General features: G+C 43.4%; 238 protein-coding genes and 2 pseudogenes (2 of these 240 only partly in view). 36 read left to right on the top strand and 204 right to left on the bottom strand.

Annotation, left to right across the window (positions count from 1 at the left end; genetic code table 11):
* A protein-coding gene (pepF, locus tag NSQ26_RS04905) for an oligoendopeptidase F (RefSeq protein WP_499719456.1) crosses the window boundary here: on the top strand, positions 1-1,370 show its 3' portion. Its footprint begins 430 nt before the window's first position; 1,370 of the gene's 1,800 nt are visible here — the last part of the coding sequence; its start codon lies off the left edge, out of view; the stop codon is at positions 1,368-1,370.
* Positions 1,371-1,388: 18 nt separating this feature from the next.
* On the opposite strand, the gene NSQ26_RS04900 is transcribed toward pepF, so the two are convergent.
* The 8 genes from NSQ26_RS04900 to NSQ26_RS04865 form a co-directional block, all read right to left on the bottom strand.
* A complete protein-coding gene (locus NSQ26_RS04900; RefSeq protein ID WP_090775075.1) occupies positions 1,389-2,084 on the bottom strand; it encodes a hypothetical protein in 696 nt (231 codons plus the stop codon).
* Between the two features lie 326 nt (positions 2,085-2,410).
* Positions 2,411-3,232, bottom strand: a complete 822-nt coding sequence (locus NSQ26_RS04895; RefSeq protein WP_499719455.1) for a sugar phosphate isomerase/epimerase family protein — start codon at positions 3,230-3,232, stop codon at positions 2,411-2,413.
* On the bottom strand, positions 3,201-4,202 hold the full coding sequence (locus NSQ26_RS04890; protein ID WP_499719453.1) for a DUF6005 family protein: 1,002 nt from the start codon (positions 4,200-4,202) through the stop codon (positions 3,201-3,203). Before NSQ26_RS04890 ends, NSQ26_RS04895 begins: the two co-directional genes overlap by 32 nt.
* Positions 4,195-4,467 carry a phosphopantetheine-binding protein gene (locus tag NSQ26_RS04885; protein WP_499719452.1) on the bottom strand — a complete coding sequence of 91 codons (273 nt, stop codon included), beginning with the start codon at positions 4,465-4,467 and terminating at the stop codon, positions 4,195-4,197. The genes NSQ26_RS04890 and NSQ26_RS04885 overlap by 8 nt, the downstream gene beginning before the upstream one ends.
* Positions 4,464-5,699 (bottom strand): AMP-binding protein, encoded by a 1,236-nt coding sequence (locus tag NSQ26_RS04880; protein ID WP_499719450.1) that lies wholly within the window; start codon positions 5,697-5,699, stop codon positions 4,464-4,466. Before NSQ26_RS04880 ends, NSQ26_RS04885 begins: the two co-directional genes overlap by 4 nt.
* On the bottom strand, positions 5,686-7,431 hold the full coding sequence (locus NSQ26_RS04875) for an IucA/IucC family protein (protein WP_499719449.1): 1,746 nt from the start codon (positions 7,429-7,431) through the stop codon (positions 5,686-5,688). The genes NSQ26_RS04880 and NSQ26_RS04875 overlap by 14 nt, the downstream gene beginning before the upstream one ends.
* Positions 7,403-9,229, bottom strand: coding sequence for an IucA/IucC family protein (locus NSQ26_RS04870; RefSeq protein ID WP_499719447.1), 1,827 nt, complete (start codon positions 9,227-9,229; stop codon positions 7,403-7,405). The genes NSQ26_RS04875 and NSQ26_RS04870 overlap by 29 nt, the downstream gene beginning before the upstream one ends.
* Before the next feature lie 103 nt (positions 9,230-9,332).
* Positions 9,333-9,668, bottom strand: coding sequence for an antibiotic biosynthesis monooxygenase family protein (locus NSQ26_RS04865; RefSeq protein ID WP_090775082.1), 336 nt, complete (start codon positions 9,666-9,668; stop codon positions 9,333-9,335).
* 220 nt (positions 9,669-9,888) lie between these two features.
* Between NSQ26_RS04865 and NSQ26_RS04860 the strand changes: the two genes are divergently transcribed.
* A complete protein-coding gene (locus tag NSQ26_RS04860) occupies positions 9,889-10,071 on the top strand; it encodes an aspartyl-phosphate phosphatase Spo0E family protein (protein WP_141769843.1) in 183 nt (60 codons plus the stop codon).
* A gap of 28 nt (positions 10,072-10,099) precedes the next feature.
* On the opposite strand, the gene kapB is transcribed toward NSQ26_RS04860, so the two are convergent.
* From kapB to NSQ26_RS04845, 3 genes are read right to left on the bottom strand one after another with little or no spacing between them, the layout of a single operon-like run.
* Positions 10,100-10,498: a kinase-associated lipoprotein KapB gene (kapB, locus tag NSQ26_RS04855; protein WP_090775083.1), complete on the bottom strand. Its 399-nt coding sequence runs from the start codon at positions 10,496-10,498 to the stop codon at positions 10,100-10,102.
* Positions 10,499-10,508: 10 nt separating this feature from the next.
* A complete protein-coding gene (locus NSQ26_RS04850; protein ID WP_090775084.1) occupies positions 10,509-10,697 on the bottom strand; it encodes a hypothetical protein in 189 nt (62 codons plus the stop codon).
* Positions 10,698-10,705: 8 nt separating this feature from the next.
* Positions 10,706-10,963, bottom strand: a complete 258-nt coding sequence (locus tag NSQ26_RS04845) for a hypothetical protein (protein ID WP_090775085.1) — start codon at positions 10,961-10,963, stop codon at positions 10,706-10,708.
* Between the two features lie 228 nt (positions 10,964-11,191).
* Here NSQ26_RS04845 and NSQ26_RS04840 point away from each other — a divergent pair, with 228 nt between their 5' ends.
* Positions 11,192-11,644, top strand: a complete 453-nt coding sequence (locus tag NSQ26_RS04840; protein WP_090775086.1) for a DUF2621 domain-containing protein — start codon at positions 11,192-11,194, stop codon at positions 11,642-11,644.
* Positions 11,645-11,664: 20 nt separating this feature from the next.
* Here the strand turns inward: NSQ26_RS04840 and NSQ26_RS04835 are convergent, their stop codons facing one another.
* From NSQ26_RS04835 to NSQ26_RS04820, 4 genes are all read right to left on the bottom strand, one after another.
* Positions 11,665-11,880 carry a YneF family protein gene (locus NSQ26_RS04835; protein WP_090775087.1) on the bottom strand — a complete coding sequence of 72 codons (216 nt, stop codon included), beginning with the start codon at positions 11,878-11,880 and terminating at the stop codon, positions 11,665-11,667.
* Positions 11,881-11,982: 102 nt separating this feature from the next.
* Positions 11,983-12,411, bottom strand: coding sequence for a sporulation inhibitor of replication protein SirA (gene sirA / locus NSQ26_RS04830; RefSeq protein WP_090775088.1), 429 nt, complete (start codon positions 12,409-12,411; stop codon positions 11,983-11,985).
* A gap of 231 nt (positions 12,412-12,642) precedes the next feature.
* A complete protein-coding gene (gene sph / locus NSQ26_RS04825) occupies positions 12,643-13,629 on the bottom strand; it encodes a sphingomyelin phosphodiesterase (protein WP_499719445.1) in 987 nt (328 codons plus the stop codon).
* Between the two features lie 146 nt (positions 13,630-13,775).
* On the bottom strand, positions 13,776-14,978 hold the full coding sequence (locus NSQ26_RS04820; RefSeq protein ID WP_499719444.1) for a C1 family peptidase: 1,203 nt from the start codon (positions 14,976-14,978) through the stop codon (positions 13,776-13,778).
* Between the two features lie 315 nt (positions 14,979-15,293).
* Between NSQ26_RS04820 and NSQ26_RS04815 the strand changes: the two genes are divergently transcribed.
* Complete coding sequence (locus NSQ26_RS04815; protein ID WP_499719443.1) at positions 15,294-15,971, top strand: AP2/ERF family transcription factor; 678 nt, start codon at positions 15,294-15,296, stop codon at positions 15,969-15,971.
* Between the two features lie 169 nt (positions 15,972-16,140).
* On the opposite strand, the gene NSQ26_RS04810 is transcribed toward NSQ26_RS04815, so the two are convergent.
* The 8 genes from NSQ26_RS04810 to NSQ26_RS04775 form a co-directional block, all read right to left on the bottom strand.
* The gene (locus NSQ26_RS04810; protein WP_499719441.1) at positions 16,141-16,773 is read right to left on the bottom strand and encodes a hypothetical protein; all 633 of its coding nucleotides are present in this window, start codon (positions 16,771-16,773) and stop codon (positions 16,141-16,143) included.
* A complete protein-coding gene (locus NSQ26_RS04805; protein WP_499719439.1) occupies positions 16,754-17,116 on the bottom strand; it encodes a TNT domain-containing protein in 363 nt (120 codons plus the stop codon). The genes NSQ26_RS04810 and NSQ26_RS04805 overlap by 20 nt, the downstream gene beginning before the upstream one ends.
* A gap of 152 nt (positions 17,117-17,268) precedes the next feature.
* A complete protein-coding gene (locus tag NSQ26_RS04800; protein ID WP_499719437.1) occupies positions 17,269-18,066 on the bottom strand; it encodes a hypothetical protein in 798 nt (265 codons plus the stop codon).
* A gap of 672 nt (positions 18,067-18,738) precedes the next feature.
* The gene (locus NSQ26_RS04795; protein ID WP_499719436.1) at positions 18,739-19,383 is read right to left on the bottom strand and encodes a hypothetical protein; all 645 of its coding nucleotides are present in this window, start codon (positions 19,381-19,383) and stop codon (positions 18,739-18,741) included.
* 14 nt (positions 19,384-19,397) lie between these two features.
* The gene (locus NSQ26_RS04790) at positions 19,398-19,715 is read right to left on the bottom strand and encodes a TNT domain-containing protein (RefSeq protein ID WP_499719434.1); all 318 of its coding nucleotides are present in this window, start codon (positions 19,713-19,715) and stop codon (positions 19,398-19,400) included.
* 138 nt (positions 19,716-19,853) lie between these two features.
* On the bottom strand, positions 19,854-21,362 hold the full coding sequence (locus NSQ26_RS04785) for a T7SS effector LXG polymorphic toxin (protein ID WP_499719433.1): 1,509 nt from the start codon (positions 21,360-21,362) through the stop codon (positions 19,854-19,856).
* A gap of 113 nt (positions 21,363-21,475) precedes the next feature.
* Positions 21,476-21,649 (bottom strand): T7SS effector LXG polymorphic toxin, encoded by a 174-nt coding sequence (locus tag NSQ26_RS04780; RefSeq protein ID WP_499719387.1) that lies wholly within the window; start codon positions 21,647-21,649, stop codon positions 21,476-21,478.
* A gap of 69 nt (positions 21,650-21,718) precedes the next feature.
* A complete protein-coding gene (locus NSQ26_RS04775; protein WP_499719432.1) occupies positions 21,719-22,177 on the bottom strand; it encodes a hypothetical protein in 459 nt (152 codons plus the stop codon).
* A 35-nt stretch (positions 22,178-22,212) separates the two neighbouring features.
* On the opposite strand from NSQ26_RS04775, the gene NSQ26_RS04770 reads away from it, so the two are divergent.
* Positions 22,213-23,393, top strand: a protein-coding gene (locus NSQ26_RS04770; RefSeq protein WP_499718308.1) for an IS3 family transposase whose coding sequence is annotated in 2 segments (ribosomal slippage) — positions 22,213-22,516 and positions 22,516-23,393 — 1,182 coding nt in all. Because the reading frame shifts where the segments join, the coding sequence is not laid out codon by codon here.
* 302 nt (positions 23,394-23,695) lie between these two features.
* Here the strand turns inward: NSQ26_RS04770 and NSQ26_RS04765 are convergent.
* From NSQ26_RS04765 to NSQ26_RS04650, 24 genes are all read right to left on the bottom strand, one after another.
* Complete coding sequence (locus tag NSQ26_RS04765; protein ID WP_499719431.1) at positions 23,696-23,878, bottom strand: hypothetical protein; 183 nt, start codon at positions 23,876-23,878, stop codon at positions 23,696-23,698.
* A complete protein-coding gene (locus NSQ26_RS04760; protein WP_499719384.1) occupies positions 23,859-24,221 on the bottom strand; it encodes a TNT domain-containing protein in 363 nt (120 codons plus the stop codon). The genes NSQ26_RS04765 and NSQ26_RS04760 overlap by 20 nt, the downstream gene beginning before the upstream one ends.
* A 117-nt stretch (positions 24,222-24,338) precedes the next feature.
* The gene (locus NSQ26_RS04755; protein ID WP_499719430.1) at positions 24,339-25,034 is read right to left on the bottom strand and encodes a hypothetical protein; all 696 of its coding nucleotides are present in this window, start codon (positions 25,032-25,034) and stop codon (positions 24,339-24,341) included.
* A 95-nt stretch (positions 25,035-25,129) separates the two neighbouring features.
* Positions 25,130-25,483, bottom strand: a complete 354-nt coding sequence (locus NSQ26_RS04750; RefSeq protein ID WP_499719428.1) for a hypothetical protein — start codon at positions 25,481-25,483, stop codon at positions 25,130-25,132.
* Positions 25,484-25,622: 139 nt separating this feature from the next.
* Positions 25,623-25,769 carry a hypothetical protein gene (locus NSQ26_RS04745; protein WP_499719426.1) on the bottom strand — a complete coding sequence of 49 codons (147 nt, stop codon included), beginning with the start codon at positions 25,767-25,769 and terminating at the stop codon, positions 25,623-25,625.
* Between the two features lie 370 nt (positions 25,770-26,139).
* Positions 26,140-27,245 (bottom strand): IS3 family transposase gene (locus NSQ26_RS04740; protein ID WP_499718015.1). Its coding sequence is split into 2 segments (ribosomal slippage): positions 26,140-26,996 and positions 26,996-27,245, totalling 1,107 coding nucleotides; the frame shifts between segments, so codons are not numbered across the junction.
* A gap of 232 nt (positions 27,246-27,477) precedes the next feature.
* Positions 27,478-27,885: a hypothetical protein gene (locus NSQ26_RS04735; RefSeq protein ID WP_499719425.1), complete on the bottom strand. Its 408-nt coding sequence runs from the start codon at positions 27,883-27,885 to the stop codon at positions 27,478-27,480.
* A 15-nt stretch (positions 27,886-27,900) separates the two neighbouring features.
* The gene (locus tag NSQ26_RS04730) at positions 27,901-28,677 is read right to left on the bottom strand and encodes a TNT domain-containing protein (protein WP_499719423.1); all 777 of its coding nucleotides are present in this window, start codon (positions 28,675-28,677) and stop codon (positions 27,901-27,903) included.
* Between the two features lie 384 nt (positions 28,678-29,061).
* Positions 29,062-29,379, bottom strand: coding sequence for a hypothetical protein (locus tag NSQ26_RS04725; RefSeq protein ID WP_499719421.1), 318 nt, complete (start codon positions 29,377-29,379; stop codon positions 29,062-29,064).
* Between the two features lie 13 nt (positions 29,380-29,392).
* Positions 29,393-30,733 (bottom strand): T7SS effector LXG polymorphic toxin, encoded by a 1,341-nt coding sequence (locus tag NSQ26_RS04720; protein ID WP_499719420.1) that lies wholly within the window; start codon positions 30,731-30,733, stop codon positions 29,393-29,395.
* A 113-nt stretch (positions 30,734-30,846) separates the two neighbouring features.
* Positions 30,847-31,020 carry a T7SS effector LXG polymorphic toxin gene (locus NSQ26_RS04715; RefSeq protein ID WP_499719387.1) on the bottom strand — a complete coding sequence of 58 codons (174 nt, stop codon included), beginning with the start codon at positions 31,018-31,020 and terminating at the stop codon, positions 30,847-30,849.
* A gap of 69 nt (positions 31,021-31,089) precedes the next feature.
* The gene (locus NSQ26_RS04710) at positions 31,090-31,722 is read right to left on the bottom strand and encodes a hypothetical protein (protein ID WP_499719418.1); all 633 of its coding nucleotides are present in this window, start codon (positions 31,720-31,722) and stop codon (positions 31,090-31,092) included.
* Entirely contained in the window at positions 31,703-32,065 is a 363-nt protein-coding gene (locus NSQ26_RS04705; protein WP_499719417.1) for a TNT domain-containing protein, read from the bottom strand. Before NSQ26_RS04705 ends, NSQ26_RS04710 begins: the two co-directional genes overlap by 20 nt.
* Positions 32,066-32,169: 104 nt before the next feature.
* Positions 32,170-32,790 carry a hypothetical protein gene (locus NSQ26_RS04700; protein ID WP_499719415.1) on the bottom strand — a complete coding sequence of 207 codons (621 nt, stop codon included), beginning with the start codon at positions 32,788-32,790 and terminating at the stop codon, positions 32,170-32,172.
* A 95-nt stretch (positions 32,791-32,885) separates the two neighbouring features.
* Positions 32,886-33,524, bottom strand: coding sequence for a hypothetical protein (locus tag NSQ26_RS04695; protein ID WP_499719414.1), 639 nt, complete (start codon positions 33,522-33,524; stop codon positions 32,886-32,888).
* Positions 33,525-33,545: 21 nt separating this feature from the next.
* The gene (locus NSQ26_RS04690; RefSeq protein WP_499719413.1) at positions 33,546-34,367 is read right to left on the bottom strand and encodes a TNT domain-containing protein; all 822 of its coding nucleotides are present in this window, start codon (positions 34,365-34,367) and stop codon (positions 33,546-33,548) included.
* Between the two features lie 57 nt (positions 34,368-34,424).
* Entirely contained in the window at positions 34,425-35,063 is a 639-nt protein-coding gene (locus NSQ26_RS04685) for a hypothetical protein (protein ID WP_499719412.1), read from the bottom strand.
* 126 nt (positions 35,064-35,189) lie between these two features.
* Complete coding sequence (locus NSQ26_RS04680) at positions 35,190-35,816, bottom strand: hypothetical protein (protein WP_499719410.1); 627 nt, start codon at positions 35,814-35,816, stop codon at positions 35,190-35,192.
* Positions 35,817-35,828: 12 nt separating this feature from the next.
* Complete coding sequence (locus NSQ26_RS04675; RefSeq protein ID WP_499719409.1) at positions 35,829-37,919, bottom strand: T7SS effector LXG polymorphic toxin; 2,091 nt, start codon at positions 37,917-37,919, stop codon at positions 35,829-35,831.
* 25 nt (positions 37,920-37,944) lie between these two features.
* Positions 37,945-38,409 (bottom strand): DUF4064 domain-containing protein, encoded by a 465-nt coding sequence (locus NSQ26_RS04670; protein WP_499719407.1) that lies wholly within the window; start codon positions 38,407-38,409, stop codon positions 37,945-37,947.
* Between the two features lie 42 nt (positions 38,410-38,451).
* Positions 38,452-39,252, bottom strand: coding sequence for a YfjC family protein (locus NSQ26_RS04665; RefSeq protein WP_499719405.1), 801 nt, complete (start codon positions 39,250-39,252; stop codon positions 38,452-38,454).
* A gap of 20 nt (positions 39,253-39,272) precedes the next feature.
* Complete coding sequence (locus NSQ26_RS04660; RefSeq protein WP_499719404.1) at positions 39,273-39,560, bottom strand: hypothetical protein; 288 nt, start codon at positions 39,558-39,560, stop codon at positions 39,273-39,275.
* Between the two features lie 160 nt (positions 39,561-39,720).
* Positions 39,721-39,936 carry a T7SS effector LXG polymorphic toxin gene (locus NSQ26_RS04655; RefSeq protein ID WP_499719402.1) on the bottom strand — a complete coding sequence of 72 codons (216 nt, stop codon included), beginning with the start codon at positions 39,934-39,936 and terminating at the stop codon, positions 39,721-39,723.
* A gap of 61 nt (positions 39,937-39,997) precedes the next feature.
* Positions 39,998-40,429 carry a hypothetical protein gene (locus NSQ26_RS04650; protein WP_499719400.1) on the bottom strand — a complete coding sequence of 144 codons (432 nt, stop codon included), beginning with the start codon at positions 40,427-40,429 and terminating at the stop codon, positions 39,998-40,000.
* A 323-nt stretch (positions 40,430-40,752) separates the two neighbouring features.
* On the opposite strand from NSQ26_RS04650, the gene NSQ26_RS04645 reads away from it, so the two are divergent.
* The gene (locus NSQ26_RS04645; protein WP_499719398.1) at positions 40,753-41,922 is read left to right on the top strand and encodes an IS701 family transposase; all 1,170 of its coding nucleotides are present in this window, start codon (positions 40,753-40,755) and stop codon (positions 41,920-41,922) included.
* Here NSQ26_RS04645 and NSQ26_RS04640 read toward each other — a convergent pair.
* The 15 genes from NSQ26_RS04640 to NSQ26_RS04570 form a co-directional block, all read right to left on the bottom strand.
* Positions 41,919-43,625 (bottom strand): T7SS effector LXG polymorphic toxin, encoded by a 1,707-nt coding sequence (locus NSQ26_RS04640; RefSeq protein ID WP_499719397.1) that lies wholly within the window; start codon positions 43,623-43,625, stop codon positions 41,919-41,921. The genes NSQ26_RS04645 and NSQ26_RS04640 overlap by 4 nt on opposite strands.
* A 436-nt stretch (positions 43,626-44,061) precedes the next feature.
* The gene (locus tag NSQ26_RS04635; protein ID WP_499719371.1) at positions 44,062-44,859 is read right to left on the bottom strand and encodes a hypothetical protein; all 798 of its coding nucleotides are present in this window, start codon (positions 44,857-44,859) and stop codon (positions 44,062-44,064) included.
* An 85-nt stretch (positions 44,860-44,944) separates the two neighbouring features.
* The gene (locus NSQ26_RS04630) at positions 44,945-45,241 is read right to left on the bottom strand and encodes a hypothetical protein (RefSeq protein ID WP_499719396.1); all 297 of its coding nucleotides are present in this window, start codon (positions 45,239-45,241) and stop codon (positions 44,945-44,947) included.
* 123 nt (positions 45,242-45,364) lie between these two features.
* A complete protein-coding gene (locus NSQ26_RS04625; RefSeq protein ID WP_499719395.1) occupies positions 45,365-46,390 on the bottom strand; it encodes a hypothetical protein in 1,026 nt (341 codons plus the stop codon).
* Between the two features lie 101 nt (positions 46,391-46,491).
* On the bottom strand, positions 46,492-48,102 hold the full coding sequence (locus tag NSQ26_RS04620) for a hypothetical protein (protein WP_499719394.1): 1,611 nt from the start codon (positions 48,100-48,102) through the stop codon (positions 46,492-46,494).
* On the bottom strand, positions 48,099-48,224 hold the full coding sequence (locus NSQ26_RS04615) for a hypothetical protein (RefSeq protein WP_499719393.1): 126 nt from the start codon (positions 48,222-48,224) through the stop codon (positions 48,099-48,101). The genes NSQ26_RS04620 and NSQ26_RS04615 overlap by 4 nt, the downstream gene beginning before the upstream one ends.
* A complete protein-coding gene (locus NSQ26_RS04610) occupies positions 48,202-48,522 on the bottom strand; it encodes a T7SS effector LXG polymorphic toxin (RefSeq protein WP_499719392.1) in 321 nt (106 codons plus the stop codon). Before NSQ26_RS04610 ends, NSQ26_RS04615 begins: the two co-directional genes overlap by 23 nt.
* 69 nt (positions 48,523-48,591) lie before the next feature.
* On the bottom strand, positions 48,592-49,224 hold the full coding sequence (locus NSQ26_RS04605) for a hypothetical protein (protein ID WP_499719391.1): 633 nt from the start codon (positions 49,222-49,224) through the stop codon (positions 48,592-48,594).
* A 15-nt stretch (positions 49,225-49,239) separates the two neighbouring features.
* A complete protein-coding gene (locus NSQ26_RS04600; protein WP_499719390.1) occupies positions 49,240-49,572 on the bottom strand; it encodes a TNT domain-containing protein in 333 nt (110 codons plus the stop codon).
* Between the two features lie 104 nt (positions 49,573-49,676).
* Positions 49,677-50,318, bottom strand: a complete 642-nt coding sequence (locus tag NSQ26_RS04595; RefSeq protein WP_499719389.1) for a hypothetical protein — start codon at positions 50,316-50,318, stop codon at positions 49,677-49,679.
* Between the two features lie 5 nt (positions 50,319-50,323).
* Positions 50,324-52,195 (bottom strand): glycohydrolase toxin TNT-related protein, encoded by a 1,872-nt coding sequence (locus NSQ26_RS04590; RefSeq protein WP_499719388.1) that lies wholly within the window; start codon positions 52,193-52,195, stop codon positions 50,324-50,326.
* A gap of 113 nt (positions 52,196-52,308) precedes the next feature.
* Complete coding sequence (locus tag NSQ26_RS04585) at positions 52,309-52,482, bottom strand: T7SS effector LXG polymorphic toxin (RefSeq protein ID WP_499719387.1); 174 nt, start codon at positions 52,480-52,482, stop codon at positions 52,309-52,311.
* Between the two features lie 69 nt (positions 52,483-52,551).
* Positions 52,552-53,184, bottom strand: a complete 633-nt coding sequence (locus NSQ26_RS04580) for a hypothetical protein (RefSeq protein WP_499719386.1) — start codon at positions 53,182-53,184, stop codon at positions 52,552-52,554.
* A complete protein-coding gene (locus NSQ26_RS04575; protein WP_499719384.1) occupies positions 53,165-53,527 on the bottom strand; it encodes a TNT domain-containing protein in 363 nt (120 codons plus the stop codon). The genes NSQ26_RS04580 and NSQ26_RS04575 overlap by 20 nt, the downstream gene beginning before the upstream one ends.
* A gap of 104 nt (positions 53,528-53,631) precedes the next feature.
* Positions 53,632-53,817, bottom strand: coding sequence for a hypothetical protein (locus tag NSQ26_RS04570; protein WP_499719383.1), 186 nt, complete (start codon positions 53,815-53,817; stop codon positions 53,632-53,634).
* 300 nt (positions 53,818-54,117) lie between these two features.
* Between NSQ26_RS04570 and NSQ26_RS04565 the strand changes: the two genes are divergently transcribed.
* Positions 54,118-55,298 (top strand): IS3 family transposase gene (locus NSQ26_RS04565; RefSeq protein WP_499718308.1). Its coding sequence is split into 2 segments (ribosomal slippage): positions 54,118-54,421 and positions 54,421-55,298, totalling 1,182 coding nucleotides; the frame shifts between segments, so codons are not numbered across the junction.
* 271 nt (positions 55,299-55,569) lie between these two features.
* Here NSQ26_RS04565 and NSQ26_RS04560 read toward each other — a convergent pair.
* The 19 genes from NSQ26_RS04560 to NSQ26_RS04470 form a co-directional block, all read right to left on the bottom strand.
* A complete protein-coding gene (locus tag NSQ26_RS04560; RefSeq protein ID WP_499719381.1) occupies positions 55,570-55,782 on the bottom strand; it encodes a hypothetical protein in 213 nt (70 codons plus the stop codon).
* A 257-nt stretch (positions 55,783-56,039) separates the two neighbouring features.
* Positions 56,040-56,519 (bottom strand): hypothetical protein, encoded by a 480-nt coding sequence (locus tag NSQ26_RS04555; protein ID WP_499719379.1) that lies wholly within the window; start codon positions 56,517-56,519, stop codon positions 56,040-56,042.
* An 82-nt stretch (positions 56,520-56,601) separates the two neighbouring features.
* On the bottom strand, positions 56,602-57,234 hold the full coding sequence (locus NSQ26_RS04550) for a hypothetical protein (protein ID WP_499719377.1): 633 nt from the start codon (positions 57,232-57,234) through the stop codon (positions 56,602-56,604).
* A gap of 15 nt (positions 57,235-57,249) precedes the next feature.
* Positions 57,250-58,494: a TNT domain-containing protein gene (locus NSQ26_RS04545; protein WP_499719376.1), complete on the bottom strand. Its 1,245-nt coding sequence runs from the start codon at positions 58,492-58,494 to the stop codon at positions 57,250-57,252.
* Positions 58,495-58,710: 216 nt separating this feature from the next.
* A complete protein-coding gene (locus tag NSQ26_RS04540; RefSeq protein WP_499719374.1) occupies positions 58,711-59,031 on the bottom strand; it encodes a hypothetical protein in 321 nt (106 codons plus the stop codon).
* Positions 59,032-59,043: 12 nt separating this feature from the next.
* Positions 59,044-60,669: an LXG domain-containing protein gene (locus tag NSQ26_RS04535; protein WP_499719373.1), complete on the bottom strand. Its 1,626-nt coding sequence runs from the start codon at positions 60,667-60,669 to the stop codon at positions 59,044-59,046.
* A 25-nt stretch (positions 60,670-60,694) separates the two neighbouring features.
* Positions 60,695-61,159, bottom strand: coding sequence for a DUF4064 domain-containing protein (locus NSQ26_RS04530; protein WP_499719372.1), 465 nt, complete (start codon positions 61,157-61,159; stop codon positions 60,695-60,697).
* A gap of 42 nt (positions 61,160-61,201) precedes the next feature.
* On the bottom strand, positions 61,202-61,999 hold the full coding sequence (locus NSQ26_RS04525) for a hypothetical protein (protein ID WP_499719371.1): 798 nt from the start codon (positions 61,997-61,999) through the stop codon (positions 61,202-61,204).
* Positions 62,000-62,144: 145 nt separating this feature from the next.
* Complete coding sequence (locus NSQ26_RS04520; RefSeq protein ID WP_499719370.1) at positions 62,145-62,927, bottom strand: hypothetical protein; 783 nt, start codon at positions 62,925-62,927, stop codon at positions 62,145-62,147.
* Between the two features lie 489 nt (positions 62,928-63,416).
* Positions 63,417-65,546 (bottom strand): LXG domain-containing protein, encoded by a 2,130-nt coding sequence (locus NSQ26_RS04515; protein ID WP_499719369.1) that lies wholly within the window; start codon positions 65,544-65,546, stop codon positions 63,417-63,419.
* Between the two features lie 12 nt (positions 65,547-65,558).
* The gene (locus NSQ26_RS04510; RefSeq protein ID WP_499719367.1) at positions 65,559-65,822 is read right to left on the bottom strand and encodes a DUF5344 family protein; all 264 of its coding nucleotides are present in this window, start codon (positions 65,820-65,822) and stop codon (positions 65,559-65,561) included.
* Positions 65,823-65,830: 8 nt separating this feature from the next.
* Entirely contained in the window at positions 65,831-66,235 is a 405-nt protein-coding gene (locus tag NSQ26_RS04505; RefSeq protein WP_499719366.1) for a YwqH-like family protein, read from the bottom strand.
* 118 nt (positions 66,236-66,353) lie between these two features.
* A complete protein-coding gene (essC, locus tag NSQ26_RS04500) occupies positions 66,354-70,832 on the bottom strand; it encodes a type VII secretion protein EssC (RefSeq protein ID WP_499719365.1) in 4,479 nt (1,492 codons plus the stop codon).
* Positions 70,832-72,142, bottom strand: a complete 1,311-nt coding sequence (gene essB, locus NSQ26_RS04495) for a type VII secretion protein EssB (RefSeq protein WP_499719363.1) — start codon at positions 72,140-72,142, stop codon at positions 70,832-70,834. Before essB ends, essC begins: the two co-directional genes overlap by 1 nt.
* Before the next feature lie 26 nt (positions 72,143-72,168).
* Positions 72,169-72,417, bottom strand: coding sequence for an ESX secretion system protein YukD (gene yukD / locus NSQ26_RS04490; RefSeq protein ID WP_499719362.1), 249 nt, complete (start codon positions 72,415-72,417; stop codon positions 72,169-72,171).
* A gap of 64 nt (positions 72,418-72,481) precedes the next feature.
* On the bottom strand, positions 72,482-72,772 hold the full coding sequence (locus NSQ26_RS04485; RefSeq protein ID WP_499719361.1) for a WXG100 family type VII secretion target: 291 nt from the start codon (positions 72,770-72,772) through the stop codon (positions 72,482-72,484).
* 435 nt (positions 72,773-73,207) lie between these two features.
* On the bottom strand, positions 73,208-75,202 hold the full coding sequence (tkt, locus tag NSQ26_RS04480) for a transketolase (protein ID WP_499719360.1): 1,995 nt from the start codon (positions 75,200-75,202) through the stop codon (positions 73,208-73,210).
* 93 nt (positions 75,203-75,295) lie between these two features.
* Positions 75,296-75,535 carry a DUF896 domain-containing protein gene (locus tag NSQ26_RS04475; RefSeq protein WP_499719358.1) on the bottom strand — a complete coding sequence of 80 codons (240 nt, stop codon included), beginning with the start codon at positions 75,533-75,535 and terminating at the stop codon, positions 75,296-75,298.
* A gap of 12 nt (positions 75,536-75,547) precedes the next feature.
* On the bottom strand, positions 75,548-76,210 hold the full coding sequence (locus tag NSQ26_RS04470; RefSeq protein WP_090775097.1) for a YneB family resolvase-like protein: 663 nt from the start codon (positions 76,208-76,210) through the stop codon (positions 75,548-75,550).
* Positions 76,211-76,386: 176 nt separating this feature from the next.
* Here NSQ26_RS04470 and lexA point away from each other — a divergent pair, with 176 nt between their 5' ends.
* Positions 76,387-77,019, top strand: a complete 633-nt coding sequence (gene lexA, locus NSQ26_RS04465; RefSeq protein ID WP_499719356.1) for a transcriptional repressor LexA — start codon at positions 76,387-76,389, stop codon at positions 77,017-77,019.
* A gap of 311 nt (positions 77,020-77,330) precedes the next feature.
* Here the strand turns inward: lexA and NSQ26_RS04460 are convergent, their stop codons facing one another.
* The 10 genes from NSQ26_RS04460 to NSQ26_RS04415 form a co-directional block, all read right to left on the bottom strand.
* Complete coding sequence (locus tag NSQ26_RS04460) at positions 77,331-78,575, bottom strand: MFS transporter (RefSeq protein ID WP_245701065.1); 1,245 nt, start codon at positions 78,573-78,575, stop codon at positions 77,331-77,333.
* Positions 78,576-78,674: 99 nt separating this feature from the next.
* Positions 78,675-79,811, bottom strand: coding sequence for a DNA polymerase IV (dinB, locus tag NSQ26_RS04455; RefSeq protein ID WP_499719354.1), 1,137 nt, complete (start codon positions 79,809-79,811; stop codon positions 78,675-78,677).
* Between the two features lie 110 nt (positions 79,812-79,921).
* The gene (gene ytvI / locus NSQ26_RS04450) at positions 79,922-80,977 is read right to left on the bottom strand and encodes a sporulation integral membrane protein YtvI (protein WP_499719352.1); all 1,056 of its coding nucleotides are present in this window, start codon (positions 80,975-80,977) and stop codon (positions 79,922-79,924) included.
* A 226-nt stretch (positions 80,978-81,203) separates the two neighbouring features.
* Positions 81,204-82,553, bottom strand: a complete 1,350-nt coding sequence (gene glnA, locus NSQ26_RS04445) for a type I glutamate--ammonia ligase (RefSeq protein ID WP_499719350.1) — start codon at positions 82,551-82,553, stop codon at positions 81,204-81,206.
* A gap of 165 nt (positions 82,554-82,718) precedes the next feature.
* Positions 82,719-83,978, bottom strand: coding sequence for a methionine gamma-lyase family protein (locus tag NSQ26_RS04440; RefSeq protein WP_499719349.1), 1,260 nt, complete (start codon positions 83,976-83,978; stop codon positions 82,719-82,721).
* A gap of 105 nt (positions 83,979-84,083) precedes the next feature.
* Entirely contained in the window at positions 84,084-85,016 is a 933-nt protein-coding gene (locus tag NSQ26_RS04435) for an AAA family ATPase (RefSeq protein WP_090775103.1), read from the bottom strand.
* 124 nt (positions 85,017-85,140) lie between these two features.
* A complete protein-coding gene (locus NSQ26_RS04430; protein ID WP_090775105.1) occupies positions 85,141-85,656 on the bottom strand; it encodes a GrpB family protein in 516 nt (171 codons plus the stop codon).
* 151 nt (positions 85,657-85,807) lie between these two features.
* On the bottom strand, positions 85,808-86,236 hold the full coding sequence (fosB, locus tag NSQ26_RS04425) for a metallothiol transferase FosB (RefSeq protein ID WP_090775106.1): 429 nt from the start codon (positions 86,234-86,236) through the stop codon (positions 85,808-85,810).
* A 26-nt stretch (positions 86,237-86,262) separates the two neighbouring features.
* The gene (locus NSQ26_RS04420; RefSeq protein WP_437182621.1) at positions 86,263-87,054 is read right to left on the bottom strand and encodes a DUF817 domain-containing protein; all 792 of its coding nucleotides are present in this window, start codon (positions 87,052-87,054) and stop codon (positions 86,263-86,265) included.
* Entirely contained in the window at positions 87,051-87,656 is a 606-nt protein-coding gene (locus tag NSQ26_RS04415; protein WP_499719346.1) for a TetR/AcrR family transcriptional regulator, read from the bottom strand. The genes NSQ26_RS04420 and NSQ26_RS04415 overlap by 4 nt, the downstream gene beginning before the upstream one ends.
* Positions 87,657-87,802: 146 nt before the next feature.
* Here NSQ26_RS04415 and NSQ26_RS04410 point away from each other — a divergent pair, with 146 nt between their 5' ends.
* Positions 87,803-88,693, top strand: coding sequence for an ABC transporter ATP-binding protein (locus NSQ26_RS04410; RefSeq protein WP_499719345.1), 891 nt, complete (start codon positions 87,803-87,805; stop codon positions 88,691-88,693).
* 5 nt (positions 88,694-88,698) lie between these two features.
* The gene (locus tag NSQ26_RS04405) at positions 88,699-90,303 is read left to right on the top strand and encodes an ABC transporter permease (RefSeq protein WP_499719343.1); all 1,605 of its coding nucleotides are present in this window, start codon (positions 88,699-88,701) and stop codon (positions 90,301-90,303) included.
* Positions 90,304-90,348: 45 nt separating this feature from the next.
* Here NSQ26_RS04405 and hfq read toward each other — a convergent pair whose 3' ends face one another.
* Genes hfq through mutS form a run of 5 tightly spaced genes read right to left on the bottom strand, consistent with a single transcriptional unit; the run spans position 90,349 to position 96,853 of the window.
* Positions 90,349-90,582: an RNA chaperone Hfq gene (hfq, locus tag NSQ26_RS04400; RefSeq protein WP_499719341.1), complete on the bottom strand. Its 234-nt coding sequence runs from the start codon at positions 90,580-90,582 to the stop codon at positions 90,349-90,351.
* A gap of 43 nt (positions 90,583-90,625) precedes the next feature.
* Complete coding sequence (miaA, locus tag NSQ26_RS04395) at positions 90,626-91,555, bottom strand: tRNA (adenosine(37)-N6)-dimethylallyltransferase MiaA (protein ID WP_499719340.1); 930 nt, start codon at positions 91,553-91,555, stop codon at positions 90,626-90,628.
* Between the two features lie 15 nt (positions 91,556-91,570).
* Positions 91,571-92,347, bottom strand: coding sequence for a class I SAM-dependent methyltransferase (locus NSQ26_RS04390; protein ID WP_499719338.1), 777 nt, complete (start codon positions 92,345-92,347; stop codon positions 91,571-91,573).
* Between the two features lie 13 nt (positions 92,348-92,360).
* Positions 92,361-94,223 (bottom strand): DNA mismatch repair endonuclease MutL, encoded by a 1,863-nt coding sequence (mutL, locus tag NSQ26_RS04385; RefSeq protein WP_499719336.1) that lies wholly within the window; start codon positions 94,221-94,223, stop codon positions 92,361-92,363.
* A gap of 11 nt (positions 94,224-94,234) precedes the next feature.
* The gene (gene mutS, locus NSQ26_RS04380) at positions 94,235-96,853 is read right to left on the bottom strand and encodes a DNA mismatch repair protein MutS (RefSeq protein ID WP_499719335.1); all 2,619 of its coding nucleotides are present in this window, start codon (positions 96,851-96,853) and stop codon (positions 94,235-94,237) included.
* Between the two features lie 69 nt (positions 96,854-96,922).
* Between mutS and NSQ26_RS04375 the strand changes: the two genes are divergently transcribed.
* On the top strand, positions 96,923-97,489 hold the full coding sequence (locus tag NSQ26_RS04375) for a hypothetical protein (RefSeq protein ID WP_499719333.1): 567 nt from the start codon (positions 96,923-96,925) through the stop codon (positions 97,487-97,489).
* Between the two features lie 94 nt (positions 97,490-97,583).
* On the opposite strand, the gene NSQ26_RS04370 is transcribed toward NSQ26_RS04375, so the two are convergent.
* The 3 genes from NSQ26_RS04370 to miaB all read right to left on the bottom strand — a co-directional run bounded on the left by NSQ26_RS04370 (position 97,584) and on the right by miaB (position 100,462).
* Positions 97,584-98,141: an outer spore coat protein CotE gene (locus NSQ26_RS04370; protein ID WP_499719332.1), complete on the bottom strand. Its 558-nt coding sequence runs from the start codon at positions 98,139-98,141 to the stop codon at positions 97,584-97,586.
* 351 nt (positions 98,142-98,492) lie between these two features.
* The gene (locus NSQ26_RS04365; protein ID WP_090776171.1) at positions 98,493-98,912 is read right to left on the bottom strand and encodes a YlbF/YmcA family competence regulator; all 420 of its coding nucleotides are present in this window, start codon (positions 98,910-98,912) and stop codon (positions 98,493-98,495) included.
* Positions 98,909-100,462: a tRNA (N6-isopentenyl adenosine(37)-C2)-methylthiotransferase MiaB gene (gene miaB, locus NSQ26_RS04360; protein ID WP_499719330.1), complete on the bottom strand. Its 1,554-nt coding sequence runs from the start codon at positions 100,460-100,462 to the stop codon at positions 98,909-98,911. The genes NSQ26_RS04365 and miaB overlap by 4 nt, the downstream gene beginning before the upstream one ends.
* 252 nt (positions 100,463-100,714) lie before the next feature.
* On the opposite strand from miaB, the gene NSQ26_RS04355 reads away from it, so the two are divergent.
* Positions 100,715-101,524 (top strand): protein-glutamine gamma-glutamyltransferase, encoded by an 810-nt coding sequence (locus tag NSQ26_RS04355; protein WP_090776169.1) that lies wholly within the window; start codon positions 100,715-100,717, stop codon positions 101,522-101,524.
* Between the two features lie 46 nt (positions 101,525-101,570).
* Here the strand turns inward: NSQ26_RS04355 and NSQ26_RS04350 are convergent, their stop codons facing one another.
* From NSQ26_RS04350 to NSQ26_RS04260, 19 genes are all read right to left on the bottom strand, one after another.
* Complete coding sequence (locus tag NSQ26_RS04350) at positions 101,571-101,831, bottom strand: stage V sporulation protein S (RefSeq protein ID WP_090776168.1); 261 nt, start codon at positions 101,829-101,831, stop codon at positions 101,571-101,573.
* Positions 101,832-101,969: 138 nt separating this feature from the next.
* Positions 101,970-102,761 (bottom strand): TIGR00282 family metallophosphoesterase, encoded by a 792-nt coding sequence (locus NSQ26_RS04345; RefSeq protein ID WP_090776167.1) that lies wholly within the window; start codon positions 102,759-102,761, stop codon positions 101,970-101,972.
* Between the two features lie 45 nt (positions 102,762-102,806).
* Entirely contained in the window at positions 102,807-104,369 is a 1,563-nt protein-coding gene (gene rny / locus NSQ26_RS04340; protein WP_499719983.1) for a ribonuclease Y, read from the bottom strand.
* A 339-nt stretch (positions 104,370-104,708) separates the two neighbouring features.
* The gene (locus NSQ26_RS04335) at positions 104,709-105,374 is read right to left on the bottom strand and encodes an ATPase (protein ID WP_090776166.1); all 666 of its coding nucleotides are present in this window, start codon (positions 105,372-105,374) and stop codon (positions 104,709-104,711) included.
* Positions 105,364-105,615, bottom strand: a complete 252-nt coding sequence (locus NSQ26_RS04330; protein WP_090776165.1) for a hypothetical protein — start codon at positions 105,613-105,615, stop codon at positions 105,364-105,366. Before NSQ26_RS04330 ends, NSQ26_RS04335 begins: the two co-directional genes overlap by 11 nt.
* A gap of 14 nt (positions 105,616-105,629) precedes the next feature.
* On the bottom strand, positions 105,630-107,045 hold the full coding sequence (locus tag NSQ26_RS04325; protein WP_499719328.1) for an AAA family ATPase: 1,416 nt from the start codon (positions 107,043-107,045) through the stop codon (positions 105,630-105,632).
* Positions 107,038-108,030 (bottom strand): metallophosphoesterase, encoded by a 993-nt coding sequence (locus NSQ26_RS04320; RefSeq protein ID WP_090776163.1) that lies wholly within the window; start codon positions 108,028-108,030, stop codon positions 107,038-107,040. The genes NSQ26_RS04325 and NSQ26_RS04320 overlap by 8 nt, the downstream gene beginning before the upstream one ends.
* Positions 108,031-108,108: 78 nt before the next feature.
* Positions 108,109-109,155, bottom strand: coding sequence for a recombinase RecA (gene recA, locus NSQ26_RS04315; protein ID WP_090776185.1), 1,047 nt, complete (start codon positions 109,153-109,155; stop codon positions 108,109-108,111).
* A 223-nt stretch (positions 109,156-109,378) separates the two neighbouring features.
* Complete coding sequence (locus NSQ26_RS04310) at positions 109,379-110,995, bottom strand: DEAD/DEAH box helicase (RefSeq protein ID WP_090776162.1); 1,617 nt, start codon at positions 110,993-110,995, stop codon at positions 109,379-109,381.
* Entirely contained in the window at positions 110,992-112,245 is a 1,254-nt protein-coding gene (locus NSQ26_RS04305; protein WP_499719325.1) for a competence/damage-inducible protein A, read from the bottom strand. The genes NSQ26_RS04310 and NSQ26_RS04305 overlap by 4 nt, the downstream gene beginning before the upstream one ends.
* A 48-nt stretch (positions 112,246-112,293) precedes the next feature.
* Positions 112,294-112,872, bottom strand: coding sequence for a CDP-diacylglycerol--glycerol-3-phosphate 3-phosphatidyltransferase (gene pgsA / locus NSQ26_RS04300; protein ID WP_090776160.1), 579 nt, complete (start codon positions 112,870-112,872; stop codon positions 112,294-112,296).
* 110 nt (positions 112,873-112,982) lie between these two features.
* On the bottom strand, positions 112,983-113,831 hold the full coding sequence (locus NSQ26_RS04295; RefSeq protein WP_499719323.1) for a helix-turn-helix domain-containing protein: 849 nt from the start codon (positions 113,829-113,831) through the stop codon (positions 112,983-112,985).
* 136 nt (positions 113,832-113,967) lie between these two features.
* A complete protein-coding gene (locus NSQ26_RS04290) occupies positions 113,968-114,735 on the bottom strand; it encodes a DUF3388 domain-containing protein (RefSeq protein ID WP_090776158.1) in 768 nt (255 codons plus the stop codon).
* A gap of 175 nt (positions 114,736-114,910) precedes the next feature.
* A complete protein-coding gene (locus tag NSQ26_RS04285; protein ID WP_499719321.1) occupies positions 114,911-115,156 on the bottom strand; it encodes a DUF3243 domain-containing protein in 246 nt (81 codons plus the stop codon).
* A gap of 68 nt (positions 115,157-115,224) precedes the next feature.
* On the bottom strand, positions 115,225-115,932 hold the full coding sequence (gene ymfI, locus NSQ26_RS04280) for an elongation factor P 5-aminopentanone reductase (RefSeq protein ID WP_499719319.1): 708 nt from the start codon (positions 115,930-115,932) through the stop codon (positions 115,225-115,227).
* 1 nt (position 115,933) lies between these two features.
* On the bottom strand, positions 115,934-117,223 hold the full coding sequence (gene yfmH / locus NSQ26_RS04275; RefSeq protein WP_499719317.1) for an EF-P 5-aminopentanol modification-associated protein YfmH: 1,290 nt from the start codon (positions 117,221-117,223) through the stop codon (positions 115,934-115,936).
* A complete protein-coding gene (gene yfmF / locus NSQ26_RS04270; protein WP_090776154.1) occupies positions 117,220-118,503 on the bottom strand; it encodes an EF-P 5-aminopentanol modification-associated protein YfmF in 1,284 nt (427 codons plus the stop codon). Before yfmF ends, yfmH begins: the two co-directional genes overlap by 4 nt.
* A gap of 118 nt (positions 118,504-118,621) precedes the next feature.
* Positions 118,622-119,335: a GntR family transcriptional regulator gene (locus NSQ26_RS04265; RefSeq protein ID WP_176763884.1), complete on the bottom strand. Its 714-nt coding sequence runs from the start codon at positions 119,333-119,335 to the stop codon at positions 118,622-118,624.
* Between the two features lie 63 nt (positions 119,336-119,398).
* On the bottom strand, positions 119,399-121,732 hold the full coding sequence (locus NSQ26_RS04260) for an FtsK/SpoIIIE family DNA translocase (protein WP_499719316.1): 2,334 nt from the start codon (positions 121,730-121,732) through the stop codon (positions 119,399-119,401).
* A gap of 241 nt (positions 121,733-121,973) precedes the next feature.
* Between NSQ26_RS04260 and NSQ26_RS04255 the strand changes: the two genes are divergently transcribed.
* Positions 121,974-122,276 carry an alpha-helical endospore appendage domain-containing protein gene (locus NSQ26_RS04255; protein WP_090776151.1) on the top strand — a complete coding sequence of 101 codons (303 nt, stop codon included), beginning with the start codon at positions 121,974-121,976 and terminating at the stop codon, positions 122,274-122,276.
* Positions 122,277-122,369: 93 nt separating this feature from the next.
* Here NSQ26_RS04255 and NSQ26_RS04250 read toward each other — a convergent pair whose 3' ends face one another.
* Genes NSQ26_RS04250 through mmgD form a run of 5 tightly spaced genes read right to left on the bottom strand, consistent with a single transcriptional unit; the run spans position 122,370 to position 128,296 of the window.
* Positions 122,370-123,833 carry a CoA-acylating methylmalonate-semialdehyde dehydrogenase gene (locus NSQ26_RS04250; RefSeq protein ID WP_499719314.1) on the bottom strand — a complete coding sequence of 488 codons (1,464 nt, stop codon included), beginning with the start codon at positions 123,831-123,833 and terminating at the stop codon, positions 122,370-122,372.
* Positions 123,830-124,735, bottom strand: coding sequence for an NAD(P)-dependent oxidoreductase (locus NSQ26_RS04245; RefSeq protein ID WP_499719313.1), 906 nt, complete (start codon positions 124,733-124,735; stop codon positions 123,830-123,832). Before NSQ26_RS04245 ends, NSQ26_RS04250 begins: the two co-directional genes overlap by 4 nt.
* 55 nt (positions 124,736-124,790) lie before the next feature.
* Entirely contained in the window at positions 124,791-125,699 is a 909-nt protein-coding gene (gene prpB, locus NSQ26_RS04240; RefSeq protein ID WP_499719311.1) for a methylisocitrate lyase, read from the bottom strand.
* Between the two features lie 12 nt (positions 125,700-125,711).
* Positions 125,712-127,148 carry a bifunctional 2-methylcitrate dehydratase/aconitate hydratase gene (locus tag NSQ26_RS04235; protein ID WP_499719309.1) on the bottom strand — a complete coding sequence of 479 codons (1,437 nt, stop codon included), beginning with the start codon at positions 127,146-127,148 and terminating at the stop codon, positions 125,712-125,714.
* A 29-nt stretch (positions 127,149-127,177) separates the two neighbouring features.
* Positions 127,178-128,296: a citrate synthase gene (gene mmgD, locus NSQ26_RS04230; protein ID WP_090776146.1), complete on the bottom strand. Its 1,119-nt coding sequence runs from the start codon at positions 128,294-128,296 to the stop codon at positions 127,178-127,180.
* A 315-nt stretch (positions 128,297-128,611) separates the two neighbouring features.
* Here mmgD and NSQ26_RS04225 point away from each other — a divergent pair, with 315 nt between their 5' ends.
* Positions 128,612-129,928: a YheC/YheD family endospore coat-associated protein gene (locus NSQ26_RS04225; protein WP_499719307.1), complete on the top strand. Its 1,317-nt coding sequence runs from the start codon at positions 128,612-128,614 to the stop codon at positions 129,926-129,928.
* 135 nt (positions 129,929-130,063) lie between these two features.
* The gene (locus NSQ26_RS04220; RefSeq protein WP_499719306.1) at positions 130,064-130,564 is read left to right on the top strand and encodes a hypothetical protein; all 501 of its coding nucleotides are present in this window, start codon (positions 130,064-130,066) and stop codon (positions 130,562-130,564) included.
* A 176-nt stretch (positions 130,565-130,740) separates the two neighbouring features.
* Here the strand turns inward: NSQ26_RS04220 and NSQ26_RS04215 are convergent, their stop codons facing one another.
* The 17 genes from NSQ26_RS04215 to NSQ26_RS04135 all read right to left on the bottom strand — a co-directional run bounded on the left by NSQ26_RS04215 (position 130,741) and on the right by NSQ26_RS04135 (position 144,431).
* Entirely contained in the window at positions 130,741-131,175 is a 435-nt protein-coding gene (locus NSQ26_RS04215) for a peptidylprolyl isomerase (protein ID WP_499719305.1), read from the bottom strand.
* 102 nt (positions 131,176-131,277) lie between these two features.
* Positions 131,278-132,741 (bottom strand): spore germination protein, encoded by a 1,464-nt coding sequence (locus NSQ26_RS04210; protein WP_499719303.1) that lies wholly within the window; start codon positions 132,739-132,741, stop codon positions 131,278-131,280.
* The gene (gene spoVAEA, locus NSQ26_RS04205; protein ID WP_499719302.1) at positions 132,713-133,318 is read right to left on the bottom strand and encodes a stage V sporulation protein SpoVABEA; all 606 of its coding nucleotides are present in this window, start codon (positions 133,316-133,318) and stop codon (positions 132,713-132,715) included. Before spoVAEA ends, NSQ26_RS04210 begins: the two co-directional genes overlap by 29 nt.
* The gene (gene spoVAE, locus NSQ26_RS04200; RefSeq protein ID WP_090776184.1) at positions 133,319-133,672 is read right to left on the bottom strand and encodes a stage V sporulation protein AE; all 354 of its coding nucleotides are present in this window, start codon (positions 133,670-133,672) and stop codon (positions 133,319-133,321) included. It lies immediately after the preceding gene.
* Between the two features lie 2 nt (positions 133,673-133,674).
* Positions 133,675-134,682, bottom strand: coding sequence for a stage V sporulation protein AD (gene spoVAD, locus NSQ26_RS04195; RefSeq protein ID WP_499719300.1), 1,008 nt, complete (start codon positions 134,680-134,682; stop codon positions 133,675-133,677).
* A gap of 38 nt (positions 134,683-134,720) precedes the next feature.
* A complete protein-coding gene (locus tag NSQ26_RS04190; protein WP_499719299.1) occupies positions 134,721-135,179 on the bottom strand; it encodes a SpoVA/SpoVAEb family sporulation membrane protein in 459 nt (152 codons plus the stop codon).
* 431 nt (positions 135,180-135,610) lie between these two features.
* The gene (gene sigF / locus NSQ26_RS04185; RefSeq protein WP_090776138.1) at positions 135,611-136,372 is read right to left on the bottom strand and encodes an RNA polymerase sporulation sigma factor SigF; all 762 of its coding nucleotides are present in this window, start codon (positions 136,370-136,372) and stop codon (positions 135,611-135,613) included.
* 11 nt (positions 136,373-136,383) lie between these two features.
* On the bottom strand, positions 136,384-136,824 hold the full coding sequence (gene spoIIAB / locus NSQ26_RS04180) for an anti-sigma F factor (RefSeq protein WP_090776137.1): 441 nt from the start codon (positions 136,822-136,824) through the stop codon (positions 136,384-136,386).
* Complete coding sequence (gene spoIIAA / locus NSQ26_RS04175) at positions 136,825-137,169, bottom strand: anti-sigma F factor antagonist (RefSeq protein WP_090776136.1); 345 nt, start codon at positions 137,167-137,169, stop codon at positions 136,825-136,827.
* 109 nt (positions 137,170-137,278) lie between these two features.
* Positions 137,279-138,451, bottom strand: a complete 1,173-nt coding sequence (locus NSQ26_RS04170; RefSeq protein ID WP_499719297.1) for a D-alanyl-D-alanine carboxypeptidase family protein — start codon at positions 138,449-138,451, stop codon at positions 137,279-137,281.
* Positions 138,452-138,639: 188 nt separating this feature from the next.
* Positions 138,640-139,008 (bottom strand): Na+/H+ antiporter subunit G, encoded by a 369-nt coding sequence (locus NSQ26_RS04165; protein WP_499719296.1) that lies wholly within the window; start codon positions 139,006-139,008, stop codon positions 138,640-138,642.
* Complete coding sequence (locus NSQ26_RS04160) at positions 138,986-139,270, bottom strand: Na(+)/H(+) antiporter subunit F1 (protein WP_499719295.1); 285 nt, start codon at positions 139,268-139,270, stop codon at positions 138,986-138,988. The genes NSQ26_RS04165 and NSQ26_RS04160 overlap by 23 nt, the downstream gene beginning before the upstream one ends.
* Complete coding sequence (locus tag NSQ26_RS04155; RefSeq protein WP_499719294.1) at positions 139,270-139,752, bottom strand: Na+/H+ antiporter subunit E; 483 nt, start codon at positions 139,750-139,752, stop codon at positions 139,270-139,272. The genes NSQ26_RS04160 and NSQ26_RS04155 overlap by 1 nt, the downstream gene beginning before the upstream one ends.
* Before the next feature lie 34 nt (positions 139,753-139,786).
* Complete coding sequence (locus NSQ26_RS04150) at positions 139,787-141,277, bottom strand: Na+/H+ antiporter subunit D (RefSeq protein WP_499719292.1); 1,491 nt, start codon at positions 141,275-141,277, stop codon at positions 139,787-139,789.
* A complete protein-coding gene (locus NSQ26_RS04145; protein WP_499719291.1) occupies positions 141,270-141,608 on the bottom strand; it encodes a Na(+)/H(+) antiporter subunit C in 339 nt (112 codons plus the stop codon). Before NSQ26_RS04145 ends, NSQ26_RS04150 begins: the two co-directional genes overlap by 8 nt.
* Before the next feature lie 2 nt (positions 141,609-141,610).
* Positions 141,611-142,033: a Na(+)/H(+) antiporter subunit B gene (locus tag NSQ26_RS04140; protein WP_499719290.1), complete on the bottom strand. Its 423-nt coding sequence runs from the start codon at positions 142,031-142,033 to the stop codon at positions 141,611-141,613.
* Entirely contained in the window at positions 142,020-144,431 is a 2,412-nt protein-coding gene (locus NSQ26_RS04135) for a Na+/H+ antiporter subunit A (protein ID WP_499719289.1), read from the bottom strand. Before NSQ26_RS04135 ends, NSQ26_RS04140 begins: the two co-directional genes overlap by 14 nt.
* Positions 144,432-145,048: 617 nt before the next feature.
* Between NSQ26_RS04135 and NSQ26_RS04130 the strand changes: the two genes are divergently transcribed.
* Together NSQ26_RS04130 and NSQ26_RS04125 are read left to right on the top strand one after the other, a co-directional pair.
* Entirely contained in the window at positions 145,049-145,735 is a 687-nt protein-coding gene (locus NSQ26_RS04130) for a universal stress protein (protein WP_499719287.1), read from the top strand.
* A gap of 181 nt (positions 145,736-145,916) precedes the next feature.
* Positions 145,917-146,510 carry a YqaA family protein gene (locus NSQ26_RS04125; protein WP_499719285.1) on the top strand — a complete coding sequence of 198 codons (594 nt, stop codon included), beginning with the start codon at positions 145,917-145,919 and terminating at the stop codon, positions 146,508-146,510.
* Positions 146,511-146,634: 124 nt separating this feature from the next.
* Here NSQ26_RS04125 and NSQ26_RS04120 read toward each other — a convergent pair whose 3' ends face one another.
* The 8 genes from NSQ26_RS04120 to NSQ26_RS04085 all read right to left on the bottom strand — a co-directional run bounded on the left by NSQ26_RS04120 (position 146,635) and on the right by NSQ26_RS04085 (position 153,244).
* A complete protein-coding gene (locus NSQ26_RS04120) occupies positions 146,635-147,942 on the bottom strand; it encodes a pyrimidine-nucleoside phosphorylase (RefSeq protein WP_499719283.1) in 1,308 nt (435 codons plus the stop codon).
* 74 nt (positions 147,943-148,016) lie between these two features.
* Positions 148,017-148,832, bottom strand: coding sequence for a purine-nucleoside phosphorylase (locus tag NSQ26_RS04115; RefSeq protein WP_499719981.1), 816 nt, complete (start codon positions 148,830-148,832; stop codon positions 148,017-148,019).
* Between the two features lie 34 nt (positions 148,833-148,866).
* Positions 148,867-150,045 (bottom strand): phosphopentomutase, encoded by a 1,179-nt coding sequence (gene deoB, locus NSQ26_RS04110; RefSeq protein WP_499719281.1) that lies wholly within the window; start codon positions 150,043-150,045, stop codon positions 148,867-148,869.
* A 95-nt stretch (positions 150,046-150,140) separates the two neighbouring features.
* Positions 150,141-151,031 carry a site-specific tyrosine recombinase XerD gene (gene xerD / locus NSQ26_RS04105; protein ID WP_499719980.1) on the bottom strand — a complete coding sequence of 297 codons (891 nt, stop codon included), beginning with the start codon at positions 151,029-151,031 and terminating at the stop codon, positions 150,141-150,143.
* Positions 151,032-151,084: 53 nt separating this feature from the next.
* Entirely contained in the window at positions 151,085-151,300 is a 216-nt protein-coding gene (locus NSQ26_RS04100) for a DUF4227 family protein (RefSeq protein WP_499719280.1), read from the bottom strand.
* A 93-nt stretch (positions 151,301-151,393) separates the two neighbouring features.
* A complete protein-coding gene (fur, locus tag NSQ26_RS04095; protein WP_090776130.1) occupies positions 151,394-151,879 on the bottom strand; it encodes a ferric iron uptake transcriptional regulator in 486 nt (161 codons plus the stop codon).
* Between the two features lie 100 nt (positions 151,880-151,979).
* The gene (gene spoIIM / locus NSQ26_RS04090; protein ID WP_090776129.1) at positions 151,980-152,621 is read right to left on the bottom strand and encodes a stage II sporulation protein M; all 642 of its coding nucleotides are present in this window, start codon (positions 152,619-152,621) and stop codon (positions 151,980-151,982) included.
* 71 nt (positions 152,622-152,692) lie between these two features.
* Positions 152,693-153,244 (bottom strand): NUDIX hydrolase, encoded by a 552-nt coding sequence (locus tag NSQ26_RS04085; protein WP_499719279.1) that lies wholly within the window; start codon positions 153,242-153,244, stop codon positions 152,693-152,695.
* Positions 153,245-153,332: 88 nt separating this feature from the next.
* Between NSQ26_RS04085 and mciZ the strand changes: the two genes are divergently transcribed.
* Complete coding sequence (mciZ, locus tag NSQ26_RS04080) at positions 153,333-153,521, top strand: Z-ring formation inhibitor MciZ (protein WP_499719277.1); 189 nt, start codon at positions 153,333-153,335, stop codon at positions 153,519-153,521.
* An 8-nt stretch (positions 153,522-153,529) separates the two neighbouring features.
* Here mciZ and NSQ26_RS04075 read toward each other — a convergent pair whose 3' ends face one another.
* The gene (locus NSQ26_RS04075; RefSeq protein WP_499719275.1) at positions 153,530-154,045 is read right to left on the bottom strand and encodes a TlpA family protein disulfide reductase; all 516 of its coding nucleotides are present in this window, start codon (positions 154,043-154,045) and stop codon (positions 153,530-153,532) included.
* 94 nt (positions 154,046-154,139) lie between these two features.
* On the opposite strand from NSQ26_RS04075, the gene uppP reads away from it, so the two are divergent.
* On the top strand, positions 154,140-154,964 hold the full coding sequence (gene uppP, locus NSQ26_RS04070; protein WP_499719273.1) for an undecaprenyl-diphosphatase UppP: 825 nt from the start codon (positions 154,140-154,142) through the stop codon (positions 154,962-154,964).
* Positions 154,965-155,020: 56 nt separating this feature from the next.
* On the opposite strand, the gene NSQ26_RS04065 is transcribed toward uppP, so the two are convergent.
* A complete protein-coding gene (locus NSQ26_RS04065) occupies positions 155,021-155,500 on the bottom strand; it encodes a PTS sugar transporter subunit IIA (RefSeq protein WP_499719271.1) in 480 nt (159 codons plus the stop codon).
* A gap of 452 nt (positions 155,501-155,952) precedes the next feature.
* Between NSQ26_RS04065 and NSQ26_RS04060 the strand changes: the two genes are divergently transcribed.
* The 3 genes from NSQ26_RS04060 to NSQ26_RS04050 are packed head-to-tail and all read left to right on the top strand — an operon-like array spanning position 155,953 to position 161,664.
* Positions 155,953-157,809: an alpha-helical endospore appendage domain-containing protein gene (locus tag NSQ26_RS04060; RefSeq protein WP_499719270.1), complete on the top strand. Its 1,857-nt coding sequence runs from the start codon at positions 155,953-155,955 to the stop codon at positions 157,807-157,809.
* A gap of 50 nt (positions 157,810-157,859) precedes the next feature.
* The gene (locus NSQ26_RS04055) at positions 157,860-159,734 is read left to right on the top strand and encodes a pyocin knob domain-containing protein (protein ID WP_499719268.1); all 1,875 of its coding nucleotides are present in this window, start codon (positions 157,860-157,862) and stop codon (positions 159,732-159,734) included.
* Between the two features lie 37 nt (positions 159,735-159,771).
* Positions 159,772-161,664, top strand: a complete 1,893-nt coding sequence (locus NSQ26_RS04050) for a pyocin knob domain-containing protein (RefSeq protein ID WP_499719266.1) — start codon at positions 159,772-159,774, stop codon at positions 161,662-161,664.
* A 306-nt stretch (positions 161,665-161,970) separates the two neighbouring features.
* Here the strand turns inward: NSQ26_RS04050 and NSQ26_RS04045 are convergent, their stop codons facing one another.
* Complete coding sequence (locus NSQ26_RS04045) at positions 161,971-163,170, bottom strand: AimR family lysis-lysogeny pheromone receptor (RefSeq protein WP_499719264.1); 1,200 nt, start codon at positions 163,168-163,170, stop codon at positions 161,971-161,973.
* A 333-nt stretch (positions 163,171-163,503) separates the two neighbouring features.
* Entirely contained in the window at positions 163,504-164,931 is a 1,428-nt protein-coding gene (locus NSQ26_RS04040) for an AimR family lysis-lysogeny pheromone receptor (protein WP_499719262.1), read from the bottom strand.
* A 309-nt stretch (positions 164,932-165,240) separates the two neighbouring features.
* Between NSQ26_RS04040 and NSQ26_RS04035 the strand changes: the two genes are divergently transcribed.
* A complete protein-coding gene (locus tag NSQ26_RS04035) occupies positions 165,241-165,324 on the top strand; it encodes a YjcZ family sporulation protein (RefSeq protein ID WP_090776121.1) in 84 nt (27 codons plus the stop codon).
* 213 nt (positions 165,325-165,537) lie between these two features.
* On the opposite strand, the gene NSQ26_RS04030 is transcribed toward NSQ26_RS04035, so the two are convergent.
* From NSQ26_RS04030 to NSQ26_RS04000, 7 genes are all read right to left on the bottom strand, one after another.
* A complete protein-coding gene (locus tag NSQ26_RS04030; protein ID WP_499719261.1) occupies positions 165,538-167,052 on the bottom strand; it encodes a pyocin knob domain-containing protein in 1,515 nt (504 codons plus the stop codon).
* Positions 167,053-167,285: 233 nt separating this feature from the next.
* Positions 167,286-171,581, bottom strand: a complete 4,296-nt coding sequence (locus NSQ26_RS04025) for a S8 family serine peptidase (RefSeq protein ID WP_499719978.1) — start codon at positions 171,579-171,581, stop codon at positions 167,286-167,288.
* Between the two features lie 539 nt (positions 171,582-172,120).
* Entirely contained in the window at positions 172,121-173,302 is a 1,182-nt protein-coding gene (locus NSQ26_RS04020) for an amidohydrolase (protein WP_499719259.1), read from the bottom strand.
* A gap of 370 nt (positions 173,303-173,672) precedes the next feature.
* Positions 173,673-174,719, bottom strand: coding sequence for a lysylphosphatidylglycerol synthase transmembrane domain-containing protein (locus NSQ26_RS04015; protein ID WP_499719258.1), 1,047 nt, complete (start codon positions 174,717-174,719; stop codon positions 173,673-173,675).
* Positions 174,709-175,752: a glycosyltransferase family 4 protein gene (locus tag NSQ26_RS04010; protein ID WP_499719257.1), complete on the bottom strand. Its 1,044-nt coding sequence runs from the start codon at positions 175,750-175,752 to the stop codon at positions 174,709-174,711. The genes NSQ26_RS04015 and NSQ26_RS04010 overlap by 11 nt, the downstream gene beginning before the upstream one ends.
* Positions 175,749-176,972: a glycosyltransferase family 4 protein gene (locus NSQ26_RS04005; protein WP_499719255.1), complete on the bottom strand. Its 1,224-nt coding sequence runs from the start codon at positions 176,970-176,972 to the stop codon at positions 175,749-175,751. Before NSQ26_RS04005 ends, NSQ26_RS04010 begins: the two co-directional genes overlap by 4 nt.
* Before the next feature lie 314 nt (positions 176,973-177,286).
* A complete protein-coding gene (locus NSQ26_RS04000; RefSeq protein WP_090776115.1) occupies positions 177,287-177,505 on the bottom strand; it encodes a helix-turn-helix transcriptional regulator in 219 nt (72 codons plus the stop codon).
* 211 nt (positions 177,506-177,716) lie between these two features.
* Here NSQ26_RS04000 and NSQ26_RS03995 point away from each other — a divergent pair, with 211 nt between their 5' ends.
* Entirely contained in the window at positions 177,717-178,046 is a 330-nt protein-coding gene (locus tag NSQ26_RS03995; RefSeq protein ID WP_090776114.1) for a helix-turn-helix domain-containing protein, read from the top strand.
* A 46-nt stretch (positions 178,047-178,092) separates the two neighbouring features.
* Here NSQ26_RS03995 and NSQ26_RS03990 read toward each other — a convergent pair whose 3' ends face one another.
* The 4 genes from NSQ26_RS03990 to NSQ26_RS03975 form a co-directional block, all read right to left on the bottom strand.
* The gene (locus tag NSQ26_RS03990) at positions 178,093-178,509 is read right to left on the bottom strand and encodes a DUF2663 family protein (RefSeq protein WP_499719253.1); all 417 of its coding nucleotides are present in this window, start codon (positions 178,507-178,509) and stop codon (positions 178,093-178,095) included.
* Positions 178,510-178,614: 105 nt separating this feature from the next.
* Positions 178,615-179,205: a CPBP family intramembrane glutamic endopeptidase gene (locus NSQ26_RS03985; RefSeq protein ID WP_090776112.1), complete on the bottom strand. Its 591-nt coding sequence runs from the start codon at positions 179,203-179,205 to the stop codon at positions 178,615-178,617.
* Complete coding sequence (locus NSQ26_RS03980) at positions 179,196-180,722, bottom strand: RecQ family ATP-dependent DNA helicase (protein ID WP_499719252.1); 1,527 nt, start codon at positions 180,720-180,722, stop codon at positions 179,196-179,198. Before NSQ26_RS03980 ends, NSQ26_RS03985 begins: the two co-directional genes overlap by 10 nt.
* Positions 180,704-181,762 carry a YpbB family protein gene (locus tag NSQ26_RS03975; protein ID WP_499719250.1) on the bottom strand — a complete coding sequence of 353 codons (1,059 nt, stop codon included), beginning with the start codon at positions 181,760-181,762 and terminating at the stop codon, positions 180,704-180,706. The genes NSQ26_RS03980 and NSQ26_RS03975 overlap by 19 nt, the downstream gene beginning before the upstream one ends.
* 147 nt (positions 181,763-181,909) lie before the next feature.
* Here NSQ26_RS03975 and NSQ26_RS03970 point away from each other — a divergent pair, with 147 nt between their 5' ends.
* The gene (locus NSQ26_RS03970; RefSeq protein WP_499719248.1) at positions 181,910-182,167 is read left to right on the top strand and encodes a ferredoxin; all 258 of its coding nucleotides are present in this window, start codon (positions 181,910-181,912) and stop codon (positions 182,165-182,167) included.
* 9 nt (positions 182,168-182,176) lie between these two features.
* Here the strand turns inward: NSQ26_RS03970 and NSQ26_RS03965 are convergent, their stop codons facing one another.
* The 11 genes from NSQ26_RS03965 to NSQ26_RS03915 form a co-directional block, all read right to left on the bottom strand.
* Positions 182,177-182,944 (bottom strand): TerC family protein, encoded by a 768-nt coding sequence (locus NSQ26_RS03965; protein ID WP_499719246.1) that lies wholly within the window; start codon positions 182,942-182,944, stop codon positions 182,177-182,179.
* Positions 182,945-183,059: 115 nt separating this feature from the next.
* A complete protein-coding gene (locus tag NSQ26_RS03960; protein WP_281241412.1) occupies positions 183,060-183,191 on the bottom strand; it encodes a hypothetical protein in 132 nt (43 codons plus the stop codon).
* 106 nt (positions 183,192-183,297) lie between these two features.
* Complete coding sequence (locus NSQ26_RS03955; protein WP_499719244.1) at positions 183,298-184,068, bottom strand: ABC transporter ATP-binding protein; 771 nt, start codon at positions 184,066-184,068, stop codon at positions 183,298-183,300.
* Positions 184,062-185,060 carry a FecCD family ABC transporter permease gene (locus NSQ26_RS03950; RefSeq protein ID WP_499719242.1) on the bottom strand — a complete coding sequence of 333 codons (999 nt, stop codon included), beginning with the start codon at positions 185,058-185,060 and terminating at the stop codon, positions 184,062-184,064. Before NSQ26_RS03950 ends, NSQ26_RS03955 begins: the two co-directional genes overlap by 7 nt.
* A gap of 34 nt (positions 185,061-185,094) precedes the next feature.
* Positions 185,095-186,057, bottom strand: coding sequence for an ABC transporter substrate-binding protein (locus NSQ26_RS03945; RefSeq protein WP_499719241.1), 963 nt, complete (start codon positions 186,055-186,057; stop codon positions 185,095-185,097).
* On the bottom strand, positions 186,050-187,834 hold the full coding sequence (locus tag NSQ26_RS03940; RefSeq protein WP_499719239.1) for an ATP-binding protein: 1,785 nt from the start codon (positions 187,832-187,834) through the stop codon (positions 186,050-186,052). The genes NSQ26_RS03945 and NSQ26_RS03940 overlap by 8 nt, the downstream gene beginning before the upstream one ends.
* Entirely contained in the window at positions 187,834-188,550 is a 717-nt protein-coding gene (locus tag NSQ26_RS03935; RefSeq protein WP_090776104.1) for a response regulator transcription factor, read from the bottom strand. Before NSQ26_RS03935 ends, NSQ26_RS03940 begins: the two co-directional genes overlap by 1 nt.
* A 60-nt stretch (positions 188,551-188,610) precedes the next feature.
* Positions 188,611-189,813, bottom strand: a complete 1,203-nt coding sequence (ccsB, locus tag NSQ26_RS03930) for a c-type cytochrome biogenesis protein CcsB (protein WP_499719237.1) — start codon at positions 189,811-189,813, stop codon at positions 188,611-188,613.
* 58 nt (positions 189,814-189,871) lie between these two features.
* A complete protein-coding gene (resB, locus tag NSQ26_RS03925; RefSeq protein ID WP_499719235.1) occupies positions 189,872-191,506 on the bottom strand; it encodes a cytochrome c biogenesis protein ResB in 1,635 nt (544 codons plus the stop codon).
* Positions 191,507-191,528: 22 nt separating this feature from the next.
* Positions 191,529-192,059 (bottom strand): thiol-disulfide oxidoreductase ResA, encoded by a 531-nt coding sequence (resA, locus tag NSQ26_RS03920; protein ID WP_090776101.1) that lies wholly within the window; start codon positions 192,057-192,059, stop codon positions 191,529-191,531.
* A gap of 97 nt (positions 192,060-192,156) precedes the next feature.
* Complete coding sequence (locus NSQ26_RS03915) at positions 192,157-192,891, bottom strand: pseudouridine synthase (RefSeq protein ID WP_499719232.1); 735 nt, start codon at positions 192,889-192,891, stop codon at positions 192,157-192,159.
* Positions 192,892-193,179: 288 nt separating this feature from the next.
* Between NSQ26_RS03915 and NSQ26_RS03910 the strand changes: the two genes are divergently transcribed.
* Positions 193,180-194,601 carry an ISLre2 family transposase gene (locus tag NSQ26_RS03910; RefSeq protein ID WP_499717674.1) on the top strand — a complete coding sequence of 474 codons (1,422 nt, stop codon included), beginning with the start codon at positions 193,180-193,182 and terminating at the stop codon, positions 194,599-194,601.
* A gap of 583 nt (positions 194,602-195,184) precedes the next feature.
* Here NSQ26_RS03910 and NSQ26_RS03905 read toward each other — a convergent pair.
* The 4 genes from NSQ26_RS03905 to NSQ26_RS03890 all read right to left on the bottom strand — a co-directional run bounded on the left by NSQ26_RS03905 (position 195,185) and on the right by NSQ26_RS03890 (position 197,801).
* On the bottom strand, positions 195,185-195,271 hold the full coding sequence (locus tag NSQ26_RS03905; protein WP_367576294.1) for a putative holin-like toxin: 87 nt from the start codon (positions 195,269-195,271) through the stop codon (positions 195,185-195,187).
* Positions 195,272-195,524: 253 nt separating this feature from the next.
* Positions 195,525-196,067: a spore maturation protein gene (locus tag NSQ26_RS03900; protein WP_090776099.1), complete on the bottom strand. Its 543-nt coding sequence runs from the start codon at positions 196,065-196,067 to the stop codon at positions 195,525-195,527.
* Positions 196,064-196,660: a nucleoside recognition domain-containing protein gene (locus tag NSQ26_RS03895; protein ID WP_090776098.1), complete on the bottom strand. Its 597-nt coding sequence runs from the start codon at positions 196,658-196,660 to the stop codon at positions 196,064-196,066. Before NSQ26_RS03895 ends, NSQ26_RS03900 begins: the two co-directional genes overlap by 4 nt.
* Positions 196,653-197,801 carry a D-alanyl-D-alanine carboxypeptidase family protein gene (locus NSQ26_RS03890; RefSeq protein ID WP_499719976.1) on the bottom strand — a complete coding sequence of 383 codons (1,149 nt, stop codon included), beginning with the start codon at positions 197,799-197,801 and terminating at the stop codon, positions 196,653-196,655. The genes NSQ26_RS03895 and NSQ26_RS03890 overlap by 8 nt, the downstream gene beginning before the upstream one ends.
* A gap of 164 nt (positions 197,802-197,965) precedes the next feature.
* Between NSQ26_RS03890 and NSQ26_RS03885 the strand changes: the two genes are divergently transcribed.
* Both NSQ26_RS03885 and NSQ26_RS03880 read left to right on the top strand, forming a co-directional pair.
* Positions 197,966-198,682 carry a DUF421 domain-containing protein gene (locus tag NSQ26_RS03885; RefSeq protein WP_245701209.1) on the top strand — a complete coding sequence of 239 codons (717 nt, stop codon included), beginning with the start codon at positions 197,966-197,968 and terminating at the stop codon, positions 198,680-198,682.
* A 153-nt stretch (positions 198,683-198,835) separates the two neighbouring features.
* Complete coding sequence (locus NSQ26_RS03880; protein WP_499719230.1) at positions 198,836-199,744, top strand: Rpn family recombination-promoting nuclease/putative transposase; 909 nt, start codon at positions 198,836-198,838, stop codon at positions 199,742-199,744.
* Positions 199,745-199,819: 75 nt separating this feature from the next.
* On the opposite strand, the gene spoVAE (NSQ26_RS03875) is transcribed toward NSQ26_RS03880, so the two are convergent.
* The 4 genes from spoVAE (NSQ26_RS03875) to NSQ26_RS03860 are packed head-to-tail and all read right to left on the bottom strand — an operon-like array spanning position 199,820 to position 202,119.
* Entirely contained in the window at positions 199,820-200,170 is a 351-nt protein-coding gene (gene spoVAE, locus NSQ26_RS03875) for a stage V sporulation protein AE (RefSeq protein ID WP_499719228.1), read from the bottom strand.
* The gene (gene spoVAD, locus NSQ26_RS03870; protein ID WP_499719226.1) at positions 200,167-201,189 is read right to left on the bottom strand and encodes a stage V sporulation protein AD; all 1,023 of its coding nucleotides are present in this window, start codon (positions 201,187-201,189) and stop codon (positions 200,167-200,169) included. Before spoVAD (NSQ26_RS03870) ends, spoVAE (NSQ26_RS03875) begins: the two co-directional genes overlap by 4 nt.
* Positions 201,189-201,659: a stage V sporulation protein AC gene (spoVAC, locus tag NSQ26_RS03865; RefSeq protein ID WP_090776092.1), complete on the bottom strand. Its 471-nt coding sequence runs from the start codon at positions 201,657-201,659 to the stop codon at positions 201,189-201,191. Before spoVAC ends, spoVAD (NSQ26_RS03870) begins: the two co-directional genes overlap by 1 nt.
* Positions 201,660-201,681: 22 nt before the next feature.
* Complete coding sequence (locus NSQ26_RS03860; RefSeq protein WP_499719224.1) at positions 201,682-202,119, bottom strand: YhcN/YlaJ family sporulation lipoprotein; 438 nt, start codon at positions 202,117-202,119, stop codon at positions 201,682-201,684.
* Between the two features lie 197 nt (positions 202,120-202,316).
* On the opposite strand from NSQ26_RS03860, the gene NSQ26_RS03855 reads away from it, so the two are divergent.
* The 4 genes from NSQ26_RS03855 to cls all read left to right on the top strand — a co-directional run bounded on the left by NSQ26_RS03855 (position 202,317) and on the right by cls (position 206,558).
* A complete protein-coding gene (locus NSQ26_RS03855) occupies positions 202,317-203,009 on the top strand; it encodes a DUF421 domain-containing protein (RefSeq protein ID WP_499719223.1) in 693 nt (230 codons plus the stop codon).
* Positions 203,010-203,093: 84 nt separating this feature from the next.
* Positions 203,094-203,414 (top strand): phasin family protein, encoded by a 321-nt coding sequence (locus NSQ26_RS03850; protein WP_499719222.1) that lies wholly within the window; start codon positions 203,094-203,096, stop codon positions 203,412-203,414.
* Positions 203,414-205,066 (top strand): ABC1 kinase family protein, encoded by a 1,653-nt coding sequence (locus NSQ26_RS03845; RefSeq protein WP_499719220.1) that lies wholly within the window; start codon positions 203,414-203,416, stop codon positions 205,064-205,066. Before NSQ26_RS03850 ends, NSQ26_RS03845 begins: the two co-directional genes overlap by 1 nt.
* Positions 205,067-205,097: 31 nt before the next feature.
* Positions 205,098-206,558, top strand: a complete 1,461-nt coding sequence (gene cls / locus NSQ26_RS03840; protein WP_499719218.1) for a cardiolipin synthase — start codon at positions 205,098-205,100, stop codon at positions 206,556-206,558.
* A 110-nt stretch (positions 206,559-206,668) separates the two neighbouring features.
* On the opposite strand, the pseudogene NSQ26_RS03835 reads toward cls, so the two are convergent.
* A pseudogene (locus tag NSQ26_RS03835) lies at positions 206,669-207,292 on the bottom strand (superoxide dismutase); the annotation flags it as partial.
* A 438-nt stretch (positions 207,293-207,730) separates the two neighbouring features.
* On the opposite strand from NSQ26_RS03835, the gene adh reads away from it, so the two are divergent.
* From adh to NSQ26_RS03820, 3 genes are read left to right on the top strand one after another with little or no spacing between them, the layout of a single operon-like run.
* Positions 207,731-209,269 (top strand): aldehyde dehydrogenase, encoded by a 1,539-nt coding sequence (gene adh, locus NSQ26_RS03830; RefSeq protein WP_499719216.1) that lies wholly within the window; start codon positions 207,731-207,733, stop codon positions 209,267-209,269.
* 10 nt (positions 209,270-209,279) lie between these two features.
* On the top strand, positions 209,280-209,642 hold the full coding sequence (locus NSQ26_RS03825) for a DUF779 domain-containing protein (protein WP_499719975.1): 363 nt from the start codon (positions 209,280-209,282) through the stop codon (positions 209,640-209,642).
* Complete coding sequence (locus NSQ26_RS03820) at positions 209,639-210,163, top strand: gamma carbonic anhydrase family protein (RefSeq protein WP_499719215.1); 525 nt, start codon at positions 209,639-209,641, stop codon at positions 210,161-210,163. Before NSQ26_RS03825 ends, NSQ26_RS03820 begins: the two co-directional genes overlap by 4 nt.
* A gap of 46 nt (positions 210,164-210,209) precedes the next feature.
* Here NSQ26_RS03820 and NSQ26_RS03815 read toward each other — a convergent pair whose 3' ends face one another.
* From NSQ26_RS03815 to smc, 11 genes are all read right to left on the bottom strand, one after another.
* Entirely contained in the window at positions 210,210-210,860 is a 651-nt protein-coding gene (locus NSQ26_RS03815; protein WP_499719213.1) for a YIP1 family protein, read from the bottom strand.
* A gap of 83 nt (positions 210,861-210,943) precedes the next feature.
* Positions 210,944-212,779 carry an arginine--tRNA ligase gene (locus NSQ26_RS03810; RefSeq protein WP_499719212.1) on the bottom strand — a complete coding sequence of 612 codons (1,836 nt, stop codon included), beginning with the start codon at positions 212,777-212,779 and terminating at the stop codon, positions 210,944-210,946.
* A 22-nt stretch (positions 212,780-212,801) separates the two neighbouring features.
* The gene (gene trmD / locus NSQ26_RS03805) at positions 212,802-213,536 is read right to left on the bottom strand and encodes a tRNA (guanosine(37)-N1)-methyltransferase TrmD (RefSeq protein WP_499719211.1); all 735 of its coding nucleotides are present in this window, start codon (positions 213,534-213,536) and stop codon (positions 212,802-212,804) included.
* Positions 213,533-214,063 (bottom strand): ribosome maturation factor RimM, encoded by a 531-nt coding sequence (rimM, locus tag NSQ26_RS03800; RefSeq protein ID WP_499719210.1) that lies wholly within the window; start codon positions 214,061-214,063, stop codon positions 213,533-213,535. Before rimM ends, trmD begins: the two co-directional genes overlap by 4 nt.
* Positions 214,038-214,475, bottom strand: coding sequence for a YlqD family protein (locus NSQ26_RS03795; RefSeq protein WP_499719209.1), 438 nt, complete (start codon positions 214,473-214,475; stop codon positions 214,038-214,040). The genes rimM and NSQ26_RS03795 overlap by 26 nt, the downstream gene beginning before the upstream one ends.
* 61 nt (positions 214,476-214,536) lie before the next feature.
* Positions 214,537-214,770: a KH domain-containing protein gene (locus tag NSQ26_RS03790; protein WP_090776077.1), complete on the bottom strand. Its 234-nt coding sequence runs from the start codon at positions 214,768-214,770 to the stop codon at positions 214,537-214,539.
* 24 nt (positions 214,771-214,794) lie between these two features.
* Complete coding sequence (gene rpsP, locus NSQ26_RS03785) at positions 214,795-215,067, bottom strand: 30S ribosomal protein S16 (protein ID WP_090776076.1); 273 nt, start codon at positions 215,065-215,067, stop codon at positions 214,795-214,797.
* A gap of 78 nt (positions 215,068-215,145) precedes the next feature.
* Complete coding sequence (ffh, locus tag NSQ26_RS03780) at positions 215,146-216,501, bottom strand: signal recognition particle protein (RefSeq protein ID WP_499719208.1); 1,356 nt, start codon at positions 216,499-216,501, stop codon at positions 215,146-215,148.
* A gap of 50 nt (positions 216,502-216,551) precedes the next feature.
* The gene (locus tag NSQ26_RS03775) at positions 216,552-216,908 is read right to left on the bottom strand and encodes a putative DNA-binding protein (RefSeq protein ID WP_499719973.1); all 357 of its coding nucleotides are present in this window, start codon (positions 216,906-216,908) and stop codon (positions 216,552-216,554) included.
* Between the two features lie 125 nt (positions 216,909-217,033).
* Positions 217,034-218,020, bottom strand: a complete 987-nt coding sequence (gene ftsY / locus NSQ26_RS03770) for a signal recognition particle-docking protein FtsY (protein WP_499719207.1) — start codon at positions 218,018-218,020, stop codon at positions 217,034-217,036.
* A gap of 12 nt (positions 218,021-218,032) precedes the next feature.
* Positions 218,033-221,599 (bottom strand): chromosome segregation protein SMC, encoded by a 3,567-nt coding sequence (gene smc / locus NSQ26_RS03765; RefSeq protein WP_499719206.1) that lies wholly within the window; start codon positions 221,597-221,599, stop codon positions 218,033-218,035.
* Positions 221,600-221,709: 110 nt separating this feature from the next.
* Here smc and NSQ26_RS03760 point away from each other — a divergent pair, with 110 nt between their 5' ends.
* Positions 221,710-221,937 carry a DUF1128 domain-containing protein gene (locus NSQ26_RS03760; RefSeq protein ID WP_499719205.1) on the top strand — a complete coding sequence of 76 codons (228 nt, stop codon included), beginning with the start codon at positions 221,710-221,712 and terminating at the stop codon, positions 221,935-221,937.
* 82 nt (positions 221,938-222,019) lie between these two features.
* Here NSQ26_RS03760 and rnc read toward each other — a convergent pair whose 3' ends face one another.
* From rnc to NSQ26_RS03710, 10 genes and pseudogenes are all read right to left on the bottom strand, one after another.
* Positions 222,020-222,787: a ribonuclease III gene (rnc, locus tag NSQ26_RS03755; protein ID WP_499719204.1), complete on the bottom strand. Its 768-nt coding sequence runs from the start codon at positions 222,785-222,787 to the stop codon at positions 222,020-222,022.
* 213 nt (positions 222,788-223,000) lie between these two features.
* Positions 223,001-223,234, bottom strand: a complete 234-nt coding sequence (acpP, locus tag NSQ26_RS03750) for an acyl carrier protein (RefSeq protein ID WP_499719203.1) — start codon at positions 223,232-223,234, stop codon at positions 223,001-223,003.
* A gap of 111 nt (positions 223,235-223,345) precedes the next feature.
* On the bottom strand, positions 223,346-224,089 hold the full coding sequence (fabG, locus tag NSQ26_RS03745; RefSeq protein WP_499719201.1) for a 3-oxoacyl-[acyl-carrier-protein] reductase: 744 nt from the start codon (positions 224,087-224,089) through the stop codon (positions 223,346-223,348).
* Between the two features lie 14 nt (positions 224,090-224,103).
* Complete coding sequence (fabD, locus tag NSQ26_RS03740) at positions 224,104-225,042, bottom strand: ACP S-malonyltransferase (RefSeq protein WP_499719199.1); 939 nt, start codon at positions 225,040-225,042, stop codon at positions 224,104-224,106.
* Between the two features lie 9 nt (positions 225,043-225,051).
* Entirely contained in the window at positions 225,052-226,032 is a 981-nt protein-coding gene (gene plsX, locus NSQ26_RS03735; RefSeq protein ID WP_499719197.1) for a phosphate acyltransferase PlsX, read from the bottom strand.
* A pseudogene (gene fapR, locus NSQ26_RS03730) lies at positions 226,016-226,614 on the bottom strand (transcription factor FapR). Before fapR ends, plsX begins: the two are co-directional and overlap by 17 nt.
* 99 nt (positions 226,615-226,713) lie before the next feature.
* On the bottom strand, positions 226,714-228,759 hold the full coding sequence (recG, locus tag NSQ26_RS03725) for an ATP-dependent DNA helicase RecG (RefSeq protein ID WP_499719196.1): 2,046 nt from the start codon (positions 228,757-228,759) through the stop codon (positions 226,714-226,716).
* Complete coding sequence (gene sdaAA / locus NSQ26_RS03720; RefSeq protein WP_090776177.1) at positions 228,756-229,646, bottom strand: L-serine ammonia-lyase, iron-sulfur-dependent, subunit alpha; 891 nt, start codon at positions 229,644-229,646, stop codon at positions 228,756-228,758. Before sdaAA ends, recG begins: the two co-directional genes overlap by 4 nt.
* Positions 229,647-229,664: 18 nt before the next feature.
* Positions 229,665-230,327: an L-serine ammonia-lyase, iron-sulfur-dependent subunit beta gene (sdaAB, locus tag NSQ26_RS03715; protein ID WP_499719194.1), complete on the bottom strand. Its 663-nt coding sequence runs from the start codon at positions 230,325-230,327 to the stop codon at positions 229,665-229,667.
* A gap of 78 nt (positions 230,328-230,405) precedes the next feature.
* A protein-coding gene (locus tag NSQ26_RS03710; RefSeq protein WP_499719193.1) for a DegV family protein crosses the window boundary here: on the bottom strand, positions 230,406-230,686 show its end. Its footprint extends 577 nt past the window's final position; the window shows 281 of its 858 coding nt (coding positions 578-858); its start codon lies beyond the right edge, outside the window — the gene reads right to left on this strand; its stop codon occupies positions 230,406-230,408.

Genomic DNA, 230,686 nt, shown 5'->3' with positions numbered 1-230,686 from the left:
GTGATAAACCGTATGTTTTATCTTCAGAAACAGAGGAAATACTCGCAGCGCTCTCTCCAGTTTTATCTGCCCCGTACAGCACATATTCTGTGAGCAAAGCGGCTGATATGGCATTCCCTACTTTTACTGGCGCAGATGGCTTAGAAAAACCGCTCTCATTTGCTCGGTTTGAAGACCATTATGAAGAATCAAGCAATACAGGTGAACGTCGACGCGCTTATGATGCATTCGACCAAACGCTCCAACAGTATGAGCATACGTATGCGCAACTTTATGCCACAGAAGTACAAAAACAAGTCGTTTTGGCGCGATCACGTGGCTATGAATCTGCCACGGCGATGCTATTGCATGAACAAGACGTTACGATGGCAATGTACACCAATCAGCTTGATATCATTTATCATGAGCTTGCCCCAATTATGCAACGCTTCGCACGACTAAAAAAAGAAGTCCTCAACTTAGACGAACTTTATTTTTGTGATTTAAAAGCGCCACTTGACCCTGAATTCCAACCAGAAACAACTTACGAGGAAGCTTTTGATGCTGTCATGAAAGCACTTACGCCGCTTGGAACAGCGTATCAAGAAATGCTTGTGACCGCACGGGATGAGCGTTGGGTCGATCGCGCTGATAATATCGGAAAGAGTACAGGCGCATTTTGTGCCAGTCCTTATGGTTCGCATCCATACATCTTGCTCACGTGGACAAACAGCATGCGTGGTGCGTTTACATTGGCACACGAGCTTGGGCATGCTGGTCATTTCCACCTAGCCAATCAGCACCAGCCACTTAACGCAACGGAGTGTTCAATGTATGTTGTTGAAGCACCATCCACAATGAACGAACTATTTTTGGGGAACTATTTACTGAAACAAAGTGACGATTCTAGGATGAAACGTTGGGTCATTTTAGAGTTTCTTGGCACTTATTACCATAACTTTGTCACCCACCTTCTTGAGGGTGCATTCCAGCGTCGCATATATGCGCATGCCGAAGCAGGAACCCCACTTACTGCAGCGCTCCTTCGTCAAGAAAAGCAAGCTGTATTACAGGGGTTCTGGGGGGATACTGTCACCGTTGACGAGCGTGCTGGTCGCACATGGATGAGGCAGCCCCATTATTATATGGGCTTGTACCCATACACGTATTCTGCTGGTTTAACCGCCGCAACAAAAGCTTACAAGCTGTATGAAGAACAAGGTCAACCTATCATGGATGCATGGCTCTCACTTTTAAAAACAGGCGGCAAAAAAAGCCCGCTTGACTTGTTGAATATCGTTGGGATAAATATGGAAGACCCACAAACCATTCGCGATGCAATCTCGTATGTGGATACCCTTGTTACTGAGCTAGAAGCAAGCTACGCCTAAACCCTAAAGCCAAGCTCACTATTTATGAGCTTGGCTTTTCTTGTCTTGTTTTAATGCTTTATAACCAGCGCGTGTAAGTTGGTACATCTCGTCAACATAACCAGCGCTTTTCATCCCGTGAATGGTCTCTTTTGAAAGACTTGGAACAACCCGCCCAATTTCACGGTTTAACTCAGCAATCGTGCCTTCTCGAAGCACGACAGGGTCAATTGATGATGCCACTTCAGACATCACCCCGTCACGTGAAAGCCAACGTTTTGTTCCGTGGACAAGTGAGGAGAAACGCTCTGACGTCTTTAACCATTCCGTTCGAATACGCGAAGTCTCTTCATCAGCACGAACCATCTTCTCGCGCAATCTTATTTTCTCCCTTTCTTCAATTTTTGTTTTGCTCAATAACTCCTCAAATATTTGCGTTTTCTCCGAGTCAAGTGCCTTTAACTTCCGCTCTTTCTCCTCAATTTTCTCGAAGTCAATGGCTTCAGCAGGTAAAGTCTTGTCGACAGAAAGACGTTGCGGCGCGTCTTTAATATATGCATCGAACTTCCTCATTTTCACTAACAACAGCATGACAATGACCCCAACAAAAACAAGGGCACCAAGTACAGCTAGTCGATACCATGTTTCTTGCCATATCGCCAGAAATGTCACAAGCGCTACGGCTAAAATGGCTACAGTATATACCAAAAAGCGTTGTTGTCGTTTTTTCTTCATAAAAGATATCCCCCACTTTTTAAGACTTATGTTGTAAATTTTATCCGCTCCCAACGAGTTTGTCCATTTTTAAGACAAAGAAAAAAGACGGTAAAAACCGCCTTCACGCATGGTATGCATTGATCATCTGTAAAATCGTTTGTTCTTCCTGTTTTGGTTGTTCCCTCTTTTTTTCTACTTTTTCCACCGCGCACACACCCTCTCAGAGAATATCTTCTCGTATAATAAAAGTATATGCAGGTGTATTATAACAGTCAACCCTTTTTTGCATGATTGGTCAAAAACCTATTATATCTAAGTGAAGTCAATCACCAAATGATGTAAAACTACGTGTGATATAAGCAACGAGCCAAGTCATTTTTATCCTGTTGTAATACAGAGAAGGGTGCTTCACCAAACCACTCCAAAGCCATAGGTAACTCCTTGTTTATTGGTGCAATTTCCTTAAAAAAACGCTCATAATTGATGCAGCCACCGAAAAGCGACGTCATTCCCTCCCTTACACCACTTGCTGAAAAAACCTGCGCTGGTGCAAAGACAGCTAGGTCTGCACGAGCGCGTACATTTTTTAAATGCATATAAACAATGTACGATTGGAGGCTTTTATACACTGTGGCTGGATCAGCACCACTTTCCCAAATGTGTAACACGTCGAAGTTTACCTTTAAATTAGGGTAGTCTACTTCCTGAATTAACCGCAACAATGACGCTGGTGTGTCTGCCAATGTGTGAGGGTGGGTTTCAATAACAAGCATCTGTCCATGTGCTTGTAATTGTTCACATGCCAAGCGCAATGTGTTTACTACTTGTTCGTACGTTGATGACGTCGCAGCTTGACTCGCGACGTCACCTGCAAATACACGAATTTTATCTGTTTGCCAACGTTTGGCTAAATCCGACAACTCGGCAACATGATCACACACTGCTTCTGTTGAGACATGAAAGGAGAGATAGTCACTAATCATGCTCACTGATAAACCGTACGACTGTATCCATAACGCATCATACTTTTCATGGCACGCCAAATTGCGCGCGTGCGCACCCCATAATTCAATTCCCTCAAAATCATTTTTAGCAGCCCATGCAGCAATATTTTCGATCGATTGGAGATGATGTCTAAACGTGATCGTGCAAAGTGATATGCTCATTGCTTTTCTCCTCTCGCTCACCATCAGCTTCCGTCCAACGCAAAAAACACTCATACAATGCTTTTTTTATGTTTGTTTCACATTCAAATTGCTGTATTAATTGTTCCGACAATGCGTGACGATGGTCCGCTGTATCCCTTTTTGCCACTTTAAGGGAACGGTATTGTACGGTTGTAAATCCTTTTACAAGACGTTCAATCTCATCACACCAATATGCAAACAATTGCTCGGACAAACAACCCGCTTCTAAAAAGAAAGCAAATGCATGCTCGTAGGCATATTTACGTATCGCCAAAATAGGTAGTTGTCTCAACGCCTCTTGTAGTTGTCCCATTGTTTCTTTTCGCGCCCCATTCGTATACACTTCGACAATGTCCGCCACCGCCTCCGTCAGAGGTTGGGATTGTGCTTTGAAGCATGTACGGAAATATGCATCAACCACTTCTCTGGTCGGCGCGTATATGTGGGACGCGTCAAAATAATACCCACCAGAGACAGACGGCGCAGCCACAGCTGCTAAAATTCGCTGCTTATTTAAACGTCCCTCAAAGCGAAAATCAGGATCAAACATCATCCACATATCGGGGTCTTCCGTTCTCTCAAGCATCACGTAATGCGGAAATGATTTTTGCCAAAACTTGTTTTCTCGCTCAGGCAACAGCGATAAATCAAGCATCACCATGACATGTCGGTGCGAAGGTTTTTCCATCACGAGCTTTTCCAAAACAACGATGTTCTCTTCCTTCGTTTTAGACTCACTGTACCATTTATGCAGTTCAATCCCGTATAAACGCTCATACCAGTCACAAAAAAATTGGTGATTAATTTGCTTAGAGTGATAACGCAGCACGTCATTTGCATCAACAGTAAAATCAGCATCCCAAACACCAAAGTAATATGGACGGTGGTCAATGCCTGCTTTTTTAATCACTTCACATACACAACTCACAAAACAATGGACTTTAATCATCTTTGTTGTCCACTTCCCGCTCACACGAACATAAGAAATGCGTGAGTGTGCCAATTGTACGAAAATCTTCTGGTGTCATCATATCATCCGGAATGACAAACGCATGCGTCATCTCTAGATGAAGCAACAACTCTAGTACAAGCACAGAGTCTATGCCTAAATCCTCATCCAAGCGCGTATCCTCCGTAAGCAATCCGTTGATTTGTATGCCCATCTCTTCTTTCACAACTTTGTTTAAAAGATTGATCACTTCTGTTTGTTTCATTGATACACCTCTGCCCATTGTTTACGATTGACTTTTCCGTTCTGTCCTCGTTCTATGCGTGGTACTTGAATAAATGTACTTGGCACTTGATAAGATGTTAAATGCCGCTGACAAAAAGACACAAGGGTGTCTTTTTGTACCTGTTTCTTTGCTGTGAAACACGCACATACCCGTTCACCCGCATGCGGATCTTGTTTCTTAAATACAATGACATCATCAACATCTGGATGGGTCCGTAAGACATTCTCTACCTCCCCAGGGTAAACGAGCAGTCCAGCCACATTAATGACATCATCTTTGCGCTCACAAAAACAAATCTCTCCTTTATGATTTATATAACCAATGTCACTTGTATGCACCATATGCTCATTGATACGGACAACAATTTCTTCTGGTTGCGCAACCGTGCCGCTCGTTACATGCACATGCGATAGCGGTCGTCCGACGACTTCGGCTGTCTCCACATGTGCGTGTAAACTAATACAGCCTACTTCCGAACAACCATATTGTTGCAACACCCGGGTCGCCCGCGCCTGTAAAAGTTGAAGCCAAGATGGGGGTAGAGAAGCGCCCGAGGTCATTACTGCCTCAAGCTGTTCATGATTTTGTTGAAATCGCGCCAGCGTATATAACAACGTTGGCCCTGCATATAACAAATATGATGACAACGACCGCAGCTTTTTCAACAAATATTTCGGATTCGTGTTCACGATGATGACGAGCATTGATGCGCTTTTTAATGCCGCCAGCACCCCACTAATTAAGCCATAGGAATGTGTTGTTGGACATGCAACCACCGTCACATCCCATGGTTCACCAGCAAGGCGGTTTGTATAATGAAGCAATTCTTCCTCAATGGATGCCCAAGAACGTTCAATCATTTTTGGTGCACCTGTTGTCCCAGAGCTAAACTGGATGAGTGTGCCAACTTGTCCATATTGATTCCCGGCGCAGGAAGTCGCCTCATGAAATGTTTGATAAAACAAATAGTCGCATCCCGCTTGCTCCGCCATGTTCACCGCTTGTGACTGGGGCATATGTGCATGAAGCGGCAACACCGAGCCGCCCTTTCGTTTCACATACAATACAAACGCAATCCACATACCAGTATGATCGGGACAAACTGCGATACGAAGCTGTTCACATCGTTTTAAAATTGGGTGTGCAGAAAACTGATTTTCGTAAGCTTCGATCATTTCTTGTGAGTAATATTCATCATTAACATAAAACATCTTTTCCCAACTCCTCACAAAGCGTATTACAAACAAGATGATGGCACTCTTTTTCCAGTAATTTGTTCTTTAATAACGACTCTGCCCCAATCAACGCAGCATCAGCACCAAGCTGATTCAGACGGCTTTCTTTCACAAATGGCTCGCGCGCATAGTCCGCCAATATCGTGCGTACTTGTTTCCAAAATGATGACTCATTTAAATAATGATGCGCCGCAAGCGCATGAGAGAGTTCTGTCAAATGAAAAACAAACAATGTATCCATCACAAGCATACGCAACGCTTCTACAGAAGACATCCAGTAAAAGTGGTCGACAATGCCATTAGCAAATACCTCATGTATCGTGGAAAAATCAGGCACAAGCGTCGGATCAGCAACATACTCATGGTGATATTCAAGGCTCTCATGAAAATCTCGGAGCAACAAACGAACTGGCCAACCATCTTTAACAATTAAAATCATGTTTTGCGCATGTGCTTCCACAGCAATGCCGTGATTAACAAGCAAATGCCACACAGGTAGCACTGCCACTTCCAAAAATTGTTTTACCCATTCATTTACGCCATACTTGACTAGCCATGGTGCAATAAATAGATCGCCATCTCCTTCTGTGAGCGCGAGCGCCGTAAATGGAATTGCATTTTCGCCTGCCTTTACGTGCGTGCTTACACTTTCTCGCCAAATACAAGCAAGTTGCCCAGCGATCTCTTCTTGCCAAGGAGCATTCTGTGGTGCGTAACACACGCTCGCATACTCTGTTAAAATAGCCAATCGATTGCCCGTTCGCAAAAAAGGATCTCCCTGTATCACTTCTTGAAGCCATGCCGAAATAGGCGGTGCTGCACAAACTGTATGCGCAGGTAACGTCCGTACCGAAGATGTTTGTCTCATTTGCAGCGCTAGTTTTACATGTGCTTTCTTACTATTTGTCGCATTCATTAATGTTCTAACCGATTGTGTTGCTTGGTACGTATCCCCGAGGCAACCGAGGTCAATCACATCTTTCGCTAAAAGCGCCTCCCCCAATTGCGTACATTTGAGTTTTTTCCACTGCCATGGATGAACAGGTAAAAATGTATATTCATCCAATTGTCCACCTTGTCGACATAAGGAAAGCACAAGGCTGCGCCACACCTCTCGCCCCATTTCTTCCTGCCAAAAACTTTGTTCTTCCTTTGGCAACACAAGGCGCATATCTTTTTTACGAATCGCTACCCAATGGAGAGGAAAGCTTTTCTGAAACTCAGGACCATAGGATACATGATCTTCAATTGTAAAACCAACGCGTGCTTTATAAGAAGGATGATATAAATGCCCTTCCTCAAGTGCCAACTCTAGTGCTTCGTAGGATAAATCGCGGCGCGACATTTGTTTTGGTAAATGTGCTTCATTATAGTCTGCTAACAAACGGGTACGCGTTAATTCTTCTGACAGCTGGGCAATATTCCCCGCTTTTGCCAGTGATGATAGCAACGCTTCTATTGTAACTTCTGCTTCCAAATGGCCATCACTGATCATCGTCATCAGTTTTTCCGCTAAACGAATCCGCCCAAACGCCGTGCGCTTCCCAATGCAATGATACTCTTCTTCTGTTGCATGAATGATGAATAACGTTCGTCCATCAGGAAGCAACTTTTCTGTACAAGGAAATATCCCTTCAAACAACATTGCCTCGACGAGTTGACGGCGAATGCGTAACGCATTATGCGTCTCTTGTTGCTGTCGCCCCAACTTGGATGCCCCCTCTCCATTCAGCTACATTTTTTTCTTTCCATGGATTCGGTGTCGTTGTATAAACTGCCTGTTCAAGCGGCGTCGTTAACTCGTCTATATCATGAAAGCACGTGAGTAAATTCGCTTTGAATGCAAGATTGTCTTTCTCAAACAAATGGGTGAGGAAACGTTTTCCTGCCCCAGACAGCGTTCGTTGTAATTGTTGCAACTGACATTTGAGTTCACCTAATAGAAAGGGCTCGTCCGCAAATCCATCCGTTGCCAGTCGTTGAATGATCGAGAATGCTTGATTTTGGAATAAATAGTAGCCAAAACGATCGGCAATTAACGACTCCTCAAAAAACAACTCCGGTAAATCTGCTAGTGACGGTTCTTTTTGTAACAATTCCCCCCGATAAGACGATGCCAAATAATACCCTTGGTTATCACGGTAATAACTCGCATTCGGATAACCCGTCCGTATATCAAGTAAACTATTTTGCTGGTGCGCCTCAAGTGCCAATCCAAGTTCATCATATAATTGGATGAGCGGGAATATCGCTTGTTTAATATATAAGCGATACCAGTCAAGAGCAACCTCTTCTGTGCTTCGTCCTTCTTTTTGAGCCAACGCCTTGATCAAGGATGCAAGTTTAGAATGATACGGCGGCAACGGCTCTTGGACAAGGGTCGCAACGAGAGAGATCCCTTTGTCGTGCGGTGGTGAAAATACATTTTTACGTAAAATCACTTCAAATCCACTTTCACGCATACCTGGCCAAGCGAGTGTCATGTAGGCAGGATCATGGATGATATGAAAAGACGTACGTTGGTTGAACGACCCTGTTTTTTGCAGCAAACGTGCCACCGCGACACCCGCCCGCAGTTCATTCATGCGACTAACACGAACAGAATTCGTCACTTTCACTGGAATAGAAAATTTGAACATCCACGCACTGCGCCGACTGTAAACCGTTCGAATAGATGAAGTCGCTGTAAATGGTTTGCCCAGAGGACCCATATATGTGAGCATCCCTTTATGTATCGCTTCTTGTACGTAGGATTGCTGTAATAACCATTGCGCTTGCAGTGGGTGCATCGGAACGACTGGACGTTGCGGGTCATAGGTCATATTAGGAACAAAGTCCGCCAGTTCCTGCCAAACAAGTGTTGTTGCTGGCACGTCTAGTGCCGTGTCTTGCCGAATCATACAAGCATCCACTTGAAAATAATGCAACTGAAACGCTCCCTTGAGCTCAGGGGCATAATATGTTTGTTGCCACATCGCCATTCCTTGCCTGCTTTTAGGTGTCGGATGCAACCAGTGACCAAATAATAACGCTTGTTCCGATTCGATAAATGATTGCTGCCAATCGTATAAACCTTCTCCTTCCCCACTTCTTTGCAACACGTAGTAAGCAATTGCCTGGTAACTTTCCATCAGACGCGTTAAGCATTCATCAAAGCAAGGAGCTTGTCCAAGTGTTAACGGACGATGTTGCATTTCCTGCAATAATAAAATGACAGCTGCTAACTTTTCTACGAGAATCCAAGCTCCTTCCGACGCCTCACGTAACACTTGTCCAAAAGAATGCCTACCTACAAGCGAATAGTGACACACGTCAATGACAAGTCGAGTAGACATCGATCGCAATGACAGTACAAGCACATGAGCACCTTTCATATACTTGTCATATGGGCATATTTCTCGCCATTGTGATAGGGTATACAGTTCTCCTGCATACACTTCACGTGAATAGCTATTTAAGAAAGCTTGAAACGTAGCATTTTCGGCAACTTGTTTCTCATTTGACATGGCTTTTCACAATCCCTTTCTGAAGCGAATGAATATGATAATCATTATCAATGGATCGGTATAAAAAAACGGGCACTCCCCCGTTTTTTATACCGATATATGTTTATGAATGGTCAGGCTTTCGATAAGATTTATACCCAATTTGGTGATACACGTATTGTGTTCCATCTAAAATATATGAAGGTTTTGGCTTCCCTCGATTGGCACGATGTCCCGCCAAGTGCACGTCACACGTCTCCCACGCTTGCCAATCGGCTTCTGATTCCCAGCGAATCAACACGAGCAATTCTTCGTTTCCTTGTTTTTTCTTCCGCTTCTTCACAACCGATAAATCAATAAATCCTGGTTGTTCTTCGATGATGCCCTCTGCTGCAAATTTTTCAACCATCGCTTCACTATAACCTTCTTCAACAACCAACGTCTTCATTTGTAAAAACAATATGATCTCCCCCTATTTAAATGTACTTTTCTATCATAACGATAATGAGAATCATTTTCAACAGTTTTTTTTAGCAAATCTAGAAATACACGACAAAGAAGCTGTCGAACAGTCGCTAATACTTATTTTGTTTGACTTCTTTTGTTGAATAGGTTGGCTTCTCGGGAAAATACGCTATAATACAGAGTGGATTGAAAAATGCACAGATGGAGTGGACAAGATGATTGATATGGACATGAATATCGAAGTGAAACGACAAGAAATGATGATGCTTGCTGAAAAGCACGGCTTAAATGCTTCACAAACCGTTAAATGCTCCCAAGAATTAGACAGTTTACTAAACCATCTGCAAGAATATCGTGCATCATGTAATGAAAACACAAGGGAACTTTTATGCAGCTAGACATACAATAAATCAAAAAAGGGCGTCTCTAGTCAAGACGTCCTTCATTATGAGGAAATTTATACTCTTTCCGTAGTAATACAAGCGCAGCGATGCTTTGTTTGCACCATGCGTTATCCTCATCCTTCTTCAAATCATCCATTTGCTTGCACCAAGCGGTTTGCAACGACGCAGCGTAGTCTGGCACCTCTTCTGTATAAGGCTTTACAGTCGAGTCAGGCACCCATGTCTTTTCTAAATATGCCAGTGCTTTCCGTTGGTGAAACAGCGGGACATCTATTTGCTTAGGATGATGCAAGTCACCTTGGTTTGGATGCCTCAGCACTGCGAGCACTTGAATGAGTGCACGCGCATTCTCTTCTTCAATCGTAAGGAGCTTACCAATATAACGACCTGTTTTATATTTTGCTTGCACAAGTTTCTCCATAAGTCACCTCTCATTGAAATAGCACAACAAACATTAGAATGATAAACAATATTGCACACAACAACGCAAGCGGAATGCTCCATTTTAACAGATGTTTATTTCCGCGCATGAAAGCCGTTAACGTGATTCCGCCAAATACGCCAGCTAATAAAAACAGTAAAAAAAGAGCACTCATCCAGACAACGTCTACAACAGCCATCCAATCACCTATGACAACCCTGGCACAAGCCAAATAAAGAGATGCCATAAAAATTCAGACGTGGGAATAAAAAAACGCTCAGAAAATTCCCTTAGTCCTGCATTCCCTGTAAATCCTTCTAACACAATGAGCGTAAAAGTGCCTGTTACTGTAATAATTGTGATAGATAATATGAGCGCCAATAACGCAATATAAGCCAATACGATTCGAATGAACCATTTAAGCCACGCAGGCTTTGCTCGGCTTTGGGGCTTCTCTGCTTCCATAAATACCAGTCTCCTTTGAGCTTTTTTCTCTATAATGATACTGTATCAAACAAACAGCCGATGCGGAAAGGAAAAATCCGAAAAAACAGCAACATTTTCAGTTTCCTAGCGTCAGTAGCCTTCCCAACCGTTTTATGGTAAAGTGAAAAAAGGCAGCTTTTTCTTCGTACGCCTCTGAACATCCTACATAATCTAAGCAAAATTTTATCCTAAGGGGGGGAGAACATCATGCCTGGCTCATGGTTTATGCGATTTATTATTTTATGGGCATTCATCTTACTCGGACTCATGTTAATCGGTGGTTTCTTTATGTTCCGCAAGTTTTTAAAACGCCTCCCTAAAGCAGACGGAAAATCAACGTTAGACTGGCAAGAATATTATATTCAACAAGCATTACCTCTGTGGCAAGATGAACAGCGCACCCTTTTAAATGAGCTTGTAGAACCTGTCCCACAGCTCTTCCGTGATGTCGCGAAAGAAAAAATTGCCGGGAAGATTAGTGAGCTCGCTTTAAAAGAAAAAGCCACGACCCTCACTTTGGACACAATCATTCGTGGTTACATTATCGCAACCCCCAAGCGTGATCACAAATTTCTCATCAAAAAATTAAATGAGAAAAACATTGATCTAACGCCTTACGAACATTTGCTCGACCGCACACAAAACAATCCCTCGCCTTAATGGTCAGACGAGGGATTGTTTTATTTCGACTGTTGCTTTTGCATGGCCTTCATCATCTGATTGATTTTCTTTTGCGACGGGTTTTGCCCCATTTGCATCATCATTACGCGTAACATTTGTTCATTAATCGGTGGATTCTTTTTCAAATAAGACATCATTGTCTTCCGTGCTACAAAGAAACCGATTGCGACCCCCGCAATTACCGCAAGCGTATAACCAATAATATGGATCCACATCTTTCTTGCCTCCTTCAACCATTGTTCCTATGTACATAATAGAATCTCATCTATTATACCTTAAAATGGCATGTTTTAAAAGGCACAAAAAGAAAAACGCGCCTAATACACGCGTTCTTTCGCAAGTGGTTGCAACCAACCAAATCTTCCTTCCCTCACATTCACAGCAAAGAACAAACCATCCACACTCTTTAATAAGTCAAACATAACCGTCTCTGTGTATGTATCTCCCTCAGCAGAGACGAATACGACCCTCTCTTTTATTTTCAGTTGGCAACGATGTGCACGCCCTCTCTGTACGTACGTCGTATATACCCCTTCATCAATCTCATAACAATATCGACTGATCGTTTCATCCAATGCCAACTTCGGGATAGGTCTTGTAATATAATGGATCTGTTTTTCTAATTGCACCCGCTCATTCGCTGACGCATGAGAAAACTCCTCAAAAAGTTGAAACAATGTTGCTTCTTGCCCTAAATATGATGCAGCAACTGCTTGATCGAGTAAATAGAGTTCATAATGCCTCATCTACACATCCCTCCATCGCCCATCGGACTTTTCTTCCTATCCTAGAATGGAATGAGGTCACCCTCACTCATCTATTCTAAGACAACAAGCTTTTCTATCTATCATACCGATGTTGAAAGAAAGATGCTGTCTCTTTGTGAAAAAATATCACACTATTCACGTCGAAAAAGATATTTTTTCCAAGATCTGTACGCAAGACGTTGTCATCCCACACTATGACACTTACACAAGTCAAAATTCCTTAGAAAAACCGGCGACTGGATAATGGTCAGAGTAGTCGTTATACGTGTATTTCTTAAACCAAGACGTGACAGTCCACCAAGGTGATTTTACGTACAAGGATTGATTTTGCCAGTTTCGTGGCTGTGCATGGTCCTTTTCCACTAAAATATAATCTAAATGCTCGGATTCACCACCTGGATAATTGTACTGTGCAATCCCATTTGTCGCTGGATCCCACGTAGAAGAAAAACCTGTGTATTCACGTGGCGCAGTCACATTAAGTTGAGAGAGCATCTCCGTATATTCAGAAGATGACTTGACCACATTTAAATCGCCACCAATCCACAGTGCCTCTTCTATAGGGATGTCTTTTTCCGCGATAAAATCGCTTATTTCTTGCATTTGAGAACGTCGCACGGACCGCGCCTCGCCAGTGGCGCATCCCTCATCTTCAGATTGCATGTGCGTGCCAATGACATGATACATTTGCCCTTGCTTTTCAATCTTTACGTAAACAAACCCCTTATTTGCGTACCAATCCGACCCACAAGCTTCCTTATAAACGTACTGGATCTTTTCCAAAATGGGCCACTTACTCACAATCGATACACCGCCATCTTCTGGCGTAAGCGATGAATAGCTACCGCGGGTATCATCCCAACCTGATCGACCGCGTCCTAACACTGGTGTTTGGTCTGAATATTGATTTGAGATGTTGTTGAGCAATCGGTTAGAAGCGCCATTGTCAAACAGCTCACTAAAAATAATCACGTCATGACCGTCCATGTAGTGTGCGTCCGCGATCAAATCTGCCCGCTCTAGCTGCCCCCAGTTAGGAAATAAGCTACGCGGAAGAAAATACACGTTATGGGTCAGTATTTTGAAATCCTCTGGGTAAATACGTTCCTGAGCAGCAGAGACAGACGAAAAAACCGACAATATGAACACACAAACAAGTAGCTTGATGACTCTTCTCACACAATCGCCCCCTTTCATCCATTGTGCACCTACATGTGTTAATTTTCAGTTAAATTAAAGTGAAGTCTACTAAAAGATTTGTAAATATTTTTTTTAAATAGCGATCCCAAATCAAATAAAAAGCGCCCATCTCCTTAGAGATAGACGCTCACTGTGACCCAGTTTTAGCTTGCTTCTTCGAGTACAGGGGTTTCTTCTACTACAATTGTGCGAATCGGAATGTTCATGCTTCTCGTCTTCCCATAACCATTTTTGGCAACAACATGATAAGTGTACTCTTTGTCCGGTTCAAGACCTGTGTTGATCACCGTTCTATTCCGGAATGTGCCCACGAGCTCGCCATCACGGTATAATTCAAACTGATCCACATTCATAGCCGATACCGAAAGCATCGCGTAATCAGAATCAACGTGATACGTAGACACATTTACTCCTTGTGGTGGATAATGACGCGTACGCACATCAGCCACATAAGAATAGCCGCTGCTTAAGTCTCTTAAAATATCATATTTAATGTACGCATAGCCGCCATCACCAAAACCTGTTCCCCAACTATTACGGACAATAAACCACTCGTTCTCCTCATCATAACCTGTGACCACAACTGCATGTCCACCACGAGATTTTCTTTCTTCGACTGGCGGTGTAATGCCAGACTTCGGTGTAGCGTCAAAGTTTGGATAAACATTAATTGCTGCCATAACAGGATTGCCATTTGCAACCGCTTGTTTAATCTGATCTACCATCGTACGACCAGAGATATACCGGAAGCCATTGATTCTGTATGGCAATGCATTTTCCCGTTGTACTGGCGTATGTGGCTGCTGGAACTGGTCTGTGTTGTCACGATTCAAATCAAACGGACGCTCACTTTCTGGCGGCACACCGTACGTTCTCAAAATGTCAAATGCCGTGTAGAAGTGCATCCCGTCGTCTGGACCACTTGGATAGTAAATGAAACCTGGCGACAAATGCGTAATATCGCTCCCTCTTGCCTCTGTCGCTCTTCCAATATAGTACTCTCGTAAGCCCGTCGTCGCAAACGCAACACAAGTACCAAACGGACCTTGGCTACGCACCGGCGCAAAATAAGGACGAAGGTCTACTTCTGAAGGCAACACCTGGATGCCATTTCCGTCTTGAGAAAAGGCACGCTTCTTTAATTCCTCTTCCGTTACAAATGCTTGTTCTGGAACATAAGGTTCCATGTCTTTCGTCGGAGGCGAATCTTTTAAACCGGTTCCATAAGTAGAGAAATCATTTGGATCAAATGGCTTCTCTTGCTCTGCCCGCGCCTGTCCTCCCTCGAACAGTACGCCGCTGAGCGCAAATAACATTACAATAAGCGCAACAAAGAAACGTTTCATCTTGATTCTCCTCTCCATTCTTTACAAAGACTGACACAGCCTATGTATTTTTTAGCGAAATGATACGATATTTCCTACTTCATTATACGTTTTATACTATGTAGTTTCAATAGTTTTTTGATAAACTTATTGGTATTTAATATTAAAATATTAAGATGATTTAGGGGTGTTGTTTTTTGGGGTTTCAAAAACATGATTGCGCTCCATCACACTGTACGTTAAAATATTTTTAGTGGAAAAACTTGTGATTCCTCACTCCACGTGCGCGGTACCAATACTAACCTACCGACTAACGTGAAAAGGAGAACGATTATTATGGATTTGATAGGCAAAAAGTTTGGCCGGCTAACTGTGATCAAAAAAGCACCTGATCGCCCTAACAAGCGCCGCCACTATTGGACATGTCATTGTGAATGCGGTGGAAAAAGAACAACAGATACACAATCCTTGAAAAGTGGTAAAACACGGTCATGCGGCTGTTTATTAAAAGATGCAGGAGAGAGACGAGTACATGACTTAACAGGCATGCAATTTGGTCGTCTGACTGCTATAAAACGATCCGAAAGAAGAAACAAACAAGGCAGACGTAGGCATTGGGAATGTCAATGCGAATGCAAAAACATTGTTGAAATCGAACGAACAGCATTAATCTTGGGAGCAACAAGATCGTGTGGCTGTTTACCAAAAGATCTGTATCAAGAACATGGGAAAAGACTTGTCGAAACAAACAAGAAACATGAAAAAGAAGTCGGGGCACGCATTTGTACTTTGACAACTAAAACCAGAACGGATAACAGATCGGGTGTAAAAGGTGTTTCAATTAAACAGTACAAGAAATCCACAAAATATATTGCCCGAATCACTATCAAAGGAAAAACAATCCCTTTAGGCACTTTTGATACTCTTGAAGAAGCTGCAACAGCAAGAAAACAAGCGGAAGAGAAGTATCACCAACCATTTTTAAACACCTACAAAGAATTAAAAGACAAATAACCCCTTAACCTCTCAAAAGGAGATGTGCAATATTGTGGATGCACAGCGACAGGATCATATAATCCCTGCCGCTTTTTGGCATTCCTTCTAAATTCAAATGAACTTGTGCTTTCGAGACACTCTACTTCATCTTTACCTAAATACGTCATGAACCACAATGGCTCACTTATTAACTAATAAAATGCTTCACATCTTCATCAGTAAAAGTCACATTGATATTCTCTCGCGCCAATAAATCGGGTACTGCCTTCTCAAACAAATAAAGCAAGCACGTTTGTTGGAAAGCAAAAAAGCAAGCTAAGTCTAATGTGACTGGCAAGGTCGAATGTACCTTTTGTCCATCTCTTCCATAAAAAGATACAACATAGTCGCCCTCACTCTTTTCAAGCACAATTCCGCGTCCGTTTGGCTTCTCATCATCATAAAATATACCTGCAGGCATGCCTAGTGTCGAGAAAGCTTGTTCTAATTGCTTTTTGTTAAATGTTTGAGTGCCAATGTTTAAATCTTTATTTTCAAGGCTGAACGCCACAACCATTTGCTCGAAAGACTGCTCTGCAAGTTGTTTCAGAAAGAAGAACCTGCTTCCCTCTTCTACAGTTGAGAAAACTTCTACATTTTCCATGTACGGTTGGTTGGTTCGGTCCTGTACAGCGAGGCAGTAAACCCACTCGCCCCCATCGCCCTCCAACAACAAATAATAATTTTCATAATGTAAAGGAAAGGTCATGAGCCGACCATCTCTGCACTCTGTATGCTTCCCGGTCGCATTCAATAATTGTTCAACTTCTTGCATTTTCACTGTGGGCGCCCTCCTTAAATTCGACCAGTCGTAAGTACCCTAGACGCACTAAATGTCTCACTGTCGGTGTGATTGTTTTTCCTGTCTTAGGATCAACCATTTTCATATCCATCATAACATGTTGCGTCCCGCCACCTGGTTGACCGAACCACGGTTCAATTGTACCGCTCACCACTTCAAATGGACGAAGGACTTCATAACAAAAATACGGCGCCTCTAAACTATGCGGCGGCAATGACCGCTGTTCAATCGCTATATCCTCCGGGTACAAAAACATGCCCTCTGGACTGCCGTACCTGTCTACCAGCGTACCTGGCTTTAATATCGTTTTTTCAGCATCCATCTACGTTCATCTCCTTTTGCTATATATACGAGAGGTTACGGGGGAAGGTTTCTTTTTTTAGGGAACTGTTGATTCAATGACAACAGAGTTTTTCAAAAAGTACGTGGCTTGTTCGGGGCATTCTCACAATAATTCATTCAAACCTCAACAGATTATCCTAAAATGGTAAGAAAACAATCTAAGTCCTCATCAGTAAACGTTACAACTACATTCTCTTTCCCACGAAAAAAACACATCAACGCTTTCCACGACCTAAAAATCATCCTTCCTGCTTTTGTGTCGTAATTTATCCAGGATGGACATAAATTTTTCTCTAGTAAAGCTGATACTCTTGTCTCAAACAAGTGTAACTTTACTACTTTCTGAAATACAAAGAAAAGCGCTTCACGCAATTCCAACGGGGGAGCAGCGGCAATTTTTTCCTTTACTTCATCAGGAGTAGCGTCAGAATGTACCATGATATAACGAGGGACGTATGAGGAGATTTTCTCTCCTTTCTCCCCATAGAAAGCAATAGAATAGTCCTCTCCTTTTGTTTCCAGCACAATCGCTCGATGATCAGGCTCTTCATCTACATAAAAAAGATCGTCAGACACACCAGCAACTGACAGCGCATGCTTCAACTTTGGTATGTCAAATGTGTCGTCATAAATCTGTAACTCTTTCCTTGACAGCAAAGGTTGGATAATAATAGTAAAATAATGGCTTTCAAGGCGTTTTAAGAAGAAATGTCTACTTCCTTCTTCTTTTGTATCAAAGATTTTCACATTTGATAAATAAGGATTATTCGTGCGCTCCTGTATGAACAATCCATACGCCCACTTATTACCATCTTTCTTCAACAAATAATAATTTTCATAAGGAAAAGGCACTTGCTCTAACCGATCAGTCGTATATGCTGTTTTGGTTCCCGCGAAATTCAGCAAATCGGCAACTAATTTAAATTCCAAGATGATCAGACTCCTCGATTCGAATACTTTCTTCGGTAATGCACCCTGTCATTGAAAATAGTCATTCAATGACAGGGAGAAATATACTCAGCCTTACCCAAATATAAAAATACTCATCTCTTCATCTGTAAGCTGTTCTGTGATACCCTCGCTTTGAAGGAGTTTAGGCACCTCTGTTAGGAATAAATGCAACAAAAACGTATCAATAAATACTGCAAATACACCCCATGCAAAATCATCAAACGGCATCAGACTTATCACAACTCTCCCGTCAGAAACCAGAGATTTCTTCCATTCACTGTCATTTATCTGACTCAAATGCATGCAGGTACCAACGGGAGATTGATTAAAATAAAATCTATTCTTAGGAACACCTGCTTCTTGTAAAGATTTGCATAACAAGGTTACATCAGATATATCTTGGTGAAAATCGATTTTATGCTTCAATTTGAAAGGAGTGACAATTGTATGATTGTAATGAGAAGATAAGCTCCTTAAAAAGTAATAAGTCGCAGCTTCCTCCGTTACGAGAGGTTACGAGGGAAGGTTTCTTTTAAAGGAAGAACTGTTACTGCTTGATTCAGCGGCAGCCCCTTATCCGCATAACGACAACAAGAGTTCGTTTATTGTTATACACTGATCAACATATAGTAACGGCAGGGAACAACTGATTTACTTTACTCCAAAAGAAAATATCGCCATTTCCTTATCTGTAAACGTTTCAGTGATTCCCTCACTTTGAAGTAGCTTTGGCACTTCTGTCTGAAATAAATGCAACAGAAATGTCCGAAGAAACGCCAAAGAGAGCGCCCACTCTAAATCAAGTGGGATTGTAGAGTAAACCTCTTTCCCGTTAGATAGTATCGCCAAAACATATTCAGCATCATTTACTTTCTTTAAATGGATGCACGTATGCTTAGGGAAGCCATCAACACAAAATGTATCTTTTGGAATACCAGCAAGCTGTAAAGCTTTATACAGTTCCTGTACGGTAAATGAGCTTGTACCACGTTCAAACTCTGGATGTTGTTTCTCAAAAGAAGTAATTTTTTTGTTAACATAATGATAAGAAAGCATGTCGAGCAAGAAATAAGTGGTAGCCTCATTTTCACTTACAAATTCTTTCTCGACGTCCAGGTAGGGGGAATTAGTCCGTTCTGCATAGACTAACCCATACAACCACTTCCCATTTTCTTTTCGTAATTCATGGTAGTTTTCATACGGCATTTCTTCTACCTTGATAGAGTTTGCTGAAACAATCGTTTTGCATCCAACCTTATCCAGAAGCATAGACACTTGGTTACGTGTAATATTCATTTAAATCTTCCTCTCTAATCGATTTTTACAATATAACCCTCTCTCAGCAAATTCTTTACAGATGGCTTCAAAAGCTCCCCTGTATTCGGGTCAGTCAATTTAAAGTCCTTACTAAGGTTTGCAGTATTAAATTGCGTTCCACCACCTGGACGTCCAAACCATGGTGCAATTTCGCTTTGTTCAACAGGTAAAGGTTTCACAACTTTATATTTGTGATAAGGCGCCCCATCACTATGCAAAGCTAGTGAACGTTGCTCATACGGCGTTCCCTCAGGAGAGAAAAAGGTTCCGTCTGTACTCCCGTAGCGGTCAATCACCGTTCCTGGCGGCAATTCTGCTTTAGTAATAGGCCCTTTCGCACCATCCTTTGGAGGCCATTCAATAGCTCCATTTTTTTGATTGTAGTATTTTGGATCATCAAAAACGCTCTTATTCGTTAAGTAATGATCGTCACTTAGAGGCTTAAAATCTCACGAATCAAGCTTGGTCTGATCTGCCGCACTAATTTCATTGACAGCTTTATCAGCCGATTTCCCAGTTTCCTTCACATCATTTACTGTCCTAGAGCTAGAGCTTCCTGAACCCGACTTTACGTCTTTCACTGCCCCAGAACTTTGAGATCCTGATTTCGCGCTATTCACTGATCCCGAGCTTTTCGTTCCTGTTACATTATTCGCTGTCCCAGCGCTTTTCGAGCCTGATTTCACGCTGTTCACTGATCCCGAGCTTTTCGTTCCTGTTACATTATTCGCTGTCCCAGCGCTTTTCGAGCCTGATTTCGCGCTATTCACTGATCCCGAGCTTTTCGTTCCTGACACATTATTCGCTGTCCCAGCGCTTTTCGAGCCTGATTTCACGCTGTTCACTGAACTATTGCTTCCAGCGCCTGACTTCACATCTTTTACTGCGCCGCCCGATCTTCTCGATCCTGACATCGCACTTCTTGTCACCGCTGCGGCGCCACCTGTTGTAAACCCAGCTAGCTGCAAACCGTTTAACCAGTTATCAGCGGCGTTTCGAATTGATCTAAATGCATTTGATGCTGCGCCAGAAATGACCGCACCTGCCGACGCACCCTTTGCTGGTCTGGGGCTTCTCGAACCTGACTTCACACTGTTCACTGATCCAGAATTTCGCGCCCCCTGTTTCAAGGCACTCACTGCACCGCGTGTAGCTAATCCAGCACCACCTGCCAAAGATCCGGCTAACCCTGCACTACTTAGCCAGTGATCAGTTGAATAGGGATCATCTGGATTCACAGTACCAACGAACATATCATAGGTGCCTATTGAGGCATAATTAACGAAAGTGAACACGTTCGGATCGTCTATAAATTCATTATAACGCATCTGCGCCCCATCCCACATGCTAACACCTGCATCAAATAGACCAAATGTGACATGGTTTCCATAGTCATAAAACGAATCAAATGCTTTTTCTGATCTGTCTTCCACGCCATCCCAAATTGAATTACCTATTTCTACGAAGCTGTCCATTGACTTACTAAAGCCATATTTCACGTGATCCCACCATGACATATCTTCTATGCTGTCTAATTCTTCTTTTGTACAACTCTCACCTTCCTCAACCTCCACGGCAGACTTCGGTGCGAGTTCATGAAGAGTATGCTCTTCAAAATGGGCTTGTGCTTGTCTCACGTAAATAGGTGGCATGACGGGACCAGCGCTTGACCATCTCTCTGCTTTCTTAACAGTGCTTCCGAGCGAGTTCAAGTGTGCTTCTACCGCTTTCATGATTGCTGTGTTTGTTTTGTCAAGGCTGCTTAATTTCTGGTGCACTTGTTGGGCATGTCGTTTTGCTTCTTTAATATCCATTGTCATCGCTGTTCCGTTCAAACTTCCAATGTTAATGATGTCTTGGATTGATGCGGCAATTTTATTGACATTAGAAATCGACTGGTTTGTCGATAACATCAGACGATCGAGTCCCTTTGGCACTTGTATCACCAAAAATCTCACCGGACGAGTGCGTCCGAGGACTCAAAGCTCAAGATGTTCTTTTTCATTTGTTTCACGGCTTTTGTGAATACGTTGAAAAAGCCTCGGAATGAACGTATCGTTGGTAGTTGCACTTATTTAAAATGGTTTCGAATTGCTTCTGGACCATCACCGCTAAATGTGCCAACCATGATCACACGCCGCACTTGCGTTTCCATCGTTTGGAATGTCTTGTCTGCGTCTTCTCTTCTTTTGATGACTTCATCTAAAATGCTGATTGCTTCTTTTGCATCAAGTATTTTTGTCATGGCGCTCCTGCATGATCTTGCATATGTATAAACCCTTGATGTCGTTGTCAATGGCACCAAGGGTTCGTCTTAAAAAATAAAATGCTTCACATCTTCATCCGTAAAAGTCACATCTATATTCTCTCGCTTCAATAAATCGGGCACTGCCTTCTCAAACAAATAAAGCAAGCACGTTTGTTGGAAAGCAAAAAAGCAAGCTAAGTCTAATGTGACTGGCAAGGTCGAATGCACCTTTTGTCCATCTCTTCCATAAAAAGATACAACATAGTCGCCCTCACTCTTTTCAAGCACAATTCCGCGTCCGTTTGGCTTCTCATCATCATAAAATATACCTGCAGGCATTCCTAGTGTCGAGAATGCTTGTTCTAATTGCTGTTTATTAAACGTTTGAGCTCCAATGTTTAAATCTTTATTTTCAAGGCTGAACGCCTCAACCATTTGCTCGAAAGACTGCTCTGCGAGTTGTTTCAGAAAGAAGAACCTGCTTCCCTCTTCTACAGTTGAGAAAACTTCTATGTTCTCTGACATGATATAGTGAAGTTGTAACACCACATGAGGAAAAGATGTATAATCAAACCAACAGAAAGTGGTGTTACAAAATGAGTAAAAAACATTATGACGCAATCTTCAAGGAAAAACTCGTCCGGATGCACCTTGAAGAGGGACGAAGCATGGGAAGTTTAGCAAAAGAATATGGTTTGGGGCATGGGACCCTCAATCATTGGGTGAAGCAATACCGCAAAGAATGCAATGAATCCAATCAAATTGATGAAGAACGTGCAAAAAGCGTATATGACCGACTAGCACAATTAGAAAAACAAAATGAGGAACTAGAAAAGGAAAACCTCTTCTTAAAAAAGGCGGCAGCATTCTTTGCGAAGGAAAGCGAGAACTAATTTATCAATTCATCGACGAAAATGCCAAGGAATTTGGTGTGCGATGGCTACTACGACGTTTCCGACTATCACCCAATGCCTACTACAATCACAGAAAGAAACGACGAGCAAAACAACAAGAAAGAAAAGCGGCGATCAGTGCGTGTATTAAAGACATTTTCCACCGTTATGGCGGGAAAATGGGCTACCGTATGATCCATAAAAGGCTGGCTCATGAGGGATACACATGTAGCCTACTTACTGTGCACAAGTACATGAAAGAACTAGGGCTGCGTTCTATTGCATATAAGCGAAAGCCGCCTTATGTGAAAGGGAAGAAGCACAGCGTCTTTCCGAACCTTTTAAACAGAAATTTTGTCGTTGCTCATACGGATCAACGGTGGTGCACTGACTTTACGTACCTTCATTTAGCGAACGGACAAGTCCGTTATAACTGTTCCATTTTGGATTTGAGCAATCGTAGCATTGTCGCCACAAAGACGGATTCACATATCACCGCTGACCTTGCAATTGAAACGTTACAAGAAGCACTGCAGAAACATGCGCCTAAAAAAGGATTGATCTTACACAGTGATCAAGGAGTCCAGTTCACCTCTAAAGCTTTCACTGAGTTTTGTAAGCAAAACGGTGTCATACAAAGCATGAGTCGCGCCGGATGCCCTTATGACAACGCACCGATGGAATCTTTTTTCGGCAAAATGAAAAATGAACACCTAAATCATTTTGTGATTAGAAACACACGTCATTTAAAATGGCTCATCGAGGACTATATTTTCCGATATTATCATCATATCCGTCCTCACAGTTCGCTTGGAGGTAAAACGCCTATGGAAGTTCAGGCTTGTTAACTAACTTGAGGAATGACTGCACGTCCCTCGAAGGGGGTGTGAGCAGTTGCATCGCGCTTTGACATGGAGCCTCTACGGGCATGTGTTCCCCGCCAAGATCCAAGCTAAAATAAGGCTTGGCTACACCGCACCAGGCTAACACGCCCGCCTCTCCATGTAAAATCGCTCGGGTTGAACTTCGAATGATTTACTGGAATTTTTACATGGAAATCTGCCCGTTTCATTTCCGAATGATGGCAGGCGCTCTTCCAATGAGGACAACTTATTTTTTCTAGGCGGTGTTACAATTTTGCTTGACCGGGTCACTCTATGTACGGTTGGTTGGTTCGATCTTGTACAGCAAGCCCATACACCCACTTACCGTCGTTTTCTAGTAATATATAATGATTTTCATATGGTAACGGAACGGTCATCAGCCGACCGTCTCTGCATTCTGTATGCTTCCCGGTCGCATTCAATAATTGTTCAACTTCTTGCATTTTCACTGTGAGCGCCCTCCTTAAATTCGACCAGTCGTAGGTAACCTAGACGTACTAAATCTCTAGCTGTGGGAGTGATACTTTTACCCGTTCTAGGATCAACGATTTTCGTATATTTGGTCATATGCTGCGTTCCTCCACCCGGTTGATCGAACCACGGTGCAATTTCAGCACTAACCACTTCAAATGGACGAAGGACTTCATAACAATAATAAGGGAACACCAAAACATGCGGCGGGAGTGACCGCTGTTCAATCGGTGTGTCTTGTGGATACAAAAACATTCCCTCTGGACCACCAAGTCTATCTACAAATGTTCCTGGTTTTAATGTGGCTTCTTTAGGCTCCATCTATGTTCATCTCCTTTTACTATATATATACGAGAGGTTACGGGGGAAGGTTTCTTTTTTTAGGGAAGTGCTGTCACTGGATAAGTCGATATCCCAATGACAACAAGCATATGTTTATCAACTAATGAAACGTTCAACGTCTTTATCGGTAAATGTCACGTTCACATTTCCTCCTTTAAGCAAAGCTAACACTTCTGTTTCAAACAAATGTAGCTTTACTACTTTCTGAAACACAAAGAAAAGGGCTTCACGCAACTCCAGTGGAGGAGCCTCAGCAAATTTCTTCTCTATTTCTTCGGCAGTAGCATCAGCATGTACTATAATAGAGCCCGGAATATGTGAAAAAATTTTCTCTCCTCTCTCCCCATAAAAAGCAATAGAGTAGTCTTCTTCTTTTGTTTCCAGCACAATCGCCCGATGGTCTGGTTCCTCGTCTACATAAAAAAGATCTTGAGAAGCTCCAGCTACTGATAGCGCATGTCTCAACTTTGGTATGTCAAATGTGGCGTCATAAATCTGTAACTCTTGACGCGCAAGTAAAGGGTGCACTACTGTCAACGAATAGTGGCTAGAAAGTCTTTCTAAGAAAAAGAATTGACTCCCTTCTTCCTTCGTATCAAAGATCTTCTTCTTTTCCAAGTATGGTTGATTCTTCATATATTGCCTAAATACACCATAAGCCCATTTTCCATCTTCCTCTTTTAGTAGATCATAGTCATCATAAGGAAAAGGCACTTCCTCTAACCGATCAATTGTATATGATGTTTTTGCGCCTGCTATATTCAGTAAATCCGCAACTAGTTTAAATTCCAAGATGATCAGACTCCTCAATTAAAATACTTTGCTTTAGGGATGTTTCCTGTCATTGAATGACTTGTCAATGACAGGGTGAAATATACTCTACAGCCTCATCCAAATATAAAGATACTCATCTCTTCATCTGTAAGCTGTTCTGTGATGCCTTCACTTTGAAGAAGTTTGGGAACTTCTGTTAGAAATAAATGCAACGAAAAAGTTCTGTCAAACGTCACCGATAGGCTCCACGGAAAGTTGTCGATCGGAACAGAGCTTTTCACTATCTTTCCTTTGGATACCAAAGATAAGATCCATTCGCTATCATTTACTTGACTTAGATGCATACAAGTACCACGAGGGGGTTGATTAAAATACAGTGTGCTCTTAGGAATACCTGCCGTTTGTAAAGACTGATATAGCATATCCACATCAGCAACATTTGGATCAAAATCAATGTTATGATTCAACTCGAAAGGCCTAATGACCGTATTACGATAGTGCGAAGATAACTTCCTTAACAAGTAATAAGTCGCTGCGTCTTCCTCCGTTACAAATTCTTGCATTGTCTGTGTGTAAGGGGTATTTGTCCGTTCTACAAATACCCTCCTATATACCCATTTCTCTCCGTCTTTTTTTTACTTCCTCGTAATTTTCATAAGGGCCAACTTCCTGTTTCAAATGTTTATTGAAAACCGTCACACGATAGCCCGCTCGATTCAAAAGTACCCCTGCCTGCTCGATTGTAATCTTCATTTATTTTGCCTCCGAAGCAGTGTTCTAGTATATCTCACTCTCCCAGCAAGTCACTTATCCAATATATAACATCCAGATCCTCCTACAATATAGAAAGAAAACAATTTACATCTTCATCAGAAAACATTACATTGATATTTTCTTTTTTTAGTAAAGCTAATACTTCTGTTTCAAACAAATACAACTTCACTACTTTCTGAAATACAAAGAAAAGAGCCTCACGCAACTCCAACGGAAGAGAAGAAGAAACTTTCTTCCCGTTTTGTCCATAAAAAGAAATGATATAGTGGTTTCCATTTGTCTCTAACACAATCGCACAGTGGCTTGGTTTCCGATCTACTGGAATGGCAACACTAAATTGGACAAATTTTTAGAGGGCTATCTTGTACTCAATCGGACTGTTATATCCAAGTGTACTGTGTAAACGTTTTGTGTTAAACCAATGGACATAATCTCGCTGCTCTCTATCGAGGTCACCCAGCGTCTCAAACACATATTGCCTGACAAATTCGGTCTTAATCGTCTTGAATGTCGCTTCTGCAACGGCATTATCATATGGACATCCTTTCATGCTCAAAGAGCGCTCGATGCCGAACGTATGAAGCGTTTGATCGATTAGTTTGTTCTTAAACTCTGATCCCCGATCTGTATGAAATAATCGTAGTTTGCGTAAGTCACCTGAAATAGATGCAAATGCTTTTGCCACAAGTGCTGCGTCTTTCTTGCGTCCACAACTTGACCCAATGATTTCACGATTGAATAGATCGACTAACACGCACATGTAATGAAACTGATTCCCGACACGTACATAGGTTAAATCGCTGACAATGACTTTCTTTTCTTCTTGTTGATCAAACTCACGATTCAACTCATTTGCCACGTTATCTTCATTACAAGGAGTACGCTGTGGCTTGTAGTTGGTGATTGTGTAAATGGAAACCAACCCCTGTTCACGCATCATTCGTGCGATGCGACGGCGTGAGACTCGAATGCCTTCTTTTTGTAAGGCGGCCTTCATCCTTCTTGTACCATAAGTACGACGATTATCGTGAAAAATATCGACGACACGAGCGGTGATTGGGTCTTCAGCTGGTCGTTCTTTTGACACATAGTAGTATGTGCTTCTTGGGAGTTGTAGGACGCGACACATTGCTGAAACTGAATATTTGTGACAATTTTGCTTGATCACATCTACTTGCGTCCTAGTATCAGCGCGGCTTGCTTTAAAATGTCATTCTCCATCTCAAGATACTTATTTCTCTTACGTAACTCAATCAGCTCGACTTCTTCAGGGCTGCGATTATCCTTTTCTTTGAAGGAACCTGATGTCTTGCTTTGTTTAATCCATTTATCTAGGGAAGATGGTGTGAGTTCATAGTCTCGAACAATTTCTGCTCGTGGTTTCCCATTGTGATATAGCTGGACCATTTGTGCCTTAAATTCAGCAGTAAACTGTCTTCTTGGACGTTTTTCCATCCATGATCATCTCCTTAACTGGTAGGGTTTGAGAAAGTGCGAGACCGGCGCAACTTGACATTGAGCCTCCACGGGCATGTTTTTCTCGCCAAGTGCCAAGCTATGGTGAAGCATTGGCTACACCACTAGCCTAACATGCCCGAACTCAATGTAAAGTCGCTTCGTTTGAAGTTTCCTAGTTTTTTGGATGATATCCCCTAAAACTGGATTCCTATCTCGCTACCCCTCATCATTATTGTCCAGTTAAGTGTAACCCATCCACTACATAAAAAAGATCTTTAGGAACACCAGCAACTGATAGTGCATACCTCAACCGCGGAATGTCAAACGTGTCATCATAGATGTATAAATCTTTACGAGAAAGAAAAGTCTTAATCACAGTATCAAAATAATGACGGGAAAGTTGTTTCAACAAAAAGAATTTGCTTCCCTCTTCTTCAGTTGCCAAAGTTTCTATGTCTGTTAAATACGGTTTATTCGTCTTCTCTTGAATAAACAAGCCATAAATCCACTTTCCCTCTTCCTCTTTTAATAAGTAATAACTCTCATAGGGTTCTACTACTTGCTCTAATTTCCTTCCATGGCATACCGTTTTTCGGCCTACTGCATTCAATAATTGTGCTGCCTCTATCAATTTCACTACAAACACACCCCTCTATTTAATTTCCTCAATATAACCGAGAAGCTCTAGATTTTTCACTGTAGGCTCATAAAGCTTCCCTGTATCTGGATGAGGTACCTTCGGGCTATTCCCAGTATAATATTGGGTCCCTCCACCGGGCCGATCAAACCAAGGTGCAATCTCTCCACTTTCTACTTGAAACGGTCTTTTAACTCTATATTGGCGATATGAGGCACTATCACTATGCAATGCTAAAGCTCTTTGTTCATACGGTGTGCCTGCTGGAGATAAATATCGTCCTGTTTCCGGCTCCCCATACCTATCAATCACCGCTCCTGGCTCCATAGTTGTCTTCACACGCTTCCCTTTAAATCCATCATTCGGCGGCCACTGTATATCGCCAGTTTTTTGATCATAGTACTTCGGATTATCAAACGTTTTCTTGTACTTTAAGTACATCTCGTCGCTTGGACGGTATGCCCATCCGTCAAGTTTGGCCCGATCTGCTGCACTAATCCCATTGACGACCTTATCAGTCGGTTTCCCTGTTCCCTTCACATCATTTACTGTCCCGGAGCTAGCGCTTCCTGAACCCGACTTTACGTCTTTCACTGCCCCAGAACTTTGAGATCCTGATTTCGCGCTATTCACTGATCCCGAGCTTTTCGTTCCTGACACATTATTCGTTGTCCCTGAACTTTTCGAGACTGATTTCACGCTGTTCACTGAACCGTTGCTTCCAGCGCCTGACTTCACATCTTTTACTGCGCCGCCCGATCTTCTCGATCCTGACATCGCACTTCTTGTCACCGCTCCGGCGCCACCTGTTGTAAATCCGGCTAGCTGTAAGCCATTTAACCAGCTATCAGCGGCGTTTCGGATTGATGTTGGCTTGTGTAGTTACTCCGAATCCACCTGAAAAAGAAAACAGCCCCTATACCCATCAAAACATAATGACACCAGGGGCGAGTGCTTATTTCGATTCCAATTCATTGTATTCTTGATATAGAAGTAACGATTTGCACAGATACTCATTATAATCCCAAGAGTCAACGGTCACCCGTGGGAAAGAAGGCTGAAAGTTTGCTGGACTTTTCATCGCTTTACTTCGCCCTTAATCTTTTCTACCTGTCTCAGTTCATAGAACTTCTTCAAAACGTCTTGATTTTTTACAATACCTTATCTATCAGTTTTTCAACCCAGTTTTTCTTTGTACTCATGGGATACCTTCAATAGCTTCTCGCCCAATCGAGGAAACATACCCCACGAGTCTCTAATGATGTAATTGTACGTAGGCAAGTACTTCCCAGGAGACATTGCAGCTTTCATTTGATTTAACTCTCCTAGAATTTCTGATAGCACAGGAATAGAAGCGTCCGTTCCTGTCCCTTTTTTGTGCAACTCAATCTCTTGTTCTAAATCACTGACAACATCATCTATTAGCATCTTCACTGCCGTTTTTCTATTATCCATTGCTTGTGAGGAAACGTTCTTACTGTTATTTTTACTCATAATGTATCACACCTTATCTCTTAATTTCTTTTAAGTTTTCCCAAGGATTAGGAACCCAGATTTGCTTGGCTCCACCTACATATTGGAAGCCGAAATTCTTTTGACCCGCCGCGTTTCCTTTAAGGATTGTGGTACCTGGTTGTATCTGCCATTGTTGTATCCCTGTCATACTATTCCAATTAGGAGGCAAAGCCAAATTTGCACGGTTAATATCAGGACCAAACGTTTCAAACAGATATGGTCCATTTGGTTTTGCAGGACCTCCATAAAACCTGAGACCGTAGGAGTTATCGCTAGCAACATCCATTCGTATCGTTCTAACATCAAATGACTCCATTATATCTTTTCTTAGTTGCCTTGGAAGACCTAGGTCTTTTAAAAATTGAGATCCTTGTTTAGCTCCCGCATACGGAGAACCGTGAGGATGATTGGAAAATCTTATATCATCAACACCCCTATTATCAGCTGACTTTCCAGCGCCCTTCACACTGTTCACTGATCCAGAATTTCGCGCCCCCGGTTTCAAGGCACTCACTGCACCGCGTGTAGCTAATCCAGCACCACCTGCCAAAGATCCGGCTAACCCTGCACTACTTAGCCAGTGATCAGTTGAATAGGGATCATCTGGATTCACAGTACCAACGAACATATCATAGGTGCCTATTGAGGCATAATTAACGAAAGTGAACACGTTCGGATCGTCTATAAATTCATTATAACGCATCTGCGCCCCATCCCACATGCTAACACCTGCATCAAATAGACCAAATGTGACATGGTTTCCATAGTCATAAAACGAATCAAATGCTTTTTCTGATCTGTCTTCCACGCCATCCCAAATTGAATTACCTATTTCTACGAAGCTGTCCATTGACTTACTAAAGCCATATTTCACGTGATCCCACCATGACATATCTTCTATGCTGTCTAATTCTTCTTTTGTACAACTCTCACCTTCCTCAACCTCCACGGCAGACTTCGGTGCGAGTTCATGAAGCGTATTCTCTTCAAAGTGGGCTTGTGCTTGTCTCACGTAAATAGGTGGCATGACGGGGCCAGCGCTTGCCCATCTCTCTGCTTTCTTGACAGTGCTTCCGAGCGAGTTCAGGTGTGCTTCTACTGCTTTCATGATTGCTGTGTTTGTTTTGTCAAGGCTGCTTAATTTTTGATGCACTTGTTGGGCATGTCGTTTTGCTTCTTTAATATCTATTGTCATCGCTGTTCCGTTCAAACTTCCAATGTTAATGATGTCTTGGATTGATGCGGCGATTTTATTGACATTAGAAATCGACTGGTTTGTCGATAACATCAGACGATCGAGTCCCTTTGGCACTTGTATCACCAAAAATCTCACCGGACGAGTGCGTCCGAGGACTCAAAGCTCAAGATGTTCTTTTTCATTTGTTTCACGGCTTTTGTGAATACGTTGAAAAAGCCTCGGAATGAACGTATCGTTGGTAGTTGCACTTATTTAAAATGGTTTCGAATTGCTTCTGGACCATCACCGCTAAATGTGCCAACCATGATCACACGCCGCACTTGCGTTTCCATCGTTTGGAATGTCTTGTCTGCGTCTTCTCTTCTTTTGATGACTTCATCTAAAATGCTGATTGCTTCTTTTGCATCAAGTATTTTTGTCATGGCGCTCCTGCATGATCTTGCATATGTATAAACCCTTGATGTCGTTGTCAATGGCACCAAGGGTTCGTCTTAAAAAATAAAATGCTTCACATCTTCATCCGTAAAAGTCACATCTATATTCTCTCGCTTCAATAAATCGGGCACTGCCTTCTCAAACAAATAAAGCAAGCACGTTTGTTGGAAAGCAAAAAAGCAAGCTAAGTCTAATGTGACTGGCAAGGTCGAATGCACCTTTTGTCCATCTCTTCCATAAAAAGATACAACATAGTCGCCCTCACTCTTTTCAAGCACAATTCCGCGTCCGTTTGGCTTCTCATCATCATAAAATATACCTGCAGGCATTCCTAGTGTCGAGAATGCTTGTTCTAATTGCTGTTTATTAAACGTTTGAGCTCCAATGTTTAAATCTTTATTTTCAAGACTGAACGCCACAACCATTTGTTCGAAAGACTGCTCTGCGAGTTGCTTTAGAAAGAAGAACCTGCTTCCCTCTTCTACAGTTGAGAAAACTTCTACATTTTCCATGTATGGTTGATTGGTTCGATCTTGTACAGCGAGGCAGTAAACCCACTCGCCGCCGTCACCCTCCAACAACAAATAATAATTTTCTTGCTGTAGAGGAACGGTCATCAGCCGACCATCTCTGCACTCTGTATGCTTTCCAGTCGCATTCAATAATTGTTCAACTTCTTGCATTTTCACTATGAGCGCCCTCCTTAAATTCGACCAGTCGTAGGTACCCTAGACGCACTAAATCTCTAGCTGTGGGAGTAATACTTTTACCCGTTCTAGGATCAACCATTTTTGTATATTTGGTCATATGCTGCGTTCCTCCACCCGGTTGATCGAACCACGGTGCAGTTTCACCACTAACCACTTCAAATGGACGAAGGACTTCATAACAATAATAAGGGAACACCAAAACATGCGGCGGTAGTGACCGCTGTTCAATCGGTGTGTCGCGTGGGTACAAAAACATCCCCTCTGGACCACCAAGTCTATCTACAAATGTTCCTGGTTTTAATGTGGCTTCTTTAGGCTCCATCTATGTTCATCTCCTTTTACTATATATACGAGAGGTTACGGGGGAAGGTTTCTTTTTAGGGAACTGCTGTCACTGGATAATCCAGTGACAGCAGAAAATGCCGATCACCACACAAACGTTGCCATTTCCTCATCTGTGAACGTTTCAATAAACCCTTCACTTTGAAGTAATTTCGGTACTTCTGTTTGGAACAAATGCAACAAAAATGTAGAACGAAACGCGAGCCGTACCGCCCATGGATAATCGTCTAGCGGGATAGAAGACTTGATTGTTTTCCCTTGCGACACCAAAGATAAAATGCTTTCGTTGGAATTTACCTTCTTTAAATGCACACATGTATGATAAGGCGTATCGTCTACACAAAATGTTCTATGCGAAATATCCGCCATTTGTAGAGATTTATACAAGTCTTCCACGGTTTCTGGCGTTGAACCGATGTGTTTGAGCCTGAATGTAGTGATAACACTATTAAAGAAGTGAGTCGAAAGTTGTTTTAAGAAGAAATATCTACTTCCTTCTTCTTTTGTATCAAAAGTTTCTCTTACTGACATATAAGGATTATTCGTTCTCTCTTGTACAAAAAATCCATACACCCACTTATCGCCGTCTTTCTTTAGCAAAGCATAATTCTCATAAGGAAAAGGTACTTGCTCTAACCGATCAATCGTATATGATGTTTTTGCGCCTGCTAAATTCAGTAAATCCGCAACTAGTTTAAATTCCAAGATGATCAGACTCCTCAATTAAAATACTTTGCTTTAGGGATGTTTCCTGTCATTGAATGACTTGTCAATGACAGGAAGCAATATACCTTACTGCCTCATCCAAATATAAAGATACTCATCTCTTCATCTGTAAGCTGTTCTGTGATACCCTCGCTTTGAAGAAGTTTGGGCACTTCTGTTAGGAATAAATGCAACAAAAAAGTTCTATTAAATGTTGAAAATAGCCCCCATGGAAGATCATCGATCGGAACAGAGCTTTTCACTATCTTTCCTTTGGATACCAAAGATAAGATCCATTCGCTATCATTTACTTGACTTAGATGCATACAAGTACCACGAGGGGGTTGATTAAAATACAGTGTGCTCTTAGGAATACCTGCTGTTTGTAAAGATTGATATAGCATATCCACATCAGCAACATCTGGATCGAAATCAATGTTATGATTCAACTTTAAAGGCGTAATGACCGTATTACGGTAGTGCGAAGATAAACTCTTTAACAAGTAATAAGTCGCAGCTTCCTCCTCTGTTACAAATTCTTTCATTGTCTGTGTGTAAGGGGTATTTGTCCGTTCTACAAATACCCTCCTATATACCCATTTCTCTCCGTCTTTTTTTACTTCCTCATAACCTTCATAAGGAGGAACAACCTGCTTTAAATGTTTGTTTACGACTGTTACACGATAACCTGCTTGATTTAAGAGTGATCCAGCTTGTTCGATTGTGATTTTCATTGTAAGGACACCTCTGTAATATTAATCAATAACTTCAATATATTTCTCTCTAATCAAGTCTTCGACAGTAGGATTAGTAATGATTCTTCCATTTTCACCCTTTATCGTCACATTCTGTGTATAATACTGGGTTCCACCACCAGGCCTATCAAACCATGGTGCAATCTCCCCACTCTCCACTTCAAATGGTTTTTTGACCCTATACTGATAATAATTTGCACTATCACTATGCAATGCGAGTGCCCGTTGTTCATATGGCGTCCCAGCTGGAGATAAATATTTTCCTGTTCCTGGCTCTCCATATCTATCAATCACCGCTCCTGGCTCCATAATCATTTCCACACGCTTCCCTTTAAATCCATCATTCGGCGGCCACTGTATATCACCCGTTTTTTGATCATAGTACTTCGGATTATCAAACGTTTTCTTGTACTTTAAGTACATCTCGTCGCTTGGACGGTATGCCCATCCGTCAAGTTTGGCCCGATCTGCTGCACTGATTCCATTGACGACCTTATCAGTCGGTTTCCCTGTTCCCTTTACATCATTTACTGTCCCGGAGCTAGCGCTTCCTGAACCCGACTTTACGTCTTTCACTGCCCCAGAACTTTGAGATCCTGATTTCACGCTATTCACTGATCCCGAGCTTTTCGTTCCTGTTACATTATTCGCTGTCCCAGCGCTTTTCGAGCCTGCTTTCACGCTGTTCACTGAACCGTTGCTTCCGGAACCTGACTTCACATCTTTTACTGCGCCGCCCGACCTTCTCGAACCTGACATTGCACTTCTTGTCACCGCTCCGGCGCCACAAGATGCCTTATTCGGGGGAATATTTCCTGCCATTGAAGATATTAGCTACTTAACGGCAGGAAATACTTGTGGAAATTACACCTTACAGCCTCATCCAAACATAAAAATACTCATCTCTTCATCTGTAAGCTGTTCTGTGATACCCTCGCTTTGAAGGAGCTTTGGCACTTCTGTTAGAAATAAATGCAACAAAAACGTATCAATAAATACTGCAAATACACCCCATGCAAAATCATCAAACGGCATCAAACTTATCACAACTCTCCCGTCAGAAACCAGAGATTTCTTCCATTCACTGTCATTTATCTGACTCAAATGCATGCAGGTACCAACGGGAGATTTATTAAAGTAAAATCTATTCTTAGGAACACCTGCTGCTTGTAAAGATTTGCATAACAAGGTTACATCAGATATATCTTGGTGAAAATCAATTTTATGCTTCAATTTGAAAGGAGTGACAATGGTATGATTGTAATGAGAAGATAAGCTCCTTAAAAAGTAATAAGTCGCAGCCTCCTCCTCTGTTACAAACTCTTTCATTGTCTGTGTGTAAGGGGTATTTGTCCGTTCCACAAACACCCTCCTATACACCCACTTCTCGCCGTCTTTTTTTACTTCCTCATAACCTTCATAAGGAGGAACAACCTGCTTTAAATGTTTGTTTACGACTGTTACGCGATAACCAGCTTGATTTAAGAGTGATCCAGCTTGCTCGATTGTGACTTCCATTGTAAGGCCACCTCTACTACTTATGACTTCAAGCTATGTTCTCTTTTTACTATACATATAAGAGAGGTTACGAGGAAAAAGATTGGCAGCAAAAATTGTAGCTCGCCCATAAAAGATGATATGAAATCAACTAATAAAGAAATCAATCTCCTCATCTGTAAATGTCACAGCCACATTCTCTTGTTTAAGAAACATTGATACTTCTGTTTCAAACAAATGTAGCTTCACTACACTCTGAAATGTGAAGAAAAGAGCGCGATGTAACTCCAAAGGGAGAGAAGAAGAAACCTTATTCCCACTGGTACCAAAAAAAGAAATAATACAATCCGTTCCTTTCGATTCTAATACAACTGCACGATGACTTGGTTTTTGATCTACATAAAAAAGGTCTTTAGAAACACCAGCAACCGATAGTGCATACCTCAACTTTGAAACATCAAACGTGTCATCATAGATGTGTAAATCTTTACGTGCAAGCAAAGGATGTACTACTGTTAAAGAATAATAACTGGAGAGTCGATCTAAAAAAAAGAAACGACTGCCTTCTTCTCTTGTATCAAATGTTTTTTCTTTTTGAAAGTAAGGGGTGTTCTTCATGTAACGCTTGAACACACCATACTCCCACTTCCCCTTCTCCTCTTTTAATAAATAATAGTCTTCATAGGGAGAAGGGACTTGCTCTAAACGACCATCTACATACACTGTTTTTTCTCCGATAGCATTTAATACTTTTCCTACATCTCTTATGTCCAACGTACATCCCCCCTAATTGATCTTTTTAATATAGCCCAGATCTAATAAATTTTTCACAGTAGGATCATAAAGTTTTCCTGTCTTCGGATGAGGCACTTGGGGCATATTACCAGTATAATACTGCGTTCCCCCACCAGGACGATCAAACCAAGGCGCAATTTTTCCACTTTCTACTTGAAAAGGTATTTCAACCCTATACTGATGATAAGGCGCATTATCGCTGTGTAACGCTAACGCCCGTTGTTCATACGGTGTTCCTACTGGAGATAAATAGCTCCCACCTGGGTCCCCGTATCTATCTAGCACCGCTCCTGGCTCCATAGTTGTCTTCACACGCGCCCCTTTAAATCCATCATTCGGCGGCCACTGTATATCGCCTGTTTTCTGATCATAGTACTTCGGATTGTCAAACGTTTTCTTGTACTTTAAGTACATCTCGTCGCTTGGACGGTATGCCCATCCGTCAAGCTTTGCTCGATCTGCCGCACTAATTCCATTAACAACCTTATCAGTCGGTTTCCCTGTTCCCTTCACATCAGTTACTGTCCCAGAGCTAGAGCTTCCTGAACCCGACTTCACATCTTTCACTGCCCCAGAGCCTTTTGAGCCTGATTTCACATCACTCACTGATCCCGAGCTTTTCGTTCCTGTTACATTATTCGCTGTCCCAGCGCTTTTCGAGCCTGCTTTCACGCTGTTCACTGAACCGTTGCTTCCGGAACCTGACTTCACATCTTTTACTGCGCCGCCCGACCTTCTCGAACCTGACATTGCACTTCTTGTCACCGCTGCGGCGCCACCTGTTGTAAACCCAGCTAGCTGCAAACCGTTTAACCAGTTATCAGCGGCGTTTCGAATTGATCTAAATGCATTTGATGCTGCGCCAGAAATGACCGCACCTGCCGACGCACCCTTTGCTGGTCTGGGGCTTCTCGAACCTGACTTCACACTGTTCACTGATCCAGAATTTCGCGCCCCCTGTTTCAAGGCACTCACTGCACCGCGTGTAGCTAATCCAGCACCACCTGCCAAAGATCCGGCTAACCCTGCACTACTTAGCCAGTGATCAGTTGAATAGGGATCATCTGGATTCACAGTACCAACGAACATATCATAGGTGCCTATTGAGGCATAATTAACGAAAGTGAACACGTTCGGATCGTCTATAAATTCATTATAACGCATCTGCGCCCCATCCCACATGCTAACACCTGCATCAAATAGACCAAATGTGACATGGTTTCCATAGTCATAAAACGAATCAAATGCTTTTTCTGATCTGTCTTCCACGCCATCCCAAATTGAATTACCTATTTCTACAAAGCTGTCCATTGACTTACTAAAGCCATATTTCACGTGATCCCACCATGACATATCTTCTATGCTGTCTAATTCTTCTTTTGTACAACTCTCACCTTCCTCAACCTCCACGGTAGGCTTCGGTGCCCATTCATGAAGCTTGTTCTCTTTAAAATGCACTTGTGCTTGTGTGACATGGATAGGCGACATCACAGGACCCGCGCTTGACCATCTCTCTGCTTTCTTAACAGTGTTTCCGAGCGAGTTCAGGTGCGCTTCTACCGCTTTCATGATTGCCGTGTTTGTTTTGTCAAGACTGCTTAATTTCTGATTCACTTGTTGGGCATGTCGTTGTGCTTCTTTAATATCCATTGTCATCGCTGTTCCGTTCAAACTTCCAATGTTAATGATGTCTTGGATTGATGCGGCTACTTTATTGACATTGGAAATCGACTGGTCCGTTGACATCTGTAACCGATGTAACCCCTTTGGCACTTGTATCAACCAAAAATCTCGCCGGACGAGTGCGTCCGAAGACTCAAAGCTCAAGATGTTCTTTTTCATTTGTTTGACTGCTTTTGTGTACACATTGAAAAAACCTCGGAACGAACGTATCGTTGGTAGTTGAACGTATTTAAAATGGTTTCGAATTGCTTCTGGACCATCACCGCTAAATGTGCCGACCATGATCACACGCCGTACTTGCGTTTCCATCGTTTGAAATGTCTTGTCTGCGTCTTCTCTTCTTTTTATGACTTCATCTAAAATGCTAATGGCTTCTTTTGCATCAAGTATTTTTGTCATGGCGCACCTCCTTTTACCTTAGCATCTACATCATGACTTGATTACGCTCCTTACCACACGACGAACAAAACTTGCCGACATTCGTAATAGGTGACCCGCAATGTACACAAAAGTGTGATCCTCCCTGAACATCAGCCCCTCTCTCCGCTCGCATAAGCACCATGATACCAGCAATAATATAAAGAACTGCAGGAGCCAATGGGATTAAAAAAATTAGATAGGCGTTTGTCATCACAATGTACACAATCACACTACTTATAAAAATTGCTCCTGCAGTTTTAGGCAATTTCCGTATCACCACCACTGCAAATACTCCGGATATAGCCGCAATAAAAGCCCCGATCATTACCCAAAAATAATCATTAGATGAAAATATATGTGCATTTTCCTCTTCCATCAAGATTAAATGAAGCATCCATGCAGCTAGTCCTCCCACAAAATATAAAGAAACTCCTATAATCCCTAGCACTTTTTCTACCGTTCGATTCATTTACTAGTCCCCTCCAACAAGCATTTTTACCTCGGTTCCCCCTTACCTAAACCAATCATTCAGCCCGTCAATAATCATGCCCAGATATTCTCGTTTTTCTACTGGGTACGCATACACTTCTTGTTTCTCTTCAATATCGTGATAATGGATATGCCAAACGAATTCTTCCGATTCTAAGAGGAACTGCATCTCAAGTAATTCACTTTCATTTTTCACAGCATAATCGGTCTGTAAAAATGAAATATTATCAAACACCAATTTGTTTGCACGATAGTCCTTTAAGAACTGCAAAATCGGACCAGCATATACCTCTTTCTCAATCAGTTCATCCAACTGTTCTGCGGTGATCTCGTGCAGCATTTCAAAGAAGTCTACTTCCATCGTAAATCCTTCTGACTCTCCCATATTTACTTCTTCTACTTCATAAAAAGTATGTAACGCTTCTGTTCGTTCGTCCACATCATGAACCAGTTCAAACGAGTGATCTGCCCCTTTACATGTTTGAACAAACGCGTTGTCCCCTTCTACATGGTGAAGCATCAACACCGTGCTTCCTCGCACACACCGTAAACGCTTGCTTGCTCTCATGAGTGTGTGAATAAAGCTCTCAAATTCTTTAATGAGGTTAGACTCTCGTTCACTGTCCCAATAGCCACGGTGCTTGAGCAGTGTTTCCGTGTGTTCTGCAAATCGAACTCGTTCTTCTTCGCTTGAAATTCTTTTACTTGCGTTTAAAATTTCTGCCGCTACTTCTCCGTATCCACATAACAAAAATGCCGTCGTAATTTCGTCTGTCGATAGTGTGAACGCTGTTTTTGCTTGTTCCATCTCTAATTCTGCCATCTTTAGTCACTCCTAGTTTTCTATTTCCCCAAATTCATACGGGCGCCAATCTCGTCCGCAAAACGTGAACCTAGGTCCATCACACCTCTTCTAACCGTATCAACATTTACGATCATAGACGCCGTCTCGACGAAATTCATCACGTGATCCCACATCGACGGCTCTTTTGTGCTTTCTACTTCCTCTCTCGTACAGCTTTCACCCTCCACGGCAGGCTTCGGTACTAGTTCATGAAGCGTGTGCTTTTCAAAGTGGGCTTGTGCTTGTTTTACATAAATAGGTGGTATGACGGGGCCAGCCTTGACCATCTCTCTGCTTTCTTAACAGTGTTTCCGAGCGAGTTCAGGTGCGCTTCTACAGCTTTCATAATTGCTGTGTTTGTTTTGTCAAGACTATTTAGCTTCTGATGCTTCTGATGCACTTGTTGAGCGTAAAATGGACCCCTTTGTCAAGACACGATTTTTGAATTCATAAGGTTGTCTCATTCAGGAAGTGGAGGCACCACTGAACGGGAATCGCAAGTGCATCTGGAGATTCAAAGCTCAAGATGTTCTTTTTCATTTGTTTGACTGCTTTTGTGTACACATTGAAAAAACCTCGGAACGAACTTATTGTTGGTAGTTGCACGTATTTAAAATGGTTTCGAATGGCTTCTGGACCGTCGCCGCTAAACGTACCGACCATGATCACACGCCGTAAGAAACAGCACCATTAAAATAAAATGGTGCTTTCATTCCTATGATAGTTACCAATTACCCTTATCAAAACCCTCATCATCCAGCTCTTTGACATATACTGAAATCCATGAAACCGTATGTTCTACAGGATCTGTCTCAATAAATATCCCCTTTGGACTACAATACACTTCTTCAAAATCGTCATACTCAAAGCTCGGCTCTATCTTTAACACCTCTTCAATATGCATGCCGATATGGATCTTGTCAAACAATTTACCGTTATAACCTTTCAAAGCTGTAATTTTAAAGAGCTTACCATTCATTAAGTTAAACCACAAATCCATTGAACCTTCCAGTTCGTATTTTATTAAAAATTTTCCTAAGTATACATCTGACTCGCCTAACTCATCAATTGTATCAAAGAATTCACTGATGTGGCTGTATAGCTTTATTCCCCCCATGCCTTTCCACGGAACAATAGGTGCATTTAAATCTGTCAATTTATTCCCCTCCTGCGAAAATAATTGTTGCTTTTTCTGACCCATCAGTTAAGTACTTATTCGGGCTTCCATCAACAACCTTAATAATACCTTGGTCACTCGTGCTTATTTTAACATATGGATTATTCCCGTGCCTTCCTCCACCTGGTGATACTTGAACTTGAGTAATGTTCTTTCCGTCTCCATGATTATTAATTTTCTTAAAATGAGCAAATCTCCTTCAATAAAATTCCAATTTGCTACAAAATAAAAGACAGAACGACTCCGATGGTTTAAAATGAAAGCACCACACCGTCACCAAACCAAAGGAGCGTATCTGTCTGATGACTAGCTTATCACATCATGAAGCAATCGACAAAGGATTCAAAGAATGGAATTTACCTTTTTATTTTTCGAAACCAGTCGTCACACACCTCAAACACATGCTTGATGGGATGTTTACCAAAGGATTTGCTGGCAAATTGACGGATATACACACACTGAGTCACCATTCTAAACATCGGACAACACTCGGACATTTCCTAGCAAACGGTGCATGGAACGAGTCCTATCTTCTTCGGCTTTCTCAACAATATGTGCGCCAAATGATTGATTTAAGCAGACCTGTGTTCTTCCTGTTAGATGATACGATCTCTAAAAAGACCAAGCCTTCGTCACAGGCGAAGTCTCCGGTGGAATCATGTGGTTTTCATTTCTCACATACTGAAGGGAAGCCTGTTTGGGGACACCAAATTGTCCAAATGATAGTGAAATCAGGGGATCAGGCCTATCCGTATGAACATCAGCTGTATGAAAAGGATCAGACTGAAAGCAAAATTGCTTTGTCTTTAAACATGATCGATCGGCTTCCTGCTAGGAGTCAGCCTTCGTATTTGCTTTGTGATAGTTGGTATACATCCCATTCCATCGTTGAATCATCCTTATCTAAGGGCATTCATTTGATCGGTGCTTTGAAAACAAACCGCATTATTTATCCGCAGGGAATTCGCACCCAAGCAAAAGACTTCGCTTCTCATATTCAAAAAGAAGATACCGATGTTGTGACCATCGGTCAAGAATCGTACCGTGTTTATCGGTATGAAGGGGCTTTAAATGACATCCCATACGGCGTCGTCTTATTGAGTTGGAAAGTAGCAGACCCTATGGATTCAGCTCACATGCGCTGTTTTCTGAGTACTGATACAGAATTGTCTACTGCACAAATCCTGCAGTACTACGGAGAACGCTGGAGCATCGAGACATACTTCAAACAAATCAAAGGAACAATGGGCTTTAACAAATACCAAATCAGAAAGAAGCGCGCCATTGAGCGCTTTTGGATCATCGTTCAGTTTGCGTACCTTTTTGTCATGCGGTTTGGAAAAGATCATTTCAATGGCGCAGTTCTTGCTTTCCGAAAGCAAAAAGTGCATAGTGTTATTGATTTTGTTTATCATCAAACAGCCGCAGGCGCTCCTTTAGAGCAAATTAAAAAAGAGTTACATGTTGCTTAGGGAAGCTGTTTTTGCTTCTCGACTGGAAATTTATTACTGGGGTTTTGCTCATTTAAAGTAATTTTAATAACTTTTGCGCCTGAATTCGATCTTGTAGAGTCTCTAATTGTGACATCATATCCATTATTTCTTAACATCTGAGCTATCTCATCTGTTGATTTACCCTTGAATACATTGGGATTGGACTTTATTGTATCAACAGTTACTCTACCTTGCGAAGAGAAAACATTGCTTGCCTTCGAACCACTCTTCGCCGCTCTAACCCCTCTAGAACCCCATTTAACGAGAGGACCACCTCCAGTCCCTGCTAATGCTAATGCGCGTTCCCCCAATTCTAGCTTACGTCCTGTAATTGGATCTACACCAGTGATTGCTTCGTACCCAGATTTAAAATTACTCAAAACAGGGAGAGAATCAATGACCATGGAAGTATCCTCTGATGACCATTCAACACCACTCTTAGGTAGTGGCTTGCCCCAATCGTCCGAAAAATATTTCGTTCTCGTTTTCCCCTCTGCCTGGGCAACAATGTGGGCTGCTTCATATGAGGAAGACGCCTTACTTACATCTACCGGGCGACTTGCTTTTACGTCTGATACAGAACCTCTAAATAACCTTAGAACAGAACTAATTGCTGTGATCGCGGTTCCTGATGTTTGAGAAGCAACCCCTGTAAACATGTTCACAATCGAACCAACAAAATCATTTGCCGCATTCCTCACTCTATCTGTTTGCGCGCGGGCTTGATAATTTTTTGCCATACGCTTCAGCGTCTCTCGTACCGCTGGCGAGAGGTTGGACGCGTCCGTTTTTACAATAAATTTATTTGCTTGTTTATCGTACATTAGTCTAGAAGCCAACATCATACTGACAGTGCCTGTTGTCATTGTCGCATTTAGGCGGTCATTCATCCCGTTGAATCCTTTTAATGAATCGGCAGCATTGCTTACCATGAAAAATAAGTTCGCCACTTGATCTAATAGAGAGTTACCTCGATTTTTCTCCCTTTTTCCACGTGCGCCGTCTGTACTTCCTGGCTTCGGTGCGAGTTCATGAAGCGTATGCTCTTCAAAGTGGGCTTGTGCTTGTCTCACGTAAATAGGCGACATCACAGGACCCGCGCTTGACCATCTCTCTGCTTTCTTAACAGTGTTTCCGAGCGAGTTCAGGTGCGCTTCTACCGCTTTCATGATTGCCGTGTTTGTTTTGTCAAGACTGCTTAATTTCTGATTCACTTGTTGGGCATGTCGTTGTGCTTCTTTAATATCCATTGTCATCGCTGTTCCGTTCAAACTTCCAATGTTAATGATGTCTTGGATTGATGCGGCTACTTTATTGACATTGGAAATCGACTGGTCCGTTGACATCTGTAACCGATGTAACCCCTTTGGCACTTGTATCAACCAAAAATCTCGCCGGACGAGTGCGTCCGAGGACTCAAAGCTCAAGATGTTCTTTTTCATTTGTTTGACTGCTTTTGTGTACACATTGAAAAAACCTCGGAACGAACGGATTGTTGGTAGTTGCACGTATTTAAAATGGTTTCGAATGGCTTCTGGACCGTCGCCGCTAAACGTACCGACCATGATCACACGCCGTACTTGCGTTTCCAACGTTTGAAATGTCTGGTCTGCGTCTTCTCTTCTTTTGATGACTTCATCTAAAATGCCGATCGCTTCTTTTGCATCGAGTATTTTTGTCATTCCGCTCCTCCTTTTACTTGATTCGATTTGCGATTAGGCAGTAATTCAACCATGCTCTGTACCACAACAAGAACACCTATTGCGCTCCTGGCTCTTACTCCTCTTATTCTCTTTGTTCACAATCAATAGGATCCCAGTAAGCAAATATAGCACTATAGGAACGGTCCCCGCTATAACAAATACAGCCCAATTGGTTGAAAACAGGCTATATGGTACTGTACCAGTCAAAAAAATAGCCGCTGACACCCTTGGGTATTTATTTAAAATCACCACTGCGAACAACCCTGCCACTGTAGATATTCCTGAGCCAATAATAGCCCTATAATAATAATCTGTACCGTCTGCAATATAAACTAAGAAAATTAACATCGTTCCTACTCCAAAAGAAAACACCCCTACAGTTCCCAACACAAACTCTACTATTCGTTATTCCCCCCTACCTAAACCAGTCATTCAGCCCGTCAATGATCATGCCCAGATACTCTCGTTTCTCCACTGGGTACATATACACTTCTTTTTTCGCTTCAATATCGTGATAATGGATATGCCAAACGAAGTCTTCCGATTCTAAGAGGAACTGCATCTCAAGTAACTCACTTTCGTTTTTCACAGCATAATCGGTCTGTAAAAATGAGATATTATCAAACACCAATTTGTTTGCACGATAGTCCTTTAAAAACTGCAAAATCGAACCAGCATATGCTTCTTTCTCGATCAGTTCATCCAATTGTTCTGCGGTGATCTCATGCAACATTTCAAAGAAGTCTACTTCCATCGTAAACCCTTCCAACGCCTGTGTGTCCACCTCTTCTACTTCATAAAAATCATGAAGGAATGTGGTGCGCTGTTCTACATCATCCACCAACTCAAACGAGTGATCTGCCCCTTTACATGTTTGAACAATCGCGTTATCTCCTTCTACATGGTGAAGCATCAACACCGTATTTCCTCGCACACACCGTAAACGCTTGCTTGCTCTCATGAGTGTGTGAATAAAGCTCTCAAATTCTTTAATGAGGTTAGATTCTCGTTCACTGTCCCAATAGCCACGGTGCTTGAGCAGTGTCTCCGTGTGTTCTGCAAACCGGACACGCTCTTCCTCGCTTGAGATTCTTTTACTTGCGTTTAAAATTTCTGCCGCTACTTCCCCATATCCACATAACAAAAATGCCGTTGTCATCTCGTCTGTTGATAGTGTGAAGGCTGTTGCTTGTTCCATCTCTAATTCTGCCATTTTTAGTCACTCCTAGTTTTATTTTCAATTACTTCTTCAATTTCAAATGGGCGCCAATTCCCCTTTTTCTCTTGATACAAGGCTATTACTTTTTCCGACTTTTTGTCGCTGCCCACCACTTCACATAAGAAAAACCCCTCCTTAACACTGTTTGACCAATAAATTGCCAGAAATCGCTCCTGTACACAAAGTAAATATTAGCAATACTGAACCCGTAAATAAACATTCCTGCTGTAAGTAATTGAATACACGATAGTAGTCTTACGTCTAATCTGCCTAGATCAACTTTAAATAGCATCCTGAAAAGAACCTTACATACGATCTTCACTATAATTGGTTTTCCTTTCAGGACCTCGTCTATATCAATTTCATACTTGCTCATGTCAATAACCACTCATGTAAAAACATAATCAAGTACATGTAGCTCACTTAGCGGCGTCTTCAGCGATTTCCCCAAATTCATACGGGCGCCACTTGCCTTTTTTCCTCCAACGGAAGTTTCTTTTCATTTGACATTATTACCTTCCTCTTTAACCTCTTCAATTTCATCAAATTCAAATGGACGCCATTGACCCGGCTTCTCTTCGTACAATGCCATTACGTGACGAGGCTCTTTGTCACTTCCTTTAACTTCGCAGGAGTAGATTCCTTCCCCCATTCCTTCTTCTTTTAAAAAAATGAGTTCCTCTGTCGAACCACGGAAGAAAGATCTCTTAAAGAAATATTTCTCTCCCTCTTGTTTAAAAAAAGACATCTGATCAGGAACATGATTATTTCTTGCTGAACTATATGTGAAAACTCCTTGCATACCTCTTACCTTATACTTAAGAGGGGAAAATATTACATAGTCAGCCCCAAAAGAATCGTTGCCAACAAAGCTCATTTTTTTAGCCATATTAATTACTGCCCAAATAAAACTCCCAACAAACACTGCTAAGACAAAAGCACTAGGCACGAGAACCGTTATCGCATCAGCTACCTCTAAACCGTACTTTTTCTCATACCATCTTACGTGATCTGGACCATTCCACCGCCAAAGATAATCGCCATTACGAATCGCAGGCCACACAACATAAGAAAAAGATAGACACATAGTTAACATATACAATCCCAATATTTTCTTCAACACAGATAAAGAAGACTTATTTTTAATTAAGATTGCAATAAAAAAGCCTATCTGAATCGTCAACAACGCAATATAAATCCATTTCAATAAAATAGCTCCATCAATAAGTTGTATGAAAAAAAGCGCTGCTGTAATAACAGTCCATATACATGCTAAGCCTAATATAGCTAAGCTAAAAATTTTCTTATTAAAAAATCGGTAAGTAACATGAACAACTATCATCCCCAGAACAAAATATCCTGCTAGCAATATTTGTCCTACCAGACGAAAAACGTCATTCCTGTACAAAAAATAAATGTTACCGATGCTAAACAAATAAACAAAGATACCACCAAAAAGAAAGAGCACATAGCCTACTATCCTCATATCCATACGTTCAAGGTCATATTTCTTCACTTTATTCATCGCTTTCTCTCCCTCTACCAACATTCCCCTTTAATACCTCTGCTCATTCCTACTCTATTACTACACTAAAATCAAGGGGGAAAGACCCCCTTAAGATCGAGTCAATGTTGGTAAGACCTCGACTTCCTGAGCTCTTCAAGCTCACTACGTGTCGTTGGTAATGGCTGGTTGATCGAGTCCAAAACATTTCTTCCTGATTTAACAATTTTCGGCATCCAGTGCTCCCCAAAGTCTCTTCCTGCTTGAGTACCAAAACCCTCTGAGGAAAGATTAAATAGTGCTAGTGCAGGAGACCCAAATCCATAACCCAGTGCACCTCCTGCCAAAAAGCCAACACCAGCTCCTGGAAGGACACCCAGAGGGCCTGCAGCAAAAAATCCTCCTGCACCGCCAATGAGAGCACCAGTAACTCCGCCAGCTACCGCACCGATAACAGGTCCGCTCATATCCGCCGCGAAACCAAATAAAGCGCGACCTGCTTTTTCTACAAATGTCTTATCCTTGTTTTCCGATCTCACAAACTCAAGAGAGTTGTCTAAGATGACTACACCGGTGCCGATATAAGGAACTTTTTTCCCGTATTTCATTACAGAATCCCAAGGAATATTTTTTACACCTTTACCCACACCTTGAAGGGTTGTGGTAACACCTCTTACAACCTTATTATCCATCGTGGCCTTTCCTAACGCTGCTGTTGCCATTGCTGCTGTTGCCTTCAATTCTGTTATCTTCCTGCCACCCAATTGACTTGCTTTAGCAATGTTTGTCACTGCTGTTGCTGCTGTCTTTGTGGCCAGTCCTTTTACGAAATTTGTGGCAGAAAAGGCTTTAACACCGTTCACAATGCTTCCTGTTGTCCTTGCAATCTCCCGCCCAACTGGAGTATTCGCAAAAGCTGTGCCCAGTTTTGTTACAGTGTCTCTAGCACCTACTGCTGTGCTAATAATGCCTTTACCAATATCACTTTCCGCAAAAGACTTACCAAGTCTTGTAACGCCATCGCTAACAGTCGCCTTTATGCCAGACCATGTTCCTTGAAACGAGTCACCTATCTTTGAAAGAGCTGTCATCCCTTTAGACGGTAGTCCTTTTAGTGCACTTACTGTGTCTCCTGCAAATGACATTGCTCCTCTTGTGACAGGATGTGTGCTCACATACATACCGAAACCATTCACCGCACGACCCATTTCTTTATTCAATGCTCTGCCCGCATACCGCAAACCAGAGGTAAGCGTCGTAAACCTCTTCACTTGTTCGTCAAAAAACATCTGAGATTCCATCATCACTCTCACGGTTGTTCCTGTTATTTCTTTACCAAAGCGGTCGCCTATCTCCTTTGCTCCACCCACGACAGTCACAACGTTCGTCACCGTCGATGCCATTGAGAAGAAATCTCCCACCTGATCCCACAAGGACGGCTCTTTCGTACTCTCTACCTCTTCTCTCGTACAGCTTTCACCCTCCACGGTAATCTTCGGCGCGAATTCATGGAGCGTATTCTCTTCAAAGTGGGCTTTTGCTTCTGTCACGTAGTTCCTCGGCATCACAGGTCCAGCATTCGACCATCTCTCTGCTTTCTTGACGGTGTTTCCGAGCGAGTTCAGATGTGCTTCTACCGCTTTCATGATTGCCGTATTCGTTTTATCAAGACTCTTTAACTTCTGGTGCACTTGTAAGGCGTCCCTTTTTGCTTGATTAATATCCATTGTCATTGGGCGCCGCTTAATTTTCCGATGTTCACAATATCTTGAATCGATGCCGCTATCTTATTGACATTGGCAATCCCCTCATCGGTTGACACCTGTAAACGCTCAAGTCCTTTTGGCATGTCCATAAACCAAAAGTCTTGCCGGACGAGTGTCCGCAGATTCAAAGCTTAAGATGTTCTTTTTCATTTGTTTAACGGCTTTTGTGAACACGTTGAAAAAACCTCGGAACGTACGTATCGTTGGTAGTTGCACATATTTAAAATGGTTTCGAATTGCTTTTGGACCACCGCCGCTGAACGTGCCGACCATGATCACACGCTGCACTTGCGTTTCCATCGTTTGAAATGTCTTGTCTGCGTCTTCTCTTCTTTTGATGACTTCATCTAAAATGCCGATTGCTTCTTTTACATCGAGTACTTTCACGGTGCACCTGCCTGGTCTTACGCATACATAAACCCATGATGACGTTGTCAATGGCATCATGGGTTTGTATCAAAAAATAAAATGCTTCACATCTTCATCTGTGAAAGTCACATTGATATTCTCTCGCTTCAATAAATCAGGCACTGCCTTCTCAAACAAATAAAGCAAGCACGTTTGTTGGAAAGCAAAAAAGCAAGCTAAGTCTAATGTGACTGGCAAGGTCGAATGCACCTTTTGTCCATCTCTTCCATAAAAAGATACAACATAGTCGCCCTCACTCTTTTCAAGCACAATTCCGCGTCCGTTTGGCTTCTCATCATCATAAAATATACCTGCAGGCATTCCTAGTGTCGAGAATGCTTGTTCTAATTGCTGTTTATTAAACGTTTGAGCTCCAATGTTTAAATCTTTATTTTCAAGACTGAACGCCACAACCATTTGTTCGAAAGACTGCTCTGCGAGTTGCTTTAGAAAGAAGAACCTGCTTCCCTCTTCTACAGTTGAGAAAACTTCTACATTTTCCATGTATGGTTGATTGGTTCGATCTTGTACAGCGAGGCAGTAAACCCACTCGCCGCCGTCACCCTCCAACAACAAATAATAATTTTCTTGCTGTAGAGGAACGGTCATCAGCCGACCATCTCTGCACTCTGTATGCTTTCCAGTCGCATTCAATAATTGTTCCACTTCTTGCATTTTCAATGAGATCACGCTCCTTTACTTGACTTCAACTTGTCGTAAATATCCCAAACGTACTAAATGCCTCACTGTCGGTGTGATCGTTTTTCCTGTCTTAGGATCAACCATTTTCATATCCATCATGACATGTTGCGTCCCGCCACCTGGTTGATCAAACCACGGTTCAATTGTCCCACTTACCACTTCAAATGGACGAAGGACTTCATAACAAAAATATGGTGCCTCTAAACTATGCGGTGGCAATGACCGCTGTTCAATCGGTGTATCCTGCGGGTACAAAAACATGCCCTCTGGACTGCCGTACCTGTCTACCAGCGTACCTGGCTTTAATATCGTTTTTTCAGCATCCATCTACGTTCATCTCCTTTTATTATATATACGAGAGTTTACGGGGGAGGGTTTCTTTTTCTGGAACAGCTTTCACAATGATTTGCCTACACTATGAGCTGAACACACTACCCAAGAATAAAATTCTTCACATCCTCATCTGTGAATCTAACATCAACATTTTCTTTTTGAAGTAACGCTTCTACTTCTGTTTCAAACAAGTGTAATAAGAATACTTCACTGAATGAGAAAAAAAGTGCTTCATCAAGTTCTAACGGAAAATCAGGGTGAGAAAACGTAGCATGCACTTTTTTACCATTCATTCCATAAAAGGCAATAGCATAGTCATTCCCTTTTGTTTCTAGTACAATTGCACGATGGTTAGGTTTTTGGTCTACATAAAACAGCTTTTTAGGGATACCTGCAATATTTAATGCTCGATATAACTTTTCCACTGTTCGTTTTCCGAATTCCATCTCTTTATGAGCACGTTTAAATGGCTCAATCACTTTAAAAAAATAGTAATTCGAAAGTCGCTTTAAGAAAAAAAAGCGACTCCCTTCTTTCTTCGTCTCAAAAGTTTCTTTTACTGATAGATACGGTTTATTTTGTCGTTCCTGTATAAATAGTCCGTACGCCCATTTCTCACCTTCTCTCTGTAACAAATAATAATTCTCGTAAGGAGAACGAACTTCTTCTAAACGATCAGGTGTGTAAGTTGTTTTTACACCTACTGCATTCAGCAAATCTGCAGTTTCTTTAAATTCCATAATGATCACGGTCCTTTAATTTTGTCTAGATATTCCAACCGTACCAAGTCCTCTACAGAAGGCGTAATATATCCCCCTGCCCTCTTATCATAAACCTTTATACTCGTCAAATATTGCGTTCCACCGCCAGGCCTATCAAACCATGGCGCAATCTCCCCACTCTCCACCGGAAGTGGTTTCTTTACCCTGTATTGGTAATAAGGCGCACTATCACTATGTAATGCCAACGCCCGCATTTCATATGGTGTTCCTGCTGGAGACAAGAAACTTCCACCTGGATCACCATACCTATCAATTACCATTCCTGGCTCTAGCATTGTTTCCACACGTTTCCCTTTAAATCCATCATTCGGCGGCCATTGTATATCGCCCGTCTTTTGATCATAATACTTCGGATTATCAAACGTCTCTTTGTACTTTAAGTACATTTCATCGCTCGGACGGTATGCCCATCCGTCAAGCTTTGCTCGATCTGCCGCACTGATTCCATTGACGACCTTATCAGTCGGTTTCCCTGTTCCCTTCACATCATTTACTGTCCCGGAGCTCGCAGAACCTGACTTCACATCTTTCACTGTCCCAGAGCCTTTTGAGCCTGATTTCGCGCTATTCACTGATCCCGAGCTTTTCGTTCCTGACACATTATTCGCTGTCCCTGAACTTTGAGATCCTGATTTCGCGCTATTCACTGATCCCGAGCTTTTCGTTCCTGACACATTATTCGCTGTCCCAGCGCTTTTCGAGCCTGATTTCACGCTGTTCACTGAACTATTGCTTCCAGCGCCTGACTTCACATCTTTTACTGCGCCGCCCGATCTTCTCGATCCTGACATCGCACTTCTTGTCACCGCTCCGGCGCCACCTGTTGTAAACCCGGCTAGCTGCAAACCATTTAACCAGCTATCAGCAGCGTTTCGAATTGATCTAAATGCATTTGATGCTGCGCCAGAAATGACCGCACCTGCCGACGCACCCTTTGCTGGTCTGGGGCTTCTCGAACCTGACTTCACACTGTTCACTGATCCAGAATTTCGCGCCCCCTGTTTCAAGGCACTCACTGCACCGCGTGTAGCTAATCCAGCACCACCTGCCAAAGATCCGGCTAACCCTGCACTACTTAGCCAGTGATCAGTTGAATAGGGATCATCTGGATTCACAGTACCAACGAACATATCATAGGTGCCTATTGAGGCATAATTAACGAAAGTGAACACGTTCGGATCGTCTATAAATTCATTATAACGCATCTGCGCCCCATCCCACATGCTAACACCTGCATCAAATAGACCAAATGTGACATGGTTTCCATAGTCATAAAACGAATCAAATGCTTTTTCTGATCTGTCTTCCACGCCATCCCAAATTGAATTACCTATTTCTACAAAGCTGTCCATTGACTTACTAAAGCCATATTTCACGTGATCCCACCATGACATATCTTCTATGCTGTCTAATTCTTCTTTTGTACAACTCTCACCTTCCTCAACCTCCACGGCAGACTTCGGTGCGAATTCATGGAGCGTATTCTCTTCAAAGTGGGCTTGTGCTTGTCTCACGTAAATAGGTGGCATGACAGGACCAGCGCTTGACCATCTCTCTGCTTTCTTGACAGTGCTTCCGAGCGAGTTCAGGTGCGCTTCTACTGCTTTCATGAGTGCCGTGTTTGTTTTGTCAAGGCTGCTTAATTTCTGGTGCACTTGTTGGGCATGTCGTGTTGCTTCTTTAATATCCATTGTCATCGCTGTTCCGTTCAAACTTCCAATGTTAATGATGTCTTGGATTGATGCGGCAATTTTATTGACATTAGAAATCGACTGGTTTGTCGATAACATCAGACGATCGAGTCCCTTTGGCACTTGTATCACCAAAAATCTCACCGGACGAGTGCGTCCGAGGACTCAAAGCTCAAGATGTTCTTTTTCATTTGTTTCACGGCTTTTGTGAATACGTTGAAAAAGCCTCGGAATGAACGTATCGTTGGTAGTTGCACTTATTTAAAATGGTTTCGAATTGCTTCTGGACCATCACCGCTAAATGTGCCAACCATGATCACACGCCGCACTTGCGTTTCCATCGTTTGGAATGTCTTGTCTGCGTCTTCTCTTCTTTTGATGACTTCATCTAAAATGCTGATTGCTTCTTTTGCATCAAGTATTTTTGTCATGGCGCTCCTGCATGATCTTGCATATGTATAAACCCTTGATGTCGTTGTCAATGGCACCAAGGGTTCGTCTTAAAAAATAAAATGCTTCACATCTTCATCCGTAAAAGTCACATCTATATTCTCTCGCTTCAATAAATCGGGCACTGCCTTCTCAAACAAATAAAGCAAGCACGTTTGTTGGAAAGCAAAAAAGCAAGCTAAGTCTAATGTGACTGGCAAGGTCGAATGCACCTTTTGTCCATCTTTTCCATAAAAAGATACAACATAGTCGCCCTCATTCTTTTCAAGCACAATCCCACGTCCGCTTGGCTTCTCATCATCATAAAATATACCTGCAGGCATGCCTAGTGTCGAGAAGGCCTGTTCTAATTGCTGTTTATTAAACGTTTGAGAGCCAATGTTTAAATCTTTATTTTCAAGACTGAACGCCACAACCATTTGCTCGAAAGACTGCTCTGCGAGTTGTTTGAGAAAGAAGAATCTGCTTCCCTCTTCTACAGTTGAGAAAACTTCTACATTTTCCATGTACGGTTGGTTGGTTCGGTCCTGTACAGCAAGGCAGTAAACCCACTCGCCCCCATCGCCCTCCAACAACAAATAATAATTTTCATGCTGTAAAGGAACGGTCATGAGCCGACCATCTCTGCACTCTGTATGCTTCCCGGTCGCATTCAATAATTGTTCAACTTCTTGCATTTTCACTGTGGGCGCCCTCCTTAAATTCGACCAGTCGTAGGTAACCTAGACGTACTAAATCTCTAGCTGTGGGAGTGATACTTTTACCTGTTCTAGGATCAACGATTTTCGTATATTTGGTCATATGCTGCGTTCCTCCACCCGGTTGATCGAACCACGGTGCAATTTCAGCACTAACCACTTCAAATGGACGAAGGACTTCATAACAATAATAAGGGAACACCAAAACATGCGGCGGGAGTGACCGCTGTTCAATCGGTGTGTCTTGTGGATACAAAAACATTCCCTCTGGACCACCAAGTCTATCTACAAATGTTCCTGGTTTTAATGTGGCTTCTTTAGGCTCCATCTATTTTCATCTCCTTTTATTATATATACGAGAAGTTACGGGGGAAGGTTTCTTTTAAAGGAAGAGCTGTTACTGCTTGATTCAGTGACAGCAGAAAATGCCGATCACCACACAAACGTTGCCATTTCCCCATCTGTGAACGTTTCAATAAACCCTTCACTTTGAAGTAATTTCGGTACTTCTTTTTGGAACAAATGCAACAAAAATGTAGAACGAAACGCGAGCCGTACCGCCCATGGATAATCGTCTAGCGGAATAGAAGACTTGATTGTTTTCCCTTGCGACACCAAAGATAAAATGCTTTCGTTGGAATTTACCTTCTTTAAATGCACACATGTATGATAAGGCGTATCGTCTACACAAAATGTTCTATGCGAAATATCCGCCATTTGTAGAGATTTATACAAGTCTTCCACGGTTTCTGGCGTTGAACCGATGTGTTTGAGCCTGAATGTAGTGATAACACTATTAAAGAAGTGAGTCGAAAGTTGTTTTAAGAAGAAATATCTACTTCCTTCTTCTTTTGTATCGAAAGTTTCACTTACTGACTGACATGATATAGTGAAGTTGTAACACCACATGAGGAAAAGATGTATAATCAAACCAACAGAAAGTGGTGTTACAAAATGAGTAAAAAACATTATGACGCAATCTTCAAGGAAAAACTCGTCCGGATGCACCTTGAAGAGGGACGAAGCATGGGAAGTTTAGCAAAAGAATATGGTTTGGGGCATGGGACCCTCAATCATTGGGTGAAGCAATACCGCAAAGAATGCAATGAATCCAATCAAATTGATGAAGAACGTGCAAAAAGCGTATATGACCGACTAGCACAATTAGAAAAACAAAATGAGGAACTAGAAAAGGAAAACCTCTTCTTAAAAAAGGCGGCAGCATTCTTTGCGAAGGAAAGCGAGAACTAATTTATCAATTCATCGACGAAAATGCCAAGGAATTTGGTGTGCGATGGCTACTACGACGTTTCCGACTATCACCCAATGCCTACTACAATCACAGAAAGAAACGACGAGCAAAACAACAAGAAAGAAAAGCGGCGATCAGTGCGTGTATTAAAGACATTTTCCACCGTTATGGCGGGAAAATGGGCTACCGTATGATCCATAAAAGGCTGGCTCATGAGGGATACACATGTAGCCTACTTACTGTGCACAAGTACATGAAAGAACTAGGGCTGCGTTCTATTGCATATAAGCGAAAGCCGCCTTATGTGAAAGGGAAGAAGCACAGCGTCTTTCCGAACCTTTTAAACAGAAATTTTGTCGTTGCTCATACGGATCAACGGTGGTGCACTGACTTTACGTACCTTCATTTAGCGAACGGACAAGTCCGTTATAACTGTTCCATTTTGGATTTGAGCAATCGTAGCATTGTCGCCACAAAGACGGATTCACATATCACCGCTGACCTTGCAATTGAAACGTTACAAGAAGCACTGCAGAAACATGCGCCTAAAAAAGGATTGATCTTACACAGTGATCAAGGAGTCCAGTTCACCTCTAAAGCTTTCACTGAGTTTTGTAAGCAAAACGGTGTCATACAAAGCATGAGTCGCGCCGGATGCCCTTATGACAACGCACCGATGGAATCTTTTTTCGGCAAAATGAAAAATGAACACCTAAATCATTTTGTGATTAGAAACACACGTCATTTAAAATGGCTCATCGAGGACTATATTTTCCGATATTATCATCATATCCGTCCTCACAGTTCGCTTGGAGGTAAAACGCCTATGGAAGTTCAGGCTTGTTAACTAACTTGAGGAATGACTGCACGTCCCTCGAAGGGGGTGTGAGCAGTTGCATCGCGCTTTGACATGGAGCCTCTACGGGCATGTGTTCCCCGCCAAGATCCAAGCTAAAATAAGGCTTGGCTACACCGCACCAGGCTAACACGCCCGCCTCTCCATGTAAAATCGCTCGGGTTGAACTTCGAATGATTTACTGGAATTTTTACATGGAAATCTGCCCGTTTCATTTCCGAATGATGGCAGGCGCTCTTCCAATGAGGACAACTTATTTTTTCTAGGCGGTGTTACAATTTTGCTTGACCGGGTCAGACATATAAGGATTATTCGTTCGCTCTTGTACAAAAAATCCATACACCCACTTATCGCCGTCTTTCTTTAGCAAAACATAATTCTCATAAGGAAAAGGCACTTCCTCTAACCGATCAATCGTATATGATGTTTTTACGCCTGCTGAATTCAGTAAATCCGCAACTAGTTTAAATTCCAAGATGATCAGACTCCTCAACTCGAATACTTTCTTCGGTAATGCATCCTGTCATTGAAAATAGTCATTCAATAACAGAGAAATATACTCAGCCTCATCCAAATATAAAAATACTCATCTCTTCATCTGTAAGCTGTTCTGTGATACCCTCGCTTTGAAGAAGTTTAGGTACCTCTGTTAGGAATAAATGCAACAAAAAGTTCTATTAAATGTTGAAAATAGCCCCCATGGAAAATCATCAATCAGAACAGAGCTTTTCACTACCCTTTCTTTAGACACCAAAGATAAGATAAGATCCATTCGCTATCATTTACTTGACTCAGATGCATACAAGTACCACCACGAGGGGATTGATTAAAATACAGTGTGCTCTTAGGAATACCTGCTGTTTGTAAAGATTGATATAGCATATCCACATCAGCAACATCTGGATCGAAATCAATGTTATGATTCAACTTTAAAGGCGTAATGACCGTATTGCGGTAGTGCGAAGATAAACTCTCTAACAAGTAATAAGTCGCAGCTTCCTCCTCTGTTACAAATTCTTTCATTGTCTGTGTGTAAGGGGTATTTGTCCGTTCTACAAATACCCTCCTATATACCCATTTCTCTCCGTCTTTTTTTACTTCCTCGTAATTTTCATAAGGGCCAACTTCCTGTTTCAAATGTTTATTGAAAACCGTCACACGATAGCCCGCTCGATTCAAAAGTACCCCTGCCTGCTCGATTGTAATCTTCATTTATTTTGCCTCCGAAGCAGTGTTCTAGTATATCTCACTCTCCCAGCAAGTCACTTATCCAATATATAACATCCAGATCCTCCTACAATATAGAAAGAAAACAATTTACATCTTCATCAGAAAACATTACATTGATATTTTCTTTTTTTAGTAAAGCTAATACTTCTGTTTCAAACAAATACAACTTCACTACTTTCTGAAATACAAAGAAAAGAGCCTCACGCAACTCCAACGGAAGAGAAGAAGAAACTTTCTTCCCGTTTTGTCCATAAAAAGAAATGATATAGTGGTTTCCATTTGTCTCTAACACAATCGCACAGTGGCTTGGTTTCCGATCTACATAAAAAAGATCTTTAGGAACACCAGCAACTGATAGTGCATACCTCAACCGCGGAATGTCAAACGTGTCATCATAGATGTATAAATCTTTACGAGAAAGAAAAGTCTTAATCACAGTATCAAAATAATGACGGGAAAGTTGTTTCAACAAAAAGAATTTGCTTCCCTCTTCTTCAGTTGCCAAAGTTTCTATGTCTGTTAAATACGGTTTATTCGTCTTCTCTTGAATAAACAAGCCATAAATCCACTTTCCCTCTTCCTCTTTTAATAAGTAATAACTCTCATAGGGTTCTACTACTTGCTCTAATTTCCTTCCATGGCATACCGTTTTTCGGCCTACTGCATTCAATAATTGTGCTGCCTCTATCAATTTCACTACAAACACACCCCTCTATTTAATTTCCTCAATATAACCGAGAAGCTCTAGATTTTTCACTGTAGGCTCATAAAGCTTCCCTGTATCTGGATGAGGTACCTTCGGGCTATTCCCAGTATAATATTGGGTCCCTCCACCGGGCCGATCAAACCAAGGTGCAATCTCTCCACTTTCTACTTGAAACGGTCTTTTAACTCTATATTGGCGATATGAGGCACTATCACTATGCAATGCTAAAGCTCTTTGTTCATACGGTGTGCCTGCTGGAGATAAATATCGTCCTGTTTCCGGCTCCCCATACCTATCAATCACCGCTCCTGGCTCTATAGTCGTTTTCACACGTTCTCCTTTGAAACCATCATTCGGCGGCCATTGGATATCGCCTGTTTTCTGATCATAGTACTTCGGATTATCAAATGTTTTCTTGTACTTTAAGTACATTTCGTCGCTTGGACGGTATGCCCATCCGTCAAGTTTGGCCCGATCTGCCGCACTAATTCCATTGACGACCTTATCAGTCGGTTTCCCTGTTCCCTTTACATCATTTACTGTCCCGGAGCTCGCAGAACCTGACTTCACATCTTTCACTGTCCCAGAGCCTTTTGAGCCTGATTTCGCGCTATTCACTGATCCCGAGCTTTTCGTTCCTGACACATTATTCGCTGTCCCTGAACTTTGAGATCCTGATTTCGCGCTATTCACTGATCCCGAGTTTTTCGTTCCTGACACATTATTCGCTGTTCCAGCGCTTTTCGAGCCTGATTTCACGCTGTTCACTGAACCGTTGCTTCCCGCGCCCGACTTCACATCTTTTACTGCGCCGCCCGATCTTCTCGATCCTGACATCGCACTTCTTGTCACCGCTGCGGCGCCACCTGTTGTAAACCCAGCTAGCTGCAAACCGTTTAACCAGTTATCAGCGGCGTTTCGAATTGATCTAAATGCATTTGATGCTGCGCCAGAAATGACCGCACCTGCCGACGCACCCTTTGCTGGTCTGGGGCTTCTCGAACCTGACTTCACACTGTTCACTGATCCCGTGTTTCTCATCCCTGGACGCACACTATTTTTTGCACTTCGTGTAACTGCTCCAGCACCACCTGCCACAAATCCAGCGAGTCCTAAACTACTTAGCCAATGATCCGCTGAGAATGGATCATCTGGGTTCACAGCTCCTTCAGCTACCTCATACATACCTGCTGTAGCGTAGTTAAGGACCGAGGTGAGACTTGGGTCCTCTACAAATTCAATATAACGCATCTGCGCCATCCCACAGTCCAACGCCAACGTCAAGTGCACAGATTGTTAGATAGTTCCCGAAATCGGATGACTTCTATTTGAAGTCCATAAATTGTATATGTATAAACCCATGACAACAAGAGCTCCTCTATTGTTATATGTCGGTCATTATAAGTCTAGTTTTCTCATTTGAGAACCCCTGCTGCTAATTTAAAATAACAGCAGGAGACAGGCGATCTAGTTTCCAGATTGAGTCATGCTCGCATAATGATTTCTTAACATTGACTCCAATTTGTCTAACTCAACAATTATAGGCTCATCATCTCTTTTCACTAGACCACTATCATAATACGCGCGAATAGCTCCATCAATCGGGCTCAAATTCATCGGGTTTTGGCTAATGGTAGGCTTCACATTCTCATCTAATTCTTTATACGCTTTTTTGAGCTTTTTCAGCAGGGTGTCTAGAAATGAATCACCCGTCTCATGTTTTTTTCGTAAAGTCAAGCGAATAACTTCCTGAATTTGTTTTTTTAACTCATCAATTGTGTGTGTCATCATATCCTTCTCCTATCTAGATGGTATTGACCGGATCTCTTTTATCCACTCTTTTGGGAAATCTCTAGGCAGTACGATTTGATCACCGTCACCATGAAAAACAGTCCCTACCCTATTATACTGTTTTTCGGCTCTCCCAATGTTCATTCTCGTTCCTTTAGGAACTACGATCACCGATTCGTAAGTTCTGGAATTTTTCCATTCGGGCTTGAGAGCTAAGTCCATTTTAGTCTGAATTCGGTTACCTGCTGGGGTCGTTGTCGTAAATGATCCATGAGCACGAGCTTTTCCTCCAAAAGCTCTATAGAGCGTTATATCTTCTGTTGCAACAACGGTTCTATACTGCCCATGTTTAAACGTCGAACTCATATTAAGATTCAAATGCTCCGTTTCTACCTGACGAACCTTGTGATCTATCTTCGTTGAGTGATCTGCTCTGATAGCAACCTCCCTTGCATCCGCCGCTTTCTCACTCCCCTTCACGCTATTCACATTCCCAGCACTTCTCGGCCCTGGCTTTATGCTATTTGTCGCACCGCGTGTAACTACGCCTGCACCACCTGCCACAAATCCAGCTAGCGCAAAACTATTTAACCAGTGATCTGCCGAAAATGGATCCTCTGGATTTACAGCTCCTTCCACCGTCTCATACATACCTGCTGAAGCGTAGTTGAGGCCTGAGACGAGACTTGGATCGTCTATAAATTCATTATAACGCATCTGCGCCCCATCCCACATGCTAACACCTACATCATATAGACCAAATGTGACATAGTTTCCATAGTCATAGAACGAGTCAAATGCTTTTTCCGATCTTCCTTCGGCGCCATCCCACATTAAAGTGCCTATTTCTATGAAGCTGTCAATCGACTTCTCAAAAGCATTTTTATGTGCAGGATTTTTTACCATCTCCACACCTTCCGCATCTTGAAGCGTATCCTCCTTGGTACATGCTTCAAGGTCTGCGTCTAGTTTCGGTGCCCATTCATGAAGCTTATTCTCTTTAAAATGCACTTGTGCTTGTCTGACATGGATAGGTGACATCACAGGACCAGCGCTTGACCATCTCTCTGCTTTCTTGACAGTGCTTCCGAGCGAGTTCAGGTGTGCTTCTACTGCTTTCATGATTGCTGTGTTTGTTTTGTCAAGGCTGCTTAATTTTTGATGCACTTGTTGGGCATGTCGTTTTGCTTCTTTAATATCCATTGTCATCGCTGTTCCGTTCAAACTTCCAATGTTAATGATGTCTTGGATTGATGCGGCGATTTTATTGACATTAGAAATCGATTGGTTTGTCGATAACATCAGACGATCGAGTCCCTTTGGCACTTGCATCAACCAAAAATCTCGCCGGACGAGTGCGTCCGAGGACTCAAAGCTCAAGATGTTCTTTTTCATTTGTTTGACTGCTTTTGTGTACACATTGAAAAAACCTCGGAACGAACGTATCGTTGGTAGTTGAACGTATTTAAAATGGTTTCGAATGGCTTCTGGACCATCACCGCTAAATGTGCCGACCATGATCACACGCCGCACTTGCGTTTCCATCGTTTGGAATGTTTTGTCTGCGTCTTCTCTTCTTTTTATGACTTCATCTAAAATGCTGATTGCTTCTTTTGCATCAAGTATTTTTGTCATGGCGCACCTCCTTTTACCTTAGCATCTACATCATGACTTGATTACGCTCCTTACCACACGACGAACAAAACTTGCCGACATTCGTAATAGGTGACCCGCAATGTACACAAAAGTGTGATCCTCCCTGAACATCAGCCCCTCTCTCCGCTCGCATAAGCACCATGATACCAGCAATAATATAAAGAACTGCAGGAGCCAATGGGATTAAAAAAATTAGATAGGCGTTTGTCATCACAATGTACACAATCACACTACTTATAAAAATTGCTCCTGCAGTTTTAGGCAATTTCCGTATCACCACCACTGCAAATACTCCGGATATAGACGCAATAAAAGCCCCGATCATTACCCAAAAATAATCATTAGATGAAAATATATGTGCATTTTCCTCTTCCATCAAGATTAAATGAAGCATCCATGCAGCTAGTCCTCCCACAAAATATAAAGAAACTCCTATAATCCCTAGCACTTTTTCTACCGTTCGATTCATTTACTAGTCCCCTCCAACAAGCATTTTTACCTCGGTTCCCCCTTACCTAAACCAGTCATTCAGCCCGTCAATGATCATGCCCAGATACTCTCGTTTCTCCACAGGGTACATATACACTTCTTTTTTCGCTTCAATATCGTGATAATGGATATGCCAAACGAAGTCTTCCGATTCTAAGAGGAACTGCATCTCAAGTAACTCACTTTCGTTTTTCACAGCATAATCGGTCTGTAAAAATGAGATATTATCAAACACCAATTTGTTTGCACGATAGTCCTTTAAAAACTGCAAAATCGAACCAGCATATGCTTCTTTCTCGATCAGTTCATCCAATTGTTCTGCGGTGATCTCATGCAACATTTCAAAGAAGTCTACTTCCATCGTAAACCCTTCCAACGCCTGTGTGTCCACCTCTTCTACTTCATAAAAATCATGAAGGAATGTGGTGCGCTGTTCTACATCATCCACCAACTCAAACGAGTGATCTGCCCCTTTACATGTTTGAACAATCGCGTTATCTCCTTCTACATGGTGAAGCATCAACACCGTATTTCCTCGCACACACCGTAAACGCTTGCTTGCTCTCATGAGTGTGTGAATAAAGCTCTCAAATTCTTTAATGAGGTTAGATTCTCGTTCACTGTCCCAATAGCCACGGTGCTTGAGCAGTGTCTCCGTGTGTTCTGCAAACCGGACACGCTCTTCCTCGCTTGAGATTCTTTTACTTGCGTTTAAAATTTCTGCCGCTACTTCCCCATATCCACATAACAAAAATGCCGTTGTCATCTCGTCTGTTGATAGTGTGAAGGCTGTTGCTTGTTCCATCTCTAATTCTGCCATCTGTATAAACCCCTTTATCCCTAAATTATATAAATATATTGATGATACAGCCGAGCTTTCACGCTATCATCTCTTACCAAACTGCTTCATACTTGACTGGACCTTGTACTCCTTACAATAGTCGCTACAAGAAACTTCATCACTATCACTCTGCTTCAACCGGCTTTAGCTCTTCTATCTCCTCTAGTTCAAATAGACGCCATTGACCTGGCTTCTCTTCATATAATGCCATTACCTGGTAATCACCTTGATCACTCCCCACAACTTTACAAGCATAAACTCCTTCGTCCATCCCTTCTTCTTTTGAAATAACCAGTTCTTCTTTCGGACCACGGAAACAACCCCTTTTGAAATGGTAATCCCCTTGTTCTTGACGAATAAAAGCCATATCATCCCCGAGGTCTTTACTTCCTTTAAGCGAATATACAAACCTTCCTGGAAATCCCTTTAAAGGGCTAGGACAAAATAACACATATGCAACTACAGAGTTAACTCTCTCATCGAATTTGTTAAATCGGAATTTCGTAAACAGCTTAATGAAACCAGACATCGCAATACCAATAATGATTTGCAATAAAAAAATCATAACAGAAGCAGCTCCAAGTGCATTGGCCACTTCAGCGTCATATTTTTTTTCGTAATACCTGACGTGGTCTGGTCCGCTCCAGCGACCATCTCCATTTAATAGTGCGGGAATCCACATGTATGCTGTCAACAACACCATCAAAAAAATGTAGAACTTCAACCATCTCTTCAACACAATCGGTGAAGCATTCCTTTTCATCGTCACTAATATCAAAAAAGAGAGCTGTACTACTACTACACTGACATATATAATTTGTATGACAGGATACCGACTGGATGTGTGTAGCGCAAATAACGAAGCAAAAGCGACTCCCCATAAAATAGTCAATCCAATCATTGACACCGTCCAAACCTTCCTGTTAAAGAAATGAAAAGACACGTGAATTACTATTATCCCGATCACAAAATAACTGATCAATAGCCAATGAAAAATCATCCTCACATGATCACTATTATAATGCACGCTACCATTGGTATAATGTGAACCTAACATGCCGAAAAAGAAATTGAAAACAAAATACAACAAATAGAAAAATACTCCCATAGCGCATAGGAAAATATAACCCCTTATTCTCGTTTCCACTAGAACACGACTACTTTTTTTATCCAACTCCACCAGCTTATCAAACATTTAATCTCCCACCTCACTATGCTTGTGTTACAACAAACATATAATTCCTATACAGATTTTCGGGCGTAATGATAAACATTTTTCAACTTCTCCAACCAATTACTTATTTCCCCCTACTGCTCTTACTGGACAAAAAACAAACGATACTCAAATACCTACCTTAAATAAAGAGGAGATGAGGGAGAACCTCATCTCCCTCTATCAACGACTCAATAACCAACGGAACCTATCCAGCGGATTCATCGGCACATGCGGCACAGGGTTCACTTGATTCGCTGCCTCCTTTTCTTTTCTCCAATCTTCTTTCATCTCTTCCCAACCTTCACTCACATATTCTTCAATGTCTGTCGCAATATTTTCACCTATATCTCGACCGGTATTTGTTCCCACACCATCAAAAATAAGATTAGTTCCTGCCAATACATAAGGACCAGCTGCATAACCAATTACAGCCCCAGTTCCAGCCCCAGCGATAGTTCCTACTCCAGGCATAAAAAATGTTCCAACTATCGCTCCAACACCAGCACCTACCACTGCACCAATTACAGGTCCACTCATATCTGCAGCAGTCCCACCAAGGAAACGACCTGCTTTCTGCCAAAATGTCTTATCCTTGTTTTCCGATCTCACAAACTCAAGAGAGTTGTCTAAGATGACTACACCGGTGCCGATATAAGGAACTTTTTTCCCGTATTTCATTACGGCATCCCAAGGAATATTTTTTACTCCTTTACCCACACCTTGAAGGGTTGTGGTAACACCTCTTACAACCTTATTATCCATCGTGGCCTTTCCTAACGCTGCTGTTGCCATCACTGCTGTTGCCTTCAATTCTGTTATCTTCCTGCCACCCAATTGACTTGCTTTAGCAATGTTTGTCACTGCTGTTGCTGCTGTCTTTGTGGCCAGTCCTTTTACGAAATTTGTGGCAGAGAAGGCTTTTACACCGTTCACAATGCTTCCTGTTGTCCTTGCAATCTCCCGTCCAACTGGAGTATTCGCAAAAGCTGTGCCCAGTTTCGTTACAGTGTTTCTTGCACCTACTGCTGTGCTAATAATGCCTTTACCAATATCACTTTTCGCGAAAGACTTACCCAGATTTGTTACAGTGTTTCTTGCACCTACTGCTGTGCTAATAATGTCTTTACCAATATCACTTTCCGCAAAAGACTTACCAAGTTTTGTAACGCCATCGCTAACAGTCGCCTTTATGCCAGACCATGTTCCTTGAAACGAGTCACCTATCTTTGAAAGAGCTGTCATCCCTTTAGACGGTAGCCCTTTTAACACATTCACTGTGTCTCCTGCAAATGACATTGCCCCTCTTGTGACAGGATGTGTGCTCACATACATACCGAAACCATTCACCGCACGACCCATTTCTTTATTCAATGCTCTGCCCGCATACCGCAAACCAGAGGTAAGCGTCGTAAACCTCTTCACTTGTTCGTCAAAAAACATCTGAGATTCCATCATCACTCTCACGGTTGTTCCTGTTATTTCTTTACCAAAGCGCTTGCCTATCTCCTTTGCTCCACCCGCGACAGTCACAACGTTCGCCACCATCGATGTCATTGAGAAGAAATCTCCCACCTGATCCCACAGCGACAGCTCTTTTGTGCTTTCTACTTCCTCTCTCGTACAGCTTTCACCCTCCACGGCAGGCTTCGGTGCGAGTTCATGAAGCGTATGCTCTTCAAAGTGGGCTTGTGCTTGTCTCACGTAAATAGGTGGCATGACGGGGCCAGCGCTTGACCATCTCTCCGCTTTCTTAACAGTGCTTCCGAGCGAGTTCAGGTGTGCTTCTACTGCTTTCATGATTGCTGTGTTTGTTTTGTCAAGGCTGCTTAATTTCTGATGCACTTGTTGGGCATGTCGTTTTGCTTCTTTAATATCCATTGTCATCGCTGTTCCGTTCAAACTTCCAATGTTAATGATGTCTTGGATTGATGCGGCTACTTTATTGACATTGGAAATCGACTGGTCCGTTGACATCTGTAACCGATGTAACCCCTTTGGCACTTGCATCAACCAAAAATCTCGCCGGACGAGTGCGTCCGAGGACTCAAAGCTCAAGATGTTCTTTTTCATTTGTTTGACTGCTTTTGTGTACACATTGAAAAAACCTCGGAACGAACGTATCGTTGGTAGTTGAACGTATTTAAAATGGTTTCGAATGGCTTCTGGACCACCACCGCTAAATGTGCCGACCATGATCACACGCCGCACTTGCGTTTCCATCGTTTGGAATGTTTTGTCTGCGTCTTCTCTTCTTTTTATGACTTCATCTAAAATGCTGATTGCTTCTTTTGCATCAAGTATTTTTGTCATGGCGCACCTCCTTTACTTGATTCGATTTGCGATTGCTTGATCTTGTAGGCGGTACGTCCGTACTAACCGATCACTTTTACGCGCAATTTTATTTAGGGATTGGACATATGTCGTCATATGTTTATTACACGTTTCCTCAACCGCGATCAAACTATTTAACATATCTAAGTTACACGCGCTTGCAGTGACATTACCTGGAGATTTCACACTACTTGCAGCACTTGAAACACCTTTTAGTGTTTGCACGACAATTGCTTCATTGATTCGAATTTCCATTTTGGCACTCAACCTTCCTCTATATTTTTTTGGCGTGTCTCAAGAATACTCATTCGACTGCGGGCACTACTAATACCAGTCCGCGCACGAGAAATGTCTGAGGAGATGCTTGACGTTTGTTTGTCAATTGCATTGATCATACTTTGTACCCGTAAGACCAACAATTGATTTTTTCTAATCATGTTGTTGCGGAAGAAGGTGTGACGTGCGGTTGCTTTCCCACGTGTCATCTCTCCACTCATGATGGGCTGCTTCATAATAAAAGACTTTTGCGTGCTCAACTTACTTTTATGAGAAACCAAACTTTTTCTCGCCGCAGCTAATCGTTTCAGCTCTTCTTGCCCTGTTGTAATTGTTCCCTGTAATGCACCAACCGTATTTTTTAATTGTCTAATTTGCATCGTGTATGGCATTCTATTTCCCCTCCTTATCTACTAGTACACCGTTCATAGATTTATATTGCTAGTGTGGTAAAGCACATTTTCAAGGTCAAGAATGCCCTCCCCTCTAATAAAGAGGGGCGCAGTTCTTTTACGGTGTATAAACTGGTTCTTCTTCCTTCAACATTTCTGGGATTTTCATCTTCGTTTCTTTGCCATTGACAATGTAGTAACCAAACCCTTGTTCTAACTTCTCTTCATGCACAAATCGTGTGCTTACGAGTGATTGATCTGTTTTCTTCATCACAAGAATGTGTTGACGCACGCTCTTTAATTCACTTACAAAGTCACCAAAACCAGATGTTAGTTCCGCATGGTTTGTCGCTAGCAACACTTTAAAGCCGAGGTGACCAGCTGATTTCATCAAGCTGACAAGCATGGACTCTAGTTTCTTATCATCTTCAAATTCAATGTCACCATCAAGAACATCTTTGAATGAAGAATAGCTGTCAATCACAAACATATACGGCGTGAATGTTGGCATCGGTTTTCCTGCGCTAAGTGCGTCTGTGTAGCTTTTTTCGCGTTCATTCATGACTTGTTTTGCGGTTTGTAGTTCTTGCCTCATTTGTGCTTCTACATCTGTTGCGTACACAACGCGATCGTGATAGCTAAAGAAAGATAGTGGCCGGTCAAAACCATCAAACACAACCGCTTTTTCTACCCCGCGCTCTAGATAGAGTGTAAGCAACACTTTTAACATATTTGATTTCCCACTGTGGGCTTCACCTGCAATGACGAGGTGCGCACCTGCACTTTCATTGAGGTAGACAGGTTGTACCGTATCTTCGTTTAAGCCGAGCGCAATGCTCTCTTGCTCTTTGATTCGCTTACGGAACGGGACGAGATGTAAGTCTTTTGGTAACATCGCCATTTCCTCTGGCAAAGACATGCCTTCATAACGTTTGTTCAATGTTTGGATATGCGCCTTCACATTGTCAAGTACTTCGCGGTCTGTGTCACCTTCAACTGGTAAAAATGCTTGGCAGAACCAATTTCGGTCTGTCTTAATGATCAATCTGCCTGGAATGGCTTCTAGTTTAAATGGGAGTTGACCAAAGAGTGATGTGACCTCCGAGTCGTCAAGCATGTAGTGACAAATCTTCGTTGTCATGTTCCCCATCATCGCAGGCATAATCGCATTCGGTGAGGTGGCTGTGACGAATATATACACACCGCGCGACTGTCCATCCCTTGAGAGTTGAATAATTGTTTGAACATCATCGTCAAATTCTTCTTTTAACACGTCGAAGTTGTCTATCGCTAAAATGATCGCAGGGAGTGGCTCCTCGCTCACTTCATTGTAAAGGGCGAGCGTACTTACTTCTTGTAGTAAAAATAGTTCTGTTCGACGCTCAATTTCACTTTGGATAAAGTCTAACAGCTTTTCTTTCTTACGGGCTTCATCTATTTTCATGTAGTCACCCGTATGGGCAAGTTGACGTAATGGCAATAATGCACCATTCCCGAAGTCAAGCACATAAAAGTGCACTTGTTCTGGCGTCAAAGCTTCCGTAAACGCTAGTAACATCGTGAGTAATGTCGTTGATTTGCCGTATCCACTCGCCCCAAGAATCAAGACGTTGCCGCTTTTTCCCCATTCGTAACAAACAGGGAATTGGCGTTGACGCTCTGGGTCGTCGATCATTGCAATTGGGAAGGCTTTTCCTTCATCGTCTACAGCTGGACGTACGAGCCTTTCTCCTAAAGGATCTAACCAAGGACTTTTTGCCGGTACAACCGCCAAGTCTTCTGTTGTCGCATTGATTTCCTCGACAACCGCTTCAATTTCCGTCTTTCCTTTTTCTTTCTTTTGTTTCCTAACAGCACTCTGAGAGACACCTTTTAAGCCGAGGTCCGTCACATAGAAAATGTCTTCTTCTCCTTCGTGCACTTCGCGTAAATACTGTGCGCCAGACCATGCGCTTTGGAAGAGGTCATATTGTTCATTGTTGCCGACCTGTAAGTAGCCTCGTCCTGTTTGGGTAATGGAAGCTGCGTCTTCGTTTTTCAATATTTCTCGTGAATCCTCTGGTGTTTGTACTTTTAAAGCTACTTTAAAACGAGAGTTACTCCAAATTTGATCATCAACGACACCGGAAGGCTTTTGCGTCGCCAAAATCAAATGTACCCCTAGGCTTCGACCAATCCGTGCGGCACTGACGAGCTTCTTTACAAACTCATCTTCTTCGTTCTTCAACTCCGCAAACTCATCGGAAATAATGAGTAAGTGTGGCATTGGTTCCTCGGCTGTTCCTTCTTTATATAATTCCATATAATCGTCTATATGGCTGACTGTATGTTGATCAAACAACCGTTGCCGTTTTTTTAGTTCACTTTCAATGGATGCGAGCGCCCGTGCACTAAAGTTTGGACTGTCCGCAATGTTTGTGATGACGCCAAGTAAATGAGGCATATTTTTAAATGGCTGTGCCATCCCGCCACCTTTGTAGTCGATTAATAAAAATGCGACTTCATGTGGGTGGTAATTAATCGCTAACGATAAGATGTAGGTTTGTAGGAATTCTGATTTCCCTGACCCTGTCGTTCCCGCAAGCAAGCCGTGCGGTCCGTGTGCTTTCTCATGGATGTTTAATTCTAACAGCTCATCTTTTGACTTAAAGCCGATCGGCGCCGCAAGTGAATCGATGCTGTTGTTTTTCGCCCATCTCTCGCGGATCGCTAAGTCTTTTACTTGAGCGACGTAGAACATCTCCATAAACGAGACCATATCAGGGACGGAATGAACCATTCCTTGTTGGTGCTGCAAAGAGAAGAGCGTGCGCGCAAACCGTTCATTTGTTTCACTTTTGTACGTGTCAAACGAGAAACGTTTATGTTCCGCTTCACCGCCACGCATGACGATTTCTCCTTCACGATGGTTGACAGCTTTTACGACTGTACGGATGTGTTCACTCAAGTTTTCTTCTGCGTCCGTAAGGAATACCACAGAAAATCCTAACGATTTGTCCTCTCCTTCGAGATACTCCATGATGGCATGCTCTGCAATGAGCGGACGATTCGCCACAAGGAACACAATATGTGGTGTATAAAGCCTCTTCTCATCTTCGTCGTCCGACTTTTGATCCAAATCCCGCTCGCGAATCATTTGATACAATGGATTTAATAGTTGGTCACATGCTTTTTCATCATAGACAAACCCTTTTGCATGTGTATGAAAAAACTCAAAGTGTGGCAACCAGCGCATCCACGCCCATTTCTCAAATTGTCTTTCGTCCAACACCGCCACAAAACGTAAGTCATGATAGCTATGGGCAAAAGCAAGCTGTCCAACAAGCTGTGACACTTCTCGCTCAACGGTTCTCGGTTTCCCAACATACCCGATTGCACCTTCTGCTAGACTTAACCGAAGCGGCGCATTTTCAATAGAAAGATACGCTTTTTTTAGTTTGTCATAATCAAGAAGCAAGTCATCACGCTCACGCTCTGAAAACTCATCGCGGGCATCTTCTAAACGAAAACTCGTCGGCACTGTTGATCTACCGACACGCACTTCAAGAAAGTCTTCGTCCTTGATCGCTTTTTCATATATGCGCCGATGAATATAGCGAGACATCTCTTTCATCTTTTCAAACGGCGGCAAGTGATATGCGAGTGCATGCTGTTGTTTTTCCTTTAATGCTTGTAATTCATCGTGCTTTTCCTTTAAATAACCTCTATATAAACGCCTTCTAATTTCTTCTTTTTTCTTCTTATGCTTTTTATCTCGGAAATACATGATCACCGCGGTAATAATCATTCCTAACATGATGGGTATTGAAATCAACATAAACCATCCGTTAGGAATCAGTAACGTCGCAAGTCCCATCGCGATAATGATGACTACTTGGGGCAAAATGGTAAGCCACAGCGGTCGCTCATTATCATCATGCTCTTGACTCGGAATCGAAAAAGGCACTTCATCCTTGGGTTCTCGGTAAAGAATACGTGGGGTGCGTCGATACATTGGATACTGTTGTTGCATCAGAGATGTGGGTGTTTCTACTTGTGAGAATGTCGTTTCGTATGGTTTGAAACTCTCAATTATTAATGTGTCACCATCCATGATCGATAACGCTGCATGCCCGGCTATGACAGCATCACCGTTTAAAATCGGTGTAGGAGATGTCACCTTCTCACCATTGACGTATAACGGCTGTTCATCTTTTTGAGGGTAAAGCTGCCACCTATTTTGATCAGTTTCGTATAAAAGTGTGAATGAGACAGGGAATGGCAACATCATTTGCGCCGATGACTCACTAGACACTGTGACCATATTGTGATGCCCGATGTAATACTTTTTTATAGGTAATGTGTCATCTATATATAGGAAGGAAAATGTTTCGCCATCAATTTCTAACTCACACGATTCCCCAGAAGGGAGTACCTGTAAAGAAACATCCTCACGCATGATGACGCACTGTCCGCCTTGAGACTTTGCTTGTATATCTGTTTTTAAAGAGGAAATACGTAACTTCGCATGCTCCTCAGGTCCCATTGCTATCGGGAGCTCATCAACGGTTGTTTTTTGGACGTATTGGTCATAGAAAACCCATAGTGACGCGGACACTATTCATCACCCCCGTCCTTCTTCTCATCAGCATCCTCTTTTTTACCTTCTCGATCCTTTTCCTCGTTTTGTTCCTCTTCACTTACGTCGCTAGAAGCGGGTTCTGTTTGCGGCTGTAATCGCTCTTCTTCTTGTTTCTTCTCTTCTTCTAGTTTTTCGAGCGCCTGCATGTAGTCTGTAATTTCATTATCGATTTCTTTAATCAAGTCTTCCCGTTCTTTCCCTGACAACTTTTTATCGTTTTTCACTTCTTCACGATGCTTGATTTGGGCATACGCAATCAAGTCTTCATCTCCAAGCCCACGAGCAATATCAACAGCCTCTTCATTTTCACCGCGACCAATGGCAATCCAGTAATCAAAATACGGCTCAGCCGCCTGGAGCACAAGGACATTTGTAAGGTTTGCTTTCTGTTCGTCTTTTAACTGTTCTGTCGCAACGTACGCTTGTGCAAGCTGAAATTTCACGACACGCGGCATCACGTTCGGTTTGTATGACTCAAGGATATCAATTACTTCGCTATAATTTTCATTTAAGTACGCACGATGGCTTTCAGTAAATGCTGCTTGTCTTGGTTGTAAAAAGGCAAGCACATACACAGTAAACACAATCGCTGGCACAAGTGCCACGATAAGTCCAATGCCTGTCCACTTTTGGATCGTCCATTTCTTTTTTGGAACTTTATGTAGCGCGGCTTCTTCTTTTTCATGAACCTGTATCCATTTAGACACAAGATCACGCAATGCCTCTAACGTTGTTTGTTTCATAAGAGACGTTGCTTTAGGTGACAATTTTAGTACGCCGTTATCATTCATATATTCGTTAAAATGATATTGTCCATCTAAAAGTGCAGATAAGGTCGCTCGTAGTTCCAAAAACAATTTTTCCTCATCTCTTTCATCAGGAGGCATACTGTTTTTAATGCCGTAATGGATCAATACGATGTCAAGTGCTTCACTGACAAGCACATTCTCCGGACAAATGATCAAATGAAGTTTGTCATTACGATGTTGCATGACTTTTTGAATCAATGCCGCAGCAATAAAAAGCCTTGTACTTTCTGTTTTACGCCTAACAGTTCCAAAAGGCGTCAAAGGCGTGTTAGATCTCACTGTGATCACAAAATCATCATCATTTTGGCTGATGGTCCGTGTTGTATAGGCATCACACCCATCTAGTATTTGGGCTTCTAACACGTCATGTAACTTAATTTCTTCATATTGTAATGTAATGGTATAATGGCCATCTTCGGTACGTGCTACTGCAGCGCCTGTTTGTTCTTCTAAATATCTCTTTTTCTTCTCATCCATTTCTATGAGCCACCCCCTTCTCGAATTTATAATATGACGAGTCGATCGCCATTTGTCACCCCTGCATCGGCAAGAATTTGATCACCTGAAACTGTACACTCTTTATTTTCAACTCGAATAAAGTCTCCTTCACGGCGCGTTTCGGTCATCTTTTCTAAACGCCATATAATATCTACAAACTTTCTGGCAGTGTATTGATCAGACAAGCGCAGATCAATTTCTTTCTTAGTATAGTTTCTTAAATCAACCGTCACTTTTATGTACAATAAAAACACCTCTTTTCAACAAAGAAGCGCAATCACAATCCAAAAAATGAATCGCGATTGCGCTATGACTAAATTAGTATCCGATTTGATTACTGATTTGTTGGTCTGTCGTACGCATTGTCGTAGCAATACCGTCAGACTGCTTTGCAACAGCTTCTAGCATAACTGCAGTGTTTTTGAAGTGCTTTTGTTGATCTTGCCATTGTGCCATGTAAGATGTCGCTGACTTACCTTCCCACATGCTGTGCAATGTGTTTAATCGACCTGTGATCTGTTTCATTTGCGTCTGCAAGTTCGTAGCATCTGTACGAAGTTTTTTCGCTTCGGCTTCTAGTAATTCTGGCGTTACTCGAATTTGACTCATGTTAATTCCTCCCATAATATCGTGTAATATGTCGTACTTCCTTATAAATATATAAGACTATTTAATTAAAGTCAATCCTTTTCATGGTTTTCTTTCGTTTTCTTCCCAATGTAAGGTTAAATTTGGGTTCGTTACCATTTCATCTTTTGTAACAACTCAATCCAATCTATGAAAATATTGTATCGACATGTTACTCATTCAGCAACACATTTCACAGCAAGAGACACCACTCCAAAAGTGATGAGCAACTCTTTACACGATCTTTTATACGAACTCAAATGAGTCACACAACACACATATTATCAACACTAAATGTGATGATGCCTATTCGGTTAAAAAGGAATTGTTATCATGACATGAGGACTCTCTCATTCCTCCCAAATCCAAAAAAAAGCAAACGGCGCGTCTACCACCGTTTGCTCCATACCCTTATCTTTAACCCATTACTGCTTTTGTCTTTGCAACGACATTTTCAACGGTAAAACCGAAGTGTTCAATGACTGCATCACCGGCACCAGATGCACCAAATGTGTCGATGGCAATGACAGTACCTTCATCACCGGCATATTTTGCCCAGCCGAGTGAAGAGCCCATCTCAATCGCGACACGCGCCTTCACACTCTTCGGCAATACTGTTTCTTTATATGCATCTGACTGTGCTTCAAAGCGATCCCATGATGGCATGCTCACCACAGACACGTCAATACCTTCTGCTGCTAACGCTGTTTGTGCTTCTACCGCAAGTGACACTTCTGATCCTGTCGCAAGCAATAACGCTTGTGGTGTTTGTTTTGCCGGCGAGACGACATACGCACCTTTTTTCACACCTTCATAGGCGTGCTCGTCCGTTCCTGGAAGCGTCTTGAGGTTTTGTCGGCTTAATACGAGCGCAGTCGGTGTATCTTTCGACTCGACCGCCAATTTCCAAGCTGCGGCTGTCTCGTTGCCGTCCGCCGGGCGAATGACAGAAAGTCCTGGCATCGCGCGGAACGACGCGAGTTGCTCCACCGGTTCATGTGTTGGACCATCTTCACCAACGGCCACACTGTCATGGGTCCATACATAGGTCACAGGCAAGTTCATCAACGCCGAGAGACGAACCGCAGGACGAAGGTAGTCAGAGAAGACAAAGAACGTCCCACCAAACACTTTTAATCCACCATGAAGCGCCATGCCGTTCAGCGCACAACCCATCGCAAATTCACGCACACCAAACCAAATGTTACGTCCATCATAGCGATCCCGACTAAAGTTGTCTTCGCCACTTAACGTTGTTTTATTTGAACCTGCCAAGTCCGCTGAGCCACCGAACAATTCAGGAACGTGCTTCGCAAGTGCGTTCAATGCCTCTCCGGATGAAGCACGCGTTGCAAGTGAGCTTCCCGTCTCATACACTGGTAAAGCTGCATCAAAGTCAGCTGGAAGCTCTCCTGAAAATGCCCGCTCATACTGTGCTGCGAGCTCTGGATACGCTTGTTTATACGCCGCAAATTGTTCATTCCATGCTGCTTCCTGGTCAGCGCCTCTTGCTTTTACATCTTCGTAATAAGCTTGTACTTCTGCAGGGATGTGGAATTCTTCTTCGTAGTGCCACTCATAAGCAGCTTTCGTTAACTTCACTTCGTCTGTTCCAAGCGGAGAACCATGTGAAGCCGATTTAGCTGATTTATTCGGTGAGCCATAGCCAATCACTGTCTTCGCTTCAATTAACGTTGGGCGTTCGTCTGCTTTTGCTTGCTCAATCGCCGCACCAATCGCATCTAAGTCCATGCCTTCTTCAACGCGAATGACTTGCCAGCCATATGCTTTAAAACGGTCCTCTACACTTTCAGAAAATGACTCATGTAAATCACCATCTAAAGAAATGTCATTCGAATCATATAAAACGACAAGTTTGCCTAGCTTTAAATGTCCTGCTAATGACGCCGCTTCCGCCGACACACCTTCCATTAAATCGCCATCACCGCAAATGGCATACGTATAATGATCAACAATCTCATGACCGTCTTTATTATATTGTGCAGCTAAACGAGTCTCTGCCATCGCCATTCCAACAGCCATCGCAATTCCTTGTCCCAATGGACCTGTTGTTGCTTCAACCCCCGGTGTATGACCATATTCAGGATGTCCTGGCGTGCGACTCCCGAGTTGGCGGAAAGATTGTAGGTCTTCTAATGTCACATCGTAACCTGTCAAATGTAACAAGCTATATAACAGCATTGAGCCGTGTCCTGCAGATAAGACAAACCGGTCACGATTCGACCAATTCGGGTTTGCTGGGTTATGATTCATATACTTTGTCCACAAACTGAAGGCCATTGGTGCTGCACCCATTGGCATCCCCGGATGGCCAGAATTTGCTTTTTCGATACTATCAATTGATAATGTACGGATTGTATTCACCGCTAAATCTTCTACTCGCTTTGTCAAAGTTAACATCCTTTCTGTCCTACATGCTTCACTACATCATATCCATCATATAACTTCTTCACTTAATATACAAGTGACATCTCCGGTAACAAATTATCCCTCTGTTCGGTACTTTTTTGCTTGTTCGTCTTTCAGTTTTTGCGGTGTCACGTCTTGTCCTGTTTCATCGACGACTTTTACTGTATGTAAATGGTCTTTAAACGACTGGCGGAATGTAGCGAGGTACGATTCTCTCAAGGCTTGACGTTCCTTCGTTTGTGCTTCCGTAAGCGTTCCAGCCTTTGCTAAACGTGATAACTCATTTAAACGTGCCAATTCTTTTTTTGATAACATATACCTTACCCCTTATTTTTTGTCTGGTGCATCGACCACTTCCCGATAACGCCTGTGCACCGTTGCTTTTGAACACTCAAAACCGAGCCCACGAAGCGTCACCGCAATCTCATGAAATGTCAGTCCTTTTTTACGCAAGCGAACAATCTCTTCCGTCGGCAGGTCTAGCAAACTTCTGCCCCCGCCTCGTTTGTCGCCAAGATTATCTTGTGGGCGAAAACCATTGCGCACGGCTGCTTGCATCCCGCGCTTAATTTTTAAGTTATGGAGCTTCCGTTGATATTCTTCCACAATCGCAACAATTTCTAACACCATCTCATCCGCCTCTGATAAAGACAGTTCCCCTTGATCGCGAATGGTATACACTTTTACACCATACTTCTGTAGCTGATAGAGTAACGCGATTTTCGCTTTTCCTCGCCCTAGTCTCGTATCGTCCTGTAACAATAAATGCGTATAGCGGCGCGCGCGTGCATCTTCTAACAAATTCAACAGTCCATCACGTTCCAAACTGTAACCACTCGCACGATCCTCATACATAGATGCGATAGGCAACTGATGTTGTTTCGCAAGCATTTCTAACTCACTCGCTTGCCGCTTTAATGATCGCTGCTGATTTTCTTTCTCTGTGCTCACACGACAATAAACAGCCGCCACATCTCTCTGACTCTTCATCCTACCTCTCCTCAACGCCTCTATTAACGATGTAAATCATGAGCAAATGTCTGTTCTAACCGATTGTATGAGAGCGTTTAGAGAATGTCAAGTATTTTTAGAACTTACGTTTGCATTACGTACGTTCGATATGTTAAACTTGTGTAAGATTACTTTCATACATAGGAGGAACAATCATGCCTAAACTATCGACACGTCAAGAAGAAATTCTCGCATTTATCAAAACAGAGGTAAGAAAAAAAGGTTATCCACCATCTGTTCGTGAAATTGGCGAAGCGGTTGGACTCGCCTCTAGCTCCACCGTTCATGGTCATTTAGAACGACTTGAACGAAAAGGTTGCATTCGCCGCGATCCTACAAAACCCCGCGCAATTGAGATCTTAACATCTGAAGACCATGAAAGCGATCGCACGAACCAAAAACAAGACATCGCTCACTATATCCCGATTATCGGCAAAGTCACTGCAGGTCTCCCAATTACTGCCATTGAAAACATTGAAGACTACCTACCAGTCCCCGATCATTTAACAGGACAGGACGGCACTTATGCCCTCGTTATTCAAGGAGACAGCATGATTAATGCCGGTATTTTAGAAGGCGATCACGTCATTGTACGACAACAACAAACAGCAAACAACGGCGACATTGTTGTTGCCATGACGGAAGAAAATGAAGCAACTGTCAAAAGATTTTTCCGAGAAAAAGATCACGTTCGCTTACAACCGGAAAATAACACAATGACACCAATAATACTCGATCGATGCATTATTCTAGGGAAAGTTGTTGGCGTTTTTCGAACCATTCACTGATGATTGTTTCATTGACGCCAGCTTACATGTCTATGAATCATGTCACATTGTGCATTTAACCCCCTCTAGCTGTCCAAGCAATTGTTGTCTATTAGCATAAGATAAAGCAGAGGGGGGTGACTAGCATGCCTCAAAATGCGAAACGAAAGTGTGCTTGTCAAACAAGTAAGCAACATACACGCCGTGTTGGTGTAAAAAAACCATTGTTTTCGAGGAACGTTCAGACACAGGAACATCGACACACATGTAAAGAATGCGAGAACAACCAGCATGAATCTTAGACACAGATGGTAGACGGAAAAAGAGGGAGACTACCTTCCCTCTTTTTCCAGCATTTCTCGTCTTCGAACATGCGAACCCATTACTTTCAACATACTAGCCGTCACAAGAAACAATAAACCAGAAATAAGAAACACCGACGACATACCGAGATAACCAGCAAGGATCCCACCCGACACCGGGCCCAACACATTGCCTAAAAAACGAAAACTTTGATTATAACCAAGTACTTCTCCTTGCATGGATGACGGAACAACTTGTCGAATGAATGCCGTCGTACATGGAATTAGTCCTCCTACAGCTAATCCAAACAAAAAGCGGAGTACGAGTAACTGCCAAAAAGCATTGACAAACGCTTGGGGGATAAACAACAAACCCGCTAAAACAAGCAACAGTAAAATAACTTTTTCATGCCCAACCCGATCACCAAACTTGCCCCATCTCCGAGTGCTAAACAAATTCCCTAAACCCGTCACAGAAAACGCTATACCTGCTAGAAACGCCATATTCCCCGGAGAGTGAATCAACTCTGCCACATACAATGACAGTAGTGGCTGGACACTAAATAGACCCATTTGGATCATGAGAGAAATGACCATCATTAATAGCAACATCGGATGCGTGACAATATAGGAAAGAACTTCTTTTGCTTTATAGTGGCGTTTCCGTTCTCCCGATTCCTCGTGCAACACTTCCTTCACACCAATCATAACAAGCAATGTTGTCAAAAATAATACACTTGATGTAAGAACGAATGTATACTGCATTCCAACTGCATCTGCAATTAGTCCACCGAATAAAGGACCGAGCAGTCCACCTGATACTTGCCCCGTCATTAACGTTCCTAATGTCTGACCAGCAATACGCTTATCACTTTGGGCTGCAATTAAAGCCATAGATGCCGGTATAAAGCCTGTAGCTAGCCCCATAAATAGACGCAAAATAAACAAGCTGCCGACTGATTCGACATGCCCCATAAAAAACACGGAAATGGCGATGCCAAAACCAGTCCCAATCAATATTTTCTTCCGTCCATATCGATCACCAATTCTTCCCCATAATGGTGACACAAGAAACGCTACAAAAAAAGAAATGCCAAAGACCCACCCTGCAAAGCGTTGCACTTCTTCTGGTTCATAATGACCAAAAGAATCAATATACAAAGAAAGAAAAGGCAAAATCATCGTCATGCTCGCACCAACAAAAAAGCACGCGATCCACATAATCACGATATTTCGTTTTTCTACTTCAATAAGACCACCTTCGTTTCTCCGCATAGAACTGTTCGTTTACATCTTCAACGACTCAACTGACGCCACCTATTGTTTCGGCACACTAAATATAACACCGTTCCTCATTGAAAGCAACCGACAGGCTTACGCTCTCATATGCGATAGGCAAGAAAATAAAGACAATGGTTCCTCCTCAACAGACATCAAATTTGTCACCGTCACACCGAGGAGACGAACACCTTCTGAAAGTTGACCTATCTCTTCCCACAGCTCACAAACATAGCGAAACATCAATAATTTGTCATCCATTCCCTCTGCCACACTGACTCTTTTTGTATATGTCTCAAAAGAGCGGTAACGGACTTTTAATACCACTGTCTTCCCTTTTTTTCGTACCCGCCCTAATGCAACGTGAACTTCTTGACATAACTTCTTCAGTGCCTCTCGTACTTCTCCCTCTGCAACAAGCGCCCGAGGATATGTATGTTCTTTTCCTACAGATTGACGTTCGCGATGAATACATACAGGTCGATGGTCAATCCCGCGAACACGTCGATAGTACGTCACACCAGCTTTACCAAAGTGATAGATGAGATCCAATTGTTCCATTGCATACAAATCTGCCCCAGTATAAATATGAAGATCATGCATTTTTGCCGCTGTCTTCGGACCGACCCCTGGAAATTTTTCTACTTTCAAACTATGGATGAATGCCATTGCTTTCGTAGGAGGAACAACCGTTAGCCCGGAAGGTTTTTTCATGTCTGAAGCAATTTTGGCAAGAAACTTATTGTAAGATACACCTGCTGAACTTGACAATTGTAGCTCACGCCAAATTGCCCGTTGGATATGTTGGGCAATTTGCGTGGCACAACAGGCATGCTTATTTTCCGTCACATCTAAATACGCTTCATCAATAGACATCGGCTCGATCATATCGGTGTAACGTTTCATGATCGATTGAATTTGTGCCGAAGCTTTCTGATATGCCGCATAGTTTCCCTCAATAAAAATACCTTCTGGACAACGTTGATACGCCTCATACGCACTCATGGCAGAACGCACACCATATTGCCGAGCAATATAATTTGCCGTTGAGACAATACCTTTGCCGCCTGTTTTTCGTGGGTGCTTTGCAATAATCACTGGCTTCCCTCGCAATGAAGGCCGCTCGCGCTCTTCAACTGAAGAAAAGAAAGCGTCCATATCAATATGAATGATTTTTCTACTTTCATCATTTCGGGGCTCTGGTAACTCAATAACACGTGAAAAAGTTGACATATATACCTCCACACAACAGATCGTATGTTCTTATATTACAGAACGAACGATCCCTTGTCAAGCACACAAAAAAGACCTTCCACAACGGATGGCCTTTTCCATTTATGTCTTCATATTTTAAAATTGAACTTAATAATCCCTGCTTCCTTCGCTGAAATGAATCCAATCATAATAAGCGGACCAACCACAAAACCAAGGACACCAAACAACATCAGCCCGAGATACATCGAAATGAGTGTCGCAAGTGGAGACAATCCAATGTGGATACTCATCACTTTTGGCTCTAATGTCCGTCGAATAATGAGCAATACGGCTGCCAATATAAACAGCTTCGTTGCCATCCCTACGTCACCAGTTAATAGCTGAACAATTCCCCAAGGCGCTAATACAATGATTGAACCAATAATGGGGATCAAGTCAATCACCCAGATGAGTAACGCCGCAAGCAACGCAACTTCTGGTGCAGCCCATAACAAAAACAGGAAAGAAACGAGAAAAATCGGGATGCTTACGAGAAATTGTGCCTTTAAAAAACCTAAAATAACATGTGACAGCCGCGTAAACATAAACGATACTTTTTCTCTTGACCGCTCAGTCAACATCCCATAAAATAATACTTTTAGTTTCGGCATCTCTAGTAAGAATAAAAATAATCCAATCAAATAAACAAGAAATGACACCAAATATCCCGGAATACTCGACACAACTGTTGCAACCCGAGCAATGAGATTTAAATCATTTACATACGCACCAAGATTGTTTAATACTTGGGTCACTTCTTGATTCAATGCCTGGACAAATTCTGTTGGGATGCTATCATTGGCCCGAAGATCATGTTGAAAGTTAAGCCAGCCTTGATTAATTTCTCGAATATAATGAGGTAGGTTTTCAACTAAACGCGTGCCTTGTGTCACAACTGTGGTTGTCAAAAAATATGTGCCAATTGCCAGCAAGAAAATAAATATCCCAAAAACGAGCAACACAGATATGGAATAACTCACTTTTAAACGTTGGTGAAGTAGTTTCACACCTGGAAGCAATAACAATGCTGTTAAATATGCCGCAATCAACGGCAATGAAATTGGTAGTATTAAAAAACAAGCAACAACCAACAAAACGATTACAAGCACGATCTTGACCATTCTTTTACTCATAAAGTTCGTCAACGGAAACCCTCTTTCATTTTTTATCCCGCGTATGATGATGTGGCAAAGTAGAGAATCATCATGTTGGTTTTAAGACGACCATATATGTTCCTATTTGTATGACAACCTCTATTATAACATGCTTATAAACACAAAAGTCATATTCACCCGACGAAACAGCCATGGAAAACGTTTTTCCCATGGCTGCTGTCTTTTATGGAAATGCCTACGCGAAGCAAAACAGAGGTTAATATGAACTTAAAAACTGATCTCGTTCCCATGCATGTACTTGGGTCCGAAATTGATCCCATTCTACTTCTTTTGCTTCCATAAAATGCTCGAATGCATGATTGCCAAGTGCCTGAACGAGCACTTGATCTTTTTCTAGCTCATTTAATGCATCTTTTAACGTTGAAGGCAACGCTTCAATTCCTGACTGCACTCGTTCAGATTTGTTCATGTCATAAATATTGCCACTTGTTTGTGACGGTGGCGTCAGCTTCCGCTTCACCCCATCCAAACCTGCTGCAAGCATTAATGCCATTGCCAAGTAAGGATTTGCAGATGGGTCAGGACTCCGAACTTCGATCCGTGTTGACACGCCACGCGAAGAAGGAATGCGGACAAGTGGTGAGCGGTTACGTAGTGACCAAGCGATGTACACAGGTGCCTCATAGCCAGGAACTAGTCGTTTATAAGAATTAACAATCGGATTCGTAATCGCCGTAAATCCTTTCGCATGGTCTAAAATACCACCTAAAAATTGCATCGCTGTTGTGCTCAGTTGTGTTTCTGATTGTTGATCATAAAACGCATTCCCTTTCTCATTAAAAAGCGACATGTTCAAATGCATACCCGAACCATTCACACCAAATAACGGTTTTGGCATAAATGTTGCATGTAAGCCATGTTTGCGCGCAATCGTTTTAACAACCAATTTAAATGTTTGAATGTTATCACATGTGGTGATCGCATCTGCATATTTAAAATCTATTTCATGCTGTCCCGGTGCCACTTCATGATGAGACGCCTCAATTTCAAAACCCATATCCTCCAATTCTAGGACAATGTCACGGCGACAATTTTCCCCTAAGTCTGTCGGTGCAAGGTCGAAATAGCCACCTTTGTCATTTAATTCTAACGTTGGCTCACCTTTTTCGTCATTCTTAAATAAAAAGAACTCTGGCTCAGGACCAATATTAAAACTTGTAAACCCAAGCTCGCGTGCTTCTTTTAACACGCGCTTTAAAATCCCACGTGGATCCCCTTCAAACGGTGTTGGCTCCTCACCTGGCTTTCCAGGTTGATAGACATCACAAATTAAACGAGCGACTTTTCCTTTTTCCTGCGTCCATGGAAATACAACCCACGTGTCTAAATCTGGGTACAAATACATGTCTGACTCTTCAATCCGGACAAATCCTTCAATTGAAGAACCATCGAACATCATTTTGTTGTCAAGCGCCTTTTCGATTTGGCTTACCGGAATTTCTACATTTTTAATCGTACCGAGCAAATCTGTGAATTGAAGACGAATAAAGCGAACATTCTCCTCTTTAGCAATACGAACAATGTCTTCCTTTGTATACTTTGACATACGTCCTCTCCTCTCACCCTTATCATGCTTTTTTTATATTAGAAAAAGGGCAGCGCCCTCTATTCTCCCGTAGTTATCGTTAAAAATCGTGTTTCTACACCTGAAAGTATCGTACTAAAAGAAAAATTGGAAGTCAAGAAAAATGATATGCCTCCAAGAAGGTTCTTACGATTCTGAGGAAAAAAAGGTCTTCTCAATCGCTTGTATGACGGCAAGTTTCACGTGTTCGTACGTGAGACCTCCTTGAACGTAAACGGTGTACGGCGGTCGGAGCGGTCCATCTGCAGTTAATTCAATGCTTGCTCCTTGAACAAATGTCCCAGCAGCCATAATGACATCATCTGCATACCCTGGCATCGGACTTGGTTGAGGTACCACATGCCCATTGACAGGTGAAGCCTGCTGAATCGCCTGACAAAATGTGACCATCTGCGCAGCTGTATCAAAGTGCACTGCTTGAATCAAATCCGTTCGTACACTAGAAGAACAAGGCGTCGTGCGCAAACCGAGTTTTTCGAGTAATGCAGCCGTCAATACGGCCCCTTTCAATGCTTGTGAAACCACATGCGGTGCGAGAAAAAATCCTTGATACATGTCCAAAAGGGTATGTAAACTTGCTCCTCCTTCAGCACCAATACCTGGTGCCGCCAAACGATATGAAGCAAGCTCCACGAGGTCCGTACGCCCAATGACATAGCCGCCTGTTTTCGCAATGCCACCTCCTGGGTTTTTAATTAAAGAACCCGCAATCAAGTCAGCCCCAACATGACATGGCTCTTCTGTCTCTACAAATTCACCATAACAGTTATCAACAAAGACAATCACATCTTGCTTTAAACTTTTTACATACGCAATCATGTCTCCAATTTCGGCCACTGTGAAAGATGGACGATCGCCATAACCTCTTGAGCGCTGAATGCCTACCACCTTTGTGTTCGGACAAATCGCACGCGCAATCGCTTCTCGGTCAATCGCCTCATTTTTCAATGCGATTGCATCATAAGATACACCGTAATCTTTTAAAGAACCTTTCCCGTTTCCACGTATACCAACAATCTCTTCAAGCGTGTCGTATGGTTTGCCGGTAATATATAATAACGCATCGCCTGGACGAAGGACACCAAACAATGCGGTCGCAATCGCATGCGTCCCGGAAACAATTTGTCCGCGGACAAGCCCAGCTTCTCCACCAAATACATCTGCATAAATGGCTTCTAGTGTATCTCGCCCAACGTCGTCATAACCATAACCTGTAGATGGCGTGAAATGAAAATCAGATACTTGGTGTGCACGAAATGCATCAAGCACGCGTTTTTGGTTGACCAGTGCAGTCGCTTCAATTTGTCCGTGCTCATATTGGAGCGTTGCCTCTACTTGGTCAAGTAATTCTTGTACCTCATTTGTAAATAAACGTTTTTCCTTCAATGAAATTCAACCCACTTTATTGTCCAAAACGATATTTTCTTCCTACAACTTATCGTACCATGATTTTGTCAAAAAGTCGCTTTCTCTGCAAAAAAAAGGTTCGTATTATCGACTTGATAAGTCAAAATCTTCTAACCTTAGTTGTTGCAACGCTTGCTTTGTGTAATCATTTTGCTTCATGATTCGAACTGCCTGAAGACGAATGGCCTCCTCCATTAAATTGCGGATATAGCGACCATTGCTGAATGTATGGGCTTCTTCTTCAATGACACGCTTAATATGTGCGCGTACCCCCTTATATGCACTCTCTACTAATACATAATCGCGTTCTTTCGCCATATTACGCAACATGTCCATTAATTGATCCACTGTATAGTTTGGGAAAGTCACCGCAATAGGAAACCGCGAAGGCAAGCCGGGATTGAGTGACATGAAATAGTCCATTTCTTCACAGTAACCAGCAATGATTAATACAAACTCATTGGCTTTGTCTTCCATTCCTTTTACAAGTGTATCAATCGCTTCTTTACCAAAATCTTTCTCTCCGCCACGTGACAATGCATACGCCTCGTCGATAAAAAGGACACCGCCATTCGCCTGTTTGAGTACTTCACGTGTTTTTTGTGCAGTATGTCCAATGTACTCCCCAACCAAATCAGCCCGTTCTACTTCTAAAAAATGCCCTTTTGAAAGCACCTTCATATCATGCAAAAAAGATGCAATCAACCTAGCAATAGATGTTTTCCCCGTTCCTGGATTCCCTTTGAACACCATATGGAGTACTTGTTTTGTAACAAGTAAACCATGCTCTTTTCGACGCTCATTCACATAAATCCACGCGTATAACTCTTTAATAAGCGATTTAATCTCAGACAAACCGATAAAAGCTGAGAGCTTCTTTTCAAACCGAGCCAGCACCTCATGCTTCTCTTTTTCGTCTTCAGATACGAACCAATCTGTGCTCACTCGTTTGGTTGGCGCTTTATTCAAGACCACATTAATCCGTGCGCCCTCTCTCGCCTTTAGTGGATGGGTCACTCGCCTCCACCTCCTCGAACGACTCGTGCGCCCCACTGCTTACTTATAACAGTATACGCAAGCACAGTCCAAAACGTGACAAAAGCCTAGAAAACGTGCTCAAAAACATTTTGCCTCACACGCTTCACTGCATATACCACGCAAGTGCTGCAGCCTCCAGTTGTTGCACATGTTCATGTTTACCTGAAATATATGCAGTGATATTTGTAGGGTGCATTGCCGCAAGAATCCGTTTTAATTCGCCATACGCGTGCGCTTCCTTCGGGTGTGCACGTAAATAATCGCGTACTGCTAAATGGCGGCATACGTCCCTGCTGCCTGTTTCAAACACGTGTACGTGATGTGTACGCTGATCCCCACCCTTTTGAAAATAGCGTCGCCCCTCGATCCCGTTCTCTCCCTTTGCCTCATAGCCAATTTGCTTCATCGCTTCATTTAACTCGTCTACACGCACAATTGGTTCGTGCACCTCTATTAATACATCAATCACCGGCTTTGCTAACAGTCCGGGTACAGCTGTGCTTCCAATATGGTGACATGCAACGATGTGATTTGCAAAAATATGTTTTAATCGTACTGCTTCACATACAAATTGATCTATCCATGCTGTTTGATAAGGTGTGACGATCACTTGCCTCATATTCTTTTCTCCTTATGCTGTGATATAAACACCAAAAAGAAGCCACTGACATGGCTCCTTTCACGCTCAACCAACTGTCCAAGGATGATGCAAGCGCTTAAAAGTACTATACCACAATGTATGAATGTGTGAAAATAAATAGACACTTTGTTCAATCAATATTTGGAAACACCATATGCGGCTTTGTTTCTCGATAGTAAGCAAGCCGATCTTCCCGCGTACCTGTATGAAATTCAAACTTATGTCCGTCTGGGTCTGTAAAGTAAATGGACTTTTTATCACGCGCGTCGCGTGGTCGCCCGGAAAGCACAGTCGCCCCTGCCACAAGCAATCGCTCATACAACTGGTCTAACTCTTTTTCTGCGACCGAAAACGCAACATGTGTATAAGATGCACGAATCTCTTGACGCGGGATGTCTTTTTCCTCATTTAAAGCAAACCACATCCCATTTACATCAAAATAGGCTGTTTGATGCCCTTTTACTAACAATGTCGCCGAAAATACTTGCTCATAAAAATCAATTGAACGATGTAAGTCACTTACTGAAAAACAAAAATGATTTAGCCCTTGAATCGCCATCCGATCATCTCCTTTTATATAATGAATTACTTTTCACCACGCGATTGATGTTGTGAAGAGGTGAGCGCCTGTCCAAGTTTTACCCGTTTCAACTGCGCGACAATGATCACGCTAATGACACACAACAAAAACCATGAACTAATTTTACCGATGTGTACAAGCGACCATGTCGCCTCTTGATTCGGGTATTGCCATGCACCGTAGAATGTCGTAATATTTTCGGCAATCCAAATAAAAAACCCGATCAACAAAAACGACACCGTCAGTGGCATACGAAAGACCTTCCCATTCACACGGAAAAATACGACCGTCCGCAAAAACACAAGAATAAGTAATCCTTTCAGTAGCCAACGAGCATCCCAAACGAAGTGATGCGTAAAGAAATTTGCATAAATCAATACACATAAACTAACTGCATACAACGACCGTGGCCAGCCTGTCATTCGCAAGTCAAAGCGTCGCCATGCTTGACAAATATAACTTGCCACACTCGCATACATGAACCCACTATAAAGCGGCACCCCAAAAATCATACTATACGCCTCTTCTGGATACACCCAAGAGCCCATATGCACTTTGTAAATCTCAAGTCCTAAACCAATGAGATGAAACAGACAAATCACTTTCAGTTCATCCAACGTCTCTAACTTAAAATAAAGCATCGCGCCTTGCGCAAGCAAACACACGATCAAGATCAAATCGTAACGTGGTAAAAATGGGACACTGAACCATTGGCTGAATGCTAAAGTAAGAAAAATAATGACAGGAAACACACAGGAAAGTGCCTGTCCGTAACCAAAATATAGAAATGTCTTCACGATGTTGTGTTCCCTTCATCTCTACTCTTCCCGATCAAACCGTAAAAAAAGAGCTTTGTAATATCTTCAGTAAGCGGCAAAATCTTTTGATAGACTTCTTGTTGCCGCACACAGTCCCTCATCATTTCAAAATAAAAAAGAATGGCCTCATCTGAAATGGTCGGATCAATATAGCCATACGCTCTCCCCTCAGCTAACAAGACATGCCAGTGCTTCATGATTTTCTCTTGCATAAAAGTTTCCAACTGCCCTCCCTGCTTGACATATTCTTTCATCATATAATGATAAAACTCTTCATTAATTTTTTGTGAAATCTCTATTTTGTAAGCCATCATTTGCTTCATTTTTTCTGGGAATGCTTGATCACTGTAAACAATGTCCACAAACATTTGCGCTGATTCTTCCATCATTGCTAAGATCACTTCATAAACAAGACGATGTTTATTTTTGAAATAATTATAGATGGTTACTTGTGACACGCGCGCCTCTTGCGCAATTTCTGTGATTGCCACTTTTTGCACACCATATGCCATGAATAACTTCTTCGCAGCCGCAATAATTTGTTGTTCTTTTTTTGCTCTCCTTCGGGCAAATCCATCCATCCTTCACTCACCTCCATCTTATTGTAAGGAAAAACGCCCTGAAAAACAACGAAAAACTTGACTCATAACTACTTGCCACCGACATACATATTGTATATTATGAAGTATATATAGTTAAAAAGTTCATAACAAAGGAGGGCGCAAACATGCCCGTATTGGAAACGAAAGACTTAACAAAACAATTTGGCACAACCCACGCATTAAATGGCGTTAATATGCAAGTTGAGCATGGGGAAGTCTACGGATTTATCGGACCTAATGGTGCGGGAAAGTCAACAACCATTCGTATTTTACTCGGGATGTTAAAAGCTTCTTCAGGAGAAGCGACCATCTTTGGGAAGAATGTTTGGAAAGATGCCGTGGATATTCATAGACGTATCTCCTATGTGCCTGGTGATGTCAATTTATGGCCAAATCTAACTGGCGGCGAAGTAATCGATTTTTTATTAAAGCTACGTGGCAAAGCACGGACAACTCGCGTGCAACAACTTATTGAACAGTTTCAGTTAGACCCTACAAAGAAATGTCGTACTTATTCAAAAGGAAATCGGCAAAAGGTCGCTTTAATTACGGCATTTGCCGCAGACAGTGATTTGTATTTGCTCGATGAACCAACATCCGGTCTTGATCCGTTGATGGAACGTGTCTTTCAAGATTGTGTTCAATCTGCCAAGCAAGAAGGCAAAAGTATCTTACTCTCCTCTCATATTTTGTCCGAAGTTGAACGTTTGTGTGACCGTGTCGCCATTATTCGCCAAGGGCAAGTCATTGAATCCGGTACCCTGGCCCAATTACGGCATTTGACACGCATTCATGTGACGGTCGAGACGCAAGAGCAAATACCCGCATTGCATGAACAAAGTGGTGTTTATGAGATTGACGCCCACGGCCATACAGCATCCTTTTATGCGGATGAAACCGCGCTGGATACGGTCATGCGCTACATCAGCTCATTTGGTATTTTGAAGCTGCAAAGCACGCCACTGACATTGGAAGACTTATTTATGCGGCACTACAACGATGCAGGGGAGGCATGATCGTCATGTGGACAGAAAATTTCCATGCAACTGGCCGTCTCATGCGCTTCATCTTGCGTCGCGACAGGCTCCGCATCCCTATTTGGCTTGTTTCAATCATCGCAATCACTTTCCTCACCGCTTCTTCCCTTGCACAATTATATCCTTCTGACGAGGAACGCCAGACAATCGCAGAGACGATGAATAATCCAGCGATGATTGCAATGGTTGGACCGGGGTATGGACTGGATCATTATACAGAAGGTGCGATGATGGCCCATCAAATGTTGCTCTTTACAGCAGTTGTTGTCGCGATCATGAATATTTTGCTTGTCGCTCGTCATACCCGCACCGAAGAGGAAGAAGGTAGAACCGAACTTCTCCGCTCGCTCCCAGTCGGTCGACTGGCGAATGTAAGCGCCACACTCATCGTGCTACTGCTCACAAATATCGCCTTGGCCAGCGGGGTTAGCCTCAGCTTACTTTCCTTACAAATTGATAGTATCGATGCAGCTGGGTCCTGGATTTATGGGAGCGCACTCGGTGCAACTGGCTTTTTCTTCGCCGCGGTCACAATCATCTTTGCACAGCTATGTGAAAGTGGTCGGGGAACAATCGGCCTCCCATTTGCCTTCCTAGGTGCCGCCTTTTTACTACGTGCCGTTGGTGATGTTTCAAATGAAACATTGTCGCTTTTTTCTCCACTAGGTTGGACCGTGGCCGTCGAAGCTTTCGTCACCAATCATTGGTGGCCGATTTTTCTACTAGGTGGCACAGCAATTGTATTCGCTGCTCTCGCGCTCACACTATATACCACTCGAGACTTTCAAGCTGGCTTTTTTCCGACACGGCGTGGTAGAAGAACGGCTTCACACTGTCTATCTGGACCATTCGGCCTCGCTTTTAAGCTCCAACGAACAGCGATGATCTCATGGTTCATTGGACTGTTGATTCTCGGTGTTTCTTACGGTTCCATTTTTGGCGATTTAGAAAGCTTTTTTGAGAGCAATGAAATGATCTCGGAGTTACTCCCGATCACAAGCGAGTTTTCATTATCTGAATCGTTTTTGGCAAAGATCATGTCGCTGATCGCGATCTTCTCGACCATCCCAGGTATTTTACTTGCAACAAAACTCAAATCAGAGGAAAATCAAGCCCGCAATGAACCGCTACTGACGCATGCGATCTCGCGATTGAAGTTAATGGCGACGTATAGCACTTTAGGGCTCGTCGGTAGCATCGTCATGTTAGGTGCTGCAACATTCGGTTTGGTCATCAGTATGCAAGCGGTCGTCGAAGATCCGATGACAGTCGGTAGCGTGATACAAGCTGCGGCTGTTTACATCCCGGCAATGTGGATTGTCATTGCGGTTACCATTGGCGTCATTGGTTTTCGCCCGCAATTTTCATGGCTCATTTGGTTATACCTTGGCTTCTCGTTTTTCGTGATTTATTTAGGAGACTTGTTGAGTGTCCCAGAATGGATTCAATCGCTCTCACCATTTGGTCATGTCCCACAAGTGCCCATCGAAGACGTCAGTCTCATATCAACGCTAATCCTTTCTGCAATCTGTATCGTGCTCATCACCGCCGGGCACATCGCTTATCGAAAACGTGACTTGACTGGCTGAAACCATTGAAAAACCGAGCAGCTCAAGTTTGCTCGGTTTTTCATTTTATTCATCTGATCCATTATTTAGTTGGATATTTTTTTGCGGGGCGAAAGTTGAAATCGCATGCTTATAAACGAGCTGTTGTCGTCCTTCTGTTTCAATCATGACGGTAAAATTATCGAATCCTTTAATGTGCCCACGTAATTGAAACCCATTTAACAAAAATACGGTAACGGGTACATTTTCTTTTCTCAATTGATTCAAAAACTGGTCTTGAATGTTCACTGATGCTTTCATACGGAAAACCCCTCTCTCTGTATATACAATCATCTGTATGAACTTATTCGTGCTCGTAAGACAATTTTCCTTCTATAAAAGCAAATATTTTTTCAAAGACCCGCGCTGGCTCGTCTTCATCCATATGAAACCACACTGCTTCACTCCGGTTCCGAAACCAGGTCAATTGTCGCTTTGCATAGCGCCGAGAGTTTTGCTTCAACTGGGCAACTGCTTCTGCCAAAGATACTTCGCCATCTAAATACTGATACAATTCTTTATAGCCGATCGCCTGGATCGACTGCCCGCGGATGCCTTCTTCATGTAATTGTCTCACTTCTTCTAACAATCCCGCCGTCATCATCTCATCGACGCGCTGATTAATCCGTTCATACAAACGCTCCCGTGCCATCGTCAAACCGATCATGATCACTCGCTCCGTTGCGGGTGCTTGTTCTTGTGCGGAATACGGTTTTCCTGTCACATGAATAACTTCCAGCGCACGAATAACCCGCCGCGAATTATTCGGATGAATGCGTTGTGCGGCCGCCATGTCTTGCTCAGCTAAACAAGCATGTAACGCTGCTTCCCCGTGTGCCTTGGCGTATGCCTCCATCCGTGCCCGGAAATCTGGATCACTACTCGCCTCATTAAAATCAAGTGCATGCGTAATTGCTTGCACGTATAGCCCTGTTCCACCGACAAGAATCGGTCGCTTTCCCCGTTCACGAATATCATCGATCACCACCCGCGCTTTTTCTTGAAACGAAGCAACCGTCCACGACTCACTTGGCTCCAGTACATCAATCAAATGGTGCGGTACTCCGTGCATCTCTTCAAATCGTACTTTCGCTGTACCAATGTCCATTCTTTTATATACTTGCATTGCATCACCACTGACGACTTCGCCTGCAAATCTCTGCGCCAATTGAATCCCTAGTGCTGTTTTTCCAACTGCGGTTGGTCCAACGACCGCAATCAATGTTTTTGTCATACATAAACTTCCTTTCTATACCTTTAAAACACCATACTGAAAAGACGCACGCAAACGACGACGGATCGTATATCCATAACGAGCAAACTGCTCGCTTCCTCTATGATCTTTTAATACAATGGCCCGCCGCGCCACACGTCTAGCTTCGGTCATCATCACATCATCCAACGGGGCTCCATGCGCAAAGGCGCGTAATCCTGCAATGCCGGGGGAAGCGACCGCTACTTGAAACATCGGGTCAAAATAAATGACATCAATGCTGCGATCAGGGCACTGCTGCAAGTAAGATGTGCTTTTAGCGCAAACAACTTCAATTGTTCGCATCGCCTTCGTAAAATCATCCAAATAATCGCCATCTGCCCACGACTGTAACCCTTCACGCACAATGAAGGCAACACGCGGATCGGCTTCTACACCAATCACACGTCCCTTTGGTCCCACCGCAAGTTGTGCCATTACTGCGTCGGCAGCCATGCCAAGTGTCCCATCTAAAAAAGAATCGCCCGCCCGTAAATCTGCGGCCTCAATGAGTGGATCGCGCTTCGTGTGACGCCATTGCTTGTAACGAACAAGGGCCGCATTCGGGTGATAAAAGAACGGTTCGTGGACACCTTGCTTATGTAATGACAATTTCTCCGCTCCAACAACCAATACTTCTGAATCGACCTGTTCAAAAAGTGACTGGAGAGAACGGTCCTCTCGTGGAACAAGAGGAACCGCCAATGTCTCAGCATATTTTTTTGCTTGTGCAATAAACGTGTGCGCTTGCTTACGTGCTGTTGTCACAATCATCTTCGGTGCTCCTCTACATGACCCGTTTAAACATTTTTTCTAATTCATAGGTTGAAAAATGGATGACCACTGGACGTCCGTGTGGGCACGTAAATGGTTCTTCACAACGTTGCAATGTTTCAAGCAGCTGCACCATTTCATCATCTCGTAAATGATGGTTCGCTTTGATCGCCGCTTTACAACTCATCAGGATGGCCGCTTCCTCACGTAAATCAGCAATACTTACTTGTTTTTGCGATAGAAGTTGTGCGACCATTTCACGAATCAGTGACTCGATTTCCGCACTTGGAAACCAAACAGGGTGTGCGCGTACAATAAAAGTATTTTTCCCAAAAGCCGTTAAAAACACGCCGACCGCTTCTAGTTTTTCGATTGACTCTGTAATGACTAACGTCTCTCGGTTTGTGAATTCCATTGTTAACGGCGCGAGCATCGCTTGCGTTTCAGGTGCGACTTCCGCTAGTTTGGCGCGAAAATATTCATATTTAATTCGTTCCTGCGCAGCATGCTGATCAATTAAATACATTCCTTGTTCATTTTGGGCAATAATGTATGTCCCGTGAACTTGGCCAACGGGATAAAGCGTTGGCAATAACGACGTAGCTCGGTCTGGTTGAGCCAACTGTTCATCGGTCGTCACCGCAATCTCTTGATCAGCATTCTCTTTGTCTTCCTCTAGCAACGGTGTTTTAACTTGTTGCACTGGCTCTGCCACCGGTAAGGGTGTGCTTTCATATAGAGAAGCTGTTTCTTGCACCGCACGAGGTATTTCTGGCTGCGGTTCGTATGCAAGTTGCTGCTCCTGTTGCGGAGGGGCAGAAAACGACAATGACAATTGCTTTTCTCCTGCTTGTTTCTTTTCTAGTGACTGCTTTGTCGGTTCCGGAATGAGCGCCTCGGCCCGTAACGCTTGTTTAATGCTCGTCGTAATCACTTCTGACAACGCTTCTTCCTTACTCAGCCGTACTTCTAATTTTGCTGGATGCACATTTACATCAATGAGGATCGGATCCATTTTAAGTTGAATGACCGCAATTGGATAACGACCAATTGGTAAAAGGGTATGAAACCCTTGTTGAATCGCCTGTGCCAATTTGAAATTGCGAATGTAACGTCCATTAATAAACAGCGACATATACTGACGACTCGCTCGCGTCAACATCGGTCTCGCGATATAGCCAGTAATCTCATAATCAAGTGATGTACCGTCAATCTTGATCATTTCATGCGCGGTGTTGCGACCATACACTTGGGCAATCACTTGCCGCAGGTCGCCATTGCCACTTGTTTGTAAAATCGTTTTCCCGTCACTCACGTACTGAAAAGAAATCCCCGGATAGGCCAACGCCATCCGGTTGATGACATCACTGATATGACCCGCTTCCGTCGAGACAGTTTTCAAATACTTTAATCGTGCCGGTGTGTTATAAAACAAGTCGGTGACGCAAATAGTTGTGCCACGCCGGGCTTCCGCAGGGCCGTGCTTCACCTCTTTGCCACCTTCAAGCAAAATACACGCGCCTGCGCCCCCTGTACTTGACTGCAGCTCGACACGGGCAACCGAAGCAATACTCGGCAACGCCTCGCCTCTAAAGCCAAGCGTACGAATGGTAAATAAGTCACGGTCAGACTGGATTTTCGACGTGGCATGCCGGGCAAATGCCAAGCCAATCTCTTCAGCTGCAATGCCTATACCATTGTCTACGATGCGAATGGATTGCAGCCCACCTTCTACGATCTCAACTAAGATTTGCGTACTCTTGGCATCAATCGCATTTTCTACTAGTTCCTTTACAATGGAGGCAGGACGCTCGACCACTTCGCCAGCGGCAATTTTATTTGATAACGTTGCGTCGAGTTGCTGAATTGTCGCCATCGGCTCCCTCCTTATTTACGGTACTTTTTTAATTGTTTTTGCCACGCATGAATCCGTTCAAGTGCTTGAAACGGCGTAACATGCAGTAAATCAACATCACTCATCTCATCAAGCACCGCTTTTTCACCAGCTTTAACCGCACGCTTTTCTTTCCGTTCTGCCACTTCATCTGTTTGAAAAAGTGGCAATTGCACCGGTGTATACTCGGCGACCTCTTCTGTAACAGCTGCCACTTCTTTTGTCGCCAATACCGGTTGCTCAAATGTTTGCAAAAGCGTACGTGCTCTCTCTGTCACTGCATCGGGTAGTCCCGCAAGCTTGGCAACGTATACCCCATAACTCCGGTCAGCAGCGCCTTCAATCACTTGATGTAAAAACACAACGTCTTCATCTTTTTCGGCAACCGCAACATGGACATTTCGTAAGGTCGGCAAAGACTCTGCGAGCGTCGTTAGCTCGTGATAATGCGTTGAAAACAACGTCTTCGCACCAATGTGTTCATCGATATACTCAATAATCGCTTGTGCCAGTGCCATCCCATCATACGTTGATGTCCCGCGCCCGATTTCATCGAGAATAATCAGGCTTTGTTTTGTAGCTTTCATCAGTGCATCTTTTGTTTCGAGCATCTCGACCATGAACGTACTTTGCCCACTCGCTAAGTCATCTGCCGCACCAATACGGGTAAAAATTTGGTCAAAAATTGGGAGTGCCGCACTTGTTGCCGGTACGAAACTACCAATTTGCGTCATCACAACTGTTAACGCTAGCTGACGCATATATGTACTTTTTCCACCCATGTTCGGGCCAGTGATTAATAACATGTCCCGCGAGCCCGTTAAATCAATATCATTTTGCACGTAGCTCCCTCGCTGAATAACCGTCTCAACAACTGGATGACGCCCACCTTCAATCGTCACATCACGTGTATCATTGAGATGTGGGCACACATATTGGTTCGCCTCCGCGACGACGGCAAAGCTTGCCAACACGTCCATTTCACTCACATGATGGGCAAATCGCTGTAAATGTGGCACATACTCCGCTACTTCTTTTCGCACATTTGTAAATAACTCGTATTCAAGCTCTACCATCTTTTCTTCCGCTCCAAGAATGAGCGCTTCTTTCTCTTTCAATTCTGGTGTTACGTACCGTTCGGCATTCGTTAATGTTTGTTTACGCTCATAACGCCCTTCTGGAATGAGGTGTGTATTCGCTCGCGTCACTTCAATATAATAGCCAAACACTTTGTTGTACCCGACTTTTAAAGAACGAATCCCCGTCTGCTCCCGCTCCTTTTGCTCTAACGCAGAGATCCACTTTTTTCCGTCGCGACTTGCAGCCCGGTACTGATCTAACTTTTCAGAGAAGCCCGTAACGATTAAACCACCGTCTGTCACAGACGTTGGCGCGTCTTCGGAAATGCTTGAATCAAGTAATGTAACGAGCGTTTGAAATGACTCAACCTCACCAAACCACCGGGTGAGAAAAGACCCGTCAATCCGCGCTGCTTGTTGTTGTAACTCGGGAATCTTCATTAATGATCGCTTTAATTGTACGAGCTCACGCGCATTCACATGTCCACATGACACGCGTGCAGCAAGGCGCTCAATATCGTACACTTCTTTCAATGCATCTCGCAAAGCTTCGCGCTCAAAATAATGATCAAGAAATAATTGCACCATTTGCTGACGTGCTTCGATTGTTGACTGGCGCATAAGGGGTCGTTCTAGCCATTTGCGTAAAAGACGCCCGCCCATCGCAGTCATCGTTTGATCGAGTACAAACAACAATGAACCACGTTTCTTCTTATCTCGCAATGTTTCGGTCAGTTCCAAGTTTCGTTTCGCATGTTCATCCATTTTCAAATAAGCATCCGCCGGTACATATACGACTTGCTGCAAATGATTGAGCGCTTGTTTCTCAGTTGCCAATAAATAATGGAGCAAGCGCGCAAACGCCGCATGTAAAACGGGCTCATCAATATGTGCTATAAGCGCATCATATGCTGCTATCTTCTCCGCCTTCTCTTCAATCGACACAACAACGTGCGCTTGCTTTTGCAGTTGTTCTTGTAGTCTTGCAGGGAAATCTGGCGGCAAAATCGCTTCTCGAGCCCGACTGGCCACAATCTCTTCATATAGCTCGTCCCAATCACCAGCCCCAGGCGTCACCGACACTTCCCCGGTTGACACATCACAACGCAACAGTCCATATGCCTTTGTCTTATCTAATGCCACCGACACAATATAATGGTTTTCTTTCGCCCCTATTTGCTTATCATTCATCCATGTTCCCGGTGTTAACACTTTTGTTACTTCGCGCTTGACAACACCTTTGACTGATTTTGGATTTTCTACTTGCTCACAAATCGCGATCTTATAGCCTTTTTCAATTAACGTCGCCATGTAGCCATCCGCTGAATGGTGCGGGACACCACACATCGGAATTGCGTCCTCACCTTTTCCGCGACTTGTTAAAGTAATCTCCAACTCACTAGCTGCTCGCTTTGCATCCTCATAAAAAAGCTCATAAAAATCTCCTAACCGAAAAAAGAGAAATGCATCTTCATGTTGGCTCTTAATCTTTAAATATTGTTTCATCATCGGTGTTTGTGCTTGTTGTCCCATACTAACCTCCGATATCATTATCCTGTTTCTTACTCTATCATGCCATACACTGAAGAAGAGGGCAACATGATGAAAGCTACTGGGCCTACTGGGCCTACTGGACCTACTGGATCTACTGGACCTACCGGACCTACTGGACCTACTGGACCTACTGGACCTACTGGACCTACTGGACCTACGAGGGGATCAGTCATTACGAGTTTTATCACAGTAGGTGCAACAGACGCTTCACAAACTGTTGCTCATAACGGTACCGTTACGTTCAATGTCATGGATACCAATAACCTTGGAACAGACATTTCTTTTACACCACCAAGCCAAGGAGTTACTTTAAATACTGCTGGTACGTATTTAATCTTTTTCACAACAAATGCAGCTCATACGCCAGGTAATGGTAACCTCGCCTTTGAACTATTTAATCAAACAGCCAATGCAGTTATACCAGGTTCTCGAAATGCTATAAACAACGTTGGAGTTGGAGCAACTAACGCTCGTCTAACGTATATGGCCATGACAGTCACAGTTGCCGCTGGGCAAGAAATCAGGTTAAGGCAAACTTCTAACGATTCAAATGTCATATTTTCAGACGGCACCCCTCAGTACGCTGCACAAATGACGATTATTAAGCTTGACTAACTAACAAAAAATTCAACAAACCTCCTTGCCATCTTTCGCAAAGGTGTCTTTGGCCATATAACAAAAAAGCTTGCCCGCAAGCAAGCTCATTCTCCTATCTCTTATGTTGCATAAAATGTGGATCAATTTGTTCAAAATCTTCTTCTTCTGTCACTTGGTCCACTGGGTATTCTTGAATCAGTCCGTCTGGATTGACTGCAACCGCAACCTTCGTCTCTCCGACACACTCAACAATAAAATCGCGTTCCACTTGCACTTCAACCGTCTTTCCGTCTTCAGAAATTGTTGCTTCTAACGTATTTGGTTGCTGCACAGCTTTCGCGACAACCTCAAGCTCTTCTGAAATCACATTTTCGTCTTTCATCGTGAGAGGGACAATCTCAGTGTAAGATACCGTTTGTGTGGCCACATCTGTTTTTGTATTGTTCACAAACGAATACCACACATTAATGTCATATGTCCCGCTGACTTCAACTGTGTCTCCACGCTTATTTGCTTTATAAGTGTGGTTAATAATCCAACACCCTAAAATACTTGTGGGCACCTCTCCTGGTTGAATATGATGTGTCGCTTCTGAGAATTTTCGCCCCTTACCACAGACAGCTCGCGTAATGATTTCGCGATAACTTGTTTCACTTCTCGGCTTCGCCATTCCATTCCCTCCATTTTTACAAATTAGCATTGACCATGTGTACAAATGATTTTTCTTACGTCTCCAGATGTCTTTTACGCAAGAAAAATAGAGAAGAAAAACACTCATTCATACTGCGAGAACACCCTATACCTCAAGATGGTCTCTGACGGGGATGCAAAATCTTTCGCAAAACCCATACTACTCCGGGGTGTTCTCCTACGGGGATTCAAAGCCTTTCGCTGATGTTTACGGAGAAAACCCCTACGTTACCAAGCTATGACGGACATGGAGAGTTTAGACGTGGAATTAGGGACTTTTCTTTATAAGAAAAAGCACAGTGCTCATAATAGAGCAACTGTGCTTTTTCTCTTAACACGGGTGGAACGGGGATTTTGTAGTTGTTCCTCGCATCAAGTCTCCATCCGACGAACGAATAATTTCATCTGTGACCGTCCTTGAAATGATGTGGGTAATCATTTGAAGCAACTCATTGACATCTGTCTGACTTTGTTTGAACTCTTGGACAAGTGGTATTTGATCGATCTCGTCGTGTAATGAATCAATCTTTTCTTCTACTTGCTTCAAAGCTTCTGTTTTCCCATAGTGCTTCAGATTAACCGCTTCTTTTTGATAACGTTTAATTTCAGCAATCATCTCCTGCACACGCAAATGTTCATTAATTTGCTTTTCTGCACGTTTAAAAAAGTCCACTTCCTCCGTTGCTGCAAGCATCTTTGCTAGTTCCCTTGCTTTCTCTTTCACTTCATCTCGCGTATATTGCTCGCTCATCTCGCACGCTCCTCTACTTGTACCGACACCATTTCTCCATCAAGTGACCATGTTTTTGCTTCTGTTACGCGTACATAAACAATCTCACCAATGACCGATTTTGGACCAATGAAATTCACAAGCCGGTTTGTTCGTGTGCGTCCCGCAAGGACGTCTGGATTCTTTTTACTTTCACCTTCTACGAGCACTTCAACCACCTTATCTTGATAAGCAAGATTATGTTTGCCTGAAATCTCATTTACCAGTGCATTTAAGCGCGCCAATCGTTCTTTCTTCACATCCATTGGGACGTTGTCTTCCATCCGTGCAGCGGGTGTGCCTTCACGTGGTGAATAAATGTACGTGTAAGCCGCATCAAACTCAATTTCTTCCACCAATGACAACATATCTTGAAATTGTTCCTCTGTCTCATTCGGAAAACCAACAATTAAATCCGTCGTAAATGATGCATTTGGAATCGCCGCTTTAATTTTGTTAGCGAGTATAATATACGCTTCTCTCGTATACTTCCGTCCCATTAACTTTAAAATATCAGAGTTACCGTGTTGTACTGGCAAATGGATGTGCTCGACTAAATTGCCTCCTTGCGCGAGCACATCGATAAGATGATCATCAAAATCACGTGGATGACTTGTTGTGAAACGGACACGAGGGATATCAATTTTATGAATGGCATCCATGAGGTCACCGAGCCCACCGTGATCACCAGGTAAGTCTTTACCGTACGCATTGACGTTTTGTCCAAGTAACGTCACTTCTTTATATCCTTGACGTGCTAAGTCCCGCACTTCAGCGATAATGTCCTCCGGCAAGCGGCTCCGTTCTTTCCCACGGGTGTAAGGGACGATACAGTACGTGCAAAACTTATCACAGCCATACATAATGTTCACCCAAGCTTGCGTTTTATTTTGACGGACACGTGGCATATTTTCAATAATGTCACCTTCTTTTGACCACACTTCTACAACCATCTCTTTACTAAAAATAGCATCTTGCAACAAATGCGGTAAGCGGTGAATGTTATGCGTCCCGAAGATTAAATCAATATGTTGATGCTTTTGGAGAATGCGGTTCACAACCGATTCTTCTTGTGACATGCAGCCACACACACCAATCACGAGCTCCGGCTTTTCACGTTTCAATGGTTTTAAATGGCCAATCTCTCCAAACACTTTATTTTCGGCGTTCTCCCGAATTGCACATGTGTTTAACAAAATAACATCTGCCTCTGTGGTTTCCGTCGTTTCTTCAAAACCCATATCATGCAACAATCCCGACATGTTCTCTGAGTCATGCACATTCATTTGACAACCGTACGTACGAATAAGAAATTTTTTACCGACACCGAATTTTTGTAGTGGTTCAGGCACAACACTTTCTGGACGCAATACTTGTACATCCTCACGCTTCCGCTTTCGACCTGCCCGATAATTTGGCTGATCGTAAATGGCGATTTCTCTACCTTTAATTTTAATGACTTTTTTCTCGTCATCTTCAGAGACAATTTTCGCATCGCTAAAGTCAAAATACTGACTGTAATCTTTTGTCACAAGTGCTCAACTCCTTCTTCCTGTCCAACATGCAAATATCACGCGCCAACTGTTAGCCAGTGCTAACGTCTGGCCCCTAACATCTGAACCATCATTTTAAAAAACGACTCTTGTTATTATACGATAAACCTAGGAGTGAAATCAAATCAAGCTTTCTAATAGCCGGTCACCTTTCATTTCCTCCATTCATATAATAATACGGAATAGGCTGGACTTGATTTCTTTATGTCAGCTTGAAAGGAGTCGCGCACCATGATTGAGATTGCTGGTAAACCGGTAAAAACAACACCACCACAACTTAGTTTGTCTTCACATGAAAAAGCAATCTTACAAAGCCTCATGTCAACACATGTCACATACCAATATGATTCACTTGCACAACTAAGTTTCGAGATTGCTTTACGCAGAAATATTGTCGCCGCATCCTATTTAATGATGAATAGCGGTGCTGGATTCACAGCATTCGCATACTCCCGCTGCAACCCTTACTTTTTTCGGCGGTTAGCCAATGGTGGTTTTTTACTTCATCCACATGTGAATGCTGCCGATGCCATTGATGACATTTTCCGAAACGGTCATGCGTACGATTTTGAATGTGCAACAGCCATTATTATTCTTTTTTATAAAGCGGTACTGGATTCCATTGATCGTGCCTCATTTAACCGTTTGTTTCGTAACTTATATCTTTACTCGTGGGAGCATGATGCAGCCCTTAACCTTGTAACAACCAAAGGCACAGATTTTGTCATCGGTGATTGTGTCTATTTTAACAACCCCGACTTTGATCCCAATAATGATGTATGGCGGGGAGAAAATACAATCAAATTAGAATGGGATTTGTACTTCGGACACGGTATTGCAACAAAAACAGCAGCACAAGTCATTGCGCACTTAAATTCCCAGCGCCGACCTGGGGCAACGCGCTCTGCTTATTTATTAGCGCAAGTAACAAGATTGAACTTTACCTTTGTTCGTACTTTCTCAGAAACAGGATATACACCACGTACAGGTTTAGATCAGCTTGTTGTCAGAACAGATAAACAGCATGTCCATTTATATTAAAAAACGAAGGAACGCCTTCCTTTTTAGGGCATTCCTTCGTTTATCATTACCTCGGCTCGATGATGAGCTTAATCGCCGTGCGCTCCTCCCCATCTATTTGGATATCGGTAAACGCCGGCACACACACAAGGTCGATACCGCTGGGCGCTACAAATCCTCGGGCAATGGCAATGGCTTTAATCGATTGGTTTAACGCGCCTGCGCCAATGGCTTGAATCTCCGCTGAACCACGTTCACGAATGACACCTGCCAAAGCACCTGCAACTGAATTTGGTGTAGACTTTGCTGAAACCTTTAAAACATCCATTCCTATTCCTCCTCGTATCAACTTGAGACAGCGCACAAAATCATTGTAGCCAGCTACGCATGAATGACGAAAACTCCCCTCATACGAGCGCCTTATCTCATGTTTACGATTTGAAAGGAATAAATATGCCGGTCATTTTTAAAGAAGGGGATGATCATCGTCTACTTGAATTCGCATGACTTTTTTTGCTTTCCCTGTCTTGTCATCAAAGTCTATCACAACGCCATTCAGTTGAGCGCGACCTTCAGCCACTTCAAAACGTGCGGGTAAGGTCGTTAAAAACTTATGTAGGACCGCTTTTTTGTCCATCCCTAAAATCCCATCTCTTGGACCCGTCATGCCAACATCGGTTAAATAAGCAGTCCCTTCCGGTAAGATTCGCTCATCAGCCGTTTGTACATGCGTATGTGTTCCAACAACCGCGGTCACTCGACCATCTAGGTACCAACCCATTGCCTGCTTTTCGCTTGTTGTCTCAGCATGCATATCAACAAAAATAATTGGTGTCTCTTTTTGAATGTGCACAAGAAGTTGGTCCACTGCATGAAATGGACAATCAGCTGGATTCATAAATGTTCGACCTAACAAATTGATGACCGCAATTTTATATTCATTGACCTTCATTATGCGATATCCAACGCCAGGCGTACCTTCAGGGAGATTGGCAGGACGTACTAGCCATTTGGCTTCATCAATAAAGGAAAAAATGTCGCGGTTGTCCCAAGCATGATTTCCTAGCGTGACCATTTGCGCGCCATCGTCCAAAAATTCCTTGTAAATTTTCTCTGTAATCCCTCTACCGTGCGCTGCATTCTCGCCGTTAATGACCGTAAATGTTGGGCGGAATTTTTGTTTTAATGACTTTAAATATGTATGAACCATTTGCCTTCCCGGTGCACCAACAACATCACCGATAAACAATATTCTCACATCATCCCTACTTTCTCTTAAAAAAATAAAGTGGCTCACGCCACTTTATTTTGCATATTCGACTGCACGTGTTTCACGAATCACTGTGACGCGAATATGACCCGGATAATCAAGCTCTTGCTCAATTTTCTTCGTAATATCGCGCGCTAGCTTATGCGCCAACGTGTCATCAACAACATCTGGACGAACCATAATGCGCACCTCACGTCCTGCTTGAATTGCAAACGTCTTTTCAACACCCTCAAATGACTCAGAAATTTCCTCAAGTTTTTCGAGCCTGCGAATGTACGTTTCAAGTGTCTCACGACGTGCACCTGGGCGTGCTGCTGACAAGGCGTCTGCGGCTGCCACAAGGGTTGAAATAATTGATGTTGCTGCCGTATCACCATGGTGCGAAGCAATCGCGTTAATGACAACAGGGTGCTCTTTATACTTCGTTGCGAGTTCTACGCCAATTTCAACGTGGCTACCCTCCACTTCATGATCAATCGCTTTTCCAATATCATGTAGTAAGCCAGCACGTTTAGCAAGCTTCACGTCTTCTCCAAGCTCCGCAGCCATGATCCCTGTTAAATGAGCCACTTCAATTGAATGCTTCAACACATTTTGACCATAACTCGTACGGAAACGAAGCCGACCTAAAATCTTAATGATGTCGGGATGTAGTCCGTGAACACCGACTTCAAACGTCGTTTGTTCACCGTATTCACGAATCGCCTCATCAACTTCACGTCGAGCCTTATCAACCATTTCTTCAATTCGTGCTGGGTGAATTCGTCCATCTTGTACTAATTTTTCTAGTGCTGAACGAGCAATTTCACGACGAATTGGATCAAATCCGGATAAAATTACTGCCTCCGGTGTATCATCAATGATCAAGTCAATGCCTGTCAACGTCTCAAGCGCACGAATATTACGGCCTTCGCGACCGATAATCCGCCCTTTCATCTCATCATTCGGTAAACTAACAACCGAGACTGTTGTCTCAGCAACGTGATCCGCTGAACAACGTTGTAGCGCCAAAGATAAAATTTCTTTTGCTTGTCTGTCCGCTTGTTCCTTTGCTTTGGTGACACTTTCTTTTATCAAAATCGCTGACTCATGTGCCACTTCTTGTTCAATCTCTTTACGCACAGCTGCTCGCGCCTCGTCACGTGTCAATCCCGCTATCCGTGTCAACTCTCGTTTTTGCTCGGCCAAGAGGTGATTCATCTTACTTTCCATCTCTTCAACTTGTCGTTGTTTTTTGGCGAGAGATCCCTCCCGTTTTTCTAACGATTCTTCTTTTTTGTCGAGAGTTTCGCTTTTTCGATCGAGAATCTCTTCTTTTTGAACCAAACGATGCTCTTGTTTTTGAATTTCATTTCTTCGCTCGCGCACATCATGCTCAGCTTCACTGCGAAGCTTATGAATTTCATCTTTGACTCCCAAAATTGCTTCTTTTTTGTTAGTCTCAGCCTCTCGCTTCGCATCCATGACGATTTGCTTCGCTGCATGCTCAGCACTCGTTATTTTTGCTTCAGCAAGTGATTTTCGAACAAGATATCCAACAACTGCAAAGAATGCAGAGAAAGCAAGTATTATGAGGATGAGCGTTAAGGCATTCATTTCAAAAACTGCCATCATTCCACCTCCCTTGCTATCCAATTGTTGGGCTTTACTATAACCACATTTCAATAACACATTTACATCCACGCTACAGCATAAAAGAACGATGCGCGACGTTTAACGAAGCATTGTTCTTCCTATCCTGGTCTATGGCACTTGGCACTCATTTAAAATAAAAATGGGTAACCAACAATCTTTTATAGAATACAGCAATGAGATGCGATGGCACACGATAAATAGAAGTGGCGTCTTCATATCATTCCAACTTATCAGTGTCAACATCCAAAAACATCTATTGACTGCATCGTTATCTTATTTTACGTGGCATATTGGACAATGTCAAGCATGGATGATTTCCTCCAGCTCACTCAAGCCACTCTCCTGCATTGTCACGAGAAAAGAACGGTCACCAGATTCTGTCAAATGTTGGTTGTGCGTGATCATGACAATTTGACGCCCGAATGTTGTAGAGAGTGACTTTAGGAATTCATACAAGTGATACGTGTACTCTCCAGACACATGCTTGCCTGGCTCGTCTAGTAGTAATGGTCCCTCTTGTCGTGGCTCTGCTGTCTCCATCAAAGCGACACGTAATGCAAGTGAAACAATATCAACAACGCCACCTCCACGAGCATCTTGGGGTTTGGTCTTCACTTCAATCCCTTCATAATCTGAAACGACATACATCTCTGCAACAGCACGACTTCCATGCTCTTCTAATTCAATGTGAAACGAAATATACGGACCAAATACGTATTGCAACGCACTTGTGACAATTTGTTCCATTTGTTGCTTTGCTTGCTTTCGCGCATACTCAGCAGACTGCTGCAACAAGAGCCTTGCCTTTTCATATGTGTCTAAAATTGTATAGTCTTCTTCAAGTGATGCTGCTGCTTGTTCTAGCTGCTCTTGCAACAAGCGCCGTTTTTCATCTAAACGCACCCATTGATCACGAGCCATTTGCAAAGAATTAGCGAGAGAGGCAAACGACTTTTCATGATTCATGATTCACCAATTCCTTTGGAATAAGTGCCCATGCCTCTTCCATCGAACGCTCAATTTCCGCACCCAGCCTTGAAATTTCCATCTCTAAGTCCTCCGGTTTCACACCTAGCTCCTCTAGCTCTGCTAGCAACCGTTGCTTTTGATTTTCTAGCTCCTCCAACTTTGCTTCTGCACGATAACGAACATCCTTTGCTTTATCAATTGACTGCTTCATTCTTTCTAAGTCTTGTTCCACTTTCATGACGCTTGACCTCCTCAGTCATTTTCAATTGCTTGTCCACATGTCGGACACACACCGAGTGTGTTCAGTTTTTCTTGGTAACGTGCGAATAATTTTGCTTCTTCTTCTTTTTTCGCCGCAACAAACGCTCTACCTTCATCAAGTCGTCTTTGCAATTCAGTTAACGACTTTTCACACGTTTGTAAAGTGAGCAATCTTTGCATCGCGCCTGTCACATCATTTAATTTATTCGTTGCTGCGCTAATATGATCGTCATCGACTTCCATCTGTCTCGTCACTGTCATTTCTTGATCAACCATTTTCCACTGCTTTTGTAATCGCAATAACTCAGCATGTCGTCTAGCTTGTGCACTGATGTCTTGCAAATGAGCCGTGCTCAATTGCGCCACGAAATGTGTTTGGCTTACTGCGTGCAAACATGTTTGCTCATCTTGCTGTAGTTTCTTCATCTGTGCTTGCGTATGTTCAAGCTGCTTTCTTCGCTTCACATGAAGTGATAACGTCTCATGGGTTGTATAGGCAACATCAATTTCTGCTGTCTTTTTCAACCATTCTTGTAACGACTTCTCTTTGGTCATCATCTCTTTCCAATGTACATAGAAACGTTGCAACTGTCGTAAATGAGTTTGCTTTTGTTGTATGTGTTCATAACGACGTTCCCAACGTGGTAACGCCTCAACTTTTGCAAGCGCTGCTTCTGTCTCGACCATCAATTTCTCGTGCGCTTGCATACGACTTTGAAGCAATTCGAGGCGGTCATGTTTCGTTTGTAATTCTTTTGCCTTTTGTAAGCAGCGAAAACCACGGTCTAACTTTTCCTTTGCATTGTCTAAAAAATGAAACGGTTCAAGCGATGTTTTCAACGTCTCCGCATCTTGTTCTTTCTTCTTTGTTTGTTGTTGTAATGTATATACATCTTTTGTCACATCACGAATGGCCATGTCCAAATAATGCGCACCGCTCATGCGCCCAATTGCTTTTGCACGCAATGACCCTGTCTGCTCTAGCAAAAAAGGGCCTTCTAATTGACCAGACATTTGCAATGGCCATTCATGATCACGATCAATTCGAAATGGACGCATCCCGTGCGCCTGTAGTACTTCTTCTGGCACTTGCGATCCAAATCCTTCTAACACCATCTCTTCACGATCAGGCTTTCTAATGATATAACGATTTTTTGAACTTGTTCGCTCGCGTATGAGCAGCGTACCATCTGCAAATGTTAACGTCACTCGAACAAAATCTGCATTGACCCGAAGAAAATCCGTTCCTCGCGGCTGATTAAATAACGCCCAACGTACCGCTCGCAACACGGCTGTTTTCCCACTATCAGATTGTCCGACAATGACATTTAATCCTTCGTGCAGAGAAATACTCGTATCTAAATGAGATTGAAAGTTTTCCAAGCGTACTTCTAAAAGATTACTCATGCTCTGCCACCTCCCACCGCTCTTGCACGGTCGTCACACGTCGCAGCGCTTCTTCCTTTATATGATTTTCCACATCTGACACCGACGCAATTTCATCAATGATATCATTCATATTTAATGTTCGGAAATTTGCTTGTGCCCGCACTTGCTGCGCAAACGCATGCAATTGCTTCTCTTGATGGCTTGCTTTTTCGACATACACGCGATCCAGTACATCCTCGCCGTGCTTCGCCACTGTCAATTCACGTTCTTCTAATGTTATCCCTTCTTTTGTGACACGGCCAATGATCACTTTTGGTATACGCGCCATTTCCGTCCAATGATTGTTCACACGTGCAATCGCACCTGGGTTACAAATAAACTTGCCATCTCGCTCTTTGATCCCAAATCCACTATGAAAATGCCCGGTTAACACGATATCAGCTGTCGTCGACCATATGTGATCAACAAGTGTATGCGGCACACCTTCTGGCAAGGCTTTTTCAACGAGCATACTATGTACTAAATGAACGAGCACGTCAGCCTCCGTCTCGTTGTTAGGATAATAATCGAGCTTTGGATCACGAATATCTAAATCATAATGGTACGGTTGACCAGAAATTTGCATGCGCACACCTGATCGTTCGAGGACAACCGGCGCTTTTGGGTGCAATAACTTCATCACACCTACTGCATCAAGCAGCCCGAGCATCGTTCGTGACACCGTATCTGGGTTATGCCCAAACGTATCGTGATTGCCGGCGATTGTATATATTGGCGCAGGCGCTTGGAAAAACAACGGGGCAAATTCACTAACGACACGTGGAGACAGGTCTGGTCGGTCAAACACATCTCCGCCATGCAGGAGCACATCCACTTGTTCCTCTTGCGCAATGCTCATCACTTCAGTAATTTTTTCTTTTAATGTTTCTGAAAAGGTGTCACGCCGGTTTTTCGGTGTGGTCCCACGAATATGTGTGTCTGTAAAGTAAAGAAACGTAATCATCTATTAATCTCTCCTATCTCACACTTCACACAAGAGGAAGAAGCTACCCAAAAAACGGGCAGCTTGACTCTTAAATATTTACTCTACTGGAAGTGGTGTATCCTCGACACTTTGTTCAAGTGCCCCATCAGACTTTTTTGTATCAAGCCCGTGATGTGCGCGAATGGATTGGTCAATCTCTGCTGCAACATGCGCGTTTTCACGTAAAAACTGCTTTGCATTTTCACGCCCTTGACCGAGACGATTTCCTTGGAAAGAATACCACGCGCCACTTTTTTCGACAATGTCAAGGTCAGCACCAATATCCAAAATCGACCCTTCTCTTGAAATTCCTTCACCGTACATAATATCTACTTCTGCTACACGAAATGGTGGGGCAACTTTATTTTTCACCACTTTAATTTTCGTCCGATTACCAATGATCTCGTTTCCTTGTTTCAAAGACTCTGCCCGACGTACTTCGAGACGAACCGAGGAGTAAAACTTGAGGGCACGTCCTCCAGGAGTCGTTTCTGGGTTTCCAAACATGACACCAACCTTTTCACGGATCTGGTTAATAAAGATAGCGAGTGTTCTAGATTTGTTAATGGCCCCAGATAATTTTCGTAAAGCTTGGGACATCAGACGTGCTTGCAAACCGACATGCGCGTCACCCATCTCTCCTTCAATCTCCGCTTTTGGTACAAGCGCCGCTACACTATCGACAACAATAATGTCTAATGCCCCACTACGAACAAGTGCCTCAGCAATCTCAAGTGCTTGTTCGCCTGTGTCTGGCTGCGATAATAACAATTCGTCAATATCCACGCCTAATTTACTTGCATAGTCGGGATCTAACGCATGTTCAGCATCAATAAAAGCAGCTTGACCTCCATTACGCTGCACTTCTGCAATTGCGTGAAGTGCGACTGTCGTTTTTCCAGATGACTCCGGTCCATAGACTTCAATGACCCGTCCTTTTGGATAACCACCTACCCCTAAGGCGATATCAAGCGCCAACGTACCACTCGATACGGTTTCAACTCGTCTCTCTGCTTGCTCACCAAGTTTCATAACCGATCCTTTACCAAATTGCTTTTCAATTTGCCGTAATGCCATGTCTAATGCCTGTTTACGCTCACTCATGTTATTGCTGTTATGTATAAACGTCCACATTATACATAACAGTACACCACCCTTCTGTTTCTGAATGAATGATTATCGAACGCTTACGCTAGAAATCCTTCTGTTACTATCATACCTTGTTCTTGACGATCAGACAATAGGCAGAGGAACATTTATTCGTATGTTTACAAAAAGAAGACATCACCTTGTTGTGCAACCGGTGATGACCTCTTATTTTTGTATACTAGCGTCGTCTCGCAGATGAAGGAGACGGTGAACGATCGCGCTTAGGACGTGGTTTCGCTGGTGATAAGTTCACCCGTGCCCCATTCATGCGCGAATAACGCAACGCTTCATACACAAACGGTGCTGCTGACTCTGGCACATCAACAAATGAGAAGTTCTCAAAAATATCAATGCGGCCAATCGCTTGTTTTGGAATACCGACAAGAGTACTAATTTCTTCAGCAACAATCTTCGGCGTGAAATTGACATTTCTTCCAACGTTAATAAAGAAACGCACCATGCCTTTATCTGCACCCGTCTCACCAAAGCTATAGCCTGTATCTTCACCCTTGTTTTCAGTAGAAAATTTCATTTTTAATAATGCTGCAATGACGTCTTTCGCTGACTGTGTCTCCAAAATCTCATCTACCAACGGAGAAAACAGTTCCATCTCTTTTCCACCTTGCGCAATGGTCTCTTCAATGAGGTTTTTCCATGAGTTTTGTTGTTTTTCAACGACTTCTTCAATCGTCGGGACTTCTTGTGATGGAATGGTCATTTTTATTTCTTTTTCGATCGCCCGTAAATGTTTCATTTCTCTTGGGGTCACAAGTGTCAATGCAACACCCTTACGTCCAGCGCGCCCTGTACGTCCAATCCGATGTACATAACTTTCTGGGTCTTGCGGAATGTCATAATTAATCACATGGCTGACATTCTCTACGTCAATCCCTCGGGCAGCTACATCTGTTGCAATTAAAAATTCGATTGAAGCTTCACGAAACCGTTTCATCACGACATCACGCTGTGACTGTGTAAGATCACCGTGTAGACCATCAACTAAATAACCACGAGCTTGCAATGCTTCCGTTAATTCTGCCACTCCTTTTTTCGTCCGGCAAAACAAAATACCAAGTTCAACGTCATCACTGTCGATAATACGACACAAGGAATCAATCTTATTACGCTCCAACACTTTATAATATAACTGGTGAATGAGTGGCGCGGTCACTTCTCCTTTATTAATGGTCACTGTCGTTGGCTTCACCATATATTTACGTGACAATTTGCGGATCAGTGGCGGCATTGTTGCCGAAAAGAGTAGTGTTTGCCGAACATCATTCACTTCTTTTAAAATCGATTCAATGTCATCAACAAAGCCCATATCTAACATTTCATCGGCTTCATCCAATACAACTGTGTGCACTTTATCTAAATGTAATGTGCCACGGCGTAAGTGATCAAGCATTCGCCCTGGTGTTCCTACCACAATTTGCACGCCTTGTCGCAACGCTTTCAGTTGATGACCAATTGATTGCCCTCCGTAAATTGGTAATATCCGAATTCGCTTATACGCCGAAAGCTTTTGCAATTCACCAGATACTTGGATCGCAAGTTCTCGAGTCGGTGTCAAAATCAATGCTTGAATATGTTGTGCCTCGGTCACTTTATCAACGACGGGGATACCAAACGCAGCTGTTTTACCTGTTCCTGTTTGCGCTTGACCAATCACATCACCACCCGTCAAAATGGCTGGAATGGCTTTTTCTTGAATTGGAGATGGCTCTTCAAACCCCATCTCTTGAATCGCTCGCTTCACTTGCTCTGAAATGTTGAAATCTGTAAAATATGTCATTTGGTTCCTATACCCCTTTTTAAGTGTTCCAATAAATAAAACAAACTGTATTTCACTGCACGTGCTCGTATAGTCTGCCGGTGACCATTAATCATGAGCCGCTTTGTTATCATTTGACTGTCAGGAAGTTTCATTGCCAGCCACACCGTACCCACTGACTGACCCTCCATTTCCTCAGGGCCGGCCACTCCTGTTAGCGCAATCGCAACGTCTGATTGATAAAGTGCCTGCACACCTAGTGCCATTTCATGTGCACACGCCTCACTAATCATGCCTTCATCCGTTAACGTTCGTGCTGACACACCTAATATACTTTTTTTGGCACTGACCGAGTAAGCTGTCACCCCACCTACCAATACGCGGGAAACGCCAGAAATCGTCGCCAGTTCACTTGTAAACAAACCTGCTGTTAAGCTTTCCGCAACGGCAATCGTCCAGTCATACATCTTTAATCGCAAATACACTTCTTTTGCCAAAGATGTATCGTCATAACCGTAAAAGTAATTGCCTATCTGCGAACAGATTGCTTTCTCCACTTCATCTAGTCGACGATCCGCTTCAATTGGATCCGCATGTTTGATAGTCAAGCGAAGCGTCACCTCGTCATTATTTGCAAGTGGGGCAATGGTTGGATTCGTTTGTGTCTGTAATAATGAGTCAAGCTTTGCTGCAATTGTTGCCTCGCCAATCCCAAAAAAACGTAACACCCGTGACTTAATCATCATTTGCTTATTGCCCCCCTGTAAAAGGGGCAATAATTCGTTCAACACCATCGGTTTCATTTCCTTCGGAGGACCTGGCAATAGCACAATCATCTTCCCATTTTCACGTGTATACATCATCCCAGGTGCAAGCCCATGCTTATTTTGCAATACCGTCGACTGCGCAATAACGAGTGCTTGCTTCCGGTTGTTTTCCGTCATTGGATGACCACTACTGGAAAAATAGTCCTCCATTGCCCTCACTGATTTTAAGTCATACACAAGGGGACGCTTACAAAAATGTGCAACAACTTCTTTTGTTAAATCATCTTTAGTAGGCCCTAATCCACCAGTTAAAATGAACAAATCGGCACGTGAATCTGCGATAACGAGCGCAGACTGTAACCGATGTTCATTATCCCCAACAACCGTATGAAAATGAACATCAATACCGATACAAGCCAATTGTTGTGACAAAAATTGACCATTCGTATTCGCAATTTGCCCGAGCAATAATTCCGACCCAACGGCAATAATTTCAGCCTTCAAGCAGCCCGCTCCTTTCTTGAAGGAAGTCCATAGAAGAAACAGTGTCTATTATACCGACCGTAAGATGATATGCTTATTCTTAAGGAAATAATCGATCCCAGACCAAATGGTCAACACGACAGCCACTTGTAAAGCAATTGTCGCAAACGGAATTGAGAGAGCCGAGAAAGGTATGTTATGTAATAAGCTCGCAATGATCGCCACCATTTGTGAAACTGTTTTCCATTTCCCTAATGCACTTGCCGCAATCACATCTCCTGCAGATGCAGCAACAAGACGAATGCCTGTTACTGCAAACTCTCGGCTAATAATAACAATGGCAATCCACGCTGGAACCAGTTGTAATTCCACTAAGCCAATTAATGCAGCAGCTACAAGCAACTTATCTGCAAGTGGGTCTAAAAACTTACCAAAACTCGTTACGAGGTTTCGTTTCCGGGCATAATAACCGTCCAGCCAATCAGTCGCTGCTGCAACAATGAATAATGCTGTCGCAATCAGCATCGCATACGTAATGTCTTCACCAAAAATCTTTAACTCCCCAAACGGAAACTCCACAAGCATAAATAGCATGAAAACAGGAATTAATATCATCCTTGCTACGGTAATTCTGTTCGGTAAATTCACGTTCTTCCCTTCCTTTGCTAAAACTTGCATACTATTTTGCTACATCTTCTTTATTGTACCATAGTTAGAACGATAAAAGGAACGTTGTATACAAGTTAGAAAATCAGCAGCTACTCAAGAGTCTTCTCCAACTCAACGACAATATATTGCCTTGTCGGCTCTGGCTCAATTTCAATTGAAAGACCGTTCACTTCTAAAGTGACATCGGCAGCATTCCCAATGTTAAATTCCACCGCCGACCACGACGAGAGATCCGGCTTAAATACACGGCTTTCACTGTAAGCATCGATGTATTCAACGTCTGTTGTTTGACCAGGTTCGCGTACACCAACGTAAGAGTCCCCACCTTCTATAATCGTCACAACCGCCGAAAATGCGTCTACGCCAGTCAATGTATATATTTTGCGATTGCCTATCTTTTCTTTTAATGAAAGTTCTGCCTGAGCTTCTTCTGCTACTGACTTGTTATCCTCTTCACGCTTATCGTCTTTACTAGCGGGTGCTTTCTTCTCTTCCGACGTATGTTCATCTTTTCCAGGCGTCAGGGTCTCACTGCTAAACACACCTAATTGCCACGCAATGATTAATACGACAAATAGCATGCCTACAAGTAAAAAAGCAGCAATCATTTTGCGGGGTATGGCACTTCGTGTCTCACTTTCCCCTTCGTTTGTTGCTTTATTCCTCTCTGATCTCGCTGGCAAAGGTGTTGTTTTTTCTTGTGCATCAGGCAATTCATGTTCATACGTTTTTAATAATGTTTCTGCATCAAGGTTCATTTCTTCTGCATAAGCTTTCACAAACGCCCTGGCATAAAAAATTCCCGGTAACCTATGGAAGTCCCCTGACTCAATTGCCTGCAAATAGCGCTTCTGGATTTTTGTTGTACGCTGCAAATCATCCAAAGTGAGTTGCTTCTCTTCACGCACTTGTTTTAAGTGATTTCCTAATTCAGACATGATTACACCTACTTGTTTCGGGATACTGAAGTCAGTCATCAGGTCAAGACACTTTCTTAAATAAACAAATCATTGAAGACTTCTGTCTTGAATTTCTGTCATAATAGACTATGGCTTCTGATCTCTGACTTCTAGATTAACTAATATCAAATGAAGAAAATCCAGACTCCACCATTTCATACGTAATTTCTTCAGCATCGTCATTACGTAATTCAATAATGCAATCAAAATCTTCTAGCTCATACTCTGTTTCGCGAATGAAAATATCTGGATGCTCCACAACTTTGACCGAGGGTAAGCGCATAATGTCGTCAACAAGAAGTCGATGCTTTTCTGTCGCACGCATTGTCGACACAATCCCATCAATAATAAAAATATGGTCCCCTTCTAGCTCATCATCCGCCAATTGACTGCGCACCGTTTGTCGCAATAACGTGGAAGAAATAAAAGACCAGCGCTTGTTTGCACACACACTTGCGGCTACAACTGACTCTGTTTTCCCAACACGTGGCATCCCACGAATACCAATTAAATAGTGCGCATCCTTTTTCATCAACTCAGCCATGAAGTCAACGAGCAAACCTAGCTCATGGCGAATAAAGCGAAATGTCTTTTTCTCCATCGCATCACGCTCAATGTAACGCCCATGTCTAATGGCTAATCGATCGCGCACACGTGGTTCACGAAATTTTGTTACCGTCACATTTCCGATGGTATGTAAAATCGCCTTAAAGCGCGTCACATGGTCATCGTCCACACTTCGTAGTAACATCCCTCTTCGCGTATCGTTTACCCCATTAATTGTCACGATATTAATTGACAACATCCCGAGTAAAGATGCAATGTCTCCAAGTATGCCCGGACGGTTTTCATGCAGTTGGTACTCAAAATACCACTCTTTCATCGTACCACACCTTTCATATCAAAATGCGGAATGCAATGACCAACTCATTCATTTGCTACGCTGGATACCTGATTTTATCATATAAGATTTTGTTGTCAAATGAAAGGGGTTTTCTTAATACAGAAATTTTTTTCAAAAAAACGCCGCACGTAATGGCGGCGTTTTTATTATTTCATTATTGGTCCACTAACTTCACCATCATATGGGCAATCGCATGACGCTCTTCTGCATCAGCAACACGACACAATTCTGCCAGCACGCGCTCTTGCTCATTTTTCGGCTCTACTTGTTCCGCTAAATAAGCCCCCACTTGCTCCGCAACATCAGTAATGACCTCTTCACTCATTCCTTCTTGTTGCGCCTGTTCAAGTCGACCACCTAAAAACTGTTTCCAATGATCCCAGCTGTCTAAGACAGACATGTGCATTCCCTCCTTGTTCATATTCATACAGACATATCATCTGCTAAACAGAAGGAAGTTATACATTTTTAGCAAGACCAGCCGCCATCTACAGAGAGAATGTGTCCGTGAATATATGTTGCTTGTTCACTGACTAAAAACGAAACCGCATCAGCAACCTCTTTTGCGCAGCCTAATCGCCCAGCTGGAATTTCTGCAGCAAGCATCGCTTTCTCGTCCTCAGAGTACGTGGTCAACATCTTTGTCGCAATTGCCCCTGGTGCTACGCCGTTGACACGGATACCACTCGGCGCAACTTCTCGCGCTAAGCTTCTTACAAACCCATTTAGGCCACTCTTTGCTGAAGCATACGGAACTTCCATACTTGCGCCCATACTGCCCCAAATGGATGAAATCGCCACCACATTTCCTGCTTTTCGTTCAATCATTGTTGGCAGCAGTGTACGTGTAATGCGAATGGGGTTCAATAGATGAACATTCATGAACGCAACAAGCTTTTCATCCGTCACATCTTGTAACAACGCAGGCTCTGCGAAACCGGCTCCATGTATAATGATATCGGGACATTCAGGTAGCGCCGCCACAAGTGTGTCCGCACCAGCAAGCGTCGTCAAATCGGCTTGTATCCATTTAATATGACTGTGACGATCGCCCAAAAGCTCTTTCCGTTGTTCATTTTGATGGTAATGCGCATAAATTAGCTCAGACTTGGGTGCAAGAACATCAACGATGGCCGCGCCAATATCTCCCGTCGCACCAGTAACTAAAACACGCATATTACTTCTCTTCGTCACGGACGATGCAAATTGTTTGGTAGTCAGCTGTGAAATGCTCCGTTAAGACTTTCTGTAAATCATCAAGTGTTAACGTCTCTAGCGTCGGCACGACATCAAATAAATTCATCTCGTTGAATTGGTAGCGGGTAAACTCATTTGCAATAAAATCGGGCGAATTCAACGAGCGCAAGAAAGCCCCAATTTTCTTTTTAATCGCACGGTCTGCCTCTTCTTTACACAAGCCATTTTTTTGATGCGCTTCTATCGTTTCAATGATTTTTTTTGCAAGTTGGTCTGGGTTGTTACTGTCCCCACCAATAATTGAAAAGCCAAAGCCCCATTCTGCCGTATAATCAAATGAGAAGGAATCATCAATATCACCCGCTTCATACAACGATTCGTATGCTTTAGAGCTAGGTGAAAACATTAAATCTAATACCACTTGTATGGCCAGTTCATGCCTTAATAAATCTGTCCCTTGTCGTGTTGGCTCCTTTTCCTTATAACCAACAAAACATTTCGGCGTCTGTACCGGCATCGATATCGTCCGTGTGGCTACGTGAACTGGTGTTGTTTCAGGTGCAACATGGCGGACAATGTCTTCAGATGCTGGGAACGTTTTAGCCGCTTGATTCTCTCGCACGAGCGTCATCATCGCTTCAGGATCGACAGGACCAACAATGAACAATAACATATTACTTGGATGATAAAACGTTTCATAGCACGTGTACAGATCCTCTTTTGTAATCTCTGTAATGGAAGGAATCGTCCCGGCAATATCAATCTTTACAGGATGCGCCTCAAATAAATTTTCGATCGTACCGAAATAAGCGCGCCAATCTGGATTATCATCGTACATCGTGATCTCTTGTGCAATGATCCCTTTTTCCTTTTCTACCGTCTCATCCGTGAAATATGGCTTCTGGACAAAGTCAAGCAATGTTTTCACATTCTTTTCAACTTGCGTCGTACTTGAAAACAAATACGCCGTTCGTGTGAAACTCGTAAAAGCATTGGAGGAAGCGCCTTGTTCTCCAAATGTATGGAACACGTCCCCATCTTCATCTTCAAACATTTTATGCTCAAGGAAGTGCGCAATGCCATCAGGCACTTTGATTGGTTCGTCTTTACCAAGCGGAACAAATGTATCATCAACCGAACCGTACTTCGTTGTGAACGTAGCAAACGTTTTATGAAAACCATCTTTTGGTAAAATATAAACGTCTAATCCGTTTTCCAACTGTTCGTGGTATAAATATTCGCCTAGTTGCTTATACTCGAGCCGCTTCACTTTGCTTCACCTGCCCCTGTCAAAAAGTAAATCGTGTCTAGCTCCCACTTGTTCGCAGCCTGCACAATGTCTTCTTTTGTCACTTGTTTAATTGCCTCGGCCCTGTCTAATAAGGAGCGACGAGCGTTTGCGACGACTTCGTGATATGACAACTCCACAAACCCACGTGCTGTATCGACTGCTTCCCACAACTGATTTAACAACATGCTTTTTGCTTGCGCAATGTCTTTTTCGGTGAAATCGCCTTGCTTCATTGCTGTAACTTGTGCTTTAATAATCTCCACTGCCCGATCATATTTGTCAAATTCAATTCCTGACATGACCATAAGTACACCTTTATGACTTTCCAACCTGGAAGCCGCGTAATAAGCAAGGCTTTCTTTTTCGCGAACATTTATGAATAGCTTTGACGATGGAAACCCACCAAAAATCCCGTTTGCGACTTGCGCAGCTTCGTAATCATCATCGGCAAACGTTGTATACGTGCGATACCCCATATGGAGCTTTCCTTGCTTCACTTTTTGCTCGTCACGAACAACCTTCTCTTGAACAACTGACGGGCTTGGTGCACTTGCTGCTTGCTGTGCTTGAATGGACCGCTCAGCCCCAAACAACTTGGAAACAGTCGTTTTTGCTGCTGTTTCATCAAAACTACCAACAATAAATAAATCCATCCGGTCATGCGCCAGCATTTGCTTATATACATCATAAATATTTTCCGAAGTAAGCGTGGCTAAATCTTCTTCACGCCCATAAGCAGGCAGACGATAGAGCTCCTCAGAAAACATCTCTTCTGTAATACGTACATTTGCATAACGCATTTTATCATCGTATACCGACTGGATCCGTTGCTTTAGCGCGCGCTTCTCTTGCTCAACAATCGCTTGAGAAAATACGCCATCCTCTTGGTTTGGCTCAGTGAGCACTTCGTGTAGCAATGCTAACGCTTCTTGAAATAGCGTAATCTGATCAGATAAAAACCGTTCAGAAGCAACATCTATACGAAATGTGATTACGTGCTGCTCCCCTTTTTTCTGCACATCTGTTGCCAGCACTGCGCCGTACATATCATCTAACTTTCGCTTGAGCGCCATTCGGTTCGGGTGCTGCTTCGTCCCGCGTTGCAAAATATGTGGGATGAGCGCGCGGGCTGTCACCGTATCTACAGAGAGAGGCGACTTGATCATTAAAATACAAGAGATTGTTTTAAACTTATCGGTCTGCCACAAGTGAAGTTGCACCCCACCACATGGCTGCGATGATCCATTTACATTTGTCATTTATACACATCCTCATTTATGAATTTCCATACCCAACACAACATGAACGTCTTTTCCTACTTTAACCATTATTGCATGTGAACACACTTAAAAGATTTTACTTCACAAATCACAAAAACTATTCCCGACGACGAACAACATGAAACTTAAATTTGTCGGCTCGAAAATAATTTAAAGAATAAAGAATCGCTTCATCTGACTCATCATAATGTAACTGTTTCAATAGCAAAAGTGACGTTTCTGGCGGACAATCTAATAATTGTGTCACTTCATCATGATAGCCAATTGGCTCAATCTCGGTTACTGCATAGCGAATCGTCCGACCCGTCTCTTCAAGGAATTGAAAAATCGATTTTGTTTCATGAATTGAATGATTAGCTAAAAATATTTCTGGGATGACGTCCAAACAATATACAATAGGTACACCATCGGCCGTTCGGACCCGTTCGATATGTAGAATGTTCATCGTATCAGCACATTGGAAGCGTTGCTGTTCCTCTTTTGTTGCCTCCTTTAAGGAAGATGACAAAAAGATTGTGCCCGGTTCCATATCTGCTTTTATGATCATGTCAGTGACACTTGCTAACTCTTCCATTCCCGCTGAAAATAATGGCTTCGTATGTACAAATGTCCCGACACCATGACGTCGAATAACAAGCCCGTCTTCTTCTAATAGTCGGAGTGCCTCTCGCAATGTCGCGCGACTCACACCTAATTGTTTTGCCCATTCAAATTCGGTCGGCAATTTTGCTCCTTCTTCATACCCCTCAATGTCTGTCTTTAGCTGGTCGATCACTTGCAAATAAAGCGGCCGCTGATCCCCCTTGATCACAGTACCCATCTCCTCTTTTCATCACTTGAACAAGAATAGACATTGCATCCTGTCAGTCCCGTACTACGATGTCTCTTCTTCATCAATTTTCCTTTTCACGTACACTTGACGTGGTTTACTTCCCTCATACGGACCAATGATCCCTTTTTCCTCTAATTCATCAATTAAACGCGCAGCTCTTGAATAACCGATTCGAAACCGACGCTGCAACATCGACACCGACGCACGACCACTATCAGTCACAAGTTCCACAGCTTGTTCAAACAAATCATCTGTTTTTTTATTTTCAACAGAAGTTGTTAGAGGCGATGTCATTTCTTCAGCATACTGCGCCTTTTGTTGAGAAATGACGTGAGCCACAACCCGCTCAACCTCATCATCAGATAGAAAGGCGCCTTGAACACGTGTTGGTTTTGTCGCACCCATTGGCAAATAAAGCATATCGCCACGACCTAATAGTTTTTCGGCTCCACCTGTATCTAATATCGTTCGAGCATCTGTTTGTGAGGAAACGCCAAATGCAATGCGGGAAGGAATATTCGCTTTAATAACACCGGTAATAACATCGACCGAAGGCCGCTGTGTTGCAATCACCATGTGAATACCAGCTGCACGTGCCATTTGTGCTAGCCGAGCAATTGCATCTTCAACATCACTTGAAGCCACCATCATCAAATCTGCAAGTTCGTCAACAATGACAACAATGTACGGAAGAGGGGCATGCTTCACCAATTCTCCTTCTTTGCGTTGACTTAATCTCACATACTCATTATAGCCTTCCATATTCCTCGTTCCTGTATGCGAAAACAAGTCATAACGTCGCTCCATTTCGGCAACAACCTTTTTCAACGCTTGCGATGCTCGCTTTGGATCCGTGACCACAGGAGCAAGTAGATGAGGAACGCCATTGTACACATTTAACTCAACCATCTTTGGATCAATCATAACAAGTTTTACTTCATGAGGCTTCGCTTTCATTAAAATGCTTGTAATAATGACATTCATACAAACACTTTTTCCACTCCCTGTTGCACCGGCTACAAGTAGATGAGGCATTTCATTCAATGCCGCGAGTACTGGCTCCCCAGAGATGTCTCGTCCTAATCCCACAGCCAAAACCTCATGTTGTCGTTTAGAAGATGCCCGCAACACTTCTTTTAACGAGACAAGGGCGACTTCTTGGTTCGGCACTTCAATACCAATTGCAGGTTTTCCTGGAATCGGTGCTTCAATTCGAATGTCTTTCGCTGCCAGTGCGAGCGCTAAGTCATCTGCTAAATTGACAATCTTGCTTACCTTTACACCAACACTCGGGTTTACTTCATATTTTGTCACAGCTGGTCCTAGGTGCACTTTCGACACACGCGCATTGACGCCAAAGCTCTCCAATGTCTTCTCTAATTTATGTGCGTTTGCTGTTAATTGTTGTTTTTCTCGTTTCTGATCTGGATTGTCTAATGTGGCAAGCAAGTCAAAGCTAGGGAGTACATACGCTTCATTCTCTTCTTGCATCTCTTGCAATGGTTGCGTAAAAAATGTAGCCTCACGCGTTAACTCTTCCGGTTGATGTGCACCAAGCACTGCTTTTTTGCGATCGTGTACTTCCGTGTCTACTTTTACAGCAGGGTATTCTGTAAAATCAACAATTTCTGGCTCTCCTTCTGGCTCTTTTATGAGCGCTTCGTTTTCCGATGCGATCGACGTTACCGTACGTTTTTTCTTTCTCTTTTGTCTTGCTGTTCTTTCCTCTGCCATCTTCTCCCGAGATTGCTCGTGCCATGTCCGTATATCTGTCCAAATAGATTTACACATGTCTGTTATAAACAAATAACTACGCCGATATAACTTGCCAAACAACGCAGAAAGAGAGTAGCCCGATATTAAAATTGCACCACTCATAAGTAAAATAAAACACAATAAGTATGTACCCGCATTAGCAAATAAAAAGTGGCTCGCTGCATAACCAACTGCACCGATCATTCCACCACCTAAGTCATTTGACGTAGGTTGCGTCATCTCGTTCCAAAATAATGCCCATGTAGTTCGCACAACCGATGCATCTGAAAGTTCATCATTCGCCTGCAACACATGAAAAAGACCTGCATGTGTCATCATTGCACCAGAAAGGACAATAATGTATACACCTGCCATTCGACGAGACCAAAGGCGCGGTTTTTTTCGTTTGAACATCATATAAACGGCTAACAAAAAAAAGGAAAAAGCCAAGAAAACGAACCATTCTCCAAGAAAAAATCGAAACAAACGGACAAACGCTTCCCCCACACTTCCTAATCGGGCTAATGTCACAATCGAGACAACAAGCATCGCTAACCCGATTAATTCAAACGTAAGTTGCGATTTCCACTCATTCTTTTTTCGCTTCTTACGTTTCGCCATAGCCTCACCCCTCTCGTCCCCAATCGCTCTACTATTATAGCATACTTCGCTTTAAGGGCGGAAGAAATGATGATAGATTTTTTCTTGTCTATATCAACATAATGATGCCTATTTCCATAAAAACTGTCACACATATGCATAAACATACATATTTTATCATAGAGGGGGACATAAGACCTCGTCCTAACGATGTACAACCCTTTCCACCTCCCTCTATACTAGTGCGAAAGGAGAGATACTCATGGGTCAACCAACAATGCCTAACTTTACGCCTGACATTGCATTATCACGCGATCAAGTCATTAACCTGATTCTTGCTTCCATCGCAATGGAAGAAATGGGGTTAGCACATATCATTAATGCAGAGGGGGAAAAAATTCAATATGTGCTAGGCACATTAAATGGCGTCACTGGACCGCCACCAACTATCCAACAAGTGCTATCCATCAATGAAAGTGTTGGAGAAATGTTAGATACGATTTTCAAAAAAGAAATCATGCTTGATTCTAAACTAAAATCAACCATTGATCTCTTAGATTTGTAAAGATCATTGTCCACACTTGCAAAGAAGCGATAACGAAAAACTGGTGATGCTATGTAAAAGCGCACCAGTTTTTCTTGTGTGATTGCGTATGCCTTAATTAAACCACCGTTCCGTCACCACTTTTTTCCGTGTGTAAAATTGAATCCCATCGCGACCATTCGTGCCTAGATCTCCAAAGAAAGACGCTTTATTCCCCGCAAACGAGAAGAAAGCCATCGGCGCTGGCACATTGACATTGACACCGATCATACCAGCATCAATGTTGTTACGGAAATATTGGACACTTTGCCCGCTTGATGTATAAATGACCGCACCATTGGCAAAGCGAGAACGATTCGTGAGTGTGATGCCTTCATCTAAATCTTTCACACGAACGATACTAAGCACGGGGGCAAAAAGTTCCTCTTGCCAAATGGTCATATCAGGTGTGACATTGTCAAACACCGTCGCCCCAAGATAGTAGCCATCGCCCGCTGCCTCACCACTTTTACGCCCATCTAACAGTAACGTTGCCCCTTCTTTTACCCCTTGTTCAACATAAGAAAGGACACGTTCTTTATGAGATTGACGGATAAGCGGGCCAACGAAGTGTTCATCATTAATACCATTACCAACCGTCAACTTTTCTGCTTCTTTCATCAATGCTGCAATAAATTCATCCGCAAACGATTCCTCCACAGCGACAACCGAACAAGCCATGCAGCGCTCACCACTTGAGCCAAACGCAGCGCCAATGACACCTTGTACCGTTTTTTCAAGCTCACAGTCACCAAGGACAACGGCATGGTTTTTTGCACCAGCAAGGGCTTGCACACGCTTGCCATGCGCCGTACCAACTTTATACACATGACGGGCGACGGGTTCTGAACCGACGAAGGACACGGCTTCAATATCATCATGTTCTAAAATCCCGTTAACAACGTCTTTGCCACCATGAACCATGTTTAAGACGCCCTTTGGCAAGCCCGTCTCATGCATCAATTCAACTAAGCGCTCCGCTAGTAACGGTGTCCGCTCCGATGTTTTTAACACAAACGTGTTTCCAGCGGCGATCGCAAGCGGGAACATCCAAAGCGGCACCATCATTGGAAAGTTAAACGGCGTGATGCCGGCCACAACACCGAGTGGATAACGCCAAATTGCGCCGTCAATGCCGCCCGCAATACCAGGGAGCGCATCTCCCATCATGAGCGTTGGCGTCGCAGTCGCGAGCTCCACACATTCAATCCCGCGCTGCACTTCGCCACGCGCATCTTTGATTGTTTTGCCATTTTCTTTTGTAATGAGTTGGGCAAGCTCTTCGCGGTTTTCTTTTAGCAAGTGCAAGTACGAAAACATGTAGCGCGTCCGCTCTGGAACAGGAATCGTCTTCCACGTCGCATACGCCCGTTTGGCACTTCGTACCGCCTCGTCAAGTTCTTCTTTCGTCGATAACGGCACGTGCACGAGTGTTTCATCTGTTGCTGGATTTGGGACGCGCTCCGTTTCAGTCGAAGCAGACGCAACCCACGCGCCATCGATCCAATTTTCTACTGTCCTCACGTTCACTGCTTTCATGTGACATTCCCCTTTTCTGCTTTGAAAGTAATCGACTGCTCACCAATACGTTCATAAATGACGGCCATATCTTTCGCGCCTAAGCCGGAAGCTTCTGCGTCTGCATATAAATCGACAAGCGCCTGACTGATGGGCAAATTTAAATCGTGTGATGCTGCAAGGTCCATCGCAAAGCGTAAGTCTTTGTTTAATAGCGCCAATGTGAAACCAGGTTCATAGTTTTCCTTCGCCATAAATGACTTGTAATTGCGCTCATAAATACGGCTTTGACCATAGCTAACACTTAACACATCAAACAAAAAGTCTAAATCCAAGCCACTTTCCCGCGCCAGTGTCAGTGCCTCAGCGACACCAGCAGTATAAAAGCCGATTAACAAATTATTAATCAATTTTGCATTCGTGCCACTATCATAGCGTTCCCCTAGGTGGAACACGTGGCTGCCTAGTTTGAGTAGATGCGGACGTACTTGTTCAAGTGTCTCTTCCGCTCCACCGACCATAAACGTCAACGTCCTCTTTTCAGCACCAATTACCCCGCCACTAACTGGAGCAGCTAAAAAAGACAGCCCCTTCTCTTCTGCTCTTGTGCCAATTTCCACTTCCAAGCTCGGTGCAATTGTGCTCGTATCAACCAAAATGACATCGGCTGGACATGACGAAAGCAATCCATCACGAGCCAAATACACTTGTTTTGCCGCTTCTGATGATGGCAAACTTGTAAAGATTAACCCACAACATGCCGTCATCTCCACCAGTGACTGCGCAATTTCTCCACCCGCATCTTGAAAGCGCTCACATGATTCTTTATTCAAATCCAAACCTACAACCTCATACTGTGAAGCTAGTAAATTTTTTGACATCGGTAAGCCCATATTTCCGAGTCCGATAAACCCGATTTTCATAGACAACACCTTTCTGTGAGCAAGTAGCCTACGTAAAAACGTAGGCTACTCCTATTTATTGGTCTTTTGATAACACCGTTTTTGCGACTGATTGATCGAGTGCCTCAAATTGATCATACGCGATTGTCTCATACAACTCGCTGCGCTTTTGCATATCTTCTAAACAACCTTCTTGTGTCCCGTCCGCGCGAATCGCTTGGAACACACGCTCATAAGCTTTGGCGGCAACCCGCAGCGACGTCACCGGATAAATGACCATATCACAACCCATTTGCTGGAAAGCCTCCGCTGTATAATACGGCGTCTTGCCAAATTCCGTCATATTAGCCAAAATCGGCACGTCAATTGCATTGGCAAAGGCACGGAATTCCGCCTCACCTTGTAATGCTTCTGGGAAAATGGCATCGGCACCGGCCGCGACATACGCTTTTGCCCGGGCAATTGCTGCATCTAACCCTTCCACACTACGCGCATCTGTTCGCGCGACAAGCACGAGCGACGGGGCTGCTTTTTTTAAGACGGAAATTTTTTGTTCCATTTCCTCCGTTGACACGAGCTTCTTGCCGTTTAAATGCCCGCATTTCTTCGGTAAGTCTTGGTCTTCCATTTGCACAGCCGCAACATGCGCTTCAACCATTTCCACTGCTGTCCTTGCCACACTGAGTACACCGCCAAAGCCGGTGTCAATATCGACAAGCAACGGCAAATTGGTCGCCCGCACAATTTCCTTTGCCCGGGCAGCAACTTCATTTGACTGAACAATGCCAAGGTCAGGTAATCCGAGGCTCGCGGTATATGCAGCCCCAGATAAATATAAACTTGTAAAGCCAGCTTTTTTTGCCATTAAACCCGCCATTGCATCGTGCGCACCGGGCATTTGCAAAATTGTGGGTGCTTTCATTTGCTGCCGGAAGGAATCAGCCAATTCTTTTTGTGTTGCCCATTGATCAACAATCCATGGCATAATATTCTCCTCCTACAGCGCGAATAAGTCGACAAAATCAGTTGCACTCATCTTGCCGAGCACATCCGTATCTTTACACGCTGAAAGAATCGCTGTCGCTTGTTTCGCTGCATAATGCGTGTGGATGTTCGCTTCAAACTTTTCTTGAATAAATGGTACTGCCTCATCACGGCGGAAACGATGACCAAGTGGGTACTCAATCGCAATTTTGTCTGTTGAAGAACCGTCTTTAAAGAATACTTGTACCGCGTTAGCGATTGAGCGCTTGTTCGGATCTAAATAGTCCTCAGTGTATTGCTTGCTTTCCGTCACGATCATTAAATCACGTAAACGATCAATCCGCGGATCACGCGCAGTTTCATCTTCATAATCATCCGCAACAATATCACCTTTTAACAAGCCAATCGCCGTAATGTATTGCAGGCAATGGTCACGGTCAGCTGGATTATGAAGAGGTCCTTTTTTATCAATGATACGAATCGCCGATTCATGCGTCACAATCTCAATCCGATCAATGTCATCTAAGCGATCAATGACTGATGGATGTAAGCGCACCGCACACTCTGCTGCTGTTTGTGCATGGAACTCAGCTGGGAACGACACTTTGAACAAAATGTTTTCCATCACATACGCATCTAGATCGCGGGCAAGTGTCACTTCTTGCTTCTTGAATAACACATCTTGGAAACCCCAACCCGGCGCAGACAGTGCTGTTTTATAGCCCATCTCTCCAGTAAGAGCTGTCATTGCCAAAAAGACACCACGACTCGTTGCATCACCAGCCGCCCATGACTTCCGTGAACCTGTATTTGGTGCATGACGATACGTCCGCAATGCTGCATTGTCAATCCAAGCGTGAGAAACCGCATTAATAATTTCTTCACGTGTCCCGCCAAGCATGCCGCACGTCACCGCTGTCGTCGCCACTTTCACAAGCAATACGTGATCAAGCCCAACGCGGTTAAAACTATTATCAAGCGCGAGTACCCCTTGAATTTCATGTGCTTTCACCATGGCAATGAGGATGTCGCGTACTGTGAGCGGCGCTTTTCCTTCTGCAATGTTTTTTCGGCTCAAATAATCTGCAACAGCTAAAATACCACCAAGATTATCAGATGGATGGCCCCATTCTGCTGCTAACCACGTATCGTTATAATCGAGCCAACGTACCATTGTGCCGATATTATATGCCCCGCGAATTGGATCTAATACGTGGGACGTCCCTGGTACTTTCACGCCATTTGGAACAACTGTGCCTGGCACAACCGGTCCAAGCATTTTCACGCACTCTGGGTAACGTAACGCGAGCACGCCACATCCAAGCGTATCAACAAGCACGTGAGCCGCAGTCTGAAGCGCCTCTTCACTCGTAATCTCTTTTGTTAATACATAATCTGCAATTTCTTCTAACAACCGGTCTGTTTTTACTGTATCTGTTTGTGTTGTCATTGATGTGTGCCTCCGTTTTTTCAGTTTAATTATGAAATCGAGTGATGCCGTGGTCCTGTATACTTCACCCGTGGACGGAACAATTTATTGTCGTTATGCTGCTCCATCACGTGCGCGCTCAAACCGACTGTTCGTGAAGCAAAGAAAATCGGTGTGTACAAGCCAATCGGAATGCCGAGCATATAATATACAGGTGCTGCGTAATAATCCAAATTTGGATAAATACCTTTTTCTTTTGCCATCACTTGCTCACCTGCCACGCACATACGAAGCAAACGATCGTCACCGGCTTTTTCAGATAGCTCAGTCAAAGCCTCTTTCATAATGAGCGCACGAGGATCCATTTTCTTCATATAAACGCGATGACCAAAGCCCATCACTTTTTCTTTTTGTGCCAGCTTACTCCGCAAAAGTGCCTCAAATTCTTCCGGTGTATCCGCTTCCAATAACATGTACATGACTGCTTCATTGGCACCACCATGCAAATGTCCTTTGAGCGACGCAACCGCACCCGTTAATGCGCCATACATATCGGATAATGTTGAAGCAATGACGCGAGCAGTAAACGTTGAATTAGGCATTTCATGCTCAGAATATAAGAGAAGTGACTGATCAAATACACGTTCTTCAAGTGGTGTCGGTTCTTTCCCTGTAATCATATACAAGAAATTGGCGCTATAAGATAAAGACGATTTTGGTGCTAACACCTCATCACCGACAAGTACACGATAACTGCTAGCGACGATCGTCGGTAACTTTGCCAATAAATCATACGCACGCGCTGTATTCACATGCTCACTGCGGTCCTCTAATTCACGGTCAAATCCAGCTAACACTGAAATCCCTGTCCGCAACGCATCCATTGGATGGGTTGCTTTCGGTAATTGCTTTAATACATTTAATACAGTCTCAGGTACTGTATAAGATGTACTTAATTTCTTCGCTAGCTCATCCCGTTCCACATCCGTTGGCAAAGTTCCTTTCAAAAGCAAGTGTACAATATCCAAATACCCATGTGTTTTTGATAGTTGAATCAAGTCATAACCACCAATGACGATCTCTCCATTTTCTGTATCAAGAAACGACAACTTTGTTTCTGTTGCGATTACGCCATTTAACCCTGGAGAATACGTTTGTTCGACAGTCAATATGATCCCTCCATTTGCTTTTTTTGTGAAATACACCCATCGAGTAAAGCGCTTACAAATATTACCTTTCTGTATACATTTGCTTTTTCGTTGGAAGGGTACTGAAACTTCACCCTCTTTCAATGTACCATAGTTAGAGATAATCGGCAATGTTGATCCAAATAAACATTACAAAACAAATCTTCTAATTACCGTCGCATTTTGTATAAATTTAGGCATCTTTTCACAGCCCTTTTTTGCCAAAACCTTTATACGCGCCCGAACTAAACAGAATATTTTACATATAATGCCAATATACTACAGGAGGTGTTTACATTGTATGTCAAATGGATGATTACACAAGAATTAAATTGTCTCTATTTCCCGGTTGCATACAAGAACTCAGCCACGTTATCAAGGAAAGTGACATTTCATTTTGGACATTGGCAACGAGAGTTAGAAGTGCGGTTTAAAGAGGAACTCCCTGAAAATACGTTTGGCCTTTCAATCAACATCATTCGTGATCTTTTTATTCCAGACGACTTAAACTACGATATTTACCTGAAAGAGAACCATGTACATGTGGGACCTGTCATTTTGTATCTAGTTTCTAAAAGAATGTTGAGAGACTTAGATGCACTAAGAGAGAGAATAGAAAATACCACACCATTTAATGGACTTATTTTACTTAGCACACCTTCCCACATTGATATGGACGATAAGAAAATTACAGGTTACTATTTCTATCCGGGGTCTCATCAAACGGAGGCTTCATGGAAAGAAGGTACATTTTCTTATCCCGATGTTATTTTTAAAAGGGTTCCTATTCCTACAGAGGTTAACAATGACCTTTACGAAACATTAGGTGGACGTTTATTCAACTCAACTTTTTTTGATAAATGGGACATGTGGCAATGGCTAGCCCCTCATAAAACCATTAAAAACCACCTACCACATACACAGCAAATCCACGCATTAGATAGCATCATAGAAATGTTAGAAATGTACCCGTCTGTCTATTTAAAACCTAAACACGGTTCACAAGGAGCTGGTATTATTGAAGTGAAGAAGAAGAAAGGGTCCTTTCAAATTACAGACGACAGTAACACCATCACACATACAGATACACTTGCTAAACACCCCGTAATTAAAAAAGTAATGAAAAAGAAAAAGAAGTATCTAATACAACAAGGCGTCCCCGTTTCGCACGATTCAAGAAACATTGATTTTCGTGTGTACATGCAAAAAGATCATACTGAGAGATGGACATGCTCCGGCATGATTGCACGCTTTTCAAAACCAGGTAGCATTACAACAAATTTGCGCAACCTAGACTATTTACTACATGGAAAAGAAGCATTGAAAATACTTTTTAATTCCAACGATACCGCACAATTGGAACAAGAGATTATTGCTATTTGCAAAAATGCCTGTAAACATCTTGATGAACATGGCTGCTTTGCAGATATCGCCATCGACTTTATTATTGACCACAATCAACACGTATGGCTATTAGAAATGAACAAACGTTACGCTTATAAAAGCTTTTCTATCCTTGAAGAAGAAGCACTTTTCCGTAAAGTCATTCGCACACCTTTTCAATACGCGCGATCTTTAGCAGGATTCCCAAATAGTAAATCGAATAAAAAATAACACAAAAACTTCGGGGTGATAGAGGGGGCTTCTACCGGAAAGTGATTAAAAAATTGGAGGAGACCAACAACGTTTTGCTACTGTTGGCTCTCCTTTTTATGTTACAATGAACTCATTCTAGAAAGGAGGGTCATGATGAGCGAGTCACAAATTATGCAAGCACTCAAAGAATTAAGTGATTTAACAGCAGGCTTATACACACGTGTAGAGGAAGTTGGCACGCAGATGTATCGCCTTGAAACAACCGTACAAGGGCTTGAAACGAAGGTGCACGGTCTTGAAACAACCGTACAAGGGCTTGAAACGAAGATGCACGGTCTTGAAACAACCGTACAAGGGCTTGAAACGAAGATGCACGGTCTTGAAACAACCGTACAAGGGCTTGAAACGAAGATGCACGGTCTTGGAACAACCGTACAAGGGCTTGAAACGAACTTAAATGACTTTCGGACAGAGATGCGCATGTTTCGTCTTCACACGGAAAAACGGCTTGATCAACTTGAAAAAAATTCAAAAGAGCTACTTGCTGGGCATCAACTTTTTCTCGAAAAATATTACGAACATGACATCCAAATCCGTTTACTGAAAGATATGCATAAAGAAAACCTTGTATCAAAAAAGGAAGCTACATCATAAATCTTCCCTCGACACCACGAATTGTCCTTTTCTACGCATATCATGGTTGTATATTTAAAAAATCCCGCACCTTTTAAAGGCGCGGCTTCAAACACCCTCGACGTGATCACTCACTATGATTGCCGCGCCTGTCTACTAAACAAAGACCGCATCCTAGATGGATACGGCCCAAAAAATTACTCTTCCCAAACTTTTACTTCCTGCATGACATCGCCTGGCTTAATACGATAAATGTGATCGATTCCTTCCACCACTTGACCAAACACTGTATGCACCCCATCCAAATGTGGTTGTGGTTCGTGCACAAGGAAAAACTGCGATGAACCAGTGTCTTTTCCTGCATGAGCCATTGAAAGTGCGCCAGCAACATGTTTATGTGGATTGCCTGTCGTTTCACATTTAATTGTTGTGCCACTTCCTCCAGTACCATTACCAGTCGGACAACCCCCTTGGGCAACAAAACCAGGAATCACACGATGAAAAGTTAAACCATTGTAGAATCCCTTATTTGCTAAGTCCGCAAAATTCTTTACGGTGCCCGGTGCTGCATCTTCATAAAACGCGATCACCATTTTTTCTCCGTTTTCAAGTTCAATACTCCCTTTTTTCATAAAAAAACCTCTCTTCTCCACTAGAATTGCGTGTACTTACGCTTACCTATTGTACATGAACAATCTATCCATTCTCAAACAAAATGCGTCTAAATCTCCATTTTATTCGTTTGTGGGCATTTGCCGTACTTTATCACGAGGGTGCACAATGCTTGGACGCCAACGCACAGACGGCACCGTTGTACGGAATAATATTTGCGCAAGCGCTGGAGGATCAAACGGTAGAAACGGCCACATATACGGCCGGTTTAAAGGACGCGTCATCACAAGTGTCATAAACAGCATGAACACCGACAATACCAACCCTAAGACACCAAAGAAAACAACAGATATAATCATGACATACCGTATAATTCGCAACGCAACCCCGAGTTCATAGCTTGGCGTAGCGAACATGCCCATTGCACCAAGCGCCACATACAAGATCACTTCTGGCGTAAAATAACCAACTTCTATTGCCATATCGCCAATTAACATTGCGGCGATTAAACCAAGTGCTGTCGCCAATGGGGATGGCGTATGAATGGCTGCCATTCGTAGTAACTCAATACCCATCTCTGCAAAAACAATTTGTACCGCAAGTGGAATGTTCTTCTCTTCATTTACGCCAATAAAGTCCAGTGCTGCAGGCAGTAAGTCTTGATTCATCGCCAGTAGCAACCAAAAAGGGACAATGAACAAGGAAAACAAGATGCCAATGAACCGCATCCAACGAAGAAATGTACCGACGGCTGCTGATTGACGATACTCTTCTGCATGTTGAATGTGATGAAATAATGTTACCGGTGTAATGATGACAGATGGAGACGTATCGACCAGGATTAATACATGACCTTCAAATACATGCGTTGCAGCCACATCAGGTCGTTCTGTATAACGTACAAGTGGGAATGGATTCACGCCTTGCTTCACAATGTATTCTTCAATCACCTTGTCAGCCATTGTAATGCCATCGATATGGATTGCTTTTAACTCTTTTTTTAGTTTCGCTACTAATTCTGGGTTGGCAATCCCCTCTATGTACGTAATGCACACATCTGTTTTCGAACGGGTTCCAACGCGAATGATTTCTTGACGTAAACGCTCATCACGAATACGGCGACGTGTTAAACCTGTATTTAAAACGATGTTCTCCGTATAACCATCACGCGCACCTCGAACCACACGCTCTGTATCAGGTTCTTCTGGACCACGACCAGGATAAGAACGTACATCAGCAACAAGTGCTTGCGATTCCCCGTCAATGACAACAAAGATGAGCCCCGACAACACCTGTGTAATACATTCATCCATCGATTCAACTTCTTCAACTTGGACATGCGCAAAATAATTTTTGATGACCTCTTTTACATGATCGGTACGGCGTGAGTTTGCTTCAGCACTTATGCTCATAAGCTCTCTTAAAATTTGTGTAACGGATTGATCATCTACAAGTCCATTAACAAAGTAAATTGCGATGTCACACTGAAATAACGTTAATTTTCGTACACCAACATCAAATGATTTGCCAATGCCAAGGCGCTTTTTAAGTACCTCTTCATTTTCTGTCAGGCTTGTACTGAACATTTTTTTCTTTACCTCCTTCGGCATTTAAACCACTCCTTTCCAAAATAAGTGAAATTGCTTGACGTGTAACTGGCGCACCACGCCCAACATCATCAAATCGAGCCATTTTCCCAATATCACCAATCCCAACGACAATCGGCAATTGCAAATCATCCAACACCGAAACTGTATCACCGTTTATTCGTCCAACCTCTAGGTCAGCTAATCCTTCTTTATCCACGCCATATGCTGTTAAATGCCCAAAGCGATCGACCGATACATCCACATGTGTCCACTCCCACGCATGCGTTTGTGCCGCCACAGCCAGTGCACCTAACACTTGAATATCAGGATGATTTGCAAGGAAACGCATGTTTCTCTCTCCTGGCCCTTCATTTAAACAACCACAATCATCAAACATGACAAGAATTGGCACGTCAGGTGCCTCTTGAATGGCTTTAAGCAATTGCTGTTCATCAATCGTTGATGGATTACCAGAGGAAGCACAAATGCAGTAGCAGTCCATCTGTGGAGCGAGCCATTCTAATACACCTTTTGCTGATAAGTCGCCATCTGTAACGAAAATAACTTGGCGCATTTATACACCCCCGTGCGGTCGAAACAAAAGGGCGACAGTGACACTAAATAAAATAGAAAAAACAAACGTCACAGCCGCCATATCAAATAAACCATCACTAATAGAGAAGAGACCATTATTCCCCGCATTCATAGCGCCATGCACAAGCGAATGACCTAAGCCAGTAATTGGTAATGTGGCACCCGCTCCTGCCACAGAAATAAGGAAGTCATATAGATGAAAACCATCTAACATCATTCCAAATATCATTAGTGTAACCAATACTTGGACCGGTGATAACTTTCCTATATCAAGCAACATTTGTCCAACAAAACAAATGGCTCCACCCACTAAAAATGCCCAAATATATTCCACCATTATTCCTCCCTCTCCAATACAATTGCATGTGCAATGGTTGGGATCGATTGTTTTTGACCAATGAATGTCGTATTGAGAAAAACGCCCCCTGTCACAACAAGCATACGCTTCTTCTTGCCCCTTTTTAACATGTCGAGTAAATGACCACATACAACCGTCGCCGCACAACCCGCACCACTGCCACCTGCATAGGGATGTTGTTTTGTACAATACATCATGACCCCACAATCCATATGCGTGTCGCTTAGTAATAAACCTTTTTCTCTTAAAATTTTTCGGTAAATTTCCGTCCCTACTGCACCAAGATCTCCTGTCACAATCAGATCAAAATCAGTCAACGCCTGCTTCGTTTTTTCTAAGTGCCACAATGTTGTTTCTGCTACTGCAGGAGCCAATACCGCGCCTAAATGAAACGGATCATTTACACCAAAATCATAAACTATCCCTAGCGAAGCTTCGGTCACTTTTACTTCTGTTCGTTTTCTGCCAAGCAAAATAGCGCCGGAACCCGTTACTATTGTCTGCGCATATAATGGTTTCTGCATAGCAAATTCAGTCGGATAAAACCATTGCTTTTCGGCTACACCGTAATGACTGCTTGTTGCTGCGACAATGTGATCCGCAAAACCACCATTGATCCATAACGCAGCCATCACCATAGATTCCACTAAAGTCGCTCCAGCCGAGTACACACCAGCATAAGGGATTTGCAAATCGCACGCGACCATACTAGCGCTCATCATTTGATTTGATAAGTCGCCCGCGATCAACAGGTCTACATCACCACGAGTGATTTGCCCCTTTGTTAAACAATGATCAATTGCTGTTCTTAATAATTGTTTTTCAGCCGCCTCCCAATTTTTTTCCCCGCAATATAAACTAGAAAATACTTCATCAAACGATCCCGCAAGTGGTCCACTGCCTTCCCTAGGACCTACCGACGTGCCACTCGATTGAACATAGATCGGTTCTTGAAATATGAGTGTCTTCTTACGATACCGCCCCATGCAAGCACTCCCTCCAATTCGTCACGCCACACGCCCCATTATTGAATAAATACTTTAATGAGCAACCGTGCAAAGCTTAGCACATAAGCACATGCAATCCCAGCAACAATAATAGGACCTACAAGACGAAACAACTGCGGACCTATCCCGATAAAAAAACCTTCAGATTTATGTTCTATCGCTGCACTCGCCATTGCATTCACAAACCCAACAATAGGTACGAGTAAACCGGCGCCAAAAGTCTGTGCCCACTTACGATATACACCGAGACCTGTCGCCAATGCTGCCAGACCAATAAATGACACGAGCATATAACTTGTAGCGCGCTCGGTGCTCACCGAAAAAAAATAGTGATAACCATTAGCAACTAATTGTCCTAAGACGCAAAGCATTCCTCCTGATATAAAAGCGAGCAAGCCGTGTTTGACCACTTGTTTTTTTCCACGATACAATGAGATATTTTCTCGATACACACTCTTCCGTGTCACACGATCCATGTTTAAAATCCTTTCATCAAAAGGGTTTCAAAGTAAAAGCACGCTCCCTATATTGATCTACTCGTAGTATGACTAAAAACAATGCGTTCATACATAGAAAAAAAGCCTACACCTAAGTAATAAGGTGAGACCTCCAATAGAAAGACATGGTACAAGTAAGTTAACCCTACTTTTTAGCTTAAAGTTAAAAAAACTTGACCTTATCAATTACAGATCGTTATAATGAAAGCATACCGTAAATGAGTTAGGCGGTTTTTATCCTTCGTAGAATGACAACATATTCACGGGCAACGCTTGTGAACAGATTACCACCTATTTTTATTACGTGTATTTCCCCCCTTTCCCACCTAGACAAATACCCCTAGCGCAAACTTCAAGAAAAATGAAGGCAAGCGCTCGTTTCCTCGAACAAGCGCCTGCCTTCTGTCTCGTTATTCAGCCATATTCTCACGCATATTGCCAAGTATCTTCTTTTCCAATCGAGACACTTGCACTTGTGAAATTCCTAATCGCTCAGCTACCTCACATTGCGTTTGATCTTTGTAATAACGTAAATATACAATGAGGCGCTCACGTTCTTCCAAATGACAGATCGCTTCTTTTAGTGCAATTTTATCAAACCACCGTCCTTCAGAATGATCTGCAATTTGATCAAGTAACGTAATTGGATCCCCATCATTTTCATACACGGTGTCATGAATGGACGACAGTGTTCGATTTGCATCTCCAGCAAACACTACTTCTTCCACAGTCACACCAAGGTGTGTTGCGAGCTCATTCACTGTCGGCGTACGACAAAGCTTCTTTGTCAGCTCGTCTTTTGCTTTGCGAATTTTATTGCTCAATTCCTTAATTGAGCGACTCACTTTCACTGTGCCATCATCACGAAGAAAACGTTGGATTTCCCCAATGATCATTGGAACAGCATAAGTAGAAAACTTCACGTCGTATGACAAATCGAACTTATCAACGGATTTGATTAAACCAATACAGCCAATTTGAAACAAATCCTCTGCTTCATAACCACGATTCATGAAACGCTGCACAACAGACCAGACAAGACGTGTATTGCGTTGCACAATTTTATCACGCGCCAAATTGTCACCAGCCTGGCTTGCTGCAATTAAACGTTTCACTTCAGGGTCGGATAACGGCGCCTCTCGCTTCCCGCTTGGTTTGACTTCGGCACTCATCGCTTATCCCCCTACCTACAGACCGCATTTGTAGGGGCCAATTGTTTTTTTAAGTACACTGTTGTACCGATCAATGGTTCGGAAGATACATGTATTTCTTGACAAAAGTTTTCCATAATCGTAAAACCCATGCCGGAACGCTCTAACTCCGGCTTTGATGTATAGAGTGGTTGTCGTGCTTCTTCAATATCATGAATACCGACACCTTCATCACGGACAATCAATGAGAGCGCACGGTCAGAAATCGTTGCTGAAATGTGGACTTGACCTTCAGGGTTATTCTCGTAACCATGAATAATCGCATTTGTCACTGCCTCAGAGACAACAGTTTTCACTTCCGTTAATTCATCCATTGTCGGATCCAATTGTGCTAAGAAAGCACTGACTGTGATTCGGGCAAACGCTTCATTTTCACTTAAAGCCGAAAATGAAAGTTCCATCTTGTTTCTCATTTACGCCACCCCCAACTTTTGCAAAGCAAATGCTTCATTCTCTTCCGTACCAATGATCTTAAATAAACCTGACATCTCAAACAAACGTTTAACTGCTGGTGAAATCGCACAAACAACCATTTCTCCTCCGTTTGCCTGCAGCTGCTTGTAACGACCAAGAATCACACCTAATCCCGAGCTATCCATAAAAGAGAGCTCTGCTAAATTTAGTACGACATGCTTTGTATGAAACATTTTCTCCTCCATTTTTACACGGAGTTCTTTTGCAAAGTGATGGTCTAATTCTCCTTGCAGACGTACAAGTAACACATCTTCCTTTTGCTCCAAATGAATGTTCAAACTCATTTCCAGCACCTCCCACACACGTTGTCTATATCTCTATTCTATTTACGCAACGAGGAACCCTTGCACACGACAAAACTAGTGTAAAAAAACATGAATACTTTCCTTCAGGTCAATTCCCCGCAAATGTTGACATCATTCTTTTGAACAATGTCCACCACGAAGCATCAGCTACATCGGTTTCAGCCACCAATTGTGTTTCAGATAATGTTTGTCCATTTTTTTGGACAAGTAAATGACCGACAACATCACCTTTCTTCACTGGCGCCTGTAACGCTTCTGCCATTTCAACTTTCACTTCTGTATCTGCAGTATCCGTTCCTTTTTTCAGCAGTACAGATACTTTATCAGGTGTGACCGCACGAACAGTTTCCTCCACACCTTTGACAACAGGCACTTCCCCCATGACATCGCCTTGTTCTTGGAGTGGCTTAGTCATGTATTGATTGAATGCATAATCAAGCATGCTCGTAATTTGACCATTACGCTCTTTCGGTGTTGGCGCACCCATAATGACCGCAATGACCCGCATCCCATTCTTCTCAGCTGTCGCAGTCAATCCATACTTTGCTTCTTTTGTGAAACCTGTCTTCAAACCATCTACACCGGGATAAAACCGGACCAACTTGTTCGTATTGACAAGCCAAAATTCCTTGTCCGTGCCTTTGCGCAAATAGTCTTCATAAATGCCAGTATAGGCCGTTATATTTTCATACTTTAACAGCTCTTTTGACATCATCGCTAAATCATGTGCTGATGTATAGTGATCTGCCTCTGGTAAGCCGTTTGTGTTTTGAAACTTTGTATCCTTTAAACCTAATTGTTTCGCCTTCTCATTCATCATTTTTACAAACTCTTCTTCTGTACCACCAATGTGTTCTGCCATCGCTACAGATGCATCATTACCAGATGCAACGGCAATCGCTTTTAACATGTCATCAACCGTCATTTCTTCTCCCGGCTCTAAAAATACTTGTGAACCACCCATTGATGCTGCCTTCTCACTTACGCGCACTTGGTCTTCGTATTTTAATGAGCCTTCATCAATCTGTTCCATAATCAGCAACATCGTCATAATTTTTGTCATACTAGCTGGAGGCAATTGTTTATGACTTTCCTTTTCAAACAATATCTTCCCTGTGTCTCGCTCTATTACAATGGCCGCAGCTGACTCCTCTGCCAATGAAACATTTGATGCTGGATTTTCTTTTTCTGCATACACTGAACTACCTGCATTCGTGATGAACAACATAAGTACAAGCAAACTTACAAACAATTTTTTCATTTTTTATATCCTCCACTCGTCCCGAGACTCAAAAATCAAAAACTACTCTCTAGCTTAGCCATTTGTGAGATCGTTTATACAGCGAACAGCGTAAAAGACCTATGCTTTCCCTAGAAAACACAAAAAAAGTGATCCTACTCCAGTAGCAAAATCACTTCTTGTTTCATATAAGCTAAATTCAATATTTATCACTGACCCTCTTGCTTCTTATCCTTCAATGCTTCTGCCAACTCATCCTCCATACTTGTTTTTGTTAATGGTACACCGGACCGGTAAGCTGCCCGTGTAATCAAGTGTCCTGCCACTGGTGCAGTTAAAAACACAAAGATAATCCCTAACAAAAGACGTACACTAATATATTGATCTGCTAACCAAAAATATATAAAAGTCCCTGATAATGTTAGCAACACTGCCAAAGTCACACTCTTTGTACCTGCATGTGAACGTGTATATACATCGGGTAGGCGAATGATACCAATCGCACTTACCACACTCATCATTGCCCCAGCCAAAATGAGTGCACCAGCTACTACTTCACCTGTCACGCTTTCGCTCAATAATCACACCTCTTTCAATGAACTTAGAAAAAGCGATCGTACTCACAAATGCTAAGATACCTATAATCAACATCACATCTACGTAGGCAGTTGTTTGTAAAAGAACTGAAAAAACGGCTGTAATAGAGATAAGATTCACCCCAATTGTATCCAAAGCCACTACCCGGTCCGGCATCGATGGTCCACGAATAACCCGAAAAGCAGTCAAGGCAATCGCGACAGAAAATAATACAAGTGCGCTCATTAACATCGTTGTAAACATTAGCGTGTGACCCCCATAATTGCTTTTTCGAATTTTTTCATTGCACGCAACACAGCACCTTTCGACTCAGGAATATCCATTACGTGTATATATAAACGCTTGTTAGAAGGGGCTACTTCAATCACGACAGATCCTGGTGTTAATATAACCAACAATGACAACATCGTCACTTCCCACTCGCCTTCTAGTTGTGTATCGTATGCAAATATACCTGGTTTCAGTTGCAAACGTGGACTTAATACTTGTCTAACGACTAAAATACTCGAAGTAAATAACTCTTTTGTGAACAACAAAAGTAACAGACCGAATGCGAACAAGCGCCGTAAATAGAATTCGCGAAAGAAAAACCGTCTCATCATATAAATGATGACCATCCCAATTAAAAAACCCGCAAAAAACGTAGAGACTTCAAACTTGCTTTCATCTTGCAACAACAGCCACAGAAAAGCCAGCATGATATTTAACAATAATTGTCCAAACATGACGCTTCCCCCTTTCTTTCCTCAATCAAGTTATTCATAAAAAAGCATCATCAGGTAGAACTGCATCAATGTATAATTGAGGATTCATCAATGTTTCAGCAGCTTGGGAGACAATGTCCGTGATACTTTCCACACCTAAACCTAATGCACACATCACAATCGCCAACAACACACTTGGCAACATCATCCCTTTTTTCAAAACGACACGATCATCTTCACTGATCGACGGCTCACCCCAGAAACAATTTGTAAACACACGTAGCAAAGAATATAGGACAAACATGCTGGCAATTAATCCTACAATAAGTAAGACGTAAGCGCCCCCTTCAAGCACACCTTGAGCCACGTATATTTTCCCTATAAATCCACTTAACGGTGGAATGCCCGCTAAAGCTAACATCACTAAGAAAAACAACCATCCGAGCAACGGATAATGATAAATTAATCCACTCATACGCTCCATATACGCTGTTCGCGATGCATACATCGTCACACCGATTAAGAGAAAGAGCAATGCTTTTGTGATCATATCGTGTATCAAATAATAGATGGCGCCTTCAATCGCTGTCGTATTGTAAACGGCAAGTCCACTTAAAATAAACCCAACTGCAATGACAACATTGTATGAAATCACTTTTCGCACATCATGTGATGAAATGGCCCCTAAACTTCCACCGATCATCGTTGCCATGGCCATGAAAGCAATCAACACATGAGTCACTTCTACTTGATGATAAAACAGCAAAGTAAATGTGCGAAACAATGCATAAATCCCTACTTTTGTTAACAATGATCCAAATAACGCTGCGATTGCCATCGGCGGCGCACCATAAGTTCCTGGTAACCAAAAATATAACAACAACCCTGCTTTCAAACTAAACACGAGTAAAAAGACAATCGCGATGGTCGTTAAAATTGCTGGTTGATTCACTTCAGCAATACGTACTGATAAATGTGCCATATTCAGTGTTCCGAGTGCACCATATAAATAAGCAATGGCAATGAGAAACAAAGCTGAAGATATCACATTCACGAGTACGTATTTCACCGCTTCACGTAGTTGGATCTGCTTACCTCCAAGGACCAGTAAGGCATATGATGCCAATAACATGACCTCAAAACAAACAAACAGATTAAACAAATCACCTGTTAAAAATGAACCGTTGACACCCGCAACTAGTAAATGAATAAAAGGATACACATACATTTTTTCTTTCTCTTTACCAATCGAAGCAAATATATATAACAAACAAATCATCACAACGAGATTGGTCGTGACGACAAGCAACAAAGAAAACGCATCACCGACAAAAGAAATCCCAATCGGGGCAAACCAACCACCAAAGTCTATGGACATGATGCCCTCGTTTTGTACCACTAAAAGTAAATAAACACTTAAAATAAATGTGCCAAACATTGTGATCAAACTTATGATGCGCTGTGCAAGAACAAACGGTCGTAAAAACACCAATAATACACCAGCGAGCATCGGGAGAATCATAAGTAGTACTAACATATTATTCATTGTCCAATCCCCTCAATTTTGTCAAATCATCTGTTCCGAGCTCCCGATAAGTACGATAAGCTAGGACGAGGAAAAAAGACGTCACACCAAAACTAATCACAATGGCTGTTAAAATTAATGCTTGGGGTAATGCATCTGCATAAGAGGAACCCTTTTCCCCAAGCAATGGTGCATGTTCTCCTGAAAAACGCCCCATCACCATGATCAACAAATGAACGGCGTGTGACAAGACTGCGGTTCCTAAAATGACTCGTAACAAACTACGAGAAAGAATCAAATATACCGCAACTGTGACCAGCACGCCGATTAGCACAGATATCATCGTCTCCATTGCTACACATCCTCACTTATACTAAGAATAATCGTTACAACTGTACCTATCACTGCTAGCGCAACTCCTGCTTCGAATAAGACGACAGAGGAAAGTAAGACTTCCCCAAGTATCGGCAACACCACATGTGTCTCCGATTGTTTTAAAAATGGCACATCAAATAAAATCGCCATTACCCCCGTCAAAATGGACAAAGCTGCGCCTGTTGCTGCCACCATTCTAAAGTTGAATCCTATGCCTTTTTGCACGGTTTCAACATCAAAAGCCAAGTACAACAAGACAAGTGCCGTCGCTAGTACAAGACCACCGACAAAACCGCCGCCAGGTTCATAATGACCTGCCAAAAACAAGTGAACACCATATATCAGAATAATGAACACGGCAATTTTCGTCACTGTTTGTAAAATCACATCATTGGTTTTCAACGTCTTGCCCGCCCTTCTTATGGGTCAACTTGATGAGTATATACACACCTAGACCTGCTGTCATAAGAACAACCACTTCCATCATTGTATCAAATGCTCGAAAATCACCTAAGATCGCATTGACAATATTTTTAGCACCTGTCAATTCATATGCATCTTCATAAAAGGTTGAAATGGATTCAAATAACCGTTGACTGTGCACAGATAAAGCCACTAATGTCACAATCGTCCCTGCTGAAAGCGCAATAACCATATTCATCACTTTCGTACGCGCAGAGGACTTTTCCTTTTCCCACTTTGGCAGAAAGTAAAAGCATAATAAAAACAATGCTGCTGAAACGGTTTCTACAACTAATTGTGTCAACGCTAAATCAGGTGCTCTAAAAAAGACAAAAAACAATGCTAACATATAGCCGAGTACACCATTTAAGATAATCGCTGTTAAGCGCGATTTCGCAAATAAAATAGAGATTGCTGCCACCATCATGACCACACTTAAAATCATCTCATACACTCGAATCGGTGCATCTTGCGAAGTATCAATTTGAAATGCACCAGAAATAAACAACGTCGATGCAATCATGGTGAGTACAATCACAAAGATATAGACTAAATAATGATGCATATTTCCTGTCATATATCGTCTCGTCATCATTTGCGCAGATTGCTCCATGCGAAGCAACGACCCATGATAAAGTGAATCAAAAGACCATTTACGCGGGAAAAGTGCATAAACCCACATCCAATAAGGTAAGATACGATACAACAGTACACCCACCACAATGACCCCTGCTGTCATCCATAGTTCAGTCGTAATCTTCCCATGCCAAGCATCGATCTGAAAGGCAGTTGTTCCCGTAGATGCGTACAGTGGCAAAATGGCATCATAAGCAGGCTTCAAGAGATGACGTCCTATGACATTTGGAAAGAAGAATGTCACAACCACCAAACTAATTAAAATCACTGGTGCGATGAGCATACCAACCGGTGGTTCGTGTGCTTTCTTATCCAACTTCTCTGGTTCATGTTTGCCGAAGAATGTCCGGAACACAAACACACAACAGTACACAAACGTGAATATGCTGGCAACCCAAGCAACAACTAATAATATTGCCCCCCATGACTCCATGGAAAAAACGGTCAGTTCTGACGCATTTAAGACGCTTGTGAAAAACATCTCTTTGCTTAAAAAACCATTGAAGGGCGGCAATCCTGCCATGGAAAAACTACCGGCAACCGCTAACGTAAAAGTAATCGGCATCACTGCCATCAGCCCACTTAGTTTGCGGATATCTCGTGTGCCGGTTTCATGATCCACAATTCCTACAACCATAAACAGCGCTGCTTTGAATAAGGCGTGATTCACAAGATGAAAGATCGCCGCAAAAATTCCTAGAGAATAAGCTACGGTGAGATCATCAATCTGATCAAAATGAAGTGCGGCTGAGCCAAATCCCAATAAGCTCATCATCAAGCCAAGCTGACTAATCGTTGAATAAGCGAGCATCGCTTTTAAATCCGTTTGTCGAATCGCCGAAAAAGAACCCCAAAGTAACGTCACAAGTCCCACAGACGTCACGACCCAAAACCACACTGGCCCGCCACCAAATAGTGGCGTAAAACGTGCCACTAAATAAATCCCAGCTTTCACCATGGTTGCTGAATGTAGGTAAGCACTAACAGGTGTAGGTGCCTCCATTGCATCAGGCAACCATATATGGAAAGGGAATTGTGCTGATTTTGTAAATGCCCCCAACAATACTAAAATCATCGCGGGTGTAAACCATTCGTGATTTGTATACTTCGCCATCTCTCCAAGCAGTTCGCGAATGCTAAATGTATCGGCCATCCCACCCATCATGAGAAACCCAACAAGCATACTAAGACCGCCAGCAACCGTAATAAGTAACGACTTTTGTGCCCCGTAACGAGACTGGCGCCGGTGATACCAAAAAGCAATTAATAAAAATGAGGAGATACTCGTGAGTTCCCAAAATACATACAAAACGAGTAAATGATCTGAAAACACAACCCCAAGCATCGAACCCATAAAGATTAATAAATAAATATAAAAACGATGTAGTGCTTCGCGTTCCATCGACAAATAATAAATGGAATACAACACCACCAAGCTTCCGATTCCGGTAATCAATAAGCTCAATGTTAAACTAAGGCCATCAACATACATGGCTAATTGAATACCCAGTGAAGGGATCCACTGAAATGTCTCTAAATATGTACCACCTGCTGAAATATGAGGAATCTGTTTTAACAAAAAACAAAACAGCGCTAAAGGCACAATCATTACAAACCAACCTGTATGTATGTGTGAAATTCTTCTATAAAAAAACGGCACCAATATTGCTACAATAAATGGGATGAAAATTGCTATAATCATTCTGTCAAACGCACACCCTTCCACTTACGTACTCTAAAACTTATGTAGTCATTTATTTGGACACCCTGCCCCTTACATGGTAATATAAAATTCCTTGTTTTATTATCTGAAAAGATCTTCACAATCACCCTTGCGTTTCTCATACAAAAGGGGTATGATGTAAGCAATATTTGGAACTATCGTTGTGGCGTATGTGTTTATACAATCATTTTGTCCTCATGATTTCTATATGATGATAAAGATATATACAAGGAATTAAAGATTTTATATGTTTCATACCACTACAATGCGCTTTCTTTTCTAGGTGAACGCAGTGAGTATGATTCAAGTTATTTAATTTCTTATATATAGTAAAGGAGAACTGCGGGGCAGTTGATCACGTGTTATCTTTAATTATAAACTATTTTCTCTGTAAATGCACCCATAGAGACTTACAGACAAATGAATGCCTATCTTTTAGGTATTCCCCTTGAGAATGATGGTTTATTTTATATCAAACGATAATACTTGCACAATATGACGCGTACATGCATACATCTGTCATATCGCCAAACTCTTTTTACGCGATCGGTTTTAACAACACTTTAATTTTAACAAACCCTGAGGTGAGCTCCTGTATGAAAAAAGCAAAAGGACGTATGGATGAAAGTATTTTAGTATGTGTCTATTACGGACCAAACGGTGAACGCCTCATTAAACGTGGCGCTAAAATTGCACATATGCTTGATTGTCCATTATACATTTTGACAGTGGATCCCGTTCCTTACGATGAATTAGACGCCGAAAAGTCTGCTTATATTGACCGCTGGAAACAACTCACCGATGAACACGACGTCGAACAATTTTTCATCCGTGATAATGAAAAACGACCCGCTGCGAAAGTGATCGCTGAAATCGCACGTGAGAACCACATTACGCAAATCATCATTGGACAGACAGCAAAGAGCCGCTGGGAAGAAATCACGAAAGGATCATTTATTAATGTGCTCCTACGTGAAATCCCTTTTGTTGACTTCCATGTTGTTTCTTGTGATCGTGCCCTCAAAGGGTTAGAAGGTCATTTTGAAAAAGGTTGTCGTGCTTACATCGTAGAAGACGATCAAGGCTATCGGCTCGTATTTACTCACAACAGAAACGTACAATATGAAGGTATTTTCTTTAAAGAAACGGGTACGGATTTCAATAATGGCGTATTCAAGTTTATGAGGGATAACAAGATGTGCCAAGTGCACATCACTGATGATCGTGTCACTGAACCGACACGTATCCACCCTGAACTTTCTGAAGAAACATTACGTAAATAACTCCTGCACTCCAGTCGTATACTCACTGGAGTGCTTTTCTGATGTATCGATTGTCATCTTCTGCAAAAGAATGCTTAAAAACATTGTTATCCGAGTGAAAATAGTAGCCATTCATCCGTGCCATATGCGATAATATCAATAAACACTACGTTTTTATACTGTGCGGGGGGATCGTGTATCAATGGAATCATTCGTAAACTTCTTGGAGGATTTTGGTTATTGGGGGCTAGTGATACACTCATTTTTAGATGCGATCGTCTTCCCTGTCCCTGCTTTTTTCACACAAGTCTCTCTGAGTCTTGTCAATCCGAATCAAGCGCTTTTACTAGCGACAGCTGGATATATTGCTTGTCTCGCTGGGACACCGATTGGTTACTTTCTCGGCAAATTACTTGGAAATAAAGTACTTCAGCGTTTCCTTAATCCGGACAAGTTACAAAAAGCGGAAACATTATTTCGACGCAATGGCGAGGCAGCGATTTTAATTGGCTCTTTTACCCCGATCCCCTTTAAAATTTTTACCATTCTATCTGGTTCACTACATTTTTCACTATGGAAACTAATGCTTTATGCGTCCATTGGAAGAGCAGTAAAGTTTTACGTGGTTGGTCTCCTCTTCTATTTTTATGGGCATCACGCAGAAGATATTATTTCTTCTTCCTTCACATACATTATGTTAGGCTGTTCGTTCATTTTATTTATCGGGGTACTCATCAAACGTCGCCTACAAAGAAGAAAAGAAAAAAGAAGGAATGTAAATAGAAACGTCTCTTAAATACTCGGACACTTCCAATGAAGACAACTGGAACCCTCAGTTGTCTCGTTTTACTTCCTATACAAAAAGACCGTCCACCAAAGGGACAGCCTTTTTAAATGTTTCCTTTATCTATCGTTTAAGGTTAAGAAGGATAAACCTCTTTATAAATTAACGTTGGTGCCGGCGTATCGTGGGTGCCAATTGTATAAGCTTCATGAATTAAGTCTGTCACTTCGTCTACTTGCAGTGTACTTGCATGCAATGTTACGAGCGTATCGCCTTTCTCGACGCGATCACCGACCTTTTTCTCTAAAATTAAGCCGACACTCAAATCAATTTCATCTTCTTTTGTTGCTCGTCCGGCCCCAAGCTTCATCGCTGCAACGCCAATTTGATTTGCGGCAATTGATTCAACGGTACCTGCATTAGTCGCTTTCACAGCAATCTTGTGTTGTGCTTGCGCGAAGATCGTCGGATCATCAACAACATTTGGATTCCCGCCTTGTGCAGCAATAAATGTTTTTAATACTTCTTCGGCCTTGCCGTTCTCAATCACTTCAATTAACATTTGTCGTGCCGCTTCCACTGACGGTGCTTTTTTCGCGAAGTAAACCATATGACTCCCGAGCACTAAGCACAATTCTCTTACATCATCTGGACCTTTGCCTTTGACAACATCAATCGCTTCCTGGATTTCTAACGCGTTTCCAACCGCTTTCCCAAGTGGTTGACTCATATCAGAAATGATTGCCATCGTTTGCCGACCCACACGATCGCCAATGTTGACCATCGCTTGAGCGAGTGCCGTAGAATCTTCTAGTGTTTTCATAAAAGCACCTGAACCAGTCTTCACATCAAGTACAATCGCATCTGCACCAGAAGCAATCTTTTTGCTCATAATAGAACTTGCAATGAGTGCCATGGCGTTGACTGACCCGGTCACATCGCGTAGCGCATATAACTTCTTATCCGCTGGGGTTAAGTTACCTGTTTGTCCCGCCACAGCAACTTTATTTTTATTTACAAGCGAAACAAATGTGTCTGTATCCATTTCACAGTCAAATCCCGGGATCGCTTCCAATTTGTCAATTGTCCCACCTGTGTGCCCAAGACCTCGTCCGGACATTTTCGCAACAGGTACACCAAGTGCTGCCACGAGCGGTGCTAATGCAATCGTTGTTTTATCACCAACGCCACCGGTAGAATGCTTGTCGACTTTGATGCCTTCAATTTGTGACAAATCAATTTGATCACCGGATTCAGCCATTGACATCGTCAGTTCAGCCCGCTCATCTTCATTCAAATCTTGAAAATAAATCGCCATCGCAAGCGCTGACATTTGATAGTCAGGAATTTCTCCATTCGTGTAGCCAGCTACACACCATTCAATTTCTTCTTTTGTTAACGGCAAGCCGTCACGTTTTTTCTCAATCAAATCAACCATTCTCATCTGTCCCACACCCCTTAAAATGTCATGATTCAGCCGCCACGCACCTCGCCCTAGCGGCTGATCGCAATTCTTTTTTAAACCATTTCCCCAACAATCGCTTTGACGAGCGCCAGAAAATCAGCTCGCACCATTTCTGTCGTTTCAATGACTTCTTCGTGTGATAATGGCTGCGGGAGGACGCCAGCGGCCATGTTTGTAATACAAGAAATGCCAAGCACTTCAAGGCCAGTGTGGCGAGCAACAATGACTTCCGGAACAGTTGACATCCCAACTGCATCGCCACCTAGCGTACGTGCCATCCGCACTTCTGCCGGTGTTTCGTAAGTTGGACCGCTATTGCCCACGTACACACCTTCCTGCAATTTTAAGCCAAGTTCATCCGCTTTTCCTTGTGCAAGCGTCCGAAGTGTGTGACTGTATGCCTCTGACATATCCGGGAAACGAGGCCCAAAATCGTCTTCATTTTTCCCCATGAGCGGGTTGTCACCCATGAGATTAATGTGATCTGTGATCAACATTAAATCACCAACGTTAAACGCCTTATTAACACCACCAGCTGCATTCGTTACAAGCACATGGGTCACCCCAAGCGCTTTCATGACCCGCACTGGGAATGTTACTTCTTGCATTGAGTACCCTTCGTAGTAATGAAAACGCCCTTGCATTGCAATAACGTCTTTCCCTTGAAGTTTCCCCGCTACTAATTGTCCTGCATGCCCGGAAACAGTGGAGACGGGAAAATGCGGCAATGTTTCATAAGGAAGCTTCACTGCCTCCGCAATTTCCTCTGCTAATACGCCTAATCCTGAGCCTAAAATCAAACCAACACGTGGTTTCACTGTTAATTTTGCTTGAATGGCTTCTGCTGCTTCTTGTACTTTTGTTTTCATCGTCATGTCATTCACTCCCCGCAAAAAAATTGGATTACTTGATTTGGTTGAGAAAACTTTTCCCATGCTTCGGTGCTTGTACACCAAAGTTCTCAGCAACCGTCGCACCAATATCGGCAAATGTTTGCCGTGTTCCTAAGTCAACTGGTTGTACTTGTTTATTGTAAACGAGCAACGGCACAAGTTCTCTTGTGTGGTCTGTTCCCGTATGGGTCGGATCATTGCCGTGATCTGCTGTAATGATGAGTAAGTCATCTTCCTCAAGTGCTGAAAGAACGGAACCGAGTTGGGCATCAAAAGCAAGCAATGCCTCCCCGTACCCTTTCACATCGCGCCGGTGACCATATAACGCATCAAAATCAACGAGGTTTAAAAAGCATAATCCATGAAATGGGCGCGCAACCTGTTCGAGCAGCTTGTCCATGCCATCATCGTTAGATACTGTGCGAACGGCTTCCGTCACGCCTTCACCATCATAAATGTCCGAAATCTTCCCGAGGGCGATTGAGTCAAGTCCCGCATCTTGAAGCGTATTCATCACGGTCGGTTCAAATGGTTTTAACGCATAATCATGACGGTTTGGCGTTCGTTTAAACGCGCCTTTCGTACCAAGAAAAGGTCTGGCAATAATGCGGCCCACCATATATTTTGGATCCAATGTTAATTCGCGTGCCTTCTCACAAATCTTGTATAACTCTTCTAGCGGAACGACTTCCTCATGCGCCGCAATTTGTAACACGGAATCGGCCGACGTATAAACAATTAAATCACCTGTTTTCATATGCTCTTCGCCAAGCTCATCTAATATTTCTGTGCCCGAAGCCACTTTATTACCGAGAATCCCTCTTCCAGAGAACGCCGTGATTTCCGCTAATAATTCGTCTGGAAATCCGTCTGGAAACACACGAAAAGGCTCTGTCACATGTAACCCCATGATCTCCCAGTGCCCCGTCATTGTATCTTTCCCAAGTGAAGCCTCTTGCATCTTACCGTAGCTTGCTTCAGGTTGCTTCACTGCCTCGACACCTTCAAGCGGAGCAATTAAACCTAAACCAAGACGCTCCAAGTTTGGTACGTCTAAGCCGTTAAAAGCGGTTGCAATCGAACCAAGTGTATTTGTTCCTTCATCCCCAAATTTATCGGCATCTGGAGCGGCACCAATTCCGACCGAATCCATCACAACTAAAAATATCCGTTTAAATTGATTTGCCATCGTCTTCCTCCTTCAAACACGACATTGTTTGATAAAAAAATTCATCTTACACCTATACTTTACTCTCTTGTCAGAGGTCTGACAAGTAGTTTTTTCTATGCACGTGGGTGAAAAGCCTGATAAACATCTTTCATTCGCGATTTTGACACATGTGTGTAAATCTGTGTCGTTGATATATCAGCGTGTCCGAGCATTTCTTGGACAGCGCGCAAATCCGCGCCATTTTCTAACAAATGTGTGGCAAATGAATGACGCAATGTATGTGGACTAAGTGGACGCCTAATCGCAGCCTCCGTGGCAAGCTGCTTAATGATTTTCCAAAATCCTTGACGCGATAGCGGCTTCCCATGATGATTTAAAAATAGGTGGTCACATGCATGCTTTTTCAATAACTGCGACCGACCACGTTCTAAATAAATGGAAATGGCTTCTGCTGCTTGACGACCGAGCGGCACAATTCTTTCTTTATCACCTTTGCCAATGACACGAACAAACCCCATTGACACATGTGCATCACTGATATGTAACGATAGTAACTCTGACACGCGAATACCTGTCGCATAGAGCGTTTCCAGCATCGCTTTATTCCGTAATCCAAACGGAGTCCGTCCATCCGGGATCGTCAGTAAAGCATCCACTTCTTCAAGCGATAACACTTTCGGTAATCGCTTATCGATCTTCGGTGGTGTAATGAGCGACGAAGGATCATGGTCTGTCCACTTCTCCCGCTGTAAAAATTGGTGAAACGTTCGAATGGACGTCACCAGTCGCGCCAACGTTGCTGTTGATTTCCCTGATGACTTCACCGTATATAAGTAATCTTGAATGTCCGCGCGCGTTACCTCTTGATACGTTGTACACCCTTTTTTCTCACATAAAAATCGCTCGTACTGCTTTAAATCACGCAAATACGCTGCAATTGTATTTTGTGACAAACCGCGTTCTACCTTAATAAAATGCACAAATTCATCTAAATCATGCGTCATCCCCATCAATTGCTTCTCCCTTCTACATGTGTCAAAAGAAAAAAGCGACGCGCTCATTCCCCTAGCTGGTAAAAAAGCCCGAGTCGCTCACCCATCGCTGGCAACACATCTTTATCTACATTGATGACTTTCAATGCTTTTCCTTCTGGCTCTTGATGATGCTTGTACTGGCTATATTCGTTGCTTATCCACAGCATACCATAATAAAAGAGCACTGTGCAGCCAATAAACAAAATCATGACCTTAACTAAATCCCATGCTGCTTGCATGATGATGCCTCCTTTTGTATCCTCTTTCTAACCTATGTCCGCTTGATGTATTTTTATACATCAAAAAACCGCCCCTACCCACGTAAGAACGGTCTATACTTGCATTTGTTCATTCTCTTCATTTTGTTCAGTCGCACCTTCTTTCTCACTATGCCGGTGACAAATGCCATGGAAAGTGAGACGATGGTCTTTCACACTGAACCGATACTTGTTTTCAATCACTGCTTCAACATCACCTAACAAATCTTCTTGAATCTCATCAACTGCGCCACATTCGATACAAACGAGATGATGATGAGAATGACTGGCGCCTTCTTTACGCAAATCAAAGCGCGAAACACCATCACCAAAATTAATCTTATCAACCACTTCAAGTTCTGTTAATAATTCGAGTGTCCGATAGACGGTTGCCAAGCCAATTTCGGGTGCTTTTTCTTTGACGAGAAGATACACATCTTCTGCGCTCAAATGGGCGGATTCATGTTCAAGCAACACCAATACCGTCGCCTCACGTTGGGGCGTAAGTTTATAACTTTGGGCATGTAGCTGCTTTTTTATGCTGTCCAAACGATTTTTCATCCAACTCCCCCTACCTGTCGAGCGAAGCTACCCCTCATTATAAACTTGATAATAACAACTGTCAATTAATAATCATTATCAATTACATCGCCATTCGCTGTCAAAATGACGTCACTACCGCTCTCATCAATACAGGAGAAACGTACGCTTCAAAGAACGACGCCACTGTAACAAATGCCCCTACGGTTAATACCAACATCGTGTAGCGAAGGAAATGAGGGAAAAATGGTTCACTTTCAACTTTTCCAATCGTTTGTCTCATTAAACGTATGCAAAATGCCGCACTAACTGTACTAACAACAATGAATGCCGGCACTAAAATAATATTTTGTGGCAACACAGATACAAAAGATAGTAAAAACCCTTGCGCTCCCATCTGGTTGACGAGGAAACCTACTGTAAAGCCAACGACAACCCCTTTGGCAAATAACAACACAAAGATGACTGGTAACCCAATGAGTGAAACACCTAATACCCATAAGAAACCAAAATACTTCCCATAATGCATAAAGCTGTGCACAAACAGATCACTTGAAGATACATCAATGTAGCCTTTGTTCATTTCATGAAAAAACTGACTAACGTACGTAAATAAATCATGTCTTTGACTCAAGCTCAAACTGTTGACGATGACAGCGCCAACGATGACACCAATTAGGAAGAGTGTCGCTGTGAAAAAATAAATGGATCGATGTTCTAGTACATGACTGGTTATAGCATCATAAATGCGACTTGTGCTCATCGGCTTGTCCCCCTCACTTCTTTCACTAATATGCAGAGAAGGACAAACCTATGAACAAAAAAATTAGCCGATCACGTCAAGCGATGTTGCATCTTTTTCATTTTTAAATATTGCACCGCGTAACACGTCTTTGCATCATGAATCTTTTCTTTAGCCATCAGCGCTTCAGCTTCCTCAAGTGTCACCTCAATCACGTTGACAAATTCATCTTCATCCAAATTTTGTTCACCTTTTACAACCCCTTGTGCCTCATACAAATACACACACTCATCCGCAAATCCTGGTGACGTGTAAAAAGAACCGATGTACTCAAGCGCGTCTGCCGTATATCCTGTCTCTTCCACCAACTCGCGTTCCGCCGTATGAAGCGGCGCTTCGCCTTTCTCCATTTTTCCAGCCGGAATCTCTATCAATGTTTTTTCAAGCGCTTTCCGATACTGCTCCACAAGGACGAGCTTACCCTCATCGGTATACACAATAACTGCAACCGCACCGGGGTGACGAACCAACTCACGGGTTGATGTTTTTCCATTAGGAAGTGCTACTTCCTCAATGTCTACTTGAATCACCTTCCCTTCGTAAAGTGTTTTTGTCTGCAATGTTTTCTCATAAAATGAATCCATTTTCCATCCCTCCACGCATGTCTCTCATTCTCAATGCATAAAAGTGTATCACATAGGACACATCTTAAAAAGAAAAAGGAGCAAATCCATGCATATTTATTATTGTGACGAACGCATCATTATCGCAGGTAAGAAGTGGGAAGTGCTCGCAAAGCTGAAACAAGCCGCCCAATTCTATCCGACGGTTCGTGACTGGCATGATGCCATGACCAATAAAAAAAGTCCGAGTAGACCTACACTTACACTTATTCATGCAAAAAACAACCGAGGTAAGTGAGTCCTTACTTATAGATGGGATTCAATCTTTTCGATGAGCCAGTCACGGGTCACTTCACCACGAATCATTTCAACAACAACAAAATTTTCATCCATTATGTACGTCGTTGGCAGCACCGACACTTGTACACGCGCTAAAAAATGACCTTCCGCATCTAACAAGACAGGCAATGTAAGTTGTTGTTCGTCGATAAAGTCAAGCGCATCTTGAGCCTGGACCTCACGCGCCTGCATATTTACCGTGACGACTGAGACAGGCTCATCTTCATAATGATCTGCCACTTCCATTAGCGCTGGCATTTCTCTTACACACGGTTCACACCACGAAGCCCACACATTTAGCACCACGAGATCGCCTTTATAGTCTTGTAAACCACGCTCACCCTCTCCGTAGATTGGTAACTTCATATCTGGCATTTTGTCACCAACACCAATCGGGTGGTCTTCTGTGTTCAGATTTAAAATAAAAAACAGTATGCCCACACCCACGATGAGTACTACAATTGCAATTTTTGTCCACCTCATGATGTTCCCTCTTTTCGTCTCGCTCAAAGTTTGCTAGAATGAATAAAGCGTCCTAGGTATTCACTTAAAATACATGATCAGAAAGGAACTTCCTATGAACTTACTAGAAGCGATTATTCTTGGGCTTGTACAAGGCATTACAGAGTTTTTACCTATTTCAAGCTCCGCTCACTTAATCATTGTTCAGTCTATGTTTGATATGTCATTTGATGGCTTTAGCTTCGAAATCTTGCTGCACTTGGCTTCTGTGCTTGCAGTGATGCTTTATTATAGACAGGACCTCTTTAACATTATACGCGGTTTCTTCGCATATTTCACGAATCGTTCCTCTGAAAATCGGACGATGTTTTACTTTGCACTCTACTTAATCACCGCCACTGCGATTACGGGTATCGCTGGTATTCTTTTTAAAGACTATATTAGCGCAACACTTAAAACACCTACGTTTATTGCCATCTCACTTGCCGTTACAGGGATATTTTTAATCCTTATCGAACGTGTTGTTCGACATGGTCACCGGACTGAACGGGAACTGACAATGCGGGACGGAGTTTTCATTGGACTTGCCCAATGCCTCGCACTGATTCCGGGCCTTTCACGCTCAGGGACGACGCTCATTGCTGGGGTTTTTGCCGGCTTATCAAAAGAAACAGCTGTACGTTTCTCTTTCTTACTTTCAATTCCGGTCATTCTCGGTTCTTCTGTACTGGCCATTCAAGACCTTCGTTCAGACGCTTTGCTCGCGCAGACCGGATTACTCGAATTATCGGCCGCGTTTGTCATCACATTTATTGCTTCATGGCTTGGCATCGTCTTCTTTATCAGCCTCATCCAACGAAGCAAGCTCGTCTATTTTGCTCTCTATTGCTTCGTGATCGCCACGCTTGTCTTTTTATTCCGCGATAGCCTCCATATGTAGCTGTAAAAAGGGCATCCCCTTCTTTCCGTCCATCGCGAAAAAAGGGGATTTTCCCGTTAGCGCGGTATGAGTGTAAACAAAGGCGTTTCTCCAGCAACCACATCACCAATGGGCTGCTTTTCAATCGCAAATTGATCCACATTTGTCACAACAATCGGTGTGACGGTGTGCGCTGCTTTCTCCTTTACAAGCGAAAGGTCAAACTCAATGATGACGTCACCTGGTTTCACGGTATCCCCTTCTTTTACCCGCGCTGTAAACCCTTCCCCTTTCATCCCGACGGTCTCTAAGCCAATGTGGATTAATATTTCTGCACCAATGGCTGTCTCAATACCGAATGCATGATTCGTCGGGAAGATTTGTACAACCTTCCCAGCAACAGGCGCCACAACCCGACCATCTGTCGGTTCAACCGCTAACCCATCACCAACCATCTTCTCGGCAAATGTAGGATCAGGCACACTTTCTATCGCCACTGCTGCCCCGTTTAATGGCGAAACAATTGTTTCTTCTTTTTTAAACCACTTTTTAAACAATCTCAACACTCCTCGTTGCGCATGTATATGGAAACTTTTCTATTATAACATATACAGGATTTAAGGTATTGACTAGTTCATCGTTGTAATGAGCAAGCTTTATCACTGTTTCCTGCTTATTATTCCCGTTAATCGTTAGAGAGTGCTAATAATAAAAAAGCCCCAATCCATTGCAATGTATTTCCCGTGAAAATTATGACCAATGCGTTCACATTCGTTTGGTTTATTTCGTGTTTAGCCGACTGATAGGATTATTGTTTTAGCCTATTGGAGTTGGTGGGGTATCTTTTGGTATTTCCATTTTGAAAATGTTTCTATGAATAATGTAGGGTAAAAGCCCCATTTTCGCACGCTCAGTTTGATGGATACATATAATATTGTCGAGGACAAAATAAAGTTTTTATACTTAATATTCTTATTTCTGTCCTAAAAAACGAAAAGGAGGAATGCACATGTCACAACCAAACATGCCAAATTTTACTCCCAATATCGATATTACAAGGGATGATGTCATTAATTTACTTTTATCTTCCGTCGCGATGGAAGAAATGGGCTTGGCTCACATTATTAATGCAGAAGGAGAAAAAATTCAATACGCTTTGGGAACCTTAAATGGTTTGACTGGACCACCGGCATCATTGCAAGAGATTTTAGCTATAAATGAAAGTGCAATCGATATGATGGACACAATTTTCAAAAAAGAAATCATACTAGACTCAAAGATGAAAAATGCAATCACATTTCCGGAGAACGTTACTGGACCCGTTGGACCTACTGGAATTACTGGACCACCAAGCGGCGTCGTTACTGTCAATGGCGTCACAGCTGATGCGGGTGGGAACGTGACACTAAATGCATTAAACGCTGGACTATTCACATATGAACCAACAACTTCCAATCTAGATCTTGATGATTTTACAATCCCAGGTGCTTACAGCTCAAACGGCACACTAGGACCACCTTCTTTCTCACCGCCACAACCAAATGTTAACATCTCGGAAAACTGGACCCTTTATGTCTCGCTCATTTCCCCAGGAATAGGAGGCATCATTGTTTTCCAACTAATCATCACAAACCCAACGATTTATGTAAGACGTTCTGACCCTGGTGCAGCCGCTTGGCAACCATGGAATGAAATTGGTGCGCAAGGACCTACTGGACCTACCGGGGTAGGACCTATCGGACCTGCTGGACCGTCTGGACCTACTGGACCGTCTGGACCTACTGGACCTACTGGTTCTACTGGACCTACTGGACCTACTGGACCGTCTGGACCTACTGGACCGTCTGGACCGTCTGGACCTACTGGACCGTCTGGACCGTCTGGACCTACTGGACCGTCTGGACCTACTGGACCGTCTGGACCGTCTGGACCTACTGGACCGTCTGGACCGTCTGGACCTACTGGACCGTCTGGACCTACTGGACCGTCTGGACCGTCTGGACCGTCTGGACCTACTGGACCGTCTGGACCTACTGGACCATCTGGACCGTCTGGACCTACTGGACCGTCTGGACCTACTGGACCGTCTGGACCTACTGGACCGTCTGGACCTACTGGATCTACTGGACCGTCTGGACCTACTGGACCGTCTGGACCTACTGGACCGTCTGGACCTACTGGACCGTCTGGACCTACTGGACCTACTGGACCGTCTGGACCTACTGGACCTACTGGACCTACTGGACCTACTGGACCGTCTGGACCGTCTGGACCTACTGGACCTACTGGACCATCTGGACCTACTGGACCTACTGGACCTACTGGACCTACTGGACCTACTGGTTCTACCGGACCTACTGGACCTACTGGACCTACTGGATCTACTGGACCTACTGGGCCTACTGGACCTACTGGACCTACTGGACCCACCGGACCCATCTTTACAACTTTTAACCTAACTGTCGGTCAAACAGGAGCATCAGTCCCAATTGGTAGTGGTAATGCTGTTTTGTTCAACACTGCAGTTGTCGACGAAGGCAGTCCGTATATTGTTTGGACAGGGGGCAGCAACATCAATCTATTGCCGGGGACATACCTAGTCAGTTGGACCGTAAACGGGACTCCAGACACCACACCAGGAGACCTTCAATTTGGTTTCCAATTAAACTCACTCGGTGATTATTGGCCTGGTAGTGTCGTCATCACAAATAATGTCAGTGTTATTGGCTTTCTCACCTCTAATATATTAATCGACATCACGACCAACGATGTCCTCACACTTGTCAATAGATCAACAGACCAAGCAAATATAGAAACAAGTGGCGCGCGTTATGCTGCGCAAGTAACAATCTTTAAGTTAGTTTAATGTAAACGAAAATAATTCCACCAACGTGGAACAGAAAAGGAGGAACATCTATGTCGCAAGCAAATATGCCTAATTTCACACCGTCGATTGTACTCGACCGTGCAGATGTTGTAAATTTAATACTCGCTTCGGTCGCAATGGAAGAAATGGGTTTGGCACACATCATTAATGCAGAAGGAGAAAAGATCCAATTTGCATTGGGCACATTGGATGGTGTGGCTGGACCAACAGCCACCTTGTCAGACCTTCTCGACATCAATGCAAGTGCCTCCGACATGCTTGACACCATTTTTAAAAAAGAGATTATCCTTGACTCAAAAATCAAAACAGCCGCAACCATTCCGACTGAGAGAGGAGCGACTGGATCACAAGGACCCCAGGGACTAATGGGAACAGTGCTGAACATTAATGGTGTCACTCCCGATGTTGATGGAAATGTCACCTTAGATGCAGAGAATGGCGGGATTCTCACCTATGGCGTTACTGCCTCTAATTTAGATTTAGATAATTTCACAACACCAGGCGTCTATAGTTCAGATGGCACACAAGGAGATCCTTCGTTCTCTCCACCACAACCCAATATCAACATTTCAGAAAACTGGACCCTCTATGTGTCTACAATCTCACCAGGAGCTGGCGGTGTGATTATCTTCCAAATCCTTATCACAAATCCTACTATTTATATTCGCCGCTCTGATGCTGGTGGCGCCACTTGGCAACCATGGAGAGAACTTGGCGCACAAGGACCTACTGGATCTATCGGACCTACTGGACCGACTGGACCTGCTGGATCGACTGGATCGACTGGGGCCACTGGATCTACCGGACCTACTGGATCTACTGGAACCACTGGATCTACCGGAATCACTGGTTCGACTGGTTCGACTGGGACCACTGGATCTACCGGACCTACTGGATCTACTGGAACCACTGGACCTACCGGACTTACCGGATCGACTGGTTCGACTGGTTCGACCGGACCGATCGGAACCACTGGATCGACTGGTTCGACTGGATCTATCGGACCTACCGGAACCACTGGGTCTACTGGACCTACTGGTCTGACCGGACCGATCGGACCTACTGGACCTACCGGAACCGCTACTGGACCGATCGGACCTACTGGACCTACCGGAACCGCTACTGGACCGATCGGACCTACTGGACCTACCGGGTCTACTGGATCGCGTGGTCTGACCGGACCTACCGGACCTACTGGATCTACTGGATCGACCGGACCTACTGGATCTACTGGACCTACTGGAACCGCTACCGGGCCGATCGGACCTACTGGATCTACTGGACCTACTGGATCGACCGGACCTACTGGAACCGCTACTGGGCCTACTGGGCCTACTGGACCTACTGGACCTACCGGGCCTACTGGATCTACTGGAACCGCTACTGGACCGACCGGACCTACTGGACCGACTGGATCGACTGGACCTACCGGACCTACCGGACCTACTGGACCGACCGGACCGGATAGCACAATTCTTAACACATCTATAAATTTAACTGTCGCTAACACCACTGGAAGTAACTTAGCTGTGAACAACGGAGCTGCGGTAGTATTCAGCGGGCTTCTTGGTCCTAACAATGGTGGAGGAGACATTACATGGCCAGGAGGAGGAGGAAACTCCACTGTTGATTTAACACCAGGCACTTATTTTGTTAGTTGGAATCTACACAGTACGAACGCAGATTTTGACTTTGCGCTACATCTCGATCCACCTGGAAATGACGTCGCTGGTAGTGGTGCCATTACTGATTCAGCAGACCAACATCAGCTTGCCACAAGTTCTCTGGTTCAAGTAACAAGTGCAGCAACATTAACGCTTGTAAATAGAGGTGCAAATGTTACCTTAGCAGCTCCTTTTAACGAAAAGTTACCTTCGAAAATAACGATTGTCAAGTTAGCTTAAATACCCGCTTCATGCGGAAAGCAAAGGAGGAATCAACATGTCGCAAGCAAACATGCCCAATTTCACACCAGACATTACGTTAAATCGCGATGATGTAGTCAGTTTACTACTTTCTTCCATCGCAATGGAAGAAATGGGGTTAGCACACATCATCAATGCAGAAGGGGAAAAATTACAATACGCCCTTGGCACACTTGGTGTTACCGGACCTACTGCAACATTACAAGACATTCTCTCCGTCAACAACAGTATCATTGACATTTTAGATTCGGTATTCAAAAAAGAAATTATCCTTGACTCAAAAATGAAGACAGTTGCAGCTATACCATCCATGCGCGGACCTACTGGGCCTACTGGACCTACTGGACCTACTGCACCACCAGATGTGGTCCAAAGCATTAATGGTGTGACACCTGATGTAACAGGGAATGTTACCTTAAACGTAGAAAACGCGGGCCTATTTACGTATACCCCTGCACCGTCTAGCTCAAATTTAGACAATCTCACAACGCCAGGCGTGTATAGTTCAACCGGCATCCAAGGCACACCTTCGTTTTCGCCGCCACAACCAGGCATCAACATTTCAGCAAATTGGACCCTCTATGTGTCCGTCATTTCACCAGGAACGGTGGGTGTAATCGTGTTTCAATTGATTATCACCAACCCAACGATTTACGTTCGCCGTTCTAATCCTGGCGGTGGCACGTGGCAACCATGGAAAGAAATTGATCCTCAAGGACCTACCGGACCTACCGGACCTACTGGACCTACTGGACCTACCGGACCTACCGGATCTACTGGACCTACTGGACCTACTGGATCTACTGGACCTACTGGACCTACTGGACCTACTGGACCTACTGGACCTACTGGACCTACCGGACCTACTGGACCTACCGGACCTACTGGACCTACTGGACCTACTGGACCTACTGGACCTACTGGACCTACTGGACCTACTGGACCTACTGGACCTACTGGACCTACTGGACCTACTGGACCTACTGGACCTACTGGGCCTACCGGACCTACTGGGCCTACCGGACCTACTGGACCTACTGGACCTACTGGACCTACTGGACCTACTGGACCTACTGGACCTACCGGACCTACTGGACCTACTGGGCCTACCGGACCTACTGGACCTACTGGGCCTACCGGACCTACCGGGCCTACTGGACCTACCGGACCTACCGGGCCTACTGGACCTACCGGACCTACTGGACTTACTGGGCCTACCGGGCCTACTGGACCTACTGGACCTACTGGACCTACTGGACCTACTGGACCTACTGGACCTACTGGGGCTACTGGACCTACTGGACCTACTGGGGCTACTGGACCTACTGGGGCTACTGGGGCTACTGGGGCTACTGGACCTACTGGACCTACTGGACCTACTGGACCTACTGGACCTACTGGACCTACTGGACCTACTGGACCTACTGGGCCTACTGGACCTACCGGACCTACCGGAGGATCAGTCGTTACGAGTTTTATCACAGTTGGTGCAACAGACGCTTCACAAACTGTTGCTCATAACGGTACCGTTACGTTCAATGTCATGGATACCAATAACCTTGGAACAGACATCTCTTTCACACCACCAAGCCAAGGAGTTACTTTAAATACTGCTGGTACGTATTTAATCTTTTTCACAACAAATGCGGCTCATACACCAGGTAATGGGAACCTTGCCTTTGAACTATTTAATCAAACAGCCGGTACAGTGATATCAGGTTCTCGAAATGCTATAAACAACGTTGGAGCTGGAGTAACTAACGCTCGTTTAACGTATATGGCCATGACAGTCACAGTTGCCGCTGGACAAGAAATCCGGTTAAGGCAAACTTCTAACGATTCAAATGTCATATTTTCAGACGGCACCCCTCAGTACGCTGCACAAATGACGATTATTAAAATTGACTAACCAAAACAGACATCCTTTCCATTTTTCGGGAAGGATGTCCTTTTAAATTCAATAAGAACAAAATCCCACTGTCGAATTGACAATGAGATAGTATATTCATATGTTACTTTACACTAGGTGAATGAGATGCGCGAGAAAGAATTGGATGACCGTCACCCGCTAGTTGAATATCTTTAGATAAACTGACAACACCTAAATCCTCAGCAACATCAAAAGTTTGAGAACTGATCACCACTGCCGTAACGCAAGTAAACATAGCTATAATACACAACCGACACTTCATATCTCAATTCCCCCCTTTTAAGATCAGCTATTTTTCTTCAATTCCATTTCTACGAGCGGAAGTAAGTACAAACGACCCTCTTTAGCAAATGCGTGCATCACTTCTGCCAAGACACCGACGTCTTGCAGCGCCATTCCTTTATAAAAAGTTAAAAATGAACTACCATTCCCATCCGCTTCTAGTTTAGTCACAAGCTCCAGTGCCTTTTTGTATTGGAGACGAACAACGTATTGGTGTACTTGCTCTTCAAGAATGACACCATCTAAGTCAAATTTATCACCATGCATATTGCGGACGAACGGTAAATACTCGCTTTCCAATTTCTTCCGATAATCTTCTAACCCTGTTCTTTCCGCATAAAAGAGCGCACGCTGCATATATCCTACACTTGTATAATCTTTTCGTGCCAATGTCGCTATGGAAAGCAAGTGATAACAAGGCACACACATCGTTTCCGCTACTACATGACTAATCACCGATTCCTGTAAATACTTCTCCGCTTCAATTAATTTGCCCTCATTATAAACCAAGTCGTAGGCGATATAAAAATTAGTGATGGTCACCAAGACACTTTTCACAAAGCTAGTCTCCGCGCTTTCTAACTGCTTCGGGAGCTTCTCCTTCAAATAAGCTGTTTTAGATCGATAACCTAGCTCCACGTATGAACGGACTTCATGTACCTCTAGACGTACCTTCAAAATCGTTTCAGTAACGCGCCCCACTAAATCCCGTGCTTGATCAATGATCTCTTCACTACTCGTACAATCGCGAACAACACTCACCAACAATAACTGATACACAGGGACCCATTCAGTCAAATTAGGATGATCTTGATGCCTGTCCAGGAGCTGCACAAGTAAGTCTTCTTGGCGATATTGAACGGCATATTCAAGCGCATCTTTAATATGATCGATGTTTTCCACCGCAAGCGAATATTCATTCATTAAAGGAATAAGTCGCTCGGAGGAAAACCGCTTCACGACAAACAATACTTGCTCAAATGCTAGCAAAGGGACGTGATACCCTTCTTCCCCAGTGAGTGCAAGGTTGCGCATCGTTTCTTTTGTCCACTTCTCCTTATGATCCCACAACCCGATACGCTGCAAATATCTTTCTGTGTCTTTTGTGATCTTGTGTTTAATTGTCGACTCAGTAAACTCTTCAATAAATTGCTGTGCTGAAGTTAGCATCATTCGCTCATCCATCCTTTCTAAAATGAACATCCCTCCCCTCATTGCTTAACCTTCGACAGGATCAACAATCATTCCTGCTGAAAATGCGTTTTTTCGTACGACATTTTCTTCGAAAGAGGTGAGATTTTTGTCAAACTTTGTAGTCTGAAGAGGGATATGTCTTCGCTTCTTGTATGCTTCGTCAACGACCATGCTTGTTTACAATACACAGGAGAATAAATTAAAATGTCAAACATTTTTTAGCTAAAATACTTTGTCACATAACCACATGTAAATAACTTTCATTCAAAGCATAGCACAATAAAATAAATTCCGACAAGGTCAATCTTTTTATAGAACCGTTTTACTGTAGCACGTTCACATTCAAAAAAGTGATAATTTTTTCGCCACAGCAGCTGCTTCTTTACTACGTTTCAAGCCCGTTTTCTTTAAAATACTATTAACATGTTTTTTCACAGTACTTGGCGACATATATAACGCTTTAGCAATTGCAGACTGCGTGCTCCCTTCATGAATCTTCTCCAACACCTCTAGCTCTCTTGGAGAAAGCATCGCTTGCCATTTAAAAGAACGGAATTGTTGTTGGACACGTTTTAGCTCATCATCTTTTATTCTATGCACATAGAGCAATTCTTGTTTTACAATAGGTAGTAAATGAGCCCATCCTTTTCTCGAAAGATCTAAAAGCACTTCACATAAGTGTTCTATACTTTGCATCGCTTTCGCTTGATAAAATACTAAGAATTCACTGGTATAACCATTACTCTCCAACTCATTTACGAGAAGAAGTGCCTTTTCTCGCTCTCCTCGAACAACATGTTGATGCACTCTCTCCTCTGGAACAACACCATTTAAATCAAACTTTTCTCTCTGCATGTTCCGCACAAATGGCAAGAACTCCGATATTAACTGTTGACGATAACCTTCTAAACTGGTCTCTTCTGCATAAGAAATGGCTCGTTCCGCATACTTTACACTCATATAGTCTTGGCGCACCAATGCGGCTATTGCAAGTAAATGATAACAAGGTGGAAACATCACCTCTACTGCGACATACGGAATAACCAATTCGTACAAATACCTTTCTGCCTGAATGATATCCCCTTCGTTATAAACAAAGTCATAGGCAATATAAAAATTAGCCATAACGGTGACGATCCTTTTCACAAAGCTATCCTCCACTGTTTCAAGCTGTTTCGGCAACTGCTCCTTCAAAAGGGCTGCTTTAGAATAGTGTCCTAGCCCTATATAAGAATAAACTTCATGCACCGCTAGTCGAGCCTTTAAAATCGTCTCTGTCACACGTCCGTGCATGTCCTTTGTTTGCTCAAGCGCGTATTCATCACTCAAACAATCTTGCACCATACTTGCTAGCAGCAGTCGGTATACAAGCATCCATTCGCCCAAGCCAGCACGATCTTCATGCAGTTCGAGCAACTGTGCAAGCAAATGTTCTTGGCGATATTGAACTGCGTATTCTAACGCATCTTTAATATGAGCTGTATATTGTACGGTAAGCGCGTATTCATTCATCAATGGAATAAGTTGTTCAGCAGCAAAACATTTTACAGCAAAAAACACTTGTTCAAATGATAGGAGCGGGATGCGCCCTCTTTTTTCTTGTGCCTGCGCCAGCTCGCGCATTGTTTTTTTAGTCCATGCAGCACCATAATTCCATAATCCTTTACGGCGCAAATAATGTTCGGTTTCTTTTGTAATCCAAGACTGGGCTGTTGACTCATTTAGTACTTCAATCCCTAGTTTTGTCGAATGTCGCACAGCTACGTTCACTCTCCTAATTCGAATATATCTGTCTCCCACTATTCGACGACGTTAGCTGTTATCCCTGCTAAAAAACTTCTTTTTCCGCGCCGTTTTTCCCTATCTATATAAATATACCTAAAAAAGTCGTATGTTGAATCTTCTCATCCTTCATACCGATGCCTATCCATTTAACTGATGACGATCCGTCCAGCAACCTCTGATGTAAAACTAGGTAAAATGCCTAGTCCGCTTTTACTCATGTTGCATACGCTATAAATGAGCAAGGCAAATGACTTGCTTATGCTTCGACTACATGATACAAGGAGGGATTGAATCATGAGTTGTGGAAACCAAGGGGGATTCGCTTTTATTATTGTGTTGTTCATTCTACTCATCATCGTTGGCGCTGCGTATTTATAATCGCACAAAAAAAGGGGGGCTGTTGCTCCAAAAAAATCTCCATACAAAAAATTGGTGAACAGCTGTTGTTCATCAATTTTTTTGCGCTCTTTTATGTAGGAATATCACAAAACAAAAGCAAGGAGAGACACAAATGTGTGCTCCCCACTAAAATATCTTCATCAACATCCCCACACCTTTGCACGAGCTCTTTTTAAAATTGTATTAGGACAATTATCCTATTCTCATAATACTTAGTGAGTTTGTCCCAGTAGTAATAACATTTGTATTTAGGAACAGTCCCATCGCCATCAAACTTAAAGTCGAATTAGGTGTAGTGATTTCTATAATTTGATTATTTGTAGCAGCCAAGTTTATAGCAGATGGATTATCGACACCGTTACCTACATTTGTGCGGTGTTGCAGTGCAGGGGATGCACCATTAATACTGATCCCATATATGTTAGAATTTGGCTGCGTACCTCCAGCTCCCGCCATCACTTTAGGCATTACTAAATAAAGTCCAGGATTTGCAATCGTAATTTCATTATTGCTTAATGTCATTGTCGGAGATGTAAAAGGTGCGGTGCTATTAAATGGAATGAGCTCACCGGGATCTAACGTAACATTTCCTGGTGTACTCCGAAAGAAATAGCCTATTTCATTAAATACAGCAACTCCAGTTGGACCTGTTGCACCAGGCGAGCCTGGTGCCCCCGTTACTCCTGGTGCCCCCGTTGCTCCTGTTGCTCCCGTTGCTCCTGTTGCTCCCGTTGCTCCTGTTGCTCCTGTTGCTCCCGTTGCTCCTGTTGCTCCCGTTGCTCCTGTTGCTCCTGTTGCTCCTGTTGCTCCTGTCGCTCCTGTTACTCCGGTTGCTCCTGTTGTTCCGGTCCCACCTGTTACTCCGGTTGCTCCTGTCGCACCTGTTACTCCGGTTACCCCTGTCGCTCCGGTTGCTCCTGTTGGACCAGTTGGCCCTTGGACACCGAATTCGACCCACGGCTGCCATGTAGCTGCACCTGGATTAGAACGACGCACATAAATCGCTGGATTGGTGACTGCTACTTGGAAAACAATAAAGTCTGGATTACCTGGTGTAATAACAGATACATATAATGTCCAATTTTCGGAAATAATGATCCCTAATTGCGGGAAAGCAAAATAAGTAGGGGGTCCTTGGTTACCGTCTGAAGTAAATACACCTGACGTTTGAAACGTATCTAAATTACTGTTTGATGGAACAGACATCTCACTAGGGAACGAACCGACATCTTCTGCTGTCAATGTAACACTTCCATCTGGAGCCGCTGTCACACCATTAATATTAACAACCCCACCTACAATATCACCAGCCGTAAGCGTCACATTTCCTCCGACGCCCACAACCCCATTCACTGCAACAATATTTCCATCTTCGCCAGTTGCTCCTGTTGGTCCAGTCGGCCCTCTCAGCGTTGGAATCGACGCGGCAGCCTTCATTTTTGAATCAAGAATAATTTCTTTTTTAAAAATCGTATCAAGCATATTTGTGGTACTTTCATTTACAGCTAATATATCTTGTAATGTTGCCGGTGGACCGGTGAGACCATTCAATGTCCCTAAAGCGTACTGAATCTTTTCTCCTTCCGCGTTAATAATATGTGCTAAGCCCATCTCCTCCATTGCAATAGAGGCCAATAACAAGTTAACAACGTCATCGCGATCTACACTAATAGTCGGTGTGAAGTTCGGCATATTTGGTTGAGACATCATTGGTGCTCCTTTCATCTACTTATTTTCCAAGAAAACTAGCATCTATCTTGCCCTTATTCTAAGTATATCTACATCGGCTCAAAACGTGCGCAAAACAGGCTGTTGCCTGATAGATAAGGAGAAAAGACATTGAACATTCGCACGTCAATTCTTGTGAACAAAAAATGCACGGAAGAGCCGTAAAGCTCCTCCGTGCAATATTTCTCATACTATCTTCTTGCTACCTCAAGCTACTCTACATTAATGAATAGCTTTCCAGTGGCTTCTTGGCGTGACTCATTTCCGTATGAATCTGCAGCCTTCACTTCAATCACTGCACCATCCGCAACAACATTGCTCGTTGCCGTGTAGTAGCCCACATACTTCCCTGGTGCTGTTTCTGCCATTGGCAGTGCTGTCGCATTTGTAGACGTGATGTTTGTTAACGGCAAGTGAATGATAAAGCTTGCGCTCAAGCCTGGTTCACTATCGAATTCAATTTTCACCGTTTCACCTGCATTGAGCACTTTATCTTCTGTTGGCGTTAAGTTCTCAATCACTGGGGCGTCATACTGCACATCAATGGTCACATGCTTTGTCGCTTCATTTCCTGCTAGATCACGGGCAACAACGGTAATGTCATTTTGACCGTTTTCAACCAAAATGCGTTTTGAATAGTTGCCGTCCGTGACATTCGCACGCTGCCCATTCACCTCGACATAGTCAAGGTTAGCGTCTGAGACCGTTCCCTCAACAACGACCGTTTCCCGATTTGACTTTTCTCCATCTTGCGGGCTATCAATTGTCAAGTCTGGTGCTTCTGTGTCAAGTGTCACTGTGATCACATCAGATGTCGCCGCAGCATTGCCGTTCACGATTGCAATGGCTTTGAGCTCATTTGCACCTTCTGACAACGTCATTGGAATCTCAAATAATCCCTCTTCATCTGCTTCAACTGTGTCAACAGCTTCACCATTATTCTCAAGCTTGATCGTTGTTTCCGGATCCGTCGTTCCTTTGACTGTCAATGCTGGATCATTCGTTAAGACGTCCTCTGCTGGAGACGTCAACACAGGTGCCTCTAGTGGACCAGCATCTTCATAAGAAACGCGGGCGCGAATCATATAGTTGCCTTCATATTCAGGCGTTTGTGACCACTCTTCATCAATATACTGATAGCTTCGCTCAGACAATGGACCATTCTCGTCTGTCGCAAGCCCTGGCGCGTTCGGATGCGCTGCTGTTTGGATATACACCATATAGAAGTCACCCGACACTTCGATCTCATGTTCAGAGAGGTCAACCGTTGTCCATGAACCATCACGTAGTGCTTCTGCTTCAAATGGTCCAGCCAACTTCTCTCCCGGCAAACCATTTGTACCATTCGCATCCCAAACTTCAACAGCAAAATCTGTGCCACCTGGCACTGGCCATTCTGTATCCCAGAAGCGGAAAAGTCCATCTGTGACAAGCGCAGACGATTTTCCTTCTGCAAGAGACATTTTCACAGCCCAGCCATTGCCGCTTTCATAAAATGCGCGGGCATTTTCTGGTGTGCCATCGTCATAACCGATTTCATCAGCTGGAATTGTCTCGGTTGGCGAAAGCTCAATGGTAAGGTCAACATTTTCAGTCAAGTCGACTTCAACTGTTTGACGCTCATACCCTGGCGCAACAACGCTCAGTGTATACACACCTTCATCCGCAGTGAGGTTAAACGTTCCGTCTTCTCCTGTCTCCCGAGGCGCAATATTGGCATCTTCCACCACAGATACTGTTGCACCCTCAATGGCATCGCCTGTCTCTGCATCAACCACTTGCCCGTTGATGGCATATTGCCCCATCTTTTGCAACATAAAGTTGACTTCTGTTGTCTCACCATCAACGATCTCTACTGGTTGCTCAGCTGGCTCATATCCATACGCCTCTGCTTTCAGCGTATAATCACCTGCTGCGTGGGAAAGCGAGTAAGAACCATTTGCAGGGTTTGTATTCGTTGAGCGTCCCGTCTCAACGACACTCACTTGTGCACCAACTGGTAGAGCAAATGGATGCGCACCTTTGTCTACTGGCGCATCTTTTTCTTTGTCTAAAGCTGGAACAATCTTATCTGGATCAACAGTTGCTTTTGTGATCCCTAAATGATGACGAGCCACATCAGCTCTTTTGTTTTTATCTTCTCCACGAAGGCTGGTTGACGGGCCACGAGATGTATCGACGAGCGCCACATCATCAATATACAGCCCTGAACGAACAATGCTAAAGTCTGACGTCAAATTAAAGCCAATGTACACACGTTGACCGCTATAATCTGACAAATCAACTTCCGCTGATTCCCAACCACTTGTCGTACCATTCATACGTGCAAGTTGTGTCCAAGACTCTCGATCCGTCGAAATAAACACATGCCCGTAATCGTAATTATTTTCCAAGTCATACCACCGTTTGAACTGTAAGTATGCATTTCCTTCAGGCAAATCAATCGGAGGCATCACAAGCGTTGCATTCATGTTGTTGTCATAATTGCCGCCTAAATTGGTTGCATACACATTGTCTCCTGAAGCAGCAGCACCTGGTCCAGAGGTAGGTTCACCCCATGCCCAACTATTTTGCTCGCCAAATGACGTCCAACCAGTTGGATTTGTCTCAAAATCTTGCGTATATCCGATGGTGATTCCCGGAGATACTGCAACCGTGAAGTCTTCTGACACGACTTCATTGTTACCGTAGTCAGTCACAACCCAATGATACGTAAAGGACTCTCCAGTCACTGCCTCACCCGGCACAGTTGCCCGATAATTTCCTGATTGATAATTTCCTGATACACGTTCTGCGCTCTCCGTTTGTTCATTGCCCTCTTCGTCTGTATAAACGAGTACAACGGAAGTGATCGCAATGTTATCCGCTACAGAGATCTCCAAATCCAAGTCCATACCTGCATATGTTTCGGCAGGGGACTCGTGCTCATACGTCGGTGGCTCAACATCCTCGCCTTCTTCCAACACATGTCCTTGCACAATACCAATACCGTCCGCTACTGCTGTCACTGCTTCATATGCATTGACAAGCCCATGGCCATACGCATGGTTCGGTGCTTCTGGATATTGATTATCTGTCAACGGTGTCGCTGTGCTCGTCAGCACTTCTTCCAAATCATCGACAGTGAGACTCGCATTTGCTTGCTTCACCAATGCAGCAACACCAGATACCGCTGGACCAGACATTGAAGTCCCGTTCCAGCCGCCTTCATAACGACTACCCGGTACAGCTGAACGAATATTGACCCCAGGTGCCGAAATGTTTGGCTTCAATTCTCCATATGGAGATGGACCTCGTAGTGAAAAGTTTGCAATTGCGTCATTCACATCTGTTGCACCAGTCGCAAATGATTCTGGGTAATTGGCTGGTACAGAGATGGAACCTGGGCTAGGGCTACCATTTCCAGCTGAAAATTCAGGGAAAATTTCGGCCGCACGCCAGTTGATCACAACATCACGATACCATTCATCTAAACCAGAACCGCCACCCCAAGAATTGTTGACGATATCCGGTGCTAAGTCGGCACGTGCATTGCCTTCTGAATCGGTTGGCGCTAAAATCCATTCTGCCGCGTTCAGCAAGTCTTGGTCTGTTGCACCACCAGTTGGTCCAAATGCTTTGACCGCGATCCATTTAGCACCCGGTGCAACGCCAACTTGGTTGGCTCCATTTGGTTCACTACCAACCATTGTGCCTGTTACATGTGTCCCGTGACCTTGGTCATCGTAAGCCTCTTCTCGACCAGCAGAGGTTGAGTCAAAAAAGTTAAAATCATGGTTAACTTCTCCAGATGCCGTATCATATCCACGATATTTCTCTTTTAACGCAGGATGATCCCATTGTACACCTGTATCAATGCTGGCAACAACAACGCCTGCCCCATCAATACCCATATCCCATACATCCGGCGCACCAACACGTTCAATGTTCCACTCCACATTTTCAATTGTCGATTCCGGCACATCTACATCTTCTACAACGGTCTCGTGTAACTGGCGTTCTTCATTCGGAAGAATCTTTTCCACTTCCGAGAATGTAGCGATTTTTTCAGCAATAGTCTTCGGCGCAGTCACCGCCATCCCATTGACAATATGATAAGAACGGAAATCTTTCACCGTTCCTTTTTCTTTCTCAGCCTCAACAAACGCTCGAACGTCTTGCTGAGAAACAGTTGCCGTTTCTTTTAATTCTGCAATAACAGCAGAACGTTGCACAAAGGTTGCTTTTTGTGGGGAAAGATCTTGTTTTTGTGCTGATGCTTGTGCTTCACTTGCCACCTCCATTGCATCCGCCTTGTCACGAAACTTCACAAGAAACGTCACAGTGTCATCATCTTTGAACTGCTTTAGTAACCGATCGTTCAGTTTCTCCTCCGCAAGTTGCACAGTATCTCGAAGTGATTCGTGCACGTTTCCTTTCGTTGTTGCCTGGGAAACGCTCGGTGTCACAAGTGACGCGACCATCAGCAACGTGGCAGCAATACCAAATGACTTCTTTCGCCAATACATACGTTTCAAAAGCTTCCCCTCCTTGATTTACGACACAAATGATTCCCGAACCACCTTCCCCCCTTCAAAAGAAATCATCCATGACATCCAGCTAAAAGCTGGTTTCCCTAGTATATAGGTAAAGATTAAGAAATGTTGCTGGAATTTGTCAATTGCAGTTCGTCAATATATGAGAATATTCTTTCCTCTATTTCTCTACAAAAACGACCTATATGTATGACAAATATTAGGGTGTCATTCTTTTCTCACCTTGATTTATGTAGATAGACGAAATAAATTATACGTGCTTCATTTAAATTTATTAAAAAAAATGGTCCAAAAGTCCCATAGATTTTTGTGTCCCAGTCAATCAAAAAACATCTGTTTAAACCGGATTATGCTGATTTCTGTCATTTTACGTCTTTTATTACAGAAAAAGAAGTGGGGGTGCGTTTTACTATTTCAACATGACTAATAAAATAAAGCATCTCAACTTTAAAAATCTAAAGTTTGAGATGCAAAGAATCAACATGTAGACAGCAATCATATGTCTCGTATTGTCACCACTCATCATGTAAAAACGCCAATGCCACTGCCCCCAAATGTTTTGCTGCAATGAGCATGGCGTCTTCATCAAAATCAAACTTCGGGTGATGGTGTGGGTAAACGATCCCCTTTTCCTCGTTTCCAGCCCCTGTAAAAAAGAACGTTCCGGGTACACGCTGCAAGTAATACGCGAAATCTTCTCCACCCATGACAGGTTTGATTTCCGCTACATTTTCAGGGTCACTAATTGTTTGCGCGACTTCGACGAAACGCTTCGTCTCACGATCGTCATTCACAACCGCCTGATGACCCCGTTCATATGAGAACGTATAAGTCGCTCCAGCTGCCTCACATACCCCTTTGATGATTTGTTCCATCCGCTGTACAATATGTGTCTGTACATTCGAACAAAACGTACGAACCGTTCCTGAAAGCGTCGCTGTGTCACTAATAACGTTAAAAGCGCCTCCCGCCTGAAAAGAGGCAATAGATAATACTGCAGCATCTTGCGGGTCAACGTTGCGACTCATAATTTGTTGTAACTGAAGGACCACCGATGAGGCGACGACAACGGCATCAACCGTTTCATGTGGCGCTGCCCCGTGCCCCCCTTTTCCTTGAATTTGAATGTCAAAACGATCTGCAGCTGCCATAAAGGGTCCGTAGCAATAACCAATTTTCCCGACTGGTAAAGGACTCCACAAATGTGTACCAAAAATCGCATCTACCCCCTCTAGACAGCCATCTTCAATCATTGCAATTGCGCCTCCAGGGGCAAGCTCCTCCGCAAATTGATGAATAAGTACAACCGAACCACACAAGTGATCCTTCATTGTCGTGAATACTTTCGCTAATACAAGTAACGTTGCTGTATGTCCGTCATGACCACAAGCATGCATTTTCCCTGACACTTTTGAAGCGAACGGCAATCCTGTCTCTTCTTGAATTGGTAGCGCATCAAAATCTGCCCGTAATGCCACTGTTTTTCCCGGTCGTGCACCACGAATCACCCCAACAACACCACGTCCACCCACGCCTGTACGTACATCGACACCCACTTCAATTAAATATTGCGCAATCTTCGCAGGAGTAGCTACTTCTTCGTAACCAAGTTCGGGCTCTTCGTGAAATACTCTTCGTAACGCCACCATCTCTGGGAATAAATATTCTAATTTTTTTAATAATTCATCTAACATTATAGCACCTTCCTCAAAACGGTCCATATTTTGTGACAAATCGCGTAAAAAGATGGGTTGAAAAACCCATCTGCTCCGACAATTATGTCTTATTTCGATTGCTCAGACGTCTTTAACAATAAAATTGCCATGACAACTGCCAACGCAACCGCTGTCAAACCAATTCCTAAAATGGCTAGTAACTGCGAACCGCTCATTTCTTTCACTCCTTGACAACGAAGTCTCACACCTATACTGTCTGACTCCTGTACTCATCACAAAAAAGAAGCCAGATCAATCAGGCGTCATACGAACCCACTTCACTCCCACATTATAACATACACCTTACTGCTTTCAAAGCGTTTATTCACGCTCAGTAACTATCGTTTACTTACTTCTTCTCACCTCGAATAGGTGCACCTTGTTTTAGCTTGGGCTTATTCGTCATCCGCGTTGAATAGAACAAACCAACAATCACTGCTGTGTAAGCCGTAAATAAGCGCCAAAATAACATCGACAACAACAACGTTTCCGGACCCATATACGGATGAAACATTTCCTTAAATGTATACTCTGCTGCCCCACTTCCACCTGGGGTTGGAACGACTGTTGAAAAAATCATAATGAAAGCATGATAAATGCTACTTACAAATAATGTTAATTGTTGCACCGAGAATGCCTGAAAGATAAAGTACGGGATGCTAAAAAGAATGAGGATTTGTATTAATGTTACAACAGACGAACGAAATAACAACCATTTATCCTTTAGCAACCGATGACTCTCTTGATGAAACTGAGTGACAGATATAGCAAGGGAGTCACGCCACCTCGCTTCTTTTTCCCGATTCAATAAACGAATGGGTCGTAAAATGAGGCGCACTAAAAACATCGCTAGTCTCTGGTTCAGTGCTACGATAAATAAAAATACGATGATACATAAATGAATGACAAAACCAATTAATACAAGCCCTTTCATCTTGGGCAAAGCGCCTGCCAATACATCATAACCTGCAAACAAAATGGACCCGAACGCAAGCACAAGAACGACTTGGAACACAATAAACTTAATCATTAAGATCGAACTTGCTCGCCCGCCTTCAACACCTTTTTTCGTCAATAAGTATAGTTGCGCTGGCTGACCCCCTGAAGCAAGAGGTGTAATCTGATTAAATAACAGCCCTAACATAGTTGTTTGAAAGTAGTCTGAAAATGAAAGCTGCGCACGGTTGGCTTTTGCCATGAACGCCAACACCATTGCTTCTAACACCCACGTCAAAACAAACAACAAAAATGCTAGTAATAACCACCACAAATTTGCTTTAAAAAAGCCCGTCTTTAATAAAGACATATCAATATTTCTAAATAAAAAAAGGGCACAGCCTCCCCCAATGAGTAGAAAGAAGCTGAGCTGCAAAAAGAGCTTTCGATCATTGTTCATACACGGGAACCTTCTTTATTGACGCCATACGAGCATAAAAATCATTCCACACTTCCGCAAGGCGATCTTCTGAGTAATGGTACGCACCTCGGCGCGCTGCTTGACAAGCTTGCTCGTAAAAATCACGATCCGTACGCATGTTTTCAATCATCTCTACAAACGTAGGAACAGAGGAAGCTTGATAATAATAATCAAACAAAATGTCTTGATACAAATCTAAGTCTCTGAGTAAGATGGGTGTGCCACAACTCATTGCTTCCAAGATGGTCATTGGGAACAACTCGTTAAAAGATGGCAAAAACAACATATCTGATAAATTATAGTATGCCCCCATTGTCTCTCGATCAACAATTCCCGTAAAACGAACATTCGCAGGCGGGTGATCTACAATCGCTTTTAATTGTTCGTACCCCGCTGTGATTTTCCCAAATGAAAAACCACCGACCCAAATAAATTGTATATGAGGTAATTGTTTTGCGACCTCTACAAAGTCTAAAATACCTTTACGGTGCTGTACTTGTCCCGCACCTACTACTACAAACGCTTCTTTACTAATTTCATGCTTTTCTCGTAATGCCCATCGGACTTCTTCTGGCTCTTCCCTAAACATTTTTTTAGAAACAAAGTTAGGGATGTAATGCACCTTCTCTTTCGCGATACCCAACGCCTCAAGCTTAGGAATAAAAGTCGGATTTACGACAACAAGATGATCCATCCGTTGGTAAAAAGCAACCACGTACTTATAAAAAATTGCCCGAATTGGTGCTGGCAATTTTAAGCTCTCATCTACCGTTTCCGGCAAAAAGTGAACATATCCTACTTTCACGCCACGCCGGCGGCGAAAAAATGTCGACAGATAAAAGCGAAAGTCAATCGTATGGTAATGGGTAATGTCACACGAATCAAATTGGTTGACCTTCAAATCATACATGCCTACCTGTTGCTCCATTAAAGTCAGAAGCTCACGATACGCAGAAGCCACCCCTTGTCCTTTCACTTTTTCTGCTGAAGATAGCATCGTTAGTTTTATCATGATGATCGCTCTTTTCGATAGAAAATAGACAGTGGTCCAGATGAAAACCTCGTGCTTGTCCGGTGTGCATTCATACAGGCCCTATACATTGATACAATTGTTTGACCAAATGCTTCCGCCGACAACGGCTGAATGTGTTTCTTTGCTGCCTGACGTACTTGCTTGAGCTGCTGAGGTCGTGCAAATACTTCACGCAATAACGGACCTAAATCTTCATCTGTTCGGAAAAGGAACCCTGTTTGTCCATCCATTAACAAATTGGCGACACTTTGATCCTCTTTGGCCACAACAATACAACCGGAAGCAATTGCTTCAATATATGTTAAGCCCTGTGCCTCTGTCGTTGATGCACTTACAAACACATCTCCAATGTGGTAATAATACTGCACTTGGTCCCAATTCACTGCACCAACAAATCGTACTGCATGATGAACACCTTGTGCATGCGCAAGTGCCTCTAAAGATTCACGTACAGGACCGTCTCCAACCATGACAAGCTTAATTGTCGGGTCAAACGCCAGCCAGTTTGGCAATGCACGGATAATGGCTTGCATGTTTTTTTCTTCAGCCATGCGACCAATTGACACAACCACTTTGTCCCCTGTATTAATATGGAGTGTTTCCTTTATTTTGCACACTTGCTGAATACTTGTTTCTGTGCGTCTAAATTGCTTAAAAGAAATGCCTGTCGGAATCGTTTTAATTGGTTCTTCTACACCATAACTAATTAACTTCCTTCTCACTTTATCTGTTGGCGCAATGACAAGACTGGCTCCTTTACAAAAATACTTTGTTAGCTTTCCAACAAATTTCGGCGTCAATAGTTTTCCCTTTGCAATGTAGTGCAAATAATCTTCATACATCGTATGGTACGTGTGGACAAAAGGCACATTATGTTTATTCGCGACATATTTCCCTAACAGTCCCATTGAAAACTCTGTATGCGTGTGAACCAAGTCAATCTCAAGCGTCTCCATTAAGCGCGAAGCTTTCCTCATTCCTGCATAAGCCAACCGTCTTTCAGGTACAAACCATGCCCCAAGGCTTGGGAAACGAAATACTTTCCCTTCTTCTTCAGCCAAATCTGCTGATCGATCGGTTGACGTGAAAATATACACTTGATGTCCAGTATTTGTTAACTCTTTTTCTAGCGTTGCGATTGAAGCAGCAACACCACTAATTTGCGGGAAGTACGTATCAGTAAAAATAGCAATATTCATCGTCTAGCCTCTTTTCTCTTGTAAGAATATGAACAGCATATAATAGCAATGTTTCATAAAAACAAGCAGTGGCTTATTCATCACTATACAGCTTTTTCCTATTCGCGCCTATACTTTTCTTTATTCTTTATAAAAACTTTATCATTTATACACCTTGCATGATGATGATAGGCTTCTATTACTTTAACAAGAACGAAGAGACACTGCACCGATCCAAAGATGGGTTTTAGCGTCCGTCTCTAGACCGATGCCTTTCTTACTTCCCTAAAAAAACAGTTTTACCGCTGCATGCGCCCTCTACTGTTAAAAACAAATCACGGATTGTGTTGGTTCTCCTGTTTCACTGTCTGCAAAAAAATATCATCCGGATAAAGCGAAAACACTGTCGAGATTTTATAGGCAACTTCATATGATAACCCTCTTTTTCTATTTTCTATTTGCCAATAAAACGGCGTGCTTACGCCAATTGCTTGCGCAACATCTTTTAACGTCATTTTATGTTGTAAACGTATTCTTTTCAACTCTGACCACATCACAAATCACCTCAACTGTTATTAACTTGCAGTTAATAACAGTATACCGTCAATCATTTTGTTTGTACATGCTTTTGTATCTATTTAGTTAACAGTATTTACGTTAGCTATTTGTTAAACTATAATGAGTGCACAACACATTTTTTCACTTAGAACCATTTTCAATGTCCTTTTGAACAACATTTATTAAACAAAGGAAAGGATTGTCTATATGGCTATTATCCCAGGTCGCTTACGCGCATTGCGCAAAAAGCATCAACTTACGCAAGCGGAATTAGGCGCGCGCGTCAATGTAACAAAAGTATCGATTTCAGGCTATGAAACAGGCAACCGCACACCTGACACTGACACGTTAAATGATTTGGCAAACGTATTTGGTGTCACTACTGATTATTTACTTGGTCGTGTCGAGCATCCTACGCCACCCTTTTTATATGAGGAAGCTCTCACAACAGATGAAGCAAACCTACTACGTGAGCACCTTGAATTTTTACGTTATCGCGCAAACAAAAGAGATGACTCATCAGAAGAGGACGCATGACGCGAGCATCATGTGATCTACTACTTATTGGGCGGGCTTCATGCTGCTAATGATAATGGTATAAATTAATATCATAAGATTGCTTCATTCGAGCAAGAAGGGCCTCCCGCTCTTGATTTGTGTAGTTGGCTGGAAATAATTCTTCACCTCGCTCAATAAACTCTTGTCGCAACAACTCAAAAGTCTCTTCTTGCTCATCAAGCTTTTTCCCGATCGACGTGAAGAGTAGGATAGACCCAATCATGACACCACACAACATCATTCTGAGTGGCGAAGCAAACAATTCTTCATGTGGCAAAGAGCGAAGGGTCACTGTACGGCTAATTAAAAAAACTAAGCAAATGATTGATAACAGCATGACAACCACTGTCCGCTGTTTTTTTTGTTTCAATCGTTCCCAACCTTCTTTTCGTTCAATCAGTTCACTAACGAGGACTTGTAATGATGCAGACCGCTCTTCCACCATCATCCCCTCCTATGTATAAGGATTAACCACTGATCAATTTTTAAACGACCCGACCCAACCGCTCGTACTACAAACTTACGCAGTGGCGCCTTTCGTTAGAACTTATACACCGATGACACGGCGCTTTGCACTTTTGCGTAAAAATACCCCCAACAAAAAATTAATTAAGAAGTGGGCAACAACGACACTACAAAAGTTTCCTGTACCTTCGTATAGCAATCCAAGTGCTATACTTAGCAGTAGCGTATAAAAAAACAATATTGGCTTCTTTATGTAACGAACATGTACGAGTGCAAAGCATATACTCGCAACAGGCAAACCTACAAGCGGCTGTAATACGCCACGAAACAACCATTCCTCTACAATTGCAACAACGAGACAAAAAAAGACCATATGACAAATCCCCATCGATCGGAAAACACGGTCATTAATTCCCCCATCATCTAGCCATCGTGCAGGAACAACCCGATATAATAACAAATTTATGATCAGCACAATAATTGCAAAGCTAGCTCCTTGCCATAACCCATCATGCCAATGCCATGTCAATTGACTAATCCCTTTTTGTATCCCATTACCAAACAATGCGCTTATACCGAGTGCTACACTAAGCATGAATGCCTGAGAAAGATATACGCTCATATACAATTCTCGGTTTGGAAGTTGTTGTAGCTGTTCACGACTTAACGACATGTGCTTTTAGTTCCCCTCTCGTTTACAACAAATAATTGCGCTAATTGCGTCTGCCATGATTGTGTTGCCGCCACTTGCGGAACATGGTCATTTGCTTTCACGATTTCAGGTAATAGACCACATACATCACAGCACGGCGCTTGCTTTTTCGGACGCTCTTGAAAATAGCGCAACAACATATGCCGCCGACAAGTATTTTGCTCCTCCACATAATTGACTATTGAACGTAAGCGCAAGCGTCGTTCTTCATAACGTTTTTGAAAATACGCGCTGATCTTTGTGGCTAACACGCTACTGGAAAACGTTGTCGTGACGAAACCTTCTAACACAGCACCCCAATGTTCAAGCAAATAAACAATTGCACGTGTATGATCATAGCCTAGATGTTTCACTCGTTCTTCTAACTTTGTCTCATCAAAGACTTTTCCGGGGGTAAGAGACGCAAGTACCCATGCAAGTTCTTTTTCCTTCATTTGTCCTTGCTTTAATAATTGGATTGCTTGCTCATCATCCGTAGCGGTTACCAAAAACAATGCCATTGCCGGTTGCCCGTCACGTCCCGCACGCCCAATTTCTTGGACGTATGCTGCAAAATCAAGTGGGTAGTGTACGTGTACGACATAACGAACATCATCTTTGTTCAATCCCATCCCAAAGGCATTTGTCGCACAAATCAGATCGAGTTGGTCATGCATAAATTGTTGTTGGACAAGCAACCTGTCTGTTTGTTCCATCCCACCATGATAAGCGGCAATATTTTTTGTTGGATAGATTTCGCGTAAATGATGACACAACTGTATTGCTTGATTACGGCTATGAACATAAATAATTCCAGGAGACGGGTAGTAACTAACACATTGTTCGATGCGTGACACTTTTTCTCCTGCTGAAGCAACCACTTCGATGTTCAAAAAAATATTCTCGCGGTTCACACTTTCTATAAAACAACGTGGGTTCTCCAGTCGTAGTTGCGCCATCACATCTTTTTGAACCCGTGGTGGTGCCGTCGCAGTCATTGCTAAGCAACGGGGCGAGCCAACATCAGCCCGCACTTGACACAGGCGTAAATAGTCCGGCCGAAAATCATGCCCCCAATGAGAAATACAATGCGCCTCATCAACAACAAACATGGCAATGTGCGTTTGTTTTAGTGCCTTTCGTACAGTTTTTGACTGTAGCATCTCAGGAGAAGCATACAATAGCTTTAATTGCGATAACTGAGTCAAGATCACTTGACGTTCCTGTTGATCTGTGAAACTATTTAATGCAGCAACACGCCGAATCCCATTCTTTTTTAATTGTTGCACTTGGTCCTCCATTAACGATAGCAACGGAGAAACAACAATGGTCAAACCGTCAAGTAACAAAGCTGGCAACTGATAACAGAGTGACTTTCCCCGACCTGTTGGTAAGACGGCTAACACATCATGCCCCGCCATTAGCGCCTCAATAATCTCACGCTGACCTTGCTTGAATGTTTCGTGACCAAATTTCTCTTTTAAAGCTCGTGTGAGCATGAGTGCCCCTCCTTTCTCGTTAGTGCAAGTCGGATTTCAAAATAGCTTACTTTTTCATTAAGTGCTTGTCGAATGGTTTTTAATTTAAGCGTCTTCTCTAATTCACTTACACGAAGAATTTGCTCCTGTTTCTCAGGTACAACATAGCAATCAATCGGAAAGGACGCATTTAATAGTGCAAGCGCCACCACATGATCTTCAATTGTGGTGACCTTTAAACGACGTTGATGTGCAACTTCACGAATAGATAAGCCCTTTTCTAAGAGCTCGGCTGTTTTTTCAGTAGATGTTGCCATCGGTAGCTGCATATCTTCTTCTGTGATTAAGCGTGACAAACTTGGGTATTCATGTTTATTTGCCAATACATGTTTTAAGATGAAGTGACATGTACTTTTATGGCGCACAAACAGCTCGTCCACAGGCTTTCCATACAAATGAGCCAATTGCTCTAATGTCGCACCAATGTGGTGCGCAGAAGATAGTTGCCGCACAAATAGCTCTGCTTGCAAAGTCGCTACCTGTGACAAAAGTGTAAAACATTCTTCATATAGTTGTTTACACAAATCATCGACCGTCTTACTTGAAGACCGAATGTAACCTTTCACAAAACGTTGCACAGAAAATGTTTGTACAATAGGCACAAATGATTTGTGCAGTGCAAGGTGCGACAATGATTGGCATAACAACACCAACCGCTGCCAAAAAGTACGTTCTAAATGTCCGAAACGCCAGTTGTCAATCGTATCTATGTAAGGATGCGCTAGACGCCACGACATGGTATATGTGTGTCCTTTTTCCGTTAAGGTGTAATCATTTTCTTTCATTTGTATGTACCCTTGTTGTTCCAATACTTGCAAGTGATTATCCAAGATGTTTCGCGATAACTGAGGGAACAGACCAAAATATCGTTGCAATTGAAACAAGTGTGCATCGTAAATGGTTTGAATAGACCTCTTCCCTTGCAACAAATGATAAACGGCCGATAAAGATCGTTCTCCCCGAAAACTTAACATGATCCATAATATGCATTGCGCTCGCACAAGACCTCCCCCAGTCGACCTTTTATGTCTATTGTACCAAATATTACTACACGCGTGCGCAATTGCACCAGGAAAGGTTCCACGGTACAATATAAGAAATGTGCGCATCGTGAAACAAACAAACGAAAAGGAACGGGGGTTAATGATATGGCCGACGCCGACGATCAATATTATACAATGGTAGACACGGACACATGTATCGCCTGCGGTGCTTGCGCTCTCTCAGCCCCGCAAGTATTTGATTACAACGACGAAGGGTTAGCATATGTGACCATTGACAACAATCGTGGAACCATCGCTGTACCTGCGCCTTTCGTATCGGGTATGTTAGACGCCTATGACGGTTGTCCAAGTGCGTCCATTCAAATCCAAAAGTCCGCGTTCAACAATTGTCAACATAAATAGTTACTACTTCTATTCATTGCTGTATTGCTTTGGCGCTGGTTTATCTTTATTTGACTTCACCCAATACACAATGACGATAAGTAAAAATACCGTCCAAAATATTGTTTTCCATAATGTTGATTCTGGGAAATGTGTTGGGAGAACACTTAAGTCTGGGTGAGCAAGTGTAAAGACAGCAAGTTTTACTCCGACCCAACCAACAATTAAATAAGCTGCCGTCTCCAAGCTCGGTCTTTTTTCTAACAGTATAATAAACTTTCCAGCTGCAAATCGCATAATGATGATCCCTATGAGTCCACCTGTCAACACGACTGCAAACTGGGCACCATCTAACTGCCCCACATTCCCCCAGTTTGTCGCTGGCAAAGTCATCGCAAGCGCAACAGCTGCTAAAATCGAATCGACTGCAAAAGCAAAGTCAGCAAGTTCCACTTTCAAGACCGTTTTCCAAAAACTTAATGGCGCTTTTACCGCCTTTGCACTACGTGTCTTGTGCTTCACCCACTTTCGGTACAAGTAGTGAATTGACAAATACAATAAATAAATGGCACCGACTGCTTGAACTTGCCACACATCTACGAGCCAAGAAATAAAAAATAGTGATGCAAACCTGAACAAAAAAGCACCGGCTAACCCGTAAAAAAGTGCTTTTTTACGCTGTTTCTCAGGTAAATGACGCACAACCATTGCTAATACAATGGCGTTATCCGCAGCCAAAATGCCTTCCAAACAAACTAATACGAGTAATACCCAACTGTACTCTAAAAACAAGGACACTTTGCTTCCTCCTCATAAAAAACCGTTGCCCCTTTAGGGTGTGCAACGGTTTTTTAAACTATGTATGAACAGCCCTTTAAAAAAGAGCCATCAATCGAGGAGAGAGTGCTATCATTTACTGTCGTTCCAGCGACAACCTTTCATCTGAAACAGATACTTTTAATACACCTACAAACAAGATGCCTATTGCCAGCGCCAAAATGAATGCGATTGACATTCTCCGCACAAAATCCAGCCATGCGGTCATAACGTCCCCCTTCCGCACACGTCATTGGTGCATTTTTCACATATACACTTATGATCTTGCTGTATGAGCTTATGAAAAGACTGCGAACGGTATACATCATTTTTCCTCAGGGACAGATTGTAAATTGCTTTTTACCGAGAGGAGGGACGAGCGATTCAGTAAAACGCACCCCGTATGCTTCGTGTAACAACGACTCAGTAAGGTTCGTTACCGCGCCTGTTCCAAGTACTTGTCCCTGCTTCAAAAGCACCCATTCATCACAGTATAAGCTCATCATGTTCACATCATGAAGCACGATCACGACCGAAAGTTCACGCTCTTGCTGCAGTTTATGTAAATGATTCATGAAAGCCACTTGTTGGGCAATATCTAAATGATTTGTCGGCTCATCTAGCAATAACAATGATGGTTCTTGCGCCAACGATTGAGCAAGCCAAACACGTTTTTGTTCTCCGCCACTTAATTGCCCGATTAAACGATTCGCTAACTCAATTGTATCTGTGTCTCTCATTACTCGTTCGACGATGTCACCATCTCTTTTGGAACGACGAGAAAGCCAGCCATGCTCGTAAGGATATCGTCCGAGTGTCACTGCTTCTTGTACTGTCACATGCAATGGTACGTGATGATTTTGCATGCAAACAGCCAATTTCCTTGCCCGATTCTTAGGAGACAGCATTTGAGACGCTTGTCCTTCAATCAAAATAGAACCGGAACTCACTTTATAATCGCCCGCTATCGCCCGGAGCAGGGTTGTTTTCCCGCTCCCATTTTGTCCTAGCACACCGACCATTTTTCCTTTTTGTACTGAAAAAGAAACGTCTGTTAACACGCGATGCCCAGCTAACTGCACAGTTAAATGCTCCACGACTAACACGAGTGTGCCCCCTCTTTTTTTCGTTTATGGTGTCGATATAGTAGTAGCGCAAACAACGGTGCACCAATCATCGCCGTCACCACACCGAGAGGCAGCTCACTTGGCATGACGACCATCCGAGCAATGAAATCAGCAAGCACTAGAAAGGTCCCCCCTAGCATGAGAGACATTGATAGTACATGTCGATAATCGCTTCCTACCAATGTGCGAACGATGTGCGGAATCACTAACCCAACAAAACCAATTGTGCCAGCAACAGCGACGGCGCTTCCTGCTAACATTGTCGCAGCAATGAACATATTATATTTATGCTTCTTTATTGCCACACCAACATACTGGGCTGTACGCTCACCATACATAAAAGCATTGAGTGCATGGCGCGAGCACCATAACATCATTGTGCCAATAAGAAAAAAAGGAAGGATTAGCCCAACGTGAGACCACCCTCTCATACCAACACTACCCATCAACCAATATACAACCTGTTTCAATTCACCGTGTGACAGCGCCATTAACAGCGTAAGGTGCGCACTTAAAAACGCACTGACAATGACACCGATTAAAATGACTGTCTCCATTGTAAGTGAACTTTTCATGCAGCGTGCTAAAAATAACACCAAAAACAATGTTACAAGTGCTGCGACAATAGAAACAAGCGGTGCAACCCACACACTGGCTAGTGCACCACCAAACAGAATAAACAAAACAGACCCGAGCGCTGCACCAGAAGATACCCCTAATGTGTATGGATCAGCGAGCGGGTTTTGCAGCAATCCTTGAAACGCTGCCCCAGCAAGCGCCAAAGCAGCACCGACGAGAAAAGCAAGAACCACACGCGGCAATCGGACGTTTATAACGATTTGCACATCAGCCGTGTCAAATGACGCCTCTAACGGCAATCCTAACCCAACTTGTCCCAAAATCATGACCACTTCCTTCACCGGTAGCATCACGCTTCCGAAACACACGCCCATCCACATCGTCAAAAGCATCAGCAAAAAAACACCTGTATAGGAAAGTACGCGCTTACTGCGCAAAGATTTCAGGATAAATGAGCTGTCCAAGCGCTTTCGCTCCTTCCGGTAACCGAGGCCCTGTTCGACTTAATACGTCTTGTTGTTCAACTTGATACACACGGTTCTCCTTTACAGCTCGTATATCAGCAAAACTTTTTCGATTTGTCACTTGTAACACCTCTCCGGTAGTGACGATCACATCAGGATTGAGCGTAAGGAGTGCCTCTTCACTTAGTTGAGGAAAGAATGCTGTTAAGTCGAGTTCATTGGTCACATTATCCGCGCCAATGATAGACAGTAACTCTGTAATAAATGAAGACGCTCCCGCAACAAACAAATGTACACTGTCTACTTCATATAACACCTTTTTTCGCCTTTCTGGTGTCAATTCTGCTGCTTGCATAGAGAGCGCACGAAAATCATCATTCATCTCCTCGCAAATGCGAAGGGCTTCTTTTTGCCGATCAAGTAATTGAGCAACATCCCAAATGATGTCATATGTCTCAGAAATAGACTGCGCTTCCGAAACGACGTATACTGGGATATCCATTTTCCTTAACTGAGATAGCGCTGATGTTACATAAGAGGCATGAGCCAAAACCACATCCGGTTCTAAAGCAATAATTTCCTCTACATTAATAGACATACCGACATTTGACGTCACAACAGGCACATCACTCACTTCAGCTGGATAATCATCATATGCATGTCGCCCAACAAGCGTCTCGCCCGCTCCTAGCGCATAAACAATTTCCGTGTTTACCGGCGCAAGCGATACAACGCGCTTAGGGCGCTCAGGGAGGTTTAATACTTCTCCAGTTGCATCACGAGCCGTGAATGGAAATATGGACGCCTCAGGTTTAAAAGAAACCGTCGGCACTATATCCTCAGTTTGTTGCGTCGTCTCATTTACAGGGGGGGCACATCCGACAAGGAGCATGACACACAACATGAGCAACATTTTCTTATACATATGTATCATCCTCCGCTTGGTTGCGAGGCAAAGTGAAATAAAAGACCGTTCCTTCGCTCACTTTGCTTTGAACCGAAATTTCTCCCCCATGTGCTTCAACAAGGTGTTTTGCAATCGCTAACCCAAGACCCGTCCCTCCTTGATCACGGGTCCGCGCTTTGTCTGCTTTGTAAAAACGCTCAAACACATAAGGCAAATCTTCTTCTGGGATACCCGTGCCTGTATCAATGACACTTATACGATCGCGGAGATGATCCCATTCATACCGCACTTCGACACTTCCTCCCGCACGTGTATGCCGGATGGCATTATGAATAAGATTGGTTAATACTTGCTCAATTCGATCAGGGTCAATGTCCATCTTCCGTCCAGAAACAACACCTGTTAAAAAGACATGAACGCCACGCTCTTTTGCATAACTTACAAACTTCCGGACGACCTTTTCCAAATAGATATTGATCTCAACGGTTTCTTTATTCAAAGTAATATGATCTGCTTCCATCCGCGCAAGGTCCAGTAAATCATGAACAAGACGCCCCATTCTAAGTGACTCATCATAAATAATTTGGGCAGCTTCTTGCCGCTCCCCCTCTGTCTCCATTACACCATCAATCATTGCCTCACTATACCCTTGTAACATGGAAATCGGTGTTCGCAACTCATGCGAAACGTTCGCAATAAAATCTTTGCGTAGTTTATCATGGCGTCGTTCTTCTGTCACATCACGAATCACAGCCACTGCGCCACGAACTGTTTCTTTTTCATAAAGTGGTGCCATTAAAATCGCCATACTCCGCCCTTGTACATTCTGTTCCATTAATTGCTCTGTTTCAGCTGACACAACGTGACGAAATAACGGCATGAGGATTGCTGGCAATGCTTGTTTGTCGTTCATCGTTGTTTGCTCTTCATAAAACAACACAGATAACATTCTCTCCGCTGGCGGATTTGTTAATAAAATCTCACCGCGCCGATCCAACGTAATGACACCATCTGCCATACTTAACAAAATATGTGCGAGCTGTTCTTTTTCTTGGTTCAATGCCATCATATTATAATTGAGCTCGCGCCGCATACGGTTAAACGCAATCGCCAATTGACCGATTTCATCATGAGTCAAAATAGGCACCTTTGTATGAAATTTCCCTTGTGCAACTTCTAGTGCAGCTTGCCGCATTTTTCTTAACGGCGCCGTAATTCGAGTCGACAAGAAAAAAGCAAAGACAGTTGTTAAAATAAGCGCAATTGCTGCTGAAAAATAAATGATTTGCTTCGTCTCCTGTGACGCTGCCTCCACCGCTGCAAGTGGCTGATATAAAAAAATACCACTTTGAGCAGGTGCCGTTTCTCCTAAAGGAACACCTGCTAACATAATATCAGCATCATCTGTAGCAGCCGTAGATGTATGGACCTCAGTCACAACTGTTTCGCCATATTCAAGCACTTTTCTCGCCCAGGCATCCGTCACATTCAATTGCCGTTCTTGCGCTCGGTACCGTTTCGTACTCCAACGCTTTTGACCTTCCTCTACAATGACGATATCCACCGCAAGTGACTCGCTCATATTTTCTAAGTAACGATACGGTGATGACTCCTCGCGATGTGCCTCATAAGTTGAAGTGACCATTGTTGCATAATTACTGAGACGTGCTTCTGCCTCTTCTAAATTAAAGGTCTCAAAGAAACGAAGTAACATCACCATTAAAATCGTTAAAACGACTGTAACGAGCAATAAAATTGTGAACCATAACTTCCCAACAACACTTTGCCACAACATTACGCCCGGATTACCTCAAACTTGTACCCGACGCCCCAGACCGTTGAAATCATTGCTGAAAAGTCAGGGGAAATACGCGTTAGTTTTTCACGCAGCCGCTTCACGTGTGTATCCACTGTCCGCAAATCACCAAAAAACTCATAATGCCATACATCCTTTAACAACTGTTCCCGTGAAAAAACTTTGTCCGGAGACTGTGCTAAATAAAGCAACAGCTCATACTCTTTTGGTGTTAAATTAAGCACTTCTCCGTCAACCGTGACACGATGTGCATCATCATCAATGGTCAACGGACCGAACACAAGCACGTTTTTTGTTTGCGGCTCAGTTTGCAAAAAGCGTGTTGCAGAGGCGCGGCGAAGCAGCGCCTTCACACGTAATACGACTTCTCTTGGGCTAAATGGCTTTACAATGTAGTCATCTGCACCCACCTCAAACCCTTGCACACGATTGGCCTCTTCACCTTTTGCTGTTAACATCATCACTGGTGTTGCCTTCGTCTTACGGAGTGTGCGACACACCTCAATCCCATCCATTCCGGGCATCATCACATCAAGTAAAATCAAATCATACGCTCCATTTAACGCTTCGGTAAGGGCATCCTCGCCGTTACTTGCATCAACCACATCGTATCCTTCACGCTCTAAATACATTTTGAGTAAACGTCGAATGCGTCCTTCATCATCAACAACTAAAATTTTTGGTTGCTGTGTCATCTTTTTGCCTCCTTTTTCCCTACAGCATCTAGTCTCTGCCCTTTACCATCTAAGCATTCCCTACGCTGCATAAGAATGTAGCCCTGCAATGACCAAATTAACAAAAACTAAGTTAAACATAATGATAGCAAAACCAATCACACAAAGCCAAGCCGATTTTTCACCATGCCACCCTTTAGAGAGACGCAAATGTAAATACACGGCATAAAATAAAAATGTCACAAGGGCCCAAACTTCTTTCGGGTCCCATCCCCAATATCTCGACCAAGAAATTTGCGCCCAGATCATCGCAAAAACAAGCCCACCAAGTGCAAAAATAGGGAAGCCAATCGCCACTGCCCGGTAACTTAATTCGTCAACTGATTGAGGGCTAACCGCCTTTAACAACGGCTGCAACGCAAGTGAGAGTCTTTTTCGTAAAATGAGCCGGAGCACCCAGTAAAGGATAAATCCTGTAAAAAATGCCCAAATTACCGCATTCAAGTCGCTAGAAACAATATTTCCTGGAACAGATATCCACGGAGAAAGCGCACCTTCCGTTAACAATTGTCCCTCATTTGGTCCAATCAATGCCGGTAGATGGTAAACCATAGGCGCTGCCGCTTGTTCGCCATTCTGGTCGACATAGTTAAAAGAAACTTCATAACCAAAACCTGAAAACATATACGTAATCACAATGTAGCCTACTAAAGACATCAGACCGTACATAATTACTTCAAGTACACGCGGCTTCCAACCCGTTGCCCTTAAATCTAAAGAACGAATTAAATAGGCAAGACCCGCCGCAAAACCAATTGCCAACAATCCTTGACCTAGTGCCGTTGTCATAATGTGTAGCTTTAAAAACATCGGCATTTGTAAAGATGGGACGAGTGGAGAAATATCGGTGCTAAACGTTGATGCATACACAATGAGTAACATGACTGTCGGCATGGCAAACATCCCAATGACATCTGCACGACTTGGATAGATCAAATAAATAATCATAAAGGCCAAACTCATCATCATACCAAGAAACGTCATATACTCAAACATATTACTTACGGGTACATGTCCAGCGACAGACCAGCGTATGACAAAATAAGCAAGCGCGCACAACAAGCCAACCACACTCAATATCCAGCCAAATCGACCAGATTTCGTCACAGCCATCACTTGCTCCTCTGAATTTCTCCGTCTATGAAGTGAAAAAGCAAAACACACTGTTGCTGCTAAATAAGCAAAAAAAGCAAGCAACAATAAGTTTAAACTTAAACTAGCCATTTCATCCTCTCCCTTACACATTCTGATAAGTGACATGGTTCAACCATGCCACTACGTTTTACTGCTCGTGCTTCATTTCTTCTTGGTCTTTAGGCACATGTAACGGTGTGCCGACCACGACTTGTTTCATTTCTTCATGGAACGATAACCCATTACGGTTTGTATGCCCAGCTAGCCACACATCGCCGTCGACTTTTTGCAACCATACACGGCGATGCGCAAAGTAAGATCCCTGCACGAGCCCGATTAAAAAGATGATCCCACCAACAATAAGAAACGGCAAAGTTTCATCTTTACGCACTGTCAAAATCGTGACATTTTTAAACGCTGCATCCACAAAAGTCATTTTGTATTCATTGTCATCATTTGCCTCGACGTTTCGTTGAATGCCAATTAAACTTCTTTCGCCTTCGGGTTTATCAGGTGTGTACATAGAAAACAAAAAGTACGGATTGTTAGGGACGGATGATTTTGTCGTTGGTTCTCCTGAACTGTTTAAATCAAAGTCAGGAAAATAGTCTTCTAAAACCACTCGATAACCATCACCTAGCTCATATGTACTTTCAGGCTCGATTAAATCAACCGTCATTTCTCCAAACGTTTTGCCACTTTCCTTATGTTCTAGCGTAAAAGTCATTTGGTTTAGTTCATTGAGACGGTAATCCGTTTGATAAAGTGAAAAACCATCAAACTGCAGCGGATCATTGACGTGAATCTTTTTTTCTTCCATTTTCACAAGTTCACCATCATCACCAATGATCCTAGACTCTTCTCGTTTATATAGCACGGCATCCGTCTCAAACTTTTCCGGGATGACACCGCCCTTTTCCTCATATGCATCTTGAAAACGTTCATCATTTTCATCATATAATTCAATTGAAAAGTGACGATTCTCAACGAAATAAGTTGCATCTGTAAATGGAACGGCTTCTTTTTCGCCTTCACGAATCGCCATCGTTGTGTCCACCACTTCCATCCCCGGAATATAGCGAAGTAAACAACCACCCAAAAAGATAATGAGTCCAACATGATTGACATAAGGTCCCCAGCGGGCAAAACGATTTTTCTCTGCTAATACATTCCCATTTTCCTTACGAATACGGTAACGCTTGTTGGCCAAAGCTGCAGACACTTTGTCAATGGCTTCATCAGGATTTTCTGTCACCGTCACACCAAAAAAACGTTGCCGCTTCATAAAGTGGGGATGACGTGTCACACGTTGCGCCCGCAATGCTTTGTACAACGGGATGCCGCGATCAAAGCTTGCAACAATAATCGAAACAGCGAGACCAATAATTAACGCAATATACCACCAAGAATCATACAATTCATGTAAACCTAAAGTATAGTACCAGTGTCCTAGCGTGCCGTATTGTTCCTCATAATAGCTCGCAAGATCAGCCCAAGCCCATTTTGGCACGTACGTCTTCTGCGGGTACAGCGTTCCAAGTGCAGATGAGATTAATAATAACACAAGAATCCAAATGCCGACTTTGACCGAAGAAAAAAAGCCCCAAATATGATCAATCAGTGACTTATTCCGCTTTCGTGACCGGATGGCAGCGCCTTCATAGCGCATGTTGACGCCTTCTTCTTGTGCCTTTTCTGTCAATGGCTTTCCGCAAGCAGCACACATTTCTGTGCCATCAACATTCACATAGTTACATTCACAAGTGATGCCCTTTTTTTTCATCCTCATACCTCCGTGCAAAACATTATGTACCCGGCACAATTAACTCGAAAAACTCCTGTACCATTGACTCCGTCATGGCACCAATGTGTACTTTTTCAATTTTTCCATCTGCATTCACTAAAATAGATGCTGGTAATGGTCCGATGCCATATGCGCGCATCACTTCTCTTCGTTCGTCTAAAGCAATCGTAAACGTCAGATTATGCCGATCCGCAAAAGACTGTACTGTTAGCGGGGGTTCGCCAACATCAATGGCCATGAGTTTAACACCTTTTTTCTCGTATTCTTTATAATATTTCTCTAGATAAGGCATTTCTTTTTCGCACGGTGGACAAAATGTCCCCCAAAAATTAATAAACACACCTTGTCCTTTAAAATCGGAGAGTGCGATTCTCTCATCGTTTAAATCACGGAGCGCAAAGTTTTTAGGCTCTTCTCCTACTCGTGCTAAACCTTCTTCATTGTTCATATTGACATAAATCGTAATGCCAATGATTGTAGCAATGACTACAAGTATAGAGAGCCGGACCCAAGTTCTATATTTCCTCCGCATGGTGTCCCTCCTCTTGTCAAAATCTCAATCATTCCTTATGCCCCGTTCACACTTCTCCCCCCATTATAACGTGTATTTACGGTTGTTTTTCACACATTTATGACGGTTTTATGACGGTCAACTTCTTTAATTGCCTCACTTCAAATGGTTTTAGTTGACGGGCTTGTCCTGATTGTAAACCGGCAAGCGTTAAAAAGCCATACCGTTCCCGCTTCAGTTTGATAACAGGATGACCGATCGCCTCAAACATTCGCCGTACTTGACGATTTTTTCCTTCATGAATAATAAGGCGAATGACCGCTGTTTGTTTCCGCTTATCAAGGGACAATAATTTCACTTTCGCTGGTGCTGTTTTGCCATCTTCTAGTTTCACACCTGCCTCTAACTGCTTTAATAACTGTCGCTCAGGAATGCCCTCTACTTTTGCTACATACTCTTTTTCAACACCGTATCGCGGATGCATGAGACGACTGGCCATCTCACCGTCATTCGTTAATAATAATAAACCTGTTGTATCATAATCGAGCCGACCGACCGGGTAAATGCGGGCATCTGTTTCAATATAATCGACCACCGTTTGTCGCCCTTTATCATCACTTACTGTCGACAACACCCCTGCTGGTTTATACATGACATAATAAACAGGCGCTTCTTTTGTTAATAACACCCCATCAACCGCCACTTTATCTTTTTGCGGTGCTACCTTCATTCCTAGCTGTGTCACCTTTTTTCCATTCACTGTCACACGCCCAGCTTCTATTAATTCCTCTGCCTTCCGACGTGAAGCCACACCCGCTTGGGCAATGACTTTTTGTAAACGTTCACGTTCCATCAATTCCAATCACCTCTTTGTCATCATATCTCTTCTTGTGATGATATACAAGTTTTCCCTCTTATTGAAAATAGAAAAAGAGGGCGCGTAACCCTCCTATTGCTAGTTCCCACAAACCCACTATACCGCGGATGAAAGAGTATGTGTAAAATAGTTCTCGAGGACTGAAACACGTAATATTCCACATTGTGGAATATTGGGTGCAAAAGACTGGGCAAAAAAGAAAAGACCCTCTACAATAGATGTGTGCTGACCAAAGCAAATACATCTGGAGAGAGGAGTCTTTTCATGCTTTCTATTGTACACGAAATATACAACATAATAAAGACCAAAAACAACATGATAGAAGCTGAAGAAACCCTAAAACAGTTAATGGAAACGACCTTTGCTCGTATAACTGGAGAAGTTTTATCACAAATCGATCAAGAGCTCACGCAAAACAAGAAAAATGAAGGCTGGACTATGGAGCGGAAAGATGAGCGTACAATCCAATTTATGTTTGGATCCGTTACGTATGAGCGTGCGTTAATGAAAGACCGAAAAGGAAAGAGAAGCTATCCATTAGACGAATACCTCTGTTTTGTGAAATACCAAAGATATAGTCCACTTGTGGAAGTGAAAACGGCAGAATTAGCGAGCGAACAAACATACCGAGGCACAGCCAAAACGTTATCTGAATGGACCGCAGTGACGATGAGTCATCAGACCGTAGGAAAGATTGTAAAAGAAGTTGGTGAGGTCCAACAGAAAGCAGATGAAGCTCTTGTCCAAGAGCTAGAGGAAGCCGCAGAGCTTCCTGAAGGGAAGAAAGTAGACTATCTTTACGGAGAAGCTGATGGTGTATTTGTGAGAAGCACTCAGAAGAAAAAACAAATTGAAGTGCGCCACGCGATCACGTACGAGGGCTGGGATCTAAATGGGAAGCGTGTGAAGCTAACGTCTCCTTATGCCATCATGACAACGAAAGAAATCAATCGTTTTTGGCAAGAAGTCCAAGCTGTCACTGCTCACCGATATGCTCTTTCGGAGACACAAGTCGTCACTGGAAGTGATGGTGGCGCAGGTTATACACCAGATCGTTTTCAAGAAGCCTTTTCTCAATCAAACAAGCCTGTTTTGAATCAAATCGATGGCTATCATGTACAACAGTCTTTAAGCGCCGCATTTGGGGTAAAAAGCCATGAATATAAAACCAAAGCAAAACAAGCCTTAAAGGACCGTGACAAAGAGACTTTCACAAAATGGATAGACACGTACGAAAGTACGATCACAGACGAGAAGCATCTCAAGAGAATTGAGCAATGTAAAAAATATCTTTTATCCCAATGGGAGAGAATATTTGATTGGCGCGAGAAAGTGGCTGACCCACCCGAGAATGCGCGCTCCCTAGGTGCGATAGAATCAAACCAGCGACACATCTCATTTCGGATGAAAAAGAGAGGCATGCATTGGAGTAAAGCTGGGTGTGAAGCAATGGTCAAGGTCAAACAAGGGATCCTTAACAACACATTACGTAGCGTATACTTACACTTTAGAGGGCGAACAACGAGACAGCAGCGCGTGTTCCAACAAATAGTGACTCGTGCCAAGAAAAATCATGAACAAGCCGTGACCCCAAGTGTGCGCCAAGGAACATTTGCCCTGAACGGTCCTCATTCTTCTCCAATGGGCAAATTTGTGAAAGGAATGAAAGGCTATTTGGTAGGCTGACTTTTTGTCATCGGGATGAGCGAGAGAAGTTCGCGTGCGGGGTGATCCCCGCGGTTTTGCGTCTCAACCTGATGGAGCAGCACAAATGAAGGACGGGTGTACGAGCGTTTTTGCGTGTTAAACTAACTAAATGACCGAGCCATATAACTTGAAATGTCATCGGTCTATCGCTCGATCAGTGGCGTTTTTAGTCACACGCAAAATGGCAGAGGGCAAGGGGGGAAGGGTGGAGATTTTTGAGTGGTTTTCTCAAAAATACAACCCGGCCCTTGCCCTCTGCCAAGCCTCACGGAGCTAAATTTCGAAATAATACACGGCAATTATCAGTGCACAATTGTAGAGTGGTGAAATCATTGGTCTTTTAAGGCGCTCGAGAAATTCTTGACACATACGATGAAAGATACTTACTTGACGTATCCCACGCGAAACATGTATACTAAATTCAAGTGATGAATAAACTAAAAAAGACCGCGTGTGCTTAGGAACACCCACGGTCTGCAATAACCGGACCCCTCTACAAGGGAGGACGGCAAACATTAGCTGATACGATCCACCCCACAGCTTGCGCGGCTCAAGGGTGGATTTACTTTTGACGTTGCGCCAAAGTAATGATTGAGACGACTAAACCAGCAAATGCAAACATCAGCATGAGTGATTGAAAGACGCTCATAAGCGATCCCCCCTTTCTTACGGGGATTGCCGTCCACCCTTGAGAATCCGTATGTTATTGCACCGCAATTGTAACACGGTGAAACTATCATTGCAAACGCTATCAAATGGGGTTGAAGTCACAATACGGTCATAGTTTTTTGTTTTCCAGATAAATAATTTGGCACCCATGTTTGAACTACACCGCAACAACTTTTCTCTTCCTTCACGTCCATGCAAAAAAAGAGACACGCAGCCCCTATTCCCCCACCCTCTCAACCAACCGTCGCACCAAAAATAATCCCAACTATGACTACCGCCGCAATCACCCCAACCAAATCCGCAAGCAACCCAACTTTTAATGCGTCACCCATTTTCTTAATGCCGACCGCACCAAAGTATACGGTTAAAATGTAAAACGTTGTGTCGGTGCTCCCTTGTAGTGTTGACGCAAGCCGGCCAATATAAGAATCGGGCCCATGTGTCGCGATCAGGTCGCTCATCAGTCCGAGCGCACCCGTTCCAGAGATCGGACGCATTAAAGCGAGCGGGACGACTTCTGCTGGCATACCAATCCACGCCAGAATGGGGGCTAGTCCAGATACAAGTGCATCCATGGCCCCCGAGGCGCGGAATACATAAATTGCAACAAGCATCCCGACTAAGTACGGGATAATGGAGATCGCCATGCCGAATCCTTCTTTTGCGCCAGATACAAATGTCTCATACGTCGGCACCTTGCGGACAGTGGCCACAAAAATTACCGTGCCAATCAAACAAGGAATCATCCATACCGAAAGTGCCGTCAATATATTCATTTCCGCCGCTCCCTTCGCACCCTTTTCCAGTAAAAAATTCGGTCAATGATTACCGCGCCAAGCATCGCACAGCCAGAGGCAAAAATGGTGGTACTGACGATTTCTGTTGGGGCTGCCGAATCATACGACATACGGATTGACAATACCGTCGTTGGTACAAGTGTTAAACATGCCGTATTTAACGATAATAACGTAATCATGGACCGGCTTGCTTCGTCTTTCCCGCCATTTAAAGCTTTCAATTGCTCCATCGCTTTAATGCCCATTGGTGTCGCTGCATTGCCTAGTCCAAACACGTTCGCAGTAATGTTAGACAAAATATAGCCCATTGCCGGATGGTCTTTTGGGACATCTGGGAAAACCCGTCTCGCAATTGGATGAACAAGCCGCGCTAAACCGCGAAGTAATCCCGCAGCGTCAGCAACTTTCATTAAACCGAGCCAAAAAGTGAGTACACTAATTAATCCAATACAAATTGTCACAGCTTCCGTTGCGCCTGCAAATACCCCTTTTGTTACTTCTTCCATCGTCCCGTTGATGGCCGCGTAAAGCAAACCAATGAGTAGCAGTCCAGCCCAAATAAGATTAATCATTTGCGGTCACTCCTGAAATGTGGCCAAAGATTTGTCTTATTCTTTTCCAAAAAGACGGTGGTGGCTCGCGTTCTTCTTTCTCAAAATAAAGTGCTGTGCTTGCAACTGCTGCATTATTTAATAAAAACGACATTCGTCCAACCGGGTCTTGTAATTGCGCGTCAGTCCACTGTTCTGTATGTGATGGTGTAAGCAATGTAAACTTTGCTTGGATTATTTTTTTCTCCTCTTTCGTCAATGGAAACACCAGTGTATGGGAAGCACGCAAGCGACCATCGTAAAAGTCATCCGTCCGTACGTCCAATTTCCCTTCGCTCACCAGCGTCTCAAGTGTGTACTCCTTAAACCCCCAGTTAAACAAATTCATGTGGTCATCCCAGTCATTTGGATCATTTAATGTCACAACAATCAAATCAAGTCCGTCTTTTGAGGCAGTAGAAACAAGTGTACGTTTCGCCAGTTTTGTATAGCCGGTTTTTCCGCCGGTTGAATAACGATACTTTTCAGTAAGCAATTTGTTCTTATTGTGAAAAATCCTCGGATGATCTCCTTTTGCTCGATAATCTTTTGTACCGGCAATCATGCGGTATGTTTCATTTGCCATCGCATATTGCGTTAACTTTGCCATATCATAGGCACTAGATAAATGATCTTCATGTGTATCAAGTCCATGAGGGTTATAAAAGCGCGTATTTGTCATTCCAATTTCCTCTGCCTTTTCATTCATCATAAACACAAATCCTTCAACACTTCCCCCAACGTACTCCGCAATTGCCATCGCGGCATCATTTCCACTACGTAACATTAACCCATATACTAAATCACGCAACGGAATTTTTTCTCCAGCAACAAGATAAATAGAAGACCCTTCTGTCCCCTCGGCTCGCTTAGAAATTGTGACCACCTCATCAAGCCGCCCCGACTCAATTGCAAGAATCGCCGTCATGATCTTTGTAATGCTCGCAATTTTTAATCGTTCATGCTCATTTTCTGCATATAACACCCGACCAGAAGATTGTTCCATTAAGATGGCAGCCTGTCCAGATAGTTCAAAAGGCGATTCTTTCGCTTTTATATTCCCAGAAAACGGCAACATAAGTATGACTATCACAATCCATATTTGCAACGCTTTTTTCCCCATGATCGCGCTCACACCTTCACTCAATTTGTTCACCCATCTAACCTCGTCCAAAAGTTCGTTCTTCTTCAATTTATGCGTACAAGCACCAAATATGACGTAACGGTTTTAAAAACGTTTAACACGGCGATACTGGGTACCACATACTTATGAGAGGAGATATGCTAATGCTAGAAGATATCGTTGTTGTCACCGTACGGATCGTTACATTTATTCCAATTGTTATTTTCTTAGCTATCCTAATGGGAAAACGTGCGGTGAGCGAGATGCCTGTCTTTGATTTTCTTATTCTGATGATCTTAGCTTCACTCGTTGGTGCTGACCTTGGCAACCCGGATATTCACCACGCGCCAACCGTCGCCGCTGTCATTGCCATATTTTTACTACAACGGGCCGTTTCAAGTTGGGCGATCCGTTTTCGGCGCTTTGGCAAATTGATTACATTCGAACCGACACTTGTCGTTGAAAACGGCAAACTGCTCGCGCAAAATATCCGTTCAATCAAATATTCTGTTGACAATGTGTTACAACTATTGCGGGAAAAAGGTGTCTTTAATGTGGATGATGTCTCTTTGGCGATCATTGAAGCGAGCGGCGAACTCAGCGTGCTAAAAAAACCAGCCAAAGACACACCAACAAATGAGCTCGTCGCTACTTCCATTCCTCGCAAAGCGAGTATTGCCTATCCCCTTATTATTGACGGGATCATTTCCAAAGATATGCTCACGCACGTTGGCCTAACAGAAGAAGCATTGCGCGCCCACCTCGAAGCAAAAGGCGTTATTAGACTCGAGGACGTGTTTTTATGTACGATCAATCAACAAGGAGACATACTACTATCTTATTCTTTCGAAAAACCGGAGCCATCACCAGTGGAGCATTAGGGAAATCGAATGCAGCAATATCCTATTTTAGAAAGGAAATGCTCCTCGCACGTCGAAAGTAGTGGAAGGACACACTTCATAGGTCCACGTCTTATCCTCACAATCTATCCTATGATCTCCGTGTCACATCCACTTCGAAAGGAGCTTTCATCCGTGACCTCGCACCACCCTCCGCACGATCAACTTTTCCGACAGCTACTCGACCATTTCTTCTCTGACTTTATGTATGCTTTTTTTCCCGACATTGAAGCTGACATTGATCTCGATTCATCTGAACCCGTCTCAACAGATGCTTGGTTTTCTGGTGAACAAAAATCACCGTTGCGACCTGACTTTGTCGTAAAAACACGGTTAAAATCTGTGGATGTGGTCATCCTTATTCATGTAGAAGAACAGTCGAGCTATGATCCACACTTTCACCGACGTATGAGCGGGTATTACGCGCGTCTTGTCGATCGTTACCAATGTCCCATCCTACCTATTGCTATTTTTAGTTACCGGACACCCGAAAAAGAACCCGCAACCGAAGTCATTCATACCATTAACGGGAGAACGTATTTCTATTTTGCGTATGAAAGTTTGTTCCTCAAGAAGCTTTCATGGCGGGCCTTTATGGAAATGGAAAATCCTGCTGCAGCTGCATTAATGTCGCTCATGGGTTATACTGAAGAAGAGAAAGTGGCATGTAAAAAGGCATTTTTGCGACTCATGTTAAAGATGGAATTGAAAGCGCAACACCGGCATTTTGTCATGCAGTTCTTTGACTTTTATCTCATACTAAACGACAAGGAGGAGATGAAATTGCGAGAAGAAGTCAAGCAATTAGAGCAAGAAGAAAGTATTGCAATTGAAGACTTCATGACGTCGTATGAGCGGCTTGGATGGAAGAAAGGGAAAACAGACGGCATTGAGGAAGGAATCAAGAAAGGAATTGAGAACGAACGAACCACCACCGCAAAACGCATGCTCGCCAAAGGCATGGACATTGCTTTTATTGCTGAGATGACCGGCATGTCTGAACAAAAGGTGCGCATGCTTCAAGCTGTACAAAAGTCGGAGTAACCATAAGAAAAAAACTCCAAAACCCCGAATAATGGATGAAAAGTCCAGTACCCATTCGGGGTTTTGCATATTTCACTACCCTTTCGGCTTAAACACAAGCGATGCTAAAAATCCGAAAATAATTGCCGCAGAAATACCTGCACTTGTGATTTCAAAAATACCGGTAATAATACCGATCCAACCGACAGACAGTTCCTCTTGCAATGCCCCTTGCACAAGTGCATGTCCGAAACTTGTAATCGGTACTGTCATCCCAGCGCCAGCGAAATCGGCTAATGGCTCGTATAATCCGATTCCACTTAAAACCGCACCGCTCATAACAAGTGTCGACATCGTATGTGCTGGGGTTAACTTCCCAACATCCATTAACAGTTGACCGATGACACAAATGACCCCACCGATAATAAACGCCCATAAAAAGATCATAAGTGATGTCCCCCTCCATCCGTTTCAATGACAGCCGCATGGGCAATACATGGAATCGACTCTTTTTGCTGATACGATAATGGCGATAACAACGCGCCGGTTGCGACAACAAGAATTCGCTGCCAGCCTTGTTTTGTCATCTCGTTAAGTAAGTGTCCGTATATCACAGCTGCTGAGCAGCCGGGTCCACTCGCACCAGCAAATACAGATTGACTGGCCTTGTAGAGCATCAGTCCACAGTCTCCAAACAGATCATGATCAAGCATGTATCCTTTTTGTTTTAACAAATCTCTAGCAACGGGCAAGCCAATTTGGCCAAGGTCACCGGTGACGATTAGATCGTAGTCTTCCGGCGTTCTGTTAAAGTCTGTAAAATGCCTTGCGATCGTATCCGCTGCCGCAGGTGCCATCGCGCCGCCCATATTAAATGGATCGGACATGCCCATATCGACGACACGCCCTATTGTTGCACCCGTCACACGAGGCCCTTGCCCACTCCCCGTCAACACAGCGGCTCCCGCAGCCGTTGCTGTCCACTGGGCAGTAGGTGGCTTCTGCCCGCCATATTCTGTTGGATAACGGAATTGCTTCTCTGTTGCTGAATGGTGACTTGACGCAACCGCAACCACATGCTCTGCTGCTTGTGTATGGACCATCATTGCCCCGATCGCAAGCCCTTCCATTGACGTCGCACACGCGCCAAACAACCCCATATATGGGATCTGTAACGTTCGTGCAGCAAAACTGGACGGTGTGAGTTGATTTAACAAATCACCTGCGAGCATAAATTGCACGTCATCTGTCGTAAGAGATGCTTTTTTTAATGCGGTCTTTACCGCTTCTTCCACAAATACCGTTTGTGCTTTCTCAAACGATTCTTGTCCGACCCAAATGTCATCATGTAACACATCAAACGCTTGCGGCAATGCCCCTGCTGCTTCAAAAGGTCCACCGACCGTCCCTGTCGCACAGATGACAGGACGACTCGTATATTGCCAACTTTGTTTTCCGATCAACATCATACCACCCCCAGCTCAATTAGCACCGCTTTAATGAGCGCTACAAAGAACGCCGAGACCACACCAAACACAATTACTGAGCCAGCCAGTTTAAACATGTTGCCACCTACACCTAGAACATATCCTTCCGTCCGATGCTCGATTGCTGCTGACGCAATCGAATTTGCAAATCCGGTTACCGGTACGGCTGTCCCGGCACCCGCAATTTGCGCAAGCCTGTCGTAAAATCCTAGCGCCGTTGCAATGGTTGAAAGTAAAATTAAAACAGCAACGGTCGGATTCCCAGCCGTTTTCTCCGTAAAATCAAAATACGTATAAAAGAATACTTGGATGCATTGACCAAAGAGACAAATAAAGCCACCAATGAAAAAAGCACACATGCAATTACGCAATACGGGACGCTTTTTTTCGTAACTGTCTTCTAAATTTTGATATTCCTTTTGTGCGGGTGTCGGTTGTTTTTTTGCCATCACTACATCTATCCTCTCATGCTCATTTCATGTTCATATGTTGAGTAATTTCTTGCGCCTTCTTTCTTAACAAAGGCGTGTCAAGTTGATGTGCTTTCAATTCTTCCTCCGCATCTTCTAACTCTTTGTACACTTTTTTATCTGTCGATATTTGCACCTTCATGTGCGGATATAATTTTTCAATTTGTTTGTGCCCACGTTTGCGTACATCTTGCAACTGCAAGCGATCCCCGTGTTTCACATGTACAGCGAGCAAAATTTGATCCTCAAATTGGATCCCACGCACACTCGTAACTTCTTCCATTTCCAATAATTCATCTTTTGCCCCATCGGCAGCGCCTTGCTCATGCTCAGACACAGCTTGTAATTTAAACGCTGTCCCTTTTTCATCTTCTTGCATCGTGCAGCCACTCAGAAAAATGAGGAGACACATCGCCATTGCAGCAATTTTTTTGTTCATTCCCTTCTCTCACCTCTCTTTTTATACACTCCGTATGTATATCGTGAGCTTTCCCGCTTTTTTTACACAAGAAATATTTGTCATCTCCAACACTTCTCATTCAACGGATAACTTGACGAAAAAAAGCCATCCTAAATCAACAGGTACATGTTTCTTTTCACTTGCAGGGAAAGTTCATAATATGAGGGATGATCAAGATGTTAGACAGTTACATTTCTTTAACGTGTGAGCTCATCATTGGTTTTTTTGCCTTACTTGTACTGACAAAAGTACTTGGAAAAAACCAAATCACCCAGTTGACACCGTTTGACTTTATTTCTGCCCTCGTACTCGGTGAACTTGTCGGAAATGCCATCTACGATGAAGACATTGGGCTCCATTATGTGCTCTATGCTGTCTGCATTTGGGGGATTCTCATTTACGCTATTGAAATGTTGACCCAAAAGTTTAGGGCAACACGTGCAGTGTTAGAAGGCAGTCCCTCTGTGATCATTGCGAAAGGTCGAATTCAGTTCAAGGAATTAAAGAAAAACAAACTCGATTTAAATCAGTTGCAACACCTTTTACGAGAACGGGGCGTCTTTTCCGTCCAGGAAGTTGAATACGGCATTTTAGAAACGAATGGTTCTGTCAATGTCCAGCGGAAAAGTGCCTACGATACACCGATGAACAAAGACTTGGCAATTCATCGATCTGACCCAACACTTCCTATCCCTGTGATTATGGACGGTGAAATCATTGAAGAATCGTTAACAGAGATCAACCAATCAAAAACATGGCTTCAAGAAATTTTATTTAAACGGGGCATCGCCACCCATAAAGCCGTTCTTTACGCCGAATGGATAGAAGGGAACCCGCTCTTTCTTCAAACATATAAAGAAGAGAGATAGAGACATACTGTCCTATCATGGTTGTAATTTTGCCTTCACTTTGTTTACAATGAAAGAATAACATCAATCTGAGGAGGGATGATGATGGTCAAAGATTTATTAAACAATATGTATTCGCTTGGCATTGGTGCTGCTTCCTACAGTAAAGAGCAAATTGAAAAAACGGTTCATGAGCTTGTCAAAAGAGGTGACGTTGCACGCGCTGAATCAGGAGCGCTTATTGATGAATTGGTGGACCGCGGGAAAAAAGCGCAACAAGAGGTAGAGGATATGATCCAAGGACGTGTGCGTCAATTGTTGTCTTCTATGGATGTGCCGACAAAAGAAGAAGTTGAAGCACTACAACAGCGTGTCGATCTTCTTGAACAAAAATTAGTCCAAACAGAAAAAGAAACAGACGCATAATGCTAAAAAAACAAATTCGTTACCTTTCTCGTTACCAAGATATTTTAAGCGCCCTATACCACTACGGCTTCGGGCACATCGTTCGTGATCTAGGGCTGCTAGAGAAAGCACGTATTCGCAAAAAAAAGCATAAAAACGCTGACCATTCAATGGCGAAACGAATTCGCCTCTTATTAGAAGAGCTTGGACCGACATTTATTAAGCTCGGGCAGCTTGCAAGCACACGAAAAGACTTATTTCCAGCCCACATCCTCGCCGAACTTGCCGAGCTACAAGATAATGTTGCACCCTTCCCTTTTGCAGAGGCCAAAGCAATTGTCGAACAAGAGCTAGGCGCACCACTCACCTCACTCTTTCAATCATTTTCTGAAGAGGTGCTTGCTGCTGCTTCTATTGGACAAGTACACCGGGCCACCTTGCTTACTGGAGAAGAAACAATTGTCAAAGTCCGCCGTCCGCAAATTGAACGGCTCATAGAAACTGACTTGGCCATTTTATCTGACTTAATTTCTGTAGCTGAGGAGAAAATTGAGTGGGTACGCCGCCTGCGCTTAACTGAACTATTCGCTGAATTTGCAGCGGCTTTAAAAAATGAGATTGACTATAAACTGGAAGCACAACATGCTGAGCGCATTCGCCGTCAATCATCCACCACCTTGTCGGTGCCAAAAAATTTTCCTCATTACTGTACGTCGAAAGTGTTAACACAAGCCTTTGTTGAAGGAAGAAAAATGACCGAGGCAGTCACCTCAGAAGGATTTGATCAAACCGCGCTTGTCAAACGCTTTGCGACAGGTATGTTTGAACAAATTTTTGTGCATGGATTCTTTCATGGCGATCCGCATCCAGGCAATGTATTTGTGACAAAAGATAGCAAGATTGTCCTTATTGACTTTGGCATGGTTGGGCGTTTGTCTACATCCTTGCGTCAAAACCTTGCTTTCATGATGATCGGTTTAAAAAGCCGTGACACAGAGCGCGTGATGAACGCCTTGTTACAAATGGATATCATTCATGAGCAAGTGAATCATGAGCGCTTGAAAGAAGATCTTGACGACTTACGCTTGAAATATTATGATCTGCCTTTGAGCGACATTTCATTAGGTGAAGCGATCCAAGATATGTTTAATGTCGCCCATAAACACCAGTGCATCGTCCCACCAGATTTAATGATCCTCGGAAAAACGATTCTTTCCGTCGAAGCGATTGTGGCAACGATGGCACCAAACCTATCTATTATGGACTTAGTTGAGCCTTTTGGACGTATGCTTATCCATGAGCGCTTTCATCCAAAACACTTTTTTCAAAAAGCGAAAGATACCATTACTGAACCAATCCGCGCGTTGCAGTGGCTACCAACAGAGTTACATAAATCGCTTTCTACTATTCGCCGTGGACAATTAAAAGTCACTGTCTCGATGAAGGACATGCGTGAACTCCTTCAAAGAGTTGATCGCATTAGTAATAAACTCGCTTTTTCACTCGTTTTACTTGCGTTTAGCATCATTATGGCCGCTGTCATTATCGGAACAGCATTGACTGCAGAACAAACGGTTCTTTCTAATATACCAGCAGTTGAAATTGGCTTAACAATGACCGCCCTCATGTTCTTTGCGATCATTTGGTCCATTTTCCGATCTGGACGATTTTAACTTCATTCTGAGAAAAAGCAGGTTGATAATCATGATGATTGAATTAAGTGTGCTAACCTACTTATCTATTGCGCTCATCATTACAAACATTCTCCTCGCCTCCATTTTAATTTTTATCGAACGAAAAGACGCACAATCAACGTGGGCCTGGCTCCTTATTTTGTTTTTTATTCCTTTCTTTGGCTTTATTATTTACTTTTTACTCGGACAAACATTATCTCGAAGAAAGTTGTTTAAATGGTCTGGGATTAAAAAGATGGGGCTCGAAGACATGATTCAGCGGCAACAAGATGATGTCCGGAGCCCTCACTTTCACTTCGGGAATGAGACGGCTAATCAACATCGCGATCTCATTTATATGCACTTAATGAACAACGAGGCAGTACTCACTGAAAACAATACCGTCGACATTTTAAATGACGGAAAAATGAAGTTCCAGCAACTGCTTACCGATATTCGCGCTGCAAAAACATTTATTCACATTCAGTATTATATTTTCCGTTATGATGGGATCGGAAAAGAAGTGATTGACGCACTCACCGCCCGTGCTGCTGCGGGGGTAAAAGTGCGTTTGCTGTATGATGAACTTGGTTCTCGATCTTTGAGAAAGAAGTTTTTACGTTCTTTCCTTGAAGCAGGGGGGGAAGTTGGGGTATTTTTTCCTTCTAAATTTGCCATTATTAATTTCCGGCTCAACTTCCGAAACCACCGCAAACTCGTTAATATTGACGGAAAAATTGGCTATATTGGCGGATTTAACGTCGGTGATGAATATCTTGGTAAAAAGAAGCGATTTGGCTACTGGCGCGATACACACCTGCGCATTCAAGGACCCGCCGTTCAAGCCATTCAAACCCGTTTTATTCTTGATTGGAATCAAGCAGCAAAAGAGTACTACATTTCCTACCATGATCGTTATTTCCCGCCATGCACGAGCAGTGGCAATGTGCCGCTTCAAATTGTCTCCAGTGGCCCTGACTCCGAGTCCGAACAAATTAAAAATGGGTATTTAAAAATGATTATGAGTGCAAAAAAGTCGATCTTCATTCAAACACCATACTTCATTCCTGATCAAACGCTGCTAGACGCTTTACGGGTTGCCGCACAGACAGGGATTGATGTAGAGATCATGATTCCAAACAAACCGGATCATATGTTTGTTTATTGGGCAACAACGTCACACATTGGTGAAATGTTGAAAGTCGGTGCCACTGTCTATATTTACGAAGGCGGTTTTATTCATAATAAAGTAATCATTATTGATGAAACGCTTAGCACGGTCGGGACTGCCAACATTGACCAGCGTAGCTTCAAACTCAACTTTGAAGTGAATGCATTTATTTATGATAAAGCCACTGCCCGACGTTTAAGTGCAGATTTTCGCGCAGATGTAGAGACATCGAGCTTGCTTACATTGAGCGATTATGAACATCGCCCAAAACGGACACGCTTTAAAGAGTCGATTTCACGTTTGCTGTCACCGATTTTGTAATGATGAGCATCTATCAAAAAAGACCTTGACAAGAAGTGTTGGTCGAGGTCTTCGTTTATTGTGAATAAAAATCGATTCTATTCCCCACTACAATAACCTAACATCTTTCTTTAAAACGGTGCCCATGTCAACTTCTCCGCCTGCTCAAACCGGCGCGCAACTTCCGGCCAGTTCACGACATGCCACCACGCGTCAAAGTAGGCCTTCCGATCATTTTGGTGTTTTAAATAATAAGCATGCTCCCACACATCAAGCACAAGCAACGGCACTTGATCTTGTTGGGATAAGTTTTGGTGCTTTTCTGCCTGCAAAATCTCTAACCGCCCGGCGCGCGGTGACCAGACAAGCATCGCCCATCCCCCACCTTCCACTTTATCCGCAGCATGTGAAAATTGCGCTTGCATCTGTTCAAAAGAGTCGAAATCTTGTTTGATTTGATCTGCAAGTGCGCCAGATGGCTCCCCGCCTCCGTCTGGACTCATGTTCGCCCAAAAGAGTGTGTGCAAATAATGACCTGCACCATTGAAGGCCGTTTCACGTGCCCAATGTTTGATCAAATGATAATCGCTGCTTTGTCGTGCAGCAGCCATTTCTGTCTCTGCCCGATTAAGTCCATCCACATAACTTTGATGGTGCTTGTCATGATGAATTCGCATCGTTTCCGCGTCGATATATGGTTCAAGCGCATCATACGCATACGGTAATGGCGGTAATGTATGTCCACCAACTGGAACTTGTGCCCGATGAGCGGGAGATTTCCTCCCGACTTGCGTCATGTAAAACCACTGCTCATATGCTTGTGCAGCAAGTTCGTCCACATGATCAGCACGTGCGCGTAGTCCTTCGTTCAAAGCCGCCAATGCGTCCGTAAACGGCTTCGTTCGTTCTGCGCCAACCGTTTCCATCAATTCCTCCTGTTGTTCCCCCCAGAGGTTTTCCAGTTCTCTTGCCCACAGCTGCACTGCTTGCTGGTACATACCCATTCCAACGTCACTCCTTATAAACTACATGATCCACTCTTCACCACATTATGCAGTGACACTTGCCCCAGTGAAAAGCAATGCTAATTAGAGAAAATACATGTCAAAAAAGGAGGAAAGCGTTTACATAAAGTCGAATATATAGATAAGGCTCTTATGCAAAAGAGCGATTTTTTTAAGGGGGATTTTTCTATGGTTTCTACACGTCTACCTGTCTATGCACGTCCAAATGAACAAGATGCACTCGTACATTTTCGCTCACGGTACGACAATTACATCAATGGTGAATGGACCACACCAACGTTCGGACAATACTTCGAAAATATCACACCTGTTACAGGAGAAGTATTTTGCGAGATCGCCCGTTCAACGAAAGAAGATGTCGAGCTAGCTCTTGACAGCGCGCATGCAGCAAAAACGGCATGGGGAAAAACGCCCGCTGCCGAAAGAGCGAACTTGTTAAACAAAATTGCCGATCGGATGGAAGAAAACCTCGAAAAATTAGCTGTGGCCGAAACGTGGGATAACGGGAAGCCGATCCGCGAAACATTGAATGCTGACATTCCACTTGCCATTGATCATTTCCGTTATTTTGCTGGGGTCATTCGTGCCCAAGAAGGCACATTAAGCCAAATTGACGACACAACAACAGCCTACCATTACCACGAACCACTTGGTGTCGTCGCGCAAATTATTCCGTGGAATTTCCCACTCTTAATGGCAACATGGAAACTTGCGCCCGCGCTTGCTGCCGGGAACTGTGTCGTCTTAAAACCTGCTGAGCAAACACCGGTTTCGATTTTTGTCCTAATTGAACTAATTGAAGATTTACTACCAAAAGGGGTCCTCAATATCGTCAGTGGTTTCGGTGTCGAAGCAGGAAAACCACTCGCCTCTTCTGACCGCATCGCTAAAATCGCCTTTACAGGAGAAACAACAACGGGTCGCCTCATCATGCAATACGCGTCGGAAAACTTAATTCCTGTCACACTCGAGCTTGGTGGGAAATCACCGAACATCTTCTTCCGTGACGTGATGGCAAAAGACGATGCCTACTTAAATAAAGCGATCGAAGGGTTTGTCATGTTTGCCTTGAATCAAGGTGAAGTGTGCACATGCCCGTCACGCGCCCTCATTCACGAAGACATTTATGATGACTTTATGACACGTGCCTTAAAACGCGTAGCAGCGATTCAAACAGGGAACCCGCTTGATCCGAATACAATGATGGGTGCGCAAGCGTCAGAAGAACAACTTGAGAAGATTCTTTCTTATATGGCCATCGGCAGAGAAGAAGGTGCGGAAGTCCTCATTGGCGGCGCCCGCAATCAACTACAAGGCGAGCTTGCTGGCGGCTATTACGTGCAACCAACCGTTTTTAAAGGCCGAAATAACATGCGCATTTTCCAAGAAGAGATTTTTGGTCCGGTCGTATCGGTTGCAACGTTTAAAGATGATGAAGAGGCACTCGCGATCGCCAATGATTCTTTATATGGCCTTGGCGCGGGGGTTTGGACGCGTGACTTGAATACCGCATATCGTTTCGGGCGTAACATTGAAGCTGGACGCGTTTGGACAAACTGTTATCATGCGTATCCTGCCCATGCCTCGTTCGGTGGTTATAAAAAGTCAGGAATTGGACGTGAAAACCATAAAATGATGCTTGATCATTATCAACAAACAAAAAATATTCTCGTCAGCCATAGCGAAGATGCGCTCGGATTCTTTTAAGGTGCAACAAATGACACCGCGCGTTGTTGCAACTAAAGCCGCTCTGTCACTCATTCACCATTTAATTGAGAGACATGGGCCACTCATGTTTCACCAGTCTGGTGGCTGCTGCGATGGGAGCTCACCGATGTGTTATGCGCGCGGTGAGCTCCGCATTGGCGAAAATGATGTTCACCTAGGCGATATTGGTGGCACCCCTTTTTACATTGCTAAAGACCAATACGCCTACTGGCAACATACCCAACTGATCATTGATGTCGTCAACGGTCGCGGAGGGATGTTTTCACTCGAAGGACCAGAAGGCAAGCGTTTTTTAACGCGGTCACGCGTCTTTTCACCAGCAGACGATGGAAATGGAGGGAGCGAACGTTGATCTATCCTTTTGGAGACAAAAAACCAAACATTGATCCGTCTGTCTTCCTCGCCCCAGGCTGTCGGGTGATTGGGGATGTGACGATTGCTGCCGAATCAAGCGTTTGGTTTAACGCTGTTCTCCGTGGGGACGAGGCACCAATCACAATCGGACGCAGCTGCAACATCCAAGACAACAGCACACTCCACTTGTACGAGGATTATCCGCTCGTACTTGAAGATGAAGTCACCGTTGGACATAACGTCATTTTACACGGTTGTACGATTCGTACACGCGCCCTAATCGGAATGGGAACAACGATTTTAGATGGCGTAGAAATTGGGGAATCTGCTTTGATAGGGGCAAACACATTCATTCCTTCAGGGAAGCGAATCCCACCTCGTACGCTCGTCCTCGGTTCGCCGGGGAAAGTCGTGCGGGAATTAAATGATGAAGATTTGCAGCTGATTTCATTAAGTATTGCGACGTATAAGGAGAAAGGGAGACAGTTTTTGCGGGAGATGGAGAGGGACGAAAAATGAGGAAAGTGCAGCCCATGCGGAGGGCTGCACTTTATTTGTTTACAGATCAAAAACTCCCAAAAAATGCCATTAACAGCATCACAGGGATCACCAACAACAGAGCGAGCACCACCAATAAAGCTACGATAATGACTCCCATCAAAAGCGATTTCCAAGCAGAAAATTGATGTGCTTCCCCAATTGCATGAAGCGAAAGGACAAACACCCATACCCCACCTGTGAATTGAAGCAAACCCCATGCCATCGTTGCCCACATCTGCAATGGCGTAAACGTCTCTCCGATGAAGCGGAAATCTTCGTTTGTACTCGAGATAAAATGCGCTTCTCCGATCATAAACACAAAAGGTAACGCAATCACACTCAGAATTATCCCAGGCTTCAAGCTCGCGTGCACCTGAGCTTTACGCAAACCAAGTGTCGTACCCTTACCGCCAATCCAAGATCCAACCCATTTGTTCAACCAGGGCGCGAGATATAATGAAAGAAGTCCAACAATCGGACTCCCAAAGAACGCCAGGAGAAACACGAACCAAAACGTTGGCATACTTTCCCATGGATGCTGATATTGCACAAATATTGACAGGAACGAGCCAACGATTGCAATCAAAATAAACTTCCCTGTTTCATTCTCTGTCCGCGCCAATTCTTGTTTCATCACTTGACGAGGTTGTACCCACACACGAAACCAATTTCCCATTATAAAATACCCCTTTCTACTCACCATCATTAATGACATGTAAAAATATATGCTTGTAAATCGAAAATAGCCTTCCTTACCACTCAAATCCGCTCTTCTGCTGGCAAGCCAAGCACGCGCAAAATTGTCTCTAGCCGTTCACGCACAAGTTTTGTCAACGCTAAGCGGCGACTTTGTATATTCGGCTCCGCTTTTAAAACCGGACATTCTGCATAAAAACGGTTGTAAAGACTTGCTAGCTCAAAAGCAAATGTACAAACCACGTTTGGTTCTAAGTCTCGCTCCGCTTTCGCTAATGCATTCGGCCATCCAGCAAGTTGTTTTAACACCGCACGTTCCACATCCGTACAAGCTTTATATGTGGCACCTGCCGCGTCAATATTTACAGCTTGCGCTTTTTTAGCGATGCTACTTGCGCGTGCATACGTGTACATTAAATAAATGCCCGTGTTACCAGTAACTTGCGTTGCTTCGTCCAAATCGAAAATAATATCTGATGTCGTGTTGTAGCGTAGCATATTGTAACGGATCGCCGCACGCGCAAGTTTTTTCACCATGTCTTCTGACGCATTCGGACTTTGTGTGCGCACGGCTTCTTCCATATGGGCAATCAGTTCTTTAATTTTTATGCCAATGCCTTTGCGTCCAGACATTGCATATACATTTTTTCCTTCTTCTAATGCCACACCTAACGTTCCGGCTGTTTGCTTGCTTAATGAAACGACCCCATAAGAAACGTGGCGCAAATTGGCCGCAGCTTCTGTAAAACCAGAGGCGGCTAATGCTTGCTTCACCACTTGTTGCGGATACGCTTGCCGGTAATCAATCACATTGATCGCTACATCGGCGTCACCAAATGCTGCTTGTTGCCCCGCGGTGTCTGTTGTCCAAAGTTTGTCATGCTTTTTTGCATATGTAAAGTCTTCTGCCAGCAAGCCAAACTTCCACATATGGTAGGCGATATCTTTTGCCGTATAGGTTAAGACACCATTTGACCGCACAAGCACTTTATTGGCTTGATGCGTAGACGAAGCGTTTTCATCGTCTGTCGTTTTTAACACCCAGCAACCTGCTTGTGGTCCGCTCGTTTCTTTAAAAAACACGTCTGTTTGTTTTAACGCAGCAAACGCTTTTTCCCAAAAACCACGCTGTAAAATATGCCGTTCCCACACGAGTAAGTCATAATCAATCGCAAACTCACCCATTTCGGCAACATGTTCCTCAGCAATCTTATTTGCAACCGCGTAACCGAGCCATGACGTATGATTATCGCCTGCTTCTAGTTGGTGCAACACATCTTCACGCTTGCTCGTCGATAGTCTGCCATCTTCATATGCCTTATTCAAAGATGAATACACATCCCAGCAATAATCACCAAAACGTACTGCCTTCTCGTCCGGACGCGTGGATTCAGGTGACAGTAAACCAACAAGTGTATCTGCTAACTGGTTTCCAAGGTCATCAATGTAATTGTGGACTTCTACATGTTTTCCTTTGTAAGCAAGTAGACGCGCAATCGTATCCCCAATACACGCATTACGTAAATGACCAATATGCGCCGATTTGTTCGGGTTAATCGACGTATGTTCAATGAGCACTTTTTCTTGTTTCGTAGTCAATCCCGCTTCTGCTTGTAGACGCAGCGCCTCGTCCCAGTCAATAAAGAAGTTAATAAATCCTGGTTGAACGACTTCAACGCTTTCAAGAAATGGTGTATCCATCTCGCTCAACGCCGCAACAAAATCTCCAGCAATGTCGGTCGGTTTGCGCTTCAGCACACGCGCCGCTTTTAAAGCGATATTCGTTGAAAAGTCACCATGCGCAAGTTGCACCGGCTGTTCCAATGTCCAGTCTGATAATGTCGTGCCAGCGACGTTCGCTGCTGCGGTCGCAATCAAATCATGCAGTTGTTCTTTCACATCGCTCTCTCCCTTTTTCCCTTTATTCCTCTTCTGTCAGCTCGTTTATCCATGCTTCTTCTTGTTCCGTAAGAGAATAACGTTGTAACATATCGGGGCGCCGTTCCAATGTCCGCTTCAGTGCTTGCTCTTTACGCCATTTCACAATATTTGCATGGTGACCCGATAACAGTACATCCGGTACTTTTAAGCCACGAAAATCAGCTGGACGCGTGTATTGCGGATGCTCAAGCAAGCCTGTTGAGTGAGAGTCCGTCACCGCAGATTCCTCATTTCCTAATACACCTGGTAGTAAGCGAGTCACACTATCGGCAATGACCATCGCCCCAAGCTCTCCGCCTGTAAGCACATAGTCGCCAATTGATAATTCGTCGGTCACAACATGTGTCCGCACCCGTTCGTCGAAACCTTCATAATGCCCGCATAAAAAAATGAGATGCGCTTCTTGTGCTAATTCTTCTGCTTTCGCTTGTGTGTAACGCTCGCCTTGCGGACAGAGTAAAATGACGCGTGGTTCATGCGACAATCCCGCTTTTAAAGCTGCCACCGCATCAAAGATTGGTTGGGCAGAAAGGACCATCCCCGCGCCACCACCGTAAGGATAATCATCCACCTTTTTATGCTTATTTGCAGCGTACTCCCGGAAATCGACGGTCCGAAAAGAAACGTGTCCTTTTTCACTCGCATGTTTTAACATCGACGAGCCAAATACCCCGGTGAACATCTCGGGAAATAACGTCAAAATGTCAATCTTCATTCGTCTAGCCCTTCTAACACATGGACGTACACACGTCTTTTTTCCACATCAACGTTTTTGATAACCGATTCAATGTACGGCAAAAGTAAATCCTTTTTTCCGTCGCGGCGAACGACCCACACATCATTTGCTCCTGTTTCAATGATGTCATCAATTTGCCCAAGCACTGTCCCGTCTTCTTCGTCAATGGCAGCGCAGCCAATAATTTCGTGATAGTAATACTCATGCTCAGCTAATTCCGACAATTGCGCTTCGGATACGTACAATTGCATGCCTTTAAATGGTTCGACCGATTGTAACGAGTCATATCCCTCAAATGTAAGTAAATCAAACTGTTTATGCACACGATGAGACGCCACTTTCACCATCGTCCCTTGCCCGTCGGGTGTATCGGCCACCTTTAACTCCGTCCCTTGTTTGTAACGTTCATCGGTAAAGTCACTGTGAGACAATACCCGTACTTCGCCCCGAACACCGTGGGTATTGACAAGTCGCCCTACACTAAACCAGTTCATCTTCTTCTTCATATGCATCGTCTACTTCCGTTTCTTTTATTTCGTGAATATAACCATCTTTAATTACAACGGCAAGCGATTTGTCGCCATCAATCCAACGGTCACCTACTTCTAAATCAACAATCATGTCGGTCGTACCCATGTCGAGCTCAGCCCCAAGTGGTAACATACGCAATTGCTCTTCTTTAAAATCCATTAACTCTAAGCGATTTTCCCGATCAGCAATTTCCATTTTATAGCGATGGCGTAACTCATCTTGACGCCCTGCCGTTTTAGCATCGCGTAACGCTTTTTGTAATTGAAACTTTAACTGTTCTTGTTCGTGCCGAAATCTTTGCCGGCGTGCAGTGAATTTATCTGTAATTTCTTGTCTTTTTTGTTCTGTCAAAATGTGTTTCACTCTGACAGGCTTAACAAACCTCATCTTTATTCGTCCCTCCTTAAAATACGCAAAAAAGGGCTAGGTATTCCCCGCCCTTTGATTGCTACTCGACAATGTCTAAGCGCACCCGTCGCTGTTGTCCCCCTGTTGCAGCTGCGTGCACAACGGCGCGGATGGCTTTTGCCGTTCTTCCTTGTTTTCCAATCACTTTTCCTTTGTCGTCGGGATGTACAAAAAGGCGTATCACATGCACTTTCTCTTCATGAGCTTCTTCAACTTGAACGTCCTCTGGATGATCAACAATTGATCGTACGATATGTTCAACTAAAGCTTTCATGACACCCTCCTTTAGGAAGATTTACTACTTACTATTTTTTTCGTTATGGAGCTTTTCCATTAAACCAGCTTTTGAAAACAAGTTACGCACTGTGTCAGATGGCTTAGCGCCTTTTAACATCCACTCAAGTGCTTTTTCTTCTTTAATGTTCACTTGTGCTGGCTCAGCAACCGGATTATATGTGCCGATTTCCTCGATAAAGCGACCATCACGCGGTGAGCGTGAATCTGCTACGACAACACGATAAAATGGTGCCTTTTTTGAACCCATACGTTTTAAACGAATTTTTACAGCCATTTGCTGTACACCTCCAAAAATAATTAACCACAATTTTTAATCATACCACAAACTTACAGAAGAGGACAAGATTTTTCTTTAAAATGGGAGTTTCATACCCGGGAAACCTTTTTTCTTTTTCCCTTTTCCGCCTTGCATGCCACTCATTTGTTTCATCATCTTCTTCATATCTTCAAACTGCTTAAGTAGACGGTTGACATCTTGAATTGTCGTCCCGCTTCCTTTTGCAATCCGGCGACGGCGACTACCATTAATGACGCTTGGATCTTGCTTTTCAAGTGGGGTCATAGATCGGACGATTGCTTCGACACGAACAAGTTGTTGATCGTCCACCTTCAAGTTTTTCAACCCTTTGGCTTTGTTCATCCCTGGTATCATGCCTAGCAAATCTTCAAGTGGTCCCATGCTTTTCACTTGATCAAGTTGCTCAAGAAAATCATCAAATGTAAAGTCCATTGACCTTAATTTCTTCTCGAGCTCACGCGCTTTCTCTTCGTCAACATGCGTTTGTGCTTTCTCTATTAATGAAAGGACATCGCCCATGCCAAGAATCCGCGAAGCCATACGGTCAGGATGGAATGGCTCAAACTGGTCCACTTTCTCACCTGTTGCTGCAAACTTAATCGGTGTGTTCGTCACTGCTTTAATAGAGAGCGCCGCACCTCCGCGCGTGTCACCATCAAGCTTTGTTAATACGACCCCAGTGACGTCAAGTTGCTCATGGAATGCCTCAGCGACATTGACAGCATCTTGTCCCGTCATCGCATCAACAACGAGCAAAATCTCATCCGGTTGAACCATCGATTTAATGTCAGCAAGCTCTGTCATCAGCGTCTCATCAATGTGCAAGCGCCCCGCTGTATCAATGAGGACATAGTCATGATGCTCTGCTTCAGCTTGCTGCATCGCTTGTTTGACAATATCCACTGGATTTGCTTTGTCTCCTAGTGAAAAGACAGGCATCTCAACTTGTTTCCCAAGCGTTTGCAATTGCTGAATTGCTGCTGGGCGGTATACATCGCAGGCAACAAGTAGCGGGTTACGATTATGTTGCTTCCTTAAATGGCTCGCTAGCTTTGCTGTCGTCGTCGTCTTTCCTGCGCCTTGCAAACCGACCATCATGACAACCGTTGGTGACTTTTTAGCTACCGCTATCTTGCTTTGTTCGGTGCCCATGAGTGCTGTCAACTCTTCATTCACAACTTTAATGACTTGTTGACCAGGTGTTAAACTCTTCATCACTTCTTGCCCGAGTGCTTTTTCTTTCACATTAGCAATGAACTGTTTTACGACCTTAAAGTTCACATCTGCTTCGAGTAAAGCGAGTCGAACTTCGCGCATCATGTCCTTGACATCTTGCTCGCTTACTTTTCCTTTGCCGCGGATGTTCTTTAATGTTTCTTGTAGGCGTGCGGCAAGTCCTTCAAATGCCATGTAATCGCCTCCTTGGCAAATATCTTCTCACCTTGAACGCGTGCTGTGTGTTATGAATCAAGCCGCCCAATGCGGTCTATAATCGCATCATAGGTTGCTCGTCCGCGATTTTCATCCATTGCGACACGTAACTCAGCCAACAGTTCGCGACGTCGTATAGAATTTGCGAGTAACCCAAGCTTTCTTTCATATTCCTCAAGCATCACTTCTGTCCGGCGAATGTTGTCATAAACAGCTTGTCGGCTTACCTCATATTCCTCAGCGATCTCTCCAAGTGAGAGGTCATCTAAATAATATAAGGACATGTACTGATGCTGTTTTTCCGTTAACAAGGACTGATAAAAATCTAACAAGTAATTCATGCGTAATGTTTTATCAAGCAAGTGATCCGCCCCTTGTTCAGTCATATCCATGTGCCAAGGTACTTCACAAAGAAAGCCATTTAGAACACTAGACGATTCGTCTACGAATACATATACTACCGCATCAATATTGTTCTGTCAAGTTTTTTTCTTAACAGCAAGTATGAAAGTTACGCTCCCTCTTCCTCGACCAGCTCTTTGAATAATCCATAAACAAATTGCTCCGCACAAAATGGCTGTAAGTCATCTTTTTGTTCTCCTAATCCGATAAACTTCACTGGCAAGTCTAGCTCTTGACGAATCGCCATGACAATACCACCTTTTGCGGTGCCATCTAGTTTCGTTAAAATGAGCCCGCTCACATCTGTCGTCTCGCCAAACATTTTCGCCTGCGATAGCGCATTTTGCCCCGTTGTGGCATCAAGCACGAGCAACACTTCGTGTGGTGCCCCAGGCACTTCACGTTCAATGACACGTTTCACTTTAGCTAGCTCATTCATGAGATTCACTTTGTTTTGTAAACGCCCGGCTGTATCACAAATGAGCACATCTGCCTTACGGGCCCGCGCCGCCTGAATCGCATCATACATGACAGCTGCTGGGTCTGACCCCGATTGTTGCTTAATAACAGGGACGCCTACGCGCTCACCCCATACTTCCAATTGTTCAATCGCTCCGGCGCGAAATGTGTCACCGGCTGCAAGGACAACAGACTTGCCTTCCTGCGTCAAACGATGGGCGAGCTTTCCAATCGACGTCGTTTTCCCGACACCATTCACACCGACAACGAGAAACACCGTCAAGCCTTCTTCTTCAAAATGTAGTGATAAATCATCACCTTCTTTTTCTAGTAGCGCAGCGAGCTTCTCTGAAATCATCGGCAATAAGTCTTTCGTCTCCTTTAAATTGCGTAACTTCGCTTCCTCTCGCAATGAATCTACGAGCGTCATCACCGTTGTGACGCCGACATCAGCACCAATAAAAAGTTCTTCTAGTTCTTCAAAGAAATCTTCGTCTACTTTTCGATACCGGGCAACGAGGGCATTCATCTTTTCAGAAAAATTCGTTCTCGTCTTCTCGAGACCATGCTTAAATTTGTCCGTCACTTCCACTGTTTGTTTCGTCATTTTTTCTTTTAGCTTCTTAAAAAAACTCATGTCTATCTCCTCCTAGCTTTCTATGAATTGCGCCGTCTCTTCCAGTTTAACCGAAACAAGCCGCGATACACCAGACTCCTCCATTGTCACCCCATAGAGCACGTCCGCTTCTTCCATTGTTCCTTTTCGGTGCGTGATCACAATGAATTGATTTTCTTGCGCCAACGTATGCAAGTATTGCGCGAAACGACTGACATTCGCCTCATCAAGCGCTGCTTCTACCTCATCCAGTACACAAAACGGCACCGCACGCACCCGTAACATCGCAAATAATAAGGCAATCGCCGTGAGCGCACGCTCCCCGCCTGATAAGAGAGCAAGTAATTGCCGCTTTTTTCCCGGTGGACGCACCATAATCTCCACGCCGGTTTCCAGTAGTTGTTGTGGTGCTGTCAACAGGAGGTCGGCGTCGCCACCACCAAATAATTGTTTAAACACATCTTGGAAGTGGCCACGAATCCGCGCAAATGTTTCACTAAAGCGTCGTGTCATTTCTTCATCCATTTCTGCGATCGCTTTATCTAAAGACACGCGCGCTGCCTGTAAATCTTCTTGCTGCGCTGTAAGAAAGGACACACGTGCTTGGACCCGTTCATATTCCTCAATCGCGCCCGTATTCACTGGTCCAATTTCGTCAAGTGAACGTTCCACAAGTGCGCGCTCTGTTCGGACTTTATCAATGTTACCGCTCAGCGGATATGCTTCGACCGCTGCTTCATATGATAATTCATACGTTTGACTGAGTCGGTTTAAACGATAATCAAGGTCAACATCCAGGCGGTTCACATGGACATCTAGTTTTTGACTCTCGGCTTGCAAACGCGCATAAACGGCTTGTTCCTCCTGAACGGCCTGCTCTAGCGCAGCATAGCGCTCATTTAAATCAATTCGTTTTGCCTCTAACGCTGTAACTTGTGCTGTCAATGTTTGTTTCTGTTGCGCGCCCGCAGCAATTTTCTGGGCGAGTGTCGTTTCTGATTCCGTTTGTGCGTCATGGTTCCGACCGTGCGAAGCATCCGCCTCTTCATTCACAGCTAACGCTTGCTCCACTTGCGCAAGTGACTCACGTACTTCCTCTATGTGCGTGTCAACATGGTGCAATTGTTGTTTGCATTCAGCTTGCTTAATACGCAACTCTGTTTGCTTCGCCTGCAACGTTTCTTTTGATTGTTGCTGCGTTGCCCGTTGCTTTTCAAGGGCAGCGATCTTATCTGTCACTGCTTGAATCTTTACAACTAGTTCCTGTTCGGAGTTAGCTAGTTGCTGTAGACGCTGTTGATCGGCACGCGCTTCTGTGTCTCTCTCTTCGTTTTGTCGATCAACACGCGCTTTTTCTTGCGTCAGCGCACGCACCTCTTCACGTACACGCGCAAGCTCATCCTCTTTTGCACGCCACGCTTGCTGCTTCGCTTCCTCTGTCCGTTTTAATTCCTGCAACGTTTGTTGGTGTTGTGCTTTTGCTGCTGCTCGTTGCTTCACTTGTTGCTCTAAACGCGTAATTTCTTGTTGCACCTGCTCATATTGTTGCTTTAATTCTTCTTGCTCACGCTTACGTTGCAAGATTGAAGACTGGTTTTGTTTCAAACTCCCACCGGTCATTGCACCACCCGGGCTCACCACTTCACCCGCGAGCGTAACGATACGAAACCGGTAACGGGCAACTTTTGCGAGCCGGTTTGCTGCTGGCAAGTCCTCCGCAATCACCGTTGTCCCAAGTAAATGCTGCATTGCTTTTTCGTAAGTAACATCATACGTAATGAGTGCCGATGCCAGTCCGAGAAAACCTTCTGTTTGTGCAAGCGCATGATGGACGTGCTCCGGCATCGTTTTACCTTGAACCGTCGCCAGTGGCAAAAAGGTCGCGCGTCCTAAACGGTTTTTCTTTAAAAAGTTGATTGCCGTCCGTGCCGAATGTTCATCTTGCACAATGATATGTTGCATTTGGGCGCCAAGCGCTACATCAATCGCTGTCTCAAACCGCTTCGACACACGCAAGCATTCTGCCACCGCACCAACGACACCAGACAATCCCTTTTCCCGTTGTTTTAACACTTCTTTTACACCATGGAAAAATCCAGCGTGGGCATCTTCCAGTTCTTGCAACGCTTCTTGTCTTGCTTTTATTTTTTGCTCGGTGCCGTATGCCTCATACAAAGTTGCTTCTTGTTTATAGAAACGGGTCCGCGCGGTTTCTTCCATTTCCAACGCATGCGCGGTTGCACGCTTGGCCGCTTCATATGCGGTCGCAAGCGCTGTATGTTCGTCTTCTAATACGCGCAACCGCGCCTGCAGCTTTTCGTGCTCAGCTTGTAACTTTTCCTGAGCTTCGGTCGTTCGACGCGAACTACGGGTACGTTGATTTTGTTGCTCCGTTAAATAGCGTTTCTCATGACGCAATGATGCCTGCTCATTCAGCCGCTCAATATAGTCACTTTTCGCATCTTCAATTTGACGCTCAATATCTTTTTCTGTTAACGACAACGCTTGTTTTACTTCATGCAAAGTGGATGCCATTTCTTGAAGCTGATCCTGTAGTTGTTTACGATCCGCAAGTAATTTAGCAAGTTTTTCTTTCAACTGCTGAATGTGCTGCTTTTGTGTCGCCATCGTGGCGCGCAATTGCTCGCCACTTTGCTCAGCATGCTTTTTTCTCTCTACCAGCACATTCCTCAGACCTTCATTTTTTTCGAGTGCTTCACTCACCGTAAGCAATTCATTTTGCGTCTCTCGCCACTGCGTTTGTAACGCTTCATGTTCATCGCGATACTTGCGCAATGTTTGTTCTGATTCTGCCAATGTTACTTGTCGCACGTCCAGTTGTCCTTTTATTGCCGACAACTGCGCAGATGCTTGCGTCCAATCGGTATGTAATTCCCCCATTTCATGCGCGAGAATTTGAATATCAAGCGCGCGATACGTATCACTCAAATGAATATACTCTTTCGCGATGGCCGCTTGCTCTTCTAATGGCTGCACTTGCTCATTTAATTCTATTAACACATCCGTCACACGCAACAAATTTTCCTCAGTTTGTGTTAATCGCTTCAACGCTTCTTTCTTTCGTGTTTTATATGTCAACACGCCGGCAGCCTCTTCAAAAATGACGCGCCGATCTTCTGGCTTACTACTTAAGAGTTCTTCAACTTTCCCTTGACCGATGATCGAGTACGCTTCACGACCGAGTCCTGAATCTAAAAACAAATCCGTAATATCTTTCAAGCGACACGGCTGCCGGTTTAGCAAGTATTCGCTCTCACCCGAACGGTACAAACGCCTAGTGACACTGACTTCATGATACGGGAGCGGTAAACGGCCTTCATCATTGTTTAATACTAACGTCACTTCTGCGACATTGACCGCTTTTCTCGTGTCACTACCAGCAAAAATGACGTCTTGCATGCGCGCACCTCGTAATGACCGTACGCTCTGTTCTCCTAGTACCCAGCGAATCGCATCGGCAATATTACTTTTTCCACTCCCGTTCGGACCGACAACCGCCGTCAGACCCGGTGTAAATTCAATCGTCATTGCTGCAGCAAAAGATTTAAATCCCTTTACTTCTAATTGCTTGAGGAACATACACTCCTCCTCACTTTCTCTCCACTTCCAAAACTCACACATTTTTTTGTTGGACCCTGTCTCATTTCATGTTATCGTATAAGTATTGTCCGACAGAGGAGATGAGACATTTGACACAATTATATACCGTTGAAGAAGTTGATGCGATGTTGTCAGATATTAAAAAGAAGCTAAATATCGTCAATGCCAGCGTCATTAAGGCTGATGCTGTCAGCACTGCGCACCATGACGACTTACGAGATTTACATGCACACATTATGAGACAACCGTCTTTTTCCATCCATGAGTTAGATGAGATTGTCCAAGAACTAGGTCAATTGAGAGGTACATCAAATTAATGACCTGAAAAAAGGAAGCGTGCGATCGCCTCCTTTTTTATTTCTCCTCAAATTTTTTGGCGCATTTCTTTCTATAGGCGTGCTAGCGTAGATGTTTGTTTAACTGAGCAAGCGCCTCTTTTGCCGCAAATTGTTCTGATTCTTTTTTGGAGCGACCTGAACCCGTTCCAATCGCCTCTTCATTCAAACGAACTTCAGAAACAAACTCCCGGTCATGGGCGGGACCACGTTCGTGGATAATGACATATTGTAGCTTCCCACGGTTATCTTGTTGAATAAGCTCTTGTAGCTGACTTTTAAAATCTACCTTTGTGTGAAAAGCACCTTCTTTAATCTTAGGATACATCGTCTGTGTCAAAAACGAGAACACCGCTTCTAATCCTTGATCAATGTATAGTGCCCCAACAAAAGCTTCAAATACATCCGCTAAAAGCGCTGGTCTTGTACGTCCACCTGTAACTTCTTCTCCTTTTCCTAGTAAGACAAGTTGACCAAATTGTAGCTCCTCTGCAAATTGAGCTAATGAGGGCTCACACACAATTGATGCCCGCAATTTAGTCATATCGCCTTCGCTCATACTCGGATAGGTTCTATATAAATATTGCGATACAGCTAATTCTAACACTGCATCACCTAGAAACTCTAACCGCTCGTTATTATAAGAAGATATTCGGTGCTCATTCACATAGGAAGAATGGGTAAATGCTTGAATGAGCACTGATTCTTGTTTAAATGTCAGTCCAAGGTGATCGAGTAAATTTGTAAATAATACTTTTTGCTGCTTGTCTAAAATGATTCGCCTTGGATTTAATGTCTTTGCTCTCCTTTGAAACTTTTCAGATTGGCCCATTATATCACCCCCTACATTGTTTTGTGCACAACAAACAAATTCTCTATTAATTGTATCAAAACCTTTTCTTTTATGAAACATTAAAACCCGCCTCATTAATAAGGCGGACACGCTCCCAGCGTAAAGAAATCAGTCACCAGAGATCAGAGGTAGTGGTATTGAAGAACTTCCCCCACCCCGACTTCTGGTTTCTGGTCTAGAATCTCTGGATGATTACTTGTTGCGCTCTATGTAATCCACAACATCTGCAACTGTAGCAATCTTTTCTGCGTCTTCATCAGCAATTTCCAGCTCAAACTCGTCCTCAAGTCCCATGACAAGCTCAACAACATCAAGTGAGTCCGCTTCTAAATCTTCTTTGAAAGAAGCTTCAAGTTTCACTTCTGATTCTTCTACATTAAGATGTTCAACAACGATTTTTTTTACCCGATCTAATGTATCTGACACAACATTCACCCCCTTTCAAAGTAACAACCAAAAGCATTGTAACATACTAGACCGGAATACAGAAGTCAGAAGTTAAAACCCTCTTCACTATAAACTTCCTTTGACCTCCGATTACGGCATCACCATGCCACCATCCACGTGAATTGTTTGTCCTGTCATATACGATGCATCTTCGCTTGCCAAGAAACGGACAACACGCGCAACATCTTCTGGTTCTCCCAATGTTCCAAGGGGAATTTGTGCTTGCAATTGTGTCTGAATGTCTTCCCCAAGGCTATCTGTCATCTCTGTTGTAATAAAACCGGGCGCAACAGCATTGACACGAATATTGCGGGCGGCAAGTTCCCGTGCCAGCGATTTCGTTAAACCAATGACACCTGCTTTCGCCGCAACATAGTTTGCCTGTCCAGTATTCCCCATGACACCCACAACGGAAGCAACGTTAATAATGCGACCAGAGCGTTGCTTCATCATCGACCGACTCACTGCTTTCGCGCAATGAAAGACCCCTTTTAAATTGATGTCCAATACCTCATCCCACTCTTGTTCTTTCATACGCATGAGCAAATTGTCCCGTGTAATCCCTGCATTATTGACGAGAATATCAATTTTACCGAATTGTGCTAATGTATCTTTAATCATCGCTGTCACTTGTTCGCTTTGTGACACATCCGCTTGATAAGCAACAGCCTCTCTCCCTAAAGCTTGAATCTCAGCTACCACTTCAGCTGCACGTGCCTCGCTGCCAGCATAGTTTACAACAACATTTGCTCCTGCCTTTGCTAATTCGAGTGCAATGGCCTTACCAATCCCCCGCGATGCACCGGTGACAATCGCCGTTTGATTTTCCAACATGCTTTTCACTCCTTTTAAGAGGATAATGCTTCCATTGTTTTTGTAAACGAAGCTTTGTCTTGTACGGAAAATGCGTTCATACTGCGGTCGATTTTGCGGACAAGACCGGTAAGCACGTTTCCTGGACCAATTTCAATAAACGTATCCACCCCAAGGGCAATCATCCGCCGAATACTTTCCTCAAATCGAACTGGGGAATAAATTTGTTCCACCAATTGCGTGCGGACAACTTCTGGTAATGTCACCACGTCGGCACTAACATTTGAGATTAGCGGGGTACGTAATGTTGCTACATCTGTTTCTGCCAATACTTGCGCAAATTTTTCTGCGGCAGGTTTCATTAATGATGAATGAAACGGCCCACTCACTGCCAGCGGCATCACCCGGCGTGCCCCCGCTTCCTTCGCCTTCTCACCTGCTGCTTCCACTGCTGCTTTCGTCCCGGAAATGACAATTTGACCCGGACAATTCAAGTTAGCAAGCTCAACAACTTCATTCCCATTTGACACTTGTGCCACGATCGACTCAAGTGTTGCTTGTTCTAGTCCTAATACTGCGGCCATTGTCCCCTGACCGTTTGGTACGGCCTGCTCCATCAATTTGCCACGCTCGTGCACAAGTCGCACGGTATCTTGAAAAGAAAATGCTTCACTCGCAAATAACGCACTATATTCTCCTAAACTATGACCGGCAACGTAATCGGCTCGAATGCCAGCGGATTGGAACAGTGACAACACTGCCGCACTCATTGTTACGAGTGCCGGCTGAGCGTAGGCTGTACGCTTTAAATCTTCTTCCGGCCCATCAAGTATCATTGCTGACAAAGACAAACCTAGTATTTCATCTGCTTGATGCAATAAATTTTGTGCTTCTGCTTCCGTTGCAAACAGTTCCTGTCCCATTCCTACTTTTTGTGCCCCTTGTCCAGGGAACAAAAACGCTCGTTTCGTCATGGTATCACCTTATTCTGGTAAATTTTCACGAATGACTTGTACAACTTGTTGTTCAACCATTAGCTGCGCTTGGCGAATGGCATGAAACAACGCTTGTGCATCTGAAGAGCCGTGCGCTTTAATGACGGGTGCCTTTAATCCGAATAAACCAGCCCCGCCGTACTCAGCATAATCTAATTTTGCTTTGATTTCCTTGAAGTGAGGTTTTAATACCCCGGCTGCAAGTTTGGCTGACCACGTGCTCGTTAACTGTTGCTTTAAAATCGCAAAGATCATCTTTGCGGTGCCTTCAATTGACTTTAAAACAAGGTTGCCAGAAAATCCGTCACATACAACGACATCACACACCCCGTCAAGCAAATCACGTGCTTCTACGTTACCAACGAAATGTAAATCACTGTTTTCTAGCAAGGAAAAGGCTGCTTTCGTTAGCTCTGTTCCTTTACCTGCTTCTGAACCAACGTTGAGCAAACCAATTCGCGGCTTAGCAACATCGCGCACCCGTTTCATATACGCATCACCAATAATTGCATATTGTAACAAGTGCTCCGGCTTGGCGTCCATATTGGCACCGACATCCAAAAGTAAAAATCCTTTTCCATCCTGTGTCGGCAACATCGGCGATAATGCTGGACGGTCAATCCCTTTCAGTCTTCCAACATAAAGTAACCCTGCGGTCATCAACGCGCCTGTATTGCCCGAAGAAATACATGCATCTGCACGCCCTTCTTTCACCTCTTGGACAGCAAGCACCATTGATGCTTGCTTCTTACGTCGGACAGCCGTCGTCGGCTTGTCTGTATCTTCAATTTGCTCATCTGTATGTACAATGGTGATTCGCGTTTCATCACGTAAATGAGCACGGATCGCCGTTTCATCTCCAATCAATGTTACTTGCAATGATGGAAATGCGGCAATCGCTTGTTCTGCTGCAGCGACATGCGCACGAGGTGCATGGTCGCCACCCATAGCATCAATCACGAGTCTCATCATCGTTTCCCCCTTCTTCTTCAGGTGACGATACCGTCCCACGATACATGAAAAACTCACCTTTAAACACAATCTCTTGTTGCACGCGACTTGTCACCGTCACAAGCGTGCGTCCTTGATCATCCACACAAGCAACCGCCTTGGCAATGACACGCGATCCTTCTTTCACTGGCGTTGTAAAATGGATGTGCGCTTTTGCCGTTAAAGCGAGCGCCTCATTGATGAGCGCTACAGCGAGGGAGTTCGCTTGCGCAAATAAATGATGCCCACGCGCAATCCCGCTACGCGCAAATACATGCTCCTTGCCAACATCAAAAATGGAGATCGCATGTTCATCTAATTGCAAGTCGACAATCTCCCCAAATACTTCGTCTGGGTGTAAGGCAATAACTGTATCCCGTTTTCGAATCGCTTCGTCTTTAATGCGTTCGCGTAATTCAGGTATATTTTGTTCGAGTCGGTCAAGCCGAATCGTTTGAATGCTCACCGAGAAATAAGCCGCTAATTCCTCATCGGTCATAAAAGGATTTTGCGCTAACGTTTCTACAAGTTTTTTTGGCGTAGTTGCTTTTTTTGTCTCATCCTCATATCACCCGTCCGATGACCCTTCTCTTGCTTTTAACAAATAATGTGACTAGGTACTAAGACTAGTATATAATGATTGGTCACCCGTGGCAAGCGTTAGTCTAGTTTTGTTTCAGTAAAAACCCCTTCTTCCGTTAAGAGGTTTAACAATTCCTTATAAGCTTCATCTTCATATAGTGCGCCTGTTGAGACAATCTCTGCAGCATCCTGACGCGCGACTTCCAATGTCCGATAATCATGTGTCACATCAGCAAGTTTAAAATCTGGCAGACCACTTTGTTTTGCGCCAAAAAAATCACCTGGTCCACGAATAGCTAAATCCTTCTCTGCCAATTCAAAGCCATCATTTGTTTCGGTCATCATTCGCATCCGTTCTTTCCCTACTTCTGTTTTTGGCGCAGCAAGTAAGACACACGTCGATTTCGCTTCTCCACGCCCAACGCGTCCGCGTAACTGGTGTAATTGTGACAACCCGAATCGGTCGGCATCATAAATGACCATCACTGTCGCATTCGGTACGTTCACGCCAACTTCAACGACCGTCGTCGATACGAGTATTTGGACTTCATTTTTTACGAATGCATCCATCACTTCTTCTTTTTCAAATGCCGCCAAACGTCCATGCATGAGTCCAACTTCAAAGTTAGGCGCAAAATGCTGGACAAGCTGCGTATGAAGATCCATCGCGTTTTGCACGTCTAGCTGCTCTGATTCTTCAATGAGTGGACAAATGACATATGCCTGCTCGCCTTGGCGCAACGCTTTCTCCATAAATCCGAGCACTCGTGGTAAAAGATCGGGCTGCAGCCAATATGTATCAATTGGCTTTCGTCCTGCAGGGAGCTCTGCCAAAACCGAGACGTCCATATCACCAAACGCTGTAATTGCAAGCGTGCGTGGGATCGGGGTCGCGGTCATAAACAACATATCCGCATGTACGCCTTTTTCTCTTAGCAACCTCCGCTGGGCGACACCGAACCGATGTTGCTCATCAATGACAACAAAGCGAAGTGAGTGAAATGAAACCGTTTCTTGAATGAGTGCATGTGTCCCAACAACAATTGCTGCCTCGCCTGACTCGATCTTCGCTAAGGCTGCTCGTCGGCGCTTTGCCGTAAGAGAACCTACAAGCAACACGACTTCAAGTCCAAATGGAGCAAACCAGGTTTGCAACGACGCACTATGTTGCTCTGCTAAAATCTCTGTTGGCACCATTAACGCACTTTGGTTTCCTGTATTGGCAACCGCAAACATACATGCGGCAGCGACAACTGTTTTCCCAGAACCAACATCGCCCTGTAATAGCCTGTTCATTCGATAAGGCGCACGTAAATCTGCGAACACGTCTTTCAACGCTTGTTGTTGCCCCTCTGTCAAAGTAAACGAAAGCGAATGAAGGAACTTATCCGTTGCTGTTGGCACAATCGTTAGTGATGCACCTTCCTCTGCCTGTCGTTGCCGCGCTTTCGCCACATGCATTTTCAGCTGAAACAGCAAAAATTCTTCATAGACATAGCGACGTCGTGCTTGCCGGACAGCTTCTGGGCTTTCTGGCACATGTAGTAATTCAATCGTTTTACGCTTGTCGATGAGGCGATATTTTTCTCGCAATGTGAATGGCAATGGCTCAACAATGTGCTCACCAAATTGTGTTAAAGCGTTTACCATCCATTTGTGCAACACTCTACTCGTCAATTTCCCGGCACCATGATAAACAGATGACATCTCCTCATCACGCTGACTCAACCCCAGTTGCAATTCACTTGCTGTCAAAGCCAAACGATGCTGATCCCACTTCCCTGTCACTGTCACTGCACTACCGATCGTCAGTTTACTTTTTAAAAACGCGCGGTTAAATAGTGTGACGGATATAAGGACATCCTCTGTCAACATCCGAAATGTCAACCGGTTTTTCTTACGTCCATAATAGCGGATCGACGGTGTATCTTGAATGACACCCTCCATTGTTACACGTGCATCATGCCTGGCTTCGGTAACGCTTTTTCGTTCATAGTCCTCGTAACGAAAGGGAAAGTATGCAAGCAAATGAGCGATAGACGTCACGCCTAACGCTGCCAATTGTTTTGCGCTCTCCTCCCCAACCCCTTTCACCTCTGTTACAGGTACGTTTGCAAGATTCAAGGAGAAGTCGGTGTCTTTGTACCAAATACTTTTGCTTCCAGCGCGCGACCGGTCGGGGTTGCCGCAAGTCCGCCTTCACCTGTTTCTCGTAATGTCTCTGGCATTGTTTGTCCAATCCGATACATCGCTGCGATCACTTCATCACACGGGATCCGGCTTGTAATACCGGCTAACGCCATATCCGCAGCAGTGATCGCAAGCGATGCGCCTGCTGCATTCCGCTTGACACACGGCACTTCCACTAAGCCAGCAACCGGATCGCAAACGAGACCGAGCATATTTTTTAGTGCGATGGCCATTGCCTCCGCTGATTGTTGGGGTGTGCCACCTGCTAATTCAACGAGTGCTGCAGCAGCCATCCCTGTCGCTGAGCCGACTTCTGCTTGGCAGCCACCTGCTGCACCTGAGATTGAGGCGTTGTTGGCGATCACAAACCCAAACGCGCCACTTGTAAAAAGAAATGCCAGCTTTTGTTCTTCCGTTGGCCGTAATTTTTCTTCAACACCAAACAACACACCTGGCACAACGCCTGCTGATCCCGCTGTCGGTGTTGCGCAAATTGTCCCCATCGCTGCATTCACTTCGTTCGTTGCCATTGCCCGAGCAACTGCTCCAAGCGTCACCTCACTTCCAATTGCGTTGCCTTCCGCAATGTATGCCATCAGTTTCTTCCCGTCGCCACCTGTCAGACCAGAAACAGATTCAACATCTTCTGTAATACCGCGCTGCGCAGCTTTTTCCATCGTCTCTAAGTTCACACGCATCCGTTCCATAATCACTTCACGGGCTAACCCTGTTACATCCATTTCTTGTGTGATCATCACTTCAGAAATCGGTTTCCCTGTTGATTCAGCTACTTCCACGAGCGCTGCGACACTTTTAAACATGACCATTCTTCACACCTCCTACTCATGAATTTTTGACACGTGCAAAATATGCGGTAACGTCTGTAATTCTTGAAGTAAAGGCGCATCCACATTTTGATCGACTTCCATGACCATCAACGCCTCTTCCCCTTTTTCTTTACGCGATACTTCCATGTGACCAATATTGACGGCATGTTTCGCTAATACATTGCTCACCGCCGCAATGGCACCGTAACGATCTTGATGCACAACTAAAATTGCAGGATGATTCCCTGATAGTCGCAACGCGAAACCATTCAACTCAATAATTTCAATCTTGCCCCCACCAATTGAGATCCCAACAAGTTCAAGCTGCTTTTCATCTGAGTGAAGTCGAATCCGTACTGTATTCGGGTGCGCTGTCAATGTATCTTCTTTATGGATACGTACATCTAATTGTGCTTGTTTTGCATGAAAAAATGCGTCACGAATGCGTTCGTCATTTGTTTCATAATCGAGTAATCCCCCAATAACAGCCACATCTGTGCCATGCCCACGATATGTCTTTGCAAAAGACCCGTAAAAATAAATATCTGCCGACTGTGGCGTCTCAGCAAACAATGTTCTGGCAACTTTGCCAATCCGTACAGCCCCAGCTGTATGTGAACTTGATGGTCCGATCATGACTGGACCAATGATATCAAAAACTGTGCGGAACTTCATTTGGCTCCCTCCTTGCCTCGGAAATCTCATTCCTAATAAAAAGGTTGCCATACTCGTCTCGTGCGGCAACCTTTTTTATTACGTTTTTGCATGCATCATTGATAACGACACTGTGCCTGGTCCGACATGCGCACCGATAACCGCGCCGATATTTGTAATAACAATCGATTCGACATTAAACTGCTGCCGAACCTTTTCAGCTAATTCATTTGCTAACGGTTCATTTTGTGCATGAGAAATCCCGACAGATACATATGCCTGCTTATATTGTGCTTCCAACAACGAAAGCATACGTACGACCGCTTTTTTCTGTCCACGCACTTTTTCGTGAGGATAAACTTCTCCTGCCTCATTTAACG

The sequence above is a fragment of the Bacillus sp. FSL W7-1360 genome, assembly GCF_038592975.1.
GTDB lineage: Bacteria > Bacillota > Bacilli > Bacillales > Bacillaceae_D > Shouchella > Shouchella lonarensis.
The sequence above is the reverse complement of the archived record's forward strand: the minus strand, read 5'-3'. Positions and strand labels throughout refer to the sequence as shown.

Excerpts from the sequence above, each read along its gene's own strand:
- NSQ26_RS04900 (WP_090775075.1), bottom strand. The coding sequence starts at position 2,084 with ATGAAGAAAAAACGACAACAACGCTTTTTGGTATATACTGTAGCCATT.
- NSQ26_RS04895 (WP_499719455.1), bottom strand. The coding sequence starts at position 3,232 with ATGAGCATATCACTTTGCACGATCACGTTTAGACATCATCTCCAATCG.
- NSQ26_RS04890 (WP_499719453.1), bottom strand. The coding sequence starts at position 4,202 with ATGATTAAAGTCCATTGTTTTGTGAGTTGTGTATGTGAAGTGATTAAA.
- NSQ26_RS04885 (WP_499719452.1), bottom strand. The coding sequence starts at position 4,467 with ATGAAACAAACAGAAGTGATCAATCTTTTAAACAAAGTTGTGAAAGAA.
- NSQ26_RS04880 (WP_499719450.1), bottom strand. The coding sequence starts at position 5,699 with ATGTTTTATGTTAATGATGAATATTACTCACAAGAAATGATCGAAGCT.
- NSQ26_RS04870 (WP_499719447.1), bottom strand. The coding sequence starts at position 9,229 with ATGTCAAATGAGAAACAAGTTGCCGAAAATGCTACGTTTCAAGCTTTC.
- NSQ26_RS04860 (WP_141769843.1), top strand. The coding sequence starts at position 9,889 with ATGATTGATATGGACATGAATATCGAAGTGAAACGACAAGAAATGATG.
- kapB (WP_090775083.1), bottom strand. The coding sequence starts at position 10,498 with ATGGAGAAACTTGTGCAAGCAAAATATAAAACAGGTCGTTATATTGGT.
- NSQ26_RS04850 (WP_090775084.1), bottom strand. The coding sequence starts at position 10,697 with ATGGCTGTTGTAGACGTTGTCTGGATGAGTGCTCTTTTTTTACTGTTT.
- NSQ26_RS04845 (WP_090775085.1), bottom strand. The coding sequence starts at position 10,963 with ATGGAAGCAGAGAAGCCCCAAAGCCGAGCAAAGCCTGCGTGGCTTAAA.
- NSQ26_RS04840 (WP_090775086.1), top strand. The coding sequence starts at position 11,192 with ATGCCTGGCTCATGGTTTATGCGATTTATTATTTTATGGGCATTCATC.
- NSQ26_RS04835 (WP_090775087.1), bottom strand. The coding sequence starts at position 11,880 with ATGTGGATCCATATTATTGGTTATACGCTTGCGGTAATTGCGGGGGTC.
- sirA (WP_090775088.1), bottom strand. The coding sequence starts at position 12,411 with ATGAGGCATTATGAACTCTATTTACTCGATCAAGCAGTTGCTGCATCA.
- sph (WP_499719445.1), bottom strand. The coding sequence starts at position 13,629 with ATGAAAGGGGGCGATTGTGTGAGAAGAGTCATCAAGCTACTTGTTTGT.
- NSQ26_RS04820 (WP_499719444.1), bottom strand. The coding sequence starts at position 14,978 with ATGAAACGTTTCTTTGTTGCGCTTATTGTAATGTTATTTGCGCTCAGC.
- NSQ26_RS04815 (WP_499719443.1), top strand. The coding sequence starts at position 15,294 with ATGGATTTGATAGGCAAAAAGTTTGGCCGGCTAACTGTGATCAAAAAA.
- NSQ26_RS04805 (WP_499719439.1), bottom strand. The coding sequence starts at position 17,116 with ATGGATGCTGAAAAAACGATATTAAAGCCAGGTACGCTGGTAGACAGG.
- NSQ26_RS04795 (WP_499719436.1), bottom strand. The coding sequence starts at position 19,383 with ATGAATATTACACGTAACCAAGTGTCTATGCTTCTGGATAAGGTTGGA.
- NSQ26_RS04780 (WP_499719387.1), bottom strand. The coding sequence starts at position 21,649 with ATGACAAAAATACTTGATGCAAAAGAAGCAATCAGCATTTTAGATGAA.
- NSQ26_RS04775 (WP_499719432.1), bottom strand. The coding sequence starts at position 22,177 with ATGTCAGAGAACATAGAAGTTTTCTCAACTGTAGAAGAGGGAAGCAGG.
- NSQ26_RS04760 (WP_499719384.1), bottom strand. The coding sequence starts at position 24,221 with ATGGAGCCTAAAGAAGCCACATTAAAACCAGGAACATTTGTAGATAGA.
- NSQ26_RS04745 (WP_499719426.1), bottom strand. The coding sequence starts at position 25,769 with ATGAAGATTACAATCGAGCAGGCAGGGGTACTTTTGAATCGAGCGGGC.
- NSQ26_RS04725 (WP_499719421.1), bottom strand. The coding sequence starts at position 29,379 with ATGAGTAAAAATAACAGTAAGAACGTTTCCTCACAAGCAATGGATAAT.
- NSQ26_RS04715 (WP_499719387.1), bottom strand. The coding sequence starts at position 31,020 with ATGACAAAAATACTTGATGCAAAAGAAGCAATCAGCATTTTAGATGAA.
- NSQ26_RS04705 (WP_499719417.1), bottom strand. The coding sequence starts at position 32,065 with ATGGAGCCTAAAGAAGCCACATTAAAACCAGGAACATTTGTAGATAGA.
- NSQ26_RS04695 (WP_499719414.1), bottom strand. The coding sequence starts at position 33,524 with ATGAAAATCACAATCGAACAAGCTGGATCACTCTTAAATCAAGCAGGT.
- NSQ26_RS04690 (WP_499719413.1), bottom strand. The coding sequence starts at position 34,367 with ATGGCAGGAAATATTCCCCCGAATAAGGCATCTTGTGGCGCCGGAGCG.
- NSQ26_RS04685 (WP_499719412.1), bottom strand. The coding sequence starts at position 35,063 with ATGGAAGTCACAATCGAGCAAGCTGGATCACTCTTAAATCAAGCTGGT.
- NSQ26_RS04675 (WP_499719409.1), bottom strand. The coding sequence starts at position 37,919 with ATGACAAAAATACTTGATGCAAAAGAAGCCATTAGCATTTTAGATGAA.
- NSQ26_RS04670 (WP_499719407.1), bottom strand. The coding sequence starts at position 38,409 with ATGAATCGAACGGTAGAAAAAGTGCTAGGGATTATAGGAGTTTCTTTA.
- NSQ26_RS04665 (WP_499719405.1), bottom strand. The coding sequence starts at position 39,252 with ATGGCAGAATTAGAGATGGAACAAGCAAAAACAGCGTTCACACTATCG.
- NSQ26_RS04660 (WP_499719404.1), bottom strand. The coding sequence starts at position 39,560 with ATGGTCAAGGCTGGCCCCGTCATACCACCTATTTATGTAAAACAAGCA.
- NSQ26_RS04655 (WP_499719402.1), bottom strand. The coding sequence starts at position 39,936 with ATGGTCGGTACGTTTAGCGGCGACGGTCCAGAAGCCATTCGAAACCAT.
- NSQ26_RS04645 (WP_499719398.1), top strand. The coding sequence starts at position 40,753 with ATGACTAGCTTATCACATCATGAAGCAATCGACAAAGGATTCAAAGAA.
- NSQ26_RS04640 (WP_499719397.1), bottom strand. The coding sequence starts at position 43,625 with ATGACAAAAATACTCGATGCAAAAGAAGCGATCGGCATTTTAGATGAA.
- NSQ26_RS04635 (WP_499719371.1), bottom strand. The coding sequence starts at position 44,859 with ATGGCAGAATTAGAGATGGAACAAGCAACAGCCTTCACACTATCAACA.
- NSQ26_RS04630 (WP_499719396.1), bottom strand. The coding sequence starts at position 45,241 with ATGAGCAAGTATGAAATTGATATAGACGAGGTCCTGAAAGGAAAACCA.
- NSQ26_RS04625 (WP_499719395.1), bottom strand. The coding sequence starts at position 46,390 with ATGAATAAAGTGAAGAAATATGACCTTGAACGTATGGATATGAGGATA.
- NSQ26_RS04620 (WP_499719394.1), bottom strand. The coding sequence starts at position 48,102 with ATGACAATGGATATTAATCAAGCAAAAAGGGACGCCTTACAAGTGCAC.
- NSQ26_RS04615 (WP_499719393.1), bottom strand. The coding sequence starts at position 48,224 with ATGGACATGCCAAAAGGACTTGAGCGTTTACAGGTGTCAACCGATGAG.
- NSQ26_RS04600 (WP_499719390.1), bottom strand. The coding sequence starts at position 49,572 with ATGGATGCTGAAAAAACGATATTAAAGCCAGGTACGCTGGTAGACAGG.
- NSQ26_RS04595 (WP_499719389.1), bottom strand. The coding sequence starts at position 50,318 with ATGGAATTTAAAGAAACTGCAGATTTGCTGAATGCAGTAGGTGTAAAA.
- NSQ26_RS04585 (WP_499719387.1), bottom strand. The coding sequence starts at position 52,482 with ATGACAAAAATACTTGATGCAAAAGAAGCAATCAGCATTTTAGATGAA.
- NSQ26_RS04575 (WP_499719384.1), bottom strand. The coding sequence starts at position 53,527 with ATGGAGCCTAAAGAAGCCACATTAAAACCAGGAACATTTGTAGATAGA.
- NSQ26_RS04555 (WP_499719379.1), bottom strand. The coding sequence starts at position 56,519 with ATGAAGATTACAATCGAGCAGGCAGGGGTACTTTTGAATCGAGCGGGC.
- NSQ26_RS04545 (WP_499719376.1), bottom strand. The coding sequence starts at position 58,494 with ATGCGTTATATTGAATTTGTAGAGGACCCAAGTCTCACCTCGGTCCTT.
- NSQ26_RS04540 (WP_499719374.1), bottom strand. The coding sequence starts at position 59,031 with ATGACACACACAATTGATGAGTTAAAAAAACAAATTCAGGAAGTTATT.
- NSQ26_RS04535 (WP_499719373.1), bottom strand. The coding sequence starts at position 60,669 with ATGACAAAAATACTTGATGCAAAAGAAGCAATCAGCATTTTAGATGAA.
- NSQ26_RS04530 (WP_499719372.1), bottom strand. The coding sequence starts at position 61,159 with ATGAATCGAACGGTAGAAAAAGTGCTAGGGATTATAGGAGTTTCTTTA.
- NSQ26_RS04525 (WP_499719371.1), bottom strand. The coding sequence starts at position 61,999 with ATGGCAGAATTAGAGATGGAACAAGCAACAGCCTTCACACTATCAACA.
- NSQ26_RS04515 (WP_499719369.1), bottom strand. The coding sequence starts at position 65,546 with ATGACAAAAATACTTGATGCAAAAGAAGCAATCAGCATTTTAGATGAA.
- NSQ26_RS04510 (WP_499719367.1), bottom strand. The coding sequence starts at position 65,822 with ATGGAAATTCGAATCAATGAAGCAATTGTCGTGCAAACACTAAAAGGT.
- NSQ26_RS04505 (WP_499719366.1), bottom strand. The coding sequence starts at position 66,235 with ATGCCATACACGATGCAAATTAGACAATTAAAAAATACGGTTGGTGCA.
- essB (WP_499719363.1), bottom strand. The coding sequence starts at position 72,142 with ATGGATGAGAAGAAAAAGAGATATTTAGAAGAACAAACAGGCGCTGCA.
- NSQ26_RS04485 (WP_499719361.1), bottom strand. The coding sequence starts at position 72,772 with ATGAGTCAAATTCGAGTAACGCCAGAATTACTAGAAGCCGAAGCGAAA.
- NSQ26_RS04475 (WP_499719358.1), bottom strand. The coding sequence starts at position 75,535 with ATGTTATCAAAAAAAGAATTGGCACGTTTAAATGAGTTATCACGTTTA.
- NSQ26_RS04470 (WP_090775097.1), bottom strand. The coding sequence starts at position 76,210 with ATGAAGAGTCAGAGAGATGTGGCGGCTGTTTATTGTCGTGTGAGCACA.
- lexA (WP_499719356.1), top strand. The coding sequence starts at position 76,387 with ATGCCTAAACTATCGACACGTCAAGAAGAAATTCTCGCATTTATCAAA.
- NSQ26_RS04460 (WP_245701065.1), bottom strand. The coding sequence starts at position 78,575 with ATGCGGAGAAACGAAGGTGGTCTTATTGAAGTAGAAAAACGAAATATC.
- dinB (WP_499719354.1), bottom strand. The coding sequence starts at position 79,811 with ATGTCAACTTTTTCACGTGTTATTGAGTTACCAGAGCCCCGAAATGAT.
- glnA (WP_499719350.1), bottom strand. The coding sequence starts at position 82,553 with ATGTCAAAGTATACAAAGGAAGACATTGTTCGTATTGCTAAAGAGGAG.
- NSQ26_RS04430 (WP_090775105.1), bottom strand. The coding sequence starts at position 85,656 with ATGAGGCAAGTGATCGTCACACCTTATCAAACAGCATGGATAGATCAA.
- fosB (WP_090775106.1), bottom strand. The coding sequence starts at position 86,236 with ATGGCGATTCAAGGGCTAAATCATTTTTGTTTTTCAGTAAGTGACTTA.
- NSQ26_RS04415 (WP_499719346.1), bottom strand. The coding sequence starts at position 87,656 with ATGGATGGATTTGCCCGAAGGAGAGCAAAAAAAGAACAACAAATTATT.
- NSQ26_RS04410 (WP_499719345.1), top strand. The coding sequence starts at position 87,803 with ATGCCCGTATTGGAAACGAAAGACTTAACAAAACAATTTGGCACAACC.
- NSQ26_RS04405 (WP_499719343.1), top strand. The coding sequence starts at position 88,699 with ATGTGGACAGAAAATTTCCATGCAACTGGCCGTCTCATGCGCTTCATC.
- hfq (WP_499719341.1), bottom strand. The coding sequence starts at position 90,582 with ATGAAAGCATCAGTGAACATTCAAGACCAGTTTTTGAATCAATTGAGA.
- miaA (WP_499719340.1), bottom strand. The coding sequence starts at position 91,555 with ATGACAAAAACATTGATTGCGGTCGTTGGACCAACCGCAGTTGGAAAA.
- NSQ26_RS04390 (WP_499719338.1), bottom strand. The coding sequence starts at position 92,347 with ATGATTGTGACAACAGCACGTAAGCAAGCGCACACGTTTATTGCACAA.
- mutL (WP_499719336.1), bottom strand. The coding sequence starts at position 94,223 with ATGGCGACAATTCAGCAACTCGACGCAACGTTATCAAATAAAATTGCC.
- mutS (WP_499719335.1), bottom strand. The coding sequence starts at position 96,853 with ATGGGACAACAAGCACAAACACCGATGATGAAACAATATTTAAAGATT.
- NSQ26_RS04375 (WP_499719333.1), top strand. The coding sequence starts at position 96,923 with ATGAAAGCTACTGGGCCTACTGGGCCTACTGGACCTACTGGATCTACT.
- NSQ26_RS04370 (WP_499719332.1), bottom strand. The coding sequence starts at position 98,141 with ATGGCGAAGCCGAGAAGTGAAACAAGTTATCGCGAAATCATTACGCGA.
- NSQ26_RS04365 (WP_090776171.1), bottom strand. The coding sequence starts at position 98,912 with ATGAGCGAGCAATATACGCGAGATGAAGTGAAAGAGAAAGCAAGGGAA.
- NSQ26_RS04355 (WP_090776169.1), top strand. The coding sequence starts at position 100,715 with ATGATTGAGATTGCTGGTAAACCGGTAAAAACAACACCACCACAACTT.
- NSQ26_RS04350 (WP_090776168.1), bottom strand. The coding sequence starts at position 101,831 with ATGGATGTTTTAAAGGTTTCAGCAAAGTCTACACCAAATTCAGTTGCA.
- rny (WP_499719983.1), bottom strand. The coding sequence starts at position 104,369 with ATGAATGCCTTAACGCTCATCCTCATAATACTTGCTTTCTCTGCATTC.
- NSQ26_RS04335 (WP_090776166.1), bottom strand. The coding sequence starts at position 105,374 with ATGAATCATGAAAAGTCGTTTGCCTCTCTCGCTAATTCTTTGCAAATG.
- NSQ26_RS04330 (WP_090776165.1), bottom strand. The coding sequence starts at position 105,615 with ATGAAAGTGGAACAAGACTTAGAAAGAATGAAGCAGTCAATTGATAAA.
- NSQ26_RS04325 (WP_499719328.1), bottom strand. The coding sequence starts at position 107,045 with ATGAGTAATCTTTTAGAAGTACGCTTGGAAAACTTTCAATCTCATTTA.
- NSQ26_RS04320 (WP_090776163.1), bottom strand. The coding sequence starts at position 108,030 with ATGATTACGTTTCTTTACTTTACAGACACACATATTCGTGGGACCACA.
- recA (WP_090776185.1), bottom strand. The coding sequence starts at position 109,155 with ATGAGTGAGCGTAAACAGGCATTAGACATGGCATTACGGCAAATTGAA.
- NSQ26_RS04310 (WP_090776162.1), bottom strand. The coding sequence starts at position 110,995 with ATGACATATTTTACAGATTTCAACATTTCAGAGCAAGTGAAGCGAGCG.
- NSQ26_RS04295 (WP_499719323.1), bottom strand. The coding sequence starts at position 113,831 with ATGTCTGAATTAGGAAATCACTTAAAACAAGTGCGTGAAGAGAAGCAA.
- NSQ26_RS04290 (WP_090776158.1), bottom strand. The coding sequence starts at position 114,735 with ATGAAAGAGTGGTATTTTGAGTACCAACTGCATGAAAACCGTCCGGGC.
- NSQ26_RS04285 (WP_499719321.1), bottom strand. The coding sequence starts at position 115,156 with ATGTCTGTCTTAGACAGCTGGGATCATTGGAAACAGTTTTTAGGTGGT.
- ymfI (WP_499719319.1), bottom strand. The coding sequence starts at position 115,932 with ATGCGTGTTTTAGTTACTGGTGCGACGGGAGATATTGGCGCGGCCATC.
- yfmF (WP_090776154.1), bottom strand. The coding sequence starts at position 118,503 with ATGACAAATGTAAATGGATCATCGCAGCCATGTGGTGGGGTGCAACTT.
- NSQ26_RS04260 (WP_499719316.1), bottom strand. The coding sequence starts at position 121,732 with ATGGCGAAACGTAAGAAGCGAAAAAAGAATGAGTGGAAATCGCAACTT.
- NSQ26_RS04255 (WP_090776151.1), top strand. The coding sequence starts at position 121,974 with ATGGGTCAACCAACAATGCCTAACTTTACGCCTGACATTGCATTATCA.
- NSQ26_RS04250 (WP_499719314.1), bottom strand. The coding sequence starts at position 123,833 with ATGAAAGCAGTGAACGTGAGGACAGTAGAAAATTGGATCGATGGCGCG.
- NSQ26_RS04245 (WP_499719313.1), bottom strand. The coding sequence starts at position 124,735 with ATGAAAATCGGGTTTATCGGACTCGGAAATATGGGCTTACCGATGTCA.
- prpB (WP_499719311.1), bottom strand. The coding sequence starts at position 125,699 with ATGCCATGGATTGTTGATCAATGGGCAACACAAAAAGAATTGGCTGAT.
- NSQ26_RS04235 (WP_499719309.1), bottom strand. The coding sequence starts at position 127,148 with ATGACAACACAAACAGATACAGTAAAAACAGACCGGTTGTTAGAAGAA.
- NSQ26_RS04220 (WP_499719306.1), top strand. The coding sequence starts at position 130,064 with ATGAGCGAGTCACAAATTATGCAAGCACTCAAAGAATTAAGTGATTTA.
- NSQ26_RS04215 (WP_499719305.1), bottom strand. The coding sequence starts at position 131,175 with ATGAAAAAAGGGAGTATTGAACTTGAAAACGGAGAAAAAATGGTGATC.
- NSQ26_RS04210 (WP_499719303.1), bottom strand. The coding sequence starts at position 132,741 with ATGTTCAGTACAAGCCTGACAGAAAATGAAGAGGTACTTAAAAAGCGC.
- spoVAEA (WP_499719302.1), bottom strand. The coding sequence starts at position 133,318 with ATGCGCCAAGTTATTTTCGTTACAGATGGCGACTTATCAGCAAAAGGT.
- spoVAD (WP_499719300.1), bottom strand. The coding sequence starts at position 134,682 with ATGGGGCGGTATCGTAAGAAGACACTCATATTTCAAGAACCGATCTAT.
- NSQ26_RS04190 (WP_499719299.1), bottom strand. The coding sequence starts at position 135,179 with ATGGATCGTGTGACACGGAAGAGTGTGTATCGAGAAAATATCTCATTG.
- sigF (WP_090776138.1), bottom strand. The coding sequence starts at position 136,372 with ATGAGTGCCGAAGTCAAACCAAGCGGGAAGCGAGAGGCGCCGTTATCC.
- spoIIAB (WP_090776137.1), bottom strand. The coding sequence starts at position 136,824 with ATGAGAAACAAGATGGAACTTTCATTTTCGGCTTTAAGTGAAAATGAA.
- spoIIAA (WP_090776136.1), bottom strand. The coding sequence starts at position 137,169 with ATGAGTTTGAACATTCATTTGGAGCAAAAGGAAGATGTGTTACTTGTA.
- NSQ26_RS04170 (WP_499719297.1), bottom strand. The coding sequence starts at position 138,451 with ATGAAAAAATTGTTTGTAAGTTTGCTTGTACTTATGTTGTTCATCACG.
- NSQ26_RS04160 (WP_499719295.1), bottom strand. The coding sequence starts at position 139,270 with ATGTTTACAACGATGTTAATGAGCGCACTTGTATTATTTTCTGTCGCG.
- NSQ26_RS04155 (WP_499719294.1), bottom strand. The coding sequence starts at position 139,752 with ATGTTTGGACAATTATTGTTAAATATCATGCTGGCTTTTCTGTGGCTG.
- NSQ26_RS04150 (WP_499719292.1), bottom strand. The coding sequence starts at position 141,277 with ATGAATAATATGTTAGTACTACTTATGATTCTCCCGATGCTCGCTGGT.
- NSQ26_RS04145 (WP_499719291.1), bottom strand. The coding sequence starts at position 141,608 with ATGGAGACGATGATATCTGTGCTAATCGGCGTGCTGGTCACAGTTGCG.
- NSQ26_RS04135 (WP_499719289.1), bottom strand. The coding sequence starts at position 144,431 with ATGATTATAGCAATTTTCATCCCATTTATTGTAGCAATATTGGTGCCG.
- NSQ26_RS04130 (WP_499719287.1), top strand. The coding sequence starts at position 145,049 with ATGAAAAAAGCAAAAGGACGTATGGATGAAAGTATTTTAGTATGTGTC.
- NSQ26_RS04125 (WP_499719285.1), top strand. The coding sequence starts at position 145,917 with ATGGAATCATTCGTAAACTTCTTGGAGGATTTTGGTTATTGGGGGCTA.
- NSQ26_RS04120 (WP_499719283.1), bottom strand. The coding sequence starts at position 147,942 with ATGAGAATGGTTGATTTGATTGAGAAAAAACGTGACGGCTTGCCGTTA.
- NSQ26_RS04115 (WP_499719981.1), bottom strand. The coding sequence starts at position 148,832 with ATGAAAACAAAAGTACAAGAAGCAGCAGAAGCCATTCAAGCAAAATTA.
- deoB (WP_499719281.1), bottom strand. The coding sequence starts at position 150,045 with ATGGCAAATCAATTTAAACGGATATTTTTAGTTGTGATGGATTCGGTC.
- xerD (WP_499719980.1), bottom strand. The coding sequence starts at position 151,031 with ATGACGCATGATTTAGATGAATTTGTGCATTTTATTAAGGTAGAACGC.
- NSQ26_RS04100 (WP_499719280.1), bottom strand. The coding sequence starts at position 151,300 with ATGCAAGCAGCATGGGATTTAGTTAAGGTCATGATTTTGTTTATTGGC.
- fur (WP_090776130.1), bottom strand. The coding sequence starts at position 151,879 with ATGAAAAATCGTTTGGACAGCATAAAAAAGCAGCTACATGCCCAAAGT.
- spoIIM (WP_090776129.1), bottom strand. The coding sequence starts at position 152,621 with ATGAGCACAAGTCGCATTTATGATGCTATAACCAGTCATGTACTAGAA.
- NSQ26_RS04085 (WP_499719279.1), bottom strand. The coding sequence starts at position 153,244 with ATGGATTCATTTTATGAGAAAACATTGCAGACAAAAACACTTTACGAA.
- mciZ (WP_499719277.1), top strand. The coding sequence starts at position 153,333 with ATGCATATTTATTATTGTGACGAACGCATCATTATCGCAGGTAAGAAG.
- NSQ26_RS04075 (WP_499719275.1), bottom strand. The coding sequence starts at position 154,045 with ATGAGGTGGACAAAAATTGCAATTGTAGTACTCATCGTGGGTGTGGGC.
- uppP (WP_499719273.1), top strand. The coding sequence starts at position 154,140 with ATGAACTTACTAGAAGCGATTATTCTTGGGCTTGTACAAGGCATTACA.
- NSQ26_RS04060 (WP_499719270.1), top strand. The coding sequence starts at position 155,953 with ATGTCACAACCAAACATGCCAAATTTTACTCCCAATATCGATATTACA.
- NSQ26_RS04055 (WP_499719268.1), top strand. The coding sequence starts at position 157,860 with ATGTCGCAAGCAAATATGCCTAATTTCACACCGTCGATTGTACTCGAC.
- NSQ26_RS04050 (WP_499719266.1), top strand. The coding sequence starts at position 159,772 with ATGTCGCAAGCAAACATGCCCAATTTCACACCAGACATTACGTTAAAT.
- NSQ26_RS04045 (WP_499719264.1), bottom strand. The coding sequence starts at position 163,170 with ATGTTCATTTTAGAAAGGATGGATGAGCGAATGATGCTAACTTCAGCA.
- NSQ26_RS04035 (WP_090776121.1), top strand. The coding sequence starts at position 165,241 with ATGAGTTGTGGAAACCAAGGGGGATTCGCTTTTATTATTGTGTTGTTC.
- NSQ26_RS04030 (WP_499719261.1), bottom strand. The coding sequence starts at position 167,052 with ATGTCTCAACCAAATATGCCGAACTTCACACCGACTATTAGTGTAGAT.
- NSQ26_RS04025 (WP_499719978.1), bottom strand. The coding sequence starts at position 171,581 with ATGTATTGGCGAAAGAAGTCATTTGGTATTGCTGCCACGTTGCTGATG.
- NSQ26_RS04020 (WP_499719259.1), bottom strand. The coding sequence starts at position 173,302 with ATGTTAGATGAATTATTAAAAAAATTAGAATATTTATTCCCAGAGATG.
- NSQ26_RS04015 (WP_499719258.1), bottom strand. The coding sequence starts at position 174,719 with ATGAACAATGATCGAAAGCTCTTTTTGCAGCTCAGCTTCTTTCTACTC.
- NSQ26_RS04010 (WP_499719257.1), bottom strand. The coding sequence starts at position 175,752 with ATGATAAAACTAACGATGCTATCTTCAGCAGAAAAAGTGAAAGGACAA.
- NSQ26_RS04005 (WP_499719255.1), bottom strand. The coding sequence starts at position 176,972 with ATGAATATTGCTATTTTTACTGATACGTACTTCCCGCAAATTAGTGGT.
- NSQ26_RS04000 (WP_090776115.1), bottom strand. The coding sequence starts at position 177,505 with ATGTGGTCAGAGTTGAAAAGAATACGTTTACAACATAAAATGACGTTA.
- NSQ26_RS03995 (WP_090776114.1), top strand. The coding sequence starts at position 177,717 with ATGGCTATTATCCCAGGTCGCTTACGCGCATTGCGCAAAAAGCATCAA.
- NSQ26_RS03985 (WP_090776112.1), bottom strand. The coding sequence starts at position 179,205 with ATGTCGTTAAGTCGTGAACAGCTACAACAACTTCCAAACCGAGAATTG.
- NSQ26_RS03980 (WP_499719252.1), bottom strand. The coding sequence starts at position 180,722 with ATGCTCACACGAGCTTTAAAAGAGAAATTTGGTCACGAAACATTCAAG.
- NSQ26_RS03970 (WP_499719248.1), top strand. The coding sequence starts at position 181,910 with ATGGCCGACGCCGACGATCAATATTATACAATGGTAGACACGGACACA.
- NSQ26_RS03960 (WP_281241412.1), bottom strand. The coding sequence starts at position 183,191 with ATGACCGCATGGCTGGATTTTGTGCGGAGAATGTCAATCGCATTCATT.
- NSQ26_RS03950 (WP_499719242.1), bottom strand. The coding sequence starts at position 185,060 with ATGCTTTTGACGATGTGGATGGGCGTGTGTTTCGGAAGCGTGATGCTA.
- NSQ26_RS03945 (WP_499719241.1), bottom strand. The coding sequence starts at position 186,057 with ATGTATAAGAAAATGTTGCTCATGTTGTGTGTCATGCTCCTTGTCGGA.
- NSQ26_RS03940 (WP_499719239.1), bottom strand. The coding sequence starts at position 187,834 with ATGTTGTGGCAAAGTGTTGTTGGGAAGTTATGGTTCACAATTTTATTG.
- NSQ26_RS03935 (WP_090776104.1), bottom strand. The coding sequence starts at position 188,550 with ATGACACAGCAACCAAAAATTTTAGTTGTTGATGATGAAGGACGCATT.
- ccsB (WP_499719237.1), bottom strand. The coding sequence starts at position 189,813 with ATGGCTAGTTTAAGTTTAAACTTATTGTTGCTTGCTTTTTTTGCTTAT.
- resB (WP_499719235.1), bottom strand. The coding sequence starts at position 191,506 with ATGAAAAAAAAGGGCATCACTTGTGAATGTAACTATGTGAATGTTGAT.
- resA (WP_090776101.1), bottom strand. The coding sequence starts at position 192,059 with ATGCGGAGGAAATATAGAACTTGGGTCCGGCTCTCTATACTTGTAGTC.
- NSQ26_RS03915 (WP_499719232.1), bottom strand. The coding sequence starts at position 192,891 with ATGGAACGTGAACGTTTACAAAAAGTCATTGCCCAAGCGGGTGTGGCT.
- NSQ26_RS03910 (WP_499717674.1), top strand. The coding sequence starts at position 193,180 with ATGCTTTCTATTGTACACGAAATATACAACATAATAAAGACCAAAAAC.
- NSQ26_RS03905 (WP_367576294.1), bottom strand. The coding sequence starts at position 195,271 with ATGAGCGTCTTTCAATCACTCATGCTGATGTTTGCATTTGCTGGTTTA.
- NSQ26_RS03900 (WP_090776099.1), bottom strand. The coding sequence starts at position 196,067 with ATGAATATATTGACGGCACTTTCGGTATGGATGATTCCTTGTTTGATT.
- NSQ26_RS03895 (WP_090776098.1), bottom strand. The coding sequence starts at position 196,660 with ATGATTAATCTTATTTGGGCTGGACTGCTACTCATTGGTTTGCTTTAC.
- NSQ26_RS03890 (WP_499719976.1), bottom strand. The coding sequence starts at position 197,801 with ATGGGGAAAAAAGCGTTGCAAATATGGATTGTGATAGTCATACTTATG.
- NSQ26_RS03885 (WP_245701209.1), top strand. The coding sequence starts at position 197,966 with ATGCTAGAAGATATCGTTGTTGTCACCGTACGGATCGTTACATTTATT.
- spoVAE (WP_499719228.1), bottom strand. The coding sequence starts at position 200,170 with ATGATCTTTTTATGGGCGTTTATTATCGGTGGGGTCATTTGTGTCATC.
- spoVAD (WP_499719226.1), bottom strand. The coding sequence starts at position 201,189 with ATGTTGATCGGAAAACAAAGTTGGCAATATACGAGTCGTCCTGTCATC.
- spoVAC (WP_090776092.1), bottom strand. The coding sequence starts at position 201,659 with ATGGCAAAAAAACAACCGACACCCGCACAAAAGGAATATCAAAATTTA.
- NSQ26_RS03860 (WP_499719224.1), bottom strand. The coding sequence starts at position 202,119 with ATGAACAAAAAAATTGCTGCAATGGCGATGTGTCTCCTCATTTTTCTG.
- NSQ26_RS03855 (WP_499719223.1), top strand. The coding sequence starts at position 202,317 with ATGTTAGACAGTTACATTTCTTTAACGTGTGAGCTCATCATTGGTTTT.
- NSQ26_RS03850 (WP_499719222.1), top strand. The coding sequence starts at position 203,094 with ATGGTCAAAGATTTATTAAACAATATGTATTCGCTTGGCATTGGTGCT.
- NSQ26_RS03845 (WP_499719220.1), top strand. The coding sequence starts at position 203,414 with ATGCTAAAAAAACAAATTCGTTACCTTTCTCGTTACCAAGATATTTTA.
- cls (WP_499719218.1), top strand. The coding sequence starts at position 205,098 with ATGATGATTGAATTAAGTGTGCTAACCTACTTATCTATTGCGCTCATC.
- adh (WP_499719216.1), top strand. The coding sequence starts at position 207,731 with ATGGTTTCTACACGTCTACCTGTCTATGCACGTCCAAATGAACAAGAT.
- NSQ26_RS03825 (WP_499719975.1), top strand. The coding sequence starts at position 209,280 with ATGACACCGCGCGTTGTTGCAACTAAAGCCGCTCTGTCACTCATTCAC.
- NSQ26_RS03815 (WP_499719213.1), bottom strand. The coding sequence starts at position 210,860 with ATGGGAAATTGGTTTCGTGTGTGGGTACAACCTCGTCAAGTGATGAAA.
- trmD (WP_499719211.1), bottom strand. The coding sequence starts at position 213,536 with ATGAAGATTGACATTTTGACGTTATTTCCCGAGATGTTCACCGGGGTA.
- rimM (WP_499719210.1), bottom strand. The coding sequence starts at position 214,063 with ATGAAGAAGAAGATGAACTGGTTTAGTGTAGGGCGACTTGTCAATACC.
- NSQ26_RS03795 (WP_499719209.1), bottom strand. The coding sequence starts at position 214,475 with ATGAGGTTTGTTAAGCCTGTCAGAGTGAAACACATTTTGACAGAACAA.
- NSQ26_RS03790 (WP_090776077.1), bottom strand. The coding sequence starts at position 214,770 with ATGAAAGCTTTAGTTGAACATATCGTACGATCAATTGTTGATCATCCA.
- rpsP (WP_090776076.1), bottom strand. The coding sequence starts at position 215,067 with ATGGCTGTAAAAATTCGTTTAAAACGTATGGGTTCAAAAAAGGCACCA.
- ffh (WP_499719208.1), bottom strand. The coding sequence starts at position 216,501 with ATGGCATTTGAAGGACTTGCCGCACGCCTACAAGAAACATTAAAGAAC.
- NSQ26_RS03775 (WP_499719973.1), bottom strand. The coding sequence starts at position 216,908 with ATGACTGAACAAGGGGCGGATCACTTGCTTGATAAAACATTACGCATG.
- ftsY (WP_499719207.1), bottom strand. The coding sequence starts at position 218,020 with ATGAGTTTTTTTAAGAAGCTAAAAGAAAAAATGACGAAACAAACAGTG.
- smc (WP_499719206.1), bottom strand. The coding sequence starts at position 221,599 with ATGTTCCTCAAGCAATTAGAAGTAAAGGGATTTAAATCTTTTGCTGCA.
- rnc (WP_499719204.1), bottom strand. The coding sequence starts at position 222,787 with ATGGGCCAATCTGAAAAGTTTCAAAGGAGAGCAAAGACATTAAATCCA.
- fabG (WP_499719201.1), bottom strand. The coding sequence starts at position 224,089 with ATGTTGGAAAATCAAACGGCGATTGTCACCGGTGCATCGCGGGGGATT.
- fabD (WP_499719199.1), bottom strand. The coding sequence starts at position 225,042 with ATGACGAAACGAGCGTTTTTGTTCCCTGGACAAGGGGCACAAAAAGTA.
- plsX (WP_499719197.1), bottom strand. The coding sequence starts at position 226,032 with ATGAGACTCGTGATTGATGCTATGGGTGGCGACCATGCACCTCGTGCG.
- sdaAA (WP_090776177.1), bottom strand. The coding sequence starts at position 229,646 with ATGTTTAAAAGTGTCGCAGCGCTCGTGGAAGTAGCTGAATCAACAGGG.
- sdaAB (WP_499719194.1), bottom strand. The coding sequence starts at position 230,327 with ATGAAGTTCCGCACAGTTTTTGATATCATTGGTCCAGTCATGATCGGA.